The sequence below is a fragment of the Flavobacterium cerinum genome (assembly GCF_024496085.1).
In the GTDB taxonomy this organism is placed as follows: domain Bacteria; phylum Bacteroidota; class Bacteroidia; order Flavobacteriales; family Flavobacteriaceae; genus Flavobacterium; species Flavobacterium cerinum_A.
In genome coordinates, this window is the sequence record NZ_CP101751.1 from 2,651,605 (window position 1) to 2,882,290 (window position 230,686).

Sequence of the window (230,686 nt, forward strand, 5' to 3'; positions counted from 1 at the left end):
TTAGTAGTAGAACAGCCATTGATTGTGAATCCAAGACCGGCGGCAGGTCCTGTAACGGATTACCATATGTGTCAGATTCCATTCACGGGAAGTGGAGTATTTGATTTAAGTACGAAAACCCCGGAAGCTTTAGCAGGTCAAGGTCCTGCAGGTTATACGGTAACGTACCATGCAACTCAGGCGGATGCTGATAGTGGAGCGGCGCCATTGGCAACGAACCACCCAAGTACGGTAAACGGTGAGACGATTTATGTACGTGTAGTGAATACGGCTACAGGTTGTTATAACACGACCAGCTTCCGGTTATTTGTGGAAAGAGGATCAGAAGCAACCGATATCCCGGATATTACCCGATGTGATGATTTGAATGACGGAACAGAAACTTTCGATTTAAGCAGTTTAGATGCTACGATCTTAGGTCCAGTACAAGCAGCGGATCCGAACTTTAGTGTAAAATATTATGCATCAGATGCTGATTTAGCCAATGACACACCAATTGGAACACCAGGTGCTTATACGATTACGGATTACCTGACGCATGAGATCATTGCAGTAGTTAAAAATACGTACAGTGCATACGGATGTCCTGCAGAAATACGTTTTAATATTACCGTATTCCGATTACCGGAGCCAACACCAAATGCAGGATTTGTATGTGTTGATCAGGAGACAGGAAACGTTCTGAATACCCATATTATTGACAGTGGATTAGATGCAGCAACACATACATTCCAATGGTATGAGGATGATGCAAGTGGAGCGCCACAACCGATAGCGGGAGCAACAGGTTCAACGTATGAAGTAAACCATGCGGGCACTTATTCGGTAATTGCAACCAGTACAGTAACCGGTTGTGTATCGTTACCGGCAGAAGTAGTAATCACCCAATCCGAACCGGCCGAGGTAACGTATACGGTATCGAATGCGTTTACTGATAATCAGGTGATTACGGTTCAGGCAATCGGAATCGGAGAGTACATGTATCAGTTAGACGAAGGCGATATCCAGTCTAGCCCGGTGTTTACTAATGTAAGTTCAGGAACACATACGATCACGGTTTACGATATGAAAGGTTGTGCAGCCACAATCGTAAGAAATGTAACAGTGATCAACTATCCGCATTATTTCACACCAAACGGTGATAATTACCATGATTTCTGGAATATTGGTGATTTAGAAAACGATGTCAATGCAAAAATTTATATATTTGACCGTTACGGCAAACTATTGAAACAGATCAAGCCATCACGAGTAAGCGGATGGGATGGAACATTAAACGGACAACCGTTACCATCAACAGATTACTGGTTCACAGTGAACTATACGGAGAATGGAGAAGTGAAAGAGTTTAAAGCACACTTCTCGTTAAAACGATAAAACGCTAACCGGACAGGTTTTAGAAACCTGTCCGGTTAAAAAAACAAAAAAGAGCTGTCAATGACAGCCTTTTTTTGTTTTATACAGCAGTAATCTTTTTTATTCCTTTATAATCAGGTTACCCAAATCGGATAAGGTGTAAAACTTCATATTGTTCTGTTTTATGTATTTACAGACAAACTCTAGCGTTTCAATTTTTATTTGATAATTATCCGTTAACTCCTTAACCGGTTTATGGCCGCACAAAATAAGTATCTTATTTTTTTCCTTGGCATAATCTAATAACTCTAAAAGGTAAGGTATGCTAAAATGAACATGGTTATTATCGATATCAAAGGCATACATATATTTTGTATCTCTAAAATAACAACCTTCTTTTTCCGGAACATCTCCACAAAATGCCCTTCCTCTGATAATATTAAATTTTGGAGCCAAAGTCTCATCGAGTTCCTCAGATCTTTCACCGTAGGGATAGGCAAATGAGGTTACGTTTAAAGACAACCTTTTCATCGAAGCGAGCATGGGGTCTATCTCTGCTTTTACATAATTGTCGATTCCGTTTGCTGCCACATACTTAACGGCATTAAAATGATGATAGCCATGTCCGGCTATTTCGTGTCCGTTTTTCTGCATCTGAAGAAGTTTGCTTAATTGGGGTGTCCCAATAGAATCAATCCTGCAAGTACAAAAAGTGGCTTTCCAGTCGTATTTTTTTAAAGCCTGATCGGCTTCAAACCATTCATCTACAAAAGCATCGTCAAAAGATAAAACCACACCTGCTTTATAGGGTTTTGCAGATGAGGCAGATTGAGATAATACTTTCTTATTTTCGCATGCGGATAAAATTATCGTGATGATAATCAAGAGGAATTTGTAAATAAACGGCTTCATGAATACTATGATTTACTTTTACTGCTTTAAAAGATTTAATCCTTTTGTACCATTCTGATAAATTCTCCTTTATCGGTAAAAACCAGATCATAAAACAGGTTTTCTTTAACAACCCCAACTTCATACGTAATCATAGATTTTATATTCAAATCGTTATCGGAATACGATTGTATATCCATATCGGTAACCTTAACCGCTTCGGTAACTTTCTTTAACAAATGTGCTTTTTTCAAGTAATTAGTTGCTTTTTGAGGAAGGTGGCTCAAAGCAATACTAGATTCAAATGCTTTCAGGTTACCCAGATTATCAAATACAGCAAGATCATTTCCTTGACTGCCTCTGAATTTGGCTTCATACCTTAGCTGATCATCATTATAGCCTCTATATTCTCTTGTCCAGGAAGCTTTAACATTTGGATATCGTTTTTCAAAAGCTGCTTTCACTTCAATAGGCAATACAATTTTATCTTCAGGCTTTTCCTGTCCGAAAGATTTGATATTAAAAGAAACAATCAGAAATAAAATAACAACTCTGAATACTTTATTTGTACTGTTTTTTCTGCAATCTTTTTTTAATAGTCTTTCCATGATACAATTATGGTTTAAATGTGATAGTAATTCTTAAAATTAAGAAATAAATATACTGATTGCAAATGAAGAATAAATGAAGAGTCCTTTAGGGTACAAAGATGTTTTTTAAATTATTTTCTGTCACTTTTGTATTTTGTTTAAAATATAAGCCTAACATATTTTTAAAAAAGAGGGGCTGTCTCATTTTTGAGACAGCCCCTTTATCATGATATATAATCAAGGAAAGATTACACTAATTTCGATAAGATAGTATTCAATGTTTCACTTGGACGCATTGCCTGATCTGTTAACGATTCTGTTGGCTGATAGTAACCACCGATATTTTGTGGTTTACCTTGAGAACCGATCAATTCAGCATCAATTTTAGCTTCGTTTTCACTTAGCTCTTTTGCAATTGGAGCAAATTTAGCCTGAAGTTCTGCATCTTTAGTTTGAGCAGCCAAAGCTTCAGCCCAGTAAAGTGCTAAATAGAAATGGGATCCTCTGTTATCAATCTGACCTACTTTACGGGCAGGAGATTTGTCATTAGCAAGGAATTTTTCAGTAGCCTGATCTAATGTTTCAGCAAGAACCAAAGCTTTATCACTGTTGAAAACATTTCCTAAATGCTCTAATGATACAGCCAAAGCCAGGAATTCTCCCAGTGAATCCCAACGCAAATAACCTTCTTCAAGGAATTGTTCTACGTGTTTAGGAGCAGATCCTCCCGCACCGGTTTCAAACAATCCGCCACCGTTCATTAACGGAACGATAGAAAGCATTTTAGCCGATGTACCTAATTCTAAAATAGGGAATAGGTCGGTTAAGTAATCACGTAATACGTTTCCGGTTACAGAAATCGTATCCAATCCGTTTTTGATTCTTTCTAATGAGAAAAGAGTTGCTTCAACCGGAGAAAGGATTTGAATGTCTAATCCTGTTGTATCGTACTCTTTTAAGTATGTATTTACTTTTTTGATTATTTCTCTGTCATGTGCTCTGTTTTCATCTAACCAGAATACAGCAGGTGTATTACTTGCTTTAGCTCTGTTTACTGCCAATTTAACCCAATCCTGAATCGGAGCGTCTTTGGTTTGACACATTCTGAAAATGTCACCGGTTGCTACGTTTTGTTCCATTAAAACGGTTCCGTTCGTATCAACAACGCGAATAACGCCGTTAGCAGTAGCCTGGAATGTTTTGTCGTGAGAACCGTATTCTTCCGCTTTTTGCGCCATCAATCCTACGTTTGGAACACTTCCCATTGTTTTAGGGTCAAATGCACCGTTCTTTTTACAAAAATCAATTGTAGCAGTATATAATCCGGAATAACATCTGTCCGGGATAAGTGCTTTTGTGTCTTGTTGTTTTCCTTCAGCATTCCACATTTGTCCTGATGTACGGATCATCGCCGGCATCGAAGCATCTACGATTACATCAGAAGGAACGTGAAGATTAGTGATTCCTTTATCTGAATTCACCATTGCCAATGCAGGTCCTTTTTTGTAAGCATCCTGAATAGCAGCTTCTACTTCAGCCTGTTGCGGATGACCGGCAATTTTAGCATATACATCACCTAAACCGTTACGGGTATCGATGTTTAATTCTTTAAATAAAGTCGCATATTTTTCGAATACGTCTTTAAAATAGACTTCAACAATAGCGCCGAAGATGATCGGATCGGAAACCTTCATCATCGTTGCTTTTAAGTGTACGGATAACAATACGTTGTTTGCTCTTGCATCTTCAATTTCTTTGGAAACGTATTCTTTTAAAGCTTGTAAACTTAATACAGAACTGTCGATGATTTCACCTGCTTTTAAAGGTGTACTGGCTTTTAAAACAGTAGTAGAACCGTCATTACCAACGAATTCAATTTTAACATCCGTCGCTTCTGTTACAGTAACCGATTGCTCACTTCCGTAAAAATCACCGTGGTCCATACTGGCAACGTGTGTTTTAGAATCAGAAGTCCAGGCACCCATTGAATGTGGATTTGCTTTTGCGTAGTTTTTCACTGCTTTCGGCGCTCTACGATCAGAGTTTCCTTCTCGTAATACCGGGTTTACAGCAGATCCTAATACTTTAGCATATTTAGCCTTAATGTCTTTTTCAGTATCATTTTTCGGTTCTTCCGGGTAATCCGGAACAGCAAATCCGTGAGATTGTAATTCTTTGATTGCTGCTTTTAATTGCGGAACAGAAGCCGAAATATTCGGTAATTTAATAATATTAGCTTCCGGAGTTGTAGCTAGTTTCCCTAGTTCAGTCAAATCATCGCTGATTCGTTGATCTTCTTTTAAAAATTCCGGGAAGTTTGCTAAAATTCTTCCGGCCAGAGAAATATCTCTGGTCTCTATTTCAATTCCGGATGGAGCTGCAAATGCTTGTACGATTGGAAGTAAAGAATGAGTAGCCAGCATAGGTGCCTCATCGGTAATCGTGTAGATAATCTTTGGTTTTTGTGACATCGTTTGAATGTTTTAAATCGTATCGAAATAATGTTAGTAGTGTCGGGCTTTAAAAAAGCGTAGCAAAGATACGAAAATCAATAGAAAATGCGATTGCAGCAAGCAGGTTAACAGTGGAATTAGGATTTTATTAATTTGAAGTTTAAAAAATGCTAAAATGATAATTTCGACTGGTGAATTTTAGCAAAAAAAAAGGGGCTGTCTCAAAAGGACATCCCCTTTTTTATTGCCGACAATCTTCTGATTTATTTTTTCTGATTTAGCTATTTTGATGTCTCTTTTAGCCAGTAAAAGCATCTACTTTTCAAAAAAGAGAAAATTATCCCTTTTATGATGTCCTAACAGGGCATTTTTTGAGGTTATGAGCCATAGCAAGTAATGCCGTTTCCACTTCGGCCTTGGCTTTGCTACGCAGATTATACCTGCGGAAGCCTTTGTTGTTTTTTATCTGGGCAAACACGGTTTCTACATCATGACAGCGTTGCTTTCTGAGTTCCTTTCCCCTGTCGGTTACGAGCAGGTTATAAGCTTTTGTTCTTAACTGGGCTACTTCGGGATTAGATAAAGAGATACTTGGTATTCCTGTTCTGGTGTCTTTGTCAAAATGATTATATTTTACATATGCTTCAACACCTTCATTATCAAGTAATGTGTAGTTTTCCTGCGAACCATAACCTGCATCAGCCACAAGTTCTTCAGGTAGTCTATTGTAGTGTTCTTTAAAAATTTTTATATGTTCGGGTAGCGTCCTTGTATCATTGGGATTAGGGTGTAAAGAGTAATTTACAATGAACTGGTTGTGTGTGCTTATCTGTAAGTTATATCCCGGTTTTAACTGTCCGTTCTTCATGTGGTCTTCTTTCATCCGCATAAAAGTAGCATCAGTATCGGTCTTACAAAAGCTGTTTCGCTTACCCATTATATCTTCTTGCTTAGCATACTTCTCAAGGTTTGCAGGCCAGTTCTTACGGGCATAGTTAAGCTTCTGCCGTACTTTAGGGCATATCTTTTTGCCTTTAAGGGCGGTGTCAATCTTCTTAATAGTCTTTTCAACAGCTTCCTTGTCAATAGCCTTAAACTCAACTTCTGTCTTGTCTTTAGATTCAGTAGCGGCAACTTGCTGCGTATACTCCCATAAGTCCTGAAGCTGCTCTTCTATGCGCCTTTTATTCCTTTCGATGGATCTGCCCCATACAAAAGTGTACCGGTTGGCATTGGCTTCTATTTTTGTACCATCGGTAAAAACAGTTTTAAGGCTCACATGTCCCTGGGATTCTAAAAGCAATACAACCTGGGTAAAGATGCTGCGTACCTCATCTTTAAGGCGTTCACTCCTAAAGCGGTTTATAGTATTATGGTCAGGACGGCTCATACCGCTTAACCACATAAAATGGATATTCTGCTTCAAGGCTTCCTCAAGCCTGCGGCTGGAAAAAATATTGCACAAATAACCATAAACCAACACTTTAAGAAGCATGCGGGGATGGTAACTGGAAGTGCCGCCTGGTTTGTAATTCTTAATAAGGCATTCCAAATCAAGACCGTCAATCACATCGGAAACGGTTCTTACTGGATGGTTGAGTTCTATCAGCTCCTCTAAACTCGGAGGAAGTAGAAAATTTTGCTTGGGATTGTAATCTTTAAAGACTACTTTTGATTTATTATACACACCGCAAGTTAACAAACTTGCAAAATATAGGGAGCTCTCGGGCTCCCTTATTTGTATAAAAAAATTGAGGCTGCCTCACTTTTGAGACAGCCCCTTGTTCTATAAAACATCGAAATAAGATTATCTTCTTCTTTTTTCTTTGATTTTTGCTTTTTTACCAGTAAGTTCTCTGAAGTAGAAGATACGAGCTCTACGAACTTTACCTCTTTGGTTCACTTCAATTTTTTGTAAAGCAGGCATGTTGATAGGGAAGATACGCTCAACTCCTACAGAACCTGACATTTTACGGATAGTGAAAGTTTCAGTTACTCCAGCACCTCTTTTTTGGATAACAACTCCTTTAAAGAACTGCGTTCTAGTTTTTTCACCCTCTTTAATTTCGTAATAAACAGTGATAGTATCACCTGCGTTGAATTCAGGGAAATCTTTTTTCGCTACGAATTCGTCTTGAACAAATTTTAATAAATTTGACATGATTGTTAATGTTAATTGTTTTGAGTCAGAACAACATTCACGGATATCGTCAGAGGTTGGTCCAAATATGGGCGCAAAGATAGTGATTTTACGATATCCTGCAAGTGTTTTTGGATTAAAAAAGTGCTATTCTAATCAAAACAGGTAAAAATACCTATCAGTCTGATAATTAGTCTTCCAGTAAATCCGGACGACGATTTAAAGTATGCTCATATGCTTTTTGCTCCCGCCATTTTTCGATTTCAGGAAAATTTCCGCTCAATAAAATGTCAGGTACCTTCCATCCGTTGTATTCTGCCGGACGGGTATAGATAGGCGGCGATAATAAATTGTCCTGAAAACTATCGGTTAAGGCTGATGTTTCATTACTTAGTACGCCGGGAATCAACCGAATAATGCTATCGGCTAAAACGGCAGCGCCAAGTTCGCCTCCGGACAATACATAATCACCGATGGAGATCTCTTTTGTGATAAAATGATCGCGTACTCTTTGATCAACTCCTTTATAATGACCGCACAGGATAATGATGTTTTTTAACAATGACATCGAATTGGCCATTTTTTGGTTTAATGTTTCGCCATCCGGAGTCATATAAATTACTTCATCGTATTCGCGTTCGCTTTTTAATTTTGAAATACAAGCATCAATTGGTTCTATGCTCATTACCATGCCGGCACCACCTCCGAACTGATAGTCATCTACATTTTTATGTTTGTTGGTACTGTAATCGCGAAGATTGTGAAAATGTACTTCAACCAAACCTTTGCTGATGGCTCTTTTAAGGATTGAAGCTTCAAACGGACTTTTGATTAACTCGGGTAATACGGTGATAATATCAATACGCATAATTCAAAATTTCCGCAAAAATAGTCTAAAAAATAGAAACAGATTTATTTCGGGACTTTTTTAAGTACAAAGGCTTTTTCAATAATCTTTTGTCCGCCTTTTATATCAGGTATCGGTGCGGATACAGTATAGAATTCAAGTGTATTATCGGCTCCGCGTTTCCAACCGAAAAAATCAGTTTTATGACTATTAGTTAATGTGATAAGATTTATTTTATCGTCAACCAATTGCATACAATCGCCGGAATAACAAATTGAATATTGGATATAACCGGGAAGATTGGTTACACCATTTGACTCAAAATTGACTTTGCGTGTTTTTAAGGAATCCGGAAAATGGATTTCATATTGACCTTCCAATAAATTTTGAGCTAATGCCGTTTCGAAAGCTATTTTGGATTTTTTGAAATTGGAATCAGAATTTCGTGTTGTATAGTCATGATCCAGTAACGTAAAAGTAGAATCGGATGTGGCTTCTATTATCAAATCTTTGATAATACCGTTATTTTGATAGGCCTTTTTTAAGAGGTACTGATTCCCTTTTTTATTATAAGCAAGTTTGCCGGTTTCGAATCCGTTTGAAAAAAGAATACTGTCTTTATTAAAAGTCAGTTCGACAGCATAAAAAGGAATATCGGAAAGTAAAGCGGTTTTAGATTGCTCTAAATAGGTTTTATTAATAAACGTTCCGGATAAATTATAGTTAGTGTTCTTCTCACAGGAAAAGAAAGTGATACACAGGAAAGTTATAAGAAGTCTATTTAGAGCAGTCATACCGTTTTATATTAAACGCCAAATTGACGTAAATGATGATCAAGGTGTTTCCATTGGGAAATATCCCATTCTTCCGGCGTCATTGGACCGAAAAACGGATGTTTCAGGTTTTTGATAACTGATGGTCCTTGTTGAAAACGGGTTATATATTCTATTAATATTGCTTTGGCTGCATCAAAATCGGGTTCGTGAGTTACAATAAATTCCTTTGCTGTTGGAATATTCGGATCAAATGGTTTGTCGTTTACCAGTTTCTTTTTGGCCATACGACCGAATAGTAGTCCCATAAGACTTTGTTGTAATACCAGTTCACCAAAAGCGACTTTTAAGGGCGCCTGACAATGTTCCATCATTTGACTAACGGTCATTTTTCCCCAATGTGAAAGGGATTGCGGAGACAGCAGATGAATTCGATTAATAATCTCTTGATTGGATGTTGTGTTATAAAGACTTTTCATAGGTTATTTTTTTGTGGCAACAATTGCGTAAATCATAGGTATTTTGTTGTCTAAATGTTTGATTCGGAACTTATTCGGAGCAAATTCTTCTACTTCATTAAAACAGCTGTATGGTGAATAATCATATTCCTCAAAGGTATTAATTTCCAATGTATTTTTGATAAGTGAATTGATAACTTCCGTTAGCGGATGATTCCAGCTTACGGAATCGTTTTTTAAAGGTGCCTCTTTATCAGCATAGGTTCCGGATACCGTTTCAATAATGGTTTCGGTATTGAAATAGCTGTATTCGATTTTTGTAAAATGATTGTCAAACATCCATACAACCGGATGAAATTCTACAAAAACAAATTTTCCGCCGGGTTTTAGGAAATGCTGAATTACTTTGGCCCATTTGTCCAGATCGGGTAACCACCCGATGGTGCCATAACTGGTAAATACAATATCAAATTGGCCTTGTAGCTGATTGGGTAAATCATATACATCAGAACACACAAAAGTAGTATTTGTGTTTAATTGCGTAGCTAATTCCCGGGCTTTTGCAATCGCTTTATCCGACAAATCCATGCCGGTAACCTGAGCACCCATTTTGGATAATGAAATAGTATCTTGTCCGAAATGACATTGTAAATGAAGAATTTTTTTACCGGTAATATCGCCCAGTAAACGCAATTCAATATCGTTTAATGTTGATTGACCGTTTAGGAAAGCTTCCATATTATAGAATTCAGAATCCACATGATAGTCAACTTTCTGGTTCCAGGTGGCTTTATTGGTATCGAGATAATCTTTCGGTATTTCCATTATTGTGATTTTTGATTGATTTTTTAAAAAGCAGCCTGATGAAGGCTTTACAAATATAAGAGTTGTCCAATCTATTTGTTATTGCGGGACTATCTTTTTTAATGTAATTTAAGATTTAATTAAGAGATATCGAGTTAATTTTGCGACATGAATTTATCCAAAACAGATGTTGGCTTTATGGCCATTGCAACAGGTTTAATTGTAGCAAACCTGTATTATTGTCAGCCCCTTATTATACTTATCGCAAAAGAGTTTGCTATTCCGGAAGATCAGGCCGGTACTATAACGTATCTTACCCAGGCCGGATATGCAATCGGTATGTTTTTTATGGTTCCGTTAGGTGATAAGCTGGAGCGAAAAAAACAGATCCAATTTACAACATTAGCGGCAGTTGTAGCCCTAATCATTGCAGCCACGGCATCTAATTTCCGAATGTTACAAATAGCAAGTTTCCTGATCGGAGCCGCTTCGATTGTTCCGCAGTTAATTTTGCCGTTGTCAGCCAGCCTTGCTTCGCCGGAGCAAAGAGGAAAAGTAATCGGAACGGTAATGAGCGGTTTGTTAGTCGGAATTTTAATTTCAAGAACAGTAAGCGGTTTTATCGGAGCCTGGCTCGGATGGCGCGGTATGTTCTGGATTGCAGCGGTATTATGTGTATTGATTGTGATTGTAATTCAGAAAAAATTCCCGGTCAACAAACCGGATTTTAAAGGAACTTACGGACAGTTATTGCAGTCGTTGTTTTCGTTAATCAGAACACAGCCGATGCTACGCGAAGCTACGCTGATTAATGCATTGAGTTTCGCACAGTTCGGAGCATTTTGGACAACAATGGTACTATTGTTATCAGGAGAACCGTTTCATTTTAATAGTGCTACAATCGGACTTTTCGGAATAGTCGGTGCTTCAGGAGCATTAGCAGCGCCTTTAGTTGGAAAACTAGGCGATAAAGGAAATCCCAGAGTTGTAATTGGGTATGGTTGCGTATTGTTATTGATCAGCTTTATTGTGTTTTATTTCTCGTCCGAAAGTATCATCGGAATTATGATCGGAATCGTCTTTATAGATGTAGGATTACAATCGGTACATATTTCTAATCAAACGCGGGTGTATTCGTTATTACCGGAAGCGCGAAACCGTATGAATACCGTTTATATGTCGTTTAGTTTTTTAGGAACCGCATTGGGATCTGCTTTTGGTTTGTGGTTATGGAATTTAGGGAAATGGCATGCCTTTTCAATCGGTGGTGCGATGTTAGCAATAGCTTCAATTCTTATTTATGCGCTAACATATAAGCGTAAATAAAGAAATTCACATTTTGTAAAATAAACTTATATTTGTTGTCATTATATTTAAAAATAAAAAAAATGCAAGACGGAATTTACGCAAAATTTAATACGAACAAAGGCGTTATTTTAGTGAAATTAACGCATGATAAAACACCGGGAACTGTCGGGAACTTTATAGGACTGGCTGAAGGAAACCTGGAAAATGATGTTAAACCTCAAGGGAAACCGTATTATGACGGATTAAAATTCCACAGAGTTATTTCAGATTTTATGATTCAGGGAGGTTGTCCGCTTGGAAGTGGCGTAGGCGGACCCGGATATCAGTTTGACGATGAATTTCATCCGGAATTAAGACATGATACTCCGGGAGTATTGTCTATGGCAAACGCAGGACCGGGAACTAACGGATCACAGTTTTTTATTACGCATGTGGAAACACCTTGGTTAGACAATAAACACACCGTTTTCGGACATGTTGTAGAAGGACAGGATATCGTTGATGCAATTCAGCAAGATGACGTAATTGAAAGCCTTGAAATCGTTAGAGTAGGTGATGAAGCGCAGAAATGGAATGCAATTGAAGCGTTCCGTACTTTCGAAGGTTCTCGTGAAAAACGTATTGCAGAGCAAAAACGTCAGGCTGAAGAAGCAATGGAAAAACTGGCTGCCGGTTTTGATAAAACGGAAAGCGGTTTACGTTATAAAATGATTCAGAAAGGAAACGGTAAAAAAGCAGAAAAAGGCAGAACTGTTTCTGTGCATTATACAGGATCTTTAGAAAACGGAATGGTTTTCGACAGTTCGTATAAAAGAAAACAACCGATCGAATTCCCGTTAGGAAAAGGTCATGTTATCGAAGGATGGGATGAAGGTATTGCATTATTACAAGTAGGTGATAAAGCCCGTTTTGTAATTCCTTCTCATTTAGGTTACGGATCTCGTGGTGCAGGTGGTGTTATTCCACCGGATGCAACGCTTATTTTTGATGTGGAATTAATGGATGTGAAATAATATATTTTATTCTTGTAGTAAAAACTGCCTTATATGGCAGTTTTTTTTATTTATATATAATGCATTTTGAACTTTTTTTATCTTGCAGATGAGTTTTTAAGTGTTAAAATGTCTTGTTTTTGTATGCGTGCATATAATTAAAGTGTTAAAATTAACATTTTTTTATTAAATTATAACTTTTGTTGAGGGATGTAACATTCTTGTAGCCAGAAGATTGATTTTATTTTTTATAATATCACATTTTTTTTACTAAAGCGAAAAAAAAAATAGTATTTTGGGAATGTCAATTATTTGCAAATAAGACATAACAACTTAATAAACTTTAAAAATTTAGTAATTATGAAAAATAATAAAGACCTTAAAAAGCCTTTTTTTGCGAATTTCTTAGAGAATCAATTATCTAACGAAGAGAAAAATACTGTACAGGGTGGTGACATTATCACGTTAAAAACAGAAGATATGTTACATACACTAAAATATCCATCTGATAACGAAGACGGACCTGGTGGACCGATAACATTAAAAAGCTTGGATATGATGCAGACTATGAAATATCCATCTGATAACGATGAAACTGGTGGACCAATAATCACTCCGGAAATCTAGTGATAAAATTGTTAAGCAGTTAACAAAATAAATATTGATCCGTACACGGCATTGATTTTAATGTTTTGTACGGATCTTATTTAAAATAATAGGTTCTTATTTCCGCTTTTTGAGATTTAGTTTGCTATAATTATTTGGTTTCCAATATAAAATTGTCGTAGATGACAGTTTTTTTATGTTTTCGGGTATTGATTTTTGATTTTAAATGGCAACTTTTAATTCAAATGATTAAACTTATTGTTCTTTTTTTTAATGTAAATTATTGATTTTTAGTTATATGTTTTTTTGATATTTCATCAACAGCTTTTGTTTTAACTTTTTACTTGTGGAAATAGGTAAATTTAAAAAGTCAATTATTTACAGAGATAGAATTTGATTTTTAAATAATGCTAAAACATAATAATTATAAAGAGATCTTTCTTTGCGGTTTCCTTTTTGGGATACCAACTCCTTAAAGATCATTTAGAACCGATTATCATTCAAACACGCAGGTATTCATCTGATGATGCAGACATAACCGTACTTAACGGTATAGGTGTTTTTCCGTTACCACGATAATAGGTATAGGTAATGCAACATTATTTTATTTGAATTTAAATGATATTATGTATAAGCCATAGCAAAGATTTCTATACTATCGATATAGTGATCAGGCGTTTAAGAGAATTAGGGAAAGAGGTTTTCAGACTTGATTCAGATACTTTTTCACATCAATTGAAGTTTGAATATTCTTTTGAAAACGAGAAAGTACAGATTAAGATAGAGCATGAAGGAACAGCGTTTTCAATTGACGATATTGAAGCGGTATATTACCGAAAATTATGGCATATTAATGTTCCGGATGATTTGGATGATACTTTTAAAAGTATCTATAACCAGGAATATACGACAATGCGTAACCTGTTTTTTGAATCACTTCGAAAGTTACCCTGGATGAATCCGATGGAATTGGATCATCGGATCGGGGAAAATAAGTTGGAACAATTATCATACGCCCGCAATGCCGGATTAATGATTCCGGAAACGCTCTTTACCAATGATCCGATTAAGGTCAAACATTTTTTCTATACGGTCTGCAAAGGAAATATGATTGCAAAATTGCACGGTTCTTTGTCCCGTAGCATGAAAGGAGATACTCCTTTTTTCCCCACTACACGTATTCAGGAATCTGACCTTGATAATCTGGAAACCTTAGTGTACTGCCCGATGATTTTTCAACAGAATATCGAAAAACGATACGAGTTGCGCATTATTTATATTGACGGTACATTTTTTACAGGTAAGATTAACGCACAAGCTTCAGAAACCGGGAAAACGGATTGGCGTGCGGCGAAAGACATAATGCCATCCTGGGAATATTATGCCTTACCGGATTCCGTTTGTAATGCACTCGATACAATGATGCGTAATATCGGTCTGTATTTTGGTGCGATTGATATGATTCGGCAAGAGGATGGAACATATATCTTTCTGGAAGTTAACCCGCAAGGGGAATGGGGAATGATTCAGCGTGATTTAGATTATCCGATAGGAGAAACTATAGCTGAAAAACTAGTGGCGAGAATCTGTTAAAGATCAACGCTTTTAATTTGAAATTAAGTGATATTTATATAAAGGGCTACCGGTTGGGAGCAGTTAATAAAAAATAGTTATGGAAAAAGTACTAATTATTACGCATACTCAGGATAATGAATGTATCAATATCGTATCAGATAAAATTAGAAAACATGGTGGGGAACCCATTCGCTTTAATGTTGATGAATATCCGCTTAAATATAGTTTAAGCAGCTGTTTTGAAAACGGAGAATGGAAAATATATCTTGATTATGAGGGCGCAAATCGAGTAGCGCTTCATGAACTGGCAGGATTATGGTACAGACGTAGCTTTAATTTAGGAGGAAATCTGGCTACTGTGTTGGAGAGAGAATATTTGGGAAGTGTATACGGTGAAATTCGTGCTACTTTTTTCGGGTTTTTAGAAAGTTTACCTTGTTTTCAGATCGGGAAATACAGTAAATACAGACGCTTGGACAGTAAGGAAGAACAAATGCGTATCGCCGATTTCTTAGGAATGAAAGTACCGGAAACCTGTATTACCAATAGTCCTGAAGAGGCAAAACGTTTTTTTAGGGATCATCCGAACGGCGTGGTTACCAAAATGCAAAGTTCTTTTGCAATTGAAAGAGACGGAGTTGAAAATGTTGTGTTTACCAATCTTATTAAAGAAGAGGATTTGGATAACATTGAAACATTACAATATTGTCCGATGCAATTCCAGGAAAAGCTGGATAAAAAAGTAGAATTGCGTATTACAATCGTAGGAGATGAGATTTATGCTTTTGAAATCGACTCTCAAAAACTGGACAATGCTAAATTAGACTGGCGCCGGGAAGGAATCGAATTATTAAGTGATTGGAAACCGTATGAATTACCTGCCGACTTACGTGATAAGTTATTGCAGATGATGGATATGTATGAGGTAAATTACGGAGCGATCGATATTATTGTAACGCCGGATGATAACTATTATTTTCTGGAAATTAATGCTGCCGGAGAGTTTTTCTGGTTGGATAGATTGTTACCGGACAACCCGATTTCTGATCAGATTGCAAAGGTTTTGTTAGGAAAAGCGAATCGTAGATATACACCTGTTTTTGATAAAACTAACGTGAGTAGTTTAATATAATCAATTCAGATCGAAAGTAAAGGATAAGCTCTCTTCGGAGGGCTTTTTTTATTTATTGATACGACTTTTTTAGGAATAGCAATTCGGATTTGAATATTTTAAATGTCAAAACAATTCATTCTTTTATGAATTGATACCTTTTGATGTATGATTTTCAATTCAATAATATTGAATTATTGATCATTTTTCAGATGTATCTGTTTGATATTGAATTACTTGGTTATTCTGTTTGGATTTTTATAACATTTTTATTTTAAAAACAATATTACTTTTGAAAAGTCAATTATTTGCAAATGAAACTGACTTTTAAAATTAATTATTTAATGTAAAATTTTTATCATGAAGAAGAATAATGAACAAGAAAAGAAACCGTTTTTTGCTGGTTTTTTAGAGAATCAAATTGGGAATGAAGAAAGTAGTACTATTCAGGGAGGTGGTAAGATTATTACTCGGGTTGGATCCGATACGGATGCAGAATGGCCTTCAGGTTACACCTATCATGTAAGTTCGGTAGCCATATTTCCAGAGCGAAAACGTTATTATGGAGGATCACGCAGGTATTTTTCAGGAGACACTAATGATATATCCTGTAGATTTTTTCCGGGGTAATTTAAAATAAGTTATTATTATTAAGTTGATAGTTCAATAGCTGCTTTTTAATAGTAACAGATAAATGCTTAAAAGAAAAGTTAGAAGCTCTCTACGGAGAGCTTTTTTACTGATTTGTCATTTGCTTTTGTATTTTTACAAAATATTTAATGATTATGCGTTACCTTTTAATTTATCTGTTTTTCTTTAGTTTTTTTACTGCCAATGCACAAGTTGCCGTACAACATTGCGGATATGATTTTACATCCTATCTGGTGTTGGATGTTCATGAAAACGGCAAAAAAGAAAATATCAAGGATTTAAAAATTACTATTGTAGATAGCGACGGGAAAGAAGTTATCAATGTAAATAATGCTTATAGCTGGACAAATAGTAACAAGCCGATGGTCTTTTCATTGAATTATAAGATCGATGAAAGCGGGAAAAAAATTCCGGGAGAAGCCGATAAAAATGGAAAAAGCCGTTGGTTTTTCCCGTTTGCAAAGGATAATTATCTGTTATCTGTAACCAATACATTTCCGGCTGAAAACTTTTCAATTAAAGTAGAAGACATTGACGGCAAAGCAAATGGCGGGTCTTTTAAAACGCAGTTAGTTCCGCTAAACAGTTATAATATGTATGTGTTGTGTTCGGCACAAAACGAAAGACAGGCGATGCAATTCGGGCCAAGAACCAACCGACCGGTTGAGATTATTTTAGAAAAGTAATTGTCGGACATAAAAAAAACACCATCAAAATAGAAAGGTGTTTTTATCTTAAAAATTATTCTTCAACCGGATTGGAAACGGAAATGATACGAAGTGACTTTACGCCGGCAGGCATTTCCCAATCCACTTCATCGTTTTCCTTAAATCCGATTAATGCAATGCTCAAAGGTGCAATTACGGATACTTTTCCTTCTTTAATGTTGGAAAGTGCCGGTAAAACAATCTGGATTTTCATACGTTGTTTGGCTTTGGTATCTTCAATTTCTACAAAAGAATTGATACGAACAATATTGTCATCCAGAATTCCGTCTTTGTTTACAATCGCACGATCCAATTCCTGCGACAATTGCATTATTTCTTTTTTACTGGTGCTGGTCTGACTGCTTTTAGTCAACTCGCGCAGCACTTGATAATCGGTCAATGATAATACGGGTATTGGTTTCATAACTATTATCTTTAAAAATTAGATATTTCCTTTTTAGTATTGATTTCTTTCTCTTTAAAATATAACTCGGCAAAACTATGATTGGTATTTCCTGAAGTTCTGCGATAAAATACATTTGGAGTAATGTTTTTCGGATGTTCAAATCCGCATGCTCCTATAAATTCGCCCAGTGCTTTCATCGTATTTTTATGGAAGTTAGCGACACGAACACTTTTATCAGTAATATCAATTCCTTTATATAACGCTTTATCCTGTGTAGCAATTCCGACCGGACATTTACCGCTGTCGCATTGTAAAGCCTGGATACAACCCAGAGAAAACATCATACCACGTGCACTATAACACGCGTCGGCACCTAAAGCCAAGGCTTTTGCCATGTCAAAAGCGGAAATCACTTTTCCGGCAGCCAGAATTTTAATTTGTTCACGAATACCATATTGACGCAATGTAGCGCTAACAAATACTAATGCATCCGAAAGGGCCATACCCATATAGTCGATAAATTCTAACGGAGCGGCTCCGGTTCCGCCCTCCGCACCATCGACAGTAATAAAGTCAGGGAAAATCCGGGTTTCCATCATGGCTTCAACTATCGTTACAAATTCGTCCTGACGTCCGATACAGATTTTAAATCCAACCGGCTTTCCGTTCGAAAGTTGGCGTAGCTGATTGATAAAATACATTAACTCCATTGCATTAGAAAATGCAGTATGAGCAGACGGTGAATGTACGGTTGTATACGGTTCAATACTTCGGATTCGGGCAATTTCCGGTGTGTTTTTCTCCGCCGGTAATAATCCTCCGTGTCCGGGTTTGGCTCCTTGTGATAATTTTAATTCGATCATTTTTACTTCCGGATAGGCGGCTCTTTCTGCAAATAATTGATCAGAAAATGTTCCGTCCTGATTACGACAACCGAAATATCCGGTACCGATTTGCCAGATCAGATCTCCTCCTTGTAAATGATAATCACTAATACCTCCTTCACCGGTATTGTGTGCAAAACCACCCATTTTAGCTCCTTTGTTTAAAGAAGTAACGGCTGTTTTACTCAATGCTCCGTAACTCATGGCGCTGATGTTTAGAATACTGGCGCTATAGGGTTGTAAACATTGTGTATTTCCGATTGTGATACGAAATGTAGCTTCATCAGCCTTTTTCGGGTAAACGGAATGAGCAGCCCATTCATAGCCGATACGGTTCGGATCATCCTGCATTCCGAATGAAATCGTTTGTTTTTCATTTTTTGCCCGCTGATATACAATCGAACGTTGTCTGCGGTTAAACGGTTTTCCGTCTAGTTCTCCTTCAAAAAAGTATTGTCGGAATTCGGGACGCACCGATTCAAAAAGATAACGCATCCGACCGATAAGCGGATAGTTACGACGAATGGAATGGCGAGGCTGGAAGGTGTCGACAGCAATAATGATCATCAGTGCTATCGGGAATAATAAAATTTCCCAGGCCAGACCATGAAATTGAACAAAATACAAACCTGCGATTAATGCGGTAATCGCTACAAACCAAATAATTTGACGTGCAACCAGGGATGCAAAAAACTTTTTAGATGTCATGATAAATATGCAAAAAGTGTCCGGCGGAAATAATCGGCCGAATTAAGTTAATTTACTGTATAAAGTTTGAAGGATGTACCCGCGTATATATGCAAAAAGAAAAACGAACTATATACGGGGTCTAATTGATGAAGGCTTTGCTGTGTGAAAATAGAACAGCCATACTGCGTTTCCTTACAGAAAGCAATGGCCTGAAAACCGTTAAAAAGGGATTACTTAACATGGTTTGTCTTGTATTTACACAAGGCAAAGGTAGGTATTTTTTTTATATCTGCATTATTTCCACTTAATATTGCAGCCCAGACTTGGTTTTTGATCCGGGTTGATTCCTCTGTTATAAACGACACCATCAATAGCACCGCGTAAATCACTACCGCTTAAAGGAATACCGTTTCCGGGTCTGCTGTCGTCTAATTGTCCGCGATATACAAGCTTATTCAGATTGTCAAATAAGTAAAAATCCGGAGTACAAGCCGCATCATAATTCTTTGCAACTTGTTGTGTCTCATCATACAAATAAGGAAATTCAAATCTGTTTTCAAAAGCAAATTCGGTCATTAATTCCGGAGCATCCTGCGGATAATTAACAACATCATTACTCGAAATAGCAATAAAACCGATTCCCTGAACACGATAATCGTTAGCAATTCGCACCACTTCTTCAATTACATGATGTACAAAAGGGCAATGATTACAGATAAACATAACGACCGTTCCTTTTTCTCCTTTTAAATCGGAAAAAGAATAAAAAGTATCCGATGAATTGGTGTCTTTCAGATAAAATTCAGGAGCAATTGTACCTAACGGTAACATGTTTGACGGTGTACGAGCCATTTTGATTCAGTTGTTAAAAGTTTTTAAAGATAAGTATTTACCGAATGATTTGCTAATTTTGAAAAAAACGAATCCAAATAGAAAATGAATCAGGAAACAATTACATGGGGTGATTTTGAAAAAGTAGAAATGCGAGTGGGTACCATACTCGAAGTCAACGATTTTCCGGAAGCCCGAAAGCCAGCCTATCAACTTACGATTGATTTCGGGACGGAAATCGGAATTCGAAAATCGTCGGCACAAATCACAAAACATTATACAAAAGAGCAACTTAACGGCCGACAAATTGTTGCGGTTGTCAATTTTCCGAAAAAACAAATAGGAAAATTTATGAGCGAATGTCTGGTTTTGGGCGCTGTTGCAGGTGAAGGAGATATTATATTATTAGCACCCGATTTTAAAATAGAAAACGGTTTACGTATCGCTTAATTCGAAGTTAGCCATTTTGAAACGGAATAAGTTTCATTATTGTGGTATAAACGGGCTTTTTCCCGAAACTGTAAAGGAGTATAACCACTGTGCTTTTTAAAAAAACGACCAAAATAGGACGGATCTTCAAACTGTAATTCGTAAGCAATTATATTAATCGGTTTATCACCGAGCAATTGTTTTTTGATTTCCAATAGTAACTGATCGTCCAAATGCTGTTTTAATGATTTTCCTGTAGCTGATTTAAGAAGTGTGCTGAGGTATTTTGGAGCGCATTGTAATCGGGAAGCATAGAATTCAGTGCTTCTTTCAGTACGGTAAAATGTTTTGATCAATTCAAAAATGATAGTCAACCGGTTATGTAACTTTTGGTTAATAGCCGGTTTGTAGTATTTATCAATTGCGACTAAAAGTGCCTGAACGTAATATCGGATAAGGCTAAAGTTTATCGTTGCATTTTGTTGTTCGATTCGAATCAGCTCCAGAAGTTTTTGGATCACCGGATTAGCGCTGGTTGGAATATCAGCAAATTTAGCTTCTTTAAACGGGATTAATAATTGCAATTGCATTGCTTCGGCATCAATAAAGTTTTTATCGAAAAGTAAAGCCTTCGCCCGGATAGCCGGATCGTCAATATAATGTATTTGCCCGGGTAAAATCAGGGCGATACGATGTTGCAGAACCGGAACGGCTTCAAAATCGATATAGTGTATCCCTGCGGTTTCAAAGAAAAGAATTTCATAAAAATCATGACTGTGCGGCGGCATCTGAAATAATATTGGATGTTGCCGGTAATCGTAATCACAGAGAATAACCGGACGTTTGGTGTCCGGAAATTCAAGGTTCTGTATTATTATTGCATCGGATATTGCCATTGCATTAAACATTCGGTTTCCCCGGTAGTAACTTCTGTTTGTTCTTCCAGAAGTACAAAACCCTGTTTTTGGTAAAATAGGATACTGGGACCGTTCTTTTTATAAACTTTTAATTGTATGCTCGGATATTGCTGTTTGACAAAATCAATCAGTTGTTTCCCGATTCCTTTGCCTTGCAGGTTGGTAGCTACAAAAATAGCAGCTAAGAATGAATCGACCATGGAAACAAATCCTCCGACGGTATTATTTTCGATAAAAACATAGGTGTCGGAATTAGGAAGATAGGTCTGAGCCATTTCAGCTTTATTTGCTTCCCAGTATTCGGCAGCAATAAAATCATGCGCTTTGACAGAAACGGCATACCATAAGGCAACCGTTTCATCGATTTCTGTAGGTTGTAATTTTCGTATCATCTTATTTTTGTATTGATACTGCAAATGTATTCCTGACAAAAAGACTAACGATCGGACAAAAGGATGATAGTATAGGACTTTAGAAGATGATAACGTTTTATACGAGCGTTGTCCGGATAATGATAAAGGATAAAACAGATATAAATGTCCACAATATAATGCCTTGTGCAAGTGGACGAAGACCGGCTTTTTTCAAGGATTCACGTGTTAATCCGGCTCCGATAAGAAACAAGGTGACTACAAGTCCTTTTTTAGCAATCATAACGATAGTTTCATTAAAATGATGAAAAGAAGGGAAATAACTGTTCCAAAGCATAGCGAGTACAAACAGAAAGATAAAATACGGGATTGCGATTCGACTATCTTTATTTTTAAAAAAGAAGGAGGTTAGTAACGATAACGGGATAATCCATAAAGCGCGTTGTAATTTCACCGTCGTAGCAATATGCAATGCCGTATCTCCATATCGTTGCGCTGCACCGACTACAGAACTGGTATCATGAATAGCAATCGCACACCACATTCCAAATTGAGATTGACTCATACCGAATAGGTGACCCAAAAACGGAAACAGGAATAATGCAATGGAATTCAGGATAAAAACGGTAGCAAGTGAAACCGAAATGTCCGATTCTTTTGCTTTTAGTATCGGAGTTAAAGCAGCTATGGCACTTCCGCCGCAAATTGCTGTTCCGGCTGAGATCAGGAAACCTGTTTTTTGTGGAATTTTAAATAATTTACCTAGTAAGATACCAAAAATAAGGGTAACTGTTATTGAACCTATTGTAAACAGAAAACCGTCTTTACCGGTTTGTAACGCATCGGTCAGATTCATACCGAATCCTAATCCGACAATCGAAAACTGTAATAGTATTTTTGTGAGTTTTTGACTGGCTTTTTCAAATGGATTTCCGATTAAAAAAGTGATGATAAAACCGAATAAAAGGGCTAACGGAGCCGTAATAAAAGGAAAAAGACATAAGGTGATGCTAAACAGGAAAATACCGTGTTTAAGTTTGGGATTTTGTTCAAAAATGGTCATGGTTGTCTGATTTGTTTGTCAGACAAAGTTCCGCCAATTAATAAGGATGTGCCAATGATAAAAAGTTATAGGGTATAACTTTTGGTTATACTGTTTTGGGCAAAGCGCAGAAATATTTCCGGTATTTTTTCCGGTTGGCCTTGTAAATGAGCAAAATAAAAAATACGCTTAATATCCAGATCGTCAATGTCGATTACTTTAAATTCACCTTCGGTAATTTCTTTACTAACCGCTGAAATGGACAGGAATGCCATACAATTGGAATTGGAAAGAAAGGATTTGATACTTTCGGTACTACCAAGCTGCATGATAATATTCAGATCATTTAACCGGATATTATGGGATCGGAGTTCATGGGCAATAACATCAAGACTACCGGAGCCGTTTTCCCGTAATACAAGCGGTATACGCAGCAAATCATCTTTACTGATCGTGTCATTGGATGCCAGTTCCTGTGAAGTATGAACTACAGCAACAATTTCGTCTTTTAGAAAAGGAATGTATTTTAAATCCTTGTTATTGGATTTACCTTCTACAATACCGAGTGCCACTTTTTTCCGGAGAACAGCGTTTTCAATCTTTTCTGTATTGGCATCTAAAAGAGAAATTCGAATATCCGGAAAGTGTTTGTAAAAATTAGCCAAAATAGGAGGTAGGATATAATGACTTAACGTTGTACTGGCTCCTAATACTAATTCGCCGGTTTGCTTGTCTTTTAAAAGGCCGAGATCATACTGAATTTTACGATAAATTTCAAAAATAGATCCGGCATGTTGGTACAGTATTAACCCGGCTTCAGTTAAGGCTATTTTATTTCCCTGTCGTTCAAACAACCGGATATCGAGCTCGGTTTCCAGTTCCTTAATGTTTTTAGTGACGGCCGGCTGAGTAATACACAGGATTTCCGCAGCTTTAGTAAAGCTTAGATGGTCGGCAACGGTATAAAATATTTTAAGGCGTATATCAGACATGGTTAAGTCAATTACAGTATAACCAAAGTTACAATTTTATAATGGTTTATCGGTTAATACTCCGTAAAGCACGTTTAATAATATAAGCTGTTTCTTTGGTCGGACTCTCTTTTTCCCATTTTTTACACAAATTGACTACAAAATCCGGTCGGGTTTTTGAAGCATCGTTAAGCCAGTTGGCCACACTGTCCCGAACATATTTAGAGGAATCGGATTTTAAAGGTTCTAAAATATTACTTCCGGTTTCAGGTGTTTCTTTTAAAGCTTCTATATGTTTGCACCAAACGCCTCTCGGCCGAATGGATTCACTCGCAAACCGGCGTATGTATTCGTTGTCGGATAGTGTCCACGGGGTTAGTAATACAATGGCTTGTTCCAGATTTTCAGTAATATCGGCTCGTAATGCTATCCAACTGATTTCCCGAACGCCAAAGTGATTGTCGGCGGCAAAAGGTTGCATTCGTTCCAGCTTTTCTGCCAACGGTCGGTCGCTCTTACCGATAAAATAGGTCGCCCAACAACGAACTGTATCCGATGGATGTACCGATAATTTTTCAAATAAACCGGTATCATTATAAATATAGCTTTGTGTTAGTAAACTCACACCGATCATTTCGTTAATCTGAGTAACCGTTTGCTTTTTCAGGTTGGCAATATCAGTCAAAATATCGTTGAGGTATTCTTTTCGGTTCAGCGCAATCAGTACCTTTTCCAAAAGCTGTTTCTGATTAATGGCCAGCCATTCGTTGAGATTGGCCGATTCGATCAGGCCATTATTAAGTTGATCCCGTATTTCCGGTGGGATTTCGGCAATGGTTCGTGCTCCTTTTCGTACGGTCATAATTGGGCTATTAAGGTTTCCATTTCAACACGGTTCATATAATTCGGATCGATATGGCTATAACAAATGACATTGTTCTGATCAATAACAAATATAGCAGGAATCGGCAGAATATAACGGGTATCGTCATTGAAATCTTCCAGATTAATGCCTAACTGTTTGTAGTAAGGACGCACAAAATCCGGGAGTTCGAATGTAATTCCCAATTGTTGTGCGAGCGCATTGTTTTTGTCGGTTAATAACGGATAGGAAAGCTGATGTTGTTCGGTTAACTGATCATTAAAAGGAGTTAATTGCGGACTTACAGCGATGAGTACTGCTTTTTTTGACCGGATTGTTGTGTAAACCGATTCCAAAGCCTGTAATTCCAGATTGCAATAGGGACACCAGGAACCTCGGAAAAAAGCAATAATTAACTTCTCTTCCGTATGGATATCAGATAAATGAATCGTTTCACCGGATGAGGTTAAAAGATTGAAATCCGGAAAAGTAGCAGCTAATGGAATGACATTCTTTTTGGAATGATTCGATAGTAGTTCAGTAATTGTATTTTGAAAAGCGTCCTGTATTTCTCGAGGAAGTAGGGAAGTCAATTGTTCATTCAGGGATTCGATTTGTTTTTGCAGATTATTCATAACATTTCCTTTATTTTTGTAAAGGTCATGGCTTAAAAACAATTCCACAATACGGGATTTTTTTATCCCATAGGGTGGAAAAAGGAACTAATATTGAAAAACAGCGACTTCCGAATAAATTAAATTTAAAAAAAATGAAAACGAAGATACGGATTACCGAAAATAAGATATGTCCGCTGGAAGAAGCCGTGAATACGATTAGCGGGAAATGGAAAATTCCGATTTTATGGCAAATGAATGAGGGTTTAAAACGACCAAGTGAATTCCTTCGGGGTATCGCGGTAGTTGACCGACGTGTTTTAAATCAGCAGCTTAAGGAAATGGAAGCCGACGGTTTGATTTTTAAGGAGACCTTCCCGGAATTACCGCCTCGTGTAGAATATACACTTACGGAATTAGGTGAACAGCTTGTTACCGTATTATGGTCATTAAACAACTGGGGAGAAGTATTACTTGCTCATCGGGAATCACAATATACGGATTAATTTTACGTTTCATTTTTGTACATAAAGAACTACATGAGAATTCCCCAATATCTGTTGTTACTGTTTTTTTTACCGATTATGCCAACCGCATTTGCTCAGGTTGACAGTACTTATATCGGAAAATTTCCACAGGAATATTCGGCGCGATTGTACTTATCCCGAAAATTTGTCACCTTGAATAGTGATTATCCCGATGCTGATTCTAAAGAGTATATTGCCAATAGTCCTTTTGCAATTGGTGCGGGTTTTACCTGGGGAAATTCGGGGTTGAGTTATAGTTACGGATTTGGATTTCTGGCGGATAAATCGAAAGGAAAAACCCGGTATTTTGATCTGGAATACCACTATTATGGTCGGAAAATTGTGCTCGATTTTTTCGGAATGGACTATAAAGGGCTATATTATGAAGATAAAGGAAGAGATATTCTTGAAATGTATTCGGATGCACAAATAACGAACATTGGAGTTTTCGGACAATATGTATTTAACGGAGATCGCTTTTCCTATCGTGCCGCTTTCGATCAGGTTCAGGTACAGTTAAAATCGACGGGTAGTTTTTTACTGGGTGGCGGAGCTTATTACAATCGGGTACGGGCTGATAATGTAATCGGTTTCCGGAAAGAAATGTACCAGATCGGACCAAGTCTTGGTTATGCCTATACCTGGGTGATCAACCCGCGTTTTTTTGTAACGGGATCGTTAACACCCGGTGTTACGCTCGGATTTAAAAGTCTGGATGATAAAATTGCCTGGAATCCGAGCTTGTTTTTCCGCTTTGCATCGGGCTATAATGCCAATGATTGGTCGGTGAATCTTTCTTTTCTGATGAATCGATTGTATGTATCTTACGAACAAAACAACCAGGTTGGCATTAGTTCTGCGACCTTGCAGTTAATGCTGATCAAACGTTTTGACAGCCAATCCCGGTTGCTTAAAAAATTACCCCGACTATAAAAAATAGAATAGTGCTTATAACCAGGAACCGAATTTTCGGATAAATCGTTCCTTGGCGAATTGTACCAAAAAGCAATAACCGGTTAAAATCCCGATTAGCCACGGAAAATAACTAAACGGCAATGGTTGCAGGTTTACGGATAATGCAAACGGAGTAAACGGAATCAGTAATCCGATTAACATTACCAATGATGTCAACGCTACAACCGGAGCGGTAGCCCAACTTTGAATAAAAGGAATTTTTCGGGTACGGATCATGTGTACAATTAATACCTGTGATAATAAACCTTCTACAAACCAACCGGTTTGAAACAATTGTTGTTGTTCAGGCGCATTGGCTTTAAAAACATAAAACAAAACGGCAAATGTAATATAGTCGAATATCGAACTGATCGGACCGATACAAAGCATAAACCGACTAATACTGTTGGCGTCCCATTTTTGCGGTTTTTCGAGAAAATCTTTATCCATTCTGTCCCACGGAATAGCGATTTGTGAGATATCATACAACAAGTTTTGAATCAGCAGTTGAATCGGTAGCATCGGTAAAAACGGAAGGAAAATACTGGCGCCTAACATACTGAACATATTACCGAAATTACTACTGGTGGTCATTTTAATATATTTAATAATGTTTCCGAAAGTTCGCCGACCATATACGACTCCTTTTCGTAAGACCATCAGGTCTTTTTCAAGTAAAATAATATCGGCACTTTCTTTCGCAATATCAACAGCCGTGTCTACAGAGATCCCTACATCGGCATGACGTAAAGCCGGTGCATCGTTGATTCCGTCGCCCATAAAACCTACAGTATGACCCTGTGCCTGAAAAAGAGAAACAATCCGGGATTTTTGTACGGGGTTCAGTTTCGCAAAAATACTGGTCGTTTGCAATCGTTTGCTTAATTCCGTATCGTTTAGCTGACTGATTTCATGACCTAAAAGGACATTATGAAACGGAATTCCAACGTCACGACATATTTTTTTGGTTACAATATCATTGTCGCCGGTTAAAACTTTAATCGAAACACCAAGCTTTTGAAGACTTTCAATGGCTGGTTTTGCAGACGGTTTGGCCGGATCGAGAAAACCGATAAATCCGGTCAAAACCATATCTTTTTCATCCGCAATAGTATAATTGGCATTACGGGAATCGTATTCTTTAATGGCTACTAACAATACTCGCAAACCGTCTTCGTTGAGCTTTTTAGAAGTATGCATTACAGTAGTCCGTATTGTATCGTCTAAAGGAACAATCGTATCATTTTCAATATGGATCTGTGCATTTTCGCCCGGATAAAAAGCATGAGAACACAAATCCAGTAATTCTTCAACAGCTCCTTTGCAAATCAATAACTGTTTACCGTTTTTTTGTTCCAGAATCACGCTCATACGGCGACGTTGAAAATCAAACGGAATTTCATCTACTTTACGGTAATTTTCTTCCACTTTAAGATAATCGTGAAGCTCCACATGTTCCAGAACAGCTACATCCAACAGATTTTTTAGTCCGGTTTGGTGGAAGCTGTTAAAGTAAGCCCATTTCAGTACTTCATCATCATCATTTCCCAGAACATTCAGATGGCGTTCCAGAATGATTTTGTCCATCGTTAGCGTACCCGTTTTATCCGTACATAAAATATCCATTGCTCCGATATTTTGTATGGCGTTTAACCGTTTTACGATTACGTTTCTTTTGCTCATGTTTTTGGCGCCTTTTGCCAAATTAGCCGTTACGATCATCGGAAGCATTTCCGGTGTTAATCCCACGGCAATCGCAATCGCAAAAAGCAAAGCATCCATCCAGTTATTTTTGGTTAATCCGTTGATTACAAATACCAACGGAACCATTACCAGCATATAACGGATCAAAAGCCAGCTTACTTTATTTACACCCTTATCAAAACTGGTTTCCGGACGTTTAGTGCCCAAAGCTTTTCCGATTTTTCCGAGATAAGTATCGTTTCCGGTAGTGACAACGATTGCTGTTGCCGTGCCGCTGATTACATTGGTTCCCATAAAACAGATATTATCAAGTTCCAAAGGTGATTTTTCTGTATCGGAATCAATTGGAAGATCGCTTTTTTCCAACGGAAGAGATTCGCCGGTTAAAATGGCCTGACTTACAAAAAGGTCTTTGGATTGCAGGATACGGATATCGGCCGGAATCATATCTCCGGCACTTAGGTAAACAATATCACCGGGTACAATATCTTTAAAGTTAATTTCCTGTTTCCCGCCGACACCACGTAAAACTGTAGCGGTCGTTTCCACCATGTTCTTGAGCTCTTCTGCGGCTTTACTGCTACTGAATTCCTGCCAGAAGCGAAGCAAGGAACTCAATATAACCATTACACTGACAACAATAATGGTTTTGTAATCCTGCTGACCCGGTTCGGCCAGAATAATATCCATTACAATAGAAATGAGTAGCAGTACAATCAGTACAATAATAAAAGGATTGATAAATGTGCTTAACAACTGGGAATACCACGGCGCCGGCTTTTCATGCATGATTTCGTTGTATCCGAAAACTTTTCTTTTTTCTTCCGATTGTTCCGCGGTTAATCCGTCCGGGTTACTTTCCAGAAAGGAATAAAGGGATATAGATCCGGCTTTGGCTGCTTCATAAAGACGATTCGCCTGATTGGAATCAAAACCCTGTAAAATGGTTTTAGCTGATTTTATTTTTGAGATAAACATTACGGTACTTTTTTAAGGAGTTACTTTTGGGTCGGATTTGCCGTTTTATTGCGGGCAACGCTTCCTGCTTCCGGTTTCCGACAAAAGCGAATCCAGATCCAAACCTAAAAAGGTATCGTAATTTTTAACCGGTTGTTTTGATTTAACCGGCTTAAAGACCGTAATTAAAAAAGAAATTAATTTCATGACATCCATGTTTTTGCTCCCTGAAGAACAAACAAACGGCTTGTCCTTAAAGAGAAATGTTAGTACTTAATTCGGGATAATCGTCCATGATTATAGTTATTATTACGGCAAAGGTAAGGTAAGCCTGTTCACAAGGCTGTTAGAGACACTTTAGAATATTATTAGAAAAATATTAGAAGCTGTCAATTTTGAAAAAGTAAGTAAATTAAGTAATTGTATTGTTTGTGAGTATGTTATAGCTTAAATTAGTGAATTTAAATTAAATTTAAGTTTAAAATGTTATAAAAAAGGTGTTTTTTTAGTAATTTAGGTAACGCGATCCCCAAAAAACAATACCTATGGCTTTAACTACCTTTAACAACAGTATTCCCGGAATAATCCGGCATTCCCAAAAGCGAATCGTCTTTTATAACGATTAAAAGAGAAGTTATGAAAACGGCTTTGTTATCTTATAAGGATGGGGTATTTACCAGTATCCGAAACGACGATCAGCTTGTTTTTTCAGAAGCACAATTGGTAATGGGGTTTGGCGCGCCGGAGTTAATACGCACACCGGATACGTATGAATTTTTAAAATTACAATTTCCGTTTGCTACAATTGTTTTGTGCTCTTCTTCCGGTGAAATATACGACAGAGAAGTACGCGACGGAACAGTTTCCGTTTGTGCGGTTTCATTTAATACGACTACACTTGCCACAGCTCAGGTTACAATTGAAGATTTTTCATCCGGTTTTGAAGCCGGAAAAGCATTAGTTGAACGACTGCCGATTACCGGTTTACGCCTGATATTTATAATATCGGATGGTGGTAAGGTGAACGGAAGCGAACTGGTAAAAGGGATGAATTCTGTAAAACCGGATCAGGTTTTAATAACCGGAGGTTTGGCGGGTGATGCGGATCGGTTTGAAAAAACGTTTGTCGGATTGAATAATTATCCCGAATCCGGAAAGATAGTAGCGATTGGATTTTATGGCGATAAACTAATCTTGTCTCATGGTTCTTTGGGCGGATGGGATGTATTCGGATTAGAACGAACCGTTACGCGTTCGGATCAAAATATATTATATGAAATTGATCATAAGAATGCATTGGAATTGTATAAAACCTATTTAGGCGATTATGCTGCCGAATTACCCGGATCGGCATTACTGTTTCCGTTGGCATTAAAACTAAATAACGGAGAGGAAACGATAGTACGGACGATTCTTTCTGTTGATAATAATACTAAAACGATGACGTTTGCAGGTGATCTGCCGGAAGGAAGCAAAGTCAGGTTTATGAAGGCTAATTTTGATAAACTGATTGATGCCGCCAGTGATGCCGCTAATTCCTGTCTTTCGTTAGCCCGTACAAGTCCAAAACTGGCTTTACTGATCAGTTGTGTAGGGCGAAAATTAATATTGGGAAACCGAATTGAGGAAGAGGTAGAGGCCGTTGCGGATATGTTCGGTTCGGAAACACTTTTGACCGGATTTTATTCCTATGGCGAAATATCGCCGTTACACCCTTTCTCCAATTGTGAATTACATAACCAGACTATGACCATCACAGGACTTAATGAAATTGATTGATTATGACGTATCATAAATTACTACAAAAGCAAATTATCAAATATTTGCCGAAAACACTTAGACAACACAACGACATGAATCAGTTCCTGGATGCGATCGATGCGACATATCAAACCTATGAAAAGGAAAAAAATATTATGCATCATGCCTTTCAGGAAAGTGAAAAAGAATATAATGAAGTAAACGAAAGCCTTAAAAAAGAATACGAACTTAAAAAACGTTCGATAGATAATTTATACGAAAGCCTTCAGCAAATTAATGAGGAACCTATAATGATCAGCGATAAGGAAAAAAATGACTTGTTGTTTATTTCCGGCTATCTGAATGAACAAATCAATAAGCGAAGAGAATCGGAAGAAAGCCTTAATCATACGATTCAGCTGCTTAAAACATTATTGGCGAACCTGCAATCCGGTATTCTTGTGGAAGATAAAGACCGGAATATCTTATTTGTAAACCAATTGTTTTGCGACTTTTTTCAACTGGGAAAAGCACCGGATGATCTGATCGGTCAGAATTGTAAGGCGATGGTTATCGAAAGTTGTCATTTGTTTAAAGATTCCGGACTCTTTAAAAATCGTTTTGAAACCATATTCAAGAATAAAATGATGGTAACAAACGAGATTATGGAAACAATCGATGGCCGTTTTTTTGAACGGGATCATGTGCCGATTCTTGTCAACGGTGAATTGAAAGGGCATTTATGGAAATATACGGATGTGACTGAAAGAGAGAAAACGCTTTCCCTGATTGAACAGAGCGAAGAACGCAATCGATTAATCATGAATGCGGCTTTGAATGCGATCATTAATATCGATAGTAAAGGAAACATCACGTTTTGGAACCGACAGGCTACAAAAATGTTTGGTTGGTCACAAACGGAAGTATTCGGAAAAAGCCTTACGGAAACGATTATTCCGTCCCGTTATATTGAAGGTCATAATAAAGGAATGAAACATTATCTGGAAACCGGAGAAGGACCGGTGTTAAATAAACAGATCGAGCTTACCGGACTTAATCGGGAAGGGAATGAATTTCCGATTGAAATTTCAATATTACCGATCGAACATAACGATGAAAAATTTTTCTGTGCCTTTATAGAGGATATCTCCGAACGTAAAAAAGCCGAAAACAGTCTGAAAGCACAGGAAGAAAAATATAGAAACATCATCGCTAATATGAACATGGGGCTAATTGAAGTCGACCGCGATGAGAATATCTTATATGCCAATCAGGGATTCCTTACGATTTCCGGTTATGAACTCGATGAAATCCTCGGAAAATATGCACCGGAATTGTTTATGTTTGACGAACATCTGGAATTAGTAAAGGCGAAACGAAAACTACGGGAAAACGGAATATCGAACTTATTTCAGTTACCGGTAAAAAACAAAAAAGGGGAACTGCGTTGGTGGGCGATTAGTGGCGGACCTAATTATGATGATAATGGAGAATGGATCGGATCCATAGGAATTCATTTGGATATTACCGAACAGAAACGACTGGAAATAGCCCTGAAAAATGAAAAAATAAAGGCACAACAGGCTTCGAAATCAAAAGAAGCTTTTCTGGCTCAGATGAGTCATGAAATCCGTACACCGTTAAATGCGATTGTCGGTTTTCTGAGAGAACTGAGCAAACAACAACTAACATCCACACAACGGGATTATATTAATAATAGCGAAATAGCGTCCAAACATCTTTTGGCGATTATTAATAACGTTTTGGATATTTCGAAAATCGAGGCCGGTGAAATGGCATTGGAGAATACCGATTTTGTTTTGGAAAATACAATCGGGAATGTGATCACGGTTTTAAGTCCGCGAGCAAGGGAAAAAGGATTAACGGTACATAAAAATGTAGCTCCTGAAATCAGTAAGGTATTAAAAGGAGATGAACTTCGGTTGGAACAAATTCTGTTTAATTTGCTTGGAAATGCCATTAAGTTTACGGCAAAAGGTGAGATTTTAATCCATTGTGATTTGATTCAGGATGATATTAGCCGACAAAAAGTAAGAATATCGGTTAAGGATACCGGTATTGGTATGGATGCAGGTTATGTTAAAGATATTTTTAAGAAGTTTTCACAGGAAGATAAAGCGGCAACGACTAAAAAATACGGTGGTACCGGATTGGGAATGTTTATCACTAAGGAGCTGGTACAATTAATGAAAGGACGGATTGAAATTGAAAGTGAAAAAGGAATCGGAACGACCTTTCATATTTACCTGAAGCTCGAAAAAGGAGATCCTGAAAGAGTACAAACAACCGGTAAAAAGAGGGAACCGGGAAGTCTTCAGGATGTTTCGGTATTATTGGTAGAAGATAATATACTAAATCGGATGGTCGCTCAGAATTCGCTGAAATATTACAATTGTCAGGTTGAAGAAGCGGAAAACGGATTAAAAGCGATTGAAATTTTAAAACAGAAAAAATTTGATGTCATCCTTATGGATATCCAAATGCCGGAAATGGACGGAATTAAGGCTACTAAAGTCATCCGTAAAGAACTGCAACTGGATACGCCTATAATTGCACTGACAGCTAATGCTTTTAAAACGGAAATCGATCGATGTTATGCCGCCGGGATGAATGATTATGTTACAAAACCCTTTGATGAAGATGTATTGATCGGGCTCATTGCTAAATATGGCATGAAAAAGCGACAACCGGATGTTCTGCAACCGGAATCGGAAACGGAACAAAAGTTATATAACCTCGAAATGTTGCGGGAATTATCCGGTAATAGTGATGATTTTATCCGGGAAGTGGTTCAGGTTTTTATGACACAGGTAACAGAAATGATCGATAAAGGGGAATCCGCAATGGAAAAAGAAGAATTTACAGATCTGGGTAAACTGGTGCATAAGATCAGACCGAGTGTGGAGAGCTTGCGAATTACGTCAATAGCAGACGAATTAAAGTTATTGGAACAATTAGCAAAAGACAATGATGAGGCAAAAGAGATTAAAATGTTGTATGCTTTTGTAAAAATGCAATTGCAAACCGTGGTTGCACAATTAAACAAATATGAGCTGCATTAATTTCGATTTGTATTTGTTTTTAAAGGTTTCCTTGATTGTCATCGCAGAAACCCTTAAAAACGTTGCATCAAAAAAAGCTGGTTATGGAAATTGTCAGAACTCCAGACGGAGATTCCATTGTTGGGTATGATTGGAATAAAAAACGGCATCGGAATGTTCTTCCAGTTTTCCGTCATTCATCACCAATACCTGATCAACATTTTTTATAGTCTCCGGATCACGGGTAATAATAATAACCGTTTTTCCGTTCAATAGTTCTTGTTTTGCTTTCTCGATATAAATCCGATTTGTCGGATCTGATACCGTTATAGTCTCGTCCAGGATCAGAATAGGCGCCTTTTTTAATAGTGCCCGTGCCATGTGAATCCGCAATTTTTCATCGTCGGATAAACGGTATTCCGGATGTTGTAATTGTGTATGCATACCATCGGGTAATTCCCAGGCAAAATCAATCACGCGGGCTTTTTCGGCGGCATCGAATATTTGATCTTCTGTAGCTTCCGGATTAGCTGATCGGATTGCATTATATAGCGTATCGTCCGGTAATGGCTGTGATACGGAAAGTATATCAATATAGCGGATTAACTGACGTTGCGGAATTCGGGTAATATCGGTTCCGCCAATTTTGATACGTCCTTTTTTAGGATCCCACATCCGGGCAATTAAACCGGTTAATGTTGTTTTTCCGGAACCTGCCGCACCAACCAAAGCCACCTTGCTTTGCTCTTTGATGTGGAACGAAACACCTTTTACGATGTTTATATCTTTGATATAACCGAATGTTACGTTTTCAAGCCGAATGTCAAAACGATCGATTTCAGGTTGTATAGCGCGGAATAATCTCATGTTATAATTAATAAAAATTAGTTGGGAATAGACTGGTGTTCTTCTCGGCGTTCGATAGCCGATTGGTCTTCTGTTGTCCCGAATTTCCAATAGGAGTAGGCATACAATTCCTCACGATTCCAGTTTTGCTCTTTACGGAGGTAATTCCGTATTGCTTTTACAGCTGAAAATTCGGCGGCGATATAAGCAAACCGACTCGCTCCGGTTTCGGGTAATGTTGTTTCTCTGACACGATCTTCAAGGATTGTATTTTGTAAAGCAGCATCATAGAAATGCCAGTTTACCACAATTTTAGATCGGGTATAAATCGTTTGAATTTCCCGCGGGCTTTCAACTAAAATATGAACAACTCCTTTGGCACTATCCGGCAGATCCTCCATAATGGCACTGATAACAGGAATGGCAGTAGCATCTCCGGCCAGTAAATACCAATCAGCTTGCGGATAAAGCTCCGTTTTGAGTCCGTACATGGCTATTCCGAGTATAGCGCCTTCTTCGGCCTGCATTGCCCATGCTGACGCCGGACCATTATCGCCATGAGCCACAAAATCGATATACATTTCCTTTTTTTCAAGATCAATACCCCGATGTGTATAGGTACGTACAGCAGGACTTACAGCTGCGTCCGGATACGACCATTTTCCGTTTTCGAAAGTCGGGAAGTGTATTTCGTTTACACCAACCGGCGGGATAAATATTTTATTATTTTCTCCAACAGTCGCGGCAGCAAATAGCGGAACATCCGCACCGGTCAATGTAATCCTTAAATAATGTGGCGTTATATATTCTTTGTGTTTTACTTTTAACGTTGCATTAATAATGTGTTGTGCTTTATTTTCTTTCTTTGCCATGATGCTTTCAGGTTAAAATATTATTTAGATTGTTTCTAAATAATTTATATCTTTGACAAAGATCAGCTTTATCGACTTTTAAAGTGTACTCAAAACGGATTATCAATTACTCAAAACGGATTATTTATGAAAATGACGATTACCAATACGGATTTGAATGATATATTACTTGAAAGAGAATTGCCTGATAATTTTAAAAGTGATGCCGCTTATAATGAAAAGAATATTTCAATAGTACATCCGATATTAGGATCTTCTGATATTAAAGATCTTTGGTTTGAAGGGATTCATATCACGAAAGGAAATACGCGTATTAAAGAAGATATATCTTTAAAAGTAGAGAGTAATTATTCGGTATTTGAAATGCATTTTGCGTTATCCGGTAATAGTACGGCTACTACAAAACGAAACCGGGAAATTTTTCATTTTAAGCCGCAACAGCACAACCTGATGTTTGCGAAAGATTTTGAAGGCCATTTTAATATTAAAAAGCAACAGGAAGCCAACAGTTTTTTTGAAGTTCATTTTACGGAAGATTATTTTAAGCGTTTTGCCGCTCTCGGTAATCCGGTATTGGATCCGTTTTTCTCAGCGATAGAGAAGGGAAGTATGGCGGTTGTCAGCAAAGAAAATATGATGATCACTCCGCAAATGAATATGATCATTTCAGAAATGGTAAATTGTCAGCATACCGGTTTATTAAAACGTTTGTTTATCGAATCGAAGTCAATTGAGTTGTTTATGTTACAATTGGCGCAGTTTGAACAGCAAGCGAGCGGAAAGAAAGACGTGATGAAAGCACAGGATATAGAAAAAATTTACTATGCCCGAACTTTAATAGAACAAAATATCAGCAATCCGTATACTTTAGTGGAATTGGCACATGAAGTAGGATTAAATGATTTTAAATTGAAAAAAGGGTTTAAAGAGGTTTTTAATACGACGGTTTTCGGTTATCTGCATGACTTAAGAATGCAAAAGGCGAAACATCTTTTACTGGATCAAAAACGAACAATAGCCGAAGTAGCCGATTATTGCGGTTACGAATATGTACAGCATTTTATAACGGCTTTCCGGAAAAAATTCGGAGTTACACCGGGCAAACTTGTCTTAGAATAAAGAATAAAGAAACAAGAGAAAAGACGTTGTGTTATTTTGAATGTTGAATTTTAAATTTTGAATGGTTGTGCCGGATAGAATTACACCTATCTCTTTTTTATATCGATACAACCAATAACATCATGTTTTTGTACAGCAACCATATCGATTACTACAGGGCGCTTTTTTTTCACATCGTTACTTGTTATTTCTTGCGTATTGGTTTGAAATGCGGGATGAGAAGATTGTAAAACAATTCCTTTTTTTAATAACGATTTCGGAAAAGTAATTTCAAAATTTCCATCAATATCCGTTATGGCCATCGACGATTCATAACCGTCGATCACTATACGAACGTCGGGTAATGGAAGTTCCTTTTCACTAACGGTACCTCTGATAGTAATTAACTGTCCTGATTTTTTCGGAATTTCCGAAGATATTTTTGATTTAACCGACTGTTGCTGTGCAGTGACAGAGTTGGGCGTAAACAAACTTAAAACACAGATAAGTAATAATCCACGTAAGGATTTTAGAGTAGTATTGGTATTGTTATTTATGTATTTCATAGCAGTAAGAGTATTTAATATCATAAATATATGAAATTTATCACATATGTATGAAAAAAAATTACACATGCGGTAATTCCACTGTAAAAGTGGTTCCTTCATTGGGTTCCGATACCAATGTGATTTCCCCGTTATGTAAAGCGATGATTTTTTGGGTTAAGGATAAACCGATTCCGTTTCCGTTTGCAAAACTTTTATTCGATCCTCTAAAAAACGGAGTAAAGATATTGGGTAAATCTTCCGGTGTAATCCCGATTCCGTTGTCCTGAAACCGAATGATGGTTTTATCTTTAAAGTAAGTGATCGCTATCGTACTTTCTTTTTCTTCCGAGAATTTACAGCCGTTTTCGATGAGGTTCATAAAAGCGACTTTGAGTAAGTATTCGTTTCCTTTAACCGAAATAAAATCGTCATCTTCAATTTCTTTTTCGAAGATGAGGTTGACTTTAAATTCCGGCTGATTGTGCAGTACATCATTACGCGCGTCGAGTAATACTTCATCGAGACGAATTTCTTTTTGTCCGATTTCCGTCTGATCGTAATTGGCTTTAGCCAAATCCAACAAACTATTGGACAAACGAACTAGTTTTTGCGCATCATTAATTGCATTTTCAATCGATTTTCGGTATTCTTCATTCGTACGCAGATTTCCGGCAGAAAGTTGTAATTCCGTAAGCATGGCTGTTAACGGCGTTCGTAATTCATGCGAAATATTGGAAACAAAATCTTTTTGGGCATCAAATGATTTTTCCAATCGGTTGAGCATTTCATTAAAAGTAGTGGCCAATTCGGCGATTTCATCTTTACTTTTTGGAATGTTGACCCTTAAATCAAGATTAGTGGCTGAAATTTCCTTTACATTGGCTACGATATGACTTACCGGAGAGAGTGCTTTTCGGGAGAAAATCCGCCCCATGATATAGATAAAAATAATAGACGAAAGGAAGACAATCAGGATATTCCGTTTGGCGATATATATCTTATGATAACCGTTCAGATCATAGGCAGCGGCCATAATGATGTACTTTTTACCCTGATGTTCATATCGCATTCCGATCGCCTGCCATTTGTCGAGGTAAAACCGGATTTCTTTTGTCTTTAAAACCGAACTCAACATTTTTTTGTTCTCTTTTACCACGTCAATGTCAACATCATCATGATATAAAAGGTTATATTGACTGTCATAAATGGCTACTTCAACCTCATTAATAATCGTACGGTTACTGGTATAAATGGCCTGAAGGGTTTTAGCGTCGATTTTAGCTTTAAAAAACAGATTGGCTTTTGTAAGCGCTTCTTTATGCAGCGTTTTATAAAACGTATTTTCCCTGTTTTTTTCACCGGATACATAGATAATCACCGCAAAAACCAAAAGTATGGATGCGGTAAGACAGGTAAACAATAAGCTCAATCGGTTTTGTATGGTCATTTACGTATCGCTTTCCAGTTTTAAAATAAAACCCATTCCGGATTTGGTATGGATCAGTTTGGTATCAAAATCTTTATCAATTTTTTTTCGGAGATAGTTGATATAGACGTCAATAAAATTGGTTCCGGTATCAAAATGGGTATTCCAGACTTTTTCGGCAATTTCTGTCCGACTTAATACACGTTCTGAATTTAACATCATGTATTCCAGTAATTTAAATTCTTTAGGTGTCAGGCTGATTTCTTTTCCGGCTCGTTTTATTGTCTTTGTATTATAATTGAGTTCGAGATCGTGATAAGTAAATTTATCGGTAAAATTGGTTGCATTACTGCTTCGCTTTAATAAGGCCCGGATGCGTACCAATAGTTCCCGGAAATCAAAAGGCTTAACCAGATAATCATCGGCTCCGGCATCAAATCCGTCTACTTTGTCGTCAGTCGTTCCCAAAGCGGTGAGCATAATAATAGGTAAACCGGGATTGTTTTTACGGATGGAAAGACACAAGTCAATTCCGCTTATTTTGGGCAATATAATGTCGGTAATGACCAGGTCATAGGTATTGTAGAGCGATAATTTTTTTCCCATTTCACCATCATAGGCCAGTTGGGTTTCAAATCCTTCTTCATCGAGGCCTCTTTTGAGTAATTCGGCTACTCGGGTATCATCTTCAACAATCAGAATTTTTGGCATATTCGTCCGGACTAAATATTTACTGATAACAAAAGTAAAACAATATAAGGATTGGTAACGGATATATAAAAAAGAAAAGCCTGAAAATTCTAATATTTCCAGGCTTTCGGTTGGTGTAGTTTTTTATTCAATATTAAATATCATCAAAGTCAATATCAGTGAAGCTTCCGGAAGATTTCTCATCTTCAGATTTTTCAGAAAAATACTCTTTTTTGAAGTCTTTCTGGTGTCTTTCCGAAATTACTTCTTCTCCTTTATGATTCAGAACATAGGAAGTCATTTCATTCAAGATATCTTTGAAAGCGGCAAAATCTTCTTTGTATAAATAAATTTTGTGTTTCTTGAAATGGAATGAGCCGTCGTCTTCCGTGAATTTTTTACTTTCAGTAATCGTAATGTAATAATCATCAGCCTTTGTAGCTCTCACATCGAAGAAATACGTTCTTCTTCCAGCGCGTAAAACTTTAGAAAAAATCTCTTCTTTTTCTAACATTTCATTTTCTCTCATAATCCTTCAGTCAATAATTTATTGGTGTTAAGTAGAACTCAAAAATCTAAAAAAAAACCAAAAAAACCAACATTTATTGTAATTCTTTTTCTGAAAGTTGTTTAAAGTACAGATCCTTATAGTATCCGTCTTGGTTTACCAGTTGATTATGAGTTCCTTGCTGGATAATTTTTCCGTTGTCGAGGATGATAATCTGGTCGGCATTTTTAGCGGAAGAGACCCGATGACTGACGATAATTGTAGTTTTATCTTTACAGAAATTCGATAAATTGCTTAAAATTGCCTCTTCTGTTTCGGTATCTACAGCCGACAGACAATCGTCTAAAAGTAGGATAGGAGCGTTTTTGATCAGCGCTCTGGCAATCGATACCCGTTGTTTCTGACCACCGGATAAAGTAATACCTCTTTCTCCTAAAACCGTATCATACTGGTTTTTAAATTTAACGATGTTTTTGTGTACTACCGCTTTTTTAGCTGCATCGATTACTTCGTCATCTGTAGCTTCTTCATTTCCGAACTTGATATTGTTTTTAATGGTATCTGAGAAGAGGAAAGCATCCTGAGGGACAAAACCGATATGATTACGGACATCAAATAGATTAAGCGAACGAATGTCCTGACCGTCTATTTTTACCGAACCGTTGCTTACATCATATAACCGACTGATAAGTGATAATAGGGTTGATTTTCCGGAACCGGTTTTTCCTAATATGGCCAATGTTTCTCCCTTATTGAGCTTAAAACTCACTTCGTTAAGGGCGGTAATGTTTGTATCTTCGTAAGTGAAGGTTACATTGTCGAACAGGATTTCACCGTTAACGGGTGTGTGTTCAGGTACGGTATTCTGAATTTCCGGTTTGATTTTAAGGAATTCATTAATTCGTTTTTGAGAAGCTTCTGCTTCCTGAATCATGGAAGATACCCATCCTAATGAGGCTACCGGCCAGGTAAGCATATTAATGTATAATATAAATTGTGCAATTACGCCGATATCCGGAATGCTACCGTTGATATACATCATACCGCCGACATATATAACGACAAGGTTGCTGGCACCGATTAAAAGAATCATAAGCGGACCGAATAAAGCATTTACCTTGGCAAGGCGCATGTTTTTATCTTTACTTTCCTGTGATAATGCTGTAAAGTCATTGTGTTTGTCACTTTCAATAGAGTAGGCTTTTATAACGCGAATTCCGGAGAACATTTCCTGGGTAAATGTGGATAGTTTGGATAAATTCTGTTGGTAAGTGGTACTGCGTTTGTTGATTTCGGAACTGATTTTAAAAATACTATACGCCAAAAAAGGCAATGGAAGTAATGAATATAATGTTAGCTCCGGTGAAATAATATACATCTGTACCGTTACTACTGCAAAACGAATAAAGGTGTTGATGGAATACATTACAGCAGGTCCTACATATTGACGTACTTTACCGACATCTTCACTGATTCGGTTCATCAGGTCACCGGTTCTGTTTCTTTTATAAAAATTCTGAGACAGACGTTCGTATTGCTGAAATACTTCATTTTTAAGATCGAACTCAATATGGCGGGACATTACGATAAGTGTTTGCCGCATCAGGAATGTCAGGAAACCGGCAATTAATGTCGTAACAATAACCATAATAATATTTTCGATCAGCAGACTTCGTACAGTGTCGGGGTCCAATTTACTGTTTTCCAATGCTTTTATTGAATCACCAACTAATTTTGGAGTATATAGTGTAAAGAATTGGGCAATGATGGTAATGATTACGCCTAATAAAAAGCGGTATTTGTATTTGATGAAATATTTGTTTAAATATTGAAGTTCTTTCATTTTTTTTATTCTGTAGGTTTTAATATTTCTTTAAATCTGTTAAAAATGCTTGTTTTTTAGCAACGATTTCCGAGGTTGTTTTTAAAAATAACTATTATTGAATAATTAAAAAAAACGATTTGTGTTGAATAATTCTGAATATAAGTGTAATTTAGCAGTCTATTTTTGAATAAATTTCAACCTCAATATAAAAAAAACATGATAACAGAAGTTACAAGTGCTAATGAGCTTCATAAAATCGACCCGGTTTTTGGGCAGGTTTCATTTGATAATCATGAGCAAATCGTATTTTGTCACGACAAAGATACTGGTTTAAAAGCAATAATCGGTGTTCATAACACAGTTTTAGGACCTGCTTTAGGAGGAACCAGAATGTGGAAATATACAAACGAATGGGAAGCATTAAACGACGTTTTACGTCTTTCCCGCGGTATGACTTTTAAATCAGCTATTTCCGGATTGAATTTAGGTGGTGGAAAAGCGGTTATCATTGGTGATTCTAAAGTTGATAAAACACCGGAAATGATCACAAAATTCGGTCAGTTTGTTAATTCGTTAAGCGGTAAATATATCACAGCAGAAGATGTAGGTTCTACTACAGCGGATATGGATCTTATCCGTGATGTAACACCTTATGTAACAGGTATCTCCGAATCAAGAGGAGGTTCCGGAAATCCATCTCCGGTAACGGCTTATGGTGTTTATATGGGAATGAAAGCAGCTGCAAAATACCAGTTTGGTACAGATAACCTGGAAGGAAAAAGAATTTTAGTTCAAGGTATCGGTCACGTTGGTGAAACTTTAGTAGAATTGATCTCTAAAGAAGGTGCTTTAGTACAAATTACAGATATCAATGAAGCACGTTTACAGGAAGTAGGTGCAAAATACGGAGCAAAAGTTTTCAACGGAGGCGATCTTTACAGTGCTGATGTGGATATCTATGCGCCATGTGCATTAGGAGCTACTATTAACGATGATACAATCGAAAAAATTCAGGCAAAAGTTATCGCCGGAGCAGCAAACAACCAGTTAGCAGTTGAGAATATTCACGGAGCAAGATTACAGGAAAGAGGTATTCTTTATGCACCGGATTTCTTGATCAATGCCGGAGGTATTATCAATGTATACGGAGAAATTGCCGGATACGGTAAAGAAGAAGCAATGCGCAGAACCGAAAATATCTTCAATACAACGTTGGATATTTTCAATTATGCAAAAGAAAATAACATTACAACGCACCAGGCTGCTATGCGTATGGCACAGGAGCGTATCGATGCCCGTAAAAAAGAAAACGCGAAGTAGTAGTTTTCAAACAATATATTTTTTAATTTTGCGAAGCGAAAGAGTATTCTTTCGCTTCTTTAATTTTTAAAAGTTCTTATCAGCAGGATGTTAAACAGAAGACATATTCGTGTAAAAGTGATGCAATCCATTTATGCAATGCATCAAAATGGTTCCGATAATCTTGAAAAGGAGGAGAAATTCCTATTTCATAGTATTGAAAATATTCAGGATTTATATTTAATGATGCTTTCCTCTTTAGTGGAAATCAAAAACGCGGAAGCGGATTTTATCGACAAATCAAGTAAAAAACACCTGGCTACGAAAGAAGAGCGCAATCCGAACAAAAAGTTTATCAACAATGCTATTCTGGAAGTACTTTCAGAAAGTAACTCTTTGGGTATTGCTTTAGAGGATCGTAAAATTCATAACTGGAAAAATAACGATGATTATATCCTGATCTTATTGGATGCGATTAAAAAAAGCAAACTGTATGAAACGTATATGCGTAATAACGTGAATACGTTTGAAGAAGATCAGCAGTTTGTAGTCGATATTTTTACCGAGATTATTGCACCGAATGAAAAATTGTATGATTATCTGGAAGATCACAAACTAACCTGGATTGATGATATTCCGTTGGTTAATACAGCCGTTCAGAAGCAATTGAAACAAATCAAGAATACAGATCCGGATGCTTTTATCGTTTCTAAATTATATAAAGATATTGACGATAAAGAATTTGTTCGAAACCTGTTCCGTAAAACCGTTTTAAATAATCCGGAGCTTACAAAAGAGTTTGTGGATAAAACACCGAACTGGGATGCCGAACGTATCGCCGAGATTGATGCTATTATTTTAAAAATGGCTATCTGTGAATTTTTAAAGTTCCCGTCTATTCCGGTAAAAGTGACAATTAACGAATATTTAGAAATTGCAAAGGAATATTCTACTCCAAAAAGTAGTATTTTTATCAACGGAATTTTAGATAATCTGGTAAAAGACTATCAAAAAGAAAACAAACTGATAAAAACCGGAAGAGGTTTAATGTAAAATTGTAAAAAAATCAAATATGATTAACAAAACTCTTGGAATGTTAGCCATAGCTGCCTTAGTGCTAACAACTTCTTGTAAAAAAGAAAATGCATCTGAAAAAATTGATGATGCAAGTGTAGCGGCGGCTGCTAAAAACAATGAGGCTTCTGGAAAGATGCCTGTAATTAAATTCAATGAAGAAGAACACAACTTCGGAACGATTAATGAAGGGGATAAAGCAGAAACCGTTTTTACAATTTCCAATGATGGTGAAGCGGATTTAATTATTGTAAATGCACAGGGAAGTTGCGGATGTACTGTTCCGGATTGGCCTAAAGAACCGATTAAACCGGGAACTTCTGCTCCGATGAAAGTAACTTTCGATTCTACCGGAAAACCGGGACAACAACAAAAAACAGTAACTTTAACTACAAATACTGCTAAAGGTAACGAAACGGTAACGATTAAAGCCGATGTTACTCCTAAAGCAAAATAATTTTTTAAGATGGGACAAATAGGACAATTTTTACCAATTATATTAATGTTCGTTGTGGTGTATTTTTTAATGATCCGCCCGCAACAAACAAGACAAAAGAAAGAAAAAGAATTCGAAAGCAATATTAAGGTAGGTGATAAGATCATTACCAAATCCGGAATCCACGGGAAGATTGCTGAATTATATGATGATTCAGTTGTTATTGAAACGATGGCTGGAAAAATTAAAATGGAGCGTTCTGCTATTTCAATGGAATTAAGTCAGAAAGCAAACGCAGCAAAATAAACTTTTACCATTACATGGTTAAAAAGGCAACTCAAATGAGTTGCCTTTTTTTTACCCGACAGGTTTTTATAACCTGCTGGGTTTGGATAGCAAAGAGGAAAGGGGAAAGGGGAAAGGGGAAAGGGGAAAGGGGAAAGGGGAAAGGGGAAAGAGAGGGAGACTAACTACCTAAAAACAAAAACCTCCGCCATTGGCGGAGGTTTTCTTTTATGAAGTTTTAATCAGGACTATTTATTAGTCTTAATTACTCGCTTCGTTGTTTTACCTTTATCGGTTACGATATTAAAGATATAAACACCTGCTTCTAATTGATCAACATTGATGTTGGTCTCTTCGTTGCGTAGGTTCTGATGTATCACCTGACGTCCGTTCATATCGAACACGGTCACGTTTGCATTAGAAATGTTGTTCATCAATTTAATCGTTACTGTTGAAGTAGCCGGGTTAGGGAAGATATTCACTGCAACCGACTCGAAATCAGTAACGCCCATTGGTGGCGCAACTACAACAATAGCAGTAGCAGTACTACAGTTTGTACTGTTTGCTATTTCACAGATTGAATACGTTAATGTATAAGTTCCCTGTGCAGAAAGTGCCGGTACGTTTACATTTCCGTTAGCATCGATAGTAACTCCGGTTAAACCTCCGTTGTTTACTAAAGTAATAGTGATCGCATTATCATTAACTGGTAATCCGTTTAATAAATCGTTTGCTGTAACGTCTCCGGCAACACCACCGGTAGCATTTACTACAGGGTTAGTTGAGAAATCGTCGTTAACCGCAAGGATAACCTGATTGTTAACCGTTAATGTTGCTGCATTTGAATTTACAGGAGAACAAACTCCGTTAGTTGCAACTAATTGGAACTGATGTCCGTTGTATGAAGCCGGTACACCTGTTAACGTTAATGTATTGGTAGTTGCACCTGAAACTACAGGGTTTGTACCACCATTATTAATGTTATTCCAAGTTGTACCACCATTAGTACTCATTTGCCACTGATAAGCTGTAGCATTTGTTACTGTAGCAGAGAAAGAAGCATTTCCTCCTGAAGTAATTGTACTGTTTCCTGGCTGAGCTGTAACAACTGTAGCACCCGGTTCAGTAATTGTAAACGATTGTGTCGTAGCACATGTATTCGCATCGGTAACAGTAACAGTATAAGTACCTGCTGCTAAACCAGAAGCTGTTGCTGCTGTTCCACCAGTCGGAGCCCAAACGTAAGTATAAGCACCAGTACCACCAGTTACAGCTACAGTAGCAGAACCGTTAGCACCACCGTTACAAGAAACGTTAGTTTGAGCAGAAGCCGTTGCTACAAGAGCAGTAGGCTGAGTAATTGTAAATGATTGTGTTGCAGAACATCCGTTAGCATCGGTAACAGTAGCAGTATAAGTTCCTGCTGCTAAACCGGTAGCTGTTGCAGCTGTACCACCTGTTGGAGCCCATGAATAGGTATACCCTGGAGTACCACCAGTTACAGCAACAGTGGCTGAACCGTTAGCACCACCGTTACAAGCAACGTTAGTTTGAGCAGAAGCCGTTGCTACAAGAACTGTAGGTTCAGTAATTGTAAATGACTGTGTTGCAGAACATCCGTTAGCATCAGTAACAGTAACAGTGTATGTACCGGCTGCTAAACCTGAAGCTGTTGCAGCTGTACCACCTGTTGGAGCCCAAACGTAAGTGTAAGCACCCGTTCCTCCGGTTACCGCTACAGTAGCTGAACCAGTTGTACCACCGTTACAAGCAATATTTGTTTGAGCTGAAGCTGTAGCAACTAAAGCAACAGGCTGAGTAATTGTAAATGACTGTGTTGCAGAACATCCGTTAGCATCAGTAACAGTAACAGTGTATGTACCTGCTGCTAAACCAGAAGCTGTTGCAGCTGTACCACCTGTTGGAGCCCAAACGTAAGTGTAAGCACCAGTTCCTCCGGTTACCGCTACAGTAGCTGAACCAGTTGTACCACCGTTACAAGAAACGTTAGTTTGAGCAGAAGCCGTTGCTACAAGAGCAGTAGGCTGGGTAATTGTAAATGATTGTGTAGTAGAACATCCGTTAGCATCGGTAACAGTAGCAGTATAAGTTCCTGCTGCTAAACCGGTAGCTGTTGCAGCTGTACCACCTGTTGGAGCCCAAACGTAAGTATAAACGCCAACTCCACCAGTTGCAGCTACAGTAGCTGAACCAGTTGTACCACCGTTACAAGAAACGTTAGTTTGAGCAGAAGCCGTTGCTACAAGAGCAGTAGGCTGGGTAATTGTAAATGATTGTGTAGTAGAACATCCGTTAGCATCGGTAACAGTAGCAGTATAAGTTCCTGCTGCTAAACCGGTAGCTGTTGCAGCTGTACCACCTGTTGGAGCCCAAACGTAAGTATAAACGCCAACTCCACCAGTTGCAGCAACAGTAGCCGAACCGTTAGTACCACCGTTACAAGAAACGTTAGTTTGAGCCGAAGCTGTTGCAACTAAGGCAGTTGGTTGCGTAATCGTAAATGATCTTGTAACCTGACATGCATTAGCATCAGTAATAGTAACAGTGTAAGTACCTGCTGTTAAACCGGTAGCTGTTGCAGCGGTACCTCCTGTCGGAGCCCATGAATAGGTATATCCTGGAGTACCACCAGTTACAGCTACAGTAGCTGAACCGTTAGCACCACCGTTACAAGCCACGTTAGTTTGAGCCGAAGCTGTAGCAACTAAAGCCGTTGGTTGTGTGATCGTAAATGATCTTGTTAAAGTACAAGCATTCGCATCCGTAACAGTAACAGTATAGGTTCCTGCTACTAAACCGGTAGCTGTTGCAGCTGTACCTCCTGAAGGAGCCCAAGAATAAGTATAAGGAGCTGTACCGCCGGAAACGTTAACTGTAGCTATACCGTTAGCACCACCGTTACAAGAAACAGTAGTCATCGATGCAGTAGAAGTTAAAGCTGTCGGTTGCGTGATTGTAAATGATCTTGTTAAAGTACACGCATTAGCATCAGTAACAGTAACAGTATAAGTACCTGCTGCTAAACCAGAAGCAGTTGCCGCTGTACCTCCTGACGGAGCCCATGCATAAGTATAAGGAGCAGTACCACCGGAAACGTTAACTGTAGCAACACCATTTGATCCACCGTTACAAGCAACAGTAGTCATCGATGCAGTAGAAGTTAAAGCAGTTGGTTGTGTGATAGTAACTGATCTGGTTGTAGTACATGCATTAGCATCAGTAATCGTACAAGTGTAAACACCTACAGGTAAGCCAGTAGCTGTTGCAGCAGTACCACCTGTTGGAGCCCATGAATACGTATAAGGTCCAGTTCCTCCTGAAGGAGTTACAGTCGCTGTACCATTAGTACCACCGTTACAAGAAACATTAGTTGATGAACCAGCAGCTGTAAATGGAGCCGGTTGTGTAATTGTAAATGTTCTAGTTAAAGTACATGCATTAGCATCAGTAATCGTACAAGTATATGTACCTGCAGCTAAACCTGTAGCCGTTGCCGCTGTACCACCTGTTGGAGCCCATGAATAGGTATATCCTGGAGTACCACCGGAAACGCTAACAGTCGCTGTACCGTTAGTACCACCGTTACAAGAAACAGTAGTAAACGAAGTAGCAGCTGTCATAGCCGTTGGTTGTGTGATTGTAAATGATCTTGTTAAAGTACAAGCATTCGCATCCGTAACAGTAACAGTATAAGTTCCTGCTACTAAACCGGTAGCTGTTGCAGCTGTACCTCCTGAAGGAGCCCAAGAATAAGTATAAGGAGCTGTACCGCCGGAAACGTTAACTGTAGCTATACCGTTAGCACCACCGTTACAAGAAACAGTAGTCATCGATGCAGTAGAAGTTAAAGCAGTTGGTTGTGTGATTGTAAATGATCTTGTTAAAGTACACGCATTGGCATCAGTAACAGTAACAGTATAAGTACCTGCTGCTAAACCAGAAGCAGTTGCCGCTGTACCTCCTGACGGAGCCCATGCATAAGTATAAGGAGCAGTACCACCGGAAACGTTAACTGTAGCAACACCATTTGATCCACCGTTACAAGCAACAGTAGTCATCGATGCAGTAGAAGTTAAAGCTGTAGGTTGTGTAATAGTAACCGATCTTGTGATCTGGCAAGTATTAGCGTCAGTAATGGTAACAGTATAAGTACCTACTGCTAAACCAGAAGCTGTAGCTGCTGTACCACCTGACGGAGCCCATGAATACGTGTAAGGTCCTGTTCCTCCTGAAGGAACTACTGTAGCCGTACCGTTAGTACCACCATTACAAGAAACATTTGTAGATGAAGTAGAAGCTGTTAAAGCAGCTGGTTGCGTGATCGTAAATGATCTTGTGATCTGACAAGCATTAGCATCAGTAATAGTAACTGTATAAGTACCTGCAGCTAAACCAGAAGCTGTTGCAGCTGTACCTCCGGATGGAGCCCATGAATAGGTATATCCCGGAGTTCCACCAGAAACGTTAACCGTTGCTGTACCGTTTGAACCACCGTTACAAGAAACAGTAGTAAACGAAGTAGCAGCTGTCATCGCTGTCGGTTGTGTGATTGTAAATGTTCTAGTTAAAGTACAAGCATTAGCATCAGTAACAGTAACAGTATAAGTACCTACAGCAAGTCCAGAAGCAGTTGCAGCTGTACCTCCTGAAGGAGCCCAAGAATAAGTATACGGAGCTGTACCACCGGAAACATTAACTGTTGCAACACCAGTTGATCCACCGTTACAAGCAACAGTAGTCATCGATGCAGTAGAAGTTAAAGCAGTTGGTTGTGTGATAGTAACCGATCTGGTTGTAGTACACGCATTAGCATCTGTAATTGTACATGTGTAAACACCTACAGGTAAGCCAGTAGCAGTTGCAGCAGTACCTCCTGTTGGAGCCCATGAATAGGTGTAAGGTCCTGTTCCTCCTGAAGGAGTTACAGTCGCTGTACCATTAGCGCCGCCGTTACAAGAAACATTAGTTGATGAACCCGTAGCTGTGAATGGTGCCGGTTGTGTAATTGTAAATGTTCTTGTTATAGTACATGCATTAGCATCAGTAATCGTACAAGTATAAGTACCTGCAGCTAAACCTGTAGCCGTTGCCGCTGTACCACCTGTTGGAGCCCATGAATAGGTATATCCCGGAGTACCACCGGAAACACTAACTGTAGCTGTACCGTTAGTACCACCGTTACAAGAAACAGTAGTAAATGAAGTAGCAGCTGTCATAGCCGTTGGTTGAGTGATTGTAAATGATCTTGTTAAAGTACAAGCATTCGCATCAGTAACAGTAACTGTGTATACACCTACAGCAAGTCCAGAAGCAGTTGCTGCTGTACCTCCAGACGGAGCCCATGAATAAGTATATGGAGCAGTACCACCGGAAACGTTAACCGTAGCAACACCGGTTGATCCACCGTTACAAGCAACAGTAGTCATCGATGCAGTAGAAGTTAAAGCTGATGGCTGTGTAATGGTAACAGATCTTGTAATAGAACAAGCGTTAGCATCTGTAATCGTACATGTATAAACACCTACAGGTAAACCAGTAGCAGTTGCATTGGTCCCTCCAGACGGAGCCCATGAATAGGTATAAGGTCCTGTTCCTCCTGAAGGAACTACTGTTGCAGTACCGTTTGCACCACCGTTACAAGAAACTGTAGTAAAAGAAGTAGTTGCTGTTATAGCAGTTGGTTCTACAATTGTAAATGATTGTGTTTTAGTACAAGCATTAGCATCGGTTATAGTACAGGTATATGTACCAGCCGCTAAACCAGTAGCTGTTGCGGCAGTTCCTCCTGTAGGAGCCCATGAATAAGTATATCCCGGAACACCACCGGTTGCTGAAACTGTAGCTGAACCGTTAGCGCCTCCGTTACAAGCAATGTTAGTTTGAGCTGCTGCTGTTACTACCAAAGCTGTTGGCTGAGAAAGCGTAAAGTTTCGGGTTGCTGTACAACCGTTAGAATCGGTGATAGTACAAGTATAAGATCCTGCTGCTAAACCGGTAGCTGTTGCAGCTGTACCTCCCGACGGAGCCCATGAATAGGTATAAGGAGGTACTCCTCCTGTAACGTTAACAGTAGCAATACCATTAGCTCCTCCGTTACACGATAAATCGGTTCTGGAAGTAGTAACTGACATTGCGGATGGTTGTGTAATCGTAAAGCCTCTTGAGATTGTACATCCGTTACTGTCGGTAATTGTACACGTATAATTTCCTACAGATAAACCAGATGCAGTTGCATTGGTTCCTCCGGATGGAGCCCATGAATAGGTATAAGGCGCTGTACCTCCTATTGCTACAACAGTAGCAGTACCATTGGAACCAGCATTACAGCTCACGTTCGTTTTAGACGAAGTTGCTGTTAAAACAGTTGGTTGGGAAACGGTTGCATTTCTGGTAATCGAAGTACCTTCGTTATCCGTAATGGTACAAGTATAAGTAAGTGCTGCTAAACCTGTAGCTGTTGCATTAGTTCCTCCAGCCGGAGACCATGAATAGATATAAGGTGTAACACCTCCCGAAGCAACTACAGTAGCTGTACCGTTTGAACCTCCGTTACAAGAAACATTTGTAGAGGAAGAAGTCGCGGTTAAAGCTGCGTTCGTTGTGAAAGTTAAGTCACTTCCATAAGCCGTTCCAGACGAGTTAATTGCATACGCTCTGAAATGGATTGTCGTTGCAGATGGTAAAGACGAAATAACCGAGCTAAAGGATCCGGTTCCGGTTCCAATAGTTACTTTGTTGTCTGATGTAGTTGGATTGGCTCCTAAAGCCCATACAATTCCTCTTTCAGTAACAGAAGCACCACCATCGGCAGTTACGTTACCTCCTAAAGTAGCTTTTACTGCACCAACATTGGTCGCTGCAGTTGTTGTTACCGTTGGATTTACAATAACGACACAGTTTACGTTTGGTACCGGGTAATTAGCCGGTAAAAGACCAGACGATGCTGTAGCGTTTTTATTCCAGTTAGCAGTATTGTTAATGGCTGCTCTTAAAGCAGTAGCAGTTCCGGTTAAGGTTCCGCCGTATTTACTATAAGCTTGTTCCGGTCCCGGTGCCGGGAAAAGTGAAATACAGTTTACACCGTTCGTAAGTCCGGTAGGAAGAATACTTTCGGCCGTACCGGAGGTATTATTGTCATTCCATGTCGTTGTCACGTCATAGTTGGTACTGTTGTAATCACCATGAACTCCGGCAATAAAGATCGGACTAGCCGGTCGAACTCCCGATGTACTTTGGTAAGCCAGAATCTGGTCACCACCTGATAAATTAAAGTTCGAATTTAGTGCAATACTAAATCCGGATGTACCACTAACGGTAAACGTGTCTGCTGACGTTTCCATAACTGTGATAATCGTTCCGCAAGGAACGGTAGAAGGGATAACCCATTGTAAGTGGGTTTCCGAATTGGTAGCCCAGCCTGTAGCTGTCCATCCCTGTTCCGAAAAGTAAATCGTTTCACCGGCCGGAAGGGGCTTGAGGGCGATAAATGAAAACCCGTCTGTGGTACCGAAATCATAGCCGATAAAGGCGATGTCTCCCGGTCCGAGGGTTTGCGCTTTGGTACTCTGCTGTACAAAGAATGTACAGAGGAATACGAGGGTTGCGAGTAATCTCTGCTTCATTTGAATAATAATTGAGGTTAAATTTTTAATGACATAAATAGGCATTTTGCCATCCACCGATTTTAGGGGGCATATCCTGTTGCGTTACTTCAGTAATAAAGTGTCCTTCGTTTACAAGTGTATTCACTCGTTCAAATAACACCTGATTATCTGAGTTGCGTTCCAGTTTATAAATGTGATGATCAAATTTTGTACGGTTGGTTTCGGGGTCAAATTGTATTGGTCCTCGTGGTCCTTCTGCCTTTACTGTATTCATATGGCGCAATAAAGTTCGCGTATCGCTACTTTCTGCTGTTTCCAGTAAATTGGCTAACAATGCTCCGTTTTCGAAGCCTAATAAAGCAAACACGGTTGCTGAATCGTCATATTGTTCTTTGAATTGCATGTTAAAAGAACAATCAGAGGTTTTAGCAAAATTTTCTAACCACGGTGCAACCACATATAGCGGAAACGGATTCGTTTGATATTCTTCAATCAAACTATCGTTAATAGCAAATGGAGTAGTGTAAAAAGTGTATTGCTGAGTGACTTTGTTGGTGCGGATGAATGCAGCGTTTTCTTCGGCATATAAACCGCTGTAAAACGCAAATACCACTTCAGGTTTGTAGTGGTCTAAGGTTAATTGCATGTATTCGGCTTCGTTTTCCCGAGGGTAAAAAGGAGTAATATAATGTCCGGAGAACATAACATCACTTTTGTTGAGCGACGTTTCGATAGCCGATAACATTCCGTAGCCGGAATCATAATAGGAGGTTGCTGTCGCAATTTTATCATAATTCTTTTCTAAAAAATGATTTCCTAATAAAAAACACGACTCGGTAAGTCCGTAAGAATTGATATAGATGCCTTTCTGTTTTTTCAACCCGTATGGTACGGTAGCACCAATATCAGAAGCGAGCAATAGTATGTCGTTATCCGAGGCATATTCATAAACACGATTCATGTTATGATGCCCGAAAAAACCAATAATAATATTGATTCCTTCCTGAAAATAAAGCTTCTGTATTTTATCAATGATCAATTGTTCGTTGGCACCGATTCCGATACTCTCAACATAGTATTGAGCGTTTAGGTTGTTCAGTTTGATACCACGAATAAAATCCCGATCCAATGTTTTATACTGTTTGGATTGCGGGATTAGGATTCCTATTTTAGTTACTGTACTCATGTAAAAAAATAATAGGAGAGGATGAAATTATTCTTCCTCTCCTTTGCGATTAACTTGTTTACTTTCGTTAATTACGAGAAGGGAAGATACCGTATAATGCGATACTAGTGTAAATTCCTAAATAAGGATTACGGATCGAAAATGGTGTGTTACTTCCTGTAATACCTGTAGTTCCGCTAATAGCGGTAGTAATGTTTCCTACTTTGTCTGTACCTGTAAATGGCGGCTCACTATAAGCGTTTGCAGCAGCTCCACCTGTACCGAAACTATTGTTCCCGTTATCTGATTCGTTGGTTGGATTACCAGTATTAGTATGGATAACAGTAGAAATGTTTACTTGTCCTGCTCCTGTTCCGGGAACTAACGGGTGAACGTGAGCCGGAATGTTAGCAAGTGATAAAGTCATAGTTTGTGCTCCTCCTGATTCTCCCCATTGAACTGGTGTTAATCCAGGTCCTGATCCCGGGTGAACAATAGAACGTCCTCTTAAATCAGGTAAGGCAAACGTAGTTTGTCCGTTACCGCCAAAAGTAGTTCCAAGTAATGAAAATAAAGCTGTGTTCTGTGCAATCGACATGATTTGTCCGTCGCAAAATGCCCACTGTGCAGGGGCGAAACCAAATCCGAAAGCCTGGATTTGTCCGATAATCTGTTCCATAAATATAAATTTTGTGGTTAAGTTTATACAAAACTAGATAAACGCACAGTATCGATATTAGGTAAAATTACGTGTTTTTGTAAGGTAGTTGTGTTATTATAATAAATTTAATAATATTTTGATTTTTTATTAAACAAACAAAATGGATATTATCTTTATTTTAAAGGTTTTAGGTTAATTTAAGAAATCTTAACGATATTTGTCATTTAGTCCAATACCACCTAAAATTAAAGGTTTTATTTTCTCAAAACGGCTTAATTTTGTTTTTTCCTGCTTGGCAGTAGCGATATATTCGATGAACTCTTTTTGTTTATAAGGGGTGAATTGAGAAAAAGCATTTTGTAGATTCGTATCCTGTGCCAATTGTTGTTGCAGGAATTCCGATTGTAAGGCTTCTTTTTTCTCCGGCTTGAAGTGAATACCGGCTTTTTCGTTTTCTATCGCTTCGTGAACATACTGTAAGATTAATTTTTCGTCCATTTCGGCTTTTGACTGAAAACGCCATTGGCGTAAAGCTTTGGTAACGCCTTCCTGAGCGTTAACCAAAACCTTATGCGCATCTTTTAAATAAATACCGTTGAAAAACCAAATGCCCACATAGGATTTGAAACCGCCTATTCCCAATACGTTTTTGCCGTTATAGGTGTAAGTCGGACCGCCCCATTTTGTAGTTTCAACCAATTCGGTTTTAAGAAGGATCGTTTTTAAATAATCGAGTTCTTCTTCCCATTGGTTTACTTTATCCCATTTGTGTTTTTCTTCCATCGGTATGGAATTATTTTTTTGCTGCGGTTAATTCCGCGATTTTTACAATTACATCTACAGCTTTTTGCATGCTTTCTACCGGAACGTATTCGTATTTTCCGTGGAAATTATGTCCGCCGGCAAAAATATTAGGACAAGGTAAGCCCATATACGATAACTGGCAACCGTCTGTTCCGCCGCGAATCGGTTTGATAAGCGGTTTGATACCCAATTCTTTCATCGCTTTTTCAGCTACCTGTACAATGTGGATTACCGGTTCTACTTTTTCACGCATGTTGTAGTAACTGTCTTTTATTTCACAGCTTACAATCGGTCCGCCAAATTGTTTTGCGAATTTCTTGTTGATTTTTGCTGCGATTTTTTCGACTACTTTTTTACGTTTTTCGAATTTTTTACGATCGTGATCACGGATAATCAATTCTACTTTGGTTTCTTCGATACTTCCGCTGATACCGGTTACATGGAAAAATCCTTCGTAGCCTTTAGTTTCCTGTGGCGTTTCGTGTTTCGGTAACTTGGAAATAAATTTATTTGCCAGTAACATTGAATTGATCATTTTCCCTTTGGCATAGCCCGGGTGAACGCTTTTTCCGCTGAAAACCAGTTTGGCTCCGGCCGCATTAAAGTTTTCGTATTCTAATTCACCGATCTGACTTCCGTCCATAGTATACGCCCAATCAGCACCGAATTTTTCTACGTCAAATTTATGAGCACCGCGACCAATCTCTTCATCCGGTGTAAAACCTACACGAATCTTACCGTGTTTGATCTCCGGATTGTTGATCAGGTATTCCATTGCCGTTACGATTTCCGTGATTCCGGCTTTATCATCCGCTCCTAAAAGCGTCGTTCCGTCGGTTGTAATAATCGTTTGTCCTTTATATTGTAAAAGATCTTTAAAATAACTTGGCGACAATACGATATCCAGTTCTTTGTTTAATACGATGTCTTTTCCGTCGTAATTTTCAACGATTTGCGGTTTTACATTGGCTCCGGTAAAATCCGGCGTTGTATCAAAATGGGAAATAAAACCGATAGTCGGAACTTCGTGATCTACATTGCTAGGAAGTGTAGCCATGATATACGCATTATCATCAATGGTAACATCTTCCATTCCAATAGCTTTTAGCTCTTCGACTAATTGGTTGGCCAAATCCCATTGTTTTGCGGTACTTGGTGTTGTATTTGAATTCGGATCAGATTCTGTGTCAACTGTCACATAACTGATAAAGCGATCAATAATATGTTGCATTTTAAAAAATTTTGAGATACACAAAAGTACGACTATTTCATTAAAATGAAGTGCCGTACTTTTTAGAATAAATTCAAATTAATGAAGGTATAATAGGGTATAGATGACAAATAGCAATAGTACAACCGTAATAAGGAAAGAATTGACAAAAAACAATATCAAGCTCTTTAAATTAGAGATATAACGTTTTTCACCGTAAAAAAACCGGTGTGCTTTAAAAAAGTAAGTAAAGCCCCATCCCAGATAAATACAGGCTAGTATAAACTCTAAAAATGTTAGAAAGCCATTATCGCCCAATAGTTCCAGGAACCAGCTCAGCGTCAGAAACAGCATAGTGTTGAGAAGCAGGAACGAAAAGTAATGCAGCGTAAAAATACCGTGTTCAAAATAGTACCATTTTTTCTTACTGTGAAACAACCACAACGAAAACGCAAATAATGGCAGATAGAGGAAAAGTACTTTTGGGAGGTTATGAATAAAAGAGTCCTTGAATTTTCCGATGACTTCTTTTGTGGTGTATTTTTCGTTTATCTCGGCCATCTTTCTTTCAAATTTTTCCATTAGTAGGGAACTCTTTTTTGCTGCCGGAAGTGTCTTTTGTATCGAATCGTATTCTTTTACCGAACTATAATTTCCAATAGTAGGTATTTTTCTACCGGTGGATGCTTTCATAATTGAATCGGCCTCTTCGTAGTTGTAATCATATTTATGGGCTTCCGCCTTGCGTACCTCACGTTGGGTTTCTTTATCGTGATTAATTTCCGGAAGTACTCCCGGAAGGAAAAAGGTGATAAAACTGATAAAAATATACAACTTAACCGGAGCTACATAATGTTTGCGTTTTCCCTCCAGATATTCACGGGTAAGGCGTGAAGGACGAAACAATAAGTATTTCATGGTTTTCCAAAAGGCATTGTCATAATGCGTAAAATCTTCTACAAAATGCGTAAACAGATAGTGAAATGACTTTCGGGATTCGGTGTTATCCTGACCGCAGTTCGGACAGTATTTCTCGGTAACAATTTTTCCGCAATTTAAACAGTCAATGTGATCGCGTATTTTATCGTGGCTCATTATTAGGGGATATATTGATGCGATAAAAATAGTTAAAAATTGATATTTACAGGTAAAATATTTATAAAGTAGTAATTAAACTTAAACCTTTTTGAAACAATCTTTATCCATAATGGAAATCACAACACCATCCATTAACCGGTTTTTAAGTTGCCACCCAAACGATAAAATTGAAACCCGAAAAGAGGATGCGCTAATAAAAAATCAAAATAATCATCTTTTTTGTGTAATAAATTTCTTAAAAATTAACCTTTGTAAAAATTAAAGTATATTAGCCAATACGATTAAAATAGTAAACTAAACGAGATGTTCGTTCGGTAACAAGGACGAAGAAATTAAAAATAGAATATGGAAAAAATCAAAACATTTTTAGATATTGTTTTTGAAAAAGAACAAATAGCACAGGATTTAAAGAGAGACAAAGATAATATTGAAAAATATAACGAATTTGTAGTGAATGAATTGAATATTTACTGTGAAGATCCGTATGATGCTGATCTGAAAAGAAAAGTAGAATTTAATATTATGGGTAAAATGATTAGTCCGCTTTCCGATCGTTTTTATGAGGAGTCCAAAAATTGTCCTTACCCGGCTTCCCGTTATTTATTTAAAATAAGTGAATATAATAATGAAAAATACGGTACCGTTTGGGCTTGTTATGTTTCTTTTTCAGATCCTGATGACGAAATAAAAAAAATAAATGAATGTTTTTTAGTTGCTTCAATCAATGGAGAATTAAAAATTGTTTCAGATTTTATCCTTAGTTCCGATGCGAAACAATGGCGACATGTAGATGGTGATGAAGATAAAAGTTTGCGTTTGAATAATTTGGGTACACCTGTAAAAGTGGAACGTTATGTAGAGCCAACGGATGAATGGAGTTTAAAAGCGTATTTAAAAGATAAATAAGCATAGCAATGGATGAAGCGAAGTTTCTGTTTTAGAAGTTTCGCTTTTTGTATTCAATAAAAGGTGTTTTCCGAAAAAATAAGTTCGGATTTAATTTGCATCATATAACGTAATAAATATGGAAATAAACAAAGTACATTCTGATTTAAAGGATATTTATAAAGCTAAAGCGGTTAAAAGAAAATTCAATTTCACCTTTGAGCATGAAGATGAAAAAGGAGTATTAATGAATGCTTTAAAAAGAGGTTTTTGGTCTATAATGCCCTTTGGATTTAAAGGTGATGATATTTTAGCTTTTCAGCTAACTCCCGGAAAGGACATTCAGCAAGAGGCACCTATCGTAGTATTTGATGATGTGTATCGGGAATGCTTTACATTTGCTCCTACTATTCAAGCCACTATTCCGATGGCTAACTTGAAATTTATGTGTGAGTTAGAGTTAATACAAGAACTTCAGGAAGAAATAGAAGAAGCTACGGTCGTATCCCAACCCTTTTTTGATTATTTCGGTGGCGGCGATCTGGAATTTTTAAAACAGTTTTTACTGTCGGAATCCAATCAGGAACGTTTTGAAAATGCTCCGGAATATGAAGAAGTCTTTTATAAAGAATTCTGGAGTCATTATTACAATACACCTGAAAATACAAAAGCATTTCAATTATTTGATCAATTGATAGATAGTCGTATCCGTCTACCGGAATACGAGCCTGCCGATTACGGGCTTTGGAACAATTACATAGGGAATGTACTTGCTACAAGAGCGTATTCGAGAATTAGTTTGGAAGATAAGGACAAATGGAAGCATTATTGGCGTTGTGCCCAATTGCCACACGGTTTTGATTGTGATGATAATAGTTTCGAAGAATATACAATCCATGTTGGTCATTCGAGTTCTTTACTGAATTGTGTTGCAGATATATTTGATTCCGAATGGAAAGATAAATATGCTCTTTTTCCCGAAGAAGTGCAAAAACATCCTCTTTTTGAAGCGACCGAAGCGATTAGAGAAGCAGGAAGAGGCTATGCAGGCGATAGGCACATTAAAGCTGCGGTATTATTAGAAAAAGAACACAATGATCCTATCGGCTGTTGGAATGCTTTAATAAGTGCGAGTTATTGGGCCGGAAAAAGCGGCAATCTGGATGCGGTGGAAATGTGTTGGGGCTTGGCTATTGATCTGTCCCGTACTCACGGCTGGACCGAAATTCATGCTATTCTATCCGAACAAATGGAGTTTTATTATCATTATAAAGAATAAAGAATAAAGAATAAAGAATAAAGAATAAAGAATAAAGAATAAAGAATAAAGAATAAAGAATAAAGAATAAAGAATAAAGAATAAAGAATAAAGAATAAAGAATAAAGAATAAAGAATAAAGAATAAAGAATAAAGAATAAAGAATAAAGAATAAAGAATAAAGAATAAAGAATAAAGAATAAAGAATAAAGAATAAAGAATAAAGAATAAAGAATAAAGAATAAAGAATAAAGAATAAAGAATAAAGAATAAAGAATAAAGAATAAAGAATAAAGAATAAAGAATAAAGAATAAAGGCTTTAAGCAACATAACGATTGTATCGTATGTGATCAATAAGACAGTGTAAACCTTGATAGCTTACTTACAAAACGTGAAATAGTAAAAGTACTAATAAATTAAAACATACCGGAATGTCAGAATCGAAACCTAAAATTTACACTTTAAATTGCAAAAGCTGGATAGGTGCTTTAACAAATAAAAGTTTTAAAGTGCAACAACCGAAATGTACTACATGTAATAGAGAACTTTTAGAAGAAATTGAATATTCCGAAGTAGAATTAGAAGTTGATAAATATGATGGAGAGGATATGTTTAGTTCTAAAGGGGCTATTATGGTAACCGAAAAACTCTATAATGCATTTAAAGAGCATAATATAAAAGGATTTGCACCCTTAAAAGTCTCGGTAGTGAAGTTTAAATATTCGGATATTGATATTAAAAGTATTCCGAATTTGATTTATCTGGCAGTACTTTCTCCGGCTGTTAAAAATATTCCTATTGCATATGATTATACCGGTATCTGTGAAGGATGTGGGATGCATTTGGCTAAATATAATGAAGAAAAATTTAAATTGATCACCAGGAAAAACAGTAATGATGCGATTCATTTACAAGCCTGTTTTAATTCGTATGAAGGAGCTGATATTTTTAATTTTGCTGATCATGGTGAAATAGGTGTGACACAAAAATTTATTGACATTATCAAAGACTTCAATTGCCCGGAAAATATTATTATTCCTGCCGAATGGATATAATATTTGTTTCACATAAATTAAAATAATCGCAATTATAGAACGCTATACAATTAAAGAAATATTGCGTTTTGTAGCTGAAACAACATCTTAAGGATTTCAAAGAGTTTTAAAATAGAACAACGATGGAACATAAAATAATACTGCCCTTTTTTACTGACGAAAAATTTGCCGGAAAACCGCTTACTCTTGTCAATTGTATTGCGTTTTTAGCACGTAGAGACGGGAGTCATCTGTTATTAATGTCTCATTTTGCCGAATTGTACCTGTTTAAATATTCAAAAGATTTTGTTTTTGAAAAGGAAATTCCGGTAACTGCTGTTTTAAACGGATTCAGAGAATTTAACGAATCCAGAGAATTTGCGCTGAGCGAAAGTGCTTCCGGGCAGATTATCATTTCCGGTGATGCCAATCGTTGTTTTATTATTGATGAAGACGGAAACATTGATCCGGCTTCGTACACCACAACCGTTGTCAATTTAAAGAGTGATGCGCATGCTCTTTTTCCGCAAAAACAAGAAGCGGCGGCTAAAAACTTATATTGCAATGCAACCTTATTACCGGAATCGAATCAATTGATTGCTTTAGTAGACAGTGAAATGGGTTGGGGATCAACTGAAGGTAAAAGGCGGGGTGACTTTATCGTGATTTCGGAGGCTCCTTTTGAGGATGCCACACAACGTCCTCGTTTAAAACTGTTGGCAGCATTAAACAAAAGACCTAGCGCACACTATGAAACAGATTTTCCGGGTATCGAATTGAAAAACGAAAAAACCATTCATCGTGATGCTACTTTTGAAGAGAATTTAATTGCTGCAATCGAAATCAATAATAAAATGCCGTTTTTCGATCCGTGGATCGGGAATATTTACCCGCTTACGGAATCGTTGTTGTTGGTTCCTGTTTTTGATAAATTCCGACGTTTGAGTGCCAGTGCTTGTTTTTTGTTGGTAAACACCGATGGAACTGTGGTCGGGCAATTGCAAGACATTGAGCCGAAAAATCTCAAGCTTAGCAAATTGGAAGAATTTCATTTTGCGGTGAACCATCAGGATCAAATCCTTTATTTTAAAGGAGAAAACACCATTTACGTATTTGGATTCGATGGTAGCTGTTTGGATAAAATCGTGTTGGAAGGAACTACAAAACCGTTGGCTGCATTCCAATTGATCGGAAATACAACCAATGGAAATCTGCTGTTTTTTGACAGAAAGAATTTTCATTTCCTGCAAGTACCATCACTAAAACCTTTGGATAGCAACAATGCAATAGGTATTGAAACCGCACTGACGGCTTATAAAAAACAAAAACCGGCAAAACCCAAAACTCCTGTAAAAAAGCTAAAAGACGACAAACACATTTACTTACACAAAGTGGATCATCCGGAGATTATTGAAAGTAATTTCGAGTGGATACAAGAAGAATTTGATTATTCAGTTGAAAAATCGAAGAGCAAGTTTCGTTTCTTCAATTATCTTTTCCGGGATGCGAAGCAATTACTCCAAATGTCCGTTTTGCAGAAAACAGCATTTGAAACACAGCAAAAATGGTTTCGTTATGGAGTAAACAGCATGGGTGAATATTTTCGTTTGGTTCATTTTGAAGGTGAAACCAAAGAAGCGACGATAGAGGAGAGCGGCGCTTTTGAAATTTTGGTTGAACCCTGCGGCGAATACGTTAGTACCCTGCCGGCATTGCATTGGGCTGTCATTGCCCGTGATACGGAAAAGCAAAAAATAATAGCCGACAGTCCGATAAAAAACTGGATATACAGAGAAGAAGATTGGGAGAAGAATACGTTTATAACCTGCTTTTTAAAAATAATAAAGGAATACTTTCTTACAGGAAATTTTAATACCGCTTTGTATGACACAGCACAAGCTGATTTGGAAAAATACAAATCGGAACTCGGACCGGATGTAAAACAAAAGTTTGGATTGTACCGAATCAATCGTTTTTTAAATGCTTTTAAAAGTTTGGCAGAGGACAACGAAGCTGAATTTCATACCAATTTTGCATTGGCACTTCAGGCACACAAAGAAGTGTGGAGTCAGAAAAAAGCCTTAAACAGAGGTGGAACACCGATGTGCAGAGATAACGACGGTTTTTTATCCTGGGATTGTACCGCTTTAGCAGCTATGGCGTATGACAAAGGTTGGAAACTGGAATTAACGTCCGATTATATACCGCAATCGATGGTGGAGGGAAGTATTAATTTGAAATAAAATGAAAAAAGTCGTTTATTATCAAATGGAGTTAGCCACAGAAAGTGAAATTGTCGGAACCTACCCACAAGTAGATGTGCCGAAGCATTATTTTAAAATTCCTGACAATTTTGAGACACTATCGTTGAGATCTTTTCCGGAAGTAAATCCCAATTTGGAAAATTTTATTTTTAAAAGAGTAGCAAAGCGAACAGATGTGTTAAGTTCACATATGTTACATTCTTCGATAGGCGTTTTTATTGACAAAAAATTTAAGGATTTAATAGAAAACTTTTGTGTTAAGAATTTTCAGTTTTACGATTGTACCTTAATTGCAGCCGATAAAGGTTTTGAAGCACAATTGGCCGAAAACCCTTATTTTTTCCTACATCTGATATATGCAAATGAAGTTCTTGATTTTAGTCAGTCTGTATTTGAAAATTTAAAAACAGATGAAAGGGTTACGATCGATAATGAAGAACAAAGAGCTCCGTTTTTACGTCCTGTAAAATTGTTTCTAAAAGAGACACCCGATCTGTTTCGTTCGCCGTTCAATATTGCGCTTTTAGTTTCGGAATCACTCAAACAAGCCATGGAAAAAGCTGCAATTTCCGGTGTTTGGTTTGAGGAATTTAAGGGTAATGAATTCTATAGTGCCGAATAAAGTTGATGTTAAATAATTAAATTTTAGTTACAGATCCAATTCCTCACAATCATGTCCCAAATGTGAAATAAGGGATAGGATTTCAGGAGCTTCCAGTTTTTCACTTTTTACACGGAGGATTTTGTCCCGATCTTCTAAATCGAAATTGAAATGCAGAATAGCTTCGTTTTCTTCAAAAATACGGGTGATGGTTTTAACGTCTTTTTTCTTTTTGACGGTGGTTTTAAAGATATACAGCATCGGTTTTGGCTAGTTTAATTTACATTTTTCCACCAGGAGGCGAAAGATTTATCGGCGTTTAGATCCATTTTTTCACCAATCATCGGTGTACACAAACGAATTGTCCCGTTTTCATTTAGATTTTCCAAACGTGAAATCGGTTCATCCCAATTGTGATTCGCCAATGAGAATTTACTCCAGTGTACGGGTATCAGTTTTTTTACCTTTAGATCCTGAGCAACCTGAACCACTTCTTCGGGCATTAAATGGATGTATTTCCAGTTTTTATCATATTGACCGCATTCAATAATGGCGAGATCAAACGGACCGAATTGATCTCCGATTGTTTTGAAATGACTATCATAACCGCCATCACCGCCAATAAAGATCTTTTTGTTCGGAGTTTCCAATACAAAAGATAACCATAAGGATTTGTTTCTCGAAAAACTTCTTCCGGAAAAGTGACGGGCCGGTGTGGTATGTAATTTAGCCGAATTGATTAACTGGACGGTTTCATTCCAGTCCTTTTCAATGATGCGAGATTTATCATACCCCCAATATTCGAAATGCTCGCCCACACCTAAGCCACAGATCACTGTCTTCACTTTGCTTTTCAATTCTTTTATGGTTTTATAATCCAAATGATCCCAATGATCATGCGTAATAATCAGATAATCAATTTCCGGAATATCGGCTGTAGTATAACGATCACTGCCGCCAAAACTTTTGGTTGTCATTCGTATCGGAGAAGCAGCTCCGCTAAATACCGGATCGATCAGAAACTTAATACCGTTCGTCTGTAAAAAGTAGGAGGAATGGCCAAACCATACATAGGCATCCTCAGTTAGCGGGATTTCATGCAGATTGGTTTTTACCGAAGGCAATGAATCGGTAGGTTTTACACGTGTATTTTCTTTAAAGATAAACTCTTTCAGTACGGTGAAAAAATTGGCACCTTCGGTTAAATCGGGTGTTACGCTGCTATTCTGAAACTGACCGTCACGGAAATTAGGCGATTTTTTGATTCTTTCCAAACGCTCACCGGTTGGAAGTTTCCCGAACTTCGGATGTTGCATAAAGAAATAAGTGCCGATAGTAAGGGTTAAGAGAAGTATAACAAGTGTGATCATAATTTTTTTTAAAAGCATTGATAAAATATAATTTTAGATTGACTAATCACTCTATTGGAGTCAAAAAAATAAGGATCATCGAATCATGATCCAAAGTGTATCAAACGAATTGTAGATCACTTCTTTTTTTTCTTCTAAAGTTAAAGTCGACTGTCGTAAATATTGCTGAATACCAAAAACATAATTGTTAACAATAGTAATCAGATAATCGATAGGTTGTTTTTTAATATGATTTTGCGCCATAGCTTCCTCCAGTTCGTCACAACCTTTTTTGGAAAGCTTTTGTATTTCCTCATAATTAATTAGCGAAGCATAAGGAGAAAAATAGAATTGTTGAATAAAGCGGAATTCATAATCATTGTCCAACGACCATAACATTAGTCCGATAAACTGCTTTTTAAAATGTTCCCGATATTCAGTGCCTTCTTCTCGATAGCTTTCAATATGCTGCGCTACACGAAGTTTAATGTCGATGTAAAGCGCTATGATTAATTCTTCTTTGGTCTTATAATAATGAAATAACGTACCGTTAGCCACACCGGATTCTTTCGCGATTTTGCTGGTTGCAGTACCGTGAAATCCGTTGTCTACGAATAGCTTTAAAGCGGTTGCTAATATTTCTTTTTGCTTGTCCATAATTTTAGATCGACTAATCAGTCGGTAAAATTAAAGCTTTTTTCTCAGGTAGAAACTATTTGGCAAAAAATTAACTTTCGTAATGGTAGCGCATAAAAAAGCACCGCTATGGGTGCTTTGTACTTTTATAATTGTTTCGGTTTAAATTCAAATAATCGATTCGCTTTTTGTGCATGCAGTTCTGTAAAAATAAAGAAAAGCGAAATAAGAATACATAAAGGTATTGTTAGTAATACATAATCGGGTTTTAATTTTTGAAATTCATTAATTAAACCAAACGGTAGTAATAAGATAAACAGATGAACCAATAGCAGACTGACTTTCGCTAATATAGAATTAGCATTATAGCTATTGTTTTTCTCACAACGCAATTGTAAATCGTAATAGTCGGCAAGATGTCCTAATAAGGTCAGATACTGTTGGTTTTCAATTATTCCCTGATCGAATAATTCTTTGATTCTTTTAGATTGTAAGGCAACTAATTGTTTCGCACTGTTTTTATGTTGTGCGATATAATCCATTTCGGATTGAGAAATAAGTCGGGACAATTCATCCTGTATTTTAGCCGATTCATTTAAGGCTAGTTCATCTCTTTCTTTATTGAGTTGGTAGCGAAGTACAACTAACCAGGCCAAATGCCGGTTTTTTAATTCCTCATAGGTTTCGGCATTCAGATTAAAGTTGTTTTGAAGGAAATTATTCCAGGTCGAACTGCTTCGGACAATCGTTTTCCAAAGTACTTCTGTTTGTATTCGATGGCGTTGTATCTGTTTATTTTTTAAGCTAAAAAGGAGTAAAGACAATATTCCGATAGCCGCAATCGGAGTCCACGGAAGCGCAATCCACTTTAAGTTAAAATACTGATATAATAGTGTTTGGACTACGGACCAGATGATTAAAATGTATCCAATGTTTTTAGGCCAAAGTATAAACTTCTCATTTTGAGTTTTGTTACGTTTTGTATGCATAATCCTAATAGTTTGATATTAATAATTGCATAATGTGCTATAAGTGCTATTTTGTAGGGGGATAGTTATAAAATTATGCTTTTTTTTGAATCCTGAAATTTTAAGTGTTAAAAAAAATATAAATATCGATAAAGTGTGTTTTTTTATCGATGAAATACATGTTTTGGTTGAAGTGACCGTTTTTTATGATATCCGGGAGTAAATAGGGACTTTTTTGTTTTTAAGAAGGAAATAACAATTTATAAATGTTTCCGATTTAGAGATATTAGTCTAAATAGCTAACTTTATAAAATAACAAAAAAGCAAAAAACTATGAAAATAATCAGAAGAGCCAGTGCAAACTGGAAAGGTAGCGGTATGGAAGGAAAAGGATCCGTATCGACACAGAGCACAACGTTAAACAATGCTAACTTATCTTTTAAAACCCGTTTTGAAGATGGAGTAGGAACCAATCCGGAAGAATTGATCGGTGCGGCACATGCCGGATGTTTTTCGATGAAGCTTAGTTTTGTATTAAACGAAGCCGGATTTACAGCCGATAATATCGATACAAGTGCCAAAGTAGTTTTCGAAGACGGGAAAATCACTCAGGTACAATTGGACGTTAAAGCCAGCGTACCGGGAATTTCGGAAGAAGCGTTTCAAAAAGCCGCTTTGGATGCGAAAGAAAACTGTCCGATTTCGCAATTGCTAAAAGCAGAAATCGTTTTAGCGGCTGCATTGGTGTAATAAGAAAAACACCAGACAGGTTTTCAAAACCTGTCTGGTGTTTTTTATTTGATTATTTATTTTCGATGAGCTTTTCCAACCGCGCCATCATATCTTCCTTTTCCTTTAGCATCCGTTCGTATAAGGCGATTTTTTCTTCGTGTAGTAGAATGATCTTTTCGATGGGATTGTAGTTATTGATTACAAAACCGATACTATGTTCATTATTAAATGTATTGGCAATAATATTCATAGCCTGTTCTTCATTAAAGTTTTCGATAGCCTCTACGGGTATTTTTAGTATTGCGGCTACTTGTGCGAGTATATCGGTTTCAATAGTTTCTTTTTGTTCGAGTAATGATACTTTCTTTTGGCTCCAGTCGTCGCCCAGCTCATAAGCCAAACCTTCCTGTTTTATACCCAACATTTCGCGAAAACGTTTGATATTTCTTCCTTGATGTATTTTTCTGTCTGGCGTATCGAAGTGTGACATAGATAACTGTTTTTAAATGAATAGTAGGGTATAAATATAGGTAAAATTATATTTCTAAATCAGATTCGAAAAGGATAATATAATGGTTTATAAACTAACATAGACAAATCCAAAAAGCGTGCTTTACACTTTAAGCCGTTTGATTATGAAAAAAGTAAACTCAATTAAAGGTAACAATACAAATAGACAATTCCAACAGCGACGGGTTACCGTTTACGGAAAAAGATTCGAACGAGCTAACAGTAAATATGTCGATTATCCTCAGATTCGCTTTGCAGGAAAGTGGCTCGCCGATTGTGGTTTTACAACCGGAATGAAAGTGAAATTAACCTGTTCGTATAGAAAGATTGTTATTACGGTTGATACTAGGCAAAAGCGATGAATTTCATAAAATTGAACCTTTACTGGTCTTGTTATTGGTTTCCTCTTACCAGGAGTTAAATGGGAAACATTATCCGTTGCGAAGCGGAGCGTATAATAGACTTCGTGTTATAGCGGTTGAGTAAAAATAGATCCCTCTAGAAACAGAAGGTTTTTGTTATTTGGAGATTATCTTTTGCTTTTATTTAAAATTTCATTTCTGAATATAGTCATTAAGAAAACAAAAAAAAGTGCTAAAAATGATATTACTTGAAAATTTAAATTCAAAAAGTGTAAAATGTAGCAAATAGTCAAAATATTTGAAACTCCTGAAACCCAAAAATATGATTCACATATACATTTTAAATGATTTATTTTATTTGAGACCCTTTTTTTTATTTCTAAAAATATTTCCATTTCATTCTGATTTTTTATGAAAAACTTATTTTCTTTAAGAGTTTTAAAATCTTCATTTGAAAGTTTATCAACATAATCTAAATCATTGTAATTGATTTTTAATAATGAGAATAAATAAACACTAGTTATTAACGTAGTGACAATTAAAATGTATAAGAAACCATGATTTTCTTTTACTTTCTCAATTGCGAATAAAGTAGTGGCAATTAAGAGAGGTAGGCCAATTATTTTTTGTGTGAGATTATTTAAGATGTCTGATACTTCTTTAAAGTACTTTGATTTATATTCATCGTAGTCTTTTCTTATTTTATCAATTGATAAATTATTTAAATATATTTCAAAATTAACTTTCGCCTTATTAGTTATAGTATTCAGGTTTTCGTAAAGTTGATAAATTCTGGTGTCGGAATCATATCTTGATGCGAAATCAATTATTGAGTTTTTTAAGAATTTTGGCAAGTGATGATTTTCTTCGGAAAAACAGTTTTTAAAATTGCTAAAAGATTTAGATAAATCTACTTTTTCTTCGAAATGATTTATCTCATTGAAAAATTTAATAATTAATCGACCTTTATCAGTTAAACTTGTAAAAACAATTTTACGATTTGTACTATTATAATAATCAACAAAATGAAAAGCTTCATCAGTATCTTTGTCTTGTTCTTTAAGAAAAGTCAAAAAATGATCAAATGATCTTGAATTGGTGAAAAAAAAATTTCCACTATCTAAAATAAAATCGATGTATGTTTCTCCGTTAATAAATGAATATGGTCTTTCATTAATATTTAAAATTAAAACATTAGAATGTTTAACCTCGTTAAGTTTTAAATATGATTTATAGTTTTCAAATATTTTAAGGGGAAAATTATCGTTATTAACTTCAATACTTTCGGTTCTTATTTTTTCGTAATCAATATCTAATGCCGTTAATTGTGCTTCAATATTTTCAGAATATTCAAATACAATTTTATTGCTCATCATATTAAAAGTTGAGCTTTTGAATAAATCGTATATTTTTTTATGATCTTGAATCATTAGTTGCTAATTTCTCTTCTTAGTGCGTTTGCAAAACTCTCAGATTCAATTATTACCATGTTTGAGTTTTCTTCCGAAATCCTAACTTTTTCATCTAATACACCACGTGAAAATTTTAAGCTAATTCCATCTCGGTTAACTTCTAGGCGTATAAACTTTTTAAGTTGATTTTTATTATACCTAAATTCCGTATCTATAGAAATATCATTTTCTTCTGCGTAATTTGAAATTGTATCTGGTGAACTATAAAAGTGTTGACTAAGATCTCTAATATTTATTATACCATTTGGGTTTGTTGAAGCATAACTATATATTTCGTTTCTAAACGCATCTATTTCATAAGGATTCCCTGTTAATGGATTAATAGGTGTTTCTATTTGAGTAATTATTTTATAAAGAGACTTGGTATAATCACTACTACTTTCTAATTGTTCAATTGAAATCCAATTTTTAAAATATTCTGAAACTTCTTGTTGTCTTAGTTGTGTAAATGATAAATAGTTAGTTTCTTCAATGTCAATTCTATTCTCATTTATTCTGCATGCCATTGCTAAGTTCTTAGTATCTACATACTCGATTGTTTGAATTGAAAATGAATTAGTAGTTCTGTTTAAAACTTTTCCCTCGACATCACGTATTAGAAATATAGAAACAAAATTATTGTTGTTTTCACGATACTCCGCAAAAATGAAATAACCTCCAGTAGCAAAACCAATAGATTGTATTATGCTTTCAAGATTCCCTATTACTGATCTTGAAAAATTTATAAAATCAGTATTTTGTCTTCCTGAGATCCTGTATTCTTTAAATTTTTCAGGAAAATATCTTCCCTCTGAATAATCAAAAACTGCATATAAAATTTTATCACTTTTATATGTGTCAGATAAACCTTGGATAAGTGCAATCGAATTATCCTCAAGAGGAATTAATTCATTTGATAAAATCAATTCGACTTCGTTGCTATCTTTTTCTTTTATTAATTCATGAATGATAATTTTTCGTAATTCCATTATCGAGTGTTTAAGTTAATTGATTATTAAAATAGTTTTGTTAAACTTCTGATAGTTCGTATTAGGTATAAGCCGTTTCCTTTTTTGGGTGAACCGCCTCTTGAACGATGGTTGGTAAAATGTCCCTGGACATAAGTTCCATCTTTTCTATAATAACTTCTTCGATATGCCATGATTTAATAATTGATTGGTTGTTGATGACAAATAACTTTAATATATAAATCATTTCATTACGGTAAGTCGTAATAGTGAAATAGCGTATTTGTGTAGTTTGCAACAGATTTTAATATGATACAAGCTAACGTGCTTTTAATTGATAAATAAGGATTAAAAAAACAGCCATAACACATGTATGTATAGCTTACAATTAATCATAAATATTCTAACCAATTATTAAATAAATCAAAAACGATGATGAAAAGTATTACTGCAATTTTAGTTGCTTTATTTTTAGCACTTTCGGTTAATGCTCAAGAAATTCGAAAAGAACGAAAAACAGCACAAATAATGCCGTCACAAACATTTTATCTTAACGGAGGGAATAGAGCTGTTTTTGGAGGAAAATCCAGAGCGATATTCAATATTGTATTGCCACCAAATACAGTAGAGTGGTATTATTCGGTTACGGTAGCCAAAGGGAGAAATTCAGATGTAAACATCGGACTGCTTGGACAGTTGACAAAATTGTATGATCCGACAGGTATTACTGCATTAGCTACTAATTTAATATTAACACCTTCAGCAACCGGAATGTGTGATATCTTTTTAATGGATACGCCTAATAGTACAAATTTTATAAATAAGACGGATAAATGGAGTAGAGGATATCGATATTATAACAATGAATCTAGGGAAAAATTTCAAAACGGAACTATACAAATAAAAACTATTCGTGCCGGTAATTGGTATTTAGGATTTAAAAATCCGAGTGCTACCCAAGGAGTATCAATTACTTTTGAAGCGGTTGCTATTGTAGAATAGAGATTTACAATCCATACTTGTGCAAAATATAAGGTTATAAAACTTCGGCATTCCTGTCGTAGTTTTTTTATTCCTCACAAATGAGAAATTTCACTACATTCGTAATCTAAATAATCCGTTCTAATAGGAGAAGAATAGGATGTAAACCCAAAAGCGAACAACCAAAAAACGAGATATGGAACAAAAAGAACTAACAACCTTAACAAACGAAGAATTGTTACAGGAAATGAAAAAAATGAAAACCACCCGAATTTATGATGCCGGGATTATCGGTGTTTTAATAGGAGCGGCCTTTTATGGTACCGTAAAAGCAGGATTCGGAATATTTACCTTTATTCCGTTAGCCTATACGCCTATAGCAGCGAAAAACAATAAAAAATACAATGCGTTAAAAGAACTGCTAAAAGAAAGAGGGCTGTAATAATACACCCGACAGGTTTTTAAACCTGATGTATGTAAATAAAAAAACTACGACAGGAATGCCGTAGTTTTTTTATGAGTAATGGTGAGGGTTATTCCGCTTCTACCATAGTATGATAAACGTTCATCACGTCGTCATCTTCTTCAATTTTTTCCAGTAGTTTTTCTACATCGGCAACCTGATCAGCAGTAAGTGTTTTGGTTACTTGCGGAATACGGTCAAAACCGGAAGATAGGATTTCGATATTGCGGTTCTCCAATTCTTTCTGGATCGCTCCGAAGCTTCCGAATGGCGCATACATCATGATACCATCTTCATCAGCAAAGATTTCTTCCACACCAAAATCGATCATTTCCAATTCTAATTCTTCTACATCCTGACCTTCAGCCGGGATTCGGAAATTACAGGTATGGTCAAACATAAATTCAACCGATCCCTGTGTTCCCATCGTACCGTTACATTTGTTAAAATAACTACGGATGTTAGCAACAGTTCTGTTGTTATTGTCGGTAGCCGTTTCGATTAAGATGGCAATACCGTGTGGCGCATAGCCTTCGAATAAAACCTCTTTATAGTTGGCTGTATCTTTATCCGATGCTTTTTTAATCGCGCGTTCAACATTGTCTTTTGGCATGTTGGCAGCCTTGGCATTCTGCATTACGGCACGCAAACGGGAATTGGTTTCCGGGCTTGGTCCGCCTTCTTTAACCGCCATTACAATATCTTTCCCGATTCGGGTAAACGTTTTGGCCATTGCCGACCAACGTTTCATTTTTCTCGCTTTTCTAAATTCAAACGCTCTTCCCATAAGAGTTTCTTGTTTTTTGTTTATAGTTTGTAAAAACAGTGTGCAAAAATAAAATTATTACACCACTTTAACAAAAAAAGAGACTTTTTGAAGTCCCTTTTTTCTGTAATTATTTTTTGTAAAACGGTAATTTAACCACTTTTGCAGCTACATCGTTTTTACGGATTCGGATAAAAATCTCGCTGTCAACTGTAGAAAATGCAGTTGGAACATAACCTAAACCGATTCCTTTATTTAGTGATGGCGACATGGTTCCTGATGTTACCACACCGATAACATTTCCGTCTTTGTCTACGATTTCATAGTCGTGACGCGGAATACCACGCTCCGTTAATTCGAAAGCAACTAATTTGCGGGAAACGCCGGCTTCTTTTTGCTTTTTTAAATTTTCGGAATTAGTGAATTCTTTGTCGAATTTGGTAATCCAGCCTAAACCGGCTTCTAGCGGAGAAGTAGTATCGTTGATATCGTTTCCGTATAAGCAAAAGCCCATTTCAAGACGTAAAGTATCTCTTGCTGCTAATCCGATCGGTTTGATTCCGAATGCCGCTCCGGCTTCAAATACCTTATTCCAGATAGTTTCGGCATCTTCATTTTTAAAATAAATCTCAAATCCGCCTGATCCGGTATATCCGGTAGCCGAAATGATAACATCCTGTACGCCGCCAAATGTACCGATCTGGAACGAATAGTACGGCATGTTAGCCAAATCAACTGAAGTTAACGATTGCATCGCTTCAGCTGCTTTTGGTCCCTGAATAGCTAATAATGAATAGCCTTCAGATGCATTTTCCATCTCCACACCTAAATCATTATGTTGTGAAATCCAGTTCCAGTCTTTTTCGATATTGGAAGCATTAACCACCAATAAATAGTTGTTATCTGCTATTTTATAAATAATAAGGTCATCTACAATACCGCCTTCATTGTTAGGTAAACAAGAATACTGTGCTTTTCCGTCTACTAATTTAGAAGCATCGTTTGAGGTTACTTTTTGGATTAAAGCCAATGCATTTTCTCCGCGAAGGAAAAACTCACCCATATGTGATACGTCAAAAACACCTACGCCGTTACGAACTGTTTCATGTTCAATGTTAACTCCTTCATACTGAACAGGCATGTTATAACCTGCAAACGGAACCATTTTTGCTCCCAAACTTTCGTGAACGTGCGTTAATGCTGTATTTTTCATTTTGTGCTGTATATTTATTTTAGGCCGCTAATGTATTGATTTTTTACGGAGTGACAAAGCGAATTTAGTTTACGAGATAATCTTTTAGTTCCTGATAATGACGAATCGGAATACTTTGTTTTGTTTGGGTCATGATATGCTGAATGGGTTCGGGAATAGGCAGACTACGGTTTAAATAAGCTTCTACAGTATCCTGGAATTTAACCGGATGTGCCGTTTCCAGAAATAAACCGATGGCTTCCGGATGATTTGCCAACACTTTTTGCAATCCCAAATAGCCAACAGCTCCATGCGGATCCATTATATACTGACTTTCCCGGTAAACGGTTTCCATTGCCGTTCGGGTTTCGGCATCGGTAAATGAAAAGGAAGCTAAATCTTTTTTAAGTTGCTCCCGGTCATTCGCATATAATTCCTGTATCCGAATAAAATTACTCGGATTACTTACATCCATTGCATTTGAAATCGTACTGATTGTAGCATTGGGCGCATACAAACCGTTTTCAAGATAACGCGGAACGGTATCGTTTGCATTTGTAGCAGCAATAAAACCGGCAATCGGTAATCCTAGTTTTTTCGCCAGAATACCGGCACCGATATTTCCGAAATTACCGCTCGGACAGGAAATATAAAGTGGTTTTCCGGTTGCTTTCAAGGCTTTATAAGCAAAGAAAAAGTAGAATAATTGCGGAAGCCATCGGGCAACATTGATCGAATTGGCTGAAGTCAGATTTCGGTTTTTCAGATCAGCATCCCGAAAGGCTTTTTTAACCATATCCTGACAATCATCAAAAGAACCGTTGACTTCTAATGCCTGAATATTTTGACCCAATGTTGTAAGCTGAGCTTCCTGTATTGCACTCACTTTTCCGCTCGGATATAACAATACGACATCAACATTTTTTACACCGAGAAAACCACTGGCCACAGCACCGCCCGTATCACCGGAAGTGGCTACCAGAACGGTTGTTTTTTGATTGTTTTCCCGATTAAAATAACCCAGACATCGGGACATAAATCGGGCTCCGACATCCTTAAAAGCCATTGTTGGACCATGGAATAATTCCAAAGCAGAAACAGAATCGGTTACCGGAACAATCGGGAAATCAAATGAAAGGGTGTCTTTGATGATTTTACGGAGTTCGTTTTCCGGAATTGCATCGCCGATAAACGGTGCTATAACCGTATACGCAATAGTTTCATTATCCAGCCGATCAAGTGAATTAAAAAAATCGGAGGGAAGCGGTGTGATCACTTCCGGGAAATACAAACCACCATCCGGAGCAATACTTTGTAAAACGGCTTCTCTGAACCCAACACGATGTTGCTTATTGGTAAGACTATAATAGTTCATAAATTATTGATTTAGCGGTTAATTATCCGAACACCGCTTTTGTTAATCGGTGATGTATAAACTTCAAACGGTATTCCTGTTTCTGTATAGTTTTCTGCTATTGCAAATGCTACTTTTTTAGCTGTTTTGATTCCTTTATTTAAAGTGAAAATTGAAGGACCGGAACCGGATATTCCGGCACCTAAAGCACCGTTTTGAAGTGCCGTTTCTTTAATTTTATCAAAGCCCGGAATAAAAGGACTCCGAACCGGTTCCACGATTTTGTCGCTTAGTGATCGCTGCATCAGGTTGTAATCTTCAGTATATAGTCCGGCTATAAATCCGCCCAGATTTCCCCATTGTGCGATGGCATTTTTTAATGGGATTTCGGGAGCTAATACGGCTCGCATTTCAGCTGTTTTTAAAGCAATCTGCGGATGAATTACAGTAACATATAATTCCGAAGGTACCGGTAATGCTATTACATCCAGCGGTTCATATCCGCGGATCAATGTAAAACCGCCCAATAAAGCGGGAGCTACGTTATCGGCATGTTCGCAACCACTGGCTAAAGCTTCTCCTTTCATAGCAAAAGAAATAAGTTCTTTATTCGTAAAAGGATTACCACATAAAGCATTGAGTCCGAATACGGCACCGGCAGCACTGGCCGCAGAACTTCCAATACCGCTTCCGGCCTTGATCTTTTTATGAATTTCAATAGCAAAACCCTGATCGGTTCCCAATTGCTCTAAAAAGGCTTGTGCTGCGATACCGGCTACATTTTGTGTAACGTCAAGCGGTAAATCGGCTCCGGTTATCCGAGTGATCTGAATGCCTTTTTGGGCTGTTTTAGTGATTGTCATTTCGTCGCCAATGGTATCGAGACATAAGCCGAGAACGTCAAATCCGCAGGATATATTGGCAACGGTTGCCGGGCAAAATAAGCGTATACTTTCCATACTGTTTGATTTTAAATGTTACCGATTCGGATTACATCGGCAAAAATTCCGGATGCAGTTACCGCTGCTCCGGCTCCGGCTCCTTTGATTAATAAAGGTTGTTCGGCATAACGATCGGTGTAAAACAACACAATATTGTCTTTCCCTTCCAAATGATAAAACGGGTGTTCTTTTTCAATAGTCTGTAAACCTACACTGGCTTTTCCGTTTTCAAAATTCGCTACATATTTTAAGCGACAGGATTGCTGATCAGCTTCCTTATAGAGTTGGTCAAAATGGTTCGAATGCTCTTTTAATGATTCAAAAAAAGCGGCTACCGATTCGGCCTGTAAAACCGGTTCCGGTAAAAAGGAATCATTATCAATAGCATCGATTTCCATTGGGTAACCACTTTCCCGGATCAGAATAAGGATTTTTCGCATCACATCGATACCGCTCAGATCGAGTTTCGGATCGGGTTCGGTGTAACCTTCCTGTTGGGCCTGAAGTACAATATCATGAAAACTTTTATCAGTATTAAAATTATTAAATATAAAGTTTAAGCTACCGGATAAAACGGCTTGAATTTTATGTACTTTATCTCCGGATGCAATTAGATTTTTTAAGGTGTCTATAATAGGTAATCCGGCTCCGACATTGGTTTCAAAAAGAAACGGTGCATTGTACTTTTTAGACAGTTTTTTTAATTGCTCATATTCCGAATATTGCGACGAACAGGCAATTTTATTACAGGTAACAACGGCTATGCTTTGCGATAGAAAACGTTTGTACAATGCGGCCACTTTCGGACAAGCTGTATTATCAACAAAAATACTGTTCGGAAGATTTAATGCTTCGGCTTTTGCGATAAAGGCATCGGGTTGGTTATCTTCTCCCGATTGCAGTTGTACTTCCCAGTTTTCTAAATCCACACCGTTTTCGTTAAAATACATTTTTCGGGAATTGGAAATTCCGATAACACGAACATTTAGTTTTAGATTATCTTTTAAATAGTCAGCTTGTTGTCGTAATTGATCCAGTAATTTTCCGCCAACGTTACCAACTCCGCAAATAAAAAGGTTGAGTTGTTTAATATTGTCTTCAAAAAAGCTTTCGTGTAATACATTTAATGCTTTTTCAACGTCTTTTTTATCGATAACAGCCGAAATATTGCGTTCGGATGCGCCTTGTGCTATGGCTCTTACGTTAACATTGTTTTTACCTAATGTACTAAACATTTTACCGCTTAATCCCTGATGGCTTTTCATGTTTTCGCCGACTAAAGCAATAATACTCAGATTTTTTTCAATGATAACCGGTTTGATTTTCTGTAACCGGATTTCATATTGAAAAGCCATTTCAATCGCTTTTTTGGCTCTTTGTGCATTTTCTTCGGATATTCCGATGCAAATAGAGTGTTCGGACGATGCTTGTGTGATAAACACAATACTGATGTTTTCTCTGGCTACGGCACAAAATAGCTTTTCGGAAATACCGGCTACACCGATTAAACCTGATCCTTCGAGTGTTAGCAATGCAATATTATCGATATGACTGATTCCTTTTACGGGTTCGTTACTATTGTCGCATTCCGGGATAATACGGGTTCCTGCTGTGTCCGGAGCGAAAGTATTTTTAATATAAACCGGAATATTTTTATTGAGTACAGGTTGTAATGTCGGCGCATACAAAACCTTTGCTCCGAAATGTGATAATTCCATGGCTTCTTTATAACTGATATCGGGAATGGAACGGGCTTGTTTTACCAGTTTCGGATTCGCAGTGTACATGCCGTTTACATCTGTCCATATCTGTAGTTCATCGGCATCTAAAGCCGACGCAATAACAGCAGCGGAATAGTCGGAACCGCCACGACCTAATGTAGTTGGATGACCATTATGCGACTGTGCAATAAAACCGGGTATAACGGTAATATCCGACTGATTTTTATCAAAATAATACTGGATGGCGTAGTTACTGGTTTCAAAATCAATATTGGCATTACCGAAATTGGAATCGGTTTTAATTAATTCCCGACTATCAATATAGGCTGTTTTTGGTGACAGGGATTGTAATTTTTCGAAGATGATTTTCGAGGACAATAATTCGCCGTAAGATAGAATAGTATCGGTGGCTTTGGCTGACAATTCACCTAATAAAAAACAACCGTCCAATAGCGAGTTAATGTCATCAAAGCTAATGTTGATAAACGACAAAACTTTATCATTGTTCCGTTCCGGTAAAAGTTTCTCAATGACTTCAAGATGTCTTGTTTTAAGATCCTGAAGTATATTTCGGTATAAAAAGTGCTGATTTTTAGCATTGTTGATCGCTTCAGATAGTGAATCGGTTACACCTCCCAATGCGGAAACAACTACTACTTTCTTGCCGGGGACGTTTTGTATTACGCCGATGGATTTTAGGATATTCTGATCGTTTGCAACAGAAGTACCCCCAAATTTTAATACTTTCATGATACTATATTTTATGAACCAACGGTTGGAAAAACCGGATCCGAATAATTAAAAATTAAGAATAAAAATGAATTCGTTTGAAAACAAACGACTTAGCTGTGTTTTAAAAAAACACGTACGCACACAGGATTATATGTAATAATTATACCCCGAACGGGGTAGTGGTAGTTGTAATAATGGTAACAATAGAAATTACAGCCGAAGAAGATTCGGTTGCAATAAATAAATTATATTTTCTATTAGCTGTTATCATTATGACAAATATAGCGCTTTTTGTTTTGAAAAATCATTTTTTGTAAATTTATAGTAAGTCAAAATGAGTTAGATTATGGACAACTTGATTAAAATTGATAAAAAAACCGTATTGGAACGATTTCATCCGATCGATAAGTACACCCATAAAGGAATTCAGGGACATGCGCTGATTGTTGGCGGTAGTTACGGAAAGATAGGAGCACCGCTATTATCGGCGAAAGCGTGTTTAAAATCGGGTGCCGGTCTCGTTACGGCTTATATCCCGCAATGTGGTTATGATATTCTTCAGACCGGAATTCCGGAAGTTATGGTAGAAACGGATGATTATCCGACGCATATTACTGCGATTACTACCGAAGCAAATATCCGGGCGGTTGGTTTGGGAATCGGAATGGGGCAACATCAGGAAACCCAACAAGCAGTTTTTCATTTTCTAAAATTGAATACGTTGCCTTTGGTGCTCGATGCGGACGGAATTAATATTATGTCGGAAAATAAAGAATGGCTGGAATTCTTACCGGCACAAACGATTGTGACACCACATCGGAAAGAATTGGAACGATTAATCGGACTATGGGATGATGAAGCGGATAAAATGAAAAAAGTAATATCTTTTTCGGAAACGTATGATTTGGTTGTCGTCTTAAAAGGTGCGCCAACACGTATTGTGTATAAGAATAACGTTTTTGAAAATACAACGGGAAATCAATCGCTGGCTACAGCGGGAAGCGGCGATGTCCTTACGGGAATTATTACCGGATTACTGGCGCAATCCTATGATCCGGACGCTGCTGCAATTGTTGGCGTCTATATTCACGGACTCACAGCGGATCTTGCTTTACCGGAGCTGGGTTATCATGCGTTTGTTGCCTCGGATATTATTGCGAATCTGGGGAAAGCTTTTAGTACGTTATACGAATAAAAAAACGCTTCCGTGTGGAAGCGTTTGTTGTTATTTTACACCTTGCTTGGTAAACAATTCGATTAGTTGTGCATCGGATGGTCTTGGCGCATCGGCTGTTACAATGTTTCCGTTCGGATCCAGCAGGATAAATCTCGGAATACTTTCAATTCCAAACTCTTTTATAAACTGGGAATTCCAATCATTATCAGCAAATAGCTGAATACCGCCTAATTTTTTTTCATCTACCAGTTTTTTCCATTTGTCATAGTCTTTTTTGGCATCAATTGAAATACTCACAAATTCGATATTTTTTCCGTGATATTGCTCTTCTACTTTTTGAAGATGCGGAATTTCCTGGCGACAAGGTCCACACCAGGTTGCCCATACATCGATATATACGAATTTACCTTTTAAATTATCCAATGAAGTTTGTCCGCCTTTATAATTTTCATAGTTGAATTTTGGCGATGGTTTACCCGGAGTCAACATTTTGATTTTGTTGAATTTATCAGTCAGCTCTTTTTTGAAATTAGTATCTGTCGACAAAACCATAATTTCTTTGTAAAGGAATTCTGATTCTGCATTTCCGGCGCGAATCTGATACCCAAGATTTTGCAGGAAGCTGTTTTTAATATTCGGACTTTTTATTTTTTTGATTTCGGATAAAATTCGGTCGCTTAATTCTTTTTCAGTAAGATTACTACTGTTTTCAGATACTTTTTGATTGAATTTACCGGCTATAAGCTGTTTGTAAGAATTAGAAAACATGAAATCATTTTCGTTATCCAAATCGATTGTTGCGTCGAATTTCGGAAAGCTTTCTGAGGGTTTAAAGTTTTCTTTTTTAGCGTAATGGGCGTGGTAAGCCGGATAATTAAAAATTAATAATTGCTCAAAAAAGTTAATGTTTCGTAATTCACTCTTTTTAAAATCGGCATCAGCAAATGGAGTTGTATTATATAATTCCAAAACAGCATTTTTTAGCTCTTTATTTTTATTAGCATATGTTGCTTCATCCTGACTGTAAAATACCTGTGGATTTCCTAATGTATTATTGACAAGCTGACTTTTTTTGGACAGATATTGGTTTTCAATACTTCCTTTTCCGGTAAAAGTCAACGTAGTATTAAAATTTGAATCGTCGGCAGCGATATTCAGTTTTGTTCCTTTACCCAGATATAAAGCAACACGGTTGTTTTTGGTACTTAACGTATATGCCCCGTTGTAAGAGATTGGGAAGGTTTCAGAAAAGGAACCGTCGGGTTTTAATGTGATTTCTTTGTTAAAACTTTCACCTTTGATTTTGATCTTTTTTTCTTCGGTATTACTGATTTTACCGGATATCGTTATCGTTTCCACAGGAAGATTAAACGAGGCCAGCGTAATGAGCATCAGCAAATAAAATGCTTTTTTCATTGAAAATGGTTTTTAGTTAGTTTTTTAGAAGTTCAAATATAAGAATTGTCGTTCGTATAATTACAGTAGAAATACGGTTAATATAGTTTGTTTTTTAGGCATATTTTATGGAATTTTGAGCAATTAATTTTTACAGCAAAATGGATACAGTACATTATATAAGCTCTGATGTGATTTCATTGGAGTTACTACAGGAGATTATCTCTCAGAATATGAAATTGGATTTGTCGGAAGAGGCGCGTGTTAACATTGAAAAATGCCGCACTTATCTGGACGAAAAAATGCAGGCACACGGAGAGCCTATTTATGGTATAAATACCGGATTCGGCTCATTATGTAATGTTAAGATATCGAATGAAAACTTATCCAAATTACAGGAAAACCTTGTAAAATCGCATGCTTGCAGTACAGGTGACGAAGTGCCGCATGAGATTGTAAAAATCATGTTGCTGCTTAAAATTAAATCGTTGAGTTTCGGTCATTCCGGAGTACAGCTAAAAACGGTAGAACGACTGATAGATTTTTATAACAACGATGTTTTACCGGTAATCTATACGCAGGGATCATTAGGAGCTTCAGGAGATTTGGCACCGTTGGCGCATTTATCATTACCGTTAATCGGTGAAGGTGAAGTATATGTTGACGGATTCCGTCAGCCGGCTAAAAAGGTATTGGAAAAAATGGGATGGGAGCCGATTGTGTTGCAATCTAAAGAAGGATTGGCTTTGTTAAACGGTACGCAGTTTATGAGTGCCTATGGTGCTTATGTGTTATTAAAAGCCAGTAAATATGCGTATTTAGCGGATGTTATCGGAGCGATTTCATTAGAAGGTTTTGACGGAAGAATTGAACCTTTTAATGAATTGATTCATTTGGTACGCCCGCATAAAGGACAAATCAATACTGCAAAACGATTCCAGGAATTATTGGAAGACAGTGAGATTATCGCGCAGCCTAAAAAACACGTTCAGGATCCGTATTCTTTCCGTTGTATTCCGCAAGTACATGGTGCATCGAAAGATACTATCGATTATGTAAAGCGTGTATTTAAGACGGAAATCAATTCGGTAACCGATAATCCGAATATCTTTATTGAAACGGATGAAATTATTTCGGGCGGAAACTTCCACGGTCAACCTTTGGCTTTAGCCTTAGACTTTTTAGGAATTGCTTTAGCCGAATTAGGAAATATTTCAGAAAGACGTACGTACCAGTTAATTTCCGGATTAAGAGATTTACCGGCATTTTTGGTAAGCGATCCGGGACTGAATTCCGGTTTTATGATTCCGCAATATACGGCAGCGAGCATCGTGAGTCAGAATAAACAATATGCAACACCGGCAAGTATTGATAGTATTGTATCGTCTAACGGACAGGAAGATCATGTGAGTATGGGCGCTAATGCCGCTACGAAAGCGTTAAAGATTATGGAAAATCTGGAGCGTATCCTGGCTATTGAATTGATGAATGCTTCTCAGGCAATCGAATTCAGAAGACCGTTAAAATCAAGCGAGTTTATCGAAAGCTTCCTGAAATTATACAGAGAAGAAGTGCCTTTGGTTACAGAAGACAGAATTTTACATTACGACATTGAAAAATCGGTTGCTTTTTTAAACAGCTTCCAGATGGATGAAGTGTTGTTTGAATAGGTAGAAAAACAAAAACATACCTGACAGGTTTTAAAGTTTGTCAGGTATAATTTTTTATAAGAAATACATGCTCAGTAAACCTAAAGCGGCTGGAAGGCTTTGTACCATCAATATCGATTTCTGAACGGTAATCGCACCGTAAACTCCGGCTACAAATACACAACCCAAAAAGAAGGTAGCGACATGAATACCCCATTGCGGATCGCAAATCAATAAAGACCAGATTAATCCGGCGGCTAAAAAACCGTTATATAAGCCTTGATTTCCGGCCATTTGCTTGGTCTTTTCAAACATTTCTTCCGGTACCGATTTAAATACTTTTTTGGCACGGGTGGTCCAGGCAAACATCTCCAACCATAAAATGTAAAGGTGAAGTAAGGCGATGAATCCGATAATAATTTTTGAAACAATTGTCATAATAATCAGGATTTTGGTTTATTCGGAATGATCTAGTATTCGTTCAATTCGTTTGTCCGGAATTAACCACATAATGGCGACTAAAATATAAAAAGCACCACCTGCTAATCCGTTATAATGGGAAGCAATAATTCCCATAGTATAAAATACAGGTGATAGTTTTCCTTTAATATCTTTTCCGATTGCTTTTGATAAAACGGAATCGGGTCCGTGTTTTTTCAGGATTACATATTGTAATATAAAATAGGCTACTGCACACATCAGCAGTATAAATCCGTATAACATCATCGGATCGTGAGCAAAATGATTTTCTCCGATCCAGGCCGTAACAAACGGAATCAGGGATAACCAGAATAATAAATGTAGGTTGGCCCATAAAATACCTCCGGTTACCTGTTTTACCGTATGCATCATATGATGATGGTTATTCCAGTAGATACCGACATAAATAAAGCTTAATACATAACTTAGAAATACCGGTAAAATCGGTGTAAGTGCTTTAAGACTTATCTCGTGCGGAACCTTAATTTCCAGTACCATAATAGTGATGATAATAGCCAGTACACCATCACTAAAGGCTTCCAATCGGGTTTTATTCATACTTTAGCTGTTTTCTGAACGTAAGGTTTTATGTGTTCTCCGTTTGTGATAGGTTTGATGTAAGTGAGCATTATGTTCGCCGGAAATTACACTGATATTGCCGTCAATTTCCAGCATGGCCAGTTTAACATCCTTATAATGGTCAACGCCATGTTCGCGAATGGATTCGTAAAGCTCATCGGATGTAATACCCAGTCGGCTGAGCGTGGCAAATTCCAGTTTTCCGTTATGGATCAGTATTTCGGGTTTGTCCTGTAATAAATCGGCTATTTTTTTATACTTAAAAAGTATTTTTTTGACAATAAAATTGACAATAAATAAAACCAAAGCTGCTGCCAAACCGCCAAACAGGCTGGTATTGCTGCCAACCATTGCATTTTGAACCGAGTTACTGATCAATAATATCAGGATAACATCAGCAGTGTTAAGCTGTGATAGTTGTTTTTTACCGAATACACGGAGTGCAACGACCATAAAAACATAAACAGCGGTACTTCTGATGATGATATCCAGATAAGCTTCCATCTATTTCCATTTAAAGTTTTTCTCGATCGCTTTGATCATTTCACCGGCAATGTCTTTTTGTGTTGCGCCTTCAATACCTTCCAATCCGGGAGAAGAGTTAACTTCTAATAACAACGGCCCTTTAGAGGAACGAATAATATCGACTCCGGCTACTTTTAAATTCATAGCCTTAGCTGCTTTTATAGCGATTCTTTTTTCTTCAGCTGTTACTTTTACAACAGATGCCGTACCACCTAAATGGATGTTAGCGCGGAATTCACCCGGTAAAGCTTCACGTTGCATTGCGGCTACTACTTTTCCGTCGACAACAAATAAACGCAGGTCTTTTCCGTTGGCTTCTTTGATAAATTCCTGTACGAGAATATTAGCATTTAAACTTTTAAATGCGTTGATTACACTTTCTGCTGCTTTTTTGGTTTCGGCTAATACGACTCCTTTTCCTTGTGTTCCTTCGAGAAGTTTTACAATTAACGGAGAACCGCCCACCATTTTAATAAGATCGTTGGTATCGAGTGGGGAATTGGCAAAACCGGTTGTCGGAATATCTACTCCGTTATTCAATAACAATTGAAGAGAAAACAGTTTGTCACGGGATTGGCTAATAGCTGCCGAACCGTTTAAACTAAATACTTTTAAAGCTTCAAACTGACGGGTTAAAGCGCAACCGTAATACGTCATACTAGGACGGATTCTAGGGATAACGGCGTCAAAATCGTTAAGTACGCGACCGCCGCGATAATGAATTTCCGGAGCGGTAGCATCCAGTTTCATATAACAGTATTTCAGGTTCAGAAAATGCATTTCATGACCGCGCATTTCACCGGCTTCTATAATCCGTTTGTTACTGTATAATTCCGGATTACTGGCCAGCAATCCGATGCGAAGTCCTTTGTTTGACGTTTCTTCGCTATAATAATATTCTTTGATTTTTTCTTTTGTAGGATGACCTAAAAGGTATTTTTGTTCCGGATCAACTAATATTCGTCCGGACATAGCTTCCCGACCTAATAACATACGGAATCCCATTGAATCCCGATTGGTCAGCGTTAATTCAACATCCCATTCTGTACCTCCGATTTCCAATACTGTACGGATAACATAACGTAGTTCCCGATATCCGCTGGAACTTTTTACCACACGTTTGTCGATCAAAAGGGCTTCACAGTGAATAACGGCTTTAAGGTTATTCTGAATAGGGTTAATGTCGAACTTTACCCAGTTTTCTCCTTTTTTTTCAAATGGTGTGATGTTAGTGGCATGCAATGCCGAAGTTTTCGCACCGGAATCTACCCGGGCTTTAATGGTCGGAATTCCAAGAGTAGGGAAGGAGCACCATTCCTCGCTTCCTACAATAACTTTGTCTAGCATTTCTCTGTTTGTATTTGTAATTCTAATGTACTACTTTTTTTGAAATGCCAAACAGATTTACTTAAAAAAGAAAAAACCTACTTAATTAGTAGGTTTTTCAGCTTTCTTAATTGCTACGGTGAGTTCCTGGCTGCCTTCTTCAAGGTCCATAAAGATCTCATCGCCTTCGTGTATTTTAGAGGTGATGATCTCCTCAGCTAAAGTATCTTCCACATATTTCTGAATCGCTCGTTTTAACGGTCGCGCTCCGAATTGTTTGTCAAATCCTTTATCAGCAATAAATTGTTTTGCTTTATCGGATAATGCTAATTTATAACCTAAATCAGCTACTCTGATATATAGTTTTTCCAATTCGATGTCGATGATTTTGTCGATATCTTCTTTTTCAAGCGGATTAAATACGATAACATCATCAATACGATTCAGGAATTCCGGTGCAAAGGCTTTTTTCAATGCATTTTCGATAATTCCTTTTGAGTTTTCATCAACCTGTGATTGTCTGGCAGTAGTGCCGAAACCGACACCCTGACCGAAATCTTTTAATTGACGCGCTCCTACATTGGAAGTCATAATGATAATCGTATTACGGAAATCAATTTTACGACCTAAACTGTCTGTTAAATGACCGTCATCCAATACTTGTAACATCATATTGAAAACATCCGGATGTGCTTTTTCAATTTCATCCAAAAGTACCACACAATAAGGTTTTCTTCTTACTTTTTCCGTAAGCTGACCGCCTTCTTCGTACCCTACATATCCCGGAGGCGCACCTACTAATCGGGAAATGGCGAATTTTTCCATGTATTCACTCATGTCAATACGAACTAAAGCATCTTCAGAATCAAATAATTCTTTAGCGATCACTTTAGCCAATTGGGTTTTACCAACTCCGGTTTGCCCTAAGAAGATAAAAGAACCGATCGGTTTGTTCGGATCTTTTAATCCGGCACGGTTACGCTGAATTGATTTTGCAATTTTTTGTACCGCTTCATCCTGGCCGATTACTTTCCCTTTTATCAGTTCCGGTAAATGGGCTAGTTTGTTACTTTCCGTTTGTGCAATACGGTTTACCGGAATACCGGTCATCATAGAAACAACATCAGCAACATTATCTTCGGTAACGGTAATACGATTGTTTTTCGCATCTTCTTCCCATTGTTCCTGTGCTGTAGCCAAATCTTTTTCAATACGTTTTTCATCATCACGTAATTTGGCAGCCTCTTCATATTTCTGTTTCTTAACAACCGAATTTTTGAGTTCGCGTACTTCTTCTAATTGACGTTCCAAATCAAGAATTTGTTTCGGTACGTCAATATTGGTGATGTGTACACGGGAACCGGCTTCGTCTAACGCATCGATAGCTTTGTCCGGTAAAAAACGTTCGGACATATAACGGTTTGTTAATTTAACACAGGCTTCAATAGCTTCCGGTGTATAAATTACATTATGGTGATCTTCGTATTTATTTTTGATGTTATTCAAAATAGTAATGGTTTCTTCTACAGATGTAGGTTCCACGATTACTTTTTGGAAACGTCTTTCCAACGCACCGTCTTTTTCAATATATTGACGGTATTCGTCTAATGTTGTAGCCCCGATACATTGGATTTCACCACGTGCCAGTGCCGGTTTAAACATATTGGAAGCATCCAGTGAACCTGTAGCGCCACCGGCACCTACAATTGTATGGATCTCATCAATAAAAAGGATGATATCGTCATTTTTTTCCAATTCGTTCATTACCGCTTTCATACGTTCTTCAAACTGACCGCGGTATTTGGTTCCGGCTACTAAACTGGCCAGATCCAGGGTTACCACTCGTTTGTTAAACAGGATACGGGATACTTTTTTCTGGATAATTCGCAATGCCAATCCTTCGGCAATAGCCGATTTACCAACTCCCGGTTCACCGATTAATAGCGGGTTATTTTTTTTACGACGGCTCAGAATTTGAGAAACGCGTTCAATTTCTTTTTCGCGACCAACAACAGGATCCAATTTACCTTCTTCGGCTAATTCGGTTAAATCACGTCCGAAATTGTCAAGAACCGGTGTTTTCGATTTTTTATTGGCTTTGCCGGTACCCGGATTATTAAACCCGGTGTCACGCAAACTGTCATCTTGTCCGGAATCATCATTAAAGGACTCCGCTTTTGGCAGGTTATCTAGGTAATCTTCTTCGTTTGATGTCATAGCAATAAATTGTTCTTTAACTATTTCATAGTCAATTTTTAATTTGTTCAAAAGCTTTGTTGTCGGATCATTCTCATTTCTGAGGATGCACAACAATAAATGAGCGGTACTAATCGAAGTACTCTGGAATACTTTAGCTTCTAAAAAAGTGGTGCGTAAAGCACGTTCGGCCTGGCGTGTTAAATGAAGGTTTTTCTTTTCATTACTTCGGTCGATATTGGGATTTGCAGGGCTTAATACTTCAACTTTTCTGCGCAGATGCTCTAAATCTACATCCAGATTATTTAATATGTTAATTGCGGTCCCGTTACCGTCTCTTAAGATTCCTAACATTAAGTGTTCCGTACCGATAAAATCATGCCCTAATCGTAAAGCCTCTTCTTTACTATAGCTAATTACGTCCTTAACTCTTGGTGAAAAATTATCGTCCATTACTTAAAAATACTTTATACTGTAAATTTACTAATTTAGATACGGTAAAGCAAAAACCGTACCTGACATTTTAAGGTTAACCCTTTATGCTAATTGACAAAAAAAAATCGAGATATAAAAGTTAAAAAGTGTGAATTTTTAAGCACTCCGGCGGTTTTTACTGTTGATAAATTACTGAAATTTATGAAGAAAAAAGTGATTCTTTACTGGAAAAATATGTATATTGGCACGTTTTGAATTAAATATAATTTTTTAATATAACTACTTATGTCTGAAGGAGAAAAGTTAATTCCTATTAACATTGAGGACGAAATGAAATCTGCTTACATCGATTATTCGATGTCAGTAATTGTATCAAGAGCGCTTCCTGATGTTAGAGATGGCTTGAAACCGGTTCACCGAAGAGTATTATTCGGAATGTATGAATTAGGAGTATTATCGAATAGAGCACATAAAAAGTCGGCCAGAATCGTTGGAGAGGTTTTGGGTAAATATCACCCTCACGGTGACAGCTCTGTTTATGATGCGATGGTTCGTATGGCTCAGGAGTGGAGTTTGCGATATCTTTTAGTGGACGGCCAGGGGAACTTCGGTTCTATCGATGGTGACAGTCCGGCAGCTATGCGTTATACGGAAGCAAGAATGAAAAAACTTTCGGAAGAAATTCTTGCTGATATTGATAAAGAAACAGTTGATTTTCAATTAAACTTTGACGATACTTTAGAGGAACCTAAAGTAATGCCAACGAAAATCCCGAACCTTTTAATTAACGGTGCATCCGGTATTGCTGTAGGTATGGCGACCAATATGGCACCGCACAACCTAACGGAAGTAATTGACGGTACACTGGCGTATATCGATAATAACGATATCGAAGTGGATGAACTGATGCAGTACATCAAAGCACCGGATTTCCCTACCGGAGGTGTTATTTATGGTTATGAAGGTGTTCGTGAAGCTTTTAAAACCGGTAGAGGACGTGTGGTTGTACGCGCCAAAGCAAATTTTGAAGAAGTGGATGGCCGTGAGTCAATTATTGTAACGGAAATTCCGTATCAGGTGAACAAAGCGGAAATGATTAAAAAAACCGCTGACCTTGTAAATGAAAAAAGAATTGAAGGTATTTCGACAATTCGCGACGAATCGGATCGTAACGGTATGCGTATTGTTTACGTATTAAAACGGGAAGCGGTTCCGAATATCGTATTAAATACCTTATATAAGTATACACAGTTGCAGTCTTCTTTCAGTGTGAATAATATCGCATTGGTAAAAGGACGTCCGCAATTGTTAAACCTGAAAGATCTGATTCATTATTTCGTGGAACACCGCCATGAAGTTGTGACGAGAAGAGCGGAATTCGACTTGCGTAAAGCGGAAGAAAGAGCGCACATCTTAGAAGGTCTGATCATTGCTTCGGATAATATTGATGAAGTTATTGCTTTGATCCGTGCGTCTAAAAATGCAGACGAAGCAAAAGAAAAATTAGTAGAACGTTTTAATTTATCGGATATCCAATCCCGCGCCATCGTAGAAATGCGTTTACGTCAGTTAACCGGACTGGAGCAGGATAAATTAAGAGCGGAATACGATGAAATCATGAAGTTGATTGCTTATTTAAGAGAATTATTAGCAAGCAAGGAAATGAGAATGGGTGTTATTAAAGATGAATTAGCGGAAATCAGAGATAAATACGGTGATGGACGTCGTTCGGTTATTGAATATGCCGGAGGTGATGTGAGCATTGAAGATTTAATTGCGGATGAAAATGTAGTTATTACGATTTCGCATGCCGGTTATATCAAACGTACACCGCTGTCAGAATACAAAACACAGAACAGAGGAGGAGTCGGACAAAAAGGTGTGGCAACGCGCGATCAGGACTTCCTGGAGCATTTATTCGTGGCAACGAACCACCAATATATGTTGTTTTTTACTCAAAAAGGAAAATGTTTCTGGATGCGGGTATATGAAATTCCGGAAGGAAGTAAAACCAGTAAAGGAAGAGCAATTCAGAACCTTATCAATATCGAGAATGATGATAAAGTAAAAGCATTCATCTGTACGCAGGATTTAAAAGACGAAGAATATATCAACAGTCATTATGTGATCATGGCTACCAAACAAGGTCAGGTTAAAAAGACACCGTTGGAGCAATATTCACGTCCGCGCCAGAATGGTATTAATGCGATTACGATTAAAGAAGATGATGAATTACTGGAAGCAAAATTAACCAACGGAGAAAGTCAGATTCTGATTGCAGTAAAATCCGGTAAATTGGTTCGTTTTGAAGAAGGTAAAACCCGTCCGATGGGAAGAAGTGCTTCCGGAGTAAGAGGAATCACACTTGCTGATGAAAAAGATGAAGTAATCGGGATGGTATCGGTTAACGATATGGAAAGTGAAATTCTTGTAGTTTCAGAAAACGGTTACGGAAAACGTTCTTCATTGGAAGATTACCGTATTACCAACCGTGGCGGAAAAGGAGTGAAGACTTTGAATATAACCGATAAAACCGGAAATCTCGTTTCTATTAATAGTGTAACTGATGCAGATGATCTGATGATTATCAATAAATCCGGATTGACTATTCGTATGGAAGTTTCGGATCTGCGTGTAATGGGACGTGCAACACAAGGGGTTCGTTTGATTAATATCAAAGGAAATGACTCGATTGCAGCGGTAACTAAAGTAATGCGTGAAGAAAATGACGGATCGGAAGGAGAAGAAAATGATAACATCGACGAAATTTCAGAAACTCAGGAATAAAATAAGAACCTAAATAACTAACATATGAAAATTAAATATGCTTTATTAGCGACATCAATGTTGTTTTCTGTGGCTTCATTTGCTCAGAAAGACGAATTGAAAACGCTGAAAAAATTATACGCTAAAGACCAAATGTCTGTGTCGGAAGTTTCAGAATACAAATCCGCTATTAATAAATTAGGCGGGATGTCTCTGGCTGAATCGGATCAGATTTATACCAATTTCTATAAGGCTATGACACCGCTTTTGGAACTTGACGCTACAGCTGGAGGAGCAGCACCTAATATGCAGTCTTTAGCAAAAGTGTTTACACCGGCAAAAATTAATGAAATGGCTACCGGTTTAAATGCTGTTTTGGATTATGAGAAAAAGACAGGTAAAAAAGTATATACAGACGATATCAATGAAACGATTATGTCGTATAAACCGCTTTTAATCAATTATGCAATTGCTTTAAATCAGGGATCTAAATTTAAAGAAGCAGCTCAGGTTTTTGAAGCGATCTATAACCTGGATAAAAAAGATGACGGAAACTTATATAATGCTTCCATCTTAGCTTTACAGTCTCAGGATTTTGATTTAGCATTAAAATACCTGAACGAATTAAAAGCGATTAATTATTCCGGAGAAGGAACGCTTTACTATGCTACAAATAAAGCAACCGGAAATGAAGAGTCTTTTAACTCTGATGCTGATCGTAAAGCATCAATCAAATTAGGAATCCACGAAAAACCAAGAGATGAAAAGGTTCCTTCTAAAAGAGGTGAAATTTATAAAAATATTGCTTCTATCTTAGTGCACCAGGGTAAAGTTGATGAGGCTAAAAAAGCAATCAATGATGCTAAAGCGGCTAATCCCGGTGATACAAGTTTAATGTTGGCTGAAGCTAATTTGTATTTGGATGCTAAAGATTTTGCCGGATATAAAAGAGTAATTAAGGAAGTTTTAGAAAAAGATCCTAACGATGCTGATTTATTGTTTAATCTAGGAGTTATCAGTACTAATTCCGGTGAATTTGATGAAGCCAGAGATTACTATAAAAAAGCAATTGCGGTAAATCCGAACTATTTTAATGCTTATAATAATTTAGGCGCTTTAATGTTAAACGGAGAAGATAAAATGGTAAAAGAAATGAATTCTTTAGGAACCACTCCAAAAGAAAACAAGCGTTTTGATGAATTAAAAGCGAAACGAAACAAAATGTATCAAGAAGCTTTGCCATATTTTGAAAAAGCATTCCAGATTGAACCAAAAGATCAAAATATCAAAGCGGTATTAATGAACGCTTATCAGGTATTAGAAATGGATGCGAAATATAAAGCATTAAAAGCACAAAAATAATCACCTGGCTTTATGTGGTCAATAAAAAACCGAAACTTTTAAAGTTTCGGTTTTTTTTATACTATTTTTTTGATGACACGGAGGTTGTGTGAATGTCTTCCCGTGTCGACGTTATAAATTCCTAAATGATCCAAACGGTCAATACGTACTTTTCCATGCGCATGAATAATATAGTTATTCTCCATAATCATTCCAACGTGGATGATTTTACCTTCATCATTGTCAAAAAAAGCTAAATCACCGGGTTCACTTTCTTCAATAAAGCTTAAAGCTTCTCCTTGTGTAGCCTGTTGTGAAGCATCTCTTAAAATAGAATATCCGTTTAGTTTGTACACCATTTGTGTAAAACCGGAACAATCAATTCCGAAAGGCGTTTTTCCGCCCCATAGATAAGGAGCATTCAGATACATGAAAGCCGTTTTAATTAATTCTGTTTTTGGCTTGGCTCCGCAAATCTTTACACCTTCAAAAGAAAATTGCGCAGTGTTGATCTCCGGAAAATCCAAAAAGGAAAGCGAACTTCCGATCGGTATCGGCATCAGGAAATTATTCGGAGTTGTGATATACTCAATTAAATCGGCATTTAAGATGGCAGCCGAATGAGAAATCGCCTGGTATTGTTCTTCAGAAATTAACTGAAATTGTTTATTATCAATCCAACCTTCATATCCGTCAAATGCCAGTTTTATTCTGGACCAGTTAGTGTTTCGTTCCAAAATAGTAAAATGCTCCCCAAATAATACCTGGGAAACTAATTCGCTTCTGTCATTGGATTCGGCACGTAATGGTACAATAGCAAGGTTACAAATGGCAAACATTCAGATTGATTTTTAAGTGAAATGATGAATTTTAAATCAAACCCGGGAAACCCGCCCGATTCAAAATTCATCATTTATAGATAGTCTAATTAAGCTCTTTCGATCACGATAGCAGAAGCACCACCACCACCGTTACAGATAGCAGCAGCTCCGATCTTAGCATTGTTTTGTTCTAAAACATTTAATAAAGTAACTACGATTCGTGCTCCGGAACATCCAAGAGGGTGACCTAAAGAAACAGCACCTCCGTTTACGTTTACTTTATCGTTGTCTAATCCAAGAATTTTTGCATTTGCTAATCCTACAACAGAGAAAGCTTCGTTAAATTCGAAGAAATCAACGTCAGATAAAGCAATTCCGGCTTTGTCTAATGCTTTTGGTAATGCTTTTGCAGGCGTAGTGGTAAACCATTTCGGTTCCTGTGCTGCATCAGCATAACTTTTAATATAAGCTAAAGGTTTTAAACCAAGAGCGTTTGCTTTTTCTTCGCTCATTAATACTACAGCAGCAGCTCCGTCATTAATTGTAGAAGCATTGGCAGCAGTAACAGTACCGTCTTTTGTAAATACCGGGCTTAATGCAGGAATCTTGTCTAATTTTACATTAGTATATTCCTCATCTTTAGTTACCATAATCGGATCGCCTTTACGTTGCGGTACGGCTACCGGTACGATTTCATTATCAAATTTATTAGCATCCCATGCTTTAGCAGAGCGCTCGTATGATTGAATTGCAAAAGCATCCTGCTCTTCACGGGTAATTTTATATTCAGTAGCACATAAATCAGCACAAACTCCCATTGCATTGTTATCGTATGCGTCGGTTAAACCGTCTTTCTGCATACCGTCAAGCATAGAAGCTGGACCAAATTTGTAACCGTTTCTTAAATGTACGTAATGAGGGATTAAACTCATGTTCTCCATACCTCCGGCTACTACAACTTCAGCATCACCGGCCATAATAGCCTGTGCTCCCTGCATAATTGCTTTCATTCCTGATGCACAAACCTTGTTTACAGTTGTACAGGCAACAGTATTCGGTAATCCGGCAAAAATAGCAGCCTGACGTGCCGGTGCTTGTCCGACTCCGGCTTGAACTACGTTCCCCATTAATACTTCGTCAACCAGGTTCGGATCTAAATTTATTTTGTTTAATGCTCCTTTAATGGCAGTAGCACCTAATTGTGGCGCTGTTACAGTAGATAAAGCACCCATAAAGCTTCCTATCGGGGTTCTAACCGCTGAAACGATTACTACTTTTTTACTCATGATATTAGTTGTTGGTTTGTTATTATACTTGAAGTTGCGAATTTAACCAATTTTGCGCAGATATATATAGTATCGCTGTATTTTCTTAGTATCGGAGCAGAATAGTTTCCTTACAAATACTTTTTAAGGCTTATTATTACTGGGAATAGGGAGTAAGTAATGAAAATGTAAAATTTTTGTAATTTCTATGTTGCTGACAGTGAAATAGTTTTCGAAAAAAAGCAAAAAAAATGAAAAAAATACTTGAAAATACTTGCAGAAAATGGAATGTTGTTCTACATTTGCAACCGCAAACAAGGAAGTAATTTCCTTAGAAAGCAGGAGAGGTGCCGGAGTGGTAACGGAGCAGATTGCTAATCTGTCGACGGGTAACCGTCGCCAGGGTTCGAGTCCCTGTCTCTCCGCTTCTTTCGGGGTGTAGCGTAGCCCGGTCATCGCGCCTGGTTTGGGACCAGGAGGTCGCAGGTTCGAATCCTGCCACCCCGACAAGTTTCGATTCCCAATTTATCGAAACAACGGATTTAGGTCACGTAGCTCAGCTGGATAGAGCACCTGCCTTCTAAGCAGGCGGTCACAGGTTCGAATCCTGTCGTGATCACAGGTTAAACCGCTGATTTATCAGCGGTTTTCTTGTTTTTGTACTTCACTGAAATGCTGTATTCAATCTATTTTTAATACATTTATATCATTTCGATATAGAACAACGCTTTTTTCTGTTGTCTATTCTGAAAATAATTGTAAAATTACAAACTATTTAATCTGTAAGAAAAAAAGATATTCAGATACTCTATTTCTGCTATCGATCTGGATTTATCTTGTTACAGTTTTATACAGGAGTAATTATTCATTGAAAATGGTATCATGAAAATAAAAAAAGAACCTGGAAGTCACGACATTTTAGTACATATTGATTCAAGCGACATAAAAGATGGTGTGCTTTATTTACCGGAATCGGTGGTATTAATAGGGGATTGGGTTATTCAAAACCAGCCGGATCTGATTACAGTTGTAGCACCCGGATTAAGTTTTATTAAAACCGGTAATTTCAGATTTTGTAATGCGTTAACCCGTTTGGAGGCTCCTAGGTTATTGTCCATATATAATGAAAGTTTCTACGAATGTAATGCACTAACTACATTAGTAGCTCCCAGACTGCGATCCATCGGAAACAAAAATTTTAACCAATGTAGTAGCTTAACGAACGTTGAAATTTTCGAATTAGATTCAATTGGAAGCAAGAACTTTTACAATTGTAAAGCGTTGACCGGTTTTGAAGCTCCTAAGCTGGAGGTTATCGGAAACAAAAATTTCTACAATTGTAAAGCGTTAACCCACTTTGAGGCTCCCCTACTGAGAAATATAAAAGATAAAAATTTCTACGAATGTAGTGCGCTAACCCGCCTGGAGACTCCTGTACTGTATGAAATTGGAAACAAAAATTTCTACCAGTGTAATACTTTAACCGACTTTGAAGCTCCCGAACTGACTTCTATCGGAGACTTTAACTTTGGACGGTGTACCGCACTAACCGACGTTAAACTGCCCATGCTAGAAGGTGTCGGAAACGATAATTTCGATCGATGCGAAGCGCTAAGCGGCTTTGAAGCTCCGGTACTGACAGCTTTCGGTACTGACAATTTTTATGGTTGTAAAATCTTAACTCGTTTTGAGGCTCCGCTACTGACGGCTATTGAAAACAAAAATTTTAGATTCTGTAGTGGATTAACCCACTTTATAGCTCCTTTACTGACGACTATCGGAGATCGTAATTTTTACGAATGTGGGTTTCGTGATTTTGAAGCTTCTGCGCTGACTTCCATCGGAAATAAGAATTTTTATGAATGCAATGCGTTAATCGATTTTGAGGCTCCAATGCTAACTTCCATCGGAAATAAGAATTTCTATGAGTGTAATACATTAAATGGCTTTAAAGTCCCTCTTTTGACGTCAATCGGGGATAAAAACTTCGATGAATGTAATGCATTAACCGATTTTAAAGCTCCGATGCTAACTACTATCGGAAATAAAAATTTTTATGACTGTCACATGCTGGTGAACTTTAAAACTCGTGTATTGACCGTTATAGGAGATAATAATTTTTATGAATGTAATGCACTAACCGGATTCGATAATCCTACACTGACGACTATTGGAAATGGCAATTTTAGAGATTGTAATGTTTTAGCCAATTTCGAAGCTTCCGCGCTGACTTCCATCGGAAACAAAAATTTCTACGGATGTGACGCATTAATTGGTTTTGAAGCACCTGTGCTGCCTGCTATCGGAAAAAACAATTTTAAATTTTGTAGCTCATTTACCTTTTTTAAGGCTCCCATACTAACATCTATTGGAAGCACCAATTTTATGTCTTGTGGCGTGCTAACCCGTTTCGAGGTTCCGATGCTGACGACTATGAGAAATTACAATTTCGACGATTGTGATGCGCTAACCCATTTCCAGGCGCCCGCGTTGGTTGCTATGGGGAATCTGAATTTTAACAATTGTTTGTTGCTATGCCACTTAGAGGTTCCTATGCTAACCACTATTGGAGACACCAATTTCTTCCGATCGAATAGTCTTACCCACTTAGAGATTCCTGCGTTGACTGCTATGGGAAAAGAGAATTTTAGAAGATGTGATCTGCTGACCAACTTCAAGGCGCCCGTGCTATTGGCTATGGAGGGAAGCAATTTTAAAGAATGTGACGAGTTAACACGTTTTGAGGCTCCGGTATTGACTTCAATTGGGGATAAAAATTTTGAGGAGTGTAAGGTGCTAATCGATATTGAAACTCCTGTGCTAACCACTATGGGCGAAGACAATTTTTACAGATGTTACGCGCTAACCGGTTTTGAGGCTCCAATGTTAACCACTATCGGATATGACAATTTTAGATATTGTAGTGCGTTAACCGACGTACAGTTTGGAGAACATCGATACACCGTAAAATCAACAGATGGATTGTTAACCATTATTGAAAAGTCTAAAACCTTAAATGAAATAGAAATCCATACCGGGTATATTTTTAATGATTGTATTGATGGCGTTCCGGATCTATCTGAAACATTTTTAGTTGGAAAAGACGGTTTTTTTGCCCATGGCGAAACGTTAAAACAAGCAATTGAAGATTTACAGTTTAAAATTATAGCCAAAAAAATAAAAAAAGAACCGATCCACGAAGATACCTTGATAACAGAAGCGTATTACAAAACTATTACCGGTGCTTGTACACAAGGAGTTAAACAATGGCGGGAACAAAACAATATTAGTCAAGAATCGTTCATAGCAAAAGAGCTTCTGCCGATTCTCGAAAAAACAAGTGCTTATGGAATTGAGAAGTTCAAAGCATTAATCACTTTCGAGAATAGGTAGATTCGTTTCAGCACTTTTTTCATTAGTCAGTATGGAAATACAAAGCAACAAATTAATAAGCATTGACTCAGACGATATAAAAGACGGCGTACTTTATTTGCCGGAATCGGTCGAAACAATAGGAGATAAAGTTATTCAAAATCAGCCGGAACTGGTTACGGTCGTGGCGCCATGGGTAACTGTTATCGAGGACGATAATTTCAACGAATGTAATGCGCTAATTCATTTTGAGGCTTCCGTTTTGACAACTATCGGAAATGGGAATTTCTACGAATGTAACGCATTAACGCGTTTCGAGGCTCCCAGGCTCACTACTATGGAAAGTTTAAATTTCCATTGTTGTAACGCGTTAACACATTTTGACGTTCCCGAGCTGACTCTTTTAGAAAATGACAATTTTCAAGAGTGTAATGCGCTAAGTGACTTTACGGCACCTGTGCTAACTACAATAAGACATTGTAATTTTGAAGACTGTAATGCATTAATCAGCTTTGAGGCTCCAATGCTAAAAGAGATGGAAATTTTCAATTTTAAAGAATGTAAAGCACTAACCAATTTTAAGGCTTCCGCGTTGACTTTTATGGATAGGAGTAATTTCTACAAATGCGATGCGCTAACCGATTTTGAGGCTCCCATGTTAGATTTTATTGGAAATGAAAATTTCAAATTTTGTTATGCCTTACGACATTTTAAGGCTCCTATGCTCAGGACTATTGGCCGTGAAAATTTTTTCGCTTGTGCGTTAACCAATTTTGATGTTCCTGAACTAACGTATATGGGAACTGGAAATTTCGAGGAATGTGATACCTTAACCGATGTGCGATTTGGCAAGTATAACTATAGTGTAAAATCTGTAGATAGAGTACTAACCATTATTGAAAAGTCCGAAACCTTAAATGGAATGCTAATTCATACCGGGTTTATTTTGAATAACTGTTATGACGGTGTTCCTAATGTGACAGAAACCGTTTTAGTTGAAAAAGACGGTTTTTTTGCCCATGGCGAAACGCTAAAACAAGCAATTGAAGATTTACAGTTTAAAATTATAGCCAAAGAAATAAAAAAAGAACCGATTCACGAAGATACCGTGATAACGGAAGCGTATTACAAAACTATTACCGGTGCTTGTACACAAGGAGTTAAACAATGGCGGGAACAAAACAATATTAGTCAAGAATCGTTCATAGCAAAAGAGCTGCTACCGATTCTCGAAAAAACAAATGCTTATGGAATTGAGAAGTTCAAAGCATTAATCACTTTCGAGAATAGGTAGATTCGTTTCAGCACTTTTTCCCCGCTCTCCGAAGTTTGTAACTTCGGAGCATAAAATATACAAATAAAAACTGAAGAAAAAGTTAAGCTGCATTTTATACATAGTTATTTTTTACGACATTTTTTCATCCGCTAAATTTAAGATTTTGGACTTAACTCTAACGTCACGCTAAGTTAGCATATCCGGTTTTGGCAATACGGAAATCGTCCAGAAGAAATATTAGTTAGCTCAAAGTCGGGAGACTTTGTGCAGCGGGGCTAAATTCCTTTTTTAATAACCTGGTATAATCCTCTTTTTACGGAGTTAAGAATTGACTTGAGTTTAATTCTGAAGAGCTAAAATAATACTGTTGGCTTCTTAATAAATAAAAAGCCACTTATAAATGTTTGATCCCGTATTTATGGTTGTTTGGTTAAAATGTATTCACCGTATGGAACACGCATTTCATCTGTGGCTCCAGCTGGGATAAATATAGACGTTCCACTTTTATATATTTTTGCTACTATTTTTTGTGTTCCGTTTTCAATTTTATATCGTAAAATAATAGAGTTATCTAAGTAATCTCTTTCTGGATCATCTATGAAAAGAATAACTCTTTTTTCATCTAATAAGCAATCTGCACATATAGGAGGAATTCCTCTGTGAACAATTCGATTTCCATATATATCATACGCTCCTGTAGAAGGCTGAGGTGTATTAAGTTTATCTAAAGTGTTGATTAATTCTGTGCCATTCACAATATAAGCGTACTCGCCAATTAAAAGGTCTTCGTAATAATTTTTTTCAGCAAAAAAATCAAAAACCTTTTTCTGAAGTTTTATAATGAGAATAGTAGTGCCGTTTTGATATTTCCAGGTACCTTCGTATTTACCGAATTCATTATCAACATCTTTGGTATATGTATTCGGTTTATGGTATAAATCACTATGATTGTTGGCTAATGGTACTATAGTCTGTGCTTTACATGATAAGCAAGAAGCTAACAAGAAAAAAATTAAAATATATTTCATATCAACATTAATTACAGTTAATTTCATTTATCGGCTTATTTGTTTTAGTCTCCGGATTATCGTTGAGAGCTAATTTAGTCCATTTTGTTAGATTATCGTCAGCTTTATATAAAGATATCTCTAAACCATTTTCATTTAAGAAATCTAGTAAGGTTCTTTGATAATCTAATGCATAACCTGCGGGATGCAATGTGTTTTTATCTCCGAATTTATCATATCTCTTTTGGAGCTCATTCATAAACTTTTTACGTTTATCCTTATTGCTATATATATCTTGTAGTTTCTGTACTGTACTTTGATTATCCATAGACAAAGCATATACTCCTTGATATGTAACTAAAAGATGTACAGGTATTTTAGGATCAGGAATACCCTGATTTCCGGCATAATTATGTTGCGTGTAGAATTTCGTTAAAATAAATATATCAGAATGTGAGAACATTGGGGCGTGTATATTCCTGTGGCAATGTAGTCCTCCAAATAAAAAAGGAGAAGTAGCAGAATAGTTTACATTATTTTCACCTGTATTTGCTTCAGGTACCGCTGTAACAACAAGGTTTCCTTTTCCGTTTAAAGTTAAATTATACCCCTGTTCTTTGACTCCATCTAGAACCTGTGGTGTTTTTAGGTATTTTATAGCCTCTTTAAAGTTATAGCTTTTAAAGAGTTCATTAAGCCTTTCACAATGCAAAGGTGGTTCTACCCATTCCTCTACAGGAGATGTAACAATGACTGGGCATCTAGGACAATTATTTGGAGGTGATCCATCTGTCGGAGGATCGCCGCCGCCGCCGCCAATAGGAGCGATAACGACAGGATCATCACCAAAATCACCGCCACCTATATCACCATCAGTAGTATAACACGTTCTGACTGAAGAATAAAATAAATGATTTTGATTCTTACAGTCATTGGTGGCAACGTGTATACCGGTATTTGTTGGACTCCATGCCTCATCACACATTAATATTTGAGCTGTTACACAGATAGTTGTTTTGCTCATTTCGGAACTGTTATATACAATCGGAGTAATACTAACCGTTCCTTCAAAGCGAAAAGATTCATGGATGCCGCTTGGAGTTAAAGGTTCTGATGGAATGTATTTTAAAATATATGCGGTTATCTCACTCAAACTGTCAACATTAATTACAAGATTTTCAAAATATTCAGGATTGTTAATCTGCCGGGTTATTTTAAAGGTGTAAGAGGTGTTGTGTCCGCTTTCTATAATCTTAGCCATGTTGGGGACAATGGTAAAACCGTATTCGGCTTCCATAACTGTTTTTGATTGTGTGCCTCGATCTTTCTGTTTGCTAAACTTTGAAAAAGCAGCAACAAAAGTTTGTTCTTTTAATAGTTGATCAAATGTACTTTGTCTGATTTTTACCTTTTCCTTATAATCATTTTTTTGAATCACATCGTTCTCAATTTCGCAGCTAAGCAAGGCAATTAAAATCAAAATAAATGTTGGAAAATAGGGTAGTGGTGTTCTATTCTTCATGTGATTTATTAATTTGATCCTGCAAATCTTACCATTTTATGAATGGAAAAATTGAGAATATCCATAAAAAATTACATTCAATGTGTAAAATACGTATTTATACGTAATGAAATAATTGCATTTACACTGCTTTATTGAATATATGATAGTGACGAATTGAGGTTTATATCTATAATATATTTTTTCTCAAGAATCTGATTTTTATTTTTTAAGAATTTTCTTATTTTTAATTATATTTACCAATGTATTTTGATACGATTGTAACCGATTTGTTTTTTGTTCGTATTTTCTTAAAATAGTTGTAAAATTACAGTCGGTTTAATCGATAAGATTACACATTAATTACTGGCATTGTTTCCGTTATAACTGTAGTGAGATAAAATCGTTTCGAGACTATTCAGAAACATTTGATGTTGATTCTATCCAAATATCAGAGGTAATTATTTATTAGAGAAGGGCTATTATGAAAATACGAAAAAAGACTTTGATCAATATCGATTCAGACGATATAAAAGATGGCGTGCTTTATTTACCGGAATCGGTAAAAAAAATAGGAGATCGGGCGATTAAAAATCAAACCGGTCTTGTTACTGTTATTGCGCCCGGATTAGTGCATATCGGAAACGGTAATTTCGATCGATGTAAAGCATTAACCCGTTTTGAAGCTCCTATGTTGACCTATATAGGTGATAAAAATTTTAACCAATGTAGTAGCTTAACGAATTTCGAAGCTCCGATGTTAAAAAAAATCGGAAACAAAAATTGCTACGAGTGCGACGCGTTAATTCAATTTGAAGTACCGGCGTTGACTTTTATCGGTGATAAAAATTTTTACGGATGTATCGAGCTAACCGGTTTCGATGCTCCTGAGTTGACTTTAATCGGAAACAAAAATTTCTATAAATGTAATGCGTTAATCCGTTTCGATGCTCCGAGATTGACTGTTGTCGGAAATAAAAATTTTTACGAATGTAATGCATTAATCGGTTTTGAAGCTCCGCTGTTGACGACTATCGGGGATAAGAATTGCTGCGAATGTAACGCGTTAACGAGCTTTAAAGCGCCTAAGTTGACGGCTATCGGAGATGAAAACTTCAACGAATGTACTGCACTAAGCAGCTTCGAAGCGCCTATGCTGATGGTTATCAAAAACAAAAATTTCTATGAATGTTCTACATTAACCGCTTTTGAGGCTCCGTTGCTAACTGCTATGGGTGACTTTAATTTTGGGATTTGTAACGTACTAACCGATATCGGAATACCAAGGTTAGAATATATCGGAAGCGACAATTTTTACAAATGTAAAAGGCTAATCCGCTTCGAAGCTCCGCAGTTGAGAGCCATCGAAAACAATAATTTTAGATTTTGTCATGAATTAACCCACTTTGTTGCGCCTTTACTAACTACTATCGGGGACCATAATTTTTACGAATGTGTGTTAAACGATTTCGAAGCGTCTATGTTGATTGCTATCGGGAACAAAAACTTCTATGAATGTAAAAGGTTGACTCGTTTTGAGGCTTCCGCTTTGATAACTATCGGAGACCATAATTTTTACAAGTGCAAGAGACTAAACGGATTTGAGAGTCTCGCGCTAACTGCTATCGGGAATAATAATTTCAATGAATGTATCGCGTTAGCCCATTTTAACGCTTCCGTGTTGATTACTATTGGAAATAAAAATTTTTTCGGATGTAAAAAAATTATCTGTTTTGAATTTCCCACACTAACGTCTATTGGGAATTATAATTTCAAATATTGTGAAAGTTTAACTCGTTTCGTCGCTTCTACGTTAACTACTATCGGAATAGGTAATTTCTATTGTGAATATTTAACCGATTTTGTGGCTCCAATGCTGACGACTATCGGAAACAGTAATTTTGACCAATGCACGTTTAGTACTATAAAAGTTCCGATGCTGATTGCTATGGGAAATTATAATTTTACACATTGTAAGATGCTATCCAGCTTCGAGGCTCCTGTGCTAACAGCTATCAGAAATTGCAATTTCTATGCCTGTATAGCGTTAACCCGTTTCGAGGCTCCTGTGTTGGCTACTTTCGGAGATTCCAATTTTATATATTGTAAGGAGCTAACAGATTTCGAGGCTCCCGGACTTATTTCTATGGAGAATGGAAATTTCCCGGAATGTTACACATTAACCAATTTTGTGGCACCGATGCTGAGGGATTTCGGAAATAACAATTTTATGTATTGTGAAATGCTAACCCGTTTCAAGGCGCCTGCACTAACTTTTATTGAAAATGGAAATTTCCTGAAATGTTACGCATTAACAAGCTTTGCGGCTCCCATGCTGACGGATATCGGAATCGGCAATTTCAAATATTGTAAAACCTTAACGGAAGTACAATTCGGAAACTATCAATATGCCGTCAAATCGATTGATAAATTATTATTCATTATTGAAAAATCCAAAACGGAAACGGGAATAGAAATCCATACCGGATTTATTTTTAATGAGATTTATGAAGGCGTTCCTAAGGTAACAGACACCTTTTTAGTGGAAAAAGAGGACTCTTTTGCGCATGGAGAAACAGTAAAAAAGGCAATTGAAGATTTAGAATCTAAAATTGCAGCTAAAAAAACATAAATGAACCGATCCGGAAGATACCGTATAACAAACGAAAACTTAAATAGGAGTAATTAGCATTAGAAAAGATTATTATGGAGATACAAAAAAAGACATTAGTAAGTATCGATTCAAGCGATATAAAAGAAGGTGTTCTTTATTTGCCGGAATCGGTAAGAAAAATAGCAGATTGGACGATTAATAATCAGATCGGTCTTATTACCGTTATTGCGCCCGGTTTAACTTCTATCGGAAGCGGTAATTTCGATCAATGCAAAGCGCTTACCCGTTTTGAAGCTCCGAAGTTGACTAATATTGGGGATAAAAATTTTAACCAATGTAGTAGCTTAACGGACTTCGAAGCTCCGATGCTAAAAAAAATCAGCAATAAAAATTTCTACGGATGTAAAGCATTAATCGGCTTTGTAGCTCCTGTGTTGACTTCTATCGGAAATAAAAATTTTTACGGATGTAATGCATTAACCGATTTCAAAGCTCCTGATCTGATTGCGATCGGGGATTTCAATTTTGGAATTTGTAAAGCACTAACGAATTTTGAAACGCCCGGACTAAAAAATATAGGAAAGGGCAATTTCGATCGATGTGAAATGCTAAACGGTTTTATTGCTCCGGTACTGATTGCTTTAGGAAACGCCAATTTTTACGGATGTAAAAGGCTACCCCGTTTCGAGGCTCCGGTGCTGACGACTATTAAAAACAAAAATTTTCGATTTTGTAATGGATTAACGCACGTTGTAGTTCCTTTACTGATTACTATCGATAACCATAATTTTCACGAGTGTGCTTTAAGTGATTTTGATGCGCCTTCGTTACTTGCTATCGGAAACAAAAATTTCCATGCTTGTAGCGCGTTAATCGGTTTTGAAGCTCCGATGCTGACTTTTATAGGGAACAAAAATTTTTATGAATGTAATGCATTAATAACCTTTAAAGCGACTCAATTGACTTTTGTCGGGGATCAAAATTATTACGAATGTAATACATTAACCCATTTCAAAGCACCTCAACTGGCTTCCATAGGGAATGGAAATTTCTATAAATGTGATATGCTAAGCGACTTCGAAGTTCCGACGTTGAAGGCTATCAAAAACAACAATTTCTACGAATGTAATGCATTAACCGACTTTAATGCTCCGATGCTGACTGTTATCGGAGATTTCAATTTTGAAAATTGTAAAGTGCTAACCGGTATCGGAACGCCGGTGTTGGAATATATCGGTAACGACAATTTTCGATTTTGTATCGGGTTTACACACTTTGCGGCTCCTTTGCTGACTACTTTCGGAGACAAAAATTTCTTTGAATGTGAGGCATTAGTCGAATTTAAGGCTCCGTTGTTGACAGATATCGGAAATGAAAATTTCTACGGATGTGTCGTGATAACCTGTTTTGATGTTGCTGCGTTGGTTACTATTGCGGACAAGAATTTTTACAGATGTGACTTGCTGGTCGAATTTGAAAGCCCTGCGCTGACTTCTATCGGAAACGGCAATTTTAAAGGTTGTTACAAGTTACTTCATTTTAAAGCTCCGTTGCTGACGATTATGGGAAACAAAAATTTCCGCGCATGCGAGCTAAACCGTTTCGAAGCGCCCCTGTTAATTGCTATTGGTAATGAAAACTTCTATAACTGTTGGATAAACCGTTTCGAAGCTGTTATGCTTAAGTCTATGGGAACCAACAATTTCTTCTACTGTCCTAAGCTAACTGACTTTGAGATTCCCGTGCTGGCGACTATCGGAAATGAAAATTTTTATGAATGCACTGATATAGAAAGTTTTAAGGCTCCGGCACTGACGACTATCGGAAACGAAAATTTCAGATATTGTTATCATTTATCCAGCATAGAAGCCCCGGAGCTTACAACGATAGGAAAAGACAATTTCACTCATTGTAGTGAATTAACCGGTTTAAAAATATAACGGTTTTGTAATTATTATTAGAAAAATTATTATGGAAATTCAACATAATGCATTGCTGCGTATTGATGCTGGCGATATAAAAGATGGTGTTCTTTATTTACCGGAATCGGTAACTAAAATAGCTGAAGGTGTTATCAAAAATCAGAAGGAATTGGTTAAAGTTGTAGCACCCGGATTAACGGTTGTCGGAAACAAAAATTGCTACCAATGTTACGCGCTAACTCATTTCGAAGCGCCCAGGTTGGAGTATATCGGGAATAAAAATTTTTACCAATGTCATGCGCTAACCGGTTTGGAGGCTCCTGTGCTGGATTATATAGGAGATAAAAATTTCTACGAATGTAGCGCATTAACCCGTCTGACAACTCCTGTGTTGAGAGACGTTGGAAGCAAAAATTTCTATAAATGTACTGCGTTAACTGCCTTTGAGACTTCTGAGTTGACTTTTATGAGAGATCACAATTTTAGATTTTGTAAGGCACTGACATGCTTTAAAGCACCAAGGCTAGGTAGTATATGGAGCGGGAATTTCGATCGATGTGAGTCGTTAACTGTTTTAGAGCTACCCAAATTGACTTCTATCAGCGACCACAATTTCAATCGCTGTGATGCACTAAGTCGCTTTGTGGCCCCTATGTTGACACATCTCGGGAATGATAATTTTGGAATTTGTACTGCGCTAACCGATTTCGATACGCCTGTGTTACGCTATATCAAAAGCAAAAATTTTAGATTTTGTAACGCGCTAAACAGCTTTAAGGCTCCTATCTTGTATGATATGGAAAATGATAATTTTTGGGAATGTGCATTAACCGGTTTTGAAACAAACGAGCTTGTTGCTATCGGTAGTAAAAATTTCTACGAATGTCACGCATTAACTGCCTTTTCGGCTCCGATAATGACTACTATGGGAAGCAAAAATTTTCACGAATGTCAAATATTAACCGATTTCGAAGCTCCGAAACTGACGACTATCGGAAATAAAAATTTCTACGAGTGTCACCAGTTAACTCGTTTTAAAGCACCTGTGTTAACTGCTGTCGGAAATAAAAATTTCTACCAATGTCATGCGCTAACCGGCTTCGATGCTTCGGTACTGACTTCTTTCGGAAATGACAATTTCTATGAATGTGAAACATTAACCCAGTTTGAAACGCCGGTACTAACAACCATGGGAAGTGAAAATTTTGCCCGTTGTTATACGTTAACCCGTTATGAGGCTCCGGTGCTGACGGCTATGCGAAACGGCAATTTTAGATTTTGTGAAGTGCTAACCGATTTTGTAGCTCCTGTGTTAACGACTATTAGAAACGAAAATTTCTATTGCTGTAGGGCGTTAACCCATTTCGATGCTACTGTGTTGACTTCGATGGGAAAACACAATTTTAGGTTTTGTGAAGCATTAAACGGATTTGTGGCTCCGGTGTTGACGACTATTAAAAACTACAATTTTACATTCTGTAAAGCACTAACCAGCTTCGAGGCGCCCGTATTGACTTCTATCGCTGACTGTAATTTCAACAAATGTGGTTTAATCCGCTTTGAGGCTCCGGCGCTAACTATCATGGAGTGGTATAATTTTAAAGAATGTCATGCACTAACCCATTTTACGGCTCCGGTGCTGAAATCTCTCGGAAGAGAAAATTTTTATGAATGTTATACACTTACAAACTTCGAGGCTCCGATGCTGAGATCTATTGAAGACGATAATTTTAAAGAATGTCATGCCCTAACCGATTTTACGGCTCCGGCCCTGATTTTTACCGGAAGTAATAATTTCAACGGATGTCAGGCGTTAACTCGTTTTGAAGCACCGGCACTGACTTCTGTCAAATGGTATAACTTTCGTAAATGTGACGCATTAACCAGTGTACGATTCGGAAAGTATGAATACATCGTAAAAGCTGTTGATGGAGTATTAATCAATATTGAAAATTCCAGAAATTCGGAAGGGATGATAATATATAGCGGTTCTGTTTTGAAAAGTTACAACGATGGTATCCCTGAATTGACAACAACAATTTTAGTTGAAAAAGAAGGCTTTTTTGGCTATAGCGAAACGCTGAAAGATGCTGTTGCAGATTTAGAATTTAAAATTTTAACGGAAAAATAAAAAAGGATCATCATGGAAATACAGCATAATACATTACTACGTATTGATTCTGACGATATAAATGAGGGGATTCTTTATTTACCGGAATCAGTAACAAAAATTGAAGATTCAGTTATTCAAAATCAACCGGAGCTTGTTAAAGTTGTCGCGCCCGGAGTAACGACCATCGGAAACGTAAATTTTATAAAATGTACTGCACTAACCGAGTTCAAAGCTCCAGTACTGACGGCAATCGGAAACAACAATTTTATAGAATGTATTGCACTAACCGATTTCGAGGCTCCCAAACTGACTACAATCGGAGACCTGAATTTTATCGTTTGTGAAACATTAACTGCATTTGAGTTTCCCCGGTTAACTACTATAGGTAATAGTAATTTCAGATATTGTATGCTAACGGATTTCAAGGCTCCTGCGCTGATTTCTATAAGCGAGGGTAATTTCTACGAATGTCCCGTTTTAAAGGACTTTGTGGCTCCTTCGCTGATTGCTATCGAAGACCATAATTTTACTATTTGTAATGCGCTAACGCGTTTTGAGGCTCCTGTACTGATTGCTATCGGATGGGACAATTTCCAATCTTGTCCCGCATTAACCGTTTTCGAGGCGCCCGCACTGAGAGATGTCGGAAACAACAATTTTAAAGAAAGGAATTAAAAACCAACGGAGACAATATATAGTGCTTTCAAATTAGAAAATTATAGTGTACCTGAAAATTTTCTAACCGTTAATAGTAGGTGTATTCCTTGTAAAGAACATGTTCTATTTTTTGTTTACCAATATCGGCATACGTATAAATAACAGTTGGATTTCCATTGTTATCATATTCCTGAACGACTTGTATGCGGTAAGACACAACCGTTTTACCATCCGTGTTTTCAGTCGCCTTGGTTTTAATTTCTAGTATCTTATCGTTTTTGTAGATCGTTTCTGTTTCTTCGGTTAAGTCGATAACATCTTTATTTTTTAAAACGCATTTGAGTATCCGGTAATTTTTATCTAAAGTAAAATTGGAACTAGTGCTGTCTTTTAGATTGAGAATACTGTAATTATAATCGTCTGACCAAATAAACTTGTAGTTATTTTCCTTGAATTCACCGTCATATAAACGGACTGTTTCTTTGTAGGATAACGCTCTTCCTTTGCCGGTATAATGATCGGAAAACTCGGATTTGCCTAAACTACCGAGAATCCATAACTTATTTATTGAAATGGGATCACCTGCGTTATCAAACGTCATCGTAACTTTACCGATGTACTTGTCATTTTTTATGGGTATTTTATCGTCTTCTCCTTTATAATAGATATAAGTGGTTCCTTTTTTTACGGAACCTTTAAGTCCGTATTCTTGTTTCAGCGTGTATGCTGTTTCGGTATTTTTGCTTTCTTGTCCCTTACAGGATAAGAATATTTGAAGAAGTAAAAGTAATACGGCTGCTTTTTTCATTTGGCGTTTTGGTTTTACCAACATATTTGGTTTAACTGCTATTTTCAAATAGGTATTTGATTATAAATGTAAGAAAATTATTTAAAAAACAAGAAATAGCACAAAATAAATCCAAACCATTCTAAAAATTTAGTTTGGTAATTCCTTCATCGTTTTACTCCAATCATAGGACAATAAATAAATTAGTAATTATATCGAATAGTGCCTTGTTTTATGAATTTAAAAAATATAAAATAGGGCAAAATACCCTAAATAAGGGTAAGCAGTTATTAGTTAATTGGTTATTTTTAAAATTATAAAAACAGTATAACCCTAAAATAATTATAATGAAGAAGCTTAACCTTAAAAAGAAAGTAATTTCTGTGTTAACGGATAGCGAAAAAGGCGCTATTAAAGGTGGTGGAGGCGTTGGTCCGGCCATGCCGTTTACTTATACACAATCGGTAATGATCTGCGTTGATCCGATGGGACCGCCGGAACTTACCCGGGCACTCGGTTGTGAAATACCGTTATTAACCAAAGATTGTCCTCCTTTAGAGCCATAAGAATAAAGGTTATTTAGTCTTTGTAACATAATAGAACACCCTGTCGGTTTAAAACGAACAGGGTGATTTTTTTTGTAGCGTTTAAAATGTAAAAAGAACAGTTCTATAAGAGAACTTATAGTATATTTACTTTATTGATGTTATAAAAAAATAGAAGATGCACGTATCACCAAAGTATGATTTTGAAATCAGTTTCTTAGAAGAAATCGATAAGGAACTATATCCTGAAGATCTTGTTACCGGTATTTTCGAGGTTATTATGAATACAAGATTGGGTATCTATGTCAGATTTATTCCTGAGATAGATGGAATTGATGAAAAATGGCCCTTCGATTTCGTTGACTATGATGAAACTACCATTCAAGGAATACGAAAGCTTCTGCTTTTAGAATCGGTATATGTTGTTACACCTTCAGATAAATGGAAGGGAGAAACAAAAAAAATAAACAAAGAATTTATAGCGAAGTGTTTTGATGTTGCCGATATAGAAAATATGCGCGATGTTGTTGTTTTCTTTATTTCGAAAGCCGACTTTGAATTATATGAAAACGAAAAAGAAAAAATGTCGGTTTCGGATCCTCATATAAAAGATAACCGATATAAAAACTTTATAGCGAATTTAGAAAAAGAATACAAATTGCCCGTGTTTTTAAAAACGCAGATTATTAACTCTCCATATTTATCGGATGAAGAACTGTTTCTTTTAATGAGAAAAAGGGATGAAAAAGGAAATATAGTTGTTATAGAAAATTAAACGTATTACAACATGCAGCTTTACAGAAGAGAATTCAATTATTCATTATATTATTTTGACAGTCAGTACGAAGAGGATGATTTGTACCATGATGCAAAAGATTTCGGACAGGACAAAGTAAAAGACATTTTTAAACTGTCGTTAAATCTTTATGCAGAAATTTATTTTTTACCCAAAATAGAAAATATTGACAAATCCTGGCCACCTTATTGTGACTGTCGTACAATACAAACTGCAAAAGAGCTGTACATCGCATTACTTTATCATAAACATTACCAATGGGCCGGGCAAGTAAAAATAGTGGAACCTGAAATTAAAAATACAAGGGTGCAATCGGATTCAGGAATTCCATTTACTTATCCGGGAATTGTTTTTTTTATTTCTGAAGAAGAATATGAAAACTATAAAGAGGAAGCAAAAAAAATAGCCGAGTCAAACGATTTAGAAGAGCATACAGAATACGAAGTTTTAAGCCAAACCCGTACCGAAGATCTGGAAAAATACATGAAATTGCCGGTGTTTATAAAAGAGAAAATCATTCCTTATTTTGAGGATAGTGATTTATATAATATTTCTCGAAAAAAAGCGGAAAACGGCACCATAGTTTTTACGCAAACGATAGGAAATAGTTAACCGTTCATTTTAAAATACCGGATAAATAATAAACTCCGGAGGTCATTTGTGTTGCAATATTAATTCAAAAAACTTTTTATTTTGAATTAAAAAATATATTTCATTGATAATCAATTATTTTTGGCTACATTTACAACGGATAATTATATAACAGGTTACTGTTGTCTTCTCTGGAATAGTTTAAAACATTCTTTTTTTCTCTCTCAGTTTTGTTTTGTCAGATGCCATTTATTTATCTTAAATTTATTTAAGGATGAATATTTTTGTTGGCTTTATGAATTTCAAAACTATAGAAGAGCAATAAGGGAGTTGTTTGTTACTTACGAAAGAGCTTCTGTTGAGGTGATTGTAAACCAATTTTAGACATTCAAGCGGATTTGTAATATTCCCCAAAAAAACTATTCTATTCCCCGTAAAATTTAAAAGAACCCGATCAATATGGCAGATTCGTTTTCAAAAAAAGAGAACAACAAAAAGAAACAAAAAAAACAACAAGATAAAATATCGCGTAGAGAAGAACGAAAAACACATAACAATAAAGGGAAAGACCTTGATGATATGATCATTTATGTTGATGTCAATGGAAATTTCACTTCGTTACCTCCGCATCTTCAAAATAGAGAAGAAGATATCGCAAATGCAAAACGAGCTAAAAAAGCGCAGGCTGATATGCTGACAACAGATTTTACAGGTGTTGTATCTTATATGAGCGAGAAAGGATATGGGTTTATCACCGAAAATGAAAGTACTGAAAATATCTTTTTTCATTATGGACAATTAAGCGAACCAGTTAAGAAAAATGACTTGGTCAATTATAAAAAAGAACAAACACCAAAAGGATATCAGGCAACCGATATAAAAAAAGTAGTACAATAACAAATTAAATTAAAAAAGATGCAAGAAGGCACCGTAAAATTTTTTAATGAATCCAAAGGATTTGGATTTATTTTACAAGACAGTAATAATACAGATATTTTCGTCCACAGTACTGGATTATTAGATAATATTAAAGAAAATGACAAAGTTATTTTTGACGTAGAAAAAGGTAAGAAAGGACTTATGGCTGTTAACGTCAAAAGAAAATAAATGCCTGTTCTGTTTGTAAAAAGGTGTGTATAAGTTTTATACACGCCTTTTTTTATTCCGGTATTCTACTAAAAATCCAAATCTTGCTTTTTTGAAAGATCAGAATTGACATACTTTTTATCCGTTTTTATAAAGCCGGACCTTAAAACGATTTTGGCTTTTTCTTTTGTTCGGCAAGCACGGCTATTTCTTTGATTCGTTTTTGACGGGTTTCCGGTCGCTTGGCAAACACAATCCATTGTAACATCATTTTCTTTATCGTTTTACTCAGACTTAAAAAATAAGCCTTTGAACCGGGATGTTCACTGAAAGCACTTTCTAAATCTTCCGGAATGATCAAAGCTTCAACAGCATCTAAAATAATCCACGAACCATTCTGTTTGGCGATTTCAATACTTTTATAACCTGCTTCTGTCATTAATTGATCGGCAATAAGACGCTGTACTTTTTCTTTGTTGATTTTTGACCAGGTACTTTTCGGCTTTCGCTTACTGAAAAACTGATGGGAAGTTGCATCATCAATCTTGATTTTCTTGCTATCAATCCAACCGAAACAAAGCGCTTCATCAACAGCCTCACTCCAGGTAATAGTAGGCTTGCCGGATAATTTAGTATGAAAAACAAGCCATACAGATTGTTCTGAAAGATGGTTTGTAATTAACCATTTTCTCCATTCTGAAAGGCTTGCCGGATAAAATACTATTGTTTCGTTCATCGTTACTTTACAACTGTTGCTTCTAATTCGATCGTTAAAGTAGCAAAAAGTTCTTTAACACCAAGAAGAGTAGTGGCTTGTTGAATATTGTATTTTTGAATAAAGGGAATATAAACATCCATACAAGTCGTAAAAAATTCCTGAGTTGATGTCGTATAAACATTTAATCGTACAATATTCTCGCATTCATAACCGGCTTCGTTTATCAGATGTTCAAGATTCTGAATGGTTTGTAGTAATTGCGAGCGCATATCGGCAGTGCTCGGCACACCGTCATTAGCTATAGCAACTTGTCCGGAACAATAAAGTGTTCCCGTTACATTTTTTACTTCAACAGCTTGTGCTGAGTTGGTGTTTTTACCCCATTCCCAAGGATTGAAAATCTGTTTTTCCATTTTTTGACTATAATTTTAATTAATAGTACAAAGTTAAAATGAGGTTGTGACAGCCTTATGTCAGGGGTTTCAGCAATTAATAATATTTATCAAAATAATCCTGTAACGTCATTTTATGCGGCTCAAAATTCTCGGCAAGAACGTCGAATTTCAGGATTCTGTCCAAACGAAAATAACGGAACTCTTTACGTAATCGGCACCAGGCAATAAGCAACCAGTTTTCGTTGGTACTTATTAAAGCAAAAGGTTCAATCATTCTGACAGAAATTTTGTTTTGTTCGTTGCTATATTCTATTTTGATCAGATTAAATCCGGTTAGGGCTTGTTGGATCCGGGAAATACTATTACTGTTTCGTTCCCGGTTATTGTTTTGCTCAAAACGAGTACGGTCGGCAAGTAAGTTTACTTTGTCTTTTTCCGATTGCCTTAAAACGGCTTTTATCTTATCAACGGCTTCAATGTAATCTTTTATAAAGGAAGCATCTTTATTTTTTAAAACCAATTGTTCGGCAAGAATCAATGCATTAGCCTGACTTTCCGTAAACATCACCGGCGGAATTTTATAACCTTCCATTAAGGTATAACCCTTTCCTTCTTCTGTCAAGATCGGAACACCGGCATTTTCCAAGGCTCTGATGTCTCTGTAAATGGTTCTGATGCTCACATTAAACTTGTCGGCAAGACCTGAAGCCGTCAATAATCTTTTAGTCTGTAATTGTGTTAGAATTGCAGTTAACCGGGAAAGACGCTTCGTATCGTTTTCGTTCATTTTTAATGATTTTGCGGAAAAAAGAAATATTGGTGTAGAATCAACTTCGACTTACCTTTCAAATTTACAGAATGTATCCGTTTTTTTATTTATGATCAATAGTTTTTAAGGGGGAAAAAGTAAAATGTATCTGTAATTGAGTAATTCGTATCCGTATCGGTTTTTCTAATTGTTTACTTTTGTATAGTACTGATTGACACATGAAATGAAGACAAAAATATTGGATATAAAAGAATTTAGCCGGCATCTTAACTGCGGAAAATTAAAAAACGATGCGCTGCATGTTATAAACTTTGAGGAGGAAGATCATATACGATTGGCCTCAGATCCTGTCACGATTGATTTTTATCTTTTAGCTATAAAGCCGCCGATGGATACAAAACTGGCTCCGTTTCCGTTATTAGATGATCAAGCGGATTCATCGTATTTATATGTGGATTGCCCGCAAAATTCGTTGCAGTGGGAAATCACGCCGCCGTTAACCGGTTATGCAATCATGGTTAGTGCCAAATACCTGGACAAATACGCTAAAGAATATAACTTTGTACATTATAACAACCACGAAGCACTTTTTCTGACTAAAGAAGAAGAGATTATTTTATGGGATTTGTTTAGAAAAGCGGAACATGAGTTTAAGAAAGAACAGTATTCCGTAGCGGTTATTATTTCCTATGTTAATCTGATATTGACTTACGTAAAGAATTTTTACGATAGACAATTTGATACAAGAAGTACTATTTATCATAAGGTAATTGCCGAATTTGATACCAATCTGGCAACCTATTTTCAAGAAAATAAAAATATTCCGGGATTACCTTCGGTAGCTTATTTTGCGCAAAAAAGTAATTTGTCTCCGAATTATTTTGGTGACTTGATCAAGCATTTTACCGGTAAGTCACCTTTAGATCATATACAGGATTATATTGTAACGCTGGCGAAAGACAAGCTAAAGAGCACAACGCTTTCAGTAAGTGAAATCTCGTATAGCCTCGGCTTTGATTATCCCAATTATTTTGCACGCTTTTTCCGAAAAAAAACAGGACTTTCTCCAAAAGTATATAGAAACCAATAAGACATAAGAATAGAATAAAACAGCAGTCTTTCATACGATTATAAAGCAACTCTTTGGGTTGCTTTTTTTATTGGGGTAAAAGTTCTGACCAGCCATTTTGAAAAACCGTAATCTGTATCTGTAATTGAGTAATCCGTATCCGTTTCCAGGCTCTTATGTGAACTAATTTTGACCTATCAATAATGATACAACCTTTAAAAAGTAAATAAGTATGGCAACTCAAGAAAAAATCAGTATTAAAAACGGAAACGGTCAGGGCATTATTATGGCAGCTGTAATTCATTTTCCTGATGGATTTGATCAAAGTAAAAAATACCCTTCGGTAGTCGTGTCGCATCCGGGTGGTGGTGTTAAAGAACAAACATCCGGATTGTATGCTAAAAAACTGGCCGATAATGGCTTTGTGACTATCGCTTATGACGCGTCTTATCAGGGAGAAAGCACAGGAGAACTACGTCAGTTGGAAAATCCTTATATCCGTACGGAAGATATCAGTGCCGTAGTGGACTACCTTACTACGCTACCTTATATTGATCAGGATAACATCGGAGCAATGGGAATCTGTGCCGGTGCCGGTTATACGGCTAATGCAGCTATTAATGATCATCGTATTAAGGCTGTAGGAATGGTAAGTGCGGTAAATATCGGTTCGATGTTTCGTAACGGATGGGATAATAATGTAAAAGATGCAGATGCGCTTCCTTATCTGATAGCCGGAGCAAATGCAAGAACGGCAGCAGCTATAGGAGATAACCCTATGATGCCATTGGCTCCATTAAAAGAAGAAGATGCACCAAACGAAGAACTGCGGGAAGCATGGGAATATTACCATACAGATCGTTGTCAATATCCTACGGCACCGGGCTTGATGCCTTTGCGAAACCTGACACAAATAATTACGTATGATGCTTATAATAAAGCCGAAGTCTTCTTTACACAACCTTTATTGGCTATTGTGGGAAGTGTAGCGGGTAGTGCCTGGATGAGTGATGATTTGATCAATCGTGCAGTAGCAACAGATAAAACAAAATACGTGGTAGAAGGCGCTAATCATATGTCTTTGTATGACAGAGAAAATTATGTAAACGAAGCTGTGGGGCAATTAGCGTCTTTCTTCACAAAAAAATTAGCCTAAACTCAAAAAAACAGAAAAAATGAATACACAAAAAATAACATTTAGAAACATTGCCTGGGATAATGCCGGAATTATCTATTTTCCGACCGATTTTGATCAAAATAAAAAATATCCGACTATTATTACCATGCACCCGATCGGAAGCTGTAAAGAACAAACGGCAGGTACTATTTATGGTAAAGCATTAGCTGAATCCGGTTTTGTAGTTTTAGCTTTTGATGCCTCTTTTCAGGGTGAAAGCGGCGGTACACCACGATATATTGAAAACCCGTACCAACGTACAGATGATGTGCGTTATGCCATTGATTATCTGGAAACACTAACCTATGTAGATGCGGATAAAATCGGAATTTTAGGCGTATGCGGTGGCGGTGCTTATTCGTTAAATATTGCGATGACGGAACGCCGTATTAAAGCAGTGGTTTCGATTACGGGCGTCAACTTTGGTCGTTTGTTACGCGATGGTTTTGCCGGCGGAAGTCCGATGGAAGTCTTGAATCAGATTGCGGCTCAACGTAGTGCTGAGGCAAAAGGAGGCGATTTATTAACTATTAATATGCTACCGGAATCGGTTGCAGCCGGAAAAGCAGCCGGAATTGAAGATATCGATATTCTCGAAGCAACGGATTATTACAAGACTTCAAGAGGACAAACTGTAGGCGGAGCAACCAGTGCTGTTTACTCGCGTATGAGTATAGGTATAGGGTGGGATGCTTTCTATCTTGCAGAAACGCTATTAACACAACCTATTCTGGTCGTTATTGGTGATAAACCGGGTGGTTTCGGAGCTTTTAGAGACGGATACGAAATTGTTCGTCGTGCAGCTTCTGATAAAAAAGAACTTTTAGTTGTTAAAGGTTATTCACATTATGATCTATACGATCAGCCTGAACCGGTGAGACAAGCATTGGAAAGCGCTGTTCCTTTCTTTAAAGAAAATTTAGGATAATTGCTTTCAAAATAAAGAAGCAATTTTTAGTTTGATGGTATACATTACTTCCCAAAAAAGAATATTTTTGAGTTGGTTAACAATAAAACGTATTGATCAGATAGCTTAAGCGGATATCGTAAAAACGTTTTGTAGAACAAATACAATTATATGGCCTTTCCGGTTGAAGAAAAATACATTATAGCAGCAGAAGACGAGCTTGGAATTGAATTTCCGGAATGTTTCCGGTTTAAAATGATAGAAGAAAACGGAGGAGAAATTGTAACGGAGGAAGACGACTGGCAACTCTTTCCGTTTTTTGATCAATCCGATCCGAAAAGAATAAGCCGAACCTGTAATCATATTGTTCTGGAAAACGATAATGTAAAAGCATCGGAGCATTTTCCAACGGAAGGCATTGCAATTGCGTCTAACGGATGTGGCGATTTCTTACTGTTTTTACCTTCATTACAAGATAGAAAAATATTGGGAAGCGAAATATTTCTATGGACACATGAAAACGGAATAATAGAAAAGATTGCGGAAACCATTGAAGAATTGAACGATAACTAAAAAACGTTTAAGGTTAATTCAACCTTTGACCGATTTTAAATAAGGTATATAAATTTTTTAATAAAAACAGAACTGACATGCAAGAAGAATGGAATTCTAAAGGAGAACAATATGCTAAAGAAATCAATGAAATGGTTGCTTTTGGTGAAACAAACGGTTGGGAAAATTGGAAAGGGGGAGAACCGGAAGATAAAAGGCATCATTTAGCGGAAGAGGTAATTAGTAAGTTAAAGCAAGCGAATCTAGCAAATGATGTTGAACGTTTTAGAGAACAGTTCCCGCCGTCACATTCGCCTATTATTTCCTATCTGGATAAAAAGGGACAGGATATTGAACAATTGCATTTTATTGATGATCAAAAAATTGTTTTCCTAAGAGGGGCTTCCTATGAGAAAAGACAGGCTTATCTTTTAAATAATGATCAAGTATTAGAGCTGGATGAGAAGATAGATGCGATTGGAAAATCAAAACAAAATAACATTTTTGCAATTGCTATAGACAATAAAATTACAACGTTTAACGGTTGGGAAGGGGAAGTTATAAATGAATTTATCCTGAATGAAAAGCCCATATATGGAATTACTTATTTAATTCCGTTTAATGACGGGAATAAAGTTTTAATGGTAACGGAAGAAGGGATTTATTTGATTTCTAAAAATGAGGAAAAACTGATTCATCCCGTAAAGGAAGATGAAGATGATGAAGATTGGTCGCCTAGTATAAGTATGGAAAATGCAACCTTATCTAATGATAATACTTATATTGTTGTAGGAGACCAAGGGTATGATCATCGCGTTTTAGATGCTGAAGGTAACTTTTTAGGAAGTATCGGTCCGCAATCGTCCTATCCTCATTTTTGTTTGTTCTCCAAAGATGATAGTCAGCTGATAACCAATGCCTGTTATTTCTACAATGGAGTTACTATTGGTGTTGCTTCTGATAAATTGAACGGAGCTAAGATTGAACCGTATAAAAAGAGTGATGATTACACGATCATCAATAATAACATGCGGATTTATGCAGGTTTAGCAACGGATCAGTATTATATACTTGGTGACGCCAATGGTTATATCAAAGCAATTGATAAAGAAGGAAATAAAATCTGGCAACATTTTTTGGGTTCTACAATAAGCGGTATGACAATCTCTGATGATGAGAAGACTTTATGGGTAGGATCGTATAGCGGTATGTTACATAAACTGATTTTAGGAAAAGGACATAGAGACAGTCATACCATCGGAGACGGTAATCACTATGAAGAGTTCCGACTTTTAATTTGGAAAGAGGAGCCTCAAATTTGGAAATGGTAATTATTCCGGAGTTATTTAAATAAAAAGTAATAAGTATAAAAAAAACCTGGTCGTCATTTAGCAACCAGGTTTTTTTTATTATTTTGGGATTTCGTATTATCTGAGAATAGTTGTGTTTTCAGATATTTTTTCGTCATAATTTTTGATAAAAAGATCGATCTGACTTTCATCTAATGTACCTTCCGGTGTTAAAACACCGTTTTTAAGTAATAATTTGATCGCATTATAAATGTTTCCGCCACGGATTTCCGCTCGTTCTCCTTTGGTTAAAAATTTAATCTGAGTATAATCATCAGAGATCTCCATATGAGTACCACCGTCATTTTGAACCAGTGTGATGATTCTTTTATTCGTGTTTAGTTCGGATAATTCATAGGCAACGGCACCAAAAGCGCCACCTTTCTCACAGGATAAAAATTCTTTACCCTCTATCAGTATTTTACCTTTTTTTAATTTGATATTCTGACTAAATGCAAAAGAGGTAATTATGCACAATAAAAAAGCTAATAAATAACGATTCATAGTTTGTTTAGAATAAATAATGGTTTAATAAAAAGTACTGTCATTTTTGAAAGCTCGCAAAGTAAAGTAATTTTTAAAAAACAAAAAATTTAAAAATGTGATTTTGTGCAAGTTTAAACCATTTGAATCAGTGAATTCCGCTAAAATGATGACTGAATTTACCAGTCGGGTTTGTATTTTAAATAGCTTGCCGGAATTTGTACCGCTGTATAAGTATAGGTGTATTCTCCGGATTTAAGAACGATTTGATGGTTGCCTGTTTTAGAAAGTGTTTTCTTTACAAAGCATTCACCGCATTGCGGGTTTTTAAAATAGGTTTGAACAATAAATTTATTGTTTTTATACTGATACAAATAACTTTCTGCTTTTTTAGGATTAAGAGTTTCGCTATCATTTAGATTAACGTTGGTAAATTTTCCGACTCTTCCTTTCCCGTAAAATTTAAGATAGGTAGGAGAACTTTTGATCCGCTCCTGAGTGTTTTCATTCACATTCTGATCCATCGTATTTTCAATTGACACCAAAAGATATAAGCGGGTTGTATCTATAATTGTATACGCTTCGTCATTTTTATTGGGACTGATTTTATCAATGCTCATAATGTTTCGACGGGAACCGAATTCATTCAAATGAGAACAACCTAAAATTATTAAGCTTACTAACAGACTGAGTATTATCTTTTCTTTTTTCATCCGATTCCTGTTTTTTTGGGCTACAAAGAAATCCGATCCCCGAAATAAATTTTACGCTTTTATACAAAACGGGTATTAATTTATACAAATCTTTTAAGACTGCTTAGACATAGCTTAAACCAATAAAAAAGCCGGTAGTTTATTTAGCTACCGGCTTTTTTTATTCTACACATTTCAGATAATTCATAAAATAATCTTCAGGATTGTAGACCATTTCTTTAAAAGTATCCGATCGAAGTTCTTTATGCATCACATAATCGATGGTTTCAGAAGCAAACTTAACCCGAATAAGACTAATCGGATATTTTTTCAAATCTTCATATCCATCTTTAGAAAACAGGAAATAATTGTTTACAATGGAAATATTATCTCTTTCGGCCGAATTATAGGTCAGATTACTACAATTGGTATCAGAACTATTGATTAATGTAACAATTTTACCGTTGGAAAGTTGTACAAATATTCTGGAATTAGCATTAAAACAAGTAGCTTTTATAAAGTCTTTACTTTTTTTAAGTATTTGTAAATTCAGATAAGGAGTACCGTCGGAATTTACCAGGGAAAAGAATATAAAAGATGAGGTCGTTCCGAATACATTTTCATGAATCAGGTAATCCGGAGTTTTTTTGATTAAGGTCGAATCGGTTTTTTCATTGTAGTCATATTCACATTTGATTGTCTGTGAATAGGAGTATAGGCTGAATAAAAAGAATAGGCTTAGAAAAATTTTTTTCATGGTCAACATTAGATTTTGCTGCAAATTACTATAATTTTTTCATTGTTAATATCGGTGGTAAAAAAACAATAGGTTGTTCCGCCGTCTTTTATTTTCCATTTTTTGCGGAGTTCTTCCACAGATAAAGGAAAATTACGGGTGGTAACATTCAATTGCTTTCCTTCGATATGGGCTTTGATTTCACTTTTTTGATACGGGAGTATGCTTTCAATTTTAAAGCGTCTGCCGGGAAAATCAACTACAGTATCAGACGTATACAGATGGGAATGCGAATGCAGTTTACCGACTTTATAAACAGCACTAACCGCATCAAAAGCGCCTGTTTTTAAGATCGCACTGTTGGGCTCATACAAATAGTTTTTCGGAGCCGAAAAACGAACGGTCGAATCCGCATCATCTGAAGTGCTAAAATGAATTTCTCCTTCTTTGGTAAGCGCAACGGCATTGATGGTTATCGGGCCGGAATGTCCTTTCCGAATTTCCCATAACAATTCTTTTACTTCATTTTCCAACGCTACAACATGAATTTTGGCTACAAAACGCAATTCCGATAATCCGGCTTTAATATCCAGTAAAGGAGCGGTTTTGATCAGAATATTATCGGTATATTGAAAATAAAAATCAAGGGAATCGGGAACATTCGGCAAACAATCCCGAAGCATAAAAACTTTGCCTTTTGCATCGTTTCGACGGGAAGGATCGATATAAATCCAATCCCATTTTGTATCCGAATTGCGTAACGTATCGTGACTGTCACCTTGTCGGCACTCAATATTGTTGCTATTTAATACACTATAATTGTGCGCCACTAAAGCAGATAATTCCGGATTGATTTCGCAATGGGTAACCCGATCAAAATGCTGAGCAAAGTAATAATCGTCAATACCAAAACCACCAGTAAGGTCTATCAGGGATTTACCGGTTATTAAAGTAGCCTTGTAAGCGGCCGTTTGCTCGGATGAGGTTTGCTCGATCGAGATTTTCTGCGGATATAGGATATTTTCGGTTTTAAACCAGGTCGGTAATTTATCTTTAGCCTTGTTTTTTGCCTGCAACTGATTTAACAAATCCGGCCAGCTTATTTCCGGAAACGGATTCCGGGTTAAGGCCAGTTTTTTTAGATCGGTATGATAATTCTGGTTGATAAAATCCTGTATTTCAGGTTTTAGCAGTGCTGTAATCAAAACTAAATGTTTTTGGTTAAAATTTTAATAATCTGATTTTCAGGAAAAAATTCTTTTCCTACTACTTTTAAAACAGTATAGAGCGGAACGGCTACTATCATTCCGAAAACACCGAAAAGTAGCCCAAAAATAAGAATTACCAGGAAGATTTCCAGTGGATGTGACTTAATACTGTTTGAAAAGATGATGGGCTGACTGATATTGTTGTCAATCAACTGTACCACCATAAATCCGATCAGAACATAAATAGCGGTTGGAAGCATTTCCGTTCTGAAATCGGTTCCCAGATTACTTAATAAGGTTAGCGTAATGGCCAATAAAGTCCCGATTAGCGGACCGATATACGGAATGATATTTAATACGGCACATAGAAAAGCGATTACAAAAGCGTTTTCTATTCCCAAAATCAATAATACAATCAGATATAAAACAAATACAATAAACAATTGAAGTAGCAATCCGATAAAATAACGCGATAGTAATTCGTTGATTTTTTCTACAGATGATAAAATCTTGTCTTCATGCTGATCCGGTAGGATTTTTTTAGAGAGTGTAATAAAAAGATCCTGATCCTTTAGGAAAAAGAAAGTAATAAAGAAAACGGAAGCAATCCCGACGCCAAAGCTGCTAAGTGTTCCAACAAGTGAATTCAGGAAATTCGGAATAATATCAAAATTGATTTTGGAAGTCCAGTTGGAGTTTTCCATTAACTTTCCGGCATCGATATTATGATCATTCAGATAGGAATTAATCTGGAAAATAAGGTTATTAAAATCCCGTTCCATTGTTGTCGTGTTTAATAAGGACAGGTTTTGACCTTGCGATACCAATAACGGAATAAACATCATAAGTAAGCCGGCTGCAATCAAAATAAAAATAATCATTGTCGTTACAACGGCTAACGTATGTTTGAATTTTAAACGCTTTTTAAGGAAGTTCATAATCGGACTTCCGATCAGGCTAATAATCAAAGCAACCAACAAATAAATAAGCACCGATTGTACCTGATAGATAAAAAATAATAGCAATGTAATCAGGGCAAGTTTTATCACGGCACTTACAATCCCGTTGGAAATTTCTTTAGCATTCATAGCGGTTCATTATTAGGAAAACTAAGATAAAAAAAAACTCGCTATTAAAGCGAGTTTCTGTATTTTTAAATGGTGTATTACGGTTGAGCAAATGAATTTCGCGGTCCGCCGGAAGCAAAAGCAGCCAACATTCTTGATTTTTGCCCGTTTGAGAACATATACATAGCAGCATCATCTACATAATCCATATAATTCATAGTCATTTCTACCGGAGTTCCGGAACAAGTACTGTAATGCGGATAAGCCGGAACACCGTAATTTGGCGCATTATGTGTAGGCGTATCAGCTACTAAGTCATTTCCGCAAGTTGCATCTCCCCAAATATGTCTTAGGTTCATCCAGTGACCAACTTCGTGAGTAGCAGTTCTTCCTTTGTTAAACGGAGCGGTAGCCGTTCCGGTTGTTCCTAAATATTTGGAGTCAATTACAACACCGTCAGTTGCAGAAGCACCGCCCGGGAATTGTGCATATCCTAAAATACCACCACCGATAGTACATACCCAAAGGTTAAGTTTTGTAGTAGGGGTTGTAGGAGCAATTCCGCCCTGTGCCGTTTTTTTCATCGCATCGTTAGTTCCCCATGATGTTTTTGTAGTCGATTTACGATTGACAACATCCAATACAAATGAAATACCTACATTGGCTTTAACACCTGCAAATAAAGCCGGAACTGATCCGAAATCACTATTGGTAGCATTAAAATCTTTGTTTAAAACATCAATTTGTGACTGGATTTGTGCTAACGAAATGTTTTCAGCTGTAGTACGATATAATACATTTACGACTACCGGAATCTGAATTTTTCCGTTTACCAACTTGTTCTGAAGAATTGCACGTTGTGTAAAGCTTTCAATTTCATTCATTTTGATGGCTAGTTTCGGATCGTTTCGCAATTGTTCTTCTAAAACCTGATGCGAAGCACAGCCTCTTTCGGTTAACCGGGAACCGCTAGCTGTGTCGTTTGTTGTTGTCTCATCCTTGTCACACGAAACCAGGAATAACAGCATTGCTGCTGATAATAATAGTTTTTTCATAATAAAATTGTTAAATAGTTATGAGATTTGGTTAAATATCATACAATAATATAACAAAAAAATATATTATAAAAAGATTATGATAAAAAAATGATTAAAATTTAAAAAATTATATAAAAATGTGATTAATTTACAGTTTGTTGGTTAATTCGTAAAGTGCAATGCCGGTTGCCTGAGCGACGTTAATGCTACTGTTTTTTCCAAATAGCTCAATATGAACGGTTTGGTTGGCGTGATTTAAAAAGGTTGAGCCAACACCGTAAATTTCATTACCGATTACAAGTGCAATTTTACTATCAGGTGTTATTTGAAGTGCTTTCAGCGGGATGCTTTTATCTGTGATTTCCAATACAATAATTTGGTAATTATTGTCTTTTAAATAGGAAACGGCGTCTTCGGCATTCTCAATGATTTCATAAGGAACCATGGTATGCGTGCTACGGGAAGTCTTGTTGATTTTACGCGGAGAAAATACCAGTTGATCACCGGTAAGAATGATTTTTTCTACACCAAGTGCTTCACTGATTCGGAAAATGGATCCGATATTGGACTGAAAATAAATGGAATCACATACAACAGTGATAGGAAAGGTTTTTTGCTGAAAGGCGGTGTTTTCGTGGGTGAGTTGTTCCTGCATCTTAATTTTTGAAAACGTAATTGACAATATTCGCTCCCATTTTCAGTGCTTTTTGACGGACTTCCAACGGATCGTTATGTACTTCCTGATCTTCCCAACCATCTCCTAAATCGGTTTCGTAGGTATAAAGACAAACCAAACGATTGTCGATAAAAATGCCAAATGCCTGCGGACGTTTGTTGTCGTGTTCGTGAATTTTGGGTAAACCGTTCGGAAATTTAAAAGGTTGCTGATAAATAGCGTGATTATTCGGAATTTCGGTTAAACTGTTATTCGGGAAAATACGTTTCAGTTCCCTGCGAATGTATTGATCCATACCATAGTTGTCGTCAATATGAAGGAAACCGCCGGAAGTCAGGTAATTTCTAAGATTCGTCACATCATTCTCGCTGAAAACAACATTTCCGTGACCGGTCATATGAATAAAAGCATACGAGAACAAATCGGCACTGCCGGCTTCAACTACGGCTGTTTTCGGATTAATTTTAGTATTGATATTCTGGTTGCAGAATTTTGCCAGGTTGGGTAGGGAAGTAGGATTGCCATACCAGTCACCGCCGCCGCTGTATTTTAAAACGGCTATTTCCTGCGAAAAGGTCAATGATGTAAATCCGATACTTAAAAGGAAAAGTAATTTTTTCATACGATTTTTATTGTTCGTTAGCATAAACAATACTATGGCAGGCTACAATTGCAGCGGTCTCCGTGCGTAAACGGGTATTCCCTAATGAAACAGGCTGATAGTTTAATTCCAGTGCATTTTGAATTTCCTTTTCCGAAAAATCGCCTTCCGGACCTATCAGAATCGTGTAGCGTTCATTGGGTTGTATAACGTTTTTTAGTAATGTTTTTTGTGTTTCTTCACAATGTGCAATACATAAATTCCCTTGCTGTTTTTGTGCTAAAAATTGCTTAAAGGTGATCGGTTCGTTTAATTTAGGAAGATGAAATTGTAATGATTGCTTCATCGCCGATTGTATGATTTTGTCAAAACGTTCGGTTTTAATGACTTTTCGTTCAGAATGATCACAAATAATAGGCGTAATTTCATTAACTCCGATCTCGGTTGCTTTCTCTAAAAACCATTCGTAACGATCGTTCATTTTGGTTGGCGCAACGGCCATATGAATGTAAAAATCGTTCGGTTGATAAAAGATAGAATCCGTGATTTGCACCGTACACTTTTTGTCGGTTGCCAATATAATTTCAGTAGTAAATAAATAGCCTAAACCATTGGTTACTTTTAAAATATCACCTTCGTGTTTACGCAATACTTTAACAATGTGTTTGCTTTCTTCTTTATCAAAAGAAAACGTTTTTAGCTGTTCATTTATTTCGGGCGTATAGAATAATTGCATACTAAAATTCGATTCTTGCTTTCGATACTACGGAAGCATCATTAAACTGATTTTCCAAAAATTTATGATAACCTACAATACCGATCATCGCGGCATTATCGGTGGTATATTCGAATTTAGGGATAAAGGTTTTCCAACCGTATTTTTGTTCGGTTTCTTTTAATGTTGTTCGAATACCGGAATTGGCCGATACACCGCCGCCAATGGCTATTTGTTTGATTCCGGTTTCTTTTACCGCCATTTTAATTTTGTCCATCAGAATTTGAATGATCGTATATTGAATGGAGGCACAAATGTCATTGATGTTCTTTTCGATAAAATCGGGATCCTGAGCTACATTTTTCTGAATAAAATACAGAATCTGCGTTTTTAAACCGCTAAAACTAAAGTTTAAACCGTCTACTTTGGGTTTGGTAAACGGATAGGCTTTTGGATTTCCCAATTGCGCGTATTTGTCTATTAACGGTCCGCCGGGATAAGGCAAACCAAGTATTTTGGCACTTTTGTCAAAAGCTTCACCAACAGCGTCATCGGTTGTTTCTCCGATAATGGTCATATCAAAAAAACTATCAACGCAAACCACTTGTGTATGACCGCCTGATATAGTCAGCGCCAAAAAAGGGAATTCCGGTTTATCGTAGTTTTCTTCGTCGATAAAATGTGCTAAAATATGAGCATGCATATGGTTTACGGCAATCAACGGAACGTTCAGCGCCATAGCCATTGATTTGGCAAAGGAGCTTCCCACTAAAAGTGAACCCATTAAACCGGGACCTTGCGTAAAAGCAATAGCGGAAACCTGGGCTTTTTCAATATTGGCTTTCTTTAAAGCAACATCAATAACTGGGACAATATTTTGTTGGTGCGCACGCGAAGCAAGCTCCGGAACTACACCGCCATATTCTTCGTGAACAGACTGTCTTGCTACGACATTTGACAGGACTTTATTGTCTTGTAAAACGGCAGCTGCGGTGTCATCGCATGAACTCTCGATAGCAAGTATATATACGGGTGATTTTGTCATAAAAAAGGCATCATTTTTGAGTGGATTTTCCAACGACTGTATTATCTTTGAATTGTAAATTCCGGCGGTAAAAAAATAATAGTTTTATTCCTACGAATTGCTTAAATTTACGAGTCAATCCGACAAATTTAAAACAAATAGGACTATCAAAAAATTAAAAAAAATACTATTTCGCGTAATTGTAGGCTTAATCCTATTTTTGTTGCTATTAGGCATAGCATTATCATTGCCTTTTGTGCAAACTGCCATAGCGAAATATGCTACTAAAGAATTAAATGAAAAATTTGGAACCGATATGCATATCGATAAGATTGCTATTACGGTTTTCGGAGGTGTAAAAATCAAAGGAATTTATACCGCTGATAAGCATAAAGACACACTTTTCTATATCAACCGACTTCAGACGAATATTCTTGATTTTAAAAAACTGGCCAACGGAAAGCTAATTTTCGGTAAAACCAGCATTGACGGATTGAATCTGAAAATGAAAAAATACAAAGGAGAGGATAAAACCAATCTGGATGAATTTATTGCCGCTTTTGATGACGGTAAGGATGGAAGCGGAAAATTCCTGATGAAAGTCGAACAAATGAATGTGACATCCAGTCGTTTTCGCCTGATCGATGAAAATCTGGAACATCCGAAAGTACTTGATTTTACCCGACTTAACGGAAAAGTGGATTTCTTTAAAATTAAAGGACCGGTCGTAACGGCCGACATCAAGCAATTGGCATTTCAGGATCACAGAGGGTTAGTGGTGGAAAATCTGATTACCGATTTTACGTATTCGAAAGAGAATATCCGACTGGAAAAACTGAATCTTAAAACAAAAGAGTCTACGTTGATTGGTGATGTTATCATGAAATACAAACCGAAAGATTTTTCAGATTTTAATAATAAAGTGGTCTTTGATGTTAACATGGAAAAAGCGTCAGTTTCGTCTAATGAGCTGAATTTTTTCTATAATGAGTTTGGGAAAAACCAACGATTCTATCTGGCAACACATCTTACCGGTACGTTAAATAATTTTACAACACACGATCTGAGATTATTGGATACGAATGATTCTGAAATTATCGGAACGGTTAATTTCAGAAACCTGTTCAATAAAAAAGGAGAATTCTACATGAAAGGTAATTTCGATCGTATTACATCGAATTATACCAGTCTTAAAACAATCCTGCCGCGTGTATTGGGTAAGAGTCTTCCGGAAACACTACATAAATTGGGTAGAGTAGACCTGGTTGGTGATATTATGGTTACTAAGACACAAATCGACGCGGATGTTTATCTGATGTCCGGTCTGGGAGAATTGAATACAAAGCTAGCCATGACCAATATCAACAATATTGATAATGCGACCTATAAAGGTGTTGTTTCCCTAAATAATTTTGATCTGGGGTCATTGGTTAATGAAAAAGATTTGGGAAGAGCCACGCTTGATCTGGATGTAAACGGGAAAGGATTCAATAAAAAATACTTGGATACCAGTGTTAAAGGAAAAGTTCAAAGTTTAACGTATAATAAGTATACGTATCAGAATATTACGATCGACGGTAAAATGAAAATGCCTTACTTTAAAGGCTATCTGAACAGTAATGATCCGAATCTGAAAATGGATTTTAACGGATTAATCGATATGAGTTCGCGAATGAAGAATTATGACTTTCAGGCGCAGATTGATTATGCTGATTTACATTTGTTGAATTTTATGAAAAAAGATTCCCTTTCTATTTTTAAAGGAGAGTTAAAATTCAATGCCAAAGGAAATACGTTAGATGATCTGGCCGGAAAACTAAACGTGATAAATGCGTCTTATCAAAACAGTACTGACAGTTATTTCTTCCAGGATTTTCAGGTAGAATCCGTTTTTGACGAACAGAAAGTAAGAACGATTACAATCAATTCTCCGGATATTATTGAAGGAAAGGTCGTAGGGAAATATGAAATCAAACAGGTGCGTAAAATCATCGAAAATGCTTTGGGAAGTTTATATGCCAACTATTCGCCCAATAAGCTAAAACCCGGACAGTTTCTGGATTTTGATTTTGTGATTTATAATAAGATCGTTGAAATATTCCTGCCAAAAGTAATTGTAAGTGAAAATACGGTCTTAAAAGGTCGGATTGATGCGGATAAAGGCGATTTTCAGCTGGATTTCTCATCGCCGAGTGTAATTGCGTATAACAATACCTTTGAAAACATTCGTATTGATGTCGATAACAAAAACCCGTTATATAATGCCTATGTCGAACTGGATAGTATTAAGACCAAGGCCTATAAGATTTCGGATTTTAGTTTGATTAATGTAACAATGAACGATACGCTTTTTGTCCGTTCGGAGTTTAAAGGCGGACCGAAAAATCAGGATTTTTTCAACCTGAACCTTTATCATACGATCAATGAAAAGAACCAATCGGTTGTCGGGCTTAAAAAATCGGAAATCAATTTCAGGGATTATTTATGGTTCCTGAACGAAAAAGATACGAAAGACAATAAAGTGGTTTTCAATAAAAAACTAACAGACTTCTCGATCGAAAAGATTATCATGTCCCATAATGACCAGAAAGTGGAGTTAGAAGGGATTTTAAAAGATTCGACCTATAAGCAACTCCGATTGTCGTTTAATGATGTTGATCTCGAAAAAGTAACACCGGCTCTCGAAAATATGTCTTTTGCCGGTCAGTTAAACGGTGAAGTCAATCTGGAACAAAATAAGGCAATTTATTTACCGACTGCGGCGTTGACCGTTGATTCCCTGAAAGTGAATCATGTGCTGATGGGAGATCTAAATCTGGAAGTAACCGGAGAAGATTCATTCCGTAAGTTTAATGTGAATTCATCGATTATTAACGATCACGTTGAGAATTTCTTTTTAAACGGAAATATTGAAATCATCAATAAAGAAAGTATACTGGCGTTGAATGCCGGATTTACAAGGTTTAATATTAGTCCGTTAGGACCGTTATTGGGTAGTATCTTCTCCGATATGCGCGGTTTTGCATCGGGTAGGGCCTCGATTGCCGGAAGTGTCAAAAATCCGGAAGTCGACGGAAGCTTGTACCTGAATGAAGCCGGGATGAAAGTCCCGTATCTCGGCGTGGATTATAATTTTGAAGAAAATGCGCTAATTAATCTGACGGAAGATCAGTTTATTTTTAGAAATATAGAACTGACCGATACGAAAGAAAAAACTAAAGGAACGTTAAACGGTACGATTCGACATAAAAAACTGGAAGACTGGCAACTGGATTTAAAATTAAGATCGGATAATTTACTCGGTTTGGATACACAGGATCATGAGGATGCTATTTATTACGGAAGAGCTTTTATCAAGGGAGAAGCTTCAATTACCGGTCCGGTTAACAATTTGTATATCGAAATGGATGCCGAATCCAACAAAGGAACCAATATTAAAATTCCGTTGAATGATGCACAAGGTATCGGTAATAATTCATTTATCCATTTCCTGAGTAAAAAAGAGAAAGAAGCCAAGCAAAAAGGATTGGAAGAAGTCGTATTGAATAAATTTAAGGGAATTGAATTGAAATTTGAATTCCGTATCACCCGTGATGCCGACATTGAAATTATCCTCGACAAAAATACCGGTCATGGTATGAAAGGAAAAGGAGAAGGTTTTATCACGATGGAGATCAATACGATGGGTAAATTCAACATGTGGGGTGATTTCCAGACGTATAAAGGAGAATATAACTTCAAATATCTGGGATTGATTGATAAGAAATTTGAAGTAAAAGAATACGGTACCATCCGTTGGGACGGTAACCCGATGAATGCCGCGCTAAACCTACAGGCGATTTATAAAACAGAAGCCAATCCGGCTGTAATTCTGGACAATGCTTCATTTAGCCGTAAAGTGCCAACCGAAGTATATATTATGCTGAACGGTAATTTAAGTAACCCGGAACCGGATTTCAGAATTGAATTCCCGAGTGTTAGTTCGGTATTAAAATCGGAAATTGATTATAAATTAAGTGACAGAGACGTTCGTCAGACGCAGGCACTTGCTTTATTGGGAACCGGTGGTTTCCTTTCGGCAGAAAGTGCTTCAAGTTCGGTTTACGGAAGTTTATTTGAACGGGCCAGCTCTATTTTTGATGATATTTTCGCCGGTAGTGATGATAAAGTGAAAGTAGGTTTTAACTTTGTTCAGGGCGACAGAACACCATTTGCACAGACACAAGGAAAAGTAGGTTTAACCGTTTCCTCGCAAATTGACGATCGTATTACAATTAACGGTAGATTTGGTGTACCGGTGGGAGGTAATCAGGAATCGGTGATTGTAGGTGACGTTGAAATTCAATTGCGTTTGAATAAAGACGGAACCTTAAAAGCCAGAGCCTTTAACCGTGAAAATGATATCAATTATATCGGGGAAGGTATCGGTTATACGCAAGGTATCGGACTTTCATATGAAGTCGATTTTGATACGATGCGCGAATTATGGCGTAAGATATTTACAAAAGTTAAAGAAAAAGATACAACCAATCCGACGGATCATTTACCGGATTCGGATTTGGCTCCGGACTTTATCAAGTTTATCGAAGACCGTAAAAACAAAAACGCTGAAGAACCGAAAAAGGATCAGCAAAAGGTGCCGGATATCGAGTAAAAGCACCAACAACTAAACAACAACACTTCTTTATTTTTACTACGTTACGAATGTTAGGTTTTTGCTAAATATGCCTGTATTCTGTAAGGTATCTCGTGTTTATTTATTAAATTTACAATAAACGAATTTATGATGTCAGAAACAATTAAGAAGATCGGTGTGCTCACATCCGGAGGGGATTCGCCGGGTATGAATGCAGCCATTCGATCTGTAGTACGAACCTGTGCCTATCATAATATTGAATGCGCCGGAATCTACCGCGGGTTTCAGGGAATGATAGAAGGTGATTTTAAAGAAATGGGACCGCGTTCGGTAAACAATATTGTGAATAAAGGCGGAACGATACTAAAATCGGCACGTTCAAAAGAATTTATGACACCCGAAGGCCGTAAAAAAGCACATGATAATCTGAAAAAAGCCGGAATTGACGCTTTAGTGATCATCGGAGGTGACGGAAGTTTTACCGGCGGATTGGTGTTTAACAGAGAATTCAATTTCCCGATTATGGGAATTCCCGGAACTATCGACAATGATATCTACGGAACAAGTCACACACTAGGATTTGATACAGCCCTGAATACAGTGGTCGAAGCGATTGATAAAATCAGAGATACGGCCAGTTCGCATAACCGGTTATTTTTTGTAGAGGTAATGGGGCGTGATGCCGGACATATTGCTTTAAATGCCGGTATTGGTGCCGGAGCGGAAGATATTCTGATTCCGGAAGAAAACCTGGGATTGGAACGATTACTGGAATCCCTGCGCAAAAGTAAAGCCTCCGGAAAATCATCGAGTATAGTTGTGGTGGCTGAAGGCGATAGAATCGGGAAAAACGTTTTTGAATTAGGAGATTATGTTGAACAGAATTTACCGGAATATGACGTTCGTGTATCGGTTTTAGGTCATATGCAACGCGGTGGATCGCCATCTTGTTTCGACAGGGTTCTGGCCAGCCGTTTAGGGGTAAAGGCCGTAGAATCACTATTGGAAGGAAAATCCAATTTTATGGCCGGATTAATCAATGATAAGGTCGAATTAACACCATTAGAACAAGCAGTTAAGGGACATTCGGAAATCGACAGAGAATTGTTACGCGTTTCCGAAATAGTTTCGATTTAATAATTTTTAAGAAAGAATATGATGAAAGTAAAATTAGGAATTAACGGATTCGGAAGAATCGGAAGAATTGTTTTTAGAGAAACCATTAAAAGAGATAATGTAGAAGTAGTAGCGATTAACGATTTACTAGCAGTTGATCATTTAGCTTACCTGTTAAAATACGATTCGGTTCACGGACGTTTTGACGGAAAAGTGGAAGTAAAAGACGGTCAGTTATATGTAAACGATAAATTTATTCGCGTTACAGCCGAAAAAGATCCGTCGTTATTAAAATGGGATGAAGCCGGTGCGGAAGTAATTGCCGATTGTACCGGTATTTTTACGACCTTAGAAAAAGCGCAGACGCATATTACAGGCGGAGCGAAAAAAGTAGTAATTTCAGCACCTTCAGCAGATGCTCCGATGTTTATTATGGGGGTTAATCACGATAAAATGACAGCAGCTGATACGATCATTTCAAATGCATCTTGTACGACTAACTGTCTGGCGCCGTTAGCTAAAGTTTTAAACGATAATTTCGGAATTGTAGAAGGATTAATGACTACGATTCATGCTACTACAGCAACGCAATTAACGGTTGACGGACCTTCTAAAAAAGATTTCCGTGGCGGACGTTCGGCTTTGGTTAATATTATTCCGGCTTCGACCGGTGCGGCTAAAGCGGTAACAAAAGTGATCCCGGAATTAAAAGGGAAATTAACAGGAATGGCGATGCGCGTACCGGTTGCAGATGTTTCGGTTGTGGATTTGACGGTAAAACTTCAGAAAGAAACGTCCTATGCTGAAATTATGGAGGTATTAAAAAAGTCATCTGAAAATGAAATGAAAGGTATCATCGGGTTTACCGAAGATGATGTGGTTTCTCAGGATTTTGTATCCGATACAAGAACGAGTATCGTCGATTCTAAAGCCGGAATTGAATTAAATTCGACTTTCTATAAAATCGTTTCCTGGTATGATAACGAATACGGTTATTCTGCTAAATTGATTGATCTTGCCGTTTACGCCGGACAATTATAATATAGAAAATACCAATAAAAAAGCCTTCTCATTTGAGAAGGCTTTTTTATTTATACCCGACAGGTTTTAAAAACCTGTCGGGTTTGTAATGGGTGATATATCGTCAGGTTTTTAAACCGACATGATTATACCTGACAGTTTTTTAAAACCTGTCAGGTATATCATTTAATTTTTTAAATGCAAATCGAAATAACGAGCGATTTTTTCATTTAAGTGGATACGATCTCTTCCTGATACATTATGTTCGTGTGTAGGATATAAGAAATAGTCAACTTGTTTACCGGCTTTAATACAAGCTTCGATAAACCCCATACTTTGTTGTTGTACCACAACCGGGTCCTGAGCACCGTGAATTACCAATAAATCACCTTTTAATTGGTTTGCTTTATTGATTACACTTGATTTTTCATAACCTTCCGGATTTTCCTGCGGCGTATCCATATAACGCTCACCATACATTACCTCATAATATTTCCAGTCGGTTACAGGACCACCGGCAACACCTACTTTAAAAGTATCGCTTTGGTTCAGAATTAATGAAATTGTCATAAATCCTCCGAAACTCCATCCGTAAACTCCGATTTTTTCCTGATTTACAAACGATTTTGATTTTAAGAATTCAACACCTTTCATTTGATCAGCCATTTCATTCTGACCTAATTTACGGTGATTTACATGACAAAAATCTTTTCCTCTGGAATCACTTCCGCGGTTATCCAATGTAAATACAACATATCCTTGTTGTGCCATATAATAATCGAAAAGTGTCGCTCCGCCTAACCAACGGTTGTTTACCAATTGCGCATGAGAACCACCGTAAACATAAACCATTACCGGATATTTTTTGGTAGCATCAAAATTAGCAGGGTAAATAAGACGACCGTTTAAAGGTGTTTTACCGTCGGCAGATGTAATCGTAACCAATTCCATTTTCGGCATGTTGATTTTTCCGGCATATGGATTTTCGGCAGTGATTAACGATGTCGCTTTTTTCGATTTTACGTTTACGATTGCCGCTTCGTTTGGTGTAGTTGTATTACTATATTGATCAAAATAATATGATCCGTCTGAACTTAAACTGGCAGTGTGAGTTCCGCTTACGCCGGTTATTACAGTTGTTTTACCGGATTTTAAATCTACTTCATATAACTGACGATCCAATCCGTTATTAGCCGTTCCGATATAGCTGATTTTATTTCCTTTTGCATCAAAATCCAAAAGATCTTTTACTACTACATCTTTATAACCTAATTTTTTAATCAATTTTCCGTCAGTGTTGTATAAATACAATTGGTTATATCCTTCGTTTTCCGTCTGATATAAAAACTGATTCGGATTATTCGGTACAAAAGTCAGATTGTGTTGCGGCTCTACATAAGTAGCGGCTTTTTCTTCGAATAAAGTAGTAATCAGATTACCGGAAGCTGCATCGTATTTGTTTAGCTTCAAATGATTTTGTTCGCGGTTTAATAAACCGACATAAATGTATTTTCCGCTTGGATCCCAGGTTACACAAGTTAAATATTGTTCTTTCGGCTCTCCTGTTTTTAAAGTTACTTTGTTATTGGTATTTGCATCAAAGATCACCAAAGTTACTTCTTCACTTTTCATTCCGGCCATCGGATATTTAATATCTTTTACTTCCGCTACACGCGCTCCGAAATCAACCAAAGGATAATTGGTTACCATAGTTTCATCTTTTCGGTAGTAAGCCAGTTTATCACCGGATTTATTCCACCACATTCCCTGGTGAATTCCGAATTCCTGACGGTGTGTATAATCACTTCCGTTTACAATTCCGCTGTTCTCATCGTTTGTTACTTCGATTGTTTTTCCGTTAGCATCGGTGATACGGATATTGTTTTTAGCTAACCAGGCAATACGATTTTTAGTTTCCGTAGCTAACTGATTAGAAGCATCTGTCGGAATTGATAGTGCTTTTGTAATGCTTTTTTGCGTTACGTCAAATTCTACGATATAATTCGCTTTTTTTCCGGACACTTCAAAAGTAAGCGTGTTTTTATCTTTCCACTCATAGGCATAAGGAAACATTCTTAAATTGAACTCATCCTGTGGAAATTTGGCTTTCAAGGCATTTTGAACATCATCTTTACTCAATAATGCCACTTCTTTCCATTGATTGTCTTCTTTTCGGGTTACCAGATTCTGGTAGGTGTTGTCGAGATAGGTGATGGCTCTTACGTCTTTTTGCCATTGCGTGGCTAACATCGATTTAGGGGCATACGTACGCAAACCGGTTGTTGCTTCTTCGATCGTCAGGTTTCGCTGCGCAAATGTCATCGAACCGGTTAGAAGAAACAGTAAAGTGTACTTTTTCATTTAATAATAGAATTTTAAAAGGCTAAATTTATTTAAACTTATAGTATTATAGTGTTAATAGCGACACAAAAATGCTATAATGACTCATTAGTGGCAGGAAAGCCGATTTTGTTACAAACAAAAAATCCGCTCAAGACATAAAAATCTTAAACGGACTTAAACTAAAAAAAACTAAAAACTTAATTTAAAATCGAAAGTTCCTTCATACAATCTTTCATCATCTGATAGGTTCTCTCAATATCGTTATCCAATCCGATTGAGAAACGGATCAATCCGTCTGTTAATCCCATTTCGGCTTGTTCTTCCAACGGAATTTCTGAAGATGTTGACGTTCCCGGAGCGCTGAATAATGTTTTATAAAAACCTAAACTTACCGCCAGGTAACCTAAATTACGATTTTGCATCAATTCCATTAAGGCATTGGCTTTATCTAATGAACCGACATCAATGGTCATCATACCGCCAAAACCGTATTCCGGATTAATCATTCCTTTGTATAATTGATGGCTCGGGTGACTTTCTAATCCCGGATAAACCGTTTTGATTCCGTCATTTTCAAATTTTTGAGCCAGATACATTGCATTATGGCTGTGTTGTTTCATACGGATGTGTAACGTTCTCAGGTTTTTTAAGATACTTGCCGAACGTAAACTGTCCATTGTTGGCCCTAAAAGCATACTTGCTCCGTCGTTTACACTTTTCAGAGAATTGATAAAATCCTGTGTTCCGCATACGACACCGCCAACCGTATCGCTACTTCCGTTGATGTATTTGGTTAAACTGTGAATCACCACATCAGCACCCATTTTTGCTGGCGCTACTGATAAAGGTGAAAAAGTATTGTCAACAACTAAAGTCAGGTTGTGTTTTTTAGCAATTTTCGCTAAACTCTCGATATCGGCTACTTCCAAAAGCGGATTACTTACCGTTTCACAGTATAATACTTTTGTTGTCGGTAAAATAGCAGCTTCTACAACGTCTAATTTAGTAATATCAACAAATGTGGTTTTAATATCCAGACGTGGCATAAAGTTTTTCAGGAATGCATAAGTTCCTCCGTAAATCGTACGGCTGGAAACAATATGCTCTCCGGCTTTACACAATTGTAAAAGAGTAGGCGTAATAGCACCCATTCCGGAAGCGGCTACGTTAGCTGTTTCTGTTCCTTCCATAGCGGCCAAAGCTTCTCCTAAGTATAAGTTACTCGGAGATGAGTGACGGGAATACAGGTAACAACCTTCTGCATTTCCTTCGAAGGTATCGAACATGGTTTTGGCCGACAGGAAAGTATAAGTAGAAGAATCGGAAATGGATGGGTTAACGCCTCCGAATTCCCCAAAATACTGTAAATCCTGAATTTTATCAGCCGGGTTAAAATTTTTCATGCTTTTATAGTTAGTTGTGTTAGAGACTCTATTAAAAAGCCAAAATAAAGTTATTGATGAAAAAAAGTCAATAATATAGTTGTAACTTAGATAATAAAACTATTAAAATATATATTTGTAGTTTATTTTTTGGTTTTAAAAGGATTAATAGTGTTTTGACCAAATTTTTTTAATTAGTATAAAGATCACGATGAAATTTGATAACATTGATAAAAAATTGCTGCAATTATTGCAAACTGATTGTAAACTGACCAATAAGGAACTTTCCTTAAAATTAAATTTATCGGTTACGGCTGTCTACGAACGAATCAAGAAAATTGAAAAGGAAGGGATTATTTCTCGTTATGTAGCCTTATTAAACCGAAATAAGATCGAGAAAGGCTTCGTCGTATTCTGTCATTTGAAATTAACGCAACATACACGTGAATTTATCAGTCAATTTGAGAAAGAAGTAGTACAATTAAATGAAGTCCTGGAATGCTTTCATGTGAGCGGTGATTACGATTATATTCTAAAAATATGCGTTAAGGATATGGAGGAATATCGGGAGTTTATGGTTACGAAGTTAACGACATTACAACATATCGGAAGTACACATAGTACATTTATGATCGGGCAGGTTAAAAATACAACGGCTTTCATAATTTAATTTGCACTATTTTGTAATTATTTATATTGCATTTTGCGAATATTTTATTATTTTGGCAGATAATTAATCAAACCAAAATAACTTATGAAAACAAACATTCTGAACATTGCCGGCGTACAGGTATTGTCAAAAGAAAGCCAAAGAGCCGTAGTAGGCCAGGCTGGCGGAAAAAATCCTGATCTATCATTATGTGGTTGCTCTTGCAGCGGAGCAGTAACCGGACCTTTCTATTGTTCCGATTATATTGCTTGTCCGCAGGTATATACTTGTGGAGACGCTACAGCAGTGCTTTCTTAAAAATACTAACCTACTAAAAATTATATTATGAAATCAAGTTTATTAAACATTACAGGTGTACAGGTATTGTCAAAAGAAAATCAAAGACAAATTTACGGACAGGTGTTTGTAGAAGAACCTATCGATTTATCCAAATGCGGATGTTCTTGTAGCGGAGCGGTAACCGGACCGGCTTATTGTAGTCTTCATATTGGTTGTTTACAGGTATATCGATGCGATGATAACCAAATATAAATCAGATATTAAAAGAAAAAAATAACATGATTATGAAATCTAATCTTTTAAATATTACGGGTGTACAGGTTTTAACAAAAGAAAACCAAAGACAAATTTACGGACAGGTATTTGTAGAAGAAACAGGACCGTTCGATTTATCCAAATGCGGATGCTCTTGCAGCGGAGCAGTAACCGGACCTTCTTATTGTGATCGTTATTTCGCTTGTCCTCAGGTGTATACTTGCGGCGAGGTATAAGATATAAACAAACAAATCCCAAATACCATGAAAACAAATCTTTTAAACATTACAGGCGTACAGGTTTTGACAAAAGAAAACCAGCGTGCCATTACAGGTGAGATTGAAAAAATCGATCCTGATTTGTCGTTATGCGGCTGTTCTTGCAGCGGTTCGGTGACCGGACCGGCTTATTGCCGCCGATACATTGCTTGTCCGCAGGTCTATACCTGTCTGGAAGTAATGTAGTCAAAAAAATAAAAAGATATTGAAACCCTGATGATGTCAGGGTTTTTTTATGGTGTTTTTTTACGAATACCGCAAGGAACATACCCTTGTTTTAAAGGAACGTTAAAACCGGTTTTATTTTAAAAAGAAACCGATTTCGTCTAAACAAAATTCCTTAATTTTGTAATGAAATTTTTAAAAACACAACATAATATAAGATACTATGAGTTCATTTGACGTAGTTGTTATTGGTTCGGGTCCTGGTGGCTATGTGGCAGCAATCCGTTGCGCACAATTGGGAATGAAAACGGCCATAATCGAAAAATATTCCACATTAGGAGGTACTTGTTTAAATGTTGGATGTATCCCGTCCAAAGCCATGTTAGCATCATCTCACCATTATGAAGAACTTTCTCATTTTGCAGATCACGGAATCGAAGTGACCGGCGATGTAAAAGTGAGCATCGAAAAAATGGTAGCCCGAAAACAAGCTGTTGTTGATCAAACTGCCGGAGGGGTGAAATACCTGATGGATAAAAATAAAATTGCGGTTTTCGAAGGAGTAGGTTCTTTTGAAAGTGCTACAGCAATCGCAATCACGAAAAAAGATGGTTCAGTCGAAAAAATTGAAGCAAAAAATACAATCATTGCAACCGGTTCAAAACCGTCTTCTTTACCGTTTATCAAGATTGATAAAGAAAGAATCATTACGTCTACTGAAGCTTTAAACTTAAAAGAAGTTCCGAAACACTTAGTGATCATCGGTGGTGGTGTAATCGGTCTTGAATTAGGACAGGTTTACCTTCGCTTAGGTGCTCAGGTTTCGGTTGTTGAATTTATGGATCGTATCATTCCGGGAATGGATGCCGGTTTGTCTAAAGAATTGACAAAAGTGCTGAAAAAACAAGGAATGAAATTCTATACGTCTCATAAAGTTCAGGCTGTTGACCGTAACGGTGATGTTGTAACGGTTAAAGCGGAAAATGCTAAAGGTGAAATAATCACACTTGAAGGCGATTATGCTTTGATTTCTGTAGGACGTCGTCCGTATACTGACGGTTTAAATGCAGACAAAGCCGGTGTGAAGATTACCGAAAGAGGTCAGGTGGAAGTAAATGATCATTTACAAACAACGGCTTCTAATATTTATGCAATCGGTGATGTTGTTCGCGGAGCGATGTTAGCGCACAAAGCGGAAGAAGAAGGTGTGGTTGTTGCGGAATATCTTGCCGGACAAAAACCACATATCGACTATAATTTAATTCCGGGTGTTGTATATACCTGGCCGGAAGTAGCGGCTGTTGGAAAAACAGAAGAGCAGTTAAAAGAAGCAGGTGTGGCATATAAATCAGGAAGCTTCCCGTTCAAAGCTTTAGGACGTGCTCGTGCCGGAGGTGATACTGACGGATTTGTAAAAATTTTAGCGGATGCAAAAACAGATGAAGTTTTAGGTGTTCATATGATCGGACCTCGTTGTGCGGATTTAATTGCAGAAGCGGTAACGGCTATGGAATTCAAAGCTTCAGCTGAAGATATTTCAAGAATGTCGCATGCTCACCCAACATTTGCGGAAGCTATCAAAGAAGCGGCTTTAGCTGCAACTGATAACAGAGCATTACATGTGTAAGCAATATAAAATAGATTAAAAAATAAAAGGGCAGTTCACATTGAACTGCCCTTTTATTTTTTATACCAGACAGGTTTTAAAACCTGTCTGGTGTTTACTCAAAGTATTGACCGGTAAAAGTGTAGATCGTAAACTCATTTGTTACATTGCCTTCTTCCGTTACTACAGGAAGAGAAATCTGTTTCTTTTGATCATCGTATTTAATCAATTGTAACGGACGTTCCGGTCGGTCAACAACACTGAAAAAATCAAAGTCAATTTGTAGTAGATCTTTGAATCCTTCTTTTGTTTTAAATAATTTTGTTTCCTTTTTCAATTGGTTGTTTTCAATACTGAAAACCGCAATCGACTGACTGGCGTCTTTAGAGGAGTAAATTCCGTTACTTACCGCCAGGTAGTATGTTTTGGAACCGTTTTTTAAGGTGAAAATTTCCGAATAAAAAGGGATATAATCATCTTCGCTCCCTGTCTCTTTAACTATTTTGGACTGTACATTTTTTCCGGATTGGTATTGGAAAATATTTACAAAATCAACCATAGTACCGCCTTCCGATGTATCCCAGCTATAAATTTTAAACAAAGAATCCTTACTGATCACGATATGAATGTTTTCCTTTTTTAAAGAATCAAAAGGATATCGTATGGATTCCGGATTTTTAGTCAGACAGTTTAAAAAGGCGGTTTCAAATTTTATGTTTTCAGTTTCCAATGAATCCAAAGGAGCATCGTTACCATCGGTATGATAAGCTGCAATTTTTTGATACATCTTCTGAAGCTTGACTTCTTCATCTTTTAAATGAGAAGTCAGTTGTGGTGTTGGTGTATCGGCCTTTTTTTGTTTTTGATCACAACTGTTTAAAAATAGTGTCAGCAAAAGGAATAATGGAATACAGTTTTTCATGGTTTTGAATTAATTGGTGAAATAATTAAACTCGGTATCTCCGGATGCTGCTATGGCATTGTAATTTTGCGGAAGCTATCCTATAAATGTAAGCAAATCATTACCAGAAAGGTAAGAATTTTAGTTAATTTATTGTTTTAAAAAATTTACGGATTACTACTTTTACACTTCTAATTGGGTTTGAATTTCATACCAAAAAAATCAAACTTTATCCTTGTAATGATTATAAAAGGTGAGTTGCTCTTTTAAAACTTCATTGATCTCTATCCAACCATTTTTTTCTGACAGGTCGATTGCCTGTTTCCATGCTTTTTCTACAATATCCAAGCGTTCTCTTTTGCCGGCCCAATAACCCGCACTTATCAAGGCATTCCATGAAGCGATAGGGGCTTTATATTCTTCTTCCAGGCGTGAGGCGGCTTCAAGATGCTTTTCTCCTGTGTATTCATATTGTCCGTTGATCCTGATAGTTTCTGTCGCTTCAAAGAGCGGGTGCTTTTGTACTTCTTCCGGGAACATGGCATATTGGTCTTCCCATTCGGAATCAAAACTATGAGATAAGTGCGAAACCAAAGAATAAGAATTCCCCAAGCTTATCACATAATTACTAAACCCGTTATTGTCACAATCGAATCCATGAGGTAGTTTCGCACAATGCCAAAGATGCTGCCATTTGTCTTCATATTCCATATTGAGTAAACCTAACGCTCTTTGAGCCAAAACATTTCCTACATATTCATTCCAGATACCATAATTGATTGGCTCATAATCGGGAAGATAGGTTCTCTTTTCTTTTAATTTTTCAAACAATTGAAATGCCTTTTTCTGTTCGGGCGTGTCATAATAATGATCCCAAAATTCTTTGAAAAACGCATCCTCATGATTGACCGCGTCTTTAAACCGTTCCTGATTGGCTTCCGAGAGCAAGAACTCCTTCAGGAAATTAAGGTCTCCACCTCCCAAATAGTCAAAAAAAGGTTCCGATAAATCAACAGCTCCTTCTATCTTTTCCTGAAGTTCTGCTATAGCTTTAGGTTTGCCCATAAATCTTAAGTAAGACATCGGAATGATGGACTGTAAATTTGGTGCGAATGTAAAACATTCTTGGTAGCTATGATTATGAAACACTATCGGAGATTTTTTTAACGGCTTTTCGGGCGTTAATCGAATGCTCAATATATTATCAGAATAAAAGCCCAAAGGGGCAACCGACCAAAATCCCATTTTCATAAGAGTAATCAGTTTTTCATTTTCATCCTCATTCTTAAATTTGAAGAGAAATGCACGGTCACTCTCTTTTTTGTCTTGGTATATTTTTTTTAGATCCGAATGTATCCTGTTTATTTCCATATTGATTTTATCTCTTTATATATGTTCACTCCAAATGGCTCTTGATAAAGCTCTTATTTTTTAGTGTTTCTTCTCTTGTTTTTTATCATCCTCTAAATCTTTATGCTTTTCTAAAGTAAGCCTTAGGGCATTCATACTGATGTTGAAAGAATGGTCGAAAGATTCTTTTGCTGTTTTATTAACATCTTCAAGGACTTTAGCCTTATTTTCATCTATTTTTGACTCACTTGCTTCCTCTCCTTCAAAAATAATAAAAATCCCCAATGGATATGCTAACTTAGCGTGGAGTTAGAGCTAAGAACAAAAAATGAAGAAAAAGTTAAGCTGCATTTTTATAATTATTTAGCTTTTTATTCGTTTCAACAGAAAACTTTCCTATTCTTAAACCAGGTCTTCCATAATTTAGCGTATATTCTAGCTCGAATAGACTAGAATGGTGTCAATGAGTGGTTTTGATCTAATAAGATTATTATATTTGGACTGAGTTGTTTTAAGTCAAAAATGCAAGAACAACTGCCTAATGATGACATGGTCTAGTTACCAAATCTTACCCTTTATTGAAAAAATATTGAATGCATATAATAGGAATCTTGATCAAATAAAAAACCGCAATCCGATTAGGTCTTGCGGTCTTTTGGTTATAAAGGGTTGGTTATAGCGTATGAAACGGGTTTAGCTGTTAAGCATTACCGGCATTACCAGCATGGTTACAGTTTCACCTTCATCCAGTCCGTCAACCGGAGTTAAAATACCGGCACGGTTTGGTAAAGACATTTCTAACATGATTTCATCAGATTGCAGATTGGTTAACATCTCCGTTAAGAAACGGGAGTTAAATCCGATTTGCATATCATCTCCCTGATAATCACAAGTTAATCTTTCTTCAGCTTTGTTTGAGTAATCGATATCTTCAGCAGAGATATTTAACTCGGCACCGGCAATTTTTAAACGAATCTGGTGTGTCGTTTTGTTAGCAAAAATAGCCACACGACGTACCGAACTTAAAAACTGTGTACGGTTCATTAATAATTTATTCGGGTTTTCTTTTGGAATAACTGCTTCATAATTCGGGTATTTACCGTCAATTAATCGGCAGGTTAAAATATAATTGTCAAAAGAGAAAGTAGCATTCGAATCGTTATATTCAATTTTTACTTCTGCGTCAGAAGCTCCTAGAATACCTTTTAAAATATTTAATGGTTTTTTTGGCATGATAAAATCAGCTACCTGAGATGCTTTTACATCTGTACGAGCATATTTTACCAATTTATGTGCATCGGTTGCTACGAAAATAAGACCTTCCGGTGAAAACTGGAAGAAAACCCCAGACATTACCGGACGTAAATCATCGTTACCGGCTGCAAAGATTGTTTTACTTACGGCTGTTGCCAAAACTTCGGCAGGAACCAAAGTAGAAGAAGGTTCTTCTAATACTACAGCTTTAGGGAATTCATCACCCGGAGCATAAGCCAATGCATATTTACCGGAATTCGAGCTGATTTCTACAGTGTTGTTATCTTCTACTGTAAAAGTTAACGGTTGTTCCGGGAATGTTTTTAATATTTCCAATAAAAGTTTAGCCGGAACAGCAACGCTTCCCTGGCTGGTTGAATCGATTTCCAATGTGGCCGACATGGTTGTCTCTAAATCGGATGCCGAAACTTTAAGTTGGTTATTGTCTAATTCAAATAAGAAATTATCTAAAATAGGTAAGGTGTTGCTACTGTTAATAACACTACCTAAAACCTGTAATTGTTTTAATAAATATGAACTGGATACAATAAACTTCATCATCTTTCTTTTTTAGGTTTGTAAAATCCGGTATTAAATTTTACATTTCACAAATATATCGTAATCTGATTAATCAAAAAACATTTTTTATTAACAACTAGCGGGAATATTTCCTTTTTCTAAGGAAAGTAAACAATAGTCCGAATATGGCCAGTACAACTATTGGTAATCCGACAGTTAGAATCTGTATCATACTATAACTGTCGTAAACTTTCTGTTTGTCCAGCAACGGTAAATCAACATCTTTACTTCTAATGTTAATAAGTCCGGTGTCATCCAGTAAATAATTCACACAGTTTAATAGAAATTCCTTATTGCCGTAAAGATTGTTGGTCCATTTGTCATATCCCAGTTCCAAAGGTTGGTAAGCCTGATCCAATTGGTTTTTAATAAGATCACCATCTGAGATTACAATCATTTTACCGGCTTTGCCCGTTGTCTTATACGTACTGTCTTTAAACGGTAATATACGGTTTTCGTACATCGATTTGAATTTACCTTCCAGTAAAACCGAAACCGGTATACGTCCGCCACCCGGATAATCTTTCGGGTTGGTTTCTTCCGTTACCATATTCAAACTCACTTCAACCGGTGTACCTACAGATTTGGAATATTGCGAAGATTCCAATAAAATAGTTTTCTTGATACCGTTCTTTAATGTGTCGATCGGATTTGCAAATTCAAAGCGAACACCTTCAATATTTTTTACAATCGGATTTTGAGATTGCGGATATACAAAAGGGGAGTATTTCCAGAAATACTGTTCATATTGAGTTGCGCTGCCTCGTTCTCCGGAAGCAAGTTTTATCGGAGCTGCCTGTTCGTCTTTTACTAATGCCGGGCTGATTCGGATACCGTATTTAAAGAACATGTCATTCAGATTCAGATCTCTCGGAAAAGCAAGAATAGTTCCGGCATCGTTATATAAACTATCCATTTCAGCTTGAACAGCATCTACAAGCCATAACGTTTTACCGCCATTTACAATATATTGATCAAGGGCTTGCTTTTCCTCTTCCGTAAATTTTTCGGTTGGTTTAGCGATTACCGCCAGATCGTATTTTTTAAGCGCCTCAACGGTTTTAACCGGGTTTTTAGCAATTGAATCCATCGTAAACGGACCAATATAATAGCTTTCGCGAATGGTCTTCAGGAAGTCGGCAATTTGCAATTCATGTAATTCACCGTTACCTTTAATGATGGCAATTTTCTTTTCCTTGCTTTTGGAAATCTTATTGAAAGCATCGGCAAAAGCATATTCCAAATGCTGAACGGAGCTGATTACCTTTTCCTCAGTGGTAGCGCCCATCATATTTTTAAGCAACTGTATTTTGGTGCTTTTATCGTTATAGGTCGCAATAGCCCACGGAAAAACCACTTCCTGCGATTGTTTTCCGCGATCGTCAACGGTAATACTGATCGGATTTAAACCGCGTTGGTACAACATTTTCATGTTGGCTTCACGCTCTTCCTCTTTTTCAAGCGGATTGACAAACTGGAAAATGATATTCGGATTATAGGCTTTGTATTCTTCTAATATTTGTTTGGTTTCGGCTTGTAATCGTTTAAATTCACCCGGAAACTGACCTTCCAGGAAAACATCAATATACAACGGACTGTCGATGCTTTTAATGATTTCCAAAGAGGTTTCCGATAAGGTATAGCGTTTGTCCTGTGTTAAGTCAAAACGTTTAAAAATATAATTACCGATTAAATTGATTGCAATAATGGCAATAATAACAATCCCGAACTGTTTCAGATTTTTCTTTTGCTGCGCTTTCATTACCATTTCAGAGATTTAAGTTTGTAAACGGTAGCCGATAAAAACAGTACGGTTACACTGATAAAATAGATAATGTCACGGGTATCGATCACACCGCGGCTCATACTCTTAAAATGATAATCCATTCCAAAGCGGGCAACGGTATTGCCGAATGCTCCCATAAAGCCTGACATACCTTCGAAACCGAAATAAAACACGAAACAAAGGAAAACAGCAATAATAAAAGCGACAATCTGATTGTCGGAAAGAGTAGAAGTAAAGATACCGATAGCGGTATAAGATGCGATAAGGAATAAAAGTCCGAAATAAGACCCTAATGTACTTCCCATATCTATATTTCCTTCCGGATTTCCAAATTGAGAAATTACCATAACATAAATTACGGTAGGCAGTATAGCGATAACAATCAGTAAAAAAGCGCCCAGAAATTTACCGTTTACAATCTCCCAGATACTCAAAGGTTTAGTAAGCATCAGTTCAATCGTTCCTTGCTTCTTTTCGTCCGAAAAACTACGCATGGTTACGGCCGGGATAAGAAAAATCAAAATCCAGGGTGATAAGGTGAAAAAAGGACTTAAGTCGGCAAAACCGCTTTTAAGAATGTTGAAATCGCCTTCGAATACCCAAAGGAACAGACCGTTTAACAACAGAAAAATTGCGATAACCAAATAACCTATCGGTGATCCGAAAAAGGATTTGATTTCTCTAAATAATAAGGCTTTCATTTATTTTTTGTACGTTTTATATTTATTCCAGACTAACCAGTTTATCAACGCTCCAGGCTTCCGGTTTGGCATTAAAAAATTGCTTTGTATAAGCCCAAACTTCAATGAAAAGCTCCGAATTCCGGTAATTTTCCAAATCGGTTTCTGCTTCCCAATAACTATAGGTGAAGAAAACCGACGGGTTATTTTTATCCTGATAAAGTTCTAAAAAACGATTACCCGGAAAATTGCGTATTTTTTGCTTTACTTCATGAAAATTCGTTAAAAAAGCTTCGATTTTGTCTTCGTGGAAACTCATTTTTACGATGCGTACAAACATAAGGAATTATGAATTAATTTTTGAAATTAGGATTTGAAAATTATAGACACCCGATCACGGAATTTAAGTCCCAGTAATGAAGTGGCAGAACCTACCGTAGACGGGTTACTTTTATAGATAGCAATTTCAAGAAAATCAGCTTCATTAAAAAGAGCCAGTTTTTCACCTTCGAAGTCTTTTAAGCCGAATTTTTCCGAAATTTTAAAATCGGAATAGTTCTGATGAATGCTTTTAATGGTTTTGGTACCGAAGCGAACTTCAAACTCCCGACCTCTGGCGGTTTCCTGAATCATTTTACGGGAAATATTGGTTACACAGTTACCGAAATGGTCAATGTAAACCACCGATCCGTTAATTGAATTATAATTAGAAGCTACGGTTGCCTGAAGTTCACTCATTTCTTTTATACTGTCGGTTTCCCGTCCGATTACATTCATGACGCCTCCTCTTGCTAAATGACAGGCTACTTTTACAAAAACGTCCATATCGGTAGCATTATCCGGTAATCGGTCATGTATGTTGATCTCGACAATTTTCTGCGGAACGATTTTCTGTGTCAGTATACTCAGAATACCGTTATCGGCACAAATAAAATAATGGTCGTTCCATTGCATGGCAATGTGTTTATTCTCGAAAGTACGCTCAGAATCCACTCCGATCAGGTGAACGGTTCCTTTCGGAAAACTGCTGTAAGCCGCATTAATAATATAACTGGCCTCGGAAATATTAAACAGATCAATGTTGTGGGAAATGTCAATAATTTGTACGTCAGGATGTTCTGTAATAATCTTACCTTTCAAAGAACCCACAAAGTGGTCCTTCAGCCCGAAGTCGGTAGTAAGCGTAATTATTGACATCATTTTGTTTATAACTATTAAGGGAACTTTCTTTAAAAATTGCTAGATTTGAGATATGCAAAGCTAACTTATTTTTTTAATTAAATCCCGCTGCTTTTGAACGAAAGAACCATCGAACTGACAGACATTACCCCTAAAGAATTCTGGGGAGCTCAGGACGCTCATCTTGAGATAATTAAAAAATTATACCCGAAATTAAAAATTGTAGCCCGGGGCACGCTGGTGAAAGCCTACGGAGAAAAGGAAATTTTGGATGAGTTTGAAATGCGTTTTCACCGATTGATGAATCACTTTACACGATACAATTCGATCGATGATAATGTGATCGAAAGAATTGTACAGACCAACAGCCAGGACGAACAAAAAATGGCGGATCACGACAAGATCTTGGTGCATGGCATCGGAGGAAAACTGATCAAAGCATTAACGCCGAATCAACAAAAACTGGTCGATTTTACCATGAAAAATGATATGGTTTTTGCCGTAGGACCTGCCGGAACCGGAAAAACCTACACCGGAGTTGCATTAGCAGTTAAAGCATTAAAAGAGAAGCAAGTAAAACGGATCATCTTAACCCGTCCTGCCGTTGAAGCCGGCGAGAATTTAGGATTCCTTCCGGGCGATATGAAAGAAAAACTGGACCCGTATATGCAACCTTTATACGATGCGTTGCGCGATATGTTGCCACCGCAAACACTGGAAGATTATCTCCTAAAAGGGGTTATCCAGATTGCACCATTGGCATTTATGCGTGGCCGTACGCTAGACAATGCTTTTGTTATTCTGGATGAAGCACAAAATACGACGCATTCGCAAATGAAGATGTTCCTAACCCGTATGGGACGTAATGCCAAGTTTATTATTACCGGAGATCCGGGTCAGGTCGATTTACCGCGACGAACCATTTCCGGACTAAAAGAAGCTTTATTGATTTTAAAAGACGTAGAAGGAGTTGGTATTTTATATCTGGACGATAAGGATATTGTGCGCCACCGACTGGTTAAGAAAATCATTGATGCCTATAAGAGTATCGAAAATCACGATTAAAATTTACAGGATTACATACCTGTTTAAACAGGCTTGATCAAAAAATTAGCTCTCCTTACAAAGGGAGGGCTTTTTTATTAATATGTTGCCCATATTTTTTAGGTTTTTCAAATACTAGTTATTTAAATAAACGCAACATTTAGGTAAAAAAAAAACAGGATAAAATGTTTCATCTTATCCTGTGCAATCTTATAGTGAATACTTAATTTAAATACATAATTATTCACATAAAAACGTTTTCAAAAATTATGGGTTTAATGACACCTTAAGTTCTTCTCTATCACTTCCTCTATACAGGGTTAAATAGGCTTTAGATAGATCTGCATCTTTAGGTATTACAAAATAAAATACTCTTTCAGCTTTCTCTCCTTTTTTTAAAACTAGATTATTATTGTTTGTATCAATATTTACAGCATTAGGATTTGCTTTATAAAATTCTGGTGTAAAAGAAGAGAATCTTTGTATTTTTTCTGCTTTATCATCTATATGAATAGATAAACTTGTATTCATTCTAGAAAAGCTTCCATCACATAGAAGACTCTCAAGGCCAATGTTTACAGCTAATAATTGTTGATCTTTAGTTGGTGCACGATAATCGATATCAGTTTCAGCGAATTTAGCATTTGTAGTATAACTTACAACTGTATATTTTTCTTTTGTATGACTTCCTGTTTGAAATTGTTTATCATAATTATTCACACTTTCATCTATAAAAGATGTACCCGATACAGTTGTTTTTGGCTCCGGTCTTACAATGGCAGTGGGGGTTTCTGTAGTTGGTTCCTCAGTTTGCTCCTGTGTTTGTTCTTTTTTACAAGATGTCAAGGTCAGTGCACTTGCTAAAATTAAAATGCTAATTTTTTTCATAATTTAAAATAGTGTTAATATAATGATTAATAGGATAAAGATATAATAATAATCTTTAATAATGTAAGAAAATTCATAAAAAATATAAAAGGATAATTTTAAAAGTTACCTAATTAAACAAAGTGTTTTATTTAAACTCAGTGGGTGTAATTAATTGAAATAAAATAATTTTATCAGATATTAGTTAAAACACTGAAATTCAGAGGAACCATTTCCGGACTAAAAGAAGCTTTATTGATTTTAAAAGATGGGGAAGGAGTCGGTATTTTATATCTGGATGATTAAGGATATTGCAGGCCACTGATTGGTTAAGAAAATCATTGATGCCTATAAGAGTATTGAAAATCACGATTAAACACAATAAAATCGTCCGCTATAAGAAGGGTGGTTTTTTTTGGTAGCAGTAAGGTTTTTATTTACTTTTGCACCTTTATAACAACTAACTACAAACGTTCTATGAACACAATCACAACAACAAATTTTAACTTTCCGGGCCAAAAATCCGTATACCGCGGTAAAGTAAGGGAAGTTTACAATATCAACGACGAACTTTTAGTTATGGTAGCCACCGATCGTCTTTCGGCTTTTGATGTGGTAATGCCTAAAGGAATTCCGTATAAAGGGCAAATCCTGAATCAGATTGCTACTAAATTTATGCATTTAACTTCAGACATTGTTCCGAACTGGTTAATCGCAACACCTGATCCGAATGTAGCTGTTGGCCATTTATGCCAGCCGTTTAAAGTCGAAATGGTAATTAGAGGTTATCTTTCAGGACATGCGGCACGAGAATATGCAGCAGGAAAAAGAATTCTTTGCGGGGTAACAATGCCGGAAGGATTAAAAGAGAACGACAAATTCCCGGAACCGATTATTACACCTTCAACCAAAGCAGACAATGGTGAACATGATGAAGACATTTCACGTGAAGCCATTTTAGCAAAAGGAATTGTTTCGGAAGCTGATTATATCATCTTAGAACAATATACACGGGCATTATTCCAAAGAGGAACTGAAATTGCTTCTAGTAAAGGATTAATCCTTGTAGATACCAAGTATGAATTCGGAAAAACGAAAGACGGAAAAATCGTTTTGATTGACGAAATTCACACCCCGGATTCGTCCCGTTATTTTTATGCAGACGGTTATCAGGAAAGACAAGCCAGAGGAGAAGCGCAAAAGCAATTATCTAAGGAGTTTGTACGTCAATGGTTAATAGCGAATGGCTTTCAAGGAAAAGAAGGACAACAGATTCCGGAAATGACCGACGAATATATTGCTACGGTTTCAGAACGTTATATTGAATTATATGAAAATATTTTAGGAGAATCGTTTGTAAAAGCGGATATTTCAAGTATTAATGAGCGCATTGAAAAAAATGTTGTAGCATTTTTAAATGACAAATAAGAATAAAAGTAATAATACAAAGGGCTGTTTCAATTTTGAGACAGCCCTTTTTTATTGTATAGCATTAAAAAAGTCAAATATTTATATATAACGGCCAATTAAAAACAGAAAAAATAAATTGCAAAAAATTGAATTAACTTACTTCTGGTTTTCACTTTTAAACTACTTAAATAGTGGTTTATAGCAATTTTTAAATTTATATGATCATTATTTTTCTAGAAAAGAAAATCATATGGATTTCAAATGAAGATACGCTTTATCTGAGAATATAACGTATATAATATTCCCTTTATATTTAATAAAACGATACTTCAATTATTATCCGAGAGAGTTAGTTAGCCAAGACTAAATGACTTTACAAAAGCTTGAAAACCTTCCTCCATAATTTTCCGAATATTTTAATACCCGACAACAACCTACCTCATTTTCTTTCAGCTGAAAAAATCCCTATTCAAAATGGAGTCAATAGGACTTCATACAAAAAACAATTTATAAACGCTTAAAAAATTAAATTTATGCCACCACCACCTATTGTTACCTGGGAAGTACTTCAGAATCAGATTTTAGCTACGGCAACCACTGAAGTAATAAGAAAGCTACTTAAAAAATTGTGTGATAACAATATACTGTTTTTAATGTTGAAGGAGTCTCTTAAAACCTATCATAATAAGACGGAGTATGAAAAACTGGAAGAAGAAGGATTCCGAATTCTGACAGAGTTATATAAGTATGTTAGTGACATATCCGGCTGGGAATTTGAAGGACTTCCCCTAGAGGCAATGTTTGATTCTGATGAGGACAGTAATACTTTTCGAGGTGTTTTTGAGGAATTAATTTCCGTTATAAAAAGTAATATTCTTGCTATCGGAATAAAAAATTCTGAATTGGATGATAGCTTTCATTTTGTCAACATTGCATCCGATTTTTCAGTATTCGAACTCGGTAATTTAGAAGCCTGGATAATTGCACTGAACAGAAAAGAAAGCCCTCCGGCAATTAATTTCTGGATTGATAAGGATAATCTTCTTATCAATGAATTATATGCCGAAATCAGTAAAATCGCTGCCCGTCGTGCAATGAATACATGGAGAGCTACTTATCCGGAAAGAGCACCTGTTTTGCAAAGAATAAGGGATGAAAGAGGGCGATATGAATTAGCTAAGGATCGGTATCAAAATAATCCGTCACAGGAATTATTACAATATGTAAGAATAGTACTTCGGAATTTGAGACAATTAGAAGAAGGGGCATACCAATTTTTAGATGAGTTTAAGGAAATGACGGCAGCAGAAGGGATTATGATTCAGAATGAAGTCTACGATTTTATAAGAACACAGCCTCGTGAAGAATGGAATAACCTTCGTTTACGTTTTATGCAGGAACATTTACAGGTACCGGAAGAAAACATATTGATGTATACTCAAAAATTAGAAAAAGAAAAACGATTAATAGACAAAGTACAGGATGAACTTTCTCCAAAATATCCAAATTTGATTTTTCATGATATTGAGGAAGCTTTTGATATAGAACCAGCTTTGACACGTTTTTATAATCGGGAGTTATTATTGCGTATGGATCCGAGAAGGGCATACAATTGCTTTATTTTAATGATATTAAAACTTAAGGGCGGCAATGTAATGGGAACCAAAATTGTACCGCCATTGGACAGAAGCATCCAGAATATCATAGACGGACATACGATCAGAACAGTAGAATTACCGAATGGACAATCTCAAATTCAAATTCTTTATGAAGATAAAAACGCTATAGAATCTTCTATCAAAGAGCGCATAATAAAACGAAAGATTCTAAAAATAAGACCGGATGAAGAAATAGATATTTGTTATAATGCTGCGCTACCGGTAGATCGACAAATAATTGACGCTATATGGCAAGCAATTGAAATTTTGCCGGCTGATATTTTGTTCCGGTCAATGGAACCGAATTATTCGTTTAAAAATCTTGTAAAATCTACAGATGAAGATTATTTTAATTGGGAATTACCTCCTGATTTTAGTATAGTTAGTGCGAATAACGATTCACCCGGATTGCAGGCAATGATTGAGCATATGGTGGAATTTAATGGACATATTGAGGAAAATTTATCTTCTTTGGCCACAATTAGGACACGATTGGGACTTAGGGATTTAATAGAGATACGATTTGGGACTACTTCGTATGAAAATTTAAATGTGGAAAATCGGGATTTTAAATCGGATACTATTATAGAAGTATGTTTCAATAGAATGGATCGCTTTTTAAAGGTAAATGACTTTATGACAAATATGATTTGTGGTGGTACGGCTATAAATCGTATACAGGATATTTTGATTGAAAAACGGTATAATGAAACTTTTTCTTTTTGGTTAATGAAAATTAGAGTAGGGGAAGATTCTCAAGCGTTTAAGTCTTATTTTGTTAATGATGGTTCCTTGATTCCGGCAAAGGAACTCCATAATTTATTTATTCCTCAGTTCAAAGTATGGATCGATACGGAAAATTTGTTTATGGGGCGTATTGAAAAAGTTTTACGCTTCCGTGATTTTTTTGACAGAAAGGCGATGCAGTTTTATGAATTGGGAGAAGCGCATTCCGCGGAATCGATTCAGTTTTTACCACAGGATTTATTGTTGTCTTCCTATGAATATCCGGAAGGATTGTGTTTGAGCTTGTCGTTACTTCAGGGAATGGCTGATGATTATCTGGATGGCGCTACTATTTTTGCCTCGGATATTTCGGCAATATCAGCACTTCAGGTTGATCAGTTCCGCAATCAGTTGTCACAATCAGATGCTCAATCGTATACAGAATATTCCCGACAACTACGGGAATTGAATAAAGTGGCCAATAAAAATTTTTTTAATGAAAGCACCTCTGTGTTTCAAAATACCGGAAGTGCCACTTTAGCTACTCTTGAAACCGTGTTAAGCAGCCTTACCTTTGAAAGGGAAGTTCGTTATTTACTGACCACGCCCAATCATGGGATGACCTTAAGTCGTAAAGGTGATTTGTATACATTTTATGATTCCAATATCGGATATGTTCGTTTTGATAGCCAAGAGAAAGTGGGTGCCTTTATCCGGGCTCATCTGGATCTAAAGCATGGATTGGGTACCCATTACGGATTAACGGATGCGACTACGGTGAATATCTCCGGCTATACAAACTCCGATTTATGGGCATTTGAAAACGTAAGCTATTTTAGGAGTATCCTTTCACAAGGAGGAGCCGAACTAACGGTAGACCGACTTAGTTCATTAGATCGGGAAAACGGTATGCTCAGTATCGGTACAGCCCGTTTTAAGCGTACCGAATTGGTGGCTATGGGAGGTAAATATAAAGGCTTTGCGATGGATGAGAACACACCGTTTGCCACCGCCGACTTTTGGGATCAAGTGACTTTTGATAGTCAGAAACTCCTTCGTTTTATCTACGACCATGAAGCGGATACTGCAACAATTAACCGACTGGAGGCGTTAAAACAGATCGGAAAACTGCAAACCGACGGTGGTATTGTATCGCTCGCGGATCTTACAGGCGGAAAAGCCACCAACCATATTGATCCGCTGCATTATACGATCTTAGAATCATCCAGGCAGATTGCGGATCTGTATGATCGCTTTTCAATCAAGTTAAAGAACACGGTAGATCAATTAGGTCTAAATTTGGAGGAATACCGATTTAAAACCGGAGAAGTTGAAAAGCTAACGGATCATCAGTATAAAATGGTTTTGGTTCATAAAGAAACCGGCCAAGAAGTTCCGCTTACTCTGGATGGCAAAGAATTTGAAAATGTCGTGAGTGAGCATATTGCTACTTTGGGCGAAAGCAGTGAATCGGCTCTTGCATTGGGCGGAGCAGGTCTTGGCCTTATGGGTTTAATTCGTGGTGCTACGGCACTTCGTAGCGGTCATGGCAGCGGATATGATATTGCATCGGTTGTTTTGGGCGGTAAACAATTAGCCGATGCGATACTGGGAACTGTCGCCATGGCGGTTATCGGTGATACACTAACGGCATCCGGCACGGTCTTTTCATTTTCGATAGAAGGTACTTTAGCCAATTTGTGTGAACAGACGGCCGTGCGAATAGGCGGAACTATCGGAAAACTGCTGACTTCGGTGAGTATGTTTTTAAAATTACCGTTAATCGGATTAAATGTCTGGGGATTATATGAAGATGTGACGTATTTGAATAGTGCCGATTCGGGTCCTGCCCGTGCAGTAGCGATTAGTCAGCTGGTTACCGATTCTATTGTAACGGCGCTAACCCTGGCTTCATTCGCGGTTCCGGAAGTAGCCATTCCGGCTCTTATTGTTGGAGCAGTAGGAATGGGTTTTACAGCGATTGTTCAGAATCTGGCCAATGCTCATGATCGGTATTATAAACTAACCGAATGGCAGGATCGATTGCGGGAGATTGCCAGCAGTTATAGTCCGGTGCCTAACACTCGAAATCGCAATTTGGCGGATCTGTCTAAAAACCAACTTTGTGGTGATGTCCGTTTGGTATTGAGCGATGATAGAAAAAATCCGCATCAGTTAACCTATACCAAATCCTGCGATACAGCGATCCGTTATGGTCATCATCCGGAGAAGAGCCCGCAAGAAGTGAGAAATGCTATTGGTTACGGTTATAGCTATACGAGTCCGATCGGACCTTTTGCCAGAGAAGAATTTTTTGATCCGATTCGATCACCGTTTAATATCGGATGGGGATTGATTGACAGGGTTATACTGGGCTACGGTAGTCGTTATCAACTCATGACTCAGGTGGAATATATTTCCGACTGGTTGCTTTATGATTCCCGAAACGGCAGAGCCAGCGGTGGTTATTGGGAAACCTTCTATACCCGGGCGAATTATAATTCTATCCAACAGGACGGAGCAAGCTGTACCGTTATCGGGAACAGTTTGGATAACACTTTTATTACCCCGGATATTGTGAACTGGTCGGATGCCAAGGAAGCTTCATATATTATAGAACAACATGCAAATTATCAGTTTAACATTACTACCGGAGTGGGTAATAATGTGGTGGTGTTAGGACAAACAGGGCGATATCTCCTTGATGGCGGTTCGGGAAATAATACATTGGATCTTTCTCAGGTACAACTCAACTTAAATGTCGATTTGGATATTACCGGTTATCAGTCTGTTTATATGGGAAATGACCGCTATTCAAACTGTATAAAAGTAGCTGTTTCCAATTTTAATATTGTCCGATGTTCGTTGTCTAATTTTGAATTGCATAGAGAAGTTGTGGTCAAAGGACAATCGAATAAACCGAATGTATTTGTTTTAGGTAGGATGTCCCGGGTAAGTGTATACGGAAGAGGCGGAGGAAATACGTATATCTTGAATAAGATCAGTAACCGTAGTGCCGAGTTCCGTCAGATAATTAATCTGTATATCCAGGCACCTGTTTCAGGCAATACGGATGTATCGGTGGAGCGCGTTTATTTTGAAGAGTACAAACTCTCGGATTTGAATAACGTTACTTTTTCATTAACCGGCGGTGTAAATCCGGTATTGACCTTAGAAGGACTCGCCTTGCAACTGATTCACATTGGTGGCTGTAAAGTACATGATAATGCGGTAAGCAATGTGCAGTTTTCTACTCTGGACGGCTTTTCCTTTTACTATGATCATAAGTTGAAAAAAGGTGTCGTGACTCAGGTTGATTATGAGAAATGGAAAGAGTACAATCAAGATCAGGAAGGCATCAATAGTGGACACTGGTACCGCACGCGTTATTTTAACTTCGACTTATTTGAAACGTTGTACAAAAACAAATTTGTTGTGGCCGATCAAGTGGTTTGTATCAATAACATGGGAACGATGTACCTGAAATTAAGTACTAAAAAAGCCATCTTACTGGTCAACTTAAAAACAAAAGTCACCACGATACCTGGTGAATTTAAAGATTTTGCATGGACGATAGCTTTAAATCACAGTGCCGGTACCATCCTAATTCCAAGTTATATGTGTAATCTGCAAAAACCGTTGATTGTTTTTGAAACGCATTCCTTGTCCGGTAATAAAAGCACAATCGATTTTTCTGATTTTGAAAGTACCTATATCTTCTCAGCCCGTAGAGAGCGGAATTCCTTATTAATTCGTATTTTAAACAGAAGCAACTCTAATAAAACCGTAACCCTTTTGTTTAAAGATGTCTATAATCAGGATATCAACCAAACAATTGCGAATAAAAAAATAGTGCTTAAAAGAAGCGATATTGATTTGGTAAAACTTAGTAACTTACAGAAAATTTGTAAAAAGGTTACAAATGAAAATTTTATATTTTGGTTATAGAAATAAGAAAAAGAGCATTATAAACGCTAATTAAGTTTTTAAAAATAGTCAATATAATTGAGATAATACTCCTGATTTTTTATAAGATCAGGAGTATTTATAAGTTAAGTTTAGTTAAGGTCAAAAATGGTTGCGAAAAATTAGAACTATTTTTTGTACATTGGCTTTTTATCAAACCAAATCAATCCATTATGAAACAATATGCTATCCTGGCTGTGTCATTACTGTTTACAGTAGGAATGTACAGTCAGAAGAAAAAAGCAGGTAAGGCACCGGCAGCTAAAAATCAGTCTACGGTATTAGCAAAAGCAGATGATCTTACTGCTGAGTTAATAAAAAATAAAAATCAGCAGGTTTTTTATGTTTTCAGAAACGAAAAAGGAGCTAAAAAAGATACATTACTGGTAAAACCAATCGATAAAAATGTACCGGCTGAATGTAAGATTACAAGTTTTAAAGTAAAAGATACACCATTGTGTTGTATTAGTTGGACCGAAAAAAACATAACGGAGACAAAGAACAAAAATGAAGAAGCGTTAAGTACATTTTCGGAAATCTGGGAACCGGGAACTAAAACTCAAATCTTAAGTAATGTTCAAACGACAACCAAGATTAAAGAGATCGTTTTTTTGGATAAAGGACAAAATGCTTCTGAAACCCAGGAAAGAATGCGGAGAGAGGGTTTTGAATTTACATTAACAAATGAAGGGGATGTAATCCTGAAAAATAAATCACAGGAAAGTCGTATGACCTATAATCCAACCGATAAAAAATATGTGAATAGCGGATCGGCAAGTGCAGCACCGGCTAAGAAGAAAAGATAAAAGATAAAAGATAAAAGATAAAAGATAAAAGATAAAAGATAAAAGATTTAACTAGAGTACCTGTAAAATGGGATTAGTTAAAGCGAAAAATAAAAAAGGGAGAAATTAAATTGCTCCCTTTTCTTATGATTACACCTGACAGGTTTTTAAAACCTGTCAGGTGTCGTAATAAATTATTATTGCGTTCCGCCACCCAATGCTTTATAAAGTGTTATAATAGCATTGAATTGTCGGTATTTATTATCAATAAGATCCAATTCACTGCTTAATGCAGAGTTTTTAGCGGTTAAAACTTCCAGATAATTCACAAAACCGTGGTTTAATAATTCATCCGAATAGTTGGCCGCTTTTTTAAGCGCATCCACTTGTTTTTCACGAATGACCAGCTTTCCGGTTTCATTTTTATATTGTGATAAAGCATCTGAAACTTCTTTACCGGCTGTTAAAAGCGATTGCTCAAATTGAAGATATGCTTTTTCCTGATTGGCTTTAGCAATTTCATATTTTGTTCTGATTTGACGCTGATTAAAAATAGGTTGTGTCAAACCGGCAACAATATTAGCAAAAAGAGAGTTCGTACTAAACCATTCTTTTAACTCTAAACTCTGAAAACCACCCGAAGCTGTAACGGTAAAAGAAGGATAGAAATTACTTCGTGCTACATTAGTCATTTCAAAGTTCGTAATCAGATTGTATTCAGCAGCCATAACGTCCGGTCTTTTGCTTAATAAATCAGCAGGAACACCTAAGTTTACATCTACATTCATCGTCTGAGTAGCTATGTTTCCTCTTTCGATTTTTCCCGGTGACTGACCTAATAGAATGGACATCGTATTCTCCATAATCGTGATGTTATTCTTAACATCAGCAATGATCAACTCAGTAGCGTATTTTTGTGCTTCTGTTTGTTTTACAGCAACTTCATTAACATTACCGGCATCTTTTAACGCTTTAATAGTGGTTACACTATTGTCTCGGTTGATTAATGTTTCTTCTGCCACTTTTAGCTGTGCATCAAGCGATAATAGCTGATAGTAAGTAGCGGCAATACTCGCCAGTAATTGTGTTTTTACGGCTTGATTGGCGGCAACCGATTGTAAGTATGAAGCATTTACAGCTCTTTTATTACTTCTGATTTTTCCCCAGATATCTGCTTCCCAAGACAAGTTTCCGGCCAATTGGTATTGATCTAAAGAACCATTGAAAAAAGAGCCGAACTGACTGTTTTTAGCTAATTGCTGATGCGTAAGATTGGCACCGACACTAAGAGTAGGGAGGTATCCCATTTTTCCTTGTTTCAGATTCGCCTCAGCTGCAACAATTGACTGCATTGCAATACGGATATCGTAATTGTTTTGCAACCCTTTTTCAATATAGCCTTGTAGTAGAGGATCCGTAAAAAGCGTTTTCCACGAAACACCTGCTAATGAAGCACCTTCAGTACCCGAAGCATCTGCACGATACAAATTTTCGGTTTTTACTTGCGGTCGCTCATAATTTTTGGCGACAAAGCAGGACTGCATCACCGATGCAGCTGCTATGACAACCATTATTTTATATGATTTTTGATATTTCATTTTCATAGATTTATAATGCAACATTTTCAGAATCCTGTTCGGCTGCTTTTTGGGCTGCTGTTTTTCCGGTGATACGCTCTTGTAATCCCTGGAAAATCACGAACAATACAGGGATAAAGAATACACCCAGAATTGTACCGATTAACATTCCTCCAACAGCTCCCATACCGATAGAACGGTTACCGACAGCTCCGATTCCGTTAGCTAAAGCCAATGGTAATAAACCGAAGATAAAGGCGAAGGAGGTCATAAGGATCGGACGTAAACGCGCTTTTGCACCTTCAACTGCCGATTCAAACAGGCTCATACCGTGCCTTCTACGCTGAATGGCAAACTCTACAATCAGAATCGCATTTTTAGCGAGTAATCCGATAAGCATGATCAGGGCAATCTGGAAATAGATATTGTTCTCTAATCCGGCCAGTTTTACAAATCCGATGGCTCCGGCAATACCAACAGGTAGTGAAAGGATAACCGATAACGGTAGTAAATAACTTTCATACTGAGCACTTAACAGGAAGTACACGAAAATCAAACTTAAAAGGAATACTCCGATTGCCTGACCACCCGAAGCAATTTCCTCACGTGTCATACCGGAAAACTCATAAGTATAGTTGTTCGGTAAATGTTGTGCTGCTACTTCTTCGATAGCTTTAATCGCATCTCCGGAACTGAAGCCCGGTTTCGCTTTACCGTTTACGTTTACCGATTTTAACAGGTTGAAACGGGTAACGGATTCCGGACCGTAGGTTTTCTTAAGACTTACGAACTGGCTGATGGCTACAAGTTCATCATTTCTGTTTTTGATATAAATTTTATCTAAACTTTGTTCTGTAGCGCGATCTTCCGGTTTCGCCTGAATCATTACACGATACTGTTTACCGAAACTGTTGAAGTCGGTTGTATATAATCCACCGTAATAACCTTGTAGTGTATTGAATATATCCGAAACACTTATACCGGCATCTTTGGTTTTTTCAATATTGATATCCAGCTGATATTGCGGGAAGTTCGGGTTAAAGTTGGTCATCGCATATTGAATTTCCGGACGTTGGTTTAACGCCTGTAAAAACTCACCGCTGACCTTACTGATTGTAGCCCAGTCATCATCACCTTTAGATTGTAGTTTGAATTCAAATCCGTCAGCAGTACCAAATCCCTGTACACTCGGAGGTGTGAAGAATAAAGCTCTGGCATCTTTAAATTGTGCTGTACGTCCGAATAATTCACCAACAACCGCTTCGATAGTTTGTGTTGCTTCTTTACGCTCAGCCCAGTCTTTTAGTTTGATAACCGTAAAGGCATAAGAACCACCGTTTACGTTGTTTAATAAACTGAAACCAACAACACTCATACGCGATTCGATAATGTCCATAGACGCTAAAATAGAATCCAGTTCGTTAACCGCTAATTGTGTTTTTTCTAAAGTAGTTCCCGGTGGCAATGTTAAATCACCCATGATGATACCACGGTCTTCATTCGGAATAAACCCGGATGGAGTCGTGTTGAATAATAACAAGGTGATTCCGGTTACCGCTAATAAAGAAATTCCGGTGATCCATTTTCTTTTAACCAGGAAGTTTAACGACTTACTGTATTTATTGTTCATCGAATCAAAAGCCGTATTAAAAGCGGTAAAGAAACGATCTTTTAATCCTTTTTTAGCATGTTCCGAATCGTCATGCGGTTTTAAGAACAGTGCACAAAGCGCCGGACTCAATGTTAAAGCGTTAATCGCTGAAATGACAATCGCAACAGCCAGTGTAATCGCAAACTGTTTGTAGAATACTCCGGAAGGTCCTTTTAAGAAGGATACCGGAACGAATACCGCCGACATAACCAATGTGATCGAAACAATCGCCCCTGTAATCTCATCCATCGCAGAAATAGTAGCCTGTTTAGCATCCTTTATACCGTGGTCGAGTTTAGCATGGACGGCTTCTACAACTACGATGGCGTCATCCACAACGATACCGATGGCCAGAATCATTGCAAATAAGGTCAACATATTAATTGAAAATCCGAATAATTGCAGGAAGAAGAAGGTACCTACAATCGCTACCGGAACCGCAATTGCCGGAATCAACGTAGAACGAATATCCTGAAGGAATACGAATACCACGATAAATACCAAGATAAAAGCTTCAACAAGGGTAGAAACTACTTTTGCAATAGAAGCATCCAGGAAGGTTTTCGAGTTATACGGAATTACGTAATCAATCCCTTTAGGGAAGGTTCCTTTACTTTCTTCTAAAATGTGTATTACTTCGGTCATAATATCCTGAGCATTCGATCCCGAAGTCTGGAAAATACCTACTGCAACACCTTGTTTACCCATTGCCATGTTTTTGGCTCCGTAGTTAAACGCACCTAATTCTACAGTTGCAACATCTTTTAAACGAAGGAAGTTTCCGTTACCTGTCGATTTAATAATGATGTTTTCATATTCGGAAGTTTTGGATAAACGCCCTTTATATTTAATTACATATTCGTAAACACCTTCCGCATTTTCACCGAATTTACCCGGTGCAGCTTCTAAATTTTGCTCTCTAAGTGCATCCTGAATATCAGACGGAACTATTTTATAGTTGGCCATTTTTTCCGGATCGATCCAGATACGCATTGAATAATCTTTCGCTCCGAAAACGTTTACTTGTCCGACACCTTTTACACGTTGTAATTTCGGTACCAGGTTAATACGGGCATAGTTCTGGATAAATGTTTCATCATATTCCTTATTGTTGGAATATAATGCGAAGAACATCAAGGCACTGGTCTGACTCTTAATTGTAGTTACACCGGTGTTTACTACAGCTTGCGGTAGTTTACTCGTAGCACGAGCCACACGGTTTTGTACGTTAACGGCAGCGATATCCGGGTTTACACCCAATTCAAAGAATACACTGATATTTGCAGCACCGTTATTAGCCGAAGTAGAGGTCATATAGGTCATACCTTCCACACCGTTGATTTCCTCTTCGATAGGAGTAACCACACTATTTAAAACCGTTTCAGCATTGGCTCCGGTATAAGTAGCACTAACCTGAACGGTTGGCGGTGCAATTTCGGGATATTGTTCTATGGGTAATGATGTTAACCCCAATATACCCAAAATGGTAATGATGATGGAGATTACGGTAGAAAGTACCGGTCTGTTTATAAATGTTTTAATCATAAGTTTATTTTTTTACGGGTGCGTTTGCAGCCGGTTGTGCATTTTTACCGGCTTCCTGAGGAACAATTTCCTGGTTGTCGGTTAGTTTGGTAACACCTTCAGTAACGATTGTTTCTCCAGGTTCAACTCCGCCGGTAACGATAAAATTCAAACCGGATGTACCGCTGATTTCAACAATTTTAGAATGTACTTTATTGTCTTTTCCAACAGTATAAATCATCTGTTTTCCTTGCATGTCATATACTGCATTTTGAGGAATCAGAATAATATCTTTAGCTTCTACCGGTAAACGGATAATTCCGCTACCACCGCTTCTTAAAACAGACTGCGGATTCGGGAATTGCGCACGGAATTCAGTACTACCGGTACGGGCGTTTACTAAACCGTTAACCGTCTCGATTTTTCCTTTGTGCTCGTAAACTGAATTGTCAGCCAGAATTAATTCTACAGATGGAATTGCTTTTATTTTATCGGCTAGCGTAGCGCCCGGGAATGTTCTGCTAAACTGAATCAGCTGCTTTTCATTCATCGTGAAATACGCACGGATATTACGGATATCGGATACCGTTGTCAGCGGATCTGCCGTACTGGCGCTAACAAGACTTCCCACTTTATACGGAAGGCTTCCGATCACACCGTCTACCGGACTGGTAATTGTTGCAAAATTAATATTGGCAGCAATACTGTTATAGCTCGCTTTGGCACGTGCTAAATTAGCTTTTGCTGTTTCCAATGTTACATTACTGATAATTTTGCGGTCAACCAGCGGAATTAAACGATCTACTTCAACCTGAGCAGCCGCTACAGCCGCTTTCGCTGCACTTGCATCTTGAGAAAGACTATTGGTTTCCAGTTTGAACAATACTTGTCCTTTTCGAACATTCTGGCCTTCATCAACATAAATATGCTCGATAAAACCGTTTACTTTCGGTCGGATTTCCACATTTTGCTGACCTTGTAAATTAGCTGAATATTCCTGATAAGTTGTTGTATTTTCTTTTACTACTTTTTGAACTGGAAAGGGCATGGGACCACCAGGTTGCTGCTGTTGCGGATTTTTGTCTCCACACGATGCCAAAACCATTGACAGGACCAACATGCTAAAGATTACTTTATTCTTCATAGGGTGTAAATATTTATATAATTGTAAAAAGCTTTAAAATTCATCTTTTGATAAGGATTCCTGATTGATACACTCATTAAGTATTTGTTCAAACTTAGAGAGGTATTTCATATAGGTGTCCATAGCATTTACTACAAATGCCGTATGTGCTTTATCATCTGCGGGATAATTGAGTTCGTATGCCTTTACACGGTTGAGCATGTTTTTTTCAGATTCAATAAATTTCAGATGATTCTGAATACGCTCGTTAGGAGGGGAGGGCATAAAATATTTTTTGCGGTCGCCGGTTTTGGTATAATAGGTGATTTTTCCGAGCTTCAGCAATAAATTAATATTGGTTGAGATGGTACTTTTACTGGCACAACCCTGGTCGACCAGTTCTTCGAATGTCATTCCTTTGTCTCTGACATTCATAATTAAAAGACCTAATATACGGGCCGCGCAAGGCGGTAAATGGTAATACGTTTCAAAGTGTATCCCGAATAGTTCAATTAATTCTTCTTTTTCTTCCTGCTGTTTATTCATGGGAATCCTGATTTTGGTTCGCAAAGATACGATTAGTTTGGTTTAAACCGAACCAACCGAACTTCAAGATAGCGTTAAAAAATACTTAATATTTTTGCACTGCGACAGCGGTAAAAAAAAAAGAATCTGAATATTAGTGTATTACCAATATACAGATTCAAAATTCTTGAACTAATTTACAACAAAAATGAATTGAAAATACATTTTGCTGTTAAGAAATTATTGTGATTAAATGGTTTTTGTGATAATATGGCAACACGTTGTTTAAACAGCGGTTATTTTTAATCGAATATTTTGATGAAGCAGACTTTTATTATTATTCTAAATCGATATTATAATCACTTTTTATAAAGTCTCTAAAATCAGTCCATTGCGCTTCCCAATCATTAGGAGACCACCAGGGATGCGCATCATTGTAGTCGAATACTTTACCGAAATCCGGAGAAGATGTATCACAACACAATAGAAGGTCATGGCGGGAACCCCATTCTCCGATTACCAGGAATATGATATCACATGAAGTAAGTTTATTCGCCGCTTTCCGTTCTAAAAAATCATCGGCGTACATTTGCATCCAATCTTGAGTACTTATTAATGTATCTGACAGGCTAAATAAATCGTCAATATTTATCTTTCGAATAGCATCCGTATACATGTGTGGTATTTCTAGATTTTTATCCAGGTATTCGGAATCAAAATAGTCGGAGTAAATATCTTTTAATCGTTCCGTTAACTCTTTGTTGCTTTCGCTACTCATCGGTTTAATTATTTATCAGATTGTTATCAAATGCTATTTTAGCATCTTTACCGTCCCAAATAACTTTATATCCAAAGGGGAGTGCCATAAACTTTATGAGTTCCGGTCGCAAAGTCATTAGTTGTCCTACCGTCATTTCTTCAAACGACATGGTTTCTTCATCAAAGTTATCGGTTAGAGCAACCCATCCGGAATCGGGAAAATCGCTAAGCCAACGGAATAAATGCGTTGGTAATCCGGTTTTTACTAACGGATCTACGCTAACAATTTGATCAAAATCAGGAAAATTAGGTTCTACTTTTAATTGATCACAAACAAAAAGCTGTTGATTCAACACATTAAGTGTGCGATTTAATCCGGCTGCAAAACCTCTTTGTTCCGGGTTGATTTCAAGAATTTCGAAAAAGTTTTCTTCTTCATGTGCTAAAATAAGCCAGGAGAAACAGGTTAATTTGTTACCGTGTTTAATGACTGGTTTTTCATCCTGAATAAATTCGACCAGATAGTGTAGAATGGGGTTTAATTCCTCTAGTGTTAGCCCGTATTTTGCGATTTTTAATTCTTTTCCGATCGATACTTCTAATCCTTTAGAATAATAATGATCTCCATCGGCGTAAAATGCAATATCTCTGACCATTAATGCTTTAATTTTATTAAAAATTCCCATAGCTAGTATTCGTGTGTGGTTTTTTAAAGATTTCCATATACCGTAATATAGTCGGCATAACTCAATTTGTCATCTAACCATTCGATTAATTGCTTTTTAAATTCAATTACTTTCGGGTCGTCTGTTTTTGACTGTTTTATTCGCTCTACTATTATTCGGCAGGATTTATTGTCAATATAATTATGGCCGCAATTGTCAAAAGAATCTTCTGTCATTTTATTCCAGGGATTCTGTAAAGGGAAAACCGATTCAAATTCGTTTATTACAAGGTTAAAGTCAACATAAGGAATAAAAACATCGTTTCGCTTTGTTGATTCATAGCCTACACGGTCATTGTTTTCGGGCCATAAAATAAAACCGATTGCATTTCGGCCAGTCGGTATTTCACTTGTAGTAATTACTATTTCTTTAGAGTTAATTTTTTTGATCGCTTTCGTGATATTATACTTATACAATTCATAATGCTTTTTAGCCGTTTCATGATCACATTCGGCAGCCAGCATTATTTCTTTTATATTATTGTTGTGAAATGCTTGTTCACTAGCGTCAATATCACCCTTATTTTCTCTTAAAAGTTGTATCGCAACGTCCAATGGAATTGAAATTCTACTCCGTAATATAGTTATTGTATTGCGATCCATTGCTTCGTTTATTTTATTGAAAATAAAAACCGGTTTTTTTATTATTGGTTTAGAAATGTTTTAAAATCGTCTAATCGTTGTTTGTGGTAGCTAAAATCTTTATCGGGAAATATTTTTGGTAACAAATAAACGCATACTTCCATGTGGTGAAGCAACGCATCCAAACGACTGGTTTCACGGGTTACATTTCTTCCTAAAGGCGATTCTATAAGCCCTTCTGTGTATGGATATAATAGCCAATAACCGACTTTAAAATCGGCACATTTGGTTTTTATTTCTTCAAAATCCAGATAAAAATACTGCCAGCCGCATACCGCCATACTATCTATCATGGCTTGGTAATAACTGTCTAAACTAAAATTAGTTTTAAAAAAACGGCCATTGTCTAAATATAAAATATCAAAAGGATATTTTTCTTTTGTACGATGGAAAATTCCATAGGTACCGTCACCCATACCGTGTGCCGATTTACAGAATAGGTTGGTTTCTTCTTCTAAGAAACGTTCTTCTTCTTCGGTAAAAAAATCATGCTGACAAGCAATAGAGCTATAGTCGGATTGAGGAGGGAAAGCTAAAGCATCGCAAAAGCCCCAATTTTTAAACCCACCATATAAGTAAATATTTTCGATAGTGAGTTCCCAATCCAATTTTAAATTTCCTATCCATTCCCATTTTAAATCTTCATCGGTAACTTCTCTATCCCATACATATAGAAAATCTTTTTTTGTTTCTGCTGCTAAAAAGTTAAATGCCCTTTCCGAAAAATTTAATGCTTCCTCTAAATTGTCTTCGACTGTGTAAAAACCTGGTTTTGCTTTAATATAGCCTACAAAATCCAATACTTGTTGAATCATAATTAATAGTTTATTTTTTTTAGTTGTACTACTATTAGTTCCTTATTTGTAGAAACCAGTAAATTTTCTTTGTCGTTATCTAAATACACGTTTTTGATTTCAGCCGATATATCCAATGTTATTTCCCGGAATATTACTTTTTTTACCGAATCAATAAACAGCAGTAGCTTTCCTTTTCCAACAATAATGGTATTCTCATTACTAAATGTCAGATCGCTATGATTTTGTTCTGATTTATATTGTGAGATATCGATTTTCCAGTGTTTATGCAGCTTTTCTTTTTCAAAAGAATAATACTCCACTACAGAAGGGAAGGAAACGGCAAAATCATTTTGATGAAAGCTAAAACCACTTGAAGTGTTATCCCACTCTTTAAAAAATGTACGGATAAATGAAATATTTAAATCATCATCAATTTTATAAAGGTTGTAGTAAGTATCCTGATCATAGCTTAAAAATGCTATCAAACGCTCATTCTGATTGATTTTGGGAACCATGGTTCCGTCTTCTGCTTTTGTTTTACTGATGACTTTATAATCTTCCGAAAGTAAAACTAATTCCCAATTTTGAGAGCTTCCGAGAAATAGTTTCTTTGCCGGTAAATAGGTAATCTGGTCTAGCACTACATCATTTTCAAGTGCAATTGAATGGTGTAATTGGAATGTATTTTGTTCCACGATCAATACTGTATTATCGGCAGTCGGAATGACGATATTATCGTTTTTATCAAAGCTGAAACTTCGAATATAGGAAACGTCTATTGTTGCAATTTTATCAATTTGCAGCTTTCCATCAGACGTTAGTATGTACTTTACCAGTTTTGTATTTTTTGTTAAACCGATAAACCAATCCGGATTCGTCGGGCTTTGTTTTAAAAAATAAACCGTTTCAAACGTGTAATTTTCTGTCGGAATGTTTGTAATCCTGTAGGAGATTAATTCCGGATATTTTTCCTTAAAATGGTTTACTATATTTTTTCTTTGTCCTTGCTTGGCTAAATGGTAAGGCGTTCGTTGACTGCTGTCTTTTTGCCAGGGACAACCGTTATGATAAGCAAAATCAAAGACTTCAGGAAGGTCAAGCCACGATAAATTATGCAATAAATTGCTATTCTGCTTGTCGGAACCGTCTATCTTTATTTGGTGGTTGCGATATGCTTTTATACATTCGATACTACAACAAACCAGATATTGAGGTTCTATAGTATTGATTTTCGCACCTTTAGTCAGCAATAAGTTTACAACCTCAACTTTGTCCTGTCTTGTGGCCAAATAAAGCTCTTTATCATTCATTGTTGCTCCGTTATCGAGAAGGTATTTTGCTACTTCAAAATTATCCGCCCAACATAGCGGAGTTGCGTATATTCCGCTTCTTTCAGCATTAACCTCAGCTCCGTTTTCAACCAAATATTGAATCATTTCAAAGTTTCCGTTCAGCGAGGCAATATGTAAAGGCGTATCGTCCATCCAACCTTTAAGGTGTATTTCGGATGGATTTTGCTTTAAATAGCTTTTCGCTTCTTCATTTTTGTGCTCTTTTATCAGCGTGAAAATTTCCGGTGTTTTTGTGTGATCGGTCTGATAAATATTCATAGTTATAGTTTGGTTTTAAAGCCGAAGCGTAAATAGGTGAGAGGCTGTAATAGGAAACAAACCTATTTAGCCATTGTTTTTTATCATTGCAATGGCTAACTCTTCTTTATTTAAAATGTTGGAATACCAAATGCCTTTTCCCCAGGTTCCTTTACCGGAAAATTTGTCCGGATATTCAAAATGGAGTAGTGTTGCCGTTCTGCTTTTTAATCTCGAAATTTGTTGAATGATTACATTTATGTTCGAATATACGAGCATTTCTACCTTTGATTTGTCGATTTGAAGCATTTCGATTTTCAATCAGTTAATTATTCTGTCCCCGTTTGTTTTGCAAAGATGTTCAATGTCCGATTTTAATTGAAGTATTGCTTTTTCATCCAATAAAAATCGTTCCTGCCGCGGACTTTTATTTAAGTATTCCGGTTGTAATTCTTTGTATAAATGATAATTGATATGCTGTTTTTGTAATTCCGTATAAGTTGCTGTAAGTTTTTGCCAATTACCGTTTTTGTCCCATACAGGATACTCATTATAAGCGGTCCAAATAATATGAAATAGTTGCTTTTTTTCCATCGTTTGTAGCCTTACATCGGTTATTTATTTTCCGAATATTTTGTTTAATAAAACGCCAATTTTGGATTTACCGCTTTGTTCGCTGTAATAGGGTGCCGGAATATTAATTTCACTGGTATCATTTGTCAGTTTTTTAATTCCGTCAAATAAAGGTTCTCCGGCTTTTGGGATTGGAGTGACTTCTGTTAAAGGATAAAATTTGTCGTAGGCATCCATTCCAACCGGATAGTTTGTTCTTTCCAGCCAAAATGGTTCTAATAAATCCGGTCGTGGCTCCTGGTGAATTCTAGTATCAAAACTTTGTCTTGCTTTTTGAATAAAATCTTCATCCCAATTCGAACTTGCTCTTTCAAAATAGCGTAAACTTTTTGCAGGAATGTGAAGCAAAAAAATTTGCGTTTTACCGTTTAATTTATAAACATCAAGAATTTTGAAATAGCTGTTAAGGTTGATCGCACAATGACCAAACCTTTCGTTGTCCGGGTTTATTTCATACAGTTTTGCGGCTTTTGCAGATGCAATTAAAAAGCGGGTATTAAATTTAATACCGCCGCCTAAACAGCTGACATCAAGAAAATATCCGTTTCGGATTAACAGATCTTTTTTGAATTTTTCTGCTACAGAAGGTTCTAAATCACAATCTTTATAATATAATGTGGCACCCGGATAGGTCCAGTTTATTATTTCCTCATAGTTTTCAAGAATTCCGTCTTCTATCTCTGCCATATTTGTTACGTTTTGTTTGTCAATATCTTGGATTATTTGTCTTTGTAAAGTTCTATTTTGGTTAATAACCTATCGGCTAAATAATCATTGCCTTCTTTTAAATAATCATAAATGATTTTGGCTTCCTGAAGGTATTTTTCCTTTTTCGATTGGTTCCAATAGTAAGGAGGCGCATATAAGTTACAAATCCGATCGGCCATTTTTACCGCCCAGATTTCTTTTGGTTGTGCTTTTATCCGATTTAAACTATCGATCATTTGAAGTTCTTTTGCAAGGGCTGTATTTTTTGTCAAAGCTTGTACACCGTCCAGTACCTGTTTACCGTAGTCTTTTTCCAAATCGTCGCTACTAAGATTGGTATCTTCCAAAGTATCGTGTAAAAAAGCGCATTTTACGGCAAGCGCTATGTCAAAATCCAACGTATTTTTTGAGGCGTTTATGATTTCAAATACAACACTACCGATATGATTGATGTATTCTATTTTTTCGCCTTTAGTTTGCCCGCCATAAGTTTGTCCGTTATGTAGAAGGCTTACTTTTTGCCATAAATCCTGTAAATCATCAATAGTAAATGTATCGTTCATTTGAAGGTATATTCTGGTTTAATATGGGTATTTCTTTGGGTTGTACTTTTGCAGGTTAAATATATAGGAAATTATTTACAAATAAAAATCTTTTATTTTCCGGTTATTCCTTTTGCCAAAGATATCCGACGCCGATATATTCGATTTCTTTTTTAGCGAAAAACGTTTCGTAAACGTTATCTTCTTCCCGAATACAGGCTAGATCATCTATAATTCTTTGTTTCTCAAAATACCATTCTTTCCAGGTATTCAGGTTGGTCCAACGAATCGTTGTATCGAAATGCTCGACTTGAATACCTTTTTCCCAGCCACTACACGAAGGAACGCCACAGCAACATGAAAATATAAAATATTCACCATCCTGTTGCATGCTATTGAGCAGTTCGGTAGGATCAATAATATCACTTTCCGCATAAGGTTTTTCAGTGTTTATCCGTATTTCAAATTTTCCCTGCATATACACCTCATTCTCATCATATATCGATTGAGAAGCTGTAACGACCAGCTCTGCACAAATGCTATCGTATATTTGTGCATCCAGCCAATTGGTTAGTTGTGTCAATTTCTCCGGTGTAATATGACTTTTGTAATTTAAAAGCTGCTGTACTAACTCCTGATAGTCTTCTACATCGTAATATCGCTCTTTGGGATCTTCACCTTCTTTAATTATTTCGTCATGACGTAGTATCATTTCATTTGCTTTTTCAACATAAAAATCGGCAAGGAGCTGTTTGGAATCAGCATAGTTGTCGACTACATATTCTTCAAAAAGGCAATTCCAATGCGTAAAGTTCCGGGTACTTCTGAAATTTAATGTTCCATTTATAATTTCATACCGACTGATTATGTCATCCCAAAGTACATAAAATAAGGCATCTTCCAAATAGGTGGCCATGGTAGTAAAAAATTCATTGAAATCGCTACCAAAGCCGGACTTGCTGCCACTTTGTATTGCTATATAGATACCGGGTTCGTAGAAATCGATTATCCGGTCTGTTGCAAAAAGAGAAATTCGCTGGATTTTCCCGTCTTCTGAGTTTATGATAAACGTATTGGAAAAAATACCTTGTACATGGGTATCGTTTCCTTGATTGACGATGGTATATTCTTTTAAAAAAGCAGCTTCTTTATTTTTACGAACCCGTAAAATAGTACCGGAATTAATAATTCTTGGTTTAAGCTGATACAGATCGTTTGTTATTCCCATTTTTTGATTTTAAATTAGGGTAGTCCAATACTTTTTCCGAAGAATCGTTCACGTGCCATATCGTACGTAAGCTTTTCCTTTTTGATGATCCAGGCGATTTCAAATAAACCGGTTAGGTTGGACATTGCTAAGAATCGGGTAGGTTCTTCCATTGAACAATAAAATTCTGCTCGTTCCGAAACAGCGTAGCCTTTACCATTATCGGTTAAAGTAGTTATAACAATAGTCTTGGCATCATCACCGGACATTCCGAACTCGGTATCCCATTTCCATCGTAGGTTGTCTGTTCCGCCAACTAAAATAACATTTTTGTCAATATCGATCCAATTGACTACAAGATGTGTAAGTGATTCACTCATTTTATTTTGTATTATGCTTACTAGCAGGTCGTTTCTTCAGTTTAATTTAATCGTAACTCACTATCTGAGCGTTTAACCAATCTTCTAAGGCTTTAAATTCCTCCGGAACAATAATACTGCTATAATTTGAAAGGCTATCCAGCAGCGCTTCATATTCGTCGCGATCAAAAAATTCGTTTGGCTTATCACCACTTTTAATCATTTGAATATGATATAATTTTAGATCCTCTACCTGTTCTATATAAAACCCGGCAAGAAGCTGTTTGGAATCGGCATAATTTTCTTCCAGATAGGTGCCGAAATTATACTGCCAACGATCGAAATTGACCTGACATTTGAAAGATAAGATTCCGTCTGTAATCGCATATCGGTAAATTATATCTTCCGGGATTACATAAAACAAAGCATCTTCTAAATAAGGAGCCATTGTGTTTAGAAATGCATTGAAATCACTTTCAAAGCCATGTTTAGAATCACTTTTAAGGTGTACATAAATACCAGGTTCCTTAAAATCAGTTATTTTATCATCGATATAAAGTCGCAATATGCTCACTTTACCGTCCGGAGTGTTGGTTACAAATGTATTTTCAAAAATTTTAAGTTCGTTTCCAATCGTATTGGTTTCAGCAACGCCATATTTTTCTGAAAAGAGCATTTCTTTGTCTTTACGAACCCGTAAGACAGCACCATAATTTATGACTGTTGGTTTTAGTTGGTATACGGAGTGTAATGTTCCCATTTGTTTGTAATTGGAATTACAAACATATTGTATTATTTCATTTTTTTGTGAAATTTTTTAAAATATTCGTTTTCGTACGATTACTGAAAATAGAAGTGGTATTCTCTACGTTAATTAAAAATGAAACTTAAAAAGGTATTCGGTTACCTAAAATAGGTAAGACGTGAAATTAGTGTAGTATCCTGATATCACGGATTACAAATCCGCAATATCAGATTTGTAATCCGGTTATAGGCTGGGATAAGGTCTTTTTTATTTGATCAATCTTTTTTGCAGAAAGGATGCGGCATCATTAAATTCCCAGTTATCAATAGAAGCGGAATAGTCGGTTCCGGCATAAATAGCGATAGTGTTCTCTTTTTTGCCCAAAACCGTTTGACTCCAAAAATCGAAATAGTCAAAATAAAATACATTGATACTATCCGGTTGGTGTTTTACTTTATTGCCCTCAGCAAATAAATGAACAGCCGGCGGAATAAGTGTTCGTATTCCGGAATCAGGAAATTCGATAGCCGATTCACCATAGAATACAAATTCTTTTACTTTATCGGAATCCGACATCCGATTATTAAAAGCGGGTTCCTCAAAATCCAATCCGATCATAGCATGAAACTCATCCCGGACTTCATCTTCGTATTCTTCATTTTTGATCATATCGGCATAACTCAAATTCTCCGGATCGACATCAAACTGATCCCAGTCAACGATTTCATCTTTATCATATTCCTCCCAAACCTGACTCGGATTGATGTAACGGAATTCAAATCCGTCAAAACACTGATAAAAGGATGCTAATTCCGGATCAATCTCTTTGTTGAACAGTTGTTTGTATTGTGCTGCCAACATTTGTGCGTTTTCTTCGGATCCTTTTGGGATATATAAATGAGTGATAAACAGATTCGGATCCTGGATGATATTTTTAATTTTGTCGTAAACACGCTGTCCTAAATTCTCGAATTTACTGCCTTGTATCCCTTTGCAATCTTTTAAGTATGCTATTTGATCTAATAAATCGCTATTCATATTTTCAATATTAATTGGTTATAATGGTTTCAGATTTTGTGTTTTTATGAATAAATCAATATGTGAAAAATGCTATTATTGAAGTTTAAGTAAAGCTATATATTATATTGCTTACAAGTGTTTTACCTTATTCTGTCGGAGTATTGCTCTAGTATTAACTCAATTATCGGAACAAATAATGCGATAGCGTCAGTAGGAACTCTCCATGTATATTCTATGTTTTTATTAGCCAAAAGGATGCCTAATTTCCATTCGGAACCGTCCAAAACGATAGCTTTTTCATTCCGTATACTTTCGGGTAATGCTGTTTGTTCCAGCTTTAATAATTGCTCTTTTAGCAGTGCAATATCGGTTTCAGAAACGATTTTTTCCTCTGTTATGATTCGAAGTCGGTCCAGATTGTAAATCCCGCCGGTCCATTGTGAAAAGTTGTATTCAGTGTCCCACTGTCTGAATCCTGAGCGGATCGTTCCGTCCGGGGCTTCAACTATAATTATTTTATACGGAAATCCGCCAATTAACGGAAGTCGAGTAAAATAGGCTAGGATTTTTTCTCCGTCTTTTAAATCAAAGTTTTCAACTTCAATTTCGCCTGCACGGATTACAGCCATTTCATCATTTGTAAGTCGTTCCATATTGTTCTGATTAGCTCTATGCCCGAAGTTTGATAGGATTGGTAGTAACGTTTTCGGTCGGGAAAGTAAACCTTAATCGAAAAGCAACTATTGTTTGCAACATTTTTTATTGTGCTTTCCAGTTAAATTTAGTCATTTTATTTGTCAACTTTTGATCAACAATTTCAATGTCTAATTTTCCGTTTTCTTTTGTTACTATAATCATGCAACCTCTTTCTAAAATTCCACTTTCATTAAATTCAAGTTCTTTTATTTTTACGGATTGGGTTATGCCGTTAAAATCGGTTTCCTGTTTAAAAGGTTCTCCGGTATGTCCGTAAAAGTGGTAATGAAAAATAACCTGGTCTAATACCGTTCTGATTTCGGACATACCGTAGCCTCTTTGACCGCTATCATCTTTATCGTGTGTAATTAAGACGTCAAAAATATCTTTTGTTTTCAGCAGTTTTTTAATTTCCGTTCTTTCATAGTCTTGAATAAACCGCTTTTCGGTTCTTCCTTTCCGGTCACCGATTCGACCGATACCAACAAAAGACAGTGTTTCATTTTCGATTACCAGTTCTTGTTTTAAGCCCGATTTGCAAACAAATACCCTTTTGTAAATATCAATCGGGAATAGGCTGTCTTGATCATTTTCCTTTTCCAGATGGTCTAAAAAGTCATGGTCTTCGTGATTACCACGGACACAAATCATATTGATATTCAGATAGTCTAAAAATGACTTTATTTCTTGATTCTCTTTTGTAAAGTCGTCAAAAAAACCTAGTTCATCTCGGTCATATTGGGCGTGTTTTATAGTCGCTTTATCTAAATTTTCAAGATCAGGATAAGCACCGATATCTCCGCATTGCAAAATGAAATCAATCTTATTCCCGGTTTCTTTCTGGTATAAATCAACTAATTTGAAAGGCAACAATATTTTACCGTGTATGTCTGAAAAAAGGGCAACTCTCATAATTTATGGGCGTCTATTTCGAATTGGCACTATCATTTCCGGTTTTGTCTTCGGATGGGTTAGCGAGTGCAAGTATTTTAAACTTTATGTTCTTAAATTTAAAGGGTTGCCATAAAAATTAGTTTTCGATCTTAATCTCAAACATTTTATCCCAGTTTTTACCGGTTACAAAAATGGTTTTTGTTTTCGGATTGTATGCGATTCCGTTTAAAACATCAAGATCCGGATGTGCCGTTACTTTCGACTTCAGATCGCTTAGGTTGATAATGGCTTCAACGGCACCGCTTTTCGGATCGATAATCGCGATTGCATCTTTTGTATAGATATTGGCATAAATTTTTCCGTCAATCCATTCCATTTCGTTTACCGCTTTAATTTTCGAACCGGCTGTATATACATTGATATAGTCGACTTCCTTAAAGTTTTCAGGATTTACAAACCAGATTTTTTCAGTTCCGTCCGACATAAAAAGGTTTTTACCGTCGTTCGATAATCCCCATCCTTCCATTTGTTTAAAGTAAGGGAAGGTCTTTTCTTTAGCAAAAGTATCTGCATTATAAACGTAGGCTTCGTTATTCTGGTAGGTAAGTTGGTATACTTTGTTGTTTAATATCGTAGCGCCCTCACCGAATACGGTTTGCGGTAATTCTACAATTTTATACACTTTTCCGGTTTTATAATCGGTTTTACGTAAACTCGATGTACCTCGTAATCCTGTTCCGTTTCCGGCGCCGTTTCCGGTACTCTCTATTAAAGTATCACGATAAAATTCCAATCCCTGTGTATAGGCTTTAATATCGTGAGGGTAGGTGTTTAGTATTTTATAACTTAATAATTTGGGTTGAATATCCGAAACTAACTCGATTCGACCGGTAGCTTCATTGGTGTTTCCTTCAAAATAAACCAATGCTTTAATATTTTGATAACCTAATTTTTGATCTTTTAAGGCAAAAACGAATTTTTGGTTGCCTTTGATGCTACCCACTTTTTTATCATTGATGTAATAAATAATTGAGTCGATTGTTTTGTTTTCGGCACTTTTTACAGCCAATGCCAGGCTTTCTTTAGGCTGATATACCTCTTTTAGGTCAGTTGTATCGAGGCTAAATAAAATTTCTTCATTTTTTTTTCCGTTGTCACAAGAGAAGAAAAAAGAGCTTAATAAAATGAATGCGAATGCATTATACTTTTTCATGGTTATTAAAATTGGTTATCACAATATACGATTGTATTTTATATCTCACAATTGCCTTGCAAAAATATAAAAAGATTGTATATTTGCACCGGCAAGTCCTACACGACCAGCTCCTGCAGACTCCTCCAGGGTGGGAACGCAGCAAAGGTATGTGGTTGTAGCGGTGCGATGTAGGTCGCTTGCCATTTTTTTTAGATCTCCTTTTTGGGAGATTTTTTTGTTTCAGGACCTTTTGTAACGGTTTTCTTCTTTATTTTAGCAAACACAAATTTAGAATCCAATATATGGGAAAAGTGGTTTTAATTACCGGAGGCTCATCGGGCATAGGAAAAGCTATCGGTGAGTTGTTATTCCAAAAAGGATATACGGTTTACGGAACCAGTCGGAATCCGGAAAAAGTACAGCAAACGATTTTTCCGCTAATTGCATTGGATGTACGCCAAACCGACACCATTCATCAGGCTGTTAAAACGATTATTGATAAAGAAGGAAGACTTGACGTATTGATCAATAATGCAGGAGTAGGAATAACAGGACCATTGGAAGAAATTCCGGCAGATGAGATCCGAAATAACTTTGAAACCAATCTTTTCGGACCGATCGAAGTAATGAAGTCGGTTTTACCGTATATGCGCCAACAAAATTCAGGATTGATCATTAATATAACGTCAATAGCCGGCTATATGGGATTGCCGTATCGCAGTGTCTATTCGGCATCCAAAGGTGCTTTAGAATTGATCACGGAAGCCATGCGGATGGAAGTAAAGTCATTTGGTATTCATATTACGAATGTCGCACCGGGCGATTTTGTTACAAATATCGCTTCAGGACGCTATCATGCACCGTTGGTTATAGGTTCGGCCTATGAAATTCCATATGGAAATACATTGAATATGATGAATGATCATGTCGACAGTGGAAGTGATCCGAATCAAATGGCGGAAGCGGTATTGGCTATTATACAAAACCCGAATCCGAAAATCCATTATAAGGTAGGCGCTTTTATGCAGAAATTTTCCATTGTGCTAAAAAGAGTACTGCCGGATAAAGTATATGAAAAATTATTAATGAACCATTATAAGTTGTAATTTAGTAACCTGTTTATACACAACTATACATAAATATATTAAAGATGAAATTTTTTATTGACACAGCTAATTTAGAGCAAATTAAAGAAGCACAGGCATTAGGAGTATTGGATGGCGTAACAACGAATCCGTCGTTAATGGCTAAAGAAGGAATTACCGGAACGAATAATATATTAAAACACTATGTAGATATCTGCAATATTGTTGACGGTGATGTAAGTGCTGAAGTAATTGCTACCGATTACGAAGGAATGATCAAAGAAGGAGAAGAATTAGCTGAATTACACGAACAAATCGTTGTAAAGATTCCGATGACAAAAGAAGGAATCAAAGCTTGTAAATATTTTTCGGATCGTGGTATCAAAACAAATGTAACTTTGGTGTTTTCAGCAGGTCAGGCTTTATTGGCTGCTAAAGCAGGAGCTACTTATGTTTCGCCGTTCCTGGGACGTTTGGATGATATTTCTACTGACGGTTTAAACCTGATTGATGAGATTCGTCAGATCTATGATAACTATGCTTTTGACACGCAAATTTTAGCGGCTTCTATTCGTCATACAATGCACGTAGTGAACTGTGCTAAAATCGGAGCAGATGTAATGACAGGTCCGTTATCATCGATTTTAGGTTTACTAAAACACCCGTTAACCGATATCGGTTTGGCTCAGTTTTTAGCGGATTACGAAAAAGGAAACAAATAATAAGAATCCTTATAAAGCAAAAAAGACGGTCTTTAAAATTAAAGGCCGTCTTTTTTTATGGTTTAGTTTGTTTATTTTAGGTTCTTTTCAAAATCAGAATCAAAAAGGCTTACAAAAGCATTCTTGATCATGCCGTTTGGCTGTAGTAAAATGGTACGCTGAATCTTAGTAATTACCCAGTGATCCTTTAATGCTTCAAAATTAGCCGCATGCAATTCGGTGGTATTTTCAAACTGGTATTGTGATAAAATTTGTTTCCATTCTTGTTCGGAATCATCCACATTGATGGAAATAAAATTCAGATCCGGGAATTTTTTCTTTAAATCATTTACCTTTTTATGCACCGTAACCATATGGGCTTTTGCATTTGAAGTCCAGAAAAACAGTACGGTTTGTTTTCCGTTGCTTATCTGATTCAGATCTACTTTTTGCCCTTCTTTATTAATCAAATCGGCAGCAGGTAATTTTTTGCCTTCTGTTAGCATCTGAATAGCATCTCCGATCTTTTTAATTTCATTATGACTACTGTTGTCGGTCGATAATTGCGAATAACGATCAAAGAACTTTTTCTTATTGTGCATATTCTGATCTTCCAGCAAATACATAAATGCAATATTATTCAGAACGCTGTTTTTAATCTTTTCATTTTTAAATAATGTATCCGCGATATTCAGTTTTTTAATATTGCTTTCAATTGCGGTTTCTTCAAGATTAAAATGATGATCCGGTTCTGAATAGGCCACATTGTTTAACATGGCGGTCAGATAACGAACAAAAGGGGAATAATTAGTTAGTTGCGCATTATTAAAATCGATTTCTTTTCTAAAATCGTAATAATTTTTCGGAAGTTTATTGTTGATGGCTTCACCGGTTCGTCGTTCGTGGGCAAAAGGATAGATCTCTTTTTTAGCCAGATGGTTAAAATCTAAGCTACCTTTAGCATACAAATCAAATTTTTCGTCCCAGTTAATTTCGGTCTTTTTGCGAAGATAAAAGGCCTTTTTGCGATCGTAGATTGAATCAATGCTTTTGGTGAATTTTTCATAATCCCGGTCAAAAAGATCAAACATATTGTTTTTGTCGGATTCATTTTTCAGGTACATCTCCATCAGGAAGTTGTTTTTCTGATCGCCGCGACCGCAAAAAACGATCGAATTGTCAAAATCACCGGAATTAATACGCACCATCAAACTGTCATTCTTATCGAAATAGACGTATTGATATTCAGGATCGTGTCTAAAAGTGTACATGCCCGGCGTCAAAGAGTCGAATTTTTTGAAAAAACGGTTCTTTTCGTCTAAAGTAAGGGTGTCTAAGACCTTATTGTCTTTGCAAAAAAGAACATAACGACTAAGAGGGTTAATGACTTCACCGCCAAAATAAGCCGTATAATTATCGCTTTCAAACTTCTTGTTACAGGAAGAGAGCGAACAAATCAGCACAGTAGATAACGGGAGTATTACGTTTTTAATATGGGCAAACATTCAAACAATTTTATCTCTAAACAAATGTATTTCTATATTATAGAAGAGGCTGTTAAGGTACAGTTAAAATAAAGCTTTACAGATTCTAAATTAGATAGTTCAAAACTGCACTATTTTTTCTACTTTTGCAACAATTTTATAAAAATCAATTTCAAATGTTAACAGTTTCAAATTTATCCGTTCAGTTTGGTAAACGAATTTTGTTTGACGAAGTAAACGTAACCTTTACGCAAGGTAACTGTTATGGGATCATCGGAGCTAATGGTGCAGGAAAATCAACCTTTTTAAAGATATTATCGGGAGAAATAGACCCTACATCCGGTCGTGTAATTCTGGAGCCGGGTAAACGTATGTCGGTTTTAAACCAGAACCACAATATGTTTGACGAACATACGGTACTGGAAACTGTTATGATGGGAAATAAAAATTTATTTGCCGTTAAAAAAGAAATGGATGAGCTTTATCTGGATTATAAAGATGAAAATGCCGACAGAATCGGAGAATTGCAAGTGCAGTTTGAAGAAATGAACGGATGGAATGCCGATTCAGATGCGGCTGCCATGCTTTCAAACTTAGGTATTTCGGAAGAATATCACTATACATTGATGGGCGAAATGGATGCCAAATTAAAAGTACGTGTCCTTTTGGCACAGGCTTTATTCGGAAGTCCGGACGTACTAATCATGGATGAGCCTACGAATGACCTGGATTTCGAAACCATCGGATGGTTAGAGAATTTCTTAGCTAATTATGACAATACGGTTTTAGTGGTATCACACGACCGTCACTTCCTGGATGCGGTTTGTACACACGTTTCGGATATTGACTTCGGAAAAATTAATCACTATTCCGGTAACTATACTTTCTGGTACGAATCAAGTCAGTTAGCGGCTAAACAAAGAGCGCAACAGAATAAGAAAGCAGAAGAGAAAAAAGCCGAATTAGAAGAATTTATCCGTCGTTTTAGCGCGAACGTAGCGAAGTCAAAACAGGCCACTTCCCGTAAAAAAATGATCGATAAATTAAATTTGGATGAAATTAAGCCATCCAGCCGTCGTTATCCGGCGATTATTTTTGATCAGGAACGTGAAGCCGGTGATCAAATCTTAAACGTACAAAATCTAAGCGCTTCCATAGAAGGGGAAACATTGTTTAAAAACATTGACCTGAACATGGCGAAAGGCGATAAGATCGTTGTTATTTCTAAAGATTCCCGTGCTACTTCGACTTTCTATGAAATTTTAAACGGAAATATCACGCAGGATTCCGGAACAGTAGAGTGGGGAATTACCACTTCACAATCGTATCTTCCGGCTGATAACCACAGTTTCTTTGAAAACGATCTTACTTTAGTGGATTGGTTACGTCAATGGGCAAAAACAGAACCGGAAAGAGATGAAGTATATGTTCGCGGTTTCTTAGGAAAAATGATTTTCTCCGGTGAAGAAGCTTTAAAAACAGGACGTGTATTATCAGGAGGTGAAAAAGTACGTTGTATGTTGTCCCGAATGATGATGATGCGTGCTAATGTTTTGATGTTGGATGAGCCGACAAATCACCTGGATTTGGAATCAATTACAGCATTTAACAACTCATTAAAGAACTTTAAAGGTTCTATCTTATTTACCACACATGACCACGAGTTTGCACAAACGGTTGCAAATCGTGTAGTTGAACTTACACCAAATGGTGTAATTGATCGTTATATGACGTTTGATGACTACCTTGAGGATGCTAAAATCAAAGAATTAAGACAGAAAATGTACACTGTATAAGAAAGAAAAGCCACTTTAATTGAGTGGCTTTTTTTATACCTTTTTCTAACCGTAGCATAAAATTTTGTGTTTAACCGGAAGGGCATGATTTTTGAAAAGGCAATAAATACTATATTTGGCAATCAATCAAAATACTATGAAGCAACTAATACAAAGCGGATTATGTTTACTTTTCACCATTCAGGCATTTAGTCAGGATGTTACCGTTCCGTATCGTATCGGAAATGTTTTCGGAATATCGGATTATAACGGTAAGCTAATCCGTAAAAAGACTTACGATAAAATCAACTATAACAGAAAAATGCCCAAAGGGTATTTTACGTTTTCTGATAAAGATCAAAAAGGAATTACATTCAACGGAAAAACACTTGTTTCCGGGCCGGATTACGGCGAATTTGGCGTAGAAAAAAATAAATTTATTGTCGCTGAAATCCGCAGTAAACATTCCGAAGGTGAATTGAAGTTTAAAAATAAAACCGATTTTGTCAATTATCAAAACAGAAGAGATGGCGGTTATGCTTTATTCAATTTAAAGGGAGAAAATCTTTATCCGGATAATTTTAAAAAACTTCAACCGGTTGATACAACCGGTGTAAGTTCAAAAGATCCCAAACGATCCCGATATGCTTTACTGGCGGCTACTACTTTTGACAAGCGATATAGCTTAGTCGTATACGATTGTGATAAACAGAAAATTTCAGATTGGCTTTTAAAAGATTATTATAAAGTAAATCTGGAGCGCGATTCTTACGTTCCGGGAAAGTCGATTTCCTTAAAAGCGGCAAAAGAGCAACAGGATGCAGCAACGGCAATGCAGATCTATTATAGAGATGGAAAATTTGCAATCCGACCGTTAACAACCGAGTATTCACCTAACGGAAAAGAAGCCAGAGAAGGTCGGTATGATACCGAATACGGAAGCGGTTCCAGATTGGGTAGGGGAACAGAAGTAACAAATGAAGTTCCGCTTCCGCCGGCTTATGGTAATGTCAAACAACCTATGGAAGCTGACAGTGATATCCCAAAGGAAAAAGTAGTTAAAAAATACCTGAACCATGCTTTCGAAATTAAAGACGGAAAACTTTTTTTAGTAGAAAGAAATACTGCTGTAAAAGAATCCCAGACAACAGCATTTTTAATGCCGCCGACTCCGGCAGGGAAAAATTATTCCTTTGAAAGTATTAAGTACGGTTATGATGTGGTTGATACCAATGAAAAAAGAATAAACCAAAAAAATTTAATTCGTTTTAAAAGTGGTGATCAATATGGTATGCTTATTTCTCAGGAATTGATTATACCGGCACAATACGATAGCATTGTACCACTGCGAATTTATGATTCCGGACGTGGGAATCCGTTGTATTTTATTGTGGCGACAAAAGATAATATGAGTCAGAAACTAAACTTCGGCCTTATTGATATAAACGGTAAACCGATTATTCCGATTCAATATGAAGAATTAGATCCTTATGTTTTGAAATATTCCGGTGATAGAGAACTTACGGATTACAATAAAAACTGGCGTTTTAAGAAAAACGGAAAATACGGGGTAATGAAACCACTTGGTGAAATAGTGTTACCGGCTGAATATGATGAGATTGAAATGAATAAAAAGGACTTTTGGTACCATCAGGATGATTTTTTAAGTCTGAAAAAGGAGGGTTTATATGGTTTGATCATCGATAAAAATTTTAAAGAACAAAACATTATCCCACCGGTTTTTCCTTATAAAGTTGGTTTTTTTGACCGAAATTACCAGAAACAGGATGGGTTATATCTTTTCGGATTATTAGATAGTGAAGGAAAATTCATGTGTTATGCGAGAAAAGATGGCTTTTTATATCAAAAAGAGAAATAGACTACATTAATTTAACACGTTTAACCAAAAAGTAAAAGAATCGTGTGAAAGGGTAACGTTGCATTAAAAGTTAAAGTCGGACAGACCGATACTTTTGCAGCGTCTAACTAAACACACATTCATGAAAAAAATTTACTTGTTACTGCTCCTGGTAGTCAGTCTGACTGCCGGGGCGCAAACGCTGTATCCGTATTTACAGAACGTCACGCCAAACTCGGTTTATGTGACCTGGAAAACCGAAAGTAATACAGAAACGATTGTAGAATATGGAACTTCTGCAAACGACCTGAACGTTACCGTTACCGGAAACACCAACATTTTTACCGATTCCGGCTATCCTGGGAATTATTTTTACCACAATGTAAAGCTGATCAACTTAGCACCAAACACCAAGTATTATTACAAAATTAAAACCGGCGCTTCGGTTTCGGATGTTTATTCGTTTAAAACGCTTCCAAATCCGGGACAAGCAGCTACAGCAGACGGACATATTCGTTTTCTGATTATGGGAGATAATCAGTTAAAAGCAGTACCGCGTTACGATTCTTTGGTATCGGCTGCAAAGCGTAAGATTCGTGAAAAATGGGGGACAGGATTGCCTCCGGAAGATAACATCGCGATGACGTTTATGGTAGGCGATCAGGTTGATGTAGGAACACTGGATCATTACGAGCATGTCCATTTTAAAAAGAACAGAGCTTTATCCGGTAATATTCCGATTCAGACGACAGTAGGAAACCACGAAACCTATGGTACGCTGGGAATGCAATCGTATTATGATCATTTTTATATCAGTGAATTGTCCTATAAAGGGATTTCGTCCGGAACAGAAAATTATTACGCACAGCAAGCCGGAAACGTATTATTTATCAGTATGAGCTCGGAGCATACCGGTGCGGCACAAATGAACTGGTTACAACAAGTTGTAGCAGCAGCGAATACAGATACTACTGTCGATTGGATTTTTTCATTAAGCCATCGTCCGTATCAGGCGGAACAATATGTAGGTGATATTTCAACCTGGGTACGAAATACGGCTGTTCCGTTTTTAACGACATCGTCAAAGTATATTATGCATATCGGGGCGCATCACCATTTATACCATCGCGGACAATTAAAGAATACACCTACTTATAATATCATCTCCGGAGGAACTGCCTGGGATCAGTATTGGGGAATGTCATCGGAACAGGATTTTGAAGATGTGCAGAAAACGATTTGTAACTGGATTTATCAGATTGTCGATATCGATGTGGTAAACGGTAAAATGGATGTGGAAAGCTATTCAATAGGAAGTGTGGACCAATGGAAAAACAACCAATTGATGGATGCGTTTCACCATCATAAAAACAAACCGGCTCCGGCTAAACCATCGATCCAGAATACCTTTACCGGAAATGTAACATTACCTTTAACGTTAGAGGGAAGTCCTTATACGACGACTACAAATGAATTATTAAATACGACTCAGTTTCAGATTTCAAAAACAGCCGATTTTAATATCATCACCAAAGAAGTATATCGCGATTTTGAAAATCTATACGGAATATATCAGACTCAGAAAGATTCTACTGTCGATCGTAATTTAGGTGTCGATATAACCAAAATGACATTAGCGGCTAATGCTATTCCAAATGGAGACTATTATGTAAAATTACGCTATAGAGATCGTAACTTAGGTTGGTCACAATGGAGTGATGTAAAAATGTTTACCGTTACCGGAAGTAATGTTGTAAATACGGCTATTGTAACGGATGCGGTTACCTATGCGCAAAGTAGTCCGATTAAAGTTAATTATACCGATGCTCCGGCGAGTTCTTCTACCTGGATCGGATTATATAAAGAAGGTCAGACACCGGGTTCTGCTACACCGTCACAGACCTGGCAGTATACAAACGGTAGCCCGAATGGTGTAATCACCTTTACTAACGGTTTGGCCAATAAAGGACGTTATTATGCGGCTATTTTTTCAAACGGCGGCTATACGGAAATTGCACCGCGTCAGTATTTTTATGTAGGACCGGTACCGACTGTTAGTACCGATCAGGAAGAATATGCTGTTGGAATGCCGGTTACCGTAACGTTTAGTAACGGACCGCAGTTGGTAAAAGACTGGATCGGAATTTATAAAATGGGACATATTCCGGGAGAAGTAACGGCAACGGCTTATCAATATGTGACGACTGCTTCGGGAACACTAACCTTTACTAATTTACCGACAGGTTATTATTATGCAGAATACTTTTTACAGGATGGTTATAATGCAATAGGAAACAAGGCTTTCTTTAAAGTTGGAAACCTGGTAACGGAATTATGGATTAACAAACCGGTTTACGATTTAGGAGAACAAATTGTTGCGTCCTGGACCGATGCACCGGGTATTGTAAAAGACTGGTTAGGAATTTACCACGAAGGAGAAAACCCGAATATCGATCCGTTATTAAGCTATACTTACTTTAACGGTCAGGCGGAAGGTACATTGGCCTTAACCGGAACGGCTTTGCCAACGGAAACAGGAAATTATTTTTTGGTGATGTTCACAAACGATTCCTATAATGAAGTATCCAACCGGGTTTCATTTGAAGTAGTGGACGGTACTTTGGGCGGCGATAAATTTAAAATCGACAACGGATTAAAAGTATATCCGAATCCGACCAATAATACCAATCAAACGATTGTACAATCGGATTATCCGATCGATTTAATTGAGATATTTAATACAGAAGGTAAGCTAATGTATGCGACTAAAAATGTGAATAATAATAAGTATTCATTAATTACACAGGATTTACCGACAGGTATTTATATTCTGAAAATTCATTCCAGAAAATTGTTTACCGCCAAACTTATCGTTAAATAGTGGATTGTTTATTATAAAGGTTAAGTAAACAACGAAAACTCCTGCAATTGCAGGAGTTTTTATTTTAAAGTTTTCAGGAAAAAAACCGTATCTACTGAATGTTAGTGTTTTATAAAAGATTATGTTCCGTTAGTTTTCTTTTAAACAATTCAAAATCCTTTTCAGGAAAAATCTTTGAAAGTGAGTTGTAGGATGTTTTTAGTTGGTTTAACTGTTTCGAATATCTTGAAACTTCATCCGGATTAGCGAACAACATCTGCCAGTTTTGACAAGCCATTAACTCAGCACAACTATTTTAAATATTCTCTGAACGTTAAGTTGCGCTTGCATCATATCTTGCATATACATCAAAATGGTCATTATTATCTAATTCGTTTTTTAAGTCTTTGAACTTGTCGGCTAAATCGTAAATCATTTTTTTATAATTATAGTTTAAATTTAATTCGGATAGTTGATTTTGTGCTATTAGTAATCTTGTTCTACCGGCAATTTCAATTTCTGATCTTAAAAAATTCGTACTGGAGAGGTAAAACAAAAGTGTTTTTATGAAAGAAAATTTTTATAAATTCGTAAATAAACCAAAAAAGTGGCATCGATAGTAGCGGAAAGAAGCAATCTGTGAATTTTAAGATAAAAAATCATGAAATATTATTTTTTAAAACATATCATTAACGAAGGGGATATTTATATTCCTTTTGAATATGGAGATAGTATAACATTATTAAGAGATAATAAAGATTCTAAGCTTAAGAAAATTCCTTTTGTCGGAAAAAAGGAGACCGATTATTACGCCGTAACAGGGCATGTAATTTCGAATCATTTTAAAACGTTTTTAGAACTAAATACAATTCCAAATATTGAGTTTATTCCTATCACTTTTGAAAATAAAAAGAAAGAGGAGTTAAAAGCCTATGCAATTAAATTTACGACTACAGAAGACTGCATTGATCCTGAAAAATCAGATGTTGTAATACTTCTCGATACGATTAGAGAAATAAATAAAATCTCTTTCAAAAAAGATTTTAACATGAAATTTTTCCTTATTAAAGGATATGATTATGAAATAGTTGTTGATAATGACATGAAGGAGGCAATGGAAAAAAGCAATCTAAAAGGCATCAGTTTTACTGTAATAGATGAAAATTATAAGTTCTAAAAATAAATTACAATCCCGATCCCTTTAAAAAACAAAAATGGAAGATTATCAAAGTTTTATTGGAGCAGACAAAAAGAAATATTTAAATTTCTTTAAAAGCAGAAAATAATCCGATTTATATATTGAGGAAATACGCTTTATAGTACCGAATAAAGTATACAATCAAATAACAATATAAAAGCCTAATCGTTAGGTATAATTTAAATAAAAAGATGCAAACAGAAAAAATACTAAAATACTATTGGAAGATTTTTATTTCTCACGTTTGTGAGTTTTATCCTCTTGAAAAGGAATTTATAAAAAGATATGAGCATGATTTGAATTGGCATTCAATCAGCAAAAATAAAATGCTTTCCTGGGATACCGATTTCCTGGCAAAATACGAGCATCGTCTTAGCTGGCAGGAATTGGGTTGGAATGAGTCCATTGTATGGGATGAAGAAAAAATTGACAAGTTTAAAAAACAATTAAATTGGTATTATCTCGGTCGCAATAGAAAACTACCGGTAACGGAAGATTTTATTATCAAGTATGCTAAAAAAATACTTTTTATAATTGAAGATAATGCGTTTATTACCAAAGAATTAATTGATAAATACAAAATCACTATAATTCCGAAAAATACATTTGACAATCAGAATATAAAAGAATATAGTGAAGATGATTTCGACGAAGTGTTTAATGCTTATACTTTTCACCACAATCAAAAGGTGATTTATGAAAAAGTATTTTTACCGATCATCAATGAACGTTCACTCGAAAAGATATTTGAAGATAAATTTGATTATAGTCAGCGGTACTACTTTTTTGAACCGGTAAAAAATGATATTCATGGATTAACACCAGAATTTCAAATAAAGGATCCCAAAATATTTAATGAGCACCGCGAAAAGAAAGAACCATTTGCCATTAACTCCTTGATTACATTAGTAAACGGTTCTTTACAGGAAGGACCGAACAGATTATATGAAGTTCCGCGGTTTAACAACTTTTCGGGTTGTACGTCCTTACTAATCAGTGAAAATGTAAAGAAAGTTCTGGAACAGTATAAGCTACCTGAACATCTCTTTCACGAAATAGACCTTGTTCCTAAAAAGATCAAAACCGATGCTAAATTCTATGTCTTACAGCTTGCTCACGATACTTTGAATAAAGACCTGATTTATGAGGACAATTCGTTCTATTTTTCATTGTACAAATACTTTGATGAAAAAGGAGCATTCGGCGTTGTTGAGGAAGAAATAAAGAATGCATCCGACCGTAATGCGGCTAGGGAAAGAATAGCTAAACTGTACGACCGAAGAAATGCTTTAATACAACCGGATACCTATCAATTGAATTCGGATTTTGATCTCTATTCCTATTCGCATAGTGACATCATCATTAATCAATATCTGAAAGAGGCTTTAGAGAAAAATTTCCCGGGACAAATACAGTTTAGGTCGGCTCAATTACTGAATATTAAAATTGATCAGGCTAAATATGACGATAAGAAAAATAGGGTAACAGCGACTGAACCTTCTTCAAAACTATTGTACAACGAATCCGAAGATTATAAATTCTTTTTTGCTAAGCGCAACCGACTCGAAAATTTTGATCCGCCGGTAACGATTTTAGAAGATAAAGCCGATAAGTTTACAAAAAAGGAAAGTGCGTTAAATGTTTTATTTACGAGTACATTCAAAGAGAACTTTCTGAATAAGAAAATCAAGGTCAGAGGCTTTAAAATGCTGGCAGTTTCCAATTTTTATACGCAAAACGAATGGGCAGACCGACATCCGGAAACCTATAAATCGGTGGTGATTGCCGAAAACGGAATTGGTGATTCCATTAACCTAATCCTTGAAAAAGACAGTGATCAAACACTTCAAAACAGACTTTTTGTGTTTTTTCATGAAACAGGAGACTATAAAGCAATATAGCGTTAATCCCTGTCAAGCTTTAAAAGCTTGACAGGGATTATATTAAAACAGCACATCGTGGATATCGGTATTTTTATCAAATACACTTTTCGCGAAAGGGCATAAGGGTAGTATTTTGATATGGTTCTTGCGGGCAAAAGCCACGGCTTCCATCACCATGTTTTTACCTACATTCAGACCTTTAAAATCCGGATTCACTTCGGTGTGATCAATAATTATTTTGTCGGAACCCGCCCAGCTATAAGTCATTAATCCGGCTTCTTTTCCGTCGGAAACGGCTTTAAAAAAACCTTTGTTGTCGTTGTTAGTTTGTTCTATTGTTATCATTTTATTTTACTGTTGTTGTTATTTCAATCGGGTTCATCAATGTTTTATGAATCGGACAACTGTTTGCAATCACTTTTAAGCGTTCTTTTTGCGAATCGTCCAGATTGCCGGTAAATTCCAGTTTCCGCTCTAAGCGGGTTACATTAGCAGCAGCATCGCGATCGAAGGTTACCTCAATTTTAATATCTTCTAAATCCCATCCTTTACGATCGGCATACATCCGAAGCGTGATAATCGTACAACTGGCCAATGCCGAAGCAAATAATTCCTGCGGTGCAAAACCAAGATCCTGTCCGCCTAAATCATTCGGTTCATCAGAAACAAGCGTGTGTTTACGAGCCGTGATGGTAGTTGTATAACGTTCTTTTCCGATATGAGCAGTAATCGTATCCATAAGCTTAAAATTTTGGAGGTGGAGGTAAAGGAACAAATTCAGTTTCGCCCGGAACTTTCGGAAACTCTTGTTTTTCCCAACGTTCTTTAGCAGCTTCGATCAATTCTTTGTCGGAAGCAACAAAATTCCAGAAAATAAAACGTTCTTCCGGAAAAGCTTCTCCGCCGAAAATATAAACGGTTGTATTTTCACCCATTTCAAATTCACAAAGCGTACTGTCTTTTGCAATCAGAATTTGTTTCGGTTCAAACGTATTTCCGTCACTTTTAATCGATCCTTCGAGAATGTATAAAGCGCTTTCACCGTATAAATCCTTTCCGATGTTTACTTTTTGCGCGTGTGTACTCTTAATTTCTATAAAATAAAGCGGACTATAAACCGGTACTCCCGATTTTTTTCCGAAAGCTTCACCGGCAATCAGTTTAAAAGACAATCCGTTTTCTTCCCAATGCGGTAAATCATCTTTATCAACATGTACAAAAGAAGGTTCTATTTGCTCTAACGCTTTAGGCAAGGCTACCCAAATTTGTAATCCGTGTAATACTTTTTCGGATGTTCGTAAATAATTTGGTGTTCTTTCAGAATGTACAATTCCTTTTCCGGCTGTCATCCAGTTAACCGCTCCGGGCTGGATTTCAATTTCCGATCCCAAACTGTCCTTGTGCATAATGCTACCTTCAAAAAGGTAAGTCAATGTCGATAATCCGATATGCGGATGCGGCGCCACATCAAGGTTCTGATAGTCTTTTAAATAAGCCGGTCCCATATGATCAATAAAAGCAAAAGGACCAACTGTTCTTTTTTCCCGAAAAGGTAAGAGGCGCCCTACCATAAAGTTACCGATATTGGCAGCGCGCTCTTCTATAATCAGTTGAATGTTTGACATGTTTTATATTTTAGTTGTTAGTCTTCCAAATAGCCAAAACGTCCTATATTAACGTCTTCAAAAGCCTGTATGATCTCCTCCCGGGTATTCATAACAAACGGTCCGTGAGCAAAAATAGGCTCATTAATCGGTGCTCCGCTTAAAATTAATACAATTGTATCACTTTCTAAAGCTTCAATTTCAAAATCTTCGCCTTTATTTTCAAACAATACAAAATGATCAGTAGGAATTTCTTCTGTTCCGTTTACACGAATACTTCCCTGAATTACGAGTAAAGCCGTATTGTAATCGGACGGGAATGAAAAACCGGCTTTTCCGCCTTTATTCAGTTTTGCATTCTGAAGCTGTACCGGTGTAAAAGTTGAGGCTGCACCTTTTACGCCCTGGTAATCTCCGGCAATCACTTCTATTAAACCGGCATTATCGGCCAAAGTATATTTATTGATTTGTTCGTTGGTAATACCCTGATATTTCGGTTTAGACATTTTGTCTTTTGCCGGAAGGTTGACCCATAATTGTACCATCTGGAATTCACCTCCGGTTTTACTAAACTCTTTTTCGTGGTATTCTTTATGTAATACTCCGGAAGCTGCTGTCATCCATTGTACGTCGCCTTCACCGATTACTCCGCTGTTACCCGAACTGTCATGATGCGCGACTTTTCCTTTATAGGCAATGGTTACTGTTTCAAATCCACGGTGCGGATGTACGCCAACGCCTCTCGGGATTTCTGACGGAGCAAAGTGATATTTAGAATTATAGTCCATCATAATAAACGGACTCATACGTTCCATATCCAAATGATAACCGCTTGGAATAAAATTGTGCACTCGAAAACCGTCACCTACAAAATGCGGAGGTCTTGGTGCTACTACTATTTCTATATTCTTTGTTGCCATACTATTTCCTTTCTTTAAAGTTATAGTACAAAATTACAATCACTGCCTTTTTTTCGCATTGATGTAGGATAAGAAATAAAATTAATACGGATTAAAGTTACGTTTGGCCAGTTCTTTCCGTACCCGACTCAAACTTTCGGGTGTAATGCCGAGATAGGAAGCGATCATCCATTGCGGAACGCGTAAAGTGACATCCGGATAGAGTTTGATAAAATCAAGATAACGCTGTTCTGCCGTCGCACCTAATAAAAGATTGATTCGTTTTTGTAAATGACGAATATGATTTTGTAAGGCTCTTTCATTAAAAACCCGAAAAGAAGCGCTTATTTCAGCTGCTTTGTGAATAAAATCCTGATCCAGGTATATAAATGTAGTCGGTTCGACCGCATCGATAAAAAAATCAGACGGTTCATTAAAATAGGTACTGCTCCGGTCACTGATAATCCAGCTTTCGGTTGCAAACTGAATGATATGTTCTTTTCCGGACTGATCAATCGTATAGGATCGGAGTAACCCCTGTTCAACAAAAAAGGAATGATTGCAAATTTCACCGGGTTGTAATATTACCGCACCTTTCTCTATTGTAGCTGTTTTTAGATTATCGGTGAGCAGTTCAAATTGGTTATCGGTTATTCCGGCTTTGGATTGCAGGTAGCTTTTAAGGTTGGGAAAGGGAAGTGTCATATCCAAATATAGTTATATTTTTATAGAAAAACGGGAGAATTTACGCCTATTTAAAGTTTCGTTATAAAGTGATCTATCCCGACTTAAAAAATGTTTTTTCAAAAAACCTGTTCGCAGGATTACAAATTTATTGTACTTTTACCTCCCAAACACAACACTTCATTATGAGTCAAAAAATATTGCTCACTTCGAAAGAAGTCAATATCATTCTGCATCGTTTGGCCTGTCAGTTAATCGAGAAACATCTTGATTTTACAAACACTATTCTTATCGGGATTCAACCCAGAGGGAAATATTTAGCAGAACGAATCAAACAACTTTTAGAGGACGAATATCACGTTAAAGATGTAGCACTTGGATTTTTGGATATTACATTTTTCCGGGATGATTTCCGCAGAAACGAAAAGCCGCTTGAAGCCAATAAGACCCAGATCGATTTTTTGGTAGAAGACAAAAAAGTGGTTTTTATCGATGACGTTTTATATACCGGACGAAGTATAAGATCGGCTTTAACCGCCATTCAGTCATTCGGACGACCATCAGAAATAGAACTTCTGGTATTAATTGACCGTCGTTTTAGCAGACATTTACCGATTCAGCCGGATTATCGCGGTCGTCAGGTAGATGTGATTAATAACGAAAGAGTGATCGTAAACTGGAAACAGAATGAAGGAGAGGACGAAGTCCTGTTAGTGTCTAAAACAACAACCAACAACTAATTTAGCAACAACACAACAATGAAAGAGTTAAGTGTCAATCATTTACTTGGAATAAAATACATCAACAAAAACGATATTGATTTAATTTTTGAAACCGCTGATCACTTTAAAGAAGTAATTAACCGGCCGATCAAAAAAGTACCGTCCTTACGGGATGTAACGATTGCCAACATTTTTTTTGAAAACAGTACGCGAACAAAATTGTCATTCGAACTGGCTCAAAAACGTTTGTCAGCCGATGTAATCAGCTTTTCCGCAGCGCAATCATCGGTTAAAAAAGGAGAAACTTTAATCGATACCGTAAATAATATCCTTTCCATGAAAGTGGATATGGTCGTGATGCGTCACAGCAATCCCGGAGCTGCTCATTTTCTGGCGCAAAATGTAAATGCGAGTATTGTAAATGCCGGAGACGGAGCACACGAACACCCGACACAAGCTTTATTAGACAGTTTTTCCATTCGTGAAAAGCTAGGTGAAGTAGCCGGAAAAAAAGTGGTGATAGTAGGTGATATTTTGCATTCCCGCGTGGCATTGTCAAACATCTTTGCCTTACAGATGCAAGGGGCAGAAGTTAAGGTTTGCGGACCGAAAACATTGATTCCGAAACATATCGAAAGTCTTGGAGTAAAAGTAGAACCAAACCTTCGTAAAGCATTGGAATGGTGTGATGTGGCAAACATGCTTCGTGTGCAAAATGAACGTATGGACGTTAATTATTTTCCGTCAACAAGAGAATATGCACAACAATATGGCGTTGATAAAACATTGTTGGATTCCTTAAATAAAGAGATTGTAATTATGCACCCCGGACCGATAAACCGTGGAGTTGAAATCACATCAGATGTAGCCGATTCACAACAGTCGGTTATCCTGAACCAGGTAGAAAACGGAGTCGCCATTCGTATGGCCGTTATCTATTTACTGGCCTCAAAAATCAAATAAACAGAATGAAAAAGTGGTTCGCATTAGTATTGATTTCTTTTCTGCTGGCAGGATGTACCCTGGCTGAGTTTTGTTGCATCAGAAACTATACGGATCAACCTCTAAAAATATCTTTTCCTGAAAAATCATTTCACCACGGATTTCAAATTGAAATTAAAAAAAGACTGATTGCAGAGAATGAAATTAAAAGCGATTCGTTTCTGAGAAATTTCAAGGCATGGAAAAAAGAAGCAAAAAACAATCGGGTAGAATTTATTATTCCGGCGCAGAGTACCATTTATCTGGAGCGTTTTAAGATTAATTTTAAAGGGATGGAAATCACTCCTGTAGCAACATCAGAAAAGGAACAGGAAAAGATTAAAACCAGAAAAGAAGTGTACAAACCCAGTTTTATGAGTGTGGTGTATTGTCTGGATTTAAAATAAAGAAGAATGGAGAAGCGTAATGACAAAATGAAAACCATTATCGGAATAATTGCAGGTATCTTAATTTTTGTTCCGGCTATATTCTTTGGTGTTCGGTATGTAATGAAACCCTCATTGGACAGTTCTTTAACCGCAATGTCTCATGAAATTAATAAGCAATGTCCTATCTTAGTAGATCGGGAAACCCGATTGGATAATGCTGTCGTATTACCCGATAAAGTATTTCAGTACAATTACACATTGATCAACTTAAATAAAGAACAGGTTGATATAGATGAAGCACAAAAAGTAATTGAACCGAATTTGATCAGTGCGATTAAAAACAATCCGGATATGAAAGATTTCCGGGATAATAAAGTAAAAATCATTTATTCCTATCGCGATAAAAACGGTCAGTTTTTATTTAAAATACTGATTACTCCGGAAAAGTATAACAACTAAAACGTATTTCCCGGTTGTAAGCTAAAAAAATAGTAAATTTGCATTTTATCACCAACGAATGAAAGTAGAAGAGAGAGGCCATACAATCGTTATCAAAGATACGGAAAGTAACGTACAGGCTTTTTTAGAAAAAGTTACAAGCCAGCATAACAGTTATAAAAACCACAATCTTGTTTTGGATATATCCCAGGATGAAACGGTGGATATAACATCCCTTAAATTATTTACCCCTTTATCAAAAAATCATAAAAAAGGGAAAAAGTCTTTTGTAATAGTAGCCAGTGCTATCGATTTTAATCGGGTTCCGGCATCATTACTGGTTGTTCCGACCTTATTGGAAGCGCATGATATGATCGAGATGGAAGAAATTGAGCGCGATTTAGGCTTTTAATCCCTAAAACCAGCTTCATGAAACTAACCATATTGGGCTGTTATGCAGCCACACCCAGAACTATAACCAATCCGACAGCACAAGTCTTAGAAATCAAGAACAGAATGTTTTTGATTGACTGCGGAGAAGGGACACAGGTACAACTTCGTAAAAAGAAAATCAAGTTTTCGAGGATTGAGCATATTTTTATTTCGCATTTACACGGTGATCATTTTTACGGATTAGTAGGATTGATTTCAACTTTTATGTTGTTAAACCGGGTTAGCGATCTGCATGTCTATGGTCCGAAAGGAATAAAAGAAGTTATTTTACTACAACTGCGCCTATCGGGATCTTACACCGGTTATAATTTGTATTTCCATGAGTTGGAAAGCAAGGAAAGCGAAGTGATATATGAAGATGAAAAAGTAAAAGTATCCACAATTCCTTTAAAACACCGTGTTTATACAAACGGTTATCATTTTCAGGAAAAAAATCCGGAACGGAAACTCGATATTAATGCCATTTTAAATTATGGTATTGAACAGTGCTACTATCAAAAAATAAAATACGGCGGCGATATCACTTTAGATGACGGTACGGTGATTCCGAATGAAAAAATAACTTTCGATCCAGAGCCGGAAAAGAGTTATGCCTTTTGTTCGGATACGGTTTACGACGAAAGTATTGTACCGTTAATTGAAAATACCACAGTATTATATCATGAGAGTACGTTTCTTGAAACGGAAGCCCATTTGGCTGAAAAAACATTGCATTGTACCGCAAAACAAGCAGCAAATATTGCTAAGTTAGCCAATGTAAAGCAATTACTGCTAGGACATTATTCGACTCGTTATGAGCAAATTGCCTTTTTTAAAGAAGAAGCTGAAACAATTTTCCCTAATGTACTGTTAAGTGATGATGGGAAAGTATTCGAATTCTAACGGACATTTTTGTACCGTTGTTTTAAGAATTTTATTTTAACTGTAATTTTAATACCGGAAATTATGAGTGATTTAAGTGATTATAGAAAATCCTACGAAAAAGCAGCTTTGCTGGAAAGTAATATACCGGAAGATCCAATTAATCTTTTTCAGCGTTGGTTTTATGAAGTGGAAGAATTCGGCGGAATAGAAGAAGTAAATGCAATGACGGTATCCACAATCGGTTTGGACGGATTTCCGAAATCGCGTATCGTTTTACTTAAAAAATTTAATGAAGAAGGTTTTATTTTCTTTACCAATTATAATTCGGAAAAGGGAAGGGCAATAGCGGCTAATCCGCATATTTGTTTGTCATTTTTCTGGCCAACAGCCGAAAGGCAGGTTATTATTAAAGGAATTGCAGAAAAAACGACTGAAATTATATCGGATAATTATTTTGACAGTCGGCCGGATGGTAGCAAACTGGGCGCTATTGCATCCGATCAAAGTGCCGTAATTCCATCCCGTGAATACCTGGAACAAAAACTGACCGAAATTGAAAAAAGCTACGAAGGGAAAACGATACCACGACCGGAACATTGGGGCGGCTTTTTGGTTCGACCGGTAGAAGTAGAGTTTTGGCAGGGACGTCCGAACCGACTTCATGATCGGATTCGTTATTCCTTAACAGCAGAATACGACTGGAAAATTGAAAGACTTTCCTCATAAAAAATAAGGCTGTAACCTACTGAATGTTAAAGTTTTAGTTCTTTTGTCGATTTTTTTTGCATGTAATCGATATTAGAATACATTTGCAGGGTCTTTTTATGGTAAAGGACAGCCTCAAATGTAACAGAACGATTAATGCCTATGAAACTATTTCGTAGCACATTCCTATTGATGTGCTTTTTAATGATGACTTCCTGTTCCACGGATAGTACTGAAGATACCGGTACGCAATATAAAGTGGTTAATGATTTTACGTATAATCAGGAAGAACTACAGATTGAACAAAAGATTAACGATTATCGTATTAGTAAAGGATTAAAGCCTTTAGAAGTGATCAATCATATATCGTATTTGTCGGAAGGACATGATGAATATATGATTTCAACCAAAACCGTAGACCATTCTTATTTTAGCGAACGGGAACAGAACCTGAAATCGACTCTCGGCGCCCGAAAAGTAGGAGAGAATATTGCTTATGGTTACGGAACTACGGCAGCTACTTTCAGTGCGTGGCTTAACAGCGATATGCACCGGATGAATATTGAAGGCGATTATACGCATTTCGGTATTGCTGTAAGAAAAGATGTAAACGGAGATATGTATATAACCAATATCTTTATTAAAAAATAACCAACCCAAATACCACAAAATGCAAAAGCATCCTTTATTAAAAAGAGGATGCTTTTGTCGTTTAAAGGGATATATAATGAAATGAACACTTTACATTTTTACAACGATAAATTCACTGCGTCGGTTTTGTTGATGCTCGGCTTCAGAACATTTTACACCATCGGAACAACGATTAACCAGTTGCGTTTCACCATAACCTTTTGCTGTTAGGCGACTTCTGTCAATACCGTGTTTAACCATATATTCTAATGTTGATTTAGCTCTTCTGTCCGATAGACGTTCGTTATATTTATGTGTTTGTCGGCTGTCAGTATGTGAGCGAATGTCGACTGTAATCGTTGGATGTTCTTTCATTACCGTGATCACTTTTTGCAGCTCAATTTCTGCATCCGGACGAATATTCCATTTATCCAGATCAAAATATATAATCTCAATATCCAGAACTTTAGCCAGATCGATACCCGGTTCTATCGGAATTACTTTTTTCTCTAAAGCAATGTTACGAGTTGTTTCACCGGATTTGGCCGGAATCATAACACTGACTTCCTGAGTTTGGTAACCATCATATTCAGCTCTGACGTAGTAATTTTTATCGCAATCAATGTTTTCAAAACGATAATTACCTCCGGAATCCGCCTGCATTGTACCAACCGGATTCATATTAGCATCAAAAAGAGAGACTTTAGCATTCGGAAGCGGAAGCCCGCTTTCTTTATCCGTTATAACACCTTTTAAAAGTTGTTCACAACGCAATTCGCGGAATTTATAAATATCATCCGATCCTTGTCCGCCATCCCGATTAGAACTAAAATACCCCATTTGTTGCTGACTGTCTAAAATCAGAGCAAAATCATCTTTAGGACTGTTTACAGGACTTCCCAGATTCTCCGGCGTACTATAACCGTCATTACGGATTTTAGACTTAAATATATCCAATCCGCCAATTCCCAAATGACCGTCGGAAGCGAAGTAAAGATCGTTTTTTAAAGAAACAAACGGAAACGTTTCGCGTCCTGACGTATTAATGGTTTTACCCAGATTCTCCGGTTTTCCATAAGTACCGTCACTGTTGATTGCCACTTTAAAAATATCCGAGTTGCCTAATGATCCCGGCATATCCGAAGAAAAATAAAGTAATTTTTCATCAGGGCTTAGAGCAGGGTGGGCCGTACTGTAATTATTGCTGTTAAACGGCATTTCAATTACGTTATCCCATTTACCGTCGACTAATGTCGCTTTATAGATTTTCAGTTTTACAACTCTGTCGGAACTTTTACCTTTTTTACCGTTATTATAATTGTTACGGGTAAAATACATCGTAGTACCGTCTTTTGTAAATACCGGAGTAGCTTCATGGAATCGGGTATCGATGCTTTCAGAAAACTTTTCAGCCGGTTCGAGAAAGCCGTCACTACCGATTTTGGCCGTATACAGTTTAGTAAAGTACTGATTGGTCCATTTGTGCTTGCGATGGAATACACCGCCGGTATCTCTGGCAGAAGCAAAAACAACACCTTCATTGAAAAAAGCCGCTCCATAGTCAGAGTATTTAGAGTTGGTTCCCGAGTTTTCTACCTGAAAGCGACCGGAATCCGTGCGCAATTTCTCAGCATAATCAGGATCTTTAAGCAGCTCATTACCGGCCGGATCATTCGTTTTCTGATAAAAAGTCTTTAGCATGCTATTGGCTTTATCATATTGACCAATTGATTTCAGCGACTGTGAATAGCGGAAATAATAGATCGGATCTACCGTTTGATTGAGCGCAAAAAGTTCACCGTACCATTTTTCAGCTTTATCCAATTCCCCGTTGAAGTAGTAGGCATTTCCCAGATTTTCAAACAGGTTCGCCGATTTATACCCTTTTTCAGCCACTTTTTCATAAACTTTGATCGCGTCTATATAGGCATATTGGTCGTATTTTTTATCCGCTTTGGTCATCCTGGCCTTTTGAGCCAAGACACCGGTAGCGCAGATAAAAGTTAGCAGAAGTATAGATATGCTTTTCATAATCGTATCATTTAGAAGAAACGTGGAGTTAATACCCGATTGTAGTTGTTGAAAAACTCAAAACGGAGGAAGATCTCATGCGACCCGGAATTGTAATTAGCAAGTCGAGTAGTCTCAGCATCATAGGCATAACCGATAAACCAGGAATCAGAAACCTGAAATCCGGCCAAAGCACTTACAGCGGCATCCCAACGATAGGCTACCCCAAGTGTCAATTTATCACTAATCAGGAAATTACCGGAAACATCAACCTGTAAAGGAGCGCCTTCAACCGCTTTTACCAGTAAAGCCGGTTTGAATTTCAATTCACTGCTAAAATCAAATACGTGCCCGGCTATAAAGTAATAATGCAAGCGTTCTTTAGTAACCGAAACCGAATTATCTTTATAGTGTTTGGTTTCCAGAAAATTCGGAACCGACAAACCGAAATACGTATTATCGGAATGAACATAAATTCCGGCACCCACATTCGGGCTAAAATCCATATCCAGATTTTGGAATTGCGGATCGCCCTGATGTTGAATGTTCAGTTTGTTAATATCCAGACTAAAAAGATTAGCAGTGGCTTTCAAACCAAAGGAAACCTTATAATCATCTGAAGCCTGAATGCTGTACGAGATATCAGCCGAAATATTATTCTCGGTAGCGGGTCCGATTTGATCATTAATAAATGATAAACCAAAACCGATATTAGAATTATTGATAGGTGTATTAATAGAAGCAGTAGCAGTTGTTGGTGCACCGTCTAAACCTACCCATTGCCGTCTGTACATACCGAATATACTCATCGCGCCACGCGACCCGGCATAAGCCGGATTAATAGTGATGGTATTGTACATATACTGCGTATATTGAGAGTCCTGTTGTGCATATCCAGCGGTACCGGTCAATATAAAAGCGAATAGTATTATTATATGTGTTTTCATATATCCTTAATTTAAATTGAACTAAGAATTAAATCAGTACTACTTACTATCGGTTAAGATATAAATAGCCTGTTTTAGTAAATTCGGTACCACTTTCATCTTTATATTTTAAGATGTAGAAATAAGTGCCATCCGGTAGTTCAGCCCCTTTGTTAAAGGTAGCACGTCCTTCTGATACGCCTCGGAATACCCGTGTTGTATTATCGTAACCATCTGTACTGAATACTAATATACCCCATCTGTTGTAAATTTCAACATTATTTTGAGGATAACAAGTAATTCCGTCAATAAAAAAGACATCATTATAACCATCATCGTTTGGAGATACGGCATTATATACATTTATTGAACAGGCCGGTAATACAATACATCTTTCGTGTACTTCTATATTGATCTCAAAAATTCGCGGACAGTCACCTTCAGTAAGCGTGTAACGTACAATATAGTTGCCCGGTGTTAGCTGACCTGCTGTAAAAATACTGCCTTCTAAAGCGGCTCCTGCATTTGGTGTAGACCATGTTCCGTTTTGCGGAGTTCCTTCCGGTAATACGCTAAACAGATTTACTGGTTCATCTTTAATACAAATGGCTTTGGCTATTACAGTCAACGGATTACTAATGGTTACATGAACAGTTTGTGTATAGGTTTGCTGATTAAAACAAGTATCACTTACTGTCCAGCTACGGATGATATCATAGGCTTCCGATGTTTGATTCGTGATATTTTCACTATAATCAACAGTTACTGTACTACCGCAATTATCGGTAAAAGTAGGTTCCGGAACCGGAGGTATATCAGCACAATTTGCGTTGACTTCAGCATCTAAAGTTGAAGTAAGCGATGGCGCTATATCATCTGAAACAGTGATCAACTGAATACTATTAGCAGTATTACCACAGGCATCTGTAAACGTCCAGGTTCTTGTAATAATATACGAATTCGGACAGTTACCTTGTGCAGTTACATCCTGACCTTGTACGGTAATTTCTCCCGAACAGTTATCATTCGCTGTTAAACTGATCATTGCAGGAACTTCGCCACCGCAGCTTACAGTTACATCAGCCGGAGCGGTTGGAACCACTGGTGCTATGTTATCATTAACGTTGATGTTTTGTGACACGCTAGAGGTATTACCACAAGCATCGGTAAAGGTCCACGTTCTAACAATAGTATACGAGTTCGGACAATTACCTTGTGTTGTTACATCCTGACCTTGTACGGTTATTTCTCCCGAACAGTTGTCATTAGCAGTTAAACTGATCATAGCCGGAACTTCGCCACCACAACTTACCGTTACATCAGCCGGAGCAGTTGGAACTACTGGCGCTACGTTATCATTAACGTTGATGTTTTGAGATATACTAGAAGTATTACCACAAGCATCTGTAAAAGTCCAGGTTCTAACGATAGTATAGGAATTCGGACAGTTACCTTGTGTAGTCACATCCTGACCTTGTACGGTAATTTCTCCCGAACAATTGTCATTCGCAGTTAAACTGATCATTGCCGGAACTTCGCCACCGCAACTTACAGTTATAGCAGCCGGAGCAGTTGGAACCACTGGTGCTACGTTGTCATTAACGTTGATGTTTTGTGACACGCTAGAGGTATTACCACAAGCATCCGTAAACGTCCAGGTTCTAACAATAGTATAGGAATTCGGACAGTTACCTTGTGTGGTTACATCCTGACCTTGTACGGTTATTTCTCCCGAACAGTTATCATTTGCTGTTAGACTAATCATTGCCGGAACATCGCCACCGCAACTTACAGTTACATCAGCCGGAGCGGTTGGAACTACTGGTGCTACGTTATCATTAACGTTGATGTTTTGTGACACGCTAGAAGTGTTACCACAAGTATCCGTAAACGTCCAGGTTCTTACGATAGTATAGGAATTCGGACAGTTACCTTGTGTTGTTACATCCTGACCTTGAACGGTAATTTCTCCCGAACAGTTGTCATTAGCAGTTAAACTGATCATCGCAGGAACTTCGCCACTACAACTTACGGTTACATCAGCCGGAGCGGTTGGAACCACTGGCGCTATGTTGTCATTAACGTTGATGTTTTGAGATACGCTAGAGGTATTGCCACAAGTATCAGTAAACGTCCAGGTTCTTACGATAGTATAGGAATTCGGACAGTTACCTTGTGTTGTTACATCCTGACCTTGAACGGTAATTTCTCCCGAACAGTTATCATTCGCTGTTAAACTGATCATAGCCGGAACATCACCACCACAACTTACAGTTACATCAGCCGGAGCGGTTGGAACCACTGGTGCTATGTTATCATTAACGTTGATGTTTTGTGACACGCTGGAGGTATTACCACAAGCATCGGTAAAGGTCCAGGTTCTAACGATAGTATAGGAATTCGGACAATTACTCGGAGTGGTTGCATCCTGACCTTGTACGGTAATTTCTCCCGAACAGTTATCATTCGCAGTCAAACTGATCATAGCCGGAACATCACCACCACAGCTTACGGTTACATCAGCCGGAGCAGTTGGAACTACTGGCGCAATGTTATCATTAACGTTGATGTTTTGAGATACGCTAGAAGTATTACCACAAGCATCGGTAAACGTCCAGGTTCTAACGATTGTATAGGAGTTCGGACAGTTACCTTGTGTCGTTACATCCTGACCTTGTACGGTTATTGCACCGGAACAATTATCATTAGCTGTTAAACTGATCATCGCAGGAACATCACCACCACAACTTACAGTTATAGCAGCCGGAGCAGTTGGAACCACTGGCGCTATGTTATCATTAACGTTGATGTTTTGTGATACGCTAGAGGTATTTCCACAAGCATCTGTAAACGTCCAGGTTCTAACGATAGTATACGAGTTCGGACAATTACCTTGTGTGGTTACATCCTGACCTTGAACGGTAATTTCTCCCGAACAGTTATCATTCGCTGTTAGACTAATCATTGCCGGAACTTCGCCACTACAACTTACGGTTACATCAGCCGGAGCGGTTGGAACCACTGGTGCTATGTTGTCATTAACGTTGATGTTTTGTGATACGCTAGAGGTGTTTCCACAAGCATCAGTAAAGGTCCATGTTCTAACAATAGTATAGGAATTCGGACAGTTACCCGGAGTAGTTGCATCCTGACCTTGTACGGTTATTGCACCGGAACAATTATCATTCGCTGTTAAACTGATCATTGCCGGAACATCACCACCACAACTTACGGTTATAGCAGCCGGAGCAGTTGGAACCACTGGTGCTATGTTATCATTAACGTTGATGTTTTGTGATACGCTTGATGTGTTGCCACAAGCATCCGTAAACGTCCATGTTCTAACGATAGTATACGAGTTCGGACAATTACCTTGTGTGGTTACATCCTGACCTTGAACGGTTATTGCACCGGAACAATTATCATTAGCTGTTAAACTGATCATCTCAGGAACATCACCACCACAACTTACGGTTATAGCAGCCGGAGCAGTTGGAACTACTGGTGCTACGTTATCATTAACGTTGATGTTTTGTGATACACTAGAAGTATTACCACAAGCATCTGTAAACGTCCAGGTTCTAACGATAGTATAAGAGTTCGGACAATTACCTGGAGTGGTTGCATCCTGACCTTGTACGGTTATTGCACCGGAACAGTTATCATTAGCAGTCAAACTGATCATCGCAGGAACATCGCCACCGCAACTTACAGTTACAGCAGCCGGAGGTGTAGGAGCTACCGGAGGTACATTATCATTTACTGTAAATGTAGCCTGAGTAGTCGATGTATTATTACAAGCGTCTGTTGCCGTAAAAATCACCGTTACACTATCAGAACAATTATTACCTAAAGTGCTAAAATTATTACTCCATTTTACCGGTCCGCAATTATCAGAAGCGACAGCTCCACCATTGGTATTTAACCAGTTTTGCAATTGCGTCTGGTTACCTTGACCATCACAAGTTACTGTCACATTTTGCGCTTGTGTAGTGATCATTGGAGGAGTATTATCCAGAACGGTAATGGTTTGTGTGTGAGTAGTTGTATTACCGCATTGATCAACTAAAGTCCAGGTTCTGGTAATAATTTTTGAACCGGCGCAATTGCCATCAGCAACGGCATCGGTATAAGTTGCCTGTAAACCGGTTGAACAGTTATCATTTTCATTAGTTACATCACCGGTAGTCGCAACTGAAGCATTATAATTACAGTTGGCATCAGCATAAATGGTTATGTCTGCCGGAGCTGTAAATGTTGGTGCTACGTTATCATTTACATTAATATTTTGAGATACGCTTGATGTATTGCCACAAGCATCGGTAAACGTCCAGGTTCTAACAATTGTATACGAGTTCGGACAATTACCCGGGGTGGTTGCATCCTGACCTTGTACGGTTATTGCACCGGAACAATTGTCATTCGCTGTTAAACTGATCATCGCAGGAACATCACCACCACAACTTACAGTTACATCAGCCGGAGCAGTTGGAACCACTGGCGCTATGTTATCATTAACGTTGATGTTTTGTGATACGCTAGAGGTATTTCCACAAGCATCTGTAAACGTCCAGGTTCTTACAATAGTATAGGAATTCGGACAATTACCCGGAGTGGTTGCATCCTGACCTTGTACGGTTATTGCACCGGAACAATTATCATTAGCTGTTAAACTGATCATCTCAGGAACATCACCACCACAACTTACGGTTATAGCAGCCGGAGCAGTTGGAACTACTGGCGCTACGTTATCATTAACGTTGATGTTTTGTGATACACTAGAAGTATTACCACAAGCATCTGTAAACGTCCAGGTTCTAACGATAGTATAGGAATTCGGGCAATTACCTTGTGTTGTTACATCCTGACCCTGTACGGTAATTGCACCGGAACAATTATCATTAGCTGTTAAACTGATCATCGCAGGAACATCACCACCACAACTTACAGTTACATCAGCCGGAGCAGTTGGAACCACTGGCGCTATGTTATCATTAACGTTGATGTTTTGTGATACGCTAGAGGTATTTCCACAAGCATCTGTAAACGTCCAGGTTCTTACAATAGTATAGGAATTCGGACAATTACCCGGAGTGGTTGCATCCTGACCTTGTACGGTTATTGCACCGGAACAATTATCATTAGCTGTTAAACTGATCATCTCAGGAACATCACCACCACAACTTACGGTTATAGCAGCCGGAGCAGTTGGAACTACTGGTGCTACGTTATCATTAACGTTGATGTTTTGTGATACGCTAGAGGTATTTCCACAAGCATCTGTAAACGTCCAGGTTCTTACAATAGTATAGGAATTCGGGCAATTACCTTGTGTTGTTACATCCTGACCCTGTACGGTAATTGCACCGGAACAATTGTCATTCGCTGTTAAACTGATCATCGCAGGAACATCACCACCACAACTTACAGTTACATCAGCCGGAGCAGTTGGAACCACTGGCGCTATGTTATCATTAACGTTGATGTTTTGTGATACGCTAGAGGTATTTCCACAAGCATCTGTAAACGTCCAGGTTCTTACAATAGTATAGGAATTAGGACAATTACCCGGAGTGGTTGCATCCTGACCTTGTACGGTTATTGCACCGGAACAATTATCATTAGCTGTTAAACTGATCATCTCAGGAACATCACCACCACAACTTACGGTTATAGCAGCCGGAGCAGTTGGAACTACTGGCGCTACGTTATCATTAACGTTGATGTTTTGTGATACACTAGAAGTATTACCACAAGCATCTGTAAACGTCCAGGTTCTAACGATAGTATAGGAATTCGGACAGTTACCCGGAGTAGTTGCATCCTGACCTTGAACGGTTATTGCACCGGAACAGTTATCATTAGCAGTCAAACTGATCATCGCAGGAACATCGCCACCGCAACTTACGGTTACAGCAGCCGGAGGCGTAGGAGCTACCGGAGGTACATTGTCATTAACTGTAAATGTAGCCTGAGTAGTCGATGTATTATTACAAGCATCTGTTGCCGTAAAAATAACCGTTACACTATCAGAACAATTATTACCTAAAGTGCTAAAATTATTACTCCATTTTACCGGTCCGCAATTATCAGAAGCGACTGCACCACCATTGGTATTTAACCAATTTTGCAATTGTGTCTGGTTACCTTGACCATCACAAGTTACGGTCACATTTTGTGCTTGTGTGGTGATCATTGGAGGAGTATTATCCAGAACGGTAATGGTTTGTGCATGAGTCGTTGTATTACCACATTGATCAACTAAAGTCCAGGTTCTGGTAATAATTTTTGAACCGGCGCAATTGCCATCAGCAACGGCATCGGTATAAGTTGCCTGTAAGCCGGTTGAACAGTTATCATTTTCATTAGTTACATCACCTGTAGTCGCAACAGAAGCATTATAGTTACAGTTGGCATCAGCATAAATGGTTATGTCTGCCGGAGCTGTAAATGTTGGTGCTACATTATCATTAACGTTGATGTTTTGTGATACGCTAGAGGTGTTGCCACAAGCATCGGTAAACGTCCAGGTTCTTACAATAGTATAAGAATTCGGACAATTACCCGGAGTGGTTGCATCCTGACCTTGAACAGTTATTGCACCTGAACAATTATCATTAGCTGTTAAACTGATCATCGCAGGAACATCGCCACCGCAACTTACGGTTACATCAGCCGGAGCGGTTGGAACCACTGGTGCTATGTTATCATTAACGTTGATGTTTTGTGATACACTAGAAGTATTACCACAGGCATCAGTAAACGTCCATGTTCTTACAATAGTATAAGAATTCGGACAATTACCCGGAGTGGTTGCATCCTGACCTTGTACGGTTATTGCACCGGAACAGTTGTCATTCGCTGTTAAACTAATCATTGCCGGTATGTTATTGCTACAAGCTACAGTTACAGCAGCCGGAGCAGTTGGCACTACTGGTGCTACGTTATCATTAACAGTGATGTTTTGTGATACACTAGAAGTATTACCACAGGCATCAGTAAACGTCCAGGTTCTAACGATAGTATAGGAATTCGGACAGTTACCCGGCGTGGTTACATCCTGACCTTGTACGGTTATTGCACCGGAACAATTGTCATTCGCTGTTAAACTAATCATTGCCGGTATGTTATTGCTACAAGCTACAGTTACAGCAGCCGGAGCCGTTGGCACTACTGGTGCTACGTTATCATTAACAGTGATGTTTTGTGATACACTAGAAGTATTACCACAGGCATCAGTAAACGTCCATGTTCTTACAATAGTATAAGAATTCGGACAATTACCCGGCGTGGTTACATCCTGACCTTGTACGGTTATTGCACCGGAACAATTGTCATTCGCTGTTAAACTGATCATTGCCGGTACGTTATTACCACAAGCTACAGTTACAGCAGCCGGAGGTGCAGGAGCTACCGGAGGTGTTGTGTCTTTTATAGTAATTTGTTGCGTGAAAATTTGATTACTACTACAAGGAGAGCTAATTGTAAATTTTCGTGTCACTACTATAGGGCAGGTTCCGGATTTTGTATCGACATACGAAATCGTATAATTTAAGGATTGGTTTGTAGTTGTTCCGCCTGCTGCAAGAAATTGCGCAAGACTAATACTTACCGGTGTTTCACTATATACCAGTCCGGTTATGGCAGCTGTACTACATCCTTCGAGCGTATAATTAGCCGGCGCTGTTAGTACAGGACTGGCAGAAATACTGATTTTAAAGGTGTAATAACAGTCATTACTTCCCGGAGGAATACCATAATAGGTTTGTGTTCCAACGGTTGCCGGAAACGGATTGGTAGCAGTATATTCGACAGTATTCGGACCTACCGGATAACTATTGTAAAAACGGGTTCCGGGAGGAAATGCACCACTTATTTGTGATACAGCAATACTTCCGGAAGTATTACAAAAGTTAAAGACAATCTCATCCGGTGTATTCTGACAATGGTTGGTTATATAATCCTGTGCGTTAATATTAACCGTTAACGGATCTTTTATCGGTTCACCCTGACATATTCCGGAAGCAGTATAGCCTTGAATAAAAGGTTTAGTCGAAACGGCAACGCCGGATATTGCACCAACACCGTTAATATAACCGTAAATCGTTATGGCAGGATTACAATGCGTATTTTTAAGAATACTACAATCTTCGGTAGCTTTAAGCTTAAAGGTAAACTCACCCAAAACGTCAGACGGATTGGCAGGAAGCGGTAATGTTCCTATATTCCATATTATAGTACCGTTAGCACCCTGAGACGGATTAAATGATACTGCATTTGGAGTAGGAGCCGGACTGAAAAAGACAGCACCGGAAGCACTTCCGTTTACATAGCTGGCGGTAAAAGGAACCGGGATTTCTAAAGTCGCATTATTAATGGCTTCAGATCCTTCATTTAAAACTTTTATTTTGTATACGATTTCCTGACCCGGTTGTGCCGTTAACGGAAGGCTGGCAGGATTACCGTTAATGGTTGTAACAGAAGATATACCTTGCGGTTGCGGTATATACGCATCAACCGACATGGCTATTGTAAAAATAGAGTAGGTATCCTGTGTTGTTCCATACCGGAATTTGGTTGAAGTCTGGTTATTGGTAATTACACTGTTACTCGCGTTTGGTATCGTAAACATACTAATATCCAATCCGGTATTATTTAACAAGTTCGGATTTCGGGTGTTACCACCTGTTAGAATCGATGAATTGAAAAAGTTGGTTGTCGAATTTCCGGAATGATTTAAATCCAGCCAGCTGTTGTCGCTTTGTTTTTGTATGCTGAAATAATCACCGCTAATACCGCGATCACCTTCACCGGCCATTAATCCCAGTTTAAGATTAATCGGACCTGTCTGAGCGGTATTAAAACCGGATACTGGCAATTCAAAACTGGTTGTATTGCTTCCGCTTACATATGCATGACCATCAAAAACGGTTACATCTCTCCATTTCATTTTTGAGTTTTCGTAGATAACAATCAAACCCCAACCACCATAGTATCCTACAGAGCCTCCGTTTCCTTCTACCATGGCTACATCGGCAACAGTATAGGCTCCCAATCCGTATTGTTTTACATAATCGGTTACTTCAGCGTAAGCAGAATAAATAAAATCATCGGAGCTGTTCGGATAATAGATATCATTTGTATTGGCTGTAACCGGGGTATAACCGGATGCTCCGGGACCTTGTAATAAAACTTGTCTTTTGTTAAAGTTTTTGGTAACCGAAACAGTTGTTGCAATGGTACCGCTTACATTGGTATAAGCAAAGGAAGTCGACTGATATTCTGATGTAGATCGGTTTTGTCTGGAATCTCTTTCTAATCCGTTTACGGTAAGTGTAATACCTCCGGATTCTGTGTATACGGTTACCGGATCAAAAGTAACTACTCGTGTATTGCCGGAATTACTTACAACCTGATTAGTCGGATTCACCCAACTACCGCTGTTAACACGATAACGGATATAAGGTGCTGAATTCTGAAATTCAAATTGAACATTGTCTCCGTTTCCGGTGAATTCATACCGTACATAATAGCTGTTATTATTACCTTGACGGGAAACATTCATAGAATATTGTGTATTGGTCACCGTATTATTATGACCAACCGTCTGATTGTTATTTACAGCTTGCGGCGGACCGGGAACGTTTTTAGTTACCGAAAAAGTATCCGGACTGGAACTGCTGTTAGAAGCCCGGGCTGACCAGTACAATCCTGCATAAATAATTTTAGAACAGTTTGGAACAGCACCGTTTTCGGTCGAAAAATTCAGTGTGGCTGAAGAAGAGTTAAACGTATTGTTATCACTGTCAACATCCACATATTGCATATCGTTATTACTGTTGTTCGTGTTATCCCCATAGTTTACCAATGTCAGGTTAGTATTCCCGATCATGGTAAAATCTCCCTGAATATTATAAATCTTTTTGGTGGGAGTATATTGTGAAGTTCGCTGGGTAAACGGAACCCGAACCTGAGAAAACATTCCGGTAGCAGAAAGAGCCAAAAGAAGTGTTAGTACAAGTTTGGAGGTAGGAGCCGATATGATACTACTTAATTGTGTAAAGTTTCTCATAATCTTATGTCTTAGAATAAAACTTAACTAGGGATAGATATCGAATAGATGATTAAATAACCATTGCGATTATTTAGAAACAGGCTTTTGATATAATCCGGATTGCATTTAAAATCGCAGATCACATAGATGTATTTCAGACTCTTAAATTTTTCGAGCGCTGTTGTGTCAATTCTTAGAGGATCATTAGCACTTAGCTTAAGTGTAAGTATCTCCAATGGCCTGGTGTCTTCTCTGGCCAGAAACTGACTAAAGGAATAAGCATCTACTTCGGCATAATAACAATTACCCTGTGTTAAGTCTTTCACTTTACCGTTGAGGATGTAAAGTTTAGGATGTAAATCTTTTAACAATGATCGAGCACGACCATAATTAAATTCGGAACCCGTTTGTTTTCCTTCATATCCTTTTGTCATTAAATCCTGGTAGGATATGAAAGTTTGAGAATGCACCGTTCCTGCTAAGAGGAGTAGCAGAAAAAGTGCGGCTGCTTTTTGTTTTAAAGCGTTCATGATCATTATATTAATTAAGTTAGTTTTCTTAAAAAATGACATAAAGATTCCCCGGGCGATAAAAACAGCTCTGTTTTTTCACCATTTAAAAAACCGATATGTAAAGCCATGGAACAGATTACTTGTGAGACAAGCAAAAAGGACTTGGTGACTTAATTAAAACAGGTTGATATGAATTTGGAAACAAGAAAGTCTATTACGATTTTAATAGACATATCGTAATAATAACATGGTTTTTAGTAGCATTTCAGTATTATTTTGAGTTTTATAGTGGTATTTAAACTTAAAATAAAAGAATACGCTGCCATGTTTGAATGATACTAAATTATTCAAATAAAATCGGGGCGCATTATTTCCGTAAGGTTTTTCGATAAAATGACTTTTTTTATCCATGAATTAACATTTTTTTGATACTTTTTAACTGGTATTTTTCTTTTTTTTTGACGTACTTTATGAAATAAATAGCTACATCATGAAAAATTTAATTCTAATTCGTCATGCAAAATCAAGCTGGGAAACACCTAGTAAAGATATAGACAGACCCATTTCCCAAAGAGGTATTCATGATGCCAACACCATTTTTAGTCAAATAAGTAATTTCTTACCTAAAACATTTTTGGTATGGAGTAGTACGGCTAAACGGGCAAGGGAAACGGCGATGATCTTTTCACAAAATCTCTCTATTCCTTATGAAAGTATCATTATAAATGAAGACTTATATACGTTTGACAGCAGAAATCTGGAAGCGGCCATAAAAAAATGCGAAAACAGGTTTGACAGCCTAATTCTTTTCGGACATAACGAGGCTATAACAGATTTTGTTAATAAATTTGGTGACCTTTATATTGACAATGTTCCCACTGCCGGATTGGTTTCTATAACATTTGAGCAGGATAACTGGGACGATATTAATAAAGGGCGAACAATTAAAACCTTATTTCCAAGGCAGTTAAAAGTATGACATCTCACGAAAACAGATATATCGACAGAGAAAAAAGTTGGTTGGCATTTAATGCAAGAGTTTTACAAGAAGCAGCAGATGAAAGTGTTCCGTTATTAGACAGACTCCGTTTTTTAGGTATATTTTCCAATAATTTAGACGAATTTTTCCGTGTACGCTACGCAGCTGTACGCCGGTTAAGTATGGAAGGTATTTCCGGAGAAAAGATTCTGGGCGGTATTTCAGCACAACAATTATTAAAAGACATTACCGAAATTGTAATTGAACAACAATCGGAAAGTTTGCGCATTCTGAGTGTCATTGAAAAGATGCTTGAAAAAGAAAACATCTTTATTATTAATGAAACGGAAACAAATAAAGAGCAACAAAACTTTATTAAAGAATTTTTTATTCAGAAAGTAAGCCCGGAATTGGTAACGATTATCCTTAATGATTTGGATGAATTTCCGTTATTAAAAGACACTTCAGGTTATTTGGCGGTCAAATTAGTCATGAAACCGAAACAGTTGGTAATTGATCCGTCAGATGTGATTCAGAAAAAGGAAGTACGTTATGCTGTTGTCGAAATTCCGAAAACAATTAACCGTTTTGTAGTGCTTCCGTCCAGTAATGATAAGCAATATGTGATCTTATTGGATGATGTGATTCGCTATAATCTGCACAGTATTTTTAATATTTTCGACTACGAAAGTATTTCGGCACATATGATTAAAATTACACGTGATGCGGAATTGGATATTGATTCGGACCTGAACAAAAGTTTAATCGAAAAAATATCAACCAGTGTAAAAGATCGTAGAATAGGGGAACCGGTTCGTTTTGTATATGATCAGTCTATCGAAAAAGATACATTGGCTTTTTTCCTGACACGAATGAAAATTGATGCTACGGATAGCTTGATTCCGGGTGGTCGCTATCATAACCGTCGGGATTATATTGATTTCCCGAATCTGGGACGTTATGATTTACTGTTCAAACAAAATCCGCCTTTACCGGTTGTCGATCTGAGTCTGGAAGGTAGTATTCTGGAGCGGATTAAACAAAAAGACTTTCTGGTAAATGCACCGTATCAATCCTTTTCCTATTTGATCAAGTTCTTACGGGAAGCTGCTCTTGATCCGAAAGTAACATCGATTAAAATTACACTATATCGTCTGGCTAAAAATTCCCAGATTATCAGTTCTTTAATCAATGCCGCTAAAAACGGAAAAAGAGTGATTGTTCAGATTGAATTACAGGCGCGTTTCGATGAAGCCAGTAATATCTCGTATGCCGAACAAATGCAAACGGAAGGAATTGAGCTTATTTTCGGGGTAAAAGGACTAAAAGTACACAGTAAAATTTGTGCTATTGAAAGAATCGAAGACGGGAAAATTTTCCGCTACGGCTTTATTTCGACAGGGAATTTTAATGAGTCGACAGCTAAAATTTATACTGATGTAACGTTGCTTACCAGTCATCAACCGATTTTAAGAGATATCAACCGCATTTTTGATTTCTTTGATGTCAATTATCGTGTCCATCGTTATAAACATCTGATTGTATCGCCACATTATACCCGATCAAAATTTATTAAACTGATTGAAAGGGAAATGCATAATGCTCAGGAAGGAAAAGAAGCTTATATTAAATTGAAAATGAATAGTTTGTCTGATTTTAAAATGATCGACAAATTATATGAAGCCAGTCGAGCCGGAGTAAAAATTCAGCTGATTGTTCGTGGTATTTGCTCGCTTATACCGGGTATATTGGGAATGAGTGAAAATATTGAAGCAATTAGTATAGTCGATAATTATCTGGAGCATGCCCGTATTTATATCTTCGGAAATGAAGGCGATCCGGAAGTTTATATTTCTTCCGCTGATTTTATGACGCGTAATCTTGATGCTCGTGTAGAAGTAACTTGTCCGATTTATGATCCCCGGATTAAGGAAGAGTTGATCGAAACGTTTAATATTGGTTGGAAAGGGAACGTAAAAGCCCGTTTGCATTCCGAAAATCTGGAAAACAAATACCGAAAACGTCCGAAAGAAAAAATGTTCCGGGCGCAATTGGAAACCTATAACTACTATCGCAATCAGATGGATGTTATAGTCGAGAAAAAACTTTGATAATCCCTCAATTAAAAGTAATATGATTTCGATCAAAAAATATGCAGCTATCGATATCGGATCCAATGCGATGCGATTGCTGATTACTAATATTGTAGAACAAGCCGGAAAAGAAACCCAGTTTAATAAAAGCGAATTGGTTCGCGTTCCGATCCGTTTAGGACAGGATGCATTTACAGTTGGGGAAATCACGGATGATAATATTGAACGAATGGTCGATGCGATGAAGGCGTTCAAATTATTAATGAAAGTATATAAAGTAGAACGTTACATGGCATGTGCTACATCCGCTATGCGTGAGGCATATAACGGTCAGGAAGTAGCTGACATTATTAAGAAAAAAGCCGATATTAAAATCAATATTATCGACGGTAAAAAAGAGGCTAAAATAATTGCTTCATCCGATTTACGCCATTTTATTAAAACGGATCAGACTTATCTTTATGTCGATGTAGGCGGTGGAAGTACTGAATTTTCATTGTTTTCTGAAGGTCAGATGGTGGCTTCAAAATCTTTTAAAAACGGAACCGTTCGTTTACTGAATAACATGGTTAATGATGTGGTATGGCAGGAAATCGAAAAATGGATAAAAATCCAAACCGAACCTTATGAGCATATCACACTGATCGGATCGGGAGGAAACATCAATAAATTGTTTAAACTTTCCGGTAAGTTACAGGAAAAACCATTATCCTATGCTTATGTTAACGCGCAATACCAATACCTGAATTCACTTTCATATGAGCAACGCATCGCAGAAATCGGATTAAATCCGGATCGTGCCGATGTAATCATTCCGGCAACCCGTATTTACCTGAGTGCGATGAAATGGAGCGGAGCAAAAAATATTTATGTCCCTAAAATCGGACTTTCAGACGGTATTGTAAAAGCCATGTATTACGACAAAATTTAAAATGAAAACAACAATTTATACACCTTCGGTAAATGATTATATTGAAATTACCGAAGTATGGGAAGCATCTGTTCGTGCTACACATACCTTTTTGACAGAAGAAGATATTCAATATTATAAACCATTGATTTTAAATGAATATCTAAAAGCTGTAACCCTTTTTTGTACTTCGGATAACGGAGCCATTACCGGTTTTATCGGTTTGTCGGAAGATACAATTGAAATGCTTTTTATACGTCCGGATTACAGAGGAAAAGGAGTAGGAAAAGTACTATTGGACTTTGCAATTAAAGAACATAATGTTTTTAAAGTCGATGTAAACGAGCAAAATGAGCAAGCTGTCGGATTTTATGAGTATCTGGGGTTTAAAACCGTAAAAAGAGAACCTTTGGATCCGAACGGGAAACCGTTTCCGATTTTATCAATGGAACTTCAAAAATAATTAACAGTTGATCGGATATGAAAGCACTGTTTAAAACATTAGGAATCTTGTCCGCAGCCGAATTGGATATGCTGGATGATATCCTTACAGAACGGATTTTAAAAAAAGGCGAATACCTGATTAAAGAAAATACAGTTTGCGACGAAATTGTTTTTATCAAATCAGGTGCGCTTCGCTCTTTTTATATTAACAGTGAAGGAGATGAAATTACGAATTGTATTACTTTCGAGAATGAATTAATGTCCGCTTTTTCCAGTTTCGTAACCAAAAAATCCACCGATGAAAATATTCAGGCTTTATTCGATACCGAATTAGAGGTTTTACATCGTGAAGATCTCGAAAGATTGTATTTTCAGAATATAAACTGGCAAAAAGTAGGACGTATTTTAGCAGAAACACAATATGTTCAATTAGAAAAACGAGTAGCTTCCTTTCAGAAATTTTCTGGAAAAGAACGCTATGAAGAATTGTTCAGCCTACAGCCTAAATACATCAAACTTATTCCGTTACAATATCTGGCGTCCTTTTTAGGTATCACACCGAGACATTTAAGTCGTATTCGAAAAGCAGTATAAATAGCTTAAAAGTAATTTCCTTTTTTTAAATTTCAGATTAAGAAACTTATGATTATTTAACCCTTATAACGAATTATTTCTATTAGTTGTTCCGGATCGTCTTTATAAGCTACTATTTGACCGATATTTTGCGATGTAAAACGCAATAAAGCGTCGTTAGGCTTCGGAATCCTGTGCCATCTTTTTTCCCGGATAGTAGTATAGATAGAAATCGGTGTGTTTATAAGACCGGTTCCTGACCACCAGCCCAATAAGGCTGTCGAAATTATAGCTTCTTTGTTTTTTATATCAAGACAATTCGGACAGCCAATTACTAATTCTTCTCTGAGTGACGCAGAAAAAATATAACTTTTTACAGTGTATATAACCGTACCGTTAAGTTTTACTGCTTTATCTTTACATATCGGGCATGGTAAAGTCCTTAATTTTTGTGAGAATTCAACTATTTCTTCAAAAGTATAACTTCTGTTTTGTGCTTTTACACTCTCTAAAAGAGCAGGGTTTAAATTCCTCTTTTTAATTTCTTTTTCAATTATCTCAAAGATACCAGGTCTTAATCCTTGTGCACGTTCAGTTGTAATCTGGATTAATTCATAGTCACTTTTTTGGGAATAATATACCTTAATGTCTTTTAAATCATATCCGCTACTCTTACTATTGTTCATATCGTTCTATTTCTTTTCCGCATATTTATAAAAAAAGCAGTAATGATAAATACGCTTTTTTATACTATTATAAGCCAAATATATTGAATACACAAAAAAAGAAATAGGCATTTCAGTTGTTGCATTTCAATATTGGACATATGTCCGGTAGTTGGGCTATATACTCCGATACTTTTGCATAAAACAAATCTTTATTTATGCAAAAAAACATTCTTATTATCGGAGGGACTGGATTGATCGGGTCGACCGTCTACAGAATTTTAAAAGAAAGAAATCCAAATTATAATCTGTTTATCGGTAGCCGGAAAAAAAGGAATTCGGATCAGGTTTTATGTCTTGATGTTTCTGATTTTGCCACACTTTCGGTAATCGCTCAGTATTCTATTGATCTTATTATATTATGTACAAATGATCAGCATAATAACGTATTGCATTATGCTATTGCAAATCAGCTGGATTATATCGACATCACAAAACCAACACCGGATTTAAAGGAAGCTTTTTCAATTGCCGGTAAAGAAAAAAATGTAGCCAACAAAATTGTTTTCAGTTCCGGTTGGATGGCAGGGATTGTATCTGGTTTGCTACAGGATTTTAAAGGAATAAATACAGTTGCTCTATTTGTCTATTATTCCATTTCGGATAAAGCAGGGGAAAGTTCAGCGCATTTTATGGCCGAAAACGTAAGTAAACCATTTGTTCGCTATAAAAATAATCAGCCGGTAACGATTAAGCATTTTCTTGATTCTGAGGACTATACTTTTTCTTTTGATGTCGGTAAACGACGGGTTTATAATTTTGATGTCCCGGATTTATTCATCTTAAATGCAATCGAAAATGTCCCGAATGTATCGGTAAAAATGACCTATAGTTCGAGATTGGTAACCCGTTTGTTAGGTCTTTTTCAATCGTTGCGATTATTTAATCTGCTATCCTTAAAAAACAGAAGATTAATTTTTAGTGCCAACGGAAAAGGGGATAAGACTATTTTTGAAATTATAGCGAAAACATCAAGCGAAACAATAAAAACCACATTAAAAAGTGATAACGGGCAGTCGGAATTAACAGCTTTTGCCACTGTTTTACATATTGAAAAAATATTGAATAATCCATTTCCTGACGGAGTTTACTTTAGTCATCAATTATATCAGCCGGATGAAATGAAAAACGCGTTGTTAACCAATAAAACGATTAAAATCAATACATTTAAGAACTGAAATAGCCACTGTATATGAAAAAAATACTGATTATTAATGGACATCCTAATCCGGACAGTTTTAATTTTGCTTTGGCTGAAGCCTATCGTAAAGGAGCGGAAACTAATGGTATACCGATTGAAACAATTACAATTGCGAATCTGAATTTTGATCCGAATTTAAGATTTGGATATCAAAAACGGATGGAATTAGAACCGGATTTAAAAATGGCTTGGGAGCAAATTCAAAATGCAGATCATCTGGTATGGATTCATCCGGTTTGGTGGGGCGGATTACCGGCAGTAACCAAAGGATTTATTGATCGGTTGTTTTTGCCGGGTATGGCTTTTCGTTACCGTGAAAACTCGGTATGGTGGGATAAATTATTAAAAGGAAAAACCGCTCACATTATAACAACTCTTGATCAACCAAGTTTTTATTATTGGTTGGTTTATGGCCGACCAAGTGTTAATCAGCTAAAAAAAGCAGTTCTGAAATTTTGTGGTATTGAACCGGTAAAAGTTTCTTATTTCGGAATTATTAAAACCTCGAACGATTTAGAGCGAAAAAAATGGATTGAAAAGGCTTTTAAAATGGGACAAAAAGGAGCGTAAAATTAGACGTCAAGATCGAAAGCTTTACGTAAAAGATCCAAAGCCGGGTTGATTGCTTTTAATTTCTCAAATTTTTCCAGAGCGGTAAAAGCATATTTGGTTTCTACAATTTCATTAACATGTACTTCTATAACAATATCATGGTTGTGTAATTTCCCTCTCAGATAACCTAAAAGTTCAATTTTATTGTTGTCAAAATCTACTTTAGAGCCCTCATTCGGTAATTCCAGTTTAATCGTTGTACCGTCTAAAACTGGATCATTGATCTGCATATATGTTGCCATGATTTTTTGGCCTTTATCGCTTAAACGCTGTGCAAATTTATTCCATTGTAATAGCATATCCGTTTCGGTAAAGGCTTCTGTCGGCAATTCATCATGTTGCGGAGCATTGGCTCTTTGTTGTGCTTCGAGTTCTTTTTTTGCCCGGATACTGGCTAAGGAAAGCGCTGAAACTTTTTTTTCAGCATTTAAATCCGGAGTAACAATCGGTTTGATTTCCGGTGTAACAACTTTAACAGGAACCGGCTCCGGATTTGGTACAGAAGTAACGGTTACTGGTTCCGATTGTTGTGATACAACAGGAATAGAATCCGGTTGCGGCACAGCAATAACTTCCGGTGTAGCAGGTACTACCGGTTTCGGGTTATTTTTGAAAAAATCAGGGGGAATTATGTATGACTTAGCTTTTTTTTTTCTCCATCAAAAGTAATGGAGGCAAGCTGCATTAGACACAGTTCAACTAAAAGTCTTTGATTCTGACTAGTTTTATATTTTAAGTCGCAATCATTAGCAATATCAATTCCCTGTAACAGGAATTCCTGAGCTGTTTTTTGCGCTTGTTCACGATATAAATTTTGTGCGACTTCACCGGCTTCCAACAGTATTAAAGTTGCCGGGTTTTTACAAACCAGTAAATCTCTGAAATGAGACGCTAAACCGGCAATAAAATGATGACCGTCAAATCCTTTGGCCAGAATATCATTATAGGCTAATAATAATTCCGGTATTTTGTTTTCCAGAATTAAATCGGTTACTTTAATGTAATATTCGTAATCCAGTACATTCAGGTTTTCAGTAACGGCCTGACGTGTCAGATTTGTACCACAATAGGAAACCACACGGTCAAAAATCGATAAAGCATCACGCATCGCACCATCTGCTTTTTGCGCAATGATATGCAAGGCATCATCTTCAAAAATAATATTCTGACTTTTTGCTACTTCAGCCAAATGTTCTTTTGCATCTTTAACGGTAATTCGTTTAAAATCAAAGATCTGACAACGAGATAGGATAGTTGGAATAATCTTATGTTTCTCAGTAGTCGCCAGAATAAAAATAGCATGCTTCGGCGGTTCTTCCAATGTTTTTAGGAAGGCGTTAAAAGCCGCTTGTGACAACATATGTACCTCGTCAATGATATACACTTTGTATTTCCCGGTTTGTGGCGGGATACGAACCTGATCAATCAGATTTCGGATATCATCAACGGAGTTATTAGAAGCGGCATCCAGCTCAAATACATTGAAAGCAAAATCTTCATAAGGATCATCGTAGCCCTCCTGATTAATTTTTCGTGCCAGAATACGCGCACATGTTGTTTTTCCAACCCCTCGCGGCCCTGTAAAAAGAAGTGCCTGTGCCAGGTGATTGTTGTCAATAGCATTTAATAAAGTATTGGTAATAGCCTGTTGCCCAACAACATCTTTAAATGTTTGCGGTCTGTATTTACGGGCTGATACGATGAATTGTTCCATGACTTTATATTACAGGCAAATATAGCGGTAAAAATAGCAAATTGCAAAGCCGCTTTCGGATAGTTTTTAACAAAGTAAACGCAAACAGTGCTATTCCGTTCTGCCTTTAATACTTAAGTCGGCGAGAACTTTTTCAATATCGTTTTCTGAAGATGCCAACTGGCCGGCTACGAATACGCCTTTTTCTCCTGTAATGGATTTAATTCCGTAAACGGTAGCTTCGTCATCCGGATTGGTCTGACCTTCGTAACGGTAAATATGAACAATTTCGTAGTTAGAAGGATTTTGAATAATATCCTGTTCATGAATATTAAAATCAACATTGAAACCTTTTTCAGTCAATTCTTCCAACGCTTTGGTAACAGTCGCATAGTGATACATACGAATCATAGTTTAAGTTTTGAAGTTACTTTTTAAAGGTAAGCATTTTATTCTCAAATGACTATAAAGCAATGTTAAAGTAGTGCTATATAAAATGTATGAAAAGGAAAATATTCTGTTATCTTTGCAGCCGCAGACCGCCTTATCGTCGTCTTGTCTTTCGGGACGAGAGGGAGGAAAGTCCGGACACCACAGAGTAGCATAGCGGGTAACACCCGTCAGTTCCGATTTATCGGGATTAGGACAAGTGCAACAGAAAGTATGTACAGGTAATGCTGTAGTGAAACCAGGTAAACTCTATGCGGTGAAATGCCATGTATATCAACATTCAAGGGCTGCTCGTTCGTTGTTGAGGGGTAGGCAGATGGATCCCGTCAGTAATGTCGGGGCTAGATAAATGATAAGGGTTCCGATTTATCGGAATACAGAATCCGGCTTACAGGTCTGCTTTTTTATATTAACTGTCGAATTCGTCCTCTTCGTCCGTTACATCTTCTTCGGTATCGTTTGCAAACTCAAAAAAGGTAAACACCGATCCTCCGTAATGCTTCGCAAAAGAAAAATTAACCATATGGTCAATAGGAGTATGTTTGGAATGCTCAATGATCATCATACCGTCTTCTTCCAGTAATTCGTTTTCAAATACCAGATTTACAATTCGTTCGAAATCTTTTTGTTCCATCCCGTAAGGCGGATCGGCAAAAATAATATCGTAAGAAGCTTTACTTTTTTCAAGAAATTTATAAACGTCACTTTTAATAGCCGTGATATCAAAATCAAATTCCCTGGCTGTTTTTTTGATAAAAGTAACACAACCGAAATCTCCGTCTACACTGGTAATCGGCCCGGAGCCGCGTGAAGCAAATTCATAACTGATATTTCCGGTACCGGCAAAAAGATCTAATACCCGTAATTCGGAGAAATTAAAATAATTGTTTAGAATATTAAACAACGATTCTTTCGACATATCGGTAGTAGGGCGAACAGGTAGGTTTTTCGGAGGATTAATTCGTCTTCCTTTATATTTTCCGGAAATGATTCTCATGAATGTAGCAGGATAAAGTTTTCTAAAATAACACGTTCTTCCAGTGAATAACGCGATTGTAAAGCCTGCGTATCCAACAGCGCGATTGTACGGATATAGCGATAGGCGATTTCAAAACACGGATCGTTAACAGTAATTTTTCCTAAGAAATTTACCGAAACCGTTTCCGGGTTAAGTTGTAATTGCTCCAATGTAAATAACAAGTAATAGGCGAAATCTTCCGGTGTTTTGTATTCAAAAGAATTATATAACAATAACTTTAGGTTTTGCGATACAATTATTTCAAAATGAGTATTTTGTATATGAATAAAAACCTGCTTTTCTTCCTTGTTTCTCGACAAATCAAGTAACGCAGCAACTAACGGTGTATTACAGTTTTTATAATCAAAAGCACCAAATTGATCTATCAGAAAATTATTCACATTTACAAAAGGAACATACACGTTGTTTATTTCGTGTATTTCTATTTCATCAAAAGCAAAGACATCGGTTTCAAATACTTTGGTATTGTACTGCAAATAGCTTCCCAGAAAGTTTTCATCAAAAAGCGCTTTCGGAACAAACGTATTAAAGTTATTGTCGTGCAATACAACAATTTCATCATAATGTCGGGTTAATGCCGGATGATCGACAAAAGTCCGCCATAATTGATCTTCTAACGATTGCGTATAGTTAAAAGCAACCGACTGTAATTCCAGAATACGATCATTCAGTGTGTCTATAACACAGAATGAAAGCCCGTTTAGAGCAATCTGAAGAGACAGTTTTTTATAGTTTTTTTGAGCTATCGTGGCTGTTGATGACATTGTCTGGAATCGTAATTGAAAGCAAATTTACATTTTTTTTGTAACGGAAACCGATTTGGGATAAAAAAGGTATGTATCTTTGGACTTCTTTTCCGTTGTAGTGATTACGCGGGTTTGATAACTTCATACATTATTTTGGATTTGATGAATTCCGGCAAATTTTATAGTGCTTTAAAACAAAACTTTCCGTATTTACCAACGCTGAAACAGGACATTTTTTTTCAGAAGATTGCGGATTTCGTTACTAATGAGAATGACGATGAGATCTTCATGCTAAAAGGGTATGCCGGAACGGGTAAAACAACTGTAATTTCAACGATTGTCAACCAATTAAAAGAAGTTAACAAAAAGTATGTATTGCTGGCACCAACCGGAAGGGCGGCTAAGGTGATATCCAATTACGCCCAAAAACCGGCTTTTACCATTCATAAGCGTATCTATTTCCCGAAAAAGGGAAGTGGCGGTGGCGTGCATTTTACGATGCAACCGAATAAATTTAAAAATACAGTATTTATTGTCGATGAAGCTTCGATGATTTCGGATGCCAATTCCGATTCCGGATTATACGAAAACGGCTCTTTATTGGATGACCTTATTTTATATATCTATTCGGGGTACAAATGCAAAATGATTCTGGTTGGCGACACTGCACAGTTGCCACCGGTTAACATGGAGGTAAGTCCGGCATTGAATATTGATACGCTGGGAATGAATTATAGCATGGAAATTCAGCATATTGAGCTGGATGAAGTAATGCGACAGGAAGAGAAATCGGGAATTTTATATAATGCAACGGAACTCCGGGAAATTCTGAAATCACAGTTTATCGATTCGTTTCAGTTCCGGTTAAGAGGATTTAAAGATATCATTCGTTTAACTGACGGTTATGATATTCAGGATGCAATTCATCAGGCTTATAGCAATTATAGTATTGAAGATACTGCTTTTATCGTACGTTCCAATAAAAGAGCCAATCAATATAATCAGCAGATCAGGCTACGAATTTTGGATAAGGAAAGTGAATTGTCGGTTGGTGATTTTATGATGGTGGTTAAAAACAATTACTTCTGGTTAAAAGATTCAGACGAAGCCGGTTTTATTGCCAATGGTGATATTATCGAGATTCTGGAAATTTTTAAAATTCAGGAATTATACGGTTTTAAATTCGCTAAAGTAAAAATCCGAATGGTCGATTATCCGAACCAGATTCCGTTTGAAACGGTTCTGATTCTGGATACGATTATGAGTGAATCGCCTTCATTAACTTATGAGCAATACAATTTATTGTATCAGGAAGTTATGTTGGATTATGAAGAGGAGCGAACCCAATACCGCAAATTGCAAAAGGTAAAAACCAATCCGTATTTTAATGCCTTACAGGTGAAATTCTCCTATGCCATCACTTGTCATAAATCACAAGGCGGACAATGGAATACGGTCTTTATCGAACAACCTTATTTACCGGACGGGATTAATCGTGATTATATCCGATGGTTGTATACGGCAATGACAAGGGCAAAAGATAAATTATATCTGATTGGCTTTAAAGACGATTATTTTGAAGATTGATTTGTATTTTTAGGACTTAAAACGAAATAAGAGATATGAAAATAATAGCTGTGATTCCGGCGCGATATGCATCCACACGATTTCCTGCCAAATTAATGCAGGATCTGGGAGGCAAAACAGTCATTTTAAGGACTTACGAAAGTGCATTACAAACCGGATTGTTTGATGATGTTTTTGTTGTCACGGATTCCGACCTTATTTATAATGAAATTGTGTCTAACGGAGGTAAGGCCATTATGAGTATTCGCGAGCATGAAAGCGGAAGTGACCGGATTGCCGAAGCTGTAGAACATATGGATGTTGATGTTGTAGTAAATGTACAGGGCGATGAGCCGTTTATCAATAAAGAACCACTGGAAAAAGTACTACAGATTTTTAAAGAAGATACAACAAAAGCAGTGGATTTAGCTTCGTTAATGCGCGAAATTAAAGATCCGAAAGATATTGAAAACCCAAATAATGTAAAGGTAATTGTAGATCAAAAAGGATTTGCACTTTATTTTTCCCGTTCGGTAATTCCGTATCCGAGAGAAGTAAATGTTGGTGTGCGTTATATGCAACATATCGGTATTTATGCCTTCCGAAAAGAAGCGCTTTTGGATTTTTATCGCTTACCGATGTTAGCTTTGGAGGCTTCGGAAAAATTGGAACAATTGCGTTATCTGGAATACGGAAAACGTATCCGAATGGTCGAAACAGAACATGTCGGAATTGGTATTGATACACCGGAAGATCTCGAAAAAGCACGAAAAATGATAGGATAAAGTATAAAAAAAAGGAGATTTTAAATCTCCTTTTTTCCTTTTCATAGCTATTTAATAGAGTATTACTACTCTTTTTTCTTCTGTCTGGTATCTTTTTTCAATACTTGATAGTCTTTATTTTTTTAAATAATCGCCGCCTAAAGTACCGCCACCGCCGCAAAAATACATAAGATCATAGCGTTCGTTAAATTTTGAAGTCGACACGGTTGCGATTTTATCTTCAAAGGAAATAGTCATAATGGCTTTTAAATCCGGATTACTATCTTTTAAGTTGATCTCAATACGATTGTTGACAAGAACTCCTTTTCCTTTAAATTCACATCCTTTTTGAGTAGCTGCTTTAAAAGTTACCGCTACATCAAATTCATTATTAGCAGTATTCGTTAGCGTTAATGTCTGATAATAACCTTTTCCTACTTCACCCTGAATGTAATTTCCGGTAAGTGTTTTCGGATCAAGCGGTTTTTCTTTAGACAAGATATAATGTGAAGCCAATTCTGATTGTACTTCTTTTTTATCCTGATCCAATACGGCAATCGTGCTGTCTGTTTTAATCAGATAAAATTCTTTCTGATTATCAGCAAAGATTACTTCTACATAAGGTCCGTTTAGTTTCCAGTTTCCTTTTTCTGTTTCGCTGGTTTTATCCCGATCCTGATACAGAATCGTTTTGGATACCGTTGCATCATTGTTAAATGCCAATGAAGTTTCAATACCGGGACAATCGGCGCATGGCAAAACACCTTCATACATACCCGAAACAGTTCTGGTTACTTGTGTACTGTCGATGGTTGTTGGTTCACTGGCTGTATTAGCTGTTTTTTTACAGGCTGTTAGCGACAATAAAGCAACGAACACCAACGATGCTAAAGGTTTTTTCATCATAATTTTTATTTTTATTGTTATTTGTAACAAATCACATCAAAAAGCTTACCAAAACAGTATTTTTATATTATTTTTTTGTAAGCTTTTACGGTATAACAAATAGCAATAGTGATTAGAATGAAATTTTACGGAGAAACTGAATTAAACTAAGTCACTTTTTTTAAGCTCCAGATAGCGTCGGGCTGCCTGACTCATTGTTACCAATGCAGCGCCCATCATAATAGCATCTTTAATAACGAGTCTTCCGGCTCCGCTTAAATAAGGAAATCCATGTTGAGCATCTCCTAAATCCGGAACCCAGGCTTCAGGAGTGGTGATCAGAAACGATAAGGTAACGAAAGACATCCCAAATGCCAGAAAACTTCCAACCGCAGAAACGCCGGGAGCAACAGGATATAAGGCAATTAATATTCCGATACCCACAATCAAAGCACCCAATCCATACGAAAAGCCATAGGTATTGTTTTCTTTATGCCATGCAATATTTTCCGGTTTGTATTCTCCTTCTTTATTCATATGCATTTTGTAATCCGGAGCATCATAGTTGTAAAAGAAACTCATAAACGGACTATTTGACACAAAAGGGACAATTCCGTTTGCCTCATAACGAAAGGCTTTAAGTCCTCCGATCCATACCAAAACAACGATTAAACCGATTCGGGTTACCTGAATTCCGGTTTCCTGTAAACGGGCTGCATATGCAAATAATTTGTCCATAATTTTAATTTTAAGATTACAGTACAAAGATCCTACATAAAGTGCCTATGTAAAATGAACAAAAAGAGCTAAGGGATGGACAAAAATCCTTTTCTTATTTTCCATTCCTCTTCACGGAAATGTTTTGGCGATAGTCCGATGTGTTTTTTAAAAAACCGACTAAAATAATATTCATCCTGAAAACCAAGATCGGAAGCTATCGTTTTAATCTGTGTATTGGTGTGCAGTAATTCCCATTTGGCTTTTAGAATCAGTTTTTCAGCGATTAACGCGGAAACGGTTTTCTGATAATATTGTTTTGTTGCCGTACTCAACGTTTTGACAGTCAAATGTAATTTATCAGCATAAAAAGCCGGTTGATGTTCGGATAAATAATGTTCATTAATCAGATTGGTTAATTCCGAAAGATAATCTGGTAGGATAGGAGTATTCGGGTTTATAACCGTATCAATCTCATTTTTTATCCGTGTTAGTTTGATCAGGAAAATTTTGAGATAAGAAAATACCAGTTCATTAGAAGCGAGCTCTTCTTCTTTAATCTCGTTCTTAATTGTATTGAATAATGATTTTAATTCCTCACGATCCTGCGGCAGAATCGGAATTTGAGAAGTTGCGTAAATATTGTTAAATAGTACGCCATTACAACCTACCTGATGGTGATAGGTTTCAATACAAAAGAAATTAGCATGGAATAAAAGAAGCGTTGCTTTAGTACTTCCTTTAGAATGCAAGGCAAAAGCTTGATAAGTATTAAAACAGAATACCTGATTTTCAGTGTATTTCACTTTCATCAGATCCGTTTCGACAATTCCTTTACCGCTGTGAATCCATAAAATAGCAAAATAATTAGTGTGTAATGGCCAACTCTCATTCTCGATCAAAATTTCAGTAGTCAGTATCGGTGTACTTTCTTTTGAAGCCTTTTTAATTTCGAGCGTAATGGTATTGGTTAGCATGTTACATCAGTTTTTTGATAGTAAATAATTCATTGTGTTCTTCAACTTTAGGATACATTCGAACGGAATAATTTTGATCAAATCGGGAACGGTAATCCAGATTCCTTTGCTTTTGATTATCATTTAAAACCATCGTATTAAACAAAATAAATCCATTTACATTCAACAGATAGTTAACCCGGTTGATAAAGAAATCCTCAAATAAGAAATTAGGCATCACGGTATCCTGAAATACATCAATAATAATCAGGTCATATTTTTCACGGGTTTTTAATACAAACTCGAAAGCATCGTCTAATACAATCGTGAAATTCGGAATTTGGTCTATCTCAAAGTATTTTTTAGCCAGTTCAATGGTTTGCGGATCGAGTTCAACTCCTGTTATTTTTCCTTTATAACGGATTTCATCGGTCAATGTCTTAACAACACTACCGCCGGCAACGCCTAATACTAATATATTAGTAAAGTTACGAATTCTTTCAAAACCGATATA

General features: G+C 37.0%; 205 protein-coding genes, 3 tRNA genes, 2 other RNA genes and 1 pseudogene (2 of these 211 running past the window's edge). 90 read left to right on the forward strand and 121 right to left on the reverse strand.

Annotated features, from left to right (window positions below):
* Positions 1-1,377 carry the end of a T9SS type B sorting domain-containing protein gene (locus tag NOX80_RS11830; protein ID WP_256549996.1) on the forward strand. 4,530 nt of this gene lie to the left of the window's left edge, so 1,377 of the gene's 5,907 nt are visible here — the last part of the coding sequence; its start codon lies beyond the left edge, outside the window; its stop codon occupies positions 1,375-1,377.
* A 99-nt stretch (positions 1,378-1,476) separates the two neighbouring features.
* Here NOX80_RS11830 and NOX80_RS11835 read toward each other — a convergent pair whose 3' ends face one another.
* From NOX80_RS11835 to NOX80_RS11875, 9 genes are all read right to left on the reverse strand, one after another.
* Positions 1,477-2,268 (reverse strand): polysaccharide deacetylase family protein, encoded by a 792-nt coding sequence (locus tag NOX80_RS11835; RefSeq protein WP_256549997.1) that lies wholly within the window; start codon positions 2,266-2,268, stop codon positions 1,477-1,479.
* 35 nt (positions 2,269-2,303) lie between these two features.
* Complete coding sequence (locus NOX80_RS11840) at positions 2,304-2,855, reverse strand: hypothetical protein (protein ID WP_256549998.1); 552 nt, start codon at positions 2,853-2,855, stop codon at positions 2,304-2,306.
* 230 nt (positions 2,856-3,085) lie between these two features.
* A complete protein-coding gene (locus tag NOX80_RS11845; protein WP_256549999.1) occupies positions 3,086-5,308 on the reverse strand; it encodes an NADP-dependent isocitrate dehydrogenase in 2,223 nt (740 codons plus the stop codon).
* Between the two features lie 328 nt (positions 5,309-5,636).
* Entirely contained in the window at positions 5,637-6,977 is a 1,341-nt protein-coding gene (locus tag NOX80_RS11850) for an IS1182 family transposase (RefSeq protein ID WP_256549765.1), read from the reverse strand.
* 120 nt (positions 6,978-7,097) lie between these two features.
* A complete protein-coding gene (gene rplS, locus NOX80_RS11855; RefSeq protein WP_256550000.1) occupies positions 7,098-7,451 on the reverse strand; it encodes a 50S ribosomal protein L19 in 354 nt (117 codons plus the stop codon).
* A 169-nt stretch (positions 7,452-7,620) separates the two neighbouring features.
* Entirely contained in the window at positions 7,621-8,298 is a 678-nt protein-coding gene (gene trmD / locus NOX80_RS11860) for a tRNA (guanosine(37)-N1)-methyltransferase TrmD (RefSeq protein ID WP_256550001.1), read from the reverse strand.
* 44 nt (positions 8,299-8,342) lie between these two features.
* Complete coding sequence (locus NOX80_RS11865) at positions 8,343-9,071, reverse strand: hypothetical protein (RefSeq protein ID WP_256550002.1); 729 nt, start codon at positions 9,069-9,071, stop codon at positions 8,343-8,345.
* Positions 9,072-9,082: 11 nt separating this feature from the next.
* Entirely contained in the window at positions 9,083-9,529 is a 447-nt protein-coding gene (locus NOX80_RS11870) for a DUF1569 domain-containing protein (protein WP_256550003.1), read from the reverse strand.
* A gap of 3 nt (positions 9,530-9,532) precedes the next feature.
* On the reverse strand, positions 9,533-10,333 hold the full coding sequence (locus NOX80_RS11875; protein WP_256550004.1) for a class I SAM-dependent methyltransferase: 801 nt from the start codon (positions 10,331-10,333) through the stop codon (positions 9,533-9,535).
* A gap of 147 nt (positions 10,334-10,480) precedes the next feature.
* On the opposite strand from NOX80_RS11875, the gene NOX80_RS11880 reads away from it, so the two are divergent.
* The 7 genes from NOX80_RS11880 to NOX80_RS11910 all read left to right on the forward strand — a co-directional run bounded on the left by NOX80_RS11880 (position 10,481) and on the right by NOX80_RS11910 (position 17,241).
* The gene (locus tag NOX80_RS11880; protein WP_256550005.1) at positions 10,481-11,638 is read left to right on the forward strand and encodes an MFS transporter; all 1,158 of its coding nucleotides are present in this window, start codon (positions 10,481-10,483) and stop codon (positions 11,636-11,638) included.
* 62 nt (positions 11,639-11,700) lie between these two features.
* Entirely contained in the window at positions 11,701-12,633 is a 933-nt protein-coding gene (locus NOX80_RS11885) for a peptidylprolyl isomerase (RefSeq protein ID WP_256550006.1), read from the forward strand.
* A gap of 339 nt (positions 12,634-12,972) precedes the next feature.
* Complete coding sequence (locus tag NOX80_RS11890; RefSeq protein ID WP_256550007.1) at positions 12,973-13,239, forward strand: microviridin/marinostatin family tricyclic proteinase inhibitor; 267 nt, start codon at positions 12,973-12,975, stop codon at positions 13,237-13,239.
* A 597-nt stretch (positions 13,240-13,836) separates the two neighbouring features.
* Complete coding sequence (locus NOX80_RS11895; protein ID WP_256550008.1) at positions 13,837-14,811, forward strand: MvdC/MvdD family ATP grasp protein; 975 nt, start codon at positions 13,837-13,839, stop codon at positions 14,809-14,811.
* Positions 14,812-14,890: 79 nt separating this feature from the next.
* A complete protein-coding gene (locus tag NOX80_RS11900) occupies positions 14,891-15,925 on the forward strand; it encodes an MvdC/MvdD family ATP grasp protein (protein ID WP_256550009.1) in 1,035 nt (344 codons plus the stop codon).
* A 339-nt stretch (positions 15,926-16,264) separates the two neighbouring features.
* Positions 16,265-16,534: a hypothetical protein gene (locus NOX80_RS11905; protein ID WP_256550010.1), complete on the forward strand. Its 270-nt coding sequence runs from the start codon at positions 16,265-16,267 to the stop codon at positions 16,532-16,534.
* 155 nt (positions 16,535-16,689) lie between these two features.
* Positions 16,690-17,241 (forward strand): hypothetical protein, encoded by a 552-nt coding sequence (locus tag NOX80_RS11910; protein WP_256550011.1) that lies wholly within the window; start codon positions 16,690-16,692, stop codon positions 17,239-17,241.
* 55 nt (positions 17,242-17,296) lie between these two features.
* Here NOX80_RS11910 and NOX80_RS11915 read toward each other — a convergent pair whose 3' ends face one another.
* The 3 genes from NOX80_RS11915 to NOX80_RS11925 all read right to left on the reverse strand — a co-directional run bounded on the left by NOX80_RS11915 (position 17,297) and on the right by NOX80_RS11925 (position 20,094).
* The gene (locus NOX80_RS11915) at positions 17,297-17,686 is read right to left on the reverse strand and encodes a GreA/GreB family elongation factor (protein ID WP_256550012.1); all 390 of its coding nucleotides are present in this window, start codon (positions 17,684-17,686) and stop codon (positions 17,297-17,299) included.
* An 11-nt stretch (positions 17,687-17,697) separates the two neighbouring features.
* Positions 17,698-19,260: an FMN-binding glutamate synthase family protein gene (locus NOX80_RS11920; protein ID WP_256550013.1), complete on the reverse strand. Its 1,563-nt coding sequence runs from the start codon at positions 19,258-19,260 to the stop codon at positions 17,698-17,700.
* A gap of 276 nt (positions 19,261-19,536) precedes the next feature.
* The gene (locus tag NOX80_RS11925; RefSeq protein ID WP_256550014.1) at positions 19,537-20,094 is read right to left on the reverse strand and encodes a thioredoxin family protein; all 558 of its coding nucleotides are present in this window, start codon (positions 20,092-20,094) and stop codon (positions 19,537-19,539) included.
* An 84-nt stretch (positions 20,095-20,178) separates the two neighbouring features.
* Between NOX80_RS11925 and NOX80_RS11930 the strand changes: the two genes are divergently transcribed.
* Positions 20,179-20,523: a tRNA-binding protein gene (locus tag NOX80_RS11930; protein ID WP_256550015.1), complete on the forward strand. Its 345-nt coding sequence runs from the start codon at positions 20,179-20,181 to the stop codon at positions 20,521-20,523.
* Here NOX80_RS11930 and NOX80_RS11935 read toward each other — a convergent pair.
* The 6 genes from NOX80_RS11935 to NOX80_RS11960 all read right to left on the reverse strand — a co-directional run bounded on the left by NOX80_RS11935 (position 20,520) and on the right by NOX80_RS11960 (position 25,300).
* A complete protein-coding gene (locus NOX80_RS11935) occupies positions 20,520-21,398 on the reverse strand; it encodes a helix-turn-helix domain-containing protein (RefSeq protein WP_256550016.1) in 879 nt (292 codons plus the stop codon). The genes NOX80_RS11930 and NOX80_RS11935 overlap by 4 nt on opposite strands.
* On the reverse strand, positions 21,377-21,811 hold the full coding sequence (locus tag NOX80_RS11940; protein WP_256550017.1) for an N-acetyltransferase: 435 nt from the start codon (positions 21,809-21,811) through the stop codon (positions 21,377-21,379). The genes NOX80_RS11935 and NOX80_RS11940 overlap by 22 nt, the downstream gene beginning before the upstream one ends.
* A 97-nt stretch (positions 21,812-21,908) precedes the next feature.
* Positions 21,909-22,853 carry a YeiH family protein gene (locus NOX80_RS11945; protein WP_256550018.1) on the reverse strand — a complete coding sequence of 315 codons (945 nt, stop codon included), beginning with the start codon at positions 22,851-22,853 and terminating at the stop codon, positions 21,909-21,911.
* 65 nt (positions 22,854-22,918) lie between these two features.
* The gene (locus tag NOX80_RS11950) at positions 22,919-23,824 is read right to left on the reverse strand and encodes a LysR family transcriptional regulator (RefSeq protein WP_256550019.1); all 906 of its coding nucleotides are present in this window, start codon (positions 23,822-23,824) and stop codon (positions 22,919-22,921) included.
* A 46-nt stretch (positions 23,825-23,870) separates the two neighbouring features.
* Positions 23,871-24,665: a DNA alkylation repair protein gene (locus NOX80_RS11955; protein WP_256550020.1), complete on the reverse strand. Its 795-nt coding sequence runs from the start codon at positions 24,663-24,665 to the stop codon at positions 23,871-23,873.
* Positions 24,662-25,300, reverse strand: a complete 639-nt coding sequence (locus tag NOX80_RS11960) for a peroxiredoxin-like family protein (protein ID WP_256550021.1) — start codon at positions 25,298-25,300, stop codon at positions 24,662-24,664. Before NOX80_RS11960 ends, NOX80_RS11955 begins: the two co-directional genes overlap by 4 nt.
* A gap of 134 nt (positions 25,301-25,434) precedes the next feature.
* Here NOX80_RS11960 and NOX80_RS11965 point away from each other — a divergent pair, with 134 nt between their 5' ends.
* Together NOX80_RS11965 and NOX80_RS11970 are read left to right on the forward strand one after the other, a co-directional pair.
* Positions 25,435-25,785, forward strand: a complete 351-nt coding sequence (locus NOX80_RS11965) for a winged helix-turn-helix transcriptional regulator (protein ID WP_256550022.1) — start codon at positions 25,435-25,437, stop codon at positions 25,783-25,785.
* Between the two features lie 33 nt (positions 25,786-25,818).
* Complete coding sequence (locus NOX80_RS11970; RefSeq protein ID WP_256550023.1) at positions 25,819-26,739, forward strand: DUF4421 family protein; 921 nt, start codon at positions 25,819-25,821, stop codon at positions 26,737-26,739.
* A gap of 15 nt (positions 26,740-26,754) precedes the next feature.
* On the opposite strand, the gene mgtA is transcribed toward NOX80_RS11970, so the two are convergent.
* Positions 26,755-29,442: a magnesium-translocating P-type ATPase gene (gene mgtA, locus NOX80_RS11975; RefSeq protein WP_256550024.1), complete on the reverse strand. Its 2,688-nt coding sequence runs from the start codon at positions 29,440-29,442 to the stop codon at positions 26,755-26,757.
* Positions 29,443-29,487: 45 nt separating this feature from the next.
* The gene (locus NOX80_RS11980; RefSeq protein WP_256550025.1) at positions 29,488-29,628 is read right to left on the reverse strand and encodes a hypothetical protein; all 141 of its coding nucleotides are present in this window, start codon (positions 29,626-29,628) and stop codon (positions 29,488-29,490) included.
* Between the two features lie 429 nt (positions 29,629-30,057).
* Between NOX80_RS11980 and NOX80_RS11985 the strand changes: the two genes are divergently transcribed.
* Together NOX80_RS11985 and NOX80_RS11990 are read left to right on the forward strand one after the other, a co-directional pair.
* Entirely contained in the window at positions 30,058-31,200 is a 1,143-nt protein-coding gene (locus tag NOX80_RS11985; protein WP_256550026.1) for an FIST signal transduction protein, read from the forward strand.
* 2 nt (positions 31,201-31,202) lie between these two features.
* Positions 31,203-34,244, forward strand: coding sequence for a PAS domain-containing hybrid sensor histidine kinase/response regulator (locus tag NOX80_RS11990; RefSeq protein WP_256550027.1), 3,042 nt, complete (start codon positions 31,203-31,205; stop codon positions 34,242-34,244).
* Between the two features lie 93 nt (positions 34,245-34,337).
* Here the strand turns inward: NOX80_RS11990 and NOX80_RS11995 are convergent, their stop codons facing one another.
* Entirely contained in the window at positions 34,338-35,090 is a 753-nt protein-coding gene (locus NOX80_RS11995) for an ATP-binding cassette domain-containing protein (RefSeq protein ID WP_256550028.1), read from the reverse strand.
* Positions 35,091-35,107: 17 nt separating this feature from the next.
* On the reverse strand, positions 35,108-35,941 hold the full coding sequence (locus tag NOX80_RS12000) for a siderophore-interacting protein (protein ID WP_256550029.1): 834 nt from the start codon (positions 35,939-35,941) through the stop codon (positions 35,108-35,110).
* Between the two features lie 126 nt (positions 35,942-36,067).
* Here NOX80_RS12000 and NOX80_RS12005 point away from each other — a divergent pair, with 126 nt between their 5' ends.
* Positions 36,068-37,060, forward strand: coding sequence for a helix-turn-helix domain-containing protein (locus tag NOX80_RS12005; protein WP_256550030.1), 993 nt, complete (start codon positions 36,068-36,070; stop codon positions 37,058-37,060).
* 86 nt (positions 37,061-37,146) lie between these two features.
* On the opposite strand, the gene NOX80_RS12010 is transcribed toward NOX80_RS12005, so the two are convergent.
* The 5 genes from NOX80_RS12010 to NOX80_RS12030 all read right to left on the reverse strand — a co-directional run bounded on the left by NOX80_RS12010 (position 37,147) and on the right by NOX80_RS12030 (position 42,054).
* On the reverse strand, positions 37,147-37,605 hold the full coding sequence (locus tag NOX80_RS12010; protein WP_256550031.1) for a hypothetical protein: 459 nt from the start codon (positions 37,603-37,605) through the stop codon (positions 37,147-37,149).
* A gap of 61 nt (positions 37,606-37,666) precedes the next feature.
* The gene (locus NOX80_RS12015) at positions 37,667-39,034 is read right to left on the reverse strand and encodes a sensor histidine kinase (RefSeq protein WP_256550032.1); all 1,368 of its coding nucleotides are present in this window, start codon (positions 39,032-39,034) and stop codon (positions 37,667-37,669) included.
* A complete protein-coding gene (locus tag NOX80_RS12020; protein ID WP_256550033.1) occupies positions 39,035-39,724 on the reverse strand; it encodes a response regulator transcription factor in 690 nt (229 codons plus the stop codon).
* Between the two features lie 133 nt (positions 39,725-39,857).
* Positions 39,858-40,232, reverse strand: a complete 375-nt coding sequence (locus NOX80_RS12025; RefSeq protein WP_256550034.1) for a PUR family DNA/RNA-binding protein — start codon at positions 40,230-40,232, stop codon at positions 39,858-39,860.
* Between the two features lie 73 nt (positions 40,233-40,305).
* Positions 40,306-42,054: an ABC transporter ATP-binding protein gene (locus tag NOX80_RS12030; RefSeq protein WP_256550035.1), complete on the reverse strand. Its 1,749-nt coding sequence runs from the start codon at positions 42,052-42,054 to the stop codon at positions 40,306-40,308.
* Between the two features lie 198 nt (positions 42,055-42,252).
* Here NOX80_RS12030 and NOX80_RS12035 point away from each other — a divergent pair, with 198 nt between their 5' ends.
* The 4 genes from NOX80_RS12035 to yajC all read left to right on the forward strand — a co-directional run bounded on the left by NOX80_RS12035 (position 42,253) and on the right by yajC (position 45,151).
* The gene (locus NOX80_RS12035) at positions 42,253-43,356 is read left to right on the forward strand and encodes a Glu/Leu/Phe/Val dehydrogenase dimerization domain-containing protein (protein WP_256550036.1); all 1,104 of its coding nucleotides are present in this window, start codon (positions 42,253-42,255) and stop codon (positions 43,354-43,356) included.
* Between the two features lie 87 nt (positions 43,357-43,443).
* Positions 43,444-44,388 (forward strand): transcription antitermination factor NusB, encoded by a 945-nt coding sequence (nusB, locus tag NOX80_RS12040; protein WP_256550037.1) that lies wholly within the window; start codon positions 43,444-43,446, stop codon positions 44,386-44,388.
* 19 nt (positions 44,389-44,407) lie between these two features.
* Entirely contained in the window at positions 44,408-44,866 is a 459-nt protein-coding gene (locus tag NOX80_RS12045; RefSeq protein ID WP_256550038.1) for a DUF1573 domain-containing protein, read from the forward strand.
* A 9-nt stretch (positions 44,867-44,875) separates the two neighbouring features.
* Positions 44,876-45,151: a preprotein translocase subunit YajC gene (gene yajC / locus NOX80_RS12050; RefSeq protein ID WP_256550039.1), complete on the forward strand. Its 276-nt coding sequence runs from the start codon at positions 44,876-44,878 to the stop codon at positions 45,149-45,151.
* A gap of 227 nt (positions 45,152-45,378) precedes the next feature.
* On the opposite strand, the gene NOX80_RS12055 is transcribed toward yajC, so the two are convergent.
* From NOX80_RS12055 to NOX80_RS12080, 6 genes are all read right to left on the reverse strand, one after another.
* Positions 45,379-52,773 carry a T9SS type A sorting domain-containing protein gene (locus tag NOX80_RS12055; protein WP_256550040.1) on the reverse strand — a complete coding sequence of 2,465 codons (7,395 nt, stop codon included), beginning with the start codon at positions 52,771-52,773 and terminating at the stop codon, positions 45,379-45,381.
* Positions 52,774-52,798: 25 nt separating this feature from the next.
* Positions 52,799-53,941 (reverse strand): ABC transporter substrate-binding protein, encoded by a 1,143-nt coding sequence (locus tag NOX80_RS12060; protein ID WP_256550041.1) that lies wholly within the window; start codon positions 53,939-53,941, stop codon positions 52,799-52,801.
* A gap of 67 nt (positions 53,942-54,008) precedes the next feature.
* The gene (locus NOX80_RS12065; RefSeq protein WP_256550042.1) at positions 54,009-54,599 is read right to left on the reverse strand and encodes a phage tail protein; all 591 of its coding nucleotides are present in this window, start codon (positions 54,597-54,599) and stop codon (positions 54,009-54,011) included.
* 189 nt (positions 54,600-54,788) lie between these two features.
* Positions 54,789-55,364, reverse strand: coding sequence for a YdeI/OmpD-associated family protein (locus tag NOX80_RS12070; RefSeq protein ID WP_256550043.1), 576 nt, complete (start codon positions 55,362-55,364; stop codon positions 54,789-54,791).
* 10 nt (positions 55,365-55,374) lie between these two features.
* On the reverse strand, positions 55,375-56,616 hold the full coding sequence (pepT, locus tag NOX80_RS12075) for a peptidase T (RefSeq protein ID WP_256550044.1): 1,242 nt from the start codon (positions 56,614-56,616) through the stop codon (positions 55,375-55,377).
* Between the two features lie 78 nt (positions 56,617-56,694).
* Entirely contained in the window at positions 56,695-57,690 is a 996-nt protein-coding gene (locus NOX80_RS12080; protein WP_256550045.1) for a DUF3667 domain-containing protein, read from the reverse strand.
* 348 nt (positions 57,691-58,038) lie between these two features.
* On the opposite strand from NOX80_RS12080, the gene NOX80_RS12085 reads away from it, so the two are divergent.
* From NOX80_RS12085 to NOX80_RS12105, 5 genes are all read left to right on the forward strand, one after another.
* Complete coding sequence (locus NOX80_RS12085; RefSeq protein WP_256550046.1) at positions 58,039-58,599, forward strand: hypothetical protein; 561 nt, start codon at positions 58,039-58,041, stop codon at positions 58,597-58,599.
* Between the two features lie 118 nt (positions 58,600-58,717).
* A complete protein-coding gene (locus NOX80_RS12090; RefSeq protein ID WP_256550047.1) occupies positions 58,718-59,857 on the forward strand; it encodes a hypothetical protein in 1,140 nt (379 codons plus the stop codon).
* 411 nt (positions 59,858-60,268) lie between these two features.
* On the forward strand, positions 60,269-60,892 hold the full coding sequence (locus NOX80_RS12095) for a hypothetical protein (RefSeq protein WP_256550048.1): 624 nt from the start codon (positions 60,269-60,271) through the stop codon (positions 60,890-60,892).
* Between the two features lie 122 nt (positions 60,893-61,014).
* Positions 61,015-63,114 (forward strand): immunity 49 family protein, encoded by a 2,100-nt coding sequence (locus NOX80_RS12100; protein ID WP_256550049.1) that lies wholly within the window; start codon positions 61,015-61,017, stop codon positions 63,112-63,114.
* 1 nt (position 63,115) lies between these two features.
* Positions 63,116-63,757 (forward strand): imm11 family protein, encoded by a 642-nt coding sequence (locus tag NOX80_RS12105; RefSeq protein ID WP_256550050.1) that lies wholly within the window; start codon positions 63,116-63,118, stop codon positions 63,755-63,757.
* A 27-nt stretch (positions 63,758-63,784) separates the two neighbouring features.
* Here NOX80_RS12105 and NOX80_RS12110 read toward each other — a convergent pair whose 3' ends face one another.
* The 4 genes from NOX80_RS12110 to NOX80_RS12125 form a co-directional block, all read right to left on the reverse strand.
* Positions 63,785-63,997: a hypothetical protein gene (locus tag NOX80_RS12110; RefSeq protein ID WP_256550051.1), complete on the reverse strand. Its 213-nt coding sequence runs from the start codon at positions 63,995-63,997 to the stop codon at positions 63,785-63,787.
* Positions 63,998-64,011: 14 nt separating this feature from the next.
* Complete coding sequence (locus NOX80_RS12115; protein WP_256550052.1) at positions 64,012-65,106, reverse strand: MBL fold metallo-hydrolase; 1,095 nt, start codon at positions 65,104-65,106, stop codon at positions 64,012-64,014.
* A gap of 75 nt (positions 65,107-65,181) precedes the next feature.
* The gene (locus NOX80_RS12120) at positions 65,182-65,742 is read right to left on the reverse strand and encodes a TetR/AcrR family transcriptional regulator (RefSeq protein WP_256550053.1); all 561 of its coding nucleotides are present in this window, start codon (positions 65,740-65,742) and stop codon (positions 65,182-65,184) included.
* Positions 65,743-65,867: 125 nt separating this feature from the next.
* Positions 65,868-66,710, reverse strand: coding sequence for a bestrophin family ion channel (locus NOX80_RS12125; protein ID WP_256550054.1), 843 nt, complete (start codon positions 66,708-66,710; stop codon positions 65,868-65,870).
* Positions 66,711-67,022: 312 nt separating this feature from the next.
* Here NOX80_RS12125 and NOX80_RS12130 point away from each other — a divergent pair, with 312 nt between their 5' ends.
* Positions 67,023-67,439, forward strand: a complete 417-nt coding sequence (locus NOX80_RS12130; RefSeq protein WP_256550055.1) for an OsmC family protein — start codon at positions 67,023-67,025, stop codon at positions 67,437-67,439.
* A 52-nt stretch (positions 67,440-67,491) separates the two neighbouring features.
* Here NOX80_RS12130 and NOX80_RS12135 read toward each other — a convergent pair whose 3' ends face one another.
* On the reverse strand, positions 67,492-67,911 hold the full coding sequence (locus NOX80_RS12135) for a helix-turn-helix domain-containing protein (RefSeq protein WP_256550056.1): 420 nt from the start codon (positions 67,909-67,911) through the stop codon (positions 67,492-67,494).
* Between the two features lie 145 nt (positions 67,912-68,056).
* Here NOX80_RS12135 and NOX80_RS12140 point away from each other — a divergent pair, with 145 nt between their 5' ends.
* Positions 68,057-68,293: a SymE family type I addiction module toxin gene (locus NOX80_RS12140; protein ID WP_256550057.1), complete on the forward strand. Its 237-nt coding sequence runs from the start codon at positions 68,057-68,059 to the stop codon at positions 68,291-68,293.
* A 167-nt stretch (positions 68,294-68,460) separates the two neighbouring features.
* Here NOX80_RS12140 and NOX80_RS12145 read toward each other — a convergent pair whose 3' ends face one another.
* Genes NOX80_RS12145 through NOX80_RS12155 form a run of 3 tightly spaced genes read right to left on the reverse strand, consistent with a single transcriptional unit; the run spans position 68,461 to position 70,906 of the window.
* A complete protein-coding gene (locus NOX80_RS12145) occupies positions 68,461-69,723 on the reverse strand; it encodes a hypothetical protein (RefSeq protein ID WP_256550058.1) in 1,263 nt (420 codons plus the stop codon).
* Entirely contained in the window at positions 69,723-70,733 is a 1,011-nt protein-coding gene (locus NOX80_RS12150) for a nucleoid-associated protein (RefSeq protein WP_256550059.1), read from the reverse strand. Before NOX80_RS12150 ends, NOX80_RS12145 begins: the two co-directional genes overlap by 1 nt.
* Before the next feature lie 26 nt (positions 70,734-70,759).
* Positions 70,760-70,906, reverse strand: a complete 147-nt coding sequence (locus NOX80_RS12155) for a hypothetical protein (RefSeq protein ID WP_256550060.1) — start codon at positions 70,904-70,906, stop codon at positions 70,760-70,762.
* Positions 70,907-71,144: 238 nt separating this feature from the next.
* Here NOX80_RS12155 and NOX80_RS12160 point away from each other — a divergent pair, with 238 nt between their 5' ends.
* Positions 71,145-71,714 carry a hypothetical protein gene (locus tag NOX80_RS12160; protein WP_256550061.1) on the forward strand — a complete coding sequence of 190 codons (570 nt, stop codon included), beginning with the start codon at positions 71,145-71,147 and terminating at the stop codon, positions 71,712-71,714.
* 175 nt (positions 71,715-71,889) lie between these two features.
* Positions 71,890-72,135 (forward strand): FUSC family protein, encoded by a 246-nt coding sequence (locus NOX80_RS12165; protein ID WP_256550062.1) that lies wholly within the window; start codon positions 71,890-71,892, stop codon positions 72,133-72,135.
* Positions 72,136-72,226: 91 nt separating this feature from the next.
* On the opposite strand, the gene NOX80_RS12170 is transcribed toward NOX80_RS12165, so the two are convergent.
* The 5 genes from NOX80_RS12170 to thrA form a co-directional block, all read right to left on the reverse strand.
* Positions 72,227-72,943, reverse strand: a complete 717-nt coding sequence (locus NOX80_RS12170) for a YebC/PmpR family DNA-binding transcriptional regulator (protein ID WP_256550063.1) — start codon at positions 72,941-72,943, stop codon at positions 72,227-72,229.
* A 109-nt stretch (positions 72,944-73,052) separates the two neighbouring features.
* A complete protein-coding gene (gene gcvT / locus NOX80_RS12175) occupies positions 73,053-74,135 on the reverse strand; it encodes a glycine cleavage system aminomethyltransferase GcvT (protein ID WP_256550064.1) in 1,083 nt (360 codons plus the stop codon).
* Between the two features lie 64 nt (positions 74,136-74,199).
* Positions 74,200-75,489: a threonine synthase gene (thrC, locus tag NOX80_RS12180; RefSeq protein WP_256550065.1), complete on the reverse strand. Its 1,290-nt coding sequence runs from the start codon at positions 75,487-75,489 to the stop codon at positions 74,200-74,202.
* A gap of 11 nt (positions 75,490-75,500) precedes the next feature.
* Entirely contained in the window at positions 75,501-76,427 is a 927-nt protein-coding gene (locus NOX80_RS12185) for a homoserine kinase (RefSeq protein WP_256550066.1), read from the reverse strand.
* Between the two features lie 11 nt (positions 76,428-76,438).
* Complete coding sequence (gene thrA / locus NOX80_RS12190) at positions 76,439-78,880, reverse strand: bifunctional aspartate kinase/homoserine dehydrogenase I (protein WP_256550067.1); 2,442 nt, start codon at positions 78,878-78,880, stop codon at positions 76,439-76,441.
* Positions 78,881-79,208: 328 nt separating this feature from the next.
* Here thrA and NOX80_RS12195 point away from each other — a divergent pair, with 328 nt between their 5' ends.
* A complete protein-coding gene (locus NOX80_RS12195) occupies positions 79,209-80,057 on the forward strand; it encodes an NAD(P)H-hydrate dehydratase (RefSeq protein WP_256550068.1) in 849 nt (282 codons plus the stop codon).
* Between the two features lie 30 nt (positions 80,058-80,087).
* Here NOX80_RS12195 and NOX80_RS12200 read toward each other — a convergent pair whose 3' ends face one another.
* Complete coding sequence (locus NOX80_RS12200) at positions 80,088-81,455, reverse strand: TlpA family protein disulfide reductase (protein ID WP_256550069.1); 1,368 nt, start codon at positions 81,453-81,455, stop codon at positions 80,088-80,090.
* 140 nt (positions 81,456-81,595) lie between these two features.
* Between NOX80_RS12200 and hutH the strand changes: the two genes are divergently transcribed.
* On the forward strand, positions 81,596-83,104 hold the full coding sequence (hutH, locus tag NOX80_RS12205; protein WP_256550070.1) for a histidine ammonia-lyase: 1,509 nt from the start codon (positions 81,596-81,598) through the stop codon (positions 83,102-83,104).
* A 54-nt stretch (positions 83,105-83,158) separates the two neighbouring features.
* Here the strand turns inward: hutH and NOX80_RS12210 are convergent, their stop codons facing one another.
* From NOX80_RS12210 to NOX80_RS12230, 5 genes are all read right to left on the reverse strand, one after another.
* Positions 83,159-83,521 (reverse strand): DUF1304 domain-containing protein, encoded by a 363-nt coding sequence (locus tag NOX80_RS12210; RefSeq protein WP_256550071.1) that lies wholly within the window; start codon positions 83,519-83,521, stop codon positions 83,159-83,161.
* Positions 83,522-83,539: 18 nt separating this feature from the next.
* The gene (locus tag NOX80_RS12215; RefSeq protein ID WP_256550072.1) at positions 83,540-84,121 is read right to left on the reverse strand and encodes a TMEM175 family protein; all 582 of its coding nucleotides are present in this window, start codon (positions 84,119-84,121) and stop codon (positions 83,540-83,542) included.
* Between the two features lie 3 nt (positions 84,122-84,124).
* Positions 84,125-84,646 (reverse strand): DUF421 domain-containing protein, encoded by a 522-nt coding sequence (locus NOX80_RS12220; protein ID WP_256550073.1) that lies wholly within the window; start codon positions 84,644-84,646, stop codon positions 84,125-84,127.
* Positions 84,647-86,014, reverse strand: a complete 1,368-nt coding sequence (rimK, locus tag NOX80_RS12225) for a 30S ribosomal protein S6--L-glutamate ligase (RefSeq protein WP_256550074.1) — start codon at positions 86,012-86,014, stop codon at positions 84,647-84,649.
* An 81-nt stretch (positions 86,015-86,095) separates the two neighbouring features.
* Complete coding sequence (locus NOX80_RS12230; protein WP_256550075.1) at positions 86,096-88,642, reverse strand: ATP-dependent Clp protease ATP-binding subunit; 2,547 nt, start codon at positions 88,640-88,642, stop codon at positions 86,096-86,098.
* A 267-nt stretch (positions 88,643-88,909) separates the two neighbouring features.
* Between NOX80_RS12230 and gyrA the strand changes: the two genes are divergently transcribed.
* Together gyrA and NOX80_RS12240 are read left to right on the forward strand one after the other, a co-directional pair.
* The gene (gene gyrA, locus NOX80_RS12235) at positions 88,910-91,411 is read left to right on the forward strand and encodes a DNA gyrase subunit A (RefSeq protein ID WP_256550076.1); all 2,502 of its coding nucleotides are present in this window, start codon (positions 88,910-88,912) and stop codon (positions 91,409-91,411) included.
* Positions 91,412-91,435: 24 nt separating this feature from the next.
* Positions 91,436-92,752 (forward strand): tetratricopeptide repeat protein, encoded by a 1,317-nt coding sequence (locus tag NOX80_RS12240; protein ID WP_256550077.1) that lies wholly within the window; start codon positions 91,436-91,438, stop codon positions 92,750-92,752.
* Between the two features lie 56 nt (positions 92,753-92,808).
* Here the strand turns inward: NOX80_RS12240 and NOX80_RS12245 are convergent, their stop codons facing one another.
* Together NOX80_RS12245 and NOX80_RS12250 are read right to left on the reverse strand one after the other, a co-directional pair.
* Positions 92,809-93,570, reverse strand: a complete 762-nt coding sequence (locus tag NOX80_RS12245) for a C40 family peptidase (RefSeq protein ID WP_256550078.1) — start codon at positions 93,568-93,570, stop codon at positions 92,809-92,811.
* 89 nt (positions 93,571-93,659) lie between these two features.
* The gene (locus tag NOX80_RS12250; RefSeq protein ID WP_256550079.1) at positions 93,660-94,838 is read right to left on the reverse strand and encodes an acetyl-CoA C-acyltransferase; all 1,179 of its coding nucleotides are present in this window, start codon (positions 94,836-94,838) and stop codon (positions 93,660-93,662) included.
* Positions 94,839-95,158: 320 nt separating this feature from the next.
* Here NOX80_RS12250 and NOX80_RS12255 point away from each other — a divergent pair.
* From NOX80_RS12255 to NOX80_RS12275, 5 genes are all read left to right on the forward strand, one after another.
* Positions 95,159-95,242, forward strand: a tRNA-Ser gene (locus tag NOX80_RS12255).
* Positions 95,243-95,249: 7 nt separating this feature from the next.
* Positions 95,250-95,324 (forward strand) — tRNA-Pro (locus tag NOX80_RS12260).
* 38 nt (positions 95,325-95,362) lie between these two features.
* Positions 95,363-95,436: transfer RNA gene (locus tag NOX80_RS12265), tRNA-Arg, on the forward strand.
* 263 nt (positions 95,437-95,699) lie between these two features.
* Entirely contained in the window at positions 95,700-98,210 is a 2,511-nt protein-coding gene (locus tag NOX80_RS12270; protein WP_256550080.1) for a leucine-rich repeat domain-containing protein, read from the forward strand.
* Positions 98,211-98,241: 31 nt separating this feature from the next.
* On the forward strand, positions 98,242-99,483 hold the full coding sequence (locus NOX80_RS12275; protein WP_256550081.1) for a leucine-rich repeat protein: 1,242 nt from the start codon (positions 98,242-98,244) through the stop codon (positions 99,481-99,483).
* A gap of 398 nt (positions 99,484-99,881) precedes the next feature.
* Here NOX80_RS12275 and NOX80_RS12280 read toward each other — a convergent pair whose 3' ends face one another.
* Together NOX80_RS12280 and NOX80_RS12285 are read right to left on the reverse strand one after the other, a co-directional pair.
* A complete protein-coding gene (locus tag NOX80_RS12280) occupies positions 99,882-100,520 on the reverse strand; it encodes a DUF6705 family protein (RefSeq protein WP_256550082.1) in 639 nt (212 codons plus the stop codon).
* Positions 100,501-101,994 carry a hypothetical protein gene (locus NOX80_RS12285; RefSeq protein ID WP_256550083.1) on the reverse strand — a complete coding sequence of 498 codons (1,494 nt, stop codon included), beginning with the start codon at positions 101,992-101,994 and terminating at the stop codon, positions 100,501-100,503. Before NOX80_RS12285 ends, NOX80_RS12280 begins: the two co-directional genes overlap by 20 nt.
* 463 nt (positions 101,995-102,457) lie before the next feature.
* On the opposite strand from NOX80_RS12285, the gene NOX80_RS12290 reads away from it, so the two are divergent.
* From NOX80_RS12290 to NOX80_RS12305, 4 genes are all read left to right on the forward strand, one after another.
* Positions 102,458-104,605 (forward strand): leucine-rich repeat domain-containing protein, encoded by a 2,148-nt coding sequence (locus tag NOX80_RS12290; RefSeq protein ID WP_256550084.1) that lies wholly within the window; start codon positions 102,458-102,460, stop codon positions 104,603-104,605.
* Positions 104,606-104,679: 74 nt separating this feature from the next.
* On the forward strand, positions 104,680-106,527 hold the full coding sequence (locus NOX80_RS12295; protein WP_256550085.1) for a leucine-rich repeat protein: 1,848 nt from the start codon (positions 104,680-104,682) through the stop codon (positions 106,525-106,527).
* A 31-nt stretch (positions 106,528-106,558) separates the two neighbouring features.
* Complete coding sequence (locus NOX80_RS12300; RefSeq protein WP_256550086.1) at positions 106,559-108,640, forward strand: leucine-rich repeat protein; 2,082 nt, start codon at positions 106,559-106,561, stop codon at positions 108,638-108,640.
* Between the two features lie 12 nt (positions 108,641-108,652).
* A complete protein-coding gene (locus NOX80_RS12305) occupies positions 108,653-109,297 on the forward strand; it encodes a leucine-rich repeat protein (RefSeq protein ID WP_256550087.1) in 645 nt (214 codons plus the stop codon).
* Positions 109,298-109,367: 70 nt separating this feature from the next.
* On the opposite strand, the gene NOX80_RS12310 is transcribed toward NOX80_RS12305, so the two are convergent.
* A complete protein-coding gene (locus NOX80_RS12310) occupies positions 109,368-110,087 on the reverse strand; it encodes a hypothetical protein (RefSeq protein ID WP_256550088.1) in 720 nt (239 codons plus the stop codon).
* A gap of 326 nt (positions 110,088-110,413) precedes the next feature.
* Here NOX80_RS12310 and NOX80_RS12315 point away from each other — a divergent pair, with 326 nt between their 5' ends.
* The 5 genes from NOX80_RS12315 (at position 110,414) to NOX80_RS12335 (ending at position 113,105) form a co-directional block, all read left to right on the forward strand.
* Positions 110,414-110,632: a class I lanthipeptide gene (locus tag NOX80_RS12315; RefSeq protein ID WP_256550089.1), complete on the forward strand. Its 219-nt coding sequence runs from the start codon at positions 110,414-110,416 to the stop codon at positions 110,630-110,632.
* Positions 110,633-110,789: 157 nt separating this feature from the next.
* Positions 110,790-111,386, forward strand: a complete 597-nt coding sequence (locus NOX80_RS12320) for a hypothetical protein (RefSeq protein WP_256550090.1) — start codon at positions 110,790-110,792, stop codon at positions 111,384-111,386.
* A 12-nt stretch (positions 111,387-111,398) separates the two neighbouring features.
* Complete coding sequence (locus tag NOX80_RS12325) at positions 111,399-112,019, forward strand: hypothetical protein (protein ID WP_256550091.1); 621 nt, start codon at positions 111,399-111,401, stop codon at positions 112,017-112,019.
* Between the two features lie 438 nt (positions 112,020-112,457).
* Complete coding sequence (locus NOX80_RS12330) at positions 112,458-112,895, forward strand: cold-shock protein (RefSeq protein ID WP_256550092.1); 438 nt, start codon at positions 112,458-112,460, stop codon at positions 112,893-112,895.
* Positions 112,896-112,913: 18 nt separating this feature from the next.
* Positions 112,914-113,105, forward strand: a complete 192-nt coding sequence (locus NOX80_RS12335; protein WP_256550093.1) for a cold-shock protein — start codon at positions 112,914-112,916, stop codon at positions 113,103-113,105.
* A 142-nt stretch (positions 113,106-113,247) separates the two neighbouring features.
* On the opposite strand, the gene NOX80_RS12340 is transcribed toward NOX80_RS12335, so the two are convergent.
* The 3 genes from NOX80_RS12340 to NOX80_RS12350 form a co-directional block, all read right to left on the reverse strand.
* The gene (locus tag NOX80_RS12340; RefSeq protein ID WP_256550094.1) at positions 113,248-113,820 is read right to left on the reverse strand and encodes a YdeI/OmpD-associated family protein; all 573 of its coding nucleotides are present in this window, start codon (positions 113,818-113,820) and stop codon (positions 113,248-113,250) included.
* A 2-nt stretch (positions 113,821-113,822) separates the two neighbouring features.
* Positions 113,823-114,215, reverse strand: a complete 393-nt coding sequence (locus NOX80_RS12345; RefSeq protein ID WP_256550095.1) for a RidA family protein — start codon at positions 114,213-114,215, stop codon at positions 113,823-113,825.
* A gap of 76 nt (positions 114,216-114,291) precedes the next feature.
* Positions 114,292-114,984, reverse strand: a complete 693-nt coding sequence (locus tag NOX80_RS12350) for a helix-turn-helix transcriptional regulator (protein WP_256550096.1) — start codon at positions 114,982-114,984, stop codon at positions 114,292-114,294.
* A gap of 205 nt (positions 114,985-115,189) precedes the next feature.
* Here NOX80_RS12350 and NOX80_RS12355 point away from each other — a divergent pair, with 205 nt between their 5' ends.
* From NOX80_RS12355 to NOX80_RS12375, 5 genes are all read left to right on the forward strand, one after another.
* Positions 115,190-116,056 (forward strand): helix-turn-helix domain-containing protein, encoded by an 867-nt coding sequence (locus NOX80_RS12355; protein ID WP_256550098.1) that lies wholly within the window; start codon positions 115,190-115,192, stop codon positions 116,054-116,056.
* Between the two features lie 211 nt (positions 116,057-116,267).
* Positions 116,268-117,191, forward strand: coding sequence for an alpha/beta hydrolase (locus NOX80_RS12360; protein WP_256550099.1), 924 nt, complete (start codon positions 116,268-116,270; stop codon positions 117,189-117,191).
* Positions 117,192-117,210: 19 nt separating this feature from the next.
* Positions 117,211-118,140 carry an alpha/beta hydrolase gene (locus tag NOX80_RS12365; RefSeq protein ID WP_256550100.1) on the forward strand — a complete coding sequence of 310 codons (930 nt, stop codon included), beginning with the start codon at positions 117,211-117,213 and terminating at the stop codon, positions 118,138-118,140.
* A gap of 150 nt (positions 118,141-118,290) precedes the next feature.
* The gene (locus NOX80_RS12370) at positions 118,291-118,692 is read left to right on the forward strand and encodes an SMI1/KNR4 family protein (RefSeq protein ID WP_256550101.1); all 402 of its coding nucleotides are present in this window, start codon (positions 118,291-118,293) and stop codon (positions 118,690-118,692) included.
* A 77-nt stretch (positions 118,693-118,769) separates the two neighbouring features.
* The gene (locus tag NOX80_RS12375) at positions 118,770-120,002 is read left to right on the forward strand and encodes a hypothetical protein (protein ID WP_256550103.1); all 1,233 of its coding nucleotides are present in this window, start codon (positions 118,770-118,772) and stop codon (positions 120,000-120,002) included.
* Positions 120,003-120,098: 96 nt separating this feature from the next.
* Here the strand turns inward: NOX80_RS12375 and NOX80_RS12380 are convergent, their stop codons facing one another.
* The 10 genes from NOX80_RS12380 to tsaD form a co-directional block, all read right to left on the reverse strand.
* Positions 120,099-120,524 carry a hypothetical protein gene (locus tag NOX80_RS12380; protein ID WP_256550104.1) on the reverse strand — a complete coding sequence of 142 codons (426 nt, stop codon included), beginning with the start codon at positions 120,522-120,524 and terminating at the stop codon, positions 120,099-120,101.
* A 158-nt stretch (positions 120,525-120,682) separates the two neighbouring features.
* A complete protein-coding gene (locus tag NOX80_RS12385; protein ID WP_256550105.1) occupies positions 120,683-121,216 on the reverse strand; it encodes a hypothetical protein in 534 nt (177 codons plus the stop codon).
* Between the two features lie 160 nt (positions 121,217-121,376).
* On the reverse strand, positions 121,377-121,952 hold the full coding sequence (locus NOX80_RS12390; protein WP_256550106.1) for a hypothetical protein: 576 nt from the start codon (positions 121,950-121,952) through the stop codon (positions 121,377-121,379).
* Between the two features lie 8 nt (positions 121,953-121,960).
* Positions 121,961-123,136 (reverse strand): class I SAM-dependent methyltransferase, encoded by a 1,176-nt coding sequence (locus NOX80_RS12395; protein ID WP_256550107.1) that lies wholly within the window; start codon positions 123,134-123,136, stop codon positions 121,961-121,963.
* A 2-nt stretch (positions 123,137-123,138) separates the two neighbouring features.
* Positions 123,139-124,227: an AI-2E family transporter gene (locus NOX80_RS12400; RefSeq protein WP_256550108.1), complete on the reverse strand. Its 1,089-nt coding sequence runs from the start codon at positions 124,225-124,227 to the stop codon at positions 123,139-123,141.
* Between the two features lie 77 nt (positions 124,228-124,304).
* Positions 124,305-125,261, reverse strand: coding sequence for a zinc metalloprotease (locus NOX80_RS12405; protein WP_256550109.1), 957 nt, complete (start codon positions 125,259-125,261; stop codon positions 124,305-124,307).
* Between the two features lie 130 nt (positions 125,262-125,391).
* Complete coding sequence (locus NOX80_RS12410; protein ID WP_256550110.1) at positions 125,392-125,898, reverse strand: TrmH family RNA methyltransferase; 507 nt, start codon at positions 125,896-125,898, stop codon at positions 125,392-125,394.
* Position 125,899: 1 nt separating this feature from the next.
* Complete coding sequence (locus tag NOX80_RS12415) at positions 125,900-126,541, reverse strand: DUF4159 domain-containing protein (RefSeq protein ID WP_256550111.1); 642 nt, start codon at positions 126,539-126,541, stop codon at positions 125,900-125,902.
* A gap of 7 nt (positions 126,542-126,548) precedes the next feature.
* The gene (locus tag NOX80_RS12420; RefSeq protein ID WP_256550112.1) at positions 126,549-127,256 is read right to left on the reverse strand and encodes a 16S rRNA (uracil(1498)-N(3))-methyltransferase; all 708 of its coding nucleotides are present in this window, start codon (positions 127,254-127,256) and stop codon (positions 126,549-126,551) included.
* Between the two features lies 1 nt (position 127,257).
* Complete coding sequence (gene tsaD, locus NOX80_RS12425; protein ID WP_256550113.1) at positions 127,258-128,280, reverse strand: tRNA (adenosine(37)-N6)-threonylcarbamoyltransferase complex transferase subunit TsaD; 1,023 nt, start codon at positions 128,278-128,280, stop codon at positions 127,258-127,260.
* Positions 128,281-128,482: 202 nt separating this feature from the next.
* Here tsaD and NOX80_RS12430 point away from each other — a divergent pair, with 202 nt between their 5' ends.
* From NOX80_RS12430 to gap, 3 genes are all read left to right on the forward strand, one after another.
* Positions 128,483-132,913 (forward strand): translocation/assembly module TamB domain-containing protein, encoded by a 4,431-nt coding sequence (locus NOX80_RS12430; RefSeq protein ID WP_371926034.1) that lies wholly within the window; start codon positions 128,483-128,485, stop codon positions 132,911-132,913.
* Between the two features lie 132 nt (positions 132,914-133,045).
* Complete coding sequence (pfkA, locus tag NOX80_RS12435) at positions 133,046-134,032, forward strand: 6-phosphofructokinase (RefSeq protein ID WP_256553008.1); 987 nt, start codon at positions 133,046-133,048, stop codon at positions 134,030-134,032.
* 18 nt (positions 134,033-134,050) lie between these two features.
* Entirely contained in the window at positions 134,051-135,052 is a 1,002-nt protein-coding gene (gene gap / locus NOX80_RS12440; protein WP_256550115.1) for a type I glyceraldehyde-3-phosphate dehydrogenase, read from the forward strand.
* A gap of 165 nt (positions 135,053-135,217) precedes the next feature.
* Here gap and NOX80_RS12445 read toward each other — a convergent pair whose 3' ends face one another.
* Positions 135,218-137,392: a S9 family peptidase gene (locus NOX80_RS12445; RefSeq protein WP_256550116.1), complete on the reverse strand. Its 2,175-nt coding sequence runs from the start codon at positions 137,390-137,392 to the stop codon at positions 135,218-135,220.
* Between the two features lie 179 nt (positions 137,393-137,571).
* Positions 137,572-138,777 carry an aminotransferase class I/II-fold pyridoxal phosphate-dependent enzyme gene (locus NOX80_RS12450; protein WP_256550117.1) on the reverse strand — a complete coding sequence of 402 codons (1,206 nt, stop codon included), beginning with the start codon at positions 138,775-138,777 and terminating at the stop codon, positions 137,572-137,574.
* 190 nt (positions 138,778-138,967) lie between these two features.
* On the opposite strand from NOX80_RS12450, the gene NOX80_RS12455 reads away from it, so the two are divergent.
* From NOX80_RS12455 to lpdA, 6 genes are all read left to right on the forward strand, one after another.
* Complete coding sequence (locus NOX80_RS12455) at positions 138,968-139,426, forward strand: Lrp/AsnC family transcriptional regulator (protein ID WP_256550118.1); 459 nt, start codon at positions 138,968-138,970, stop codon at positions 139,424-139,426.
* A gap of 84 nt (positions 139,427-139,510) precedes the next feature.
* Positions 139,511-139,723 (forward strand): hypothetical protein, encoded by a 213-nt coding sequence (locus NOX80_RS12460; protein ID WP_256550119.1) that lies wholly within the window; start codon positions 139,511-139,513, stop codon positions 139,721-139,723.
* A 27-nt stretch (positions 139,724-139,750) separates the two neighbouring features.
* Positions 139,751-139,957: a hypothetical protein gene (locus NOX80_RS12465; protein ID WP_256550120.1), complete on the forward strand. Its 207-nt coding sequence runs from the start codon at positions 139,751-139,753 to the stop codon at positions 139,955-139,957.
* Positions 139,958-139,989: 32 nt separating this feature from the next.
* Positions 139,990-140,196 carry a hypothetical protein gene (locus tag NOX80_RS12470; RefSeq protein WP_256550121.1) on the forward strand — a complete coding sequence of 69 codons (207 nt, stop codon included), beginning with the start codon at positions 139,990-139,992 and terminating at the stop codon, positions 140,194-140,196.
* Between the two features lie 27 nt (positions 140,197-140,223).
* Positions 140,224-140,424 (forward strand): hypothetical protein, encoded by a 201-nt coding sequence (locus tag NOX80_RS12475; RefSeq protein ID WP_256550122.1) that lies wholly within the window; start codon positions 140,224-140,226, stop codon positions 140,422-140,424.
* 202 nt (positions 140,425-140,626) lie between these two features.
* On the forward strand, positions 140,627-142,030 hold the full coding sequence (gene lpdA / locus NOX80_RS12480; protein WP_256550123.1) for a dihydrolipoyl dehydrogenase: 1,404 nt from the start codon (positions 140,627-140,629) through the stop codon (positions 142,028-142,030).
* 94 nt (positions 142,031-142,124) lie between these two features.
* Here lpdA and NOX80_RS12485 read toward each other — a convergent pair whose 3' ends face one another.
* The 8 genes from NOX80_RS12485 to NOX80_RS12520 all read right to left on the reverse strand — a co-directional run bounded on the left by NOX80_RS12485 (position 142,125) and on the right by NOX80_RS12520 (position 149,756).
* Positions 142,125-142,931, reverse strand: a complete 807-nt coding sequence (locus tag NOX80_RS12485) for a hypothetical protein (RefSeq protein ID WP_256550124.1) — start codon at positions 142,929-142,931, stop codon at positions 142,125-142,127.
* 201 nt (positions 142,932-143,132) lie between these two features.
* Positions 143,133-143,975, reverse strand: coding sequence for a hypothetical protein (locus tag NOX80_RS12490; RefSeq protein ID WP_256550125.1), 843 nt, complete (start codon positions 143,973-143,975; stop codon positions 143,133-143,135).
* A 366-nt stretch (positions 143,976-144,341) separates the two neighbouring features.
* Positions 144,342-144,545 carry a hypothetical protein gene (locus NOX80_RS12495; protein WP_256550126.1) on the reverse strand — a complete coding sequence of 68 codons (204 nt, stop codon included), beginning with the start codon at positions 144,543-144,545 and terminating at the stop codon, positions 144,342-144,344.
* Between the two features lie 408 nt (positions 144,546-144,953).
* Positions 144,954-146,072, reverse strand: coding sequence for a DNA polymerase III subunit beta (dnaN, locus tag NOX80_RS12500; RefSeq protein ID WP_256553009.1), 1,119 nt, complete (start codon positions 146,070-146,072; stop codon positions 144,954-144,956).
* A 97-nt stretch (positions 146,073-146,169) separates the two neighbouring features.
* Positions 146,170-147,855 carry a gliding motility-associated ABC transporter substrate-binding protein GldG gene (gldG, locus tag NOX80_RS12505; RefSeq protein ID WP_256550127.1) on the reverse strand — a complete coding sequence of 562 codons (1,686 nt, stop codon included), beginning with the start codon at positions 147,853-147,855 and terminating at the stop codon, positions 146,170-146,172.
* Complete coding sequence (gldF, locus tag NOX80_RS12510; RefSeq protein ID WP_256550128.1) at positions 147,855-148,580, reverse strand: gliding motility-associated ABC transporter permease subunit GldF; 726 nt, start codon at positions 148,578-148,580, stop codon at positions 147,855-147,857. The genes gldG and gldF overlap by 1 nt, the downstream gene beginning before the upstream one ends.
* Positions 148,581-148,602: 22 nt before the next feature.
* Complete coding sequence (locus NOX80_RS12515) at positions 148,603-148,899, reverse strand: putative quinol monooxygenase (RefSeq protein WP_256550129.1); 297 nt, start codon at positions 148,897-148,899, stop codon at positions 148,603-148,605.
* Between the two features lie 26 nt (positions 148,900-148,925).
* Positions 148,926-149,756, reverse strand: a complete 831-nt coding sequence (locus tag NOX80_RS12520; protein WP_256553010.1) for an SAM hydrolase/SAM-dependent halogenase family protein — start codon at positions 149,754-149,756, stop codon at positions 148,926-148,928.
* 96 nt (positions 149,757-149,852) lie between these two features.
* On the opposite strand from NOX80_RS12520, the gene NOX80_RS12525 reads away from it, so the two are divergent.
* On the forward strand, positions 149,853-150,803 hold the full coding sequence (locus tag NOX80_RS12525; protein WP_256550130.1) for a PhoH family protein: 951 nt from the start codon (positions 149,853-149,855) through the stop codon (positions 150,801-150,803).
* 246 nt (positions 150,804-151,049) lie between these two features.
* On the opposite strand, the gene NOX80_RS12530 is transcribed toward NOX80_RS12525, so the two are convergent.
* Positions 151,050-151,670, reverse strand: a complete 621-nt coding sequence (locus NOX80_RS12530; RefSeq protein ID WP_256550131.1) for a hypothetical protein — start codon at positions 151,668-151,670, stop codon at positions 151,050-151,052.
* Between the two features lie 201 nt (positions 151,671-151,871).
* On the opposite strand from NOX80_RS12530, the pseudogene NOX80_RS12535 reads away from it, so the two are divergent.
* The 4 genes and pseudogenes from NOX80_RS12535 to NOX80_RS12550 all read left to right on the forward strand — a co-directional run.
* Positions 151,872-151,974, forward strand: a pseudogene (locus NOX80_RS12535) (PhoH family protein); the annotation flags it as partial.
* 152 nt (positions 151,975-152,126) lie between these two features.
* Positions 152,127-153,077, forward strand: a complete 951-nt coding sequence (locus tag NOX80_RS12540) for a phosphoribosylaminoimidazolesuccinocarboxamide synthase (RefSeq protein ID WP_256550132.1) — start codon at positions 152,127-152,129, stop codon at positions 153,075-153,077.
* Between the two features lie 515 nt (positions 153,078-153,592).
* Positions 153,593-159,391: a TcdA/TcdB catalytic glycosyltransferase domain-containing protein gene (locus NOX80_RS12545; protein ID WP_256550133.1), complete on the forward strand. Its 5,799-nt coding sequence runs from the start codon at positions 153,593-153,595 to the stop codon at positions 159,389-159,391.
* 191 nt (positions 159,392-159,582) lie between these two features.
* A complete protein-coding gene (locus tag NOX80_RS12550) occupies positions 159,583-160,215 on the forward strand; it encodes a hypothetical protein (protein ID WP_256550134.1) in 633 nt (210 codons plus the stop codon).
* Positions 160,216-160,391: 176 nt separating this feature from the next.
* Here the strand turns inward: NOX80_RS12550 and NOX80_RS12555 are convergent, their stop codons facing one another.
* The 20 genes from NOX80_RS12555 to NOX80_RS12650 form a co-directional block, all read right to left on the reverse strand.
* Entirely contained in the window at positions 160,392-161,792 is a 1,401-nt protein-coding gene (locus tag NOX80_RS12555) for an efflux transporter outer membrane subunit (RefSeq protein ID WP_256550135.1), read from the reverse strand.
* A gap of 10 nt (positions 161,793-161,802) precedes the next feature.
* Positions 161,803-164,967, reverse strand: coding sequence for an efflux RND transporter permease subunit (locus tag NOX80_RS12560; protein WP_256550136.1), 3,165 nt, complete (start codon positions 164,965-164,967; stop codon positions 161,803-161,805).
* Between the two features lie 4 nt (positions 164,968-164,971).
* Positions 164,972-166,090 carry an efflux RND transporter periplasmic adaptor subunit gene (locus tag NOX80_RS12565; RefSeq protein WP_256550137.1) on the reverse strand — a complete coding sequence of 373 codons (1,119 nt, stop codon included), beginning with the start codon at positions 166,088-166,090 and terminating at the stop codon, positions 164,972-164,974.
* A gap of 33 nt (positions 166,091-166,123) precedes the next feature.
* Positions 166,124-166,615 carry a GbsR/MarR family transcriptional regulator gene (locus NOX80_RS12570; RefSeq protein ID WP_256550138.1) on the reverse strand — a complete coding sequence of 164 codons (492 nt, stop codon included), beginning with the start codon at positions 166,613-166,615 and terminating at the stop codon, positions 166,124-166,126.
* Positions 166,616-166,931: 316 nt separating this feature from the next.
* A complete protein-coding gene (locus NOX80_RS12575) occupies positions 166,932-167,372 on the reverse strand; it encodes a hypothetical protein (protein ID WP_256550139.1) in 441 nt (146 codons plus the stop codon).
* A gap of 4 nt (positions 167,373-167,376) precedes the next feature.
* A complete protein-coding gene (locus NOX80_RS12580; RefSeq protein WP_256550140.1) occupies positions 167,377-168,039 on the reverse strand; it encodes an immunity protein Imm33 domain-containing protein in 663 nt (220 codons plus the stop codon).
* Positions 168,040-168,062: 23 nt separating this feature from the next.
* Positions 168,063-168,680: a hypothetical protein gene (locus NOX80_RS12585; protein WP_256550141.1), complete on the reverse strand. Its 618-nt coding sequence runs from the start codon at positions 168,678-168,680 to the stop codon at positions 168,063-168,065.
* Positions 168,681-168,721: 41 nt separating this feature from the next.
* Positions 168,722-169,534 carry a hypothetical protein gene (locus NOX80_RS12590; protein ID WP_256550142.1) on the reverse strand — a complete coding sequence of 271 codons (813 nt, stop codon included), beginning with the start codon at positions 169,532-169,534 and terminating at the stop codon, positions 168,722-168,724.
* A gap of 2 nt (positions 169,535-169,536) precedes the next feature.
* Positions 169,537-171,126 carry an ankyrin repeat domain-containing protein gene (locus NOX80_RS12595; RefSeq protein ID WP_256550143.1) on the reverse strand — a complete coding sequence of 530 codons (1,590 nt, stop codon included), beginning with the start codon at positions 171,124-171,126 and terminating at the stop codon, positions 169,537-169,539.
* Between the two features lie 66 nt (positions 171,127-171,192).
* Positions 171,193-171,384, reverse strand: coding sequence for a hypothetical protein (locus tag NOX80_RS12600; RefSeq protein ID WP_256550144.1), 192 nt, complete (start codon positions 171,382-171,384; stop codon positions 171,193-171,195).
* 42 nt (positions 171,385-171,426) lie between these two features.
* Positions 171,427-171,699 (reverse strand): hypothetical protein, encoded by a 273-nt coding sequence (locus NOX80_RS12605; RefSeq protein WP_256550145.1) that lies wholly within the window; start codon positions 171,697-171,699, stop codon positions 171,427-171,429.
* 24 nt (positions 171,700-171,723) lie between these two features.
* On the reverse strand, positions 171,724-172,425 hold the full coding sequence (locus NOX80_RS12610; RefSeq protein WP_256550146.1) for a hypothetical protein: 702 nt from the start codon (positions 172,423-172,425) through the stop codon (positions 171,724-171,726).
* 32 nt (positions 172,426-172,457) lie between these two features.
* A complete protein-coding gene (locus tag NOX80_RS12615; RefSeq protein ID WP_256550147.1) occupies positions 172,458-173,009 on the reverse strand; it encodes a bifunctional (p)ppGpp synthetase/guanosine-3',5'-bis(diphosphate) 3'-pyrophosphohydrolase in 552 nt (183 codons plus the stop codon).
* A 103-nt stretch (positions 173,010-173,112) separates the two neighbouring features.
* Entirely contained in the window at positions 173,113-174,216 is a 1,104-nt protein-coding gene (locus tag NOX80_RS12620; protein ID WP_256550148.1) for a hypothetical protein, read from the reverse strand.
* Between the two features lie 14 nt (positions 174,217-174,230).
* Entirely contained in the window at positions 174,231-174,575 is a 345-nt protein-coding gene (locus tag NOX80_RS12625; RefSeq protein ID WP_256550149.1) for a hypothetical protein, read from the reverse strand.
* A gap of 46 nt (positions 174,576-174,621) precedes the next feature.
* The gene (locus tag NOX80_RS12630; RefSeq protein ID WP_256550150.1) at positions 174,622-175,314 is read right to left on the reverse strand and encodes a hypothetical protein; all 693 of its coding nucleotides are present in this window, start codon (positions 175,312-175,314) and stop codon (positions 174,622-174,624) included.
* Positions 175,315-175,566: 252 nt separating this feature from the next.
* Positions 175,567-176,337: a hypothetical protein gene (locus NOX80_RS12635; protein ID WP_256550151.1), complete on the reverse strand. Its 771-nt coding sequence runs from the start codon at positions 176,335-176,337 to the stop codon at positions 175,567-175,569.
* A 122-nt stretch (positions 176,338-176,459) separates the two neighbouring features.
* Complete coding sequence (locus tag NOX80_RS12640) at positions 176,460-176,972, reverse strand: hypothetical protein (protein WP_256550152.1); 513 nt, start codon at positions 176,970-176,972, stop codon at positions 176,460-176,462.
* Positions 176,973-177,078: 106 nt separating this feature from the next.
* Positions 177,079-177,927 carry a metallophosphoesterase family protein gene (locus NOX80_RS12645; RefSeq protein WP_256550153.1) on the reverse strand — a complete coding sequence of 283 codons (849 nt, stop codon included), beginning with the start codon at positions 177,925-177,927 and terminating at the stop codon, positions 177,079-177,081.
* Between the two features lie 118 nt (positions 177,928-178,045).
* Entirely contained in the window at positions 178,046-179,122 is a 1,077-nt protein-coding gene (locus NOX80_RS12650) for a glutaminyl-peptide cyclotransferase (RefSeq protein WP_256550154.1), read from the reverse strand.
* Between the two features lie 89 nt (positions 179,123-179,211).
* On the opposite strand from NOX80_RS12650, the gene ffs reads away from it, so the two are divergent.
* From ffs to fsa, 3 genes are all read left to right on the forward strand, one after another.
* Positions 179,212-179,309, forward strand: an RNA gene (gene ffs / locus NOX80_RS12655) — signal recognition particle sRNA small type.
* A gap of 97 nt (positions 179,310-179,406) precedes the next feature.
* Entirely contained in the window at positions 179,407-180,210 is an 804-nt protein-coding gene (locus tag NOX80_RS12660) for an SDR family oxidoreductase (protein WP_256550155.1), read from the forward strand.
* Positions 180,211-180,254: 44 nt separating this feature from the next.
* A complete protein-coding gene (fsa, locus tag NOX80_RS12665; protein WP_256550156.1) occupies positions 180,255-180,911 on the forward strand; it encodes a fructose-6-phosphate aldolase in 657 nt (218 codons plus the stop codon).
* Between the two features lie 71 nt (positions 180,912-180,982).
* Here fsa and NOX80_RS12670 read toward each other — a convergent pair whose 3' ends face one another.
* On the reverse strand, positions 180,983-182,395 hold the full coding sequence (locus NOX80_RS12670) for a TlpA family protein disulfide reductase (protein WP_256550157.1): 1,413 nt from the start codon (positions 182,393-182,395) through the stop codon (positions 180,983-180,985).
* Positions 182,396-182,550: 155 nt separating this feature from the next.
* On the opposite strand from NOX80_RS12670, the gene NOX80_RS12675 reads away from it, so the two are divergent.
* The 5 genes from NOX80_RS12675 to NOX80_RS12695 all read left to right on the forward strand — a co-directional run bounded on the left by NOX80_RS12675 (position 182,551) and on the right by NOX80_RS12695 (position 191,966).
* Positions 182,551-184,170, forward strand: a complete 1,620-nt coding sequence (locus tag NOX80_RS12675; protein ID WP_256550158.1) for an ABC-F family ATP-binding cassette domain-containing protein — start codon at positions 182,551-182,553, stop codon at positions 184,168-184,170.
* 136 nt (positions 184,171-184,306) lie between these two features.
* A complete protein-coding gene (locus NOX80_RS12680) occupies positions 184,307-186,028 on the forward strand; it encodes a WG repeat-containing protein (protein WP_256550159.1) in 1,722 nt (573 codons plus the stop codon).
* 121 nt (positions 186,029-186,149) lie between these two features.
* Positions 186,150-188,888: a fibronectin type III domain-containing protein gene (locus NOX80_RS12685; RefSeq protein WP_256550160.1), complete on the forward strand. Its 2,739-nt coding sequence runs from the start codon at positions 186,150-186,152 to the stop codon at positions 188,886-188,888.
* 640 nt (positions 188,889-189,528) lie between these two features.
* Positions 189,529-190,044, forward strand: coding sequence for an imm11 family protein (locus tag NOX80_RS12690; protein WP_256550161.1), 516 nt, complete (start codon positions 189,529-189,531; stop codon positions 190,042-190,044).
* A gap of 212 nt (positions 190,045-190,256) precedes the next feature.
* Positions 190,257-191,966 (forward strand): hypothetical protein, encoded by a 1,710-nt coding sequence (locus tag NOX80_RS12695; protein WP_256550162.1) that lies wholly within the window; start codon positions 190,257-190,259, stop codon positions 191,964-191,966.
* A 42-nt stretch (positions 191,967-192,008) separates the two neighbouring features.
* Here NOX80_RS12695 and NOX80_RS12700 read toward each other — a convergent pair whose 3' ends face one another.
* The 5 genes from NOX80_RS12700 to NOX80_RS12720 form a co-directional block, all read right to left on the reverse strand.
* On the reverse strand, positions 192,009-192,293 hold the full coding sequence (locus NOX80_RS12700) for a GNAT family N-acetyltransferase (RefSeq protein WP_256550163.1): 285 nt from the start codon (positions 192,291-192,293) through the stop codon (positions 192,009-192,011).
* Between the two features lies 1 nt (position 192,294).
* A complete protein-coding gene (locus tag NOX80_RS12705; protein ID WP_256550164.1) occupies positions 192,295-192,687 on the reverse strand; it encodes an OsmC family protein in 393 nt (130 codons plus the stop codon).
* Positions 192,688-192,691: 4 nt separating this feature from the next.
* Positions 192,692-193,573, reverse strand: a complete 882-nt coding sequence (locus tag NOX80_RS12710) for a pirin family protein (RefSeq protein ID WP_256550165.1) — start codon at positions 193,571-193,573, stop codon at positions 192,692-192,694.
* A 17-nt stretch (positions 193,574-193,590) separates the two neighbouring features.
* Positions 193,591-194,472, reverse strand: coding sequence for a pirin family protein (locus NOX80_RS12715; protein WP_256550166.1), 882 nt, complete (start codon positions 194,470-194,472; stop codon positions 193,591-193,593).
* 81 nt (positions 194,473-194,553) lie between these two features.
* A complete protein-coding gene (locus tag NOX80_RS12720; RefSeq protein WP_256550167.1) occupies positions 194,554-195,156 on the reverse strand; it encodes a Crp/Fnr family transcriptional regulator in 603 nt (200 codons plus the stop codon).
* A 164-nt stretch (positions 195,157-195,320) separates the two neighbouring features.
* Between NOX80_RS12720 and pyrR the strand changes: the two genes are divergently transcribed.
* The 8 genes from pyrR to NOX80_RS12760 all read left to right on the forward strand — a co-directional run bounded on the left by pyrR (position 195,321) and on the right by NOX80_RS12760 (position 200,338).
* Complete coding sequence (pyrR, locus tag NOX80_RS12725) at positions 195,321-195,875, forward strand: bifunctional pyr operon transcriptional regulator/uracil phosphoribosyltransferase PyrR (RefSeq protein ID WP_256550168.1); 555 nt, start codon at positions 195,321-195,323, stop codon at positions 195,873-195,875.
* A gap of 18 nt (positions 195,876-195,893) precedes the next feature.
* Positions 195,894-196,820 (forward strand): aspartate carbamoyltransferase catalytic subunit, encoded by a 927-nt coding sequence (locus NOX80_RS12730; RefSeq protein WP_256550169.1) that lies wholly within the window; start codon positions 195,894-195,896, stop codon positions 196,818-196,820.
* 5 nt (positions 196,821-196,825) lie between these two features.
* Positions 196,826-197,245 carry a hypothetical protein gene (locus NOX80_RS12735; RefSeq protein WP_256550170.1) on the forward strand — a complete coding sequence of 140 codons (420 nt, stop codon included), beginning with the start codon at positions 196,826-196,828 and terminating at the stop codon, positions 197,243-197,245.
* Between the two features lie 6 nt (positions 197,246-197,251).
* Positions 197,252-197,686: a hypothetical protein gene (locus tag NOX80_RS12740; protein ID WP_256550171.1), complete on the forward strand. Its 435-nt coding sequence runs from the start codon at positions 197,252-197,254 to the stop codon at positions 197,684-197,686.
* A gap of 58 nt (positions 197,687-197,744) precedes the next feature.
* The gene (locus tag NOX80_RS12745) at positions 197,745-198,077 is read left to right on the forward strand and encodes a ribonuclease Z (protein ID WP_256550172.1); all 333 of its coding nucleotides are present in this window, start codon (positions 197,745-197,747) and stop codon (positions 198,075-198,077) included.
* A 17-nt stretch (positions 198,078-198,094) separates the two neighbouring features.
* Entirely contained in the window at positions 198,095-199,000 is a 906-nt protein-coding gene (locus tag NOX80_RS12750) for a ribonuclease Z (protein WP_256550173.1), read from the forward strand.
* A 63-nt stretch (positions 199,001-199,063) separates the two neighbouring features.
* Positions 199,064-199,708: a pyridoxamine 5'-phosphate oxidase gene (gene pdxH, locus NOX80_RS12755; RefSeq protein ID WP_256550174.1), complete on the forward strand. Its 645-nt coding sequence runs from the start codon at positions 199,064-199,066 to the stop codon at positions 199,706-199,708.
* Between the two features lie 141 nt (positions 199,709-199,849).
* A complete protein-coding gene (locus NOX80_RS12760) occupies positions 199,850-200,338 on the forward strand; it encodes a CAP domain-containing protein (protein ID WP_256550175.1) in 489 nt (162 codons plus the stop codon).
* A gap of 90 nt (positions 200,339-200,428) precedes the next feature.
* Here the strand turns inward: NOX80_RS12760 and NOX80_RS12765 are convergent, their stop codons facing one another.
* Genes NOX80_RS12765 through NOX80_RS12780 form a run of 4 tightly spaced genes read right to left on the reverse strand, consistent with a single transcriptional unit; the run spans position 200,429 to position 213,837 of the window.
* Entirely contained in the window at positions 200,429-202,348 is a 1,920-nt protein-coding gene (locus NOX80_RS12765) for an OmpA family protein (protein WP_256550176.1), read from the reverse strand.
* A gap of 11 nt (positions 202,349-202,359) precedes the next feature.
* Positions 202,360-203,274 (reverse strand): PorP/SprF family type IX secretion system membrane protein, encoded by a 915-nt coding sequence (locus tag NOX80_RS12770; protein ID WP_256550178.1) that lies wholly within the window; start codon positions 203,272-203,274, stop codon positions 202,360-202,362.
* A gap of 46 nt (positions 203,275-203,320) precedes the next feature.
* Entirely contained in the window at positions 203,321-213,325 is a 10,005-nt protein-coding gene (locus NOX80_RS12775; RefSeq protein WP_256550179.1) for an HYR-like domain-containing protein, read from the reverse strand.
* 23 nt (positions 213,326-213,348) lie between these two features.
* On the reverse strand, positions 213,349-213,837 hold the full coding sequence (locus tag NOX80_RS12780) for a hypothetical protein (protein WP_256550181.1): 489 nt from the start codon (positions 213,835-213,837) through the stop codon (positions 213,349-213,351).
* Positions 213,838-214,309: 472 nt separating this feature from the next.
* On the opposite strand from NOX80_RS12780, the gene NOX80_RS12785 reads away from it, so the two are divergent.
* From NOX80_RS12785 to NOX80_RS12805, 5 genes are read left to right on the forward strand one after another with little or no spacing between them, the layout of a single operon-like run.
* Positions 214,310-214,798 (forward strand): SixA phosphatase family protein, encoded by a 489-nt coding sequence (locus NOX80_RS12785; protein ID WP_256550182.1) that lies wholly within the window; start codon positions 214,310-214,312, stop codon positions 214,796-214,798.
* The gene (gene ppk1 / locus NOX80_RS12790; protein WP_256550183.1) at positions 214,795-216,909 is read left to right on the forward strand and encodes a polyphosphate kinase 1; all 2,115 of its coding nucleotides are present in this window, start codon (positions 214,795-214,797) and stop codon (positions 216,907-216,909) included. Before NOX80_RS12785 ends, ppk1 begins: the two co-directional genes overlap by 4 nt.
* A gap of 22 nt (positions 216,910-216,931) precedes the next feature.
* Positions 216,932-217,822, forward strand: coding sequence for a Ppx/GppA phosphatase family protein (locus NOX80_RS12795; RefSeq protein ID WP_256550184.1), 891 nt, complete (start codon positions 216,932-216,934; stop codon positions 217,820-217,822).
* Between the two features lies 1 nt (position 217,823).
* Entirely contained in the window at positions 217,824-218,264 is a 441-nt protein-coding gene (locus NOX80_RS12800; RefSeq protein WP_256550185.1) for a GNAT family N-acetyltransferase, read from the forward strand.
* Positions 218,265-218,281: 17 nt separating this feature from the next.
* Positions 218,282-218,839 carry a Crp/Fnr family transcriptional regulator gene (locus NOX80_RS12805; RefSeq protein ID WP_256550186.1) on the forward strand — a complete coding sequence of 186 codons (558 nt, stop codon included), beginning with the start codon at positions 218,282-218,284 and terminating at the stop codon, positions 218,837-218,839.
* Positions 218,840-218,895: 56 nt separating this feature from the next.
* Here NOX80_RS12805 and NOX80_RS12810 read toward each other — a convergent pair whose 3' ends face one another.
* A complete protein-coding gene (locus tag NOX80_RS12810) occupies positions 218,896-219,504 on the reverse strand; it encodes a hypothetical protein (protein WP_256550187.1) in 609 nt (202 codons plus the stop codon).
* Positions 219,505-219,701: 197 nt separating this feature from the next.
* Between NOX80_RS12810 and NOX80_RS12815 the strand changes: the two genes are divergently transcribed.
* Together NOX80_RS12815 and NOX80_RS12820 are read left to right on the forward strand one after the other, a co-directional pair.
* Positions 219,702-220,721: a saccharopine dehydrogenase gene (locus NOX80_RS12815; RefSeq protein WP_256550188.1), complete on the forward strand. Its 1,020-nt coding sequence runs from the start codon at positions 219,702-219,704 to the stop codon at positions 220,719-220,721.
* A gap of 14 nt (positions 220,722-220,735) precedes the next feature.
* Positions 220,736-221,314: an NAD(P)H-dependent oxidoreductase gene (locus tag NOX80_RS12820; RefSeq protein ID WP_256550189.1), complete on the forward strand. Its 579-nt coding sequence runs from the start codon at positions 220,736-220,738 to the stop codon at positions 221,312-221,314.
* 2 nt (positions 221,315-221,316) lie between these two features.
* Here NOX80_RS12820 and NOX80_RS12825 read toward each other — a convergent pair whose 3' ends face one another.
* The 3 genes from NOX80_RS12825 to NOX80_RS12835 form a co-directional block, all read right to left on the reverse strand.
* Positions 221,317-221,919 carry a DNA polymerase III subunit gamma/tau gene (locus tag NOX80_RS12825; RefSeq protein ID WP_256550190.1) on the reverse strand — a complete coding sequence of 201 codons (603 nt, stop codon included), beginning with the start codon at positions 221,917-221,919 and terminating at the stop codon, positions 221,317-221,319.
* A 65-nt stretch (positions 221,920-221,984) separates the two neighbouring features.
* On the reverse strand, positions 221,985-223,070 hold the full coding sequence (gene dnaX / locus NOX80_RS12830) for a DNA polymerase III subunit gamma/tau (protein ID WP_256550191.1): 1,086 nt from the start codon (positions 223,068-223,070) through the stop codon (positions 221,985-221,987).
* A 90-nt stretch (positions 223,071-223,160) separates the two neighbouring features.
* Positions 223,161-223,460, reverse strand: coding sequence for a hypothetical protein (locus NOX80_RS12835; RefSeq protein WP_256550192.1), 300 nt, complete (start codon positions 223,458-223,460; stop codon positions 223,161-223,163).
* Between the two features lie 120 nt (positions 223,461-223,580).
* Here NOX80_RS12835 and rnpB point away from each other — a divergent pair.
* An RNA gene (gene rnpB, locus NOX80_RS12840) (RNase P RNA component class A) lies at positions 223,581-223,906 on the forward strand.
* A gap of 2 nt (positions 223,907-223,908) precedes the next feature.
* Here the strand turns inward: rnpB and rsmD are convergent.
* Positions 223,909-224,496, reverse strand: coding sequence for a 16S rRNA (guanine(966)-N(2))-methyltransferase RsmD (gene rsmD / locus NOX80_RS12845; RefSeq protein ID WP_256550193.1), 588 nt, complete (start codon positions 224,494-224,496; stop codon positions 223,909-223,911).
* Positions 224,493-225,302 (reverse strand): DUF3822 family protein, encoded by an 810-nt coding sequence (locus NOX80_RS12850; protein ID WP_256550194.1) that lies wholly within the window; start codon positions 225,300-225,302, stop codon positions 224,493-224,495. The genes rsmD and NOX80_RS12850 overlap by 4 nt, the downstream gene beginning before the upstream one ends.
* 144 nt (positions 225,303-225,446) lie before the next feature.
* Between NOX80_RS12850 and NOX80_RS12855 the strand changes: the two genes are divergently transcribed.
* Positions 225,447-226,871, forward strand: a complete 1,425-nt coding sequence (locus NOX80_RS12855) for an ATP-dependent DNA helicase (RefSeq protein ID WP_256550195.1) — start codon at positions 225,447-225,449, stop codon at positions 226,869-226,871.
* A 35-nt stretch (positions 226,872-226,906) separates the two neighbouring features.
* Positions 226,907-227,635, forward strand: a complete 729-nt coding sequence (kdsB, locus tag NOX80_RS12860) for a 3-deoxy-manno-octulosonate cytidylyltransferase (RefSeq protein WP_256550196.1) — start codon at positions 226,907-226,909, stop codon at positions 227,633-227,635.
* A 114-nt stretch (positions 227,636-227,749) separates the two neighbouring features.
* Here the strand turns inward: kdsB and NOX80_RS12865 are convergent, their stop codons facing one another.
* The 4 genes from NOX80_RS12865 to NOX80_RS12880 form a co-directional block, all read right to left on the reverse strand.
* Positions 227,750-228,520: a copper resistance protein NlpE gene (locus NOX80_RS12865; protein WP_256550197.1), complete on the reverse strand. Its 771-nt coding sequence runs from the start codon at positions 228,518-228,520 to the stop codon at positions 227,750-227,752.
* Positions 228,521-228,661: 141 nt separating this feature from the next.
* Positions 228,662-229,237 carry a DUF417 family protein gene (locus NOX80_RS12870; RefSeq protein ID WP_256550198.1) on the reverse strand — a complete coding sequence of 192 codons (576 nt, stop codon included), beginning with the start codon at positions 229,235-229,237 and terminating at the stop codon, positions 228,662-228,664.
* 68 nt (positions 229,238-229,305) lie between these two features.
* A complete protein-coding gene (locus tag NOX80_RS12875; RefSeq protein ID WP_256550199.1) occupies positions 229,306-230,193 on the reverse strand; it encodes a helix-turn-helix domain-containing protein in 888 nt (295 codons plus the stop codon).
* A gap of 1 nt (position 230,194) precedes the next feature.
* On the reverse strand, positions 230,195-230,686 hold the 3' portion of the coding sequence (locus NOX80_RS12880; protein WP_256550200.1) for a spermidine synthase. It continues 174 nt past the right edge of the window; the window shows 492 of its 666 coding nt (coding positions 175-666); the start codon falls outside the window, past its right edge; the stop codon is at positions 230,195-230,197.

Excerpts from the sequence above, each read along its gene's own strand:
- NOX80_RS11835 (WP_256549997.1), bottom strand. The coding sequence starts at position 2,268 with ATGAAGCCGTTTATTTACAAATTCCTCTTGATTATCATCACGATAATT.
- NOX80_RS11840 (WP_256549998.1), bottom strand. The coding sequence starts at position 2,855 with ATGGAAAGACTATTAAAAAAAGATTGCAGAAAAAACAGTACAAATAAA.
- NOX80_RS11845 (WP_256549999.1), bottom strand. The coding sequence starts at position 5,308 with ATGTCACAAAAACCAAAGATTATCTACACGATTACCGATGAGGCACCT.
- rplS (WP_256550000.1), bottom strand. The coding sequence starts at position 7,451 with ATGTCAAATTTATTAAAATTTGTTCAAGACGAATTCGTAGCGAAAAAA.
- trmD (WP_256550001.1), bottom strand. The coding sequence starts at position 8,298 with ATGCGTATTGATATTATCACCGTATTACCCGAGTTAATCAAAAGTCCG.
- NOX80_RS11865 (WP_256550002.1), bottom strand. The coding sequence starts at position 9,071 with ATGACTGCTCTAAATAGACTTCTTATAACTTTCCTGTGTATCACTTTC.
- NOX80_RS11870 (WP_256550003.1), bottom strand. The coding sequence starts at position 9,529 with ATGAAAAGTCTTTATAACACAACATCCAATCAAGAGATTATTAATCGA.
- NOX80_RS11875 (WP_256550004.1), bottom strand. The coding sequence starts at position 10,333 with ATGGAAATACCGAAAGATTATCTCGATACCAATAAAGCCACCTGGAAC.
- NOX80_RS11880 (WP_256550005.1), top strand. The coding sequence starts at position 10,481 with ATGAATTTATCCAAAACAGATGTTGGCTTTATGGCCATTGCAACAGGT.
- NOX80_RS11885 (WP_256550006.1), top strand. The coding sequence starts at position 11,701 with ATGCAAGACGGAATTTACGCAAAATTTAATACGAACAAAGGCGTTATT.
- NOX80_RS11890 (WP_256550007.1), top strand. The coding sequence starts at position 12,973 with ATGAAAAATAATAAAGACCTTAAAAAGCCTTTTTTTGCGAATTTCTTA.
- NOX80_RS11895 (WP_256550008.1), top strand. The coding sequence starts at position 13,837 with ATGATATTATGTATAAGCCATAGCAAAGATTTCTATACTATCGATATA.
- NOX80_RS11900 (WP_256550009.1), top strand. The coding sequence starts at position 14,891 with ATGGAAAAAGTACTAATTATTACGCATACTCAGGATAATGAATGTATC.
- NOX80_RS11905 (WP_256550010.1), top strand. The coding sequence starts at position 16,265 with ATGAAGAAGAATAATGAACAAGAAAAGAAACCGTTTTTTGCTGGTTTT.
- NOX80_RS11910 (WP_256550011.1), top strand. The coding sequence starts at position 16,690 with ATGCGTTACCTTTTAATTTATCTGTTTTTCTTTAGTTTTTTTACTGCC.
- NOX80_RS11915 (WP_256550012.1), bottom strand. The coding sequence starts at position 17,686 with ATGAAACCAATACCCGTATTATCATTGACCGATTATCAAGTGCTGCGC.
- NOX80_RS11920 (WP_256550013.1), bottom strand. The coding sequence starts at position 19,260 with ATGACATCTAAAAAGTTTTTTGCATCCCTGGTTGCACGTCAAATTATT.
- NOX80_RS11925 (WP_256550014.1), bottom strand. The coding sequence starts at position 20,094 with ATGGCTCGTACACCGTCAAACATGTTACCGTTAGGTACAATTGCTCCT.
- NOX80_RS11930 (WP_256550015.1), top strand. The coding sequence starts at position 20,179 with ATGAATCAGGAAACAATTACATGGGGTGATTTTGAAAAAGTAGAAATG.
- NOX80_RS11935 (WP_256550016.1), bottom strand. The coding sequence starts at position 21,398 with ATGGCAATATCCGATGCAATAATAATACAGAACCTTGAATTTCCGGAC.
- NOX80_RS11940 (WP_256550017.1), bottom strand. The coding sequence starts at position 21,811 with ATGATACGAAAATTACAACCTACAGAAATCGATGAAACGGTTGCCTTA.
- NOX80_RS11945 (WP_256550018.1), bottom strand. The coding sequence starts at position 22,853 with ATGACCATTTTTGAACAAAATCCCAAACTTAAACACGGTATTTTCCTG.
- NOX80_RS11950 (WP_256550019.1), bottom strand. The coding sequence starts at position 23,824 with ATGTCTGATATACGCCTTAAAATATTTTATACCGTTGCCGACCATCTA.
- NOX80_RS11955 (WP_256550020.1), bottom strand. The coding sequence starts at position 24,665 with ATGACCGTACGAAAAGGAGCACGAACCATTGCCGAAATCCCACCGGAA.
- NOX80_RS11960 (WP_256550021.1), bottom strand. The coding sequence starts at position 25,300 with ATGAATAATCTGCAAAAACAAATCGAATCCCTGAATGAACAATTGACT.
- NOX80_RS11965 (WP_256550022.1), top strand. The coding sequence starts at position 25,435 with ATGAAAACGAAGATACGGATTACCGAAAATAAGATATGTCCGCTGGAA.
- NOX80_RS11970 (WP_256550023.1), top strand. The coding sequence starts at position 25,819 with ATGAGAATTCCCCAATATCTGTTGTTACTGTTTTTTTTACCGATTATG.
- mgtA (WP_256550024.1), bottom strand. The coding sequence starts at position 29,442 with ATGTTTATCTCAAAAATAAAATCAGCTAAAACCATTTTACAGGGTTTT.
- NOX80_RS11980 (WP_256550025.1), bottom strand. The coding sequence starts at position 29,628 with ATGAAATTAATTTCTTTTTTAATTACGGTCTTTAAGCCGGTTAAATCA.
- NOX80_RS11985 (WP_256550026.1), top strand. The coding sequence starts at position 30,058 with ATGAAAACGGCTTTGTTATCTTATAAGGATGGGGTATTTACCAGTATC.
- NOX80_RS11990 (WP_256550027.1), top strand. The coding sequence starts at position 31,203 with ATGACGTATCATAAATTACTACAAAAGCAAATTATCAAATATTTGCCG.
- NOX80_RS11995 (WP_256550028.1), bottom strand. The coding sequence starts at position 35,090 with ATGAGATTATTCCGCGCTATACAACCTGAAATCGATCGTTTTGACATT.
- NOX80_RS12000 (WP_256550029.1), bottom strand. The coding sequence starts at position 35,941 with ATGGCAAAGAAAGAAAATAAAGCACAACACATTATTAATGCAACGTTA.
- NOX80_RS12005 (WP_256550030.1), top strand. The coding sequence starts at position 36,068 with ATGAAAATGACGATTACCAATACGGATTTGAATGATATATTACTTGAA.
- NOX80_RS12010 (WP_256550031.1), bottom strand. The coding sequence starts at position 37,605 with ATGAAATACATAAATAACAATACCAATACTACTCTAAAATCCTTACGT.
- NOX80_RS12015 (WP_256550032.1), bottom strand. The coding sequence starts at position 39,034 with ATGACCATACAAAACCGATTGAGCTTATTGTTTACCTGTCTTACCGCA.
- NOX80_RS12020 (WP_256550033.1), bottom strand. The coding sequence starts at position 39,724 with ATGCCAAAAATTCTGATTGTTGAAGATGATACCCGAGTAGCCGAATTA.
- NOX80_RS12025 (WP_256550034.1), bottom strand. The coding sequence starts at position 40,232 with ATGAGAGAAAATGAAATGTTAGAAAAAGAAGAGATTTTTTCTAAAGTT.
- NOX80_RS12030 (WP_256550035.1), bottom strand. The coding sequence starts at position 42,054 with ATGAAAGAACTTCAATATTTAAACAAATATTTCATCAAATACAAATAC.
- NOX80_RS12035 (WP_256550036.1), top strand. The coding sequence starts at position 42,253 with ATGATAACAGAAGTTACAAGTGCTAATGAGCTTCATAAAATCGACCCG.
- nusB (WP_256550037.1), top strand. The coding sequence starts at position 43,444 with ATGTTAAACAGAAGACATATTCGTGTAAAAGTGATGCAATCCATTTAT.
- NOX80_RS12045 (WP_256550038.1), top strand. The coding sequence starts at position 44,408 with ATGATTAACAAAACTCTTGGAATGTTAGCCATAGCTGCCTTAGTGCTA.
- yajC (WP_256550039.1), top strand. The coding sequence starts at position 44,876 with ATGGGACAAATAGGACAATTTTTACCAATTATATTAATGTTCGTTGTG.
- NOX80_RS12055 (WP_256550040.1), bottom strand. The coding sequence starts at position 52,773 with ATGAAGCAGAGATTACTCGCAACCCTCGTATTCCTCTGTACATTCTTT.
- NOX80_RS12060 (WP_256550041.1), bottom strand. The coding sequence starts at position 53,941 with ATGAGTACAGTAACTAAAATAGGAATCCTAATCCCGCAATCCAAACAG.
- NOX80_RS12065 (WP_256550042.1), bottom strand. The coding sequence starts at position 54,599 with ATGGAACAGATTATCGGACAAATCCAGGCTTTCGGATTTGGTTTCGCC.
- NOX80_RS12070 (WP_256550043.1), bottom strand. The coding sequence starts at position 55,364 with ATGGAAGAAAAACACAAATGGGATAAAGTAAACCAATGGGAAGAAGAA.
- pepT (WP_256550044.1), bottom strand. The coding sequence starts at position 56,616 with ATGCAACATATTATTGATCGCTTTATCAGTTATGTGACAGTTGACACA.
- NOX80_RS12080 (WP_256550045.1), bottom strand. The coding sequence starts at position 57,690 with ATGAGCCACGATAAAATACGCGATCACATTGACTGTTTAAATTGCGGA.
- NOX80_RS12085 (WP_256550046.1), top strand. The coding sequence starts at position 58,039 with ATGGAAAAAATCAAAACATTTTTAGATATTGTTTTTGAAAAAGAACAA.
- NOX80_RS12090 (WP_256550047.1), top strand. The coding sequence starts at position 58,718 with ATGGAAATAAACAAAGTACATTCTGATTTAAAGGATATTTATAAAGCT.
- NOX80_RS12095 (WP_256550048.1), top strand. The coding sequence starts at position 60,269 with ATGTCAGAATCGAAACCTAAAATTTACACTTTAAATTGCAAAAGCTGG.
- NOX80_RS12100 (WP_256550049.1), top strand. The coding sequence starts at position 61,015 with ATGGAACATAAAATAATACTGCCCTTTTTTACTGACGAAAAATTTGCC.
- NOX80_RS12105 (WP_256550050.1), top strand. The coding sequence starts at position 63,116 with ATGAAAAAAGTCGTTTATTATCAAATGGAGTTAGCCACAGAAAGTGAA.
- NOX80_RS12110 (WP_256550051.1), bottom strand. The coding sequence starts at position 63,997 with ATGCTGTATATCTTTAAAACCACCGTCAAAAAGAAAAAAGACGTTAAA.
- NOX80_RS12115 (WP_256550052.1), bottom strand. The coding sequence starts at position 65,106 with ATGATCACACTTGTTATACTTCTCTTAACCCTTACTATCGGCACTTAT.
- NOX80_RS12120 (WP_256550053.1), bottom strand. The coding sequence starts at position 65,742 with ATGGACAAGCAAAAAGAAATATTAGCAACCGCTTTAAAGCTATTCGTA.
- NOX80_RS12125 (WP_256550054.1), bottom strand. The coding sequence starts at position 66,710 with ATGCATACAAAACGTAACAAAACTCAAAATGAGAAGTTTATACTTTGG.
- NOX80_RS12130 (WP_256550055.1), top strand. The coding sequence starts at position 67,023 with ATGAAAATAATCAGAAGAGCCAGTGCAAACTGGAAAGGTAGCGGTATG.
- NOX80_RS12135 (WP_256550056.1), bottom strand. The coding sequence starts at position 67,911 with ATGTCACACTTCGATACGCCAGACAGAAAAATACATCAAGGAAGAAAT.
- NOX80_RS12140 (WP_256550057.1), top strand. The coding sequence starts at position 68,057 with ATGAAAAAAGTAAACTCAATTAAAGGTAACAATACAAATAGACAATTC.
- NOX80_RS12145 (WP_256550058.1), bottom strand. The coding sequence starts at position 69,723 with ATGATTCAAGATCATAAAAAAATATACGATTTATTCAAAAGCTCAACT.
- NOX80_RS12150 (WP_256550059.1), bottom strand. The coding sequence starts at position 70,733 with ATGGAATTACGAAAAATTATCATTCATGAATTAATAAAAGAAAAAGAT.
- NOX80_RS12155 (WP_256550060.1), bottom strand. The coding sequence starts at position 70,906 with ATGGCATATCGAAGAAGTTATTATAGAAAAGATGGAACTTATGTCCAG.
- NOX80_RS12160 (WP_256550061.1), top strand. The coding sequence starts at position 71,145 with ATGATGAAAAGTATTACTGCAATTTTAGTTGCTTTATTTTTAGCACTT.
- NOX80_RS12165 (WP_256550062.1), top strand. The coding sequence starts at position 71,890 with ATGGAACAAAAAGAACTAACAACCTTAACAAACGAAGAATTGTTACAG.
- NOX80_RS12170 (WP_256550063.1), bottom strand. The coding sequence starts at position 72,943 with ATGGGAAGAGCGTTTGAATTTAGAAAAGCGAGAAAAATGAAACGTTGG.
- gcvT (WP_256550064.1), bottom strand. The coding sequence starts at position 74,135 with ATGAAAAATACAGCATTAACGCACGTTCACGAAAGTTTGGGAGCAAAA.
- thrC (WP_256550065.1), bottom strand. The coding sequence starts at position 75,489 with ATGAACTATTATAGTCTTACCAATAAGCAACATCGTGTTGGGTTCAGA.
- NOX80_RS12185 (WP_256550066.1), bottom strand. The coding sequence starts at position 76,427 with ATGGAAAGTATACGCTTATTTTGCCCGGCAACCGTTGCCAATATATCC.
- thrA (WP_256550067.1), bottom strand. The coding sequence starts at position 78,880 with ATGAAAGTATTAAAATTTGGGGGTACTTCTGTTGCAAACGATCAGAAT.
- NOX80_RS12195 (WP_256550068.1), top strand. The coding sequence starts at position 79,209 with ATGGACAACTTGATTAAAATTGATAAAAAAACCGTATTGGAACGATTT.
- NOX80_RS12200 (WP_256550069.1), bottom strand. The coding sequence starts at position 81,455 with ATGAAAAAAGCATTTTATTTGCTGATGCTCATTACGCTGGCCTCGTTT.
- hutH (WP_256550070.1), top strand. The coding sequence starts at position 81,596 with ATGGATACAGTACATTATATAAGCTCTGATGTGATTTCATTGGAGTTA.
- NOX80_RS12210 (WP_256550071.1), bottom strand. The coding sequence starts at position 83,521 with ATGACAATTGTTTCAAAAATTATTATCGGATTCATCGCCTTACTTCAC.
- NOX80_RS12215 (WP_256550072.1), bottom strand. The coding sequence starts at position 84,121 with ATGAATAAAACCCGATTGGAAGCCTTTAGTGATGGTGTACTGGCTATT.
- NOX80_RS12220 (WP_256550073.1), bottom strand. The coding sequence starts at position 84,646 with ATGGAAGCTTATCTGGATATCATCATCAGAAGTACCGCTGTTTATGTT.
- rimK (WP_256550074.1), bottom strand. The coding sequence starts at position 86,014 with ATGCTAGACAAAGTTATTGTAGGAAGCGAGGAATGGTGCTCCTTCCCT.
- NOX80_RS12230 (WP_256550075.1), bottom strand. The coding sequence starts at position 88,642 with ATGGACGATAATTTTTCACCAAGAGTTAAGGACGTAATTAGCTATAGT.
- gyrA (WP_256550076.1), top strand. The coding sequence starts at position 88,910 with ATGTCTGAAGGAGAAAAGTTAATTCCTATTAACATTGAGGACGAAATG.
- NOX80_RS12240 (WP_256550077.1), top strand. The coding sequence starts at position 91,436 with ATGAAAATTAAATATGCTTTATTAGCGACATCAATGTTGTTTTCTGTG.
- NOX80_RS12245 (WP_256550078.1), bottom strand. The coding sequence starts at position 93,570 with ATGTTTGCCATTTGTAACCTTGCTATTGTACCATTACGTGCCGAATCC.
- NOX80_RS12250 (WP_256550079.1), bottom strand. The coding sequence starts at position 94,838 with ATGAGTAAAAAAGTAGTAATCGTTTCAGCGGTTAGAACCCCGATAGGA.
- NOX80_RS12270 (WP_256550080.1), top strand. The coding sequence starts at position 95,700 with ATGAAAATAAAAAAAGAACCTGGAAGTCACGACATTTTAGTACATATT.
- NOX80_RS12275 (WP_256550081.1), top strand. The coding sequence starts at position 98,242 with ATGGAAATACAAAGCAACAAATTAATAAGCATTGACTCAGACGATATA.
- NOX80_RS12280 (WP_256550082.1), bottom strand. The coding sequence starts at position 100,520 with ATGAAATTAACTGTAATTAATGTTGATATGAAATATATTTTAATTTTT.
- NOX80_RS12285 (WP_256550083.1), bottom strand. The coding sequence starts at position 101,994 with ATGAAGAATAGAACACCACTACCCTATTTTCCAACATTTATTTTGATT.
- NOX80_RS12290 (WP_256550084.1), top strand. The coding sequence starts at position 102,458 with ATGAAAATACGAAAAAAGACTTTGATCAATATCGATTCAGACGATATA.
- NOX80_RS12295 (WP_256550085.1), top strand. The coding sequence starts at position 104,680 with ATGGAGATACAAAAAAAGACATTAGTAAGTATCGATTCAAGCGATATA.
- NOX80_RS12300 (WP_256550086.1), top strand. The coding sequence starts at position 106,559 with ATGGAAATTCAACATAATGCATTGCTGCGTATTGATGCTGGCGATATA.
- NOX80_RS12305 (WP_256550087.1), top strand. The coding sequence starts at position 108,653 with ATGGAAATACAGCATAATACATTACTACGTATTGATTCTGACGATATA.
- NOX80_RS12310 (WP_256550088.1), bottom strand. The coding sequence starts at position 110,087 with ATGAAAAAAGCAGCCGTATTACTTTTACTTCTTCAAATATTCTTATCC.
- NOX80_RS12315 (WP_256550089.1), top strand. The coding sequence starts at position 110,414 with ATGAAGAAGCTTAACCTTAAAAAGAAAGTAATTTCTGTGTTAACGGAT.
- NOX80_RS12320 (WP_256550090.1), top strand. The coding sequence starts at position 110,790 with ATGCACGTATCACCAAAGTATGATTTTGAAATCAGTTTCTTAGAAGAA.
- NOX80_RS12325 (WP_256550091.1), top strand. The coding sequence starts at position 111,399 with ATGCAGCTTTACAGAAGAGAATTCAATTATTCATTATATTATTTTGAC.
- NOX80_RS12330 (WP_256550092.1), top strand. The coding sequence starts at position 112,458 with ATGGCAGATTCGTTTTCAAAAAAAGAGAACAACAAAAAGAAACAAAAA.
- NOX80_RS12335 (WP_256550093.1), top strand. The coding sequence starts at position 112,914 with ATGCAAGAAGGCACCGTAAAATTTTTTAATGAATCCAAAGGATTTGGA.
- NOX80_RS12340 (WP_256550094.1), bottom strand. The coding sequence starts at position 113,820 with ATGAACGAAACAATAGTATTTTATCCGGCAAGCCTTTCAGAATGGAGA.
- NOX80_RS12345 (WP_256550095.1), bottom strand. The coding sequence starts at position 114,215 with ATGGAAAAACAGATTTTCAATCCTTGGGAATGGGGTAAAAACACCAAC.
- NOX80_RS12350 (WP_256550096.1), bottom strand. The coding sequence starts at position 114,984 with ATGAACGAAAACGATACGAAGCGTCTTTCCCGGTTAACTGCAATTCTA.
- NOX80_RS12355 (WP_256550098.1), top strand. The coding sequence starts at position 115,190 with ATGAAGACAAAAATATTGGATATAAAAGAATTTAGCCGGCATCTTAAC.
- NOX80_RS12360 (WP_256550099.1), top strand. The coding sequence starts at position 116,268 with ATGGCAACTCAAGAAAAAATCAGTATTAAAAACGGAAACGGTCAGGGC.
- NOX80_RS12365 (WP_256550100.1), top strand. The coding sequence starts at position 117,211 with ATGAATACACAAAAAATAACATTTAGAAACATTGCCTGGGATAATGCC.
- NOX80_RS12370 (WP_256550101.1), top strand. The coding sequence starts at position 118,291 with ATGGCCTTTCCGGTTGAAGAAAAATACATTATAGCAGCAGAAGACGAG.
- NOX80_RS12375 (WP_256550103.1), top strand. The coding sequence starts at position 118,770 with ATGCAAGAAGAATGGAATTCTAAAGGAGAACAATATGCTAAAGAAATC.
- NOX80_RS12380 (WP_256550104.1), bottom strand. The coding sequence starts at position 120,524 with ATGAATCGTTATTTATTAGCTTTTTTATTGTGCATAATTACCTCTTTT.
- NOX80_RS12385 (WP_256550105.1), bottom strand. The coding sequence starts at position 121,216 with ATGAAAAAAGAAAAGATAATACTCAGTCTGTTAGTAAGCTTAATAATT.
- NOX80_RS12390 (WP_256550106.1), bottom strand. The coding sequence starts at position 121,952 with ATGAAAAAAATTTTTCTAAGCCTATTCTTTTTATTCAGCCTATACTCC.
- NOX80_RS12400 (WP_256550108.1), bottom strand. The coding sequence starts at position 124,227 with ATGAATGCTAAAGAAATTTCCAACGGGATTGTAAGTGCCGTGATAAAA.
- NOX80_RS12405 (WP_256550109.1), bottom strand. The coding sequence starts at position 125,261 with ATGAAAAAACTATTATTATCAGCAGCAATGCTGTTATTCCTGGTTTCG.
- NOX80_RS12410 (WP_256550110.1), bottom strand. The coding sequence starts at position 125,898 with ATGCAGGAACAACTCACCCACGAAAACACCGCCTTTCAGCAAAAAACC.
- NOX80_RS12415 (WP_256550111.1), bottom strand. The coding sequence starts at position 126,541 with ATGAAAAAATTACTTTTCCTTTTAAGTATCGGATTTACATCATTGACC.
- NOX80_RS12420 (WP_256550112.1), bottom strand. The coding sequence starts at position 127,256 with ATGCAATTATTCTATACGCCCGAAATAAATGAACAGCTAAAAACGTTT.
- tsaD (WP_256550113.1), bottom strand. The coding sequence starts at position 128,280 with ATGACAAAATCACCCGTATATATACTTGCTATCGAGAGTTCATGCGAT.
- pfkA (WP_256553008.1), top strand. The coding sequence starts at position 133,046 with ATGTCAGAAACAATTAAGAAGATCGGTGTGCTCACATCCGGAGGGGAT.
- gap (WP_256550115.1), top strand. The coding sequence starts at position 134,051 with ATGATGAAAGTAAAATTAGGAATTAACGGATTCGGAAGAATCGGAAGA.
- NOX80_RS12445 (WP_256550116.1), bottom strand. The coding sequence starts at position 137,392 with ATGAAAAAGTACACTTTACTGTTTCTTCTAACCGGTTCGATGACATTT.
- NOX80_RS12450 (WP_256550117.1), bottom strand. The coding sequence starts at position 138,777 with ATGAAAAATTTTAACCCGGCTGATAAAATTCAGGATTTACAGTATTTT.
- NOX80_RS12455 (WP_256550118.1), top strand. The coding sequence starts at position 138,968 with ATGAAATTTGATAACATTGATAAAAAATTGCTGCAATTATTGCAAACT.
- NOX80_RS12460 (WP_256550119.1), top strand. The coding sequence starts at position 139,511 with ATGAAAACAAACATTCTGAACATTGCCGGCGTACAGGTATTGTCAAAA.
- NOX80_RS12465 (WP_256550120.1), top strand. The coding sequence starts at position 139,751 with ATGAAATCAAGTTTATTAAACATTACAGGTGTACAGGTATTGTCAAAA.
- NOX80_RS12470 (WP_256550121.1), top strand. The coding sequence starts at position 139,990 with ATGAAATCTAATCTTTTAAATATTACGGGTGTACAGGTTTTAACAAAA.
- NOX80_RS12475 (WP_256550122.1), top strand. The coding sequence starts at position 140,224 with ATGAAAACAAATCTTTTAAACATTACAGGCGTACAGGTTTTGACAAAA.
- lpdA (WP_256550123.1), top strand. The coding sequence starts at position 140,627 with ATGAGTTCATTTGACGTAGTTGTTATTGGTTCGGGTCCTGGTGGCTAT.
- NOX80_RS12485 (WP_256550124.1), bottom strand. The coding sequence starts at position 142,931 with ATGAAAAACTGTATTCCATTATTCCTTTTGCTGACACTATTTTTAAAC.
- NOX80_RS12490 (WP_256550125.1), bottom strand. The coding sequence starts at position 143,975 with ATGGGCAAACCTAAAGCTATAGCAGAACTTCAGGAAAAGATAGAAGGA.
- dnaN (WP_256553009.1), bottom strand. The coding sequence starts at position 146,072 with ATGAAGTTTATTGTATCCAGTTCATATTTATTAAAACAATTACAGGTT.
- gldG (WP_256550127.1), bottom strand. The coding sequence starts at position 147,855 with ATGAAAGCGCAGCAAAAGAAAAATCTGAAACAGTTCGGGATTGTTATT.
- gldF (WP_256550128.1), bottom strand. The coding sequence starts at position 148,580 with ATGAAAGCCTTATTATTTAGAGAAATCAAATCCTTTTTCGGATCACCG.
- NOX80_RS12515 (WP_256550129.1), bottom strand. The coding sequence starts at position 148,899 with ATGTTTGTACGCATCGTAAAAATGAGTTTCCACGAAGACAAAATCGAA.
- NOX80_RS12520 (WP_256553010.1), bottom strand. The coding sequence starts at position 149,756 with ATGTCAATAATTACGCTTACTACCGACTTCGGGCTGAAGGACCACTTT.
- NOX80_RS12530 (WP_256550131.1), bottom strand. The coding sequence starts at position 151,670 with ATGAAAAAAATTAGCATTTTAATTTTAGCAAGTGCACTGACCTTGACA.
- NOX80_RS12540 (WP_256550132.1), top strand. The coding sequence starts at position 152,127 with ATGAACACAATCACAACAACAAATTTTAACTTTCCGGGCCAAAAATCC.
- NOX80_RS12545 (WP_256550133.1), top strand. The coding sequence starts at position 153,593 with ATGCCACCACCACCTATTGTTACCTGGGAAGTACTTCAGAATCAGATT.
- NOX80_RS12550 (WP_256550134.1), top strand. The coding sequence starts at position 159,583 with ATGAAACAATATGCTATCCTGGCTGTGTCATTACTGTTTACAGTAGGA.
- NOX80_RS12555 (WP_256550135.1), bottom strand. The coding sequence starts at position 161,792 with ATGAAATATCAAAAATCATATAAAATAATGGTTGTCATAGCAGCTGCA.
- NOX80_RS12560 (WP_256550136.1), bottom strand. The coding sequence starts at position 164,967 with ATGATTAAAACATTTATAAACAGACCGGTACTTTCTACCGTAATCTCC.
- NOX80_RS12565 (WP_256550137.1), bottom strand. The coding sequence starts at position 166,090 with ATGAAGAATAAAGTAATCTTTAGCATGTTGGTCCTGTCAATGGTTTTG.
- NOX80_RS12570 (WP_256550138.1), bottom strand. The coding sequence starts at position 166,615 with ATGAATAAACAGCAGGAAGAAAAAGAAGAATTAATTGAACTATTCGGG.
- NOX80_RS12575 (WP_256550139.1), bottom strand. The coding sequence starts at position 167,372 with ATGAGTAGCGAAAGCAACAAAGAGTTAACGGAACGATTAAAAGATATT.
- NOX80_RS12580 (WP_256550140.1), bottom strand. The coding sequence starts at position 168,039 with ATGGGAATTTTTAATAAAATTAAAGCATTAATGGTCAGAGATATTGCA.
- NOX80_RS12585 (WP_256550141.1), bottom strand. The coding sequence starts at position 168,680 with ATGGATCGCAATACAATAACTATATTACGGAGTAGAATTTCAATTCCA.
- NOX80_RS12590 (WP_256550142.1), bottom strand. The coding sequence starts at position 169,534 with ATGATTCAACAAGTATTGGATTTTGTAGGCTATATTAAAGCAAAACCA.
- NOX80_RS12595 (WP_256550143.1), bottom strand. The coding sequence starts at position 171,126 with ATGAATATTTATCAGACCGATCACACAAAAACACCGGAAATTTTCACG.
- NOX80_RS12600 (WP_256550144.1), bottom strand. The coding sequence starts at position 171,384 with ATGCTCGTATATTCGAACATAAATGTAATCATTCAACAAATTTCGAGA.
- NOX80_RS12605 (WP_256550145.1), bottom strand. The coding sequence starts at position 171,699 with ATGGAAAAAAAGCAACTATTTCATATTATTTGGACCGCTTATAATGAG.
- NOX80_RS12610 (WP_256550146.1), bottom strand. The coding sequence starts at position 172,425 with ATGGCAGAGATAGAAGACGGAATTCTTGAAAACTATGAGGAAATAATA.
- NOX80_RS12615 (WP_256550147.1), bottom strand. The coding sequence starts at position 173,009 with ATGAACGATACATTTACTATTGATGATTTACAGGATTTATGGCAAAAA.
- NOX80_RS12620 (WP_256550148.1), bottom strand. The coding sequence starts at position 174,216 with ATGGGAATAACAAACGATCTGTATCAGCTTAAACCAAGAATTATTAAT.
- NOX80_RS12625 (WP_256550149.1), bottom strand. The coding sequence starts at position 174,575 with ATGAGTGAATCACTTACACATCTTGTAGTCAATTGGATCGATATTGAC.
- NOX80_RS12630 (WP_256550150.1), bottom strand. The coding sequence starts at position 175,314 with ATGGGAACATTACACTCCGTATACCAACTAAAACCAACAGTCATAAAT.
- NOX80_RS12635 (WP_256550151.1), bottom strand. The coding sequence starts at position 176,337 with ATGAATAGCGATTTATTAGATCAAATAGCATACTTAAAAGATTGCAAA.
- NOX80_RS12640 (WP_256550152.1), bottom strand. The coding sequence starts at position 176,972 with ATGGAACGACTTACAAATGATGAAATGGCTGTAATCCGTGCAGGCGAA.
- NOX80_RS12645 (WP_256550153.1), bottom strand. The coding sequence starts at position 177,927 with ATGAGAGTTGCCCTTTTTTCAGACATACACGGTAAAATATTGTTGCCT.
- NOX80_RS12650 (WP_256550154.1), bottom strand. The coding sequence starts at position 179,122 with ATGAAAAAGTATAATGCATTCGCATTCATTTTATTAAGCTCTTTTTTC.
- NOX80_RS12660 (WP_256550155.1), top strand. The coding sequence starts at position 179,407 with ATGGGAAAAGTGGTTTTAATTACCGGAGGCTCATCGGGCATAGGAAAA.
- fsa (WP_256550156.1), top strand. The coding sequence starts at position 180,255 with ATGAAATTTTTTATTGACACAGCTAATTTAGAGCAAATTAAAGAAGCA.
- NOX80_RS12670 (WP_256550157.1), bottom strand. The coding sequence starts at position 182,395 with ATGTTTGCCCATATTAAAAACGTAATACTCCCGTTATCTACTGTGCTG.
- NOX80_RS12675 (WP_256550158.1), top strand. The coding sequence starts at position 182,551 with ATGTTAACAGTTTCAAATTTATCCGTTCAGTTTGGTAAACGAATTTTG.
- NOX80_RS12680 (WP_256550159.1), top strand. The coding sequence starts at position 184,307 with ATGAAGCAACTAATACAAAGCGGATTATGTTTACTTTTCACCATTCAG.
- NOX80_RS12685 (WP_256550160.1), top strand. The coding sequence starts at position 186,150 with ATGAAAAAAATTTACTTGTTACTGCTCCTGGTAGTCAGTCTGACTGCC.
- NOX80_RS12690 (WP_256550161.1), top strand. The coding sequence starts at position 189,529 with ATGAAATATTATTTTTTAAAACATATCATTAACGAAGGGGATATTTAT.
- NOX80_RS12695 (WP_256550162.1), top strand. The coding sequence starts at position 190,257 with ATGCAAACAGAAAAAATACTAAAATACTATTGGAAGATTTTTATTTCT.
- NOX80_RS12700 (WP_256550163.1), bottom strand. The coding sequence starts at position 192,293 with ATGATAACAATAGAACAAACTAACAACGACAACAAAGGTTTTTTTAAA.
- NOX80_RS12705 (WP_256550164.1), bottom strand. The coding sequence starts at position 192,687 with ATGGATACGATTACTGCTCATATCGGAAAAGAACGTTATACAACTACC.
- NOX80_RS12710 (WP_256550165.1), bottom strand. The coding sequence starts at position 193,573 with ATGTCAAACATTCAACTGATTATAGAAGAGCGCGCTGCCAATATCGGT.
- NOX80_RS12715 (WP_256550166.1), bottom strand. The coding sequence starts at position 194,472 with ATGGCAACAAAGAATATAGAAATAGTAGTAGCACCAAGACCTCCGCAT.
- NOX80_RS12720 (WP_256550167.1), bottom strand. The coding sequence starts at position 195,156 with ATGACACTTCCCTTTCCCAACCTTAAAAGCTACCTGCAATCCAAAGCC.
- pyrR (WP_256550168.1), top strand. The coding sequence starts at position 195,321 with ATGAGTCAAAAAATATTGCTCACTTCGAAAGAAGTCAATATCATTCTG.
- NOX80_RS12730 (WP_256550169.1), top strand. The coding sequence starts at position 195,894 with ATGAAAGAGTTAAGTGTCAATCATTTACTTGGAATAAAATACATCAAC.
- NOX80_RS12735 (WP_256550170.1), top strand. The coding sequence starts at position 196,826 with ATGAAAAAGTGGTTCGCATTAGTATTGATTTCTTTTCTGCTGGCAGGA.
- NOX80_RS12740 (WP_256550171.1), top strand. The coding sequence starts at position 197,252 with ATGGAGAAGCGTAATGACAAAATGAAAACCATTATCGGAATAATTGCA.
- NOX80_RS12745 (WP_256550172.1), top strand. The coding sequence starts at position 197,745 with ATGAAAGTAGAAGAGAGAGGCCATACAATCGTTATCAAAGATACGGAA.
- NOX80_RS12750 (WP_256550173.1), top strand. The coding sequence starts at position 198,095 with ATGAAACTAACCATATTGGGCTGTTATGCAGCCACACCCAGAACTATA.
- pdxH (WP_256550174.1), top strand. The coding sequence starts at position 199,064 with ATGAGTGATTTAAGTGATTATAGAAAATCCTACGAAAAAGCAGCTTTG.
- NOX80_RS12760 (WP_256550175.1), top strand. The coding sequence starts at position 199,850 with ATGAAACTATTTCGTAGCACATTCCTATTGATGTGCTTTTTAATGATG.
- NOX80_RS12765 (WP_256550176.1), bottom strand. The coding sequence starts at position 202,348 with ATGAAAAGCATATCTATACTTCTGCTAACTTTTATCTGCGCTACCGGT.
- NOX80_RS12770 (WP_256550178.1), bottom strand. The coding sequence starts at position 203,274 with ATGAAAACACATATAATAATACTATTCGCTTTTATATTGACCGGTACC.
- NOX80_RS12775 (WP_256550179.1), bottom strand. The coding sequence starts at position 213,325 with ATGAGAAACTTTACACAATTAAGTAGTATCATATCGGCTCCTACCTCC.
- NOX80_RS12780 (WP_256550181.1), bottom strand. The coding sequence starts at position 213,837 with ATGAACGCTTTAAAACAAAAAGCAGCCGCACTTTTTCTGCTACTCCTC.
- NOX80_RS12785 (WP_256550182.1), top strand. The coding sequence starts at position 214,310 with ATGAAAAATTTAATTCTAATTCGTCATGCAAAATCAAGCTGGGAAACA.
- ppk1 (WP_256550183.1), top strand. The coding sequence starts at position 214,795 with ATGACATCTCACGAAAACAGATATATCGACAGAGAAAAAAGTTGGTTG.
- NOX80_RS12795 (WP_256550184.1), top strand. The coding sequence starts at position 216,932 with ATGATTTCGATCAAAAAATATGCAGCTATCGATATCGGATCCAATGCG.
- NOX80_RS12800 (WP_256550185.1), top strand. The coding sequence starts at position 217,824 with ATGAAAACAACAATTTATACACCTTCGGTAAATGATTATATTGAAATT.
- NOX80_RS12805 (WP_256550186.1), top strand. The coding sequence starts at position 218,282 with ATGAAAGCACTGTTTAAAACATTAGGAATCTTGTCCGCAGCCGAATTG.
- NOX80_RS12810 (WP_256550187.1), bottom strand. The coding sequence starts at position 219,504 with ATGAACAATAGTAAGAGTAGCGGATATGATTTAAAAGACATTAAGGTA.
- NOX80_RS12815 (WP_256550188.1), top strand. The coding sequence starts at position 219,702 with ATGCAAAAAAACATTCTTATTATCGGAGGGACTGGATTGATCGGGTCG.
- NOX80_RS12820 (WP_256550189.1), top strand. The coding sequence starts at position 220,736 with ATGAAAAAAATACTGATTATTAATGGACATCCTAATCCGGACAGTTTT.
- dnaX (WP_256550191.1), bottom strand. The coding sequence starts at position 223,070 with ATGGAACAATTCATCGTATCAGCCCGTAAATACAGACCGCAAACATTT.
- NOX80_RS12835 (WP_256550192.1), bottom strand. The coding sequence starts at position 223,460 with ATGATTCGTATGTATCACTATGCGACTGTTACCAAAGCGTTGGAAGAA.
- rsmD (WP_256550193.1), bottom strand. The coding sequence starts at position 224,496 with ATGAGAATCATTTCCGGAAAATATAAAGGAAGACGAATTAATCCTCCG.
- NOX80_RS12850 (WP_256550194.1), bottom strand. The coding sequence starts at position 225,302 with ATGTCATCAACAGCCACGATAGCTCAAAAAAACTATAAAAAACTGTCT.
- NOX80_RS12855 (WP_256550195.1), top strand. The coding sequence starts at position 225,447 with ATGAATTCCGGCAAATTTTATAGTGCTTTAAAACAAAACTTTCCGTAT.
- kdsB (WP_256550196.1), top strand. The coding sequence starts at position 226,907 with ATGAAAATAATAGCTGTGATTCCGGCGCGATATGCATCCACACGATTT.
- NOX80_RS12865 (WP_256550197.1), bottom strand. The coding sequence starts at position 228,520 with ATGATGAAAAAACCTTTAGCATCGTTGGTGTTCGTTGCTTTATTGTCG.
- NOX80_RS12870 (WP_256550198.1), bottom strand. The coding sequence starts at position 229,237 with ATGGACAAATTATTTGCATATGCAGCCCGTTTACAGGAAACCGGAATT.
- NOX80_RS12875 (WP_256550199.1), bottom strand. The coding sequence starts at position 230,193 with ATGCTAACCAATACCATTACGCTCGAAATTAAAAAGGCTTCAAAAGAA.